This is a genomic window from Marinoscillum luteum, from assembly GCF_044005705.1.
In the GTDB taxonomy this organism is placed as follows: Bacteria; Bacteroidota; Bacteroidia; order Cytophagales; family Cyclobacteriaceae; genus Marinoscillum; species Marinoscillum luteum.
Map to the genome: position 1 here is coordinate 1 of NZ_JBIPKE010000012.1, position 230686 is coordinate 230686.

Annotated in this window: 178 protein-coding genes and 1 riboswitch (1 of these 179 cut by a window edge); of the genes, 94 read left to right on the plus strand and 84 right to left on the minus strand. The window is 45.7% G+C overall.

The window, feature by feature from the left end:
• The 9 genes from ACHKAR_RS03500 to ACHKAR_RS03540 all read left to right on the plus strand — a co-directional run.
• A partial coding sequence (locus ACHKAR_RS03500) for a gliding motility-associated C-terminal domain-containing protein (protein ID WP_395416182.1) occupies positions 1 to 766 on the plus strand: 766 nt, incomplete at its 5' end.
• Between the two features lie 776 nt (positions 767 to 1542).
• Complete coding sequence (locus ACHKAR_RS03505) at positions 1543 to 5541, plus strand: PAS domain S-box protein (RefSeq protein WP_395416183.1); 3999 nt, start codon at positions 1543 to 1545, stop codon at positions 5539 to 5541.
• Between the two features lie 99 nt (positions 5542 to 5640).
• Positions 5641 to 6906, plus strand: coding sequence for an Hpt domain-containing protein (locus tag ACHKAR_RS03510; protein ID WP_395416184.1), 1266 nt, complete (start codon positions 5641 to 5643; stop codon positions 6904 to 6906).
• Positions 6903 to 7268 carry a LytR/AlgR family response regulator transcription factor gene (locus ACHKAR_RS03515; protein WP_395416185.1) on the plus strand — a complete coding sequence of 122 codons (366 nt, stop codon included), beginning with the start codon at positions 6903 to 6905 and terminating at the stop codon, positions 7266 to 7268. Before ACHKAR_RS03510 ends, ACHKAR_RS03515 begins: the two co-directional genes overlap by 4 nt.
• Before the next feature lie 10 nt (positions 7269 to 7278).
• Positions 7279 to 7977 carry a LytR/AlgR family response regulator transcription factor gene (locus ACHKAR_RS03520; protein ID WP_395416186.1) on the plus strand — a complete coding sequence of 233 codons (699 nt, stop codon included), beginning with the start codon at positions 7279 to 7281 and terminating at the stop codon, positions 7975 to 7977.
• A gap of 89 nt (positions 7978 to 8066) precedes the next feature.
• Positions 8067 to 8897 (plus strand): PAS domain-containing protein, encoded by an 831-nt coding sequence (locus ACHKAR_RS03525; RefSeq protein WP_395416187.1) that lies wholly within the window; start codon positions 8067 to 8069, stop codon positions 8895 to 8897.
• Between the two features lie 142 nt (positions 8898 to 9039).
• Complete coding sequence (locus ACHKAR_RS03530) at positions 9040 to 9966, plus strand: PorP/SprF family type IX secretion system membrane protein (protein ID WP_159578544.1); 927 nt, start codon at positions 9040 to 9042, stop codon at positions 9964 to 9966.
• Positions 9967 to 10056: 90 nt separating this feature from the next.
• Positions 10057 to 12399 carry a sensor histidine kinase gene (locus ACHKAR_RS03535; protein WP_395416188.1) on the plus strand — a complete coding sequence of 781 codons (2343 nt, stop codon included), beginning with the start codon at positions 10057 to 10059 and terminating at the stop codon, positions 12397 to 12399.
• Positions 12400 to 12402: 3 nt separating this feature from the next.
• Positions 12403 to 12819: a response regulator gene (locus tag ACHKAR_RS03540; RefSeq protein ID WP_159578546.1), complete on the plus strand. Its 417-nt coding sequence runs from the start codon at positions 12403 to 12405 to the stop codon at positions 12817 to 12819.
• Positions 12820 to 12831: 12 nt separating this feature from the next.
• On the opposite strand, the gene ACHKAR_RS03545 is transcribed toward ACHKAR_RS03540, so the two are convergent.
• Positions 12832 to 15762 (minus strand): ligand-binding sensor domain-containing protein, encoded by a 2931-nt coding sequence (locus tag ACHKAR_RS03545; RefSeq protein WP_395416189.1) that lies wholly within the window; start codon positions 15760 to 15762, stop codon positions 12832 to 12834.
• Between the two features lie 253 nt (positions 15763 to 16015).
• Between ACHKAR_RS03545 and ACHKAR_RS03550 the strand changes: the two genes are divergently transcribed.
• From ACHKAR_RS03550 to ACHKAR_RS03605, 12 genes are all read left to right on the plus strand, one after another.
• Positions 16016 to 19087, plus strand: coding sequence for a SusC/RagA family TonB-linked outer membrane protein (locus tag ACHKAR_RS03550; protein WP_395416190.1), 3072 nt, complete (start codon positions 16016 to 16018; stop codon positions 19085 to 19087).
• A 34-nt stretch (positions 19088 to 19121) separates the two neighbouring features.
• Positions 19122 to 20738 carry a RagB/SusD family nutrient uptake outer membrane protein gene (locus tag ACHKAR_RS03555; protein ID WP_395416191.1) on the plus strand — a complete coding sequence of 539 codons (1617 nt, stop codon included), beginning with the start codon at positions 19122 to 19124 and terminating at the stop codon, positions 20736 to 20738.
• A gap of 39 nt (positions 20739 to 20777) precedes the next feature.
• Positions 20778 to 22523 (plus strand): PKD domain-containing protein, encoded by a 1746-nt coding sequence (locus tag ACHKAR_RS03560; protein WP_395416192.1) that lies wholly within the window; start codon positions 20778 to 20780, stop codon positions 22521 to 22523.
• Positions 22524 to 22604: 81 nt separating this feature from the next.
• Positions 22605 to 23804 (plus strand): family 16 glycosylhydrolase, encoded by a 1200-nt coding sequence (locus ACHKAR_RS03565; RefSeq protein ID WP_395416194.1) that lies wholly within the window; start codon positions 22605 to 22607, stop codon positions 23802 to 23804.
• A gap of 16 nt (positions 23805 to 23820) precedes the next feature.
• Positions 23821 to 24654: a glycoside hydrolase family 16 protein gene (locus ACHKAR_RS03570; protein ID WP_159578557.1), complete on the plus strand. Its 834-nt coding sequence runs from the start codon at positions 23821 to 23823 to the stop codon at positions 24652 to 24654.
• 4 nt (positions 24655 to 24658) lie between these two features.
• Positions 24659 to 26944, plus strand: coding sequence for a beta-glucosidase BglX (gene bglX, locus ACHKAR_RS03575; protein WP_395416195.1), 2286 nt, complete (start codon positions 24659 to 24661; stop codon positions 26942 to 26944).
• 154 nt (positions 26945 to 27098) lie between these two features.
• Entirely contained in the window at positions 27099 to 37727 is a 10629-nt protein-coding gene (locus ACHKAR_RS03580) for a leucine-rich repeat domain-containing protein (protein ID WP_395416196.1), read from the plus strand.
• 154 nt (positions 37728 to 37881) lie between these two features.
• The gene (locus ACHKAR_RS03585; RefSeq protein ID WP_395416197.1) at positions 37882 to 40488 is read left to right on the plus strand and encodes a tail fiber domain-containing protein; all 2607 of its coding nucleotides are present in this window, start codon (positions 37882 to 37884) and stop codon (positions 40486 to 40488) included.
• An 18-nt stretch (positions 40489 to 40506) separates the two neighbouring features.
• Positions 40507 to 42357: a T9SS type A sorting domain-containing protein gene (locus ACHKAR_RS03590; RefSeq protein ID WP_395416198.1), complete on the plus strand. Its 1851-nt coding sequence runs from the start codon at positions 40507 to 40509 to the stop codon at positions 42355 to 42357.
• A gap of 83 nt (positions 42358 to 42440) precedes the next feature.
• The gene (locus ACHKAR_RS03595) at positions 42441 to 43520 is read left to right on the plus strand and encodes a TIGR03032 family protein (protein ID WP_395416199.1); all 1080 of its coding nucleotides are present in this window, start codon (positions 42441 to 42443) and stop codon (positions 43518 to 43520) included.
• Positions 43521 to 43618: 98 nt separating this feature from the next.
• Complete coding sequence (locus ACHKAR_RS03600) at positions 43619 to 50431, plus strand: cadherin domain-containing protein (protein ID WP_395416200.1); 6813 nt, start codon at positions 43619 to 43621, stop codon at positions 50429 to 50431.
• Between the two features lie 299 nt (positions 50432 to 50730).
• Positions 50731 to 51390: a TetR/AcrR family transcriptional regulator gene (locus ACHKAR_RS03605; RefSeq protein ID WP_395416202.1), complete on the plus strand. Its 660-nt coding sequence runs from the start codon at positions 50731 to 50733 to the stop codon at positions 51388 to 51390.
• A gap of 6 nt (positions 51391 to 51396) precedes the next feature.
• Here ACHKAR_RS03605 and ACHKAR_RS03610 read toward each other — a convergent pair whose 3' ends face one another.
• The gene (locus tag ACHKAR_RS03610; RefSeq protein WP_395416203.1) at positions 51397 to 53511 is read right to left on the minus strand and encodes a prolyl oligopeptidase family serine peptidase; all 2115 of its coding nucleotides are present in this window, start codon (positions 53509 to 53511) and stop codon (positions 51397 to 51399) included.
• A gap of 100 nt (positions 53512 to 53611) precedes the next feature.
• On the opposite strand from ACHKAR_RS03610, the gene ACHKAR_RS03615 reads away from it, so the two are divergent.
• From ACHKAR_RS03615 to ACHKAR_RS03640, 6 genes are all read left to right on the plus strand, one after another.
• Positions 53612 to 54931: an ABC1 kinase family protein gene (locus ACHKAR_RS03615; protein ID WP_395416402.1), complete on the plus strand. Its 1320-nt coding sequence runs from the start codon at positions 53612 to 53614 to the stop codon at positions 54929 to 54931.
• Positions 54932 to 54978: 47 nt separating this feature from the next.
• A complete protein-coding gene (locus ACHKAR_RS03620) occupies positions 54979 to 56211 on the plus strand; it encodes a parallel beta-helix domain-containing protein (RefSeq protein ID WP_395416204.1) in 1233 nt (410 codons plus the stop codon).
• 2 nt (positions 56212 to 56213) lie between these two features.
• Positions 56214 to 57299, plus strand: coding sequence for an SO2930 family diheme c-type cytochrome (locus ACHKAR_RS03625; protein WP_395416205.1), 1086 nt, complete (start codon positions 56214 to 56216; stop codon positions 57297 to 57299).
• A gap of 72 nt (positions 57300 to 57371) precedes the next feature.
• A complete protein-coding gene (locus ACHKAR_RS03630; RefSeq protein WP_395416206.1) occupies positions 57372 to 57932 on the plus strand; it encodes a YeeE/YedE family protein in 561 nt (186 codons plus the stop codon).
• Positions 57929 to 58345: a DUF6691 family protein gene (locus ACHKAR_RS03635; RefSeq protein ID WP_395416207.1), complete on the plus strand. Its 417-nt coding sequence runs from the start codon at positions 57929 to 57931 to the stop codon at positions 58343 to 58345. The genes ACHKAR_RS03630 and ACHKAR_RS03635 overlap by 4 nt, the downstream gene beginning before the upstream one ends.
• A 56-nt stretch (positions 58346 to 58401) precedes the next feature.
• Positions 58402 to 59331 carry an SDR family oxidoreductase gene (locus tag ACHKAR_RS03640; protein WP_159578583.1) on the plus strand — a complete coding sequence of 310 codons (930 nt, stop codon included), beginning with the start codon at positions 58402 to 58404 and terminating at the stop codon, positions 59329 to 59331.
• A 49-nt stretch (positions 59332 to 59380) separates the two neighbouring features.
• On the opposite strand, the gene ACHKAR_RS03645 is transcribed toward ACHKAR_RS03640, so the two are convergent.
• Positions 59381 to 59659: a rhodanese-like domain-containing protein gene (locus tag ACHKAR_RS03645; RefSeq protein ID WP_395416208.1), complete on the minus strand. Its 279-nt coding sequence runs from the start codon at positions 59657 to 59659 to the stop codon at positions 59381 to 59383.
• A gap of 92 nt (positions 59660 to 59751) precedes the next feature.
• On the opposite strand from ACHKAR_RS03645, the gene ACHKAR_RS03650 reads away from it, so the two are divergent.
• Both ACHKAR_RS03650 and ACHKAR_RS03655 read left to right on the plus strand, forming a co-directional pair.
• Positions 59752 to 60006, plus strand: coding sequence for a hypothetical protein (locus ACHKAR_RS03650; RefSeq protein WP_395416209.1), 255 nt, complete (start codon positions 59752 to 59754; stop codon positions 60004 to 60006).
• Positions 60007 to 60058: 52 nt separating this feature from the next.
• Positions 60059 to 60520 (plus strand): hypothetical protein, encoded by a 462-nt coding sequence (locus ACHKAR_RS03655; protein WP_395416211.1) that lies wholly within the window; start codon positions 60059 to 60061, stop codon positions 60518 to 60520.
• Between the two features lie 59 nt (positions 60521 to 60579).
• On the opposite strand, the gene ACHKAR_RS03660 is transcribed toward ACHKAR_RS03655, so the two are convergent.
• Positions 60580 to 62430: a M61 family metallopeptidase gene (locus ACHKAR_RS03660; protein ID WP_395416212.1), complete on the minus strand. Its 1851-nt coding sequence runs from the start codon at positions 62428 to 62430 to the stop codon at positions 60580 to 60582.
• 190 nt (positions 62431 to 62620) lie between these two features.
• Here ACHKAR_RS03660 and metG point away from each other — a divergent pair, with 190 nt between their 5' ends.
• The gene (gene metG / locus ACHKAR_RS03665) at positions 62621 to 64678 is read left to right on the plus strand and encodes a methionine--tRNA ligase (RefSeq protein WP_395416213.1); all 2058 of its coding nucleotides are present in this window, start codon (positions 62621 to 62623) and stop codon (positions 64676 to 64678) included.
• 251 nt (positions 64679 to 64929) lie between these two features.
• Here the strand turns inward: metG and ACHKAR_RS03670 are convergent, their stop codons facing one another.
• The 5 genes from ACHKAR_RS03670 to ACHKAR_RS03690 all read right to left on the minus strand — a co-directional run bounded on the left by ACHKAR_RS03670 (position 64930) and on the right by ACHKAR_RS03690 (position 68189).
• Positions 64930 to 65319: a DUF1398 domain-containing protein gene (locus ACHKAR_RS03670; RefSeq protein ID WP_395416214.1), complete on the minus strand. Its 390-nt coding sequence runs from the start codon at positions 65317 to 65319 to the stop codon at positions 64930 to 64932.
• A gap of 91 nt (positions 65320 to 65410) precedes the next feature.
• Positions 65411 to 66175 carry a helix-turn-helix domain-containing protein gene (locus ACHKAR_RS03675; protein WP_395416215.1) on the minus strand — a complete coding sequence of 255 codons (765 nt, stop codon included), beginning with the start codon at positions 66173 to 66175 and terminating at the stop codon, positions 65411 to 65413.
• Between the two features lie 65 nt (positions 66176 to 66240).
• Positions 66241 to 66981, minus strand: coding sequence for an NYN domain-containing protein (locus ACHKAR_RS03680; protein ID WP_395416216.1), 741 nt, complete (start codon positions 66979 to 66981; stop codon positions 66241 to 66243).
• A gap of 17 nt (positions 66982 to 66998) precedes the next feature.
• Positions 66999 to 67241: a CBU_0592 family membrane protein gene (locus ACHKAR_RS03685; protein WP_159578603.1), complete on the minus strand. Its 243-nt coding sequence runs from the start codon at positions 67239 to 67241 to the stop codon at positions 66999 to 67001.
• A gap of 42 nt (positions 67242 to 67283) precedes the next feature.
• Positions 67284 to 68189 (minus strand): Ppx/GppA phosphatase family protein, encoded by a 906-nt coding sequence (locus tag ACHKAR_RS03690; RefSeq protein ID WP_395416217.1) that lies wholly within the window; start codon positions 68187 to 68189, stop codon positions 67284 to 67286.
• Between the two features lie 86 nt (positions 68190 to 68275).
• A riboswitch (SAM riboswitch) is annotated at positions 68276 to 68393 on the plus strand.
• Positions 68394 to 68442: 49 nt separating this feature from the next.
• Here ACHKAR_RS03690 and ACHKAR_RS03695 point away from each other — a divergent pair.
• The 6 genes from ACHKAR_RS03695 to ACHKAR_RS03720 all read left to right on the plus strand — a co-directional run bounded on the left by ACHKAR_RS03695 (position 68443) and on the right by ACHKAR_RS03720 (position 76260).
• Positions 68443 to 69456, plus strand: coding sequence for a homocysteine S-methyltransferase family protein (locus tag ACHKAR_RS03695; RefSeq protein ID WP_395416218.1), 1014 nt, complete (start codon positions 68443 to 68445; stop codon positions 69454 to 69456).
• Positions 69457 to 69471: 15 nt separating this feature from the next.
• Positions 69472 to 69834: a four helix bundle protein gene (locus tag ACHKAR_RS03700; protein WP_159578609.1), complete on the plus strand. Its 363-nt coding sequence runs from the start codon at positions 69472 to 69474 to the stop codon at positions 69832 to 69834.
• Positions 69835 to 69861: 27 nt separating this feature from the next.
• Entirely contained in the window at positions 69862 to 72537 is a 2676-nt protein-coding gene (gene metH, locus ACHKAR_RS03705; RefSeq protein WP_395416219.1) for a methionine synthase, read from the plus strand.
• Between the two features lie 61 nt (positions 72538 to 72598).
• The gene (gene metF / locus ACHKAR_RS03710; protein WP_395416221.1) at positions 72599 to 73555 is read left to right on the plus strand and encodes a methylenetetrahydrofolate reductase [NAD(P)H]; all 957 of its coding nucleotides are present in this window, start codon (positions 72599 to 72601) and stop codon (positions 73553 to 73555) included.
• Between the two features lie 26 nt (positions 73556 to 73581).
• Positions 73582 to 74427, plus strand: coding sequence for a hydroxymethylglutaryl-CoA lyase (locus tag ACHKAR_RS03715; protein WP_395416222.1), 846 nt, complete (start codon positions 73582 to 73584; stop codon positions 74425 to 74427).
• 36 nt (positions 74428 to 74463) lie between these two features.
• The gene (locus ACHKAR_RS03720) at positions 74464 to 76260 is read left to right on the plus strand and encodes an SLC13 family permease (protein ID WP_395416223.1); all 1797 of its coding nucleotides are present in this window, start codon (positions 74464 to 74466) and stop codon (positions 76258 to 76260) included.
• Here ACHKAR_RS03720 and dprA read toward each other — a convergent pair.
• From dprA to ACHKAR_RS03740, 4 genes are all read right to left on the minus strand, one after another.
• The gene (dprA, locus tag ACHKAR_RS03725; RefSeq protein ID WP_395416224.1) at positions 76257 to 77354 is read right to left on the minus strand and encodes a DNA-processing protein DprA; all 1098 of its coding nucleotides are present in this window, start codon (positions 77352 to 77354) and stop codon (positions 76257 to 76259) included. The two genes, ACHKAR_RS03720 and dprA, sit on opposite strands and share 4 nt — an antisense overlap.
• Before the next feature lie 3 nt (positions 77355 to 77357).
• Positions 77358 to 77696: a MerR family transcriptional regulator gene (locus tag ACHKAR_RS03730; protein WP_159578621.1), complete on the minus strand. Its 339-nt coding sequence runs from the start codon at positions 77694 to 77696 to the stop codon at positions 77358 to 77360.
• 11 nt (positions 77697 to 77707) lie between these two features.
• Positions 77708 to 78916: a CapA family protein gene (locus ACHKAR_RS03735; RefSeq protein ID WP_395416225.1), complete on the minus strand. Its 1209-nt coding sequence runs from the start codon at positions 78914 to 78916 to the stop codon at positions 77708 to 77710.
• A 124-nt stretch (positions 78917 to 79040) separates the two neighbouring features.
• A complete protein-coding gene (locus tag ACHKAR_RS03740) occupies positions 79041 to 80024 on the minus strand; it encodes a M23 family metallopeptidase (RefSeq protein ID WP_159578625.1) in 984 nt (327 codons plus the stop codon).
• Between the two features lie 128 nt (positions 80025 to 80152).
• On the opposite strand from ACHKAR_RS03740, the gene alaS reads away from it, so the two are divergent.
• From alaS to ACHKAR_RS03755, 3 genes are read left to right on the plus strand one after another with little or no spacing between them, the layout of a single operon-like run.
• Positions 80153 to 82786: an alanine--tRNA ligase gene (gene alaS, locus ACHKAR_RS03745; RefSeq protein ID WP_395416226.1), complete on the plus strand. Its 2634-nt coding sequence runs from the start codon at positions 80153 to 80155 to the stop codon at positions 82784 to 82786.
• A gap of 6 nt (positions 82787 to 82792) precedes the next feature.
• Positions 82793 to 84259, plus strand: coding sequence for an Asp-tRNA(Asn)/Glu-tRNA(Gln) amidotransferase subunit GatB (gatB, locus tag ACHKAR_RS03750; protein ID WP_395416227.1), 1467 nt, complete (start codon positions 82793 to 82795; stop codon positions 84257 to 84259).
• A 6-nt stretch (positions 84260 to 84265) separates the two neighbouring features.
• Complete coding sequence (locus tag ACHKAR_RS03755; protein WP_395416228.1) at positions 84266 to 85378, plus strand: peroxiredoxin family protein; 1113 nt, start codon at positions 84266 to 84268, stop codon at positions 85376 to 85378.
• A 4-nt stretch (positions 85379 to 85382) separates the two neighbouring features.
• On the opposite strand, the gene ACHKAR_RS03760 is transcribed toward ACHKAR_RS03755, so the two are convergent.
• From ACHKAR_RS03760 to ACHKAR_RS03770, 3 genes are read right to left on the minus strand one after another with little or no spacing between them, the layout of a single operon-like run.
• Positions 85383 to 85910: a hypothetical protein gene (locus tag ACHKAR_RS03760; RefSeq protein WP_395416229.1), complete on the minus strand. Its 528-nt coding sequence runs from the start codon at positions 85908 to 85910 to the stop codon at positions 85383 to 85385.
• Positions 85910 to 86428: an acyl-CoA thioesterase gene (locus ACHKAR_RS03765; protein WP_395416230.1), complete on the minus strand. Its 519-nt coding sequence runs from the start codon at positions 86426 to 86428 to the stop codon at positions 85910 to 85912. Before ACHKAR_RS03765 ends, ACHKAR_RS03760 begins: the two co-directional genes overlap by 1 nt.
• 3 nt (positions 86429 to 86431) lie before the next feature.
• Entirely contained in the window at positions 86432 to 87055 is a 624-nt protein-coding gene (locus tag ACHKAR_RS03770) for a protein-L-isoaspartate(D-aspartate) O-methyltransferase (protein WP_159578635.1), read from the minus strand.
• Between the two features lie 86 nt (positions 87056 to 87141).
• Between ACHKAR_RS03770 and ACHKAR_RS03775 the strand changes: the two genes are divergently transcribed.
• Both ACHKAR_RS03775 and ACHKAR_RS03780 read left to right on the plus strand, forming a co-directional pair.
• Complete coding sequence (locus ACHKAR_RS03775; RefSeq protein ID WP_395416231.1) at positions 87142 to 87729, plus strand: riboflavin synthase; 588 nt, start codon at positions 87142 to 87144, stop codon at positions 87727 to 87729.
• 4 nt (positions 87730 to 87733) lie between these two features.
• The gene (locus ACHKAR_RS03780; RefSeq protein WP_159578639.1) at positions 87734 to 88435 is read left to right on the plus strand and encodes a LytR/AlgR family response regulator transcription factor; all 702 of its coding nucleotides are present in this window, start codon (positions 87734 to 87736) and stop codon (positions 88433 to 88435) included.
• Here the strand turns inward: ACHKAR_RS03780 and ACHKAR_RS03785 are convergent.
• Genes ACHKAR_RS03785 through tamL form a run of 3 tightly spaced genes read right to left on the minus strand, consistent with a single transcriptional unit; the run spans position 88422 to position 92360 of the window.
• Positions 88422 to 88982, minus strand: a complete 561-nt coding sequence (locus ACHKAR_RS03785; RefSeq protein WP_395416232.1) for a phosphatase PAP2 family protein — start codon at positions 88980 to 88982, stop codon at positions 88422 to 88424. The genes ACHKAR_RS03780 and ACHKAR_RS03785 overlap by 14 nt on opposite strands.
• Positions 88975 to 89898 (minus strand): oxygen-dependent coproporphyrinogen oxidase, encoded by a 924-nt coding sequence (hemF, locus tag ACHKAR_RS03790; protein WP_395416233.1) that lies wholly within the window; start codon positions 89896 to 89898, stop codon positions 88975 to 88977. Before hemF ends, ACHKAR_RS03785 begins: the two co-directional genes overlap by 8 nt.
• A gap of 2 nt (positions 89899 to 89900) precedes the next feature.
• On the minus strand, positions 89901 to 92360 hold the full coding sequence (gene tamL / locus ACHKAR_RS03795) for a translocation and assembly module lipoprotein TamL (RefSeq protein WP_395416234.1): 2460 nt from the start codon (positions 92358 to 92360) through the stop codon (positions 89901 to 89903).
• A gap of 14 nt (positions 92361 to 92374) precedes the next feature.
• Here tamL and ACHKAR_RS03800 point away from each other — a divergent pair, with 14 nt between their 5' ends.
• On the plus strand, positions 92375 to 93121 hold the full coding sequence (locus ACHKAR_RS03800; protein WP_395416235.1) for a TrmH family RNA methyltransferase: 747 nt from the start codon (positions 92375 to 92377) through the stop codon (positions 93119 to 93121).
• Here ACHKAR_RS03800 and pgi read toward each other — a convergent pair.
• The 3 genes from pgi to ACHKAR_RS03815 all read right to left on the minus strand — a co-directional run bounded on the left by pgi (position 93108) and on the right by ACHKAR_RS03815 (position 97722).
• On the minus strand, positions 93108 to 94763 hold the full coding sequence (gene pgi / locus ACHKAR_RS03805) for a glucose-6-phosphate isomerase (protein WP_395416236.1): 1656 nt from the start codon (positions 94761 to 94763) through the stop codon (positions 93108 to 93110). The genes ACHKAR_RS03800 and pgi overlap by 14 nt on opposite strands.
• A gap of 115 nt (positions 94764 to 94878) precedes the next feature.
• Positions 94879 to 95889, minus strand: coding sequence for a calcium/sodium antiporter (locus ACHKAR_RS03810; protein WP_159578651.1), 1011 nt, complete (start codon positions 95887 to 95889; stop codon positions 94879 to 94881).
• Positions 95890 to 95997: 108 nt separating this feature from the next.
• A complete protein-coding gene (locus ACHKAR_RS03815; RefSeq protein ID WP_395416237.1) occupies positions 95998 to 97722 on the minus strand; it encodes a phospho-sugar mutase in 1725 nt (574 codons plus the stop codon).
• Positions 97723 to 97865: 143 nt separating this feature from the next.
• On the opposite strand from ACHKAR_RS03815, the gene ACHKAR_RS03820 reads away from it, so the two are divergent.
• Positions 97866 to 98294, plus strand: a complete 429-nt coding sequence (locus tag ACHKAR_RS03820; protein ID WP_395416238.1) for a hypothetical protein — start codon at positions 97866 to 97868, stop codon at positions 98292 to 98294.
• On the opposite strand, the gene trpS is transcribed toward ACHKAR_RS03820, so the two are convergent.
• On the minus strand, positions 98283 to 99251 hold the full coding sequence (gene trpS / locus ACHKAR_RS03825) for a tryptophan--tRNA ligase (RefSeq protein WP_395416239.1): 969 nt from the start codon (positions 99249 to 99251) through the stop codon (positions 98283 to 98285). The genes ACHKAR_RS03820 and trpS overlap by 12 nt on opposite strands.
• 80 nt (positions 99252 to 99331) lie before the next feature.
• On the opposite strand from trpS, the gene ACHKAR_RS03830 reads away from it, so the two are divergent.
• The gene (locus ACHKAR_RS03830) at positions 99332 to 100429 is read left to right on the plus strand and encodes a DUF1573 domain-containing protein (protein ID WP_395416240.1); all 1098 of its coding nucleotides are present in this window, start codon (positions 99332 to 99334) and stop codon (positions 100427 to 100429) included.
• Between the two features lie 51 nt (positions 100430 to 100480).
• On the opposite strand, the gene ACHKAR_RS03835 is transcribed toward ACHKAR_RS03830, so the two are convergent.
• Positions 100481 to 102367: a M1 family metallopeptidase gene (locus tag ACHKAR_RS03835; RefSeq protein WP_395416242.1), complete on the minus strand. Its 1887-nt coding sequence runs from the start codon at positions 102365 to 102367 to the stop codon at positions 100481 to 100483.
• Positions 102368 to 102578: 211 nt separating this feature from the next.
• Positions 102579 to 104537: a DNA topoisomerase (ATP-hydrolyzing) subunit B gene (gyrB, locus tag ACHKAR_RS03840; protein WP_395416243.1), complete on the minus strand. Its 1959-nt coding sequence runs from the start codon at positions 104535 to 104537 to the stop codon at positions 102579 to 102581.
• Positions 104538 to 104637: 100 nt separating this feature from the next.
• On the opposite strand from gyrB, the gene ACHKAR_RS03845 reads away from it, so the two are divergent.
• The gene (locus tag ACHKAR_RS03845; protein WP_395416244.1) at positions 104638 to 106020 is read left to right on the plus strand and encodes a leucine-rich repeat domain-containing protein; all 1383 of its coding nucleotides are present in this window, start codon (positions 104638 to 104640) and stop codon (positions 106018 to 106020) included.
• On the opposite strand, the gene ACHKAR_RS03850 is transcribed toward ACHKAR_RS03845, so the two are convergent.
• The 3 genes from ACHKAR_RS03850 to ACHKAR_RS03860 are packed head-to-tail and all read right to left on the minus strand — an operon-like array spanning position 106021 to position 109187.
• A complete protein-coding gene (locus ACHKAR_RS03850; protein WP_395416245.1) occupies positions 106021 to 106392 on the minus strand; it encodes a CoA-binding protein in 372 nt (123 codons plus the stop codon).
• Entirely contained in the window at positions 106393 to 108225 is a 1833-nt protein-coding gene (locus ACHKAR_RS03855) for a toxin-antitoxin system YwqK family antitoxin (protein WP_159578669.1), read from the minus strand.
• A 20-nt stretch (positions 108226 to 108245) separates the two neighbouring features.
• A complete protein-coding gene (locus ACHKAR_RS03860; RefSeq protein WP_395416246.1) occupies positions 108246 to 109187 on the minus strand; it encodes a tryptophan 2,3-dioxygenase family protein in 942 nt (313 codons plus the stop codon).
• 61 nt (positions 109188 to 109248) lie between these two features.
• On the opposite strand from ACHKAR_RS03860, the gene ACHKAR_RS03865 reads away from it, so the two are divergent.
• The 3 genes from ACHKAR_RS03865 (at position 109249) to ACHKAR_RS03875 (ending at position 115050) form a co-directional block, all read left to right on the plus strand.
• On the plus strand, positions 109249 to 110472 hold the full coding sequence (locus ACHKAR_RS03865; protein ID WP_395416247.1) for an acyl-CoA dehydrogenase family protein: 1224 nt from the start codon (positions 109249 to 109251) through the stop codon (positions 110470 to 110472).
• 239 nt (positions 110473 to 110711) lie between these two features.
• Positions 110712 to 113753: an amidohydrolase family protein gene (locus ACHKAR_RS03870; protein ID WP_395416248.1), complete on the plus strand. Its 3042-nt coding sequence runs from the start codon at positions 110712 to 110714 to the stop codon at positions 113751 to 113753.
• Positions 113746 to 115050, plus strand: coding sequence for an amidohydrolase family protein (locus ACHKAR_RS03875; RefSeq protein WP_395416249.1), 1305 nt, complete (start codon positions 113746 to 113748; stop codon positions 115048 to 115050). The genes ACHKAR_RS03870 and ACHKAR_RS03875 overlap by 8 nt, the downstream gene beginning before the upstream one ends.
• Positions 115051 to 115157: 107 nt before the next feature.
• Here ACHKAR_RS03875 and ACHKAR_RS03880 read toward each other — a convergent pair whose 3' ends face one another.
• The 4 genes from ACHKAR_RS03880 to ACHKAR_RS03895 all read right to left on the minus strand — a co-directional run bounded on the left by ACHKAR_RS03880 (position 115158) and on the right by ACHKAR_RS03895 (position 120449).
• A complete protein-coding gene (locus tag ACHKAR_RS03880; RefSeq protein ID WP_395416250.1) occupies positions 115158 to 118496 on the minus strand; it encodes a carbohydrate-binding protein in 3339 nt (1112 codons plus the stop codon).
• Positions 118497 to 118980: 484 nt separating this feature from the next.
• The gene (locus ACHKAR_RS03885; protein WP_159578681.1) at positions 118981 to 119505 is read right to left on the minus strand and encodes a YceI family protein; all 525 of its coding nucleotides are present in this window, start codon (positions 119503 to 119505) and stop codon (positions 118981 to 118983) included.
• A gap of 97 nt (positions 119506 to 119602) precedes the next feature.
• Positions 119603 to 119836: a VF530 family protein gene (locus ACHKAR_RS03890; RefSeq protein ID WP_159578683.1), complete on the minus strand. Its 234-nt coding sequence runs from the start codon at positions 119834 to 119836 to the stop codon at positions 119603 to 119605.
• A gap of 43 nt (positions 119837 to 119879) precedes the next feature.
• Positions 119880 to 120449 (minus strand): uracil-DNA glycosylase family protein, encoded by a 570-nt coding sequence (locus ACHKAR_RS03895; protein WP_395416251.1) that lies wholly within the window; start codon positions 120447 to 120449, stop codon positions 119880 to 119882.
• 149 nt (positions 120450 to 120598) lie between these two features.
• Here ACHKAR_RS03895 and ACHKAR_RS03900 point away from each other — a divergent pair, with 149 nt between their 5' ends.
• From ACHKAR_RS03900 to ACHKAR_RS03910, 3 genes are read left to right on the plus strand one after another with little or no spacing between them, the layout of a single operon-like run.
• Positions 120599 to 121291: a LiaF transmembrane domain-containing protein gene (locus tag ACHKAR_RS03900; protein WP_395416252.1), complete on the plus strand. Its 693-nt coding sequence runs from the start codon at positions 120599 to 120601 to the stop codon at positions 121289 to 121291.
• A gap of 53 nt (positions 121292 to 121344) precedes the next feature.
• Positions 121345 to 122394 carry a sensor histidine kinase gene (locus tag ACHKAR_RS03905; RefSeq protein ID WP_395416253.1) on the plus strand — a complete coding sequence of 350 codons (1050 nt, stop codon included), beginning with the start codon at positions 121345 to 121347 and terminating at the stop codon, positions 122392 to 122394.
• Positions 122387 to 123139: a LytR/AlgR family response regulator transcription factor gene (locus ACHKAR_RS03910; RefSeq protein ID WP_395416254.1), complete on the plus strand. Its 753-nt coding sequence runs from the start codon at positions 122387 to 122389 to the stop codon at positions 123137 to 123139. Before ACHKAR_RS03905 ends, ACHKAR_RS03910 begins: the two co-directional genes overlap by 8 nt.
• On the opposite strand, the gene ACHKAR_RS03915 is transcribed toward ACHKAR_RS03910, so the two are convergent.
• Entirely contained in the window at positions 123136 to 124320 is a 1185-nt protein-coding gene (locus tag ACHKAR_RS03915; RefSeq protein WP_395416255.1) for an MFS transporter, read from the minus strand. The two genes, ACHKAR_RS03910 and ACHKAR_RS03915, sit on opposite strands and share 4 nt — an antisense overlap.
• Positions 124321 to 124726: 406 nt before the next feature.
• Between ACHKAR_RS03915 and ACHKAR_RS03920 the strand changes: the two genes are divergently transcribed.
• From ACHKAR_RS03920 to ACHKAR_RS03935, 4 genes are all read left to right on the plus strand, one after another.
• Entirely contained in the window at positions 124727 to 125740 is a 1014-nt protein-coding gene (locus ACHKAR_RS03920) for a serine hydrolase domain-containing protein (RefSeq protein WP_395416256.1), read from the plus strand.
• A gap of 133 nt (positions 125741 to 125873) precedes the next feature.
• Positions 125874 to 126587, plus strand: a complete 714-nt coding sequence (locus tag ACHKAR_RS03925) for a hypothetical protein (protein WP_395416257.1) — start codon at positions 125874 to 125876, stop codon at positions 126585 to 126587.
• Positions 126588 to 126981: 394 nt separating this feature from the next.
• Positions 126982 to 127698 (plus strand): Ig-like domain-containing protein, encoded by a 717-nt coding sequence (locus tag ACHKAR_RS03930; RefSeq protein WP_395416258.1) that lies wholly within the window; start codon positions 126982 to 126984, stop codon positions 127696 to 127698.
• A 147-nt stretch (positions 127699 to 127845) separates the two neighbouring features.
• Positions 127846 to 128979: a sugar phosphate isomerase/epimerase family protein gene (locus ACHKAR_RS03935; protein ID WP_395416259.1), complete on the plus strand. Its 1134-nt coding sequence runs from the start codon at positions 127846 to 127848 to the stop codon at positions 128977 to 128979.
• Here ACHKAR_RS03935 and ACHKAR_RS03940 read toward each other — a convergent pair.
• The 14 genes from ACHKAR_RS03940 to ACHKAR_RS04005 form a co-directional block, all read right to left on the minus strand.
• Positions 128976 to 129701 (minus strand): DsbA family oxidoreductase, encoded by a 726-nt coding sequence (locus ACHKAR_RS03940; RefSeq protein WP_395416260.1) that lies wholly within the window; start codon positions 129699 to 129701, stop codon positions 128976 to 128978. The genes ACHKAR_RS03935 and ACHKAR_RS03940 overlap by 4 nt on opposite strands.
• A gap of 74 nt (positions 129702 to 129775) precedes the next feature.
• On the minus strand, positions 129776 to 131119 hold the full coding sequence (locus ACHKAR_RS03945) for a DEAD/DEAH box helicase (protein ID WP_395416261.1): 1344 nt from the start codon (positions 131117 to 131119) through the stop codon (positions 129776 to 129778).
• Positions 131120 to 131203: 84 nt separating this feature from the next.
• The gene (locus ACHKAR_RS03950) at positions 131204 to 131638 is read right to left on the minus strand and encodes a DUF3592 domain-containing protein (protein WP_395416262.1); all 435 of its coding nucleotides are present in this window, start codon (positions 131636 to 131638) and stop codon (positions 131204 to 131206) included.
• Positions 131639 to 131728: 90 nt separating this feature from the next.
• On the minus strand, positions 131729 to 139192 hold the full coding sequence (locus tag ACHKAR_RS03955; RefSeq protein WP_395416263.1) for a S8 family serine peptidase: 7464 nt from the start codon (positions 139190 to 139192) through the stop codon (positions 131729 to 131731).
• A 23-nt stretch (positions 139193 to 139215) separates the two neighbouring features.
• Complete coding sequence (locus ACHKAR_RS03960) at positions 139216 to 139356, minus strand: hypothetical protein (protein ID WP_159578721.1); 141 nt, start codon at positions 139354 to 139356, stop codon at positions 139216 to 139218.
• A 220-nt stretch (positions 139357 to 139576) separates the two neighbouring features.
• Complete coding sequence (locus ACHKAR_RS03965; RefSeq protein WP_395416264.1) at positions 139577 to 141193, minus strand: tetratricopeptide repeat protein; 1617 nt, start codon at positions 141191 to 141193, stop codon at positions 139577 to 139579.
• A 164-nt stretch (positions 141194 to 141357) separates the two neighbouring features.
• Positions 141358 to 141933: a GDYXXLXY domain-containing protein gene (locus tag ACHKAR_RS03970; protein WP_395416265.1), complete on the minus strand. Its 576-nt coding sequence runs from the start codon at positions 141931 to 141933 to the stop codon at positions 141358 to 141360.
• Positions 141926 to 143206: a DUF2157 domain-containing protein gene (locus ACHKAR_RS03975; protein WP_395416266.1), complete on the minus strand. Its 1281-nt coding sequence runs from the start codon at positions 143204 to 143206 to the stop codon at positions 141926 to 141928. The genes ACHKAR_RS03970 and ACHKAR_RS03975 overlap by 8 nt, the downstream gene beginning before the upstream one ends.
• 12 nt (positions 143207 to 143218) lie before the next feature.
• Positions 143219 to 143635, minus strand: coding sequence for a hypothetical protein (locus ACHKAR_RS03980; protein WP_395416267.1), 417 nt, complete (start codon positions 143633 to 143635; stop codon positions 143219 to 143221).
• Complete coding sequence (locus tag ACHKAR_RS03985; protein ID WP_395416268.1) at positions 143521 to 143919, minus strand: hypothetical protein; 399 nt, start codon at positions 143917 to 143919, stop codon at positions 143521 to 143523. The genes ACHKAR_RS03980 and ACHKAR_RS03985 overlap by 115 nt, the downstream gene beginning before the upstream one ends.
• Positions 143920 to 144038: 119 nt before the next feature.
• Positions 144039 to 144476 (minus strand): ester cyclase, encoded by a 438-nt coding sequence (locus ACHKAR_RS03990; RefSeq protein WP_395416269.1) that lies wholly within the window; start codon positions 144474 to 144476, stop codon positions 144039 to 144041.
• A complete protein-coding gene (locus tag ACHKAR_RS03995) occupies positions 144473 to 145342 on the minus strand; it encodes a PhzF family phenazine biosynthesis protein (protein WP_395416270.1) in 870 nt (289 codons plus the stop codon). Before ACHKAR_RS03995 ends, ACHKAR_RS03990 begins: the two co-directional genes overlap by 4 nt.
• Positions 145343 to 145399: 57 nt before the next feature.
• Entirely contained in the window at positions 145400 to 145942 is a 543-nt protein-coding gene (locus tag ACHKAR_RS04000) for a sigma-70 family RNA polymerase sigma factor (protein ID WP_395416271.1), read from the minus strand.
• An 88-nt stretch (positions 145943 to 146030) separates the two neighbouring features.
• A complete protein-coding gene (locus ACHKAR_RS04005) occupies positions 146031 to 146567 on the minus strand; it encodes a Crp/Fnr family transcriptional regulator (RefSeq protein ID WP_395416272.1) in 537 nt (178 codons plus the stop codon).
• A 206-nt stretch (positions 146568 to 146773) separates the two neighbouring features.
• On the opposite strand from ACHKAR_RS04005, the gene ACHKAR_RS04010 reads away from it, so the two are divergent.
• Positions 146774 to 147361 (plus strand): cysteine hydrolase, encoded by a 588-nt coding sequence (locus ACHKAR_RS04010; protein ID WP_395416273.1) that lies wholly within the window; start codon positions 146774 to 146776, stop codon positions 147359 to 147361.
• Positions 147358 to 148596, plus strand: a complete 1239-nt coding sequence (locus ACHKAR_RS04015) for a GAF domain-containing sensor histidine kinase (protein ID WP_395416274.1) — start codon at positions 147358 to 147360, stop codon at positions 148594 to 148596. The genes ACHKAR_RS04010 and ACHKAR_RS04015 overlap by 4 nt, the downstream gene beginning before the upstream one ends.
• Positions 148597 to 148645: 49 nt before the next feature.
• On the opposite strand, the gene fabF (ACHKAR_RS04020) is transcribed toward ACHKAR_RS04015, so the two are convergent.
• The 4 genes from fabF (ACHKAR_RS04020) to ACHKAR_RS04035 form a co-directional block, all read right to left on the minus strand.
• On the minus strand, positions 148646 to 149887 hold the full coding sequence (fabF, locus tag ACHKAR_RS04020; RefSeq protein WP_395416275.1) for a beta-ketoacyl-ACP synthase II: 1242 nt from the start codon (positions 149885 to 149887) through the stop codon (positions 148646 to 148648).
• 51 nt (positions 149888 to 149938) lie between these two features.
• Positions 149939 to 150487, minus strand: coding sequence for a TetR/AcrR family transcriptional regulator (locus ACHKAR_RS04025; RefSeq protein ID WP_395416276.1), 549 nt, complete (start codon positions 150485 to 150487; stop codon positions 149939 to 149941).
• Between the two features lie 90 nt (positions 150488 to 150577).
• Entirely contained in the window at positions 150578 to 151039 is a 462-nt protein-coding gene (locus ACHKAR_RS04030; RefSeq protein WP_395416277.1) for a hypothetical protein, read from the minus strand.
• Between the two features lie 242 nt (positions 151040 to 151281).
• Positions 151282 to 151617, minus strand: coding sequence for a single-stranded DNA-binding protein (locus tag ACHKAR_RS04035; RefSeq protein ID WP_159578744.1), 336 nt, complete (start codon positions 151615 to 151617; stop codon positions 151282 to 151284).
• 740 nt (positions 151618 to 152357) lie between these two features.
• Here ACHKAR_RS04035 and ACHKAR_RS04040 point away from each other — a divergent pair.
• A complete protein-coding gene (locus tag ACHKAR_RS04040; RefSeq protein WP_395416278.1) occupies positions 152358 to 152729 on the plus strand; it encodes a hypothetical protein in 372 nt (123 codons plus the stop codon).
• A gap of 22 nt (positions 152730 to 152751) precedes the next feature.
• On the opposite strand, the gene ACHKAR_RS04045 is transcribed toward ACHKAR_RS04040, so the two are convergent.
• Positions 152752 to 155160, minus strand: a complete 2409-nt coding sequence (locus tag ACHKAR_RS04045) for an ABC transporter permease (protein ID WP_395416279.1) — start codon at positions 155158 to 155160, stop codon at positions 152752 to 152754.
• Positions 155161 to 155346: 186 nt separating this feature from the next.
• Here ACHKAR_RS04045 and ACHKAR_RS04050 point away from each other — a divergent pair, with 186 nt between their 5' ends.
• Genes ACHKAR_RS04050 through ACHKAR_RS04070 form a run of 5 tightly spaced genes read left to right on the plus strand, consistent with a single transcriptional unit; the run spans position 155347 to position 160093 of the window.
• Positions 155347 to 156711 carry a sigma-54-dependent transcriptional regulator gene (locus ACHKAR_RS04050; protein ID WP_395416280.1) on the plus strand — a complete coding sequence of 455 codons (1365 nt, stop codon included), beginning with the start codon at positions 155347 to 155349 and terminating at the stop codon, positions 156709 to 156711.
• Between the two features lie 26 nt (positions 156712 to 156737).
• The gene (locus ACHKAR_RS04055) at positions 156738 to 158093 is read left to right on the plus strand and encodes a sensor histidine kinase (RefSeq protein WP_395416281.1); all 1356 of its coding nucleotides are present in this window, start codon (positions 156738 to 156740) and stop codon (positions 158091 to 158093) included.
• Positions 158094 to 158149: 56 nt separating this feature from the next.
• Positions 158150 to 158545: an acyl-CoA thioesterase gene (locus tag ACHKAR_RS04060; RefSeq protein WP_395416282.1), complete on the plus strand. Its 396-nt coding sequence runs from the start codon at positions 158150 to 158152 to the stop codon at positions 158543 to 158545.
• Positions 158546 to 158552: 7 nt separating this feature from the next.
• A complete protein-coding gene (locus ACHKAR_RS04065) occupies positions 158553 to 159242 on the plus strand; it encodes a hypothetical protein (protein WP_395416283.1) in 690 nt (229 codons plus the stop codon).
• Entirely contained in the window at positions 159242 to 160093 is an 852-nt protein-coding gene (locus ACHKAR_RS04070) for an SDR family NAD(P)-dependent oxidoreductase (RefSeq protein ID WP_395416284.1), read from the plus strand. Before ACHKAR_RS04065 ends, ACHKAR_RS04070 begins: the two co-directional genes overlap by 1 nt.
• Positions 160094 to 160095: 2 nt before the next feature.
• On the opposite strand, the gene ACHKAR_RS04075 is transcribed toward ACHKAR_RS04070, so the two are convergent.
• Positions 160096 to 162360: a TonB-dependent receptor domain-containing protein gene (locus ACHKAR_RS04075; RefSeq protein WP_395416285.1), complete on the minus strand. Its 2265-nt coding sequence runs from the start codon at positions 162358 to 162360 to the stop codon at positions 160096 to 160098.
• A gap of 194 nt (positions 162361 to 162554) precedes the next feature.
• Here ACHKAR_RS04075 and azu point away from each other — a divergent pair, with 194 nt between their 5' ends.
• The 6 genes from azu to leuB all read left to right on the plus strand — a co-directional run bounded on the left by azu (position 162555) and on the right by leuB (position 168460).
• On the plus strand, positions 162555 to 163073 hold the full coding sequence (gene azu, locus ACHKAR_RS04080; RefSeq protein WP_395416286.1) for an azurin: 519 nt from the start codon (positions 162555 to 162557) through the stop codon (positions 163071 to 163073).
• 284 nt (positions 163074 to 163357) lie between these two features.
• Entirely contained in the window at positions 163358 to 164767 is a 1410-nt protein-coding gene (leuC, locus tag ACHKAR_RS04085) for a 3-isopropylmalate dehydratase large subunit (RefSeq protein ID WP_395416287.1), read from the plus strand.
• A 35-nt stretch (positions 164768 to 164802) separates the two neighbouring features.
• The gene (locus tag ACHKAR_RS04090; RefSeq protein WP_395416288.1) at positions 164803 to 165156 is read left to right on the plus strand and encodes a four helix bundle protein; all 354 of its coding nucleotides are present in this window, start codon (positions 164803 to 164805) and stop codon (positions 165154 to 165156) included.
• A 74-nt stretch (positions 165157 to 165230) separates the two neighbouring features.
• A complete protein-coding gene (gene leuD / locus ACHKAR_RS04095; RefSeq protein WP_395416289.1) occupies positions 165231 to 165827 on the plus strand; it encodes a 3-isopropylmalate dehydratase small subunit in 597 nt (198 codons plus the stop codon).
• Between the two features lie 53 nt (positions 165828 to 165880).
• Positions 165881 to 167395, plus strand: coding sequence for an alpha-isopropylmalate synthase regulatory domain-containing protein (locus ACHKAR_RS04100; RefSeq protein WP_395416290.1), 1515 nt, complete (start codon positions 165881 to 165883; stop codon positions 167393 to 167395).
• Between the two features lie 6 nt (positions 167396 to 167401).
• The gene (gene leuB, locus ACHKAR_RS04105; protein ID WP_395416291.1) at positions 167402 to 168460 is read left to right on the plus strand and encodes a 3-isopropylmalate dehydrogenase; all 1059 of its coding nucleotides are present in this window, start codon (positions 167402 to 167404) and stop codon (positions 168458 to 168460) included.
• A gap of 79 nt (positions 168461 to 168539) precedes the next feature.
• Here the strand turns inward: leuB and ACHKAR_RS04110 are convergent, their stop codons facing one another.
• The 4 genes from ACHKAR_RS04110 to ACHKAR_RS04125 all read right to left on the minus strand — a co-directional run bounded on the left by ACHKAR_RS04110 (position 168540) and on the right by ACHKAR_RS04125 (position 172848).
• Complete coding sequence (locus tag ACHKAR_RS04110; RefSeq protein ID WP_395416292.1) at positions 168540 to 169259, minus strand: pirin family protein; 720 nt, start codon at positions 169257 to 169259, stop codon at positions 168540 to 168542.
• Positions 169260 to 169274: 15 nt separating this feature from the next.
• Positions 169275 to 169865, minus strand: coding sequence for a nitroreductase family protein (locus ACHKAR_RS04115; RefSeq protein ID WP_395416293.1), 591 nt, complete (start codon positions 169863 to 169865; stop codon positions 169275 to 169277).
• A gap of 128 nt (positions 169866 to 169993) precedes the next feature.
• Positions 169994 to 172045 (minus strand): ComEA family DNA-binding protein, encoded by a 2052-nt coding sequence (locus ACHKAR_RS04120; protein ID WP_395416295.1) that lies wholly within the window; start codon positions 172043 to 172045, stop codon positions 169994 to 169996.
• On the minus strand, positions 172042 to 172848 hold the full coding sequence (locus ACHKAR_RS04125; RefSeq protein WP_395416296.1) for a PorV/PorQ family protein: 807 nt from the start codon (positions 172846 to 172848) through the stop codon (positions 172042 to 172044). Before ACHKAR_RS04125 ends, ACHKAR_RS04120 begins: the two co-directional genes overlap by 4 nt.
• 57 nt (positions 172849 to 172905) lie before the next feature.
• Between ACHKAR_RS04125 and ACHKAR_RS04130 the strand changes: the two genes are divergently transcribed.
• On the plus strand, positions 172906 to 173526 hold the full coding sequence (locus ACHKAR_RS04130) for a toxin-antitoxin system YwqK family antitoxin (RefSeq protein ID WP_159578778.1): 621 nt from the start codon (positions 172906 to 172908) through the stop codon (positions 173524 to 173526).
• Between the two features lie 6 nt (positions 173527 to 173532).
• On the opposite strand, the gene ACHKAR_RS04135 is transcribed toward ACHKAR_RS04130, so the two are convergent.
• Positions 173533 to 174993, minus strand: coding sequence for a POTRA domain-containing protein (locus tag ACHKAR_RS04135; protein ID WP_395416297.1), 1461 nt, complete (start codon positions 174991 to 174993; stop codon positions 173533 to 173535).
• Between the two features lie 111 nt (positions 174994 to 175104).
• Between ACHKAR_RS04135 and yidD the strand changes: the two genes are divergently transcribed.
• Positions 175105 to 175326 carry a membrane protein insertion efficiency factor YidD gene (gene yidD / locus ACHKAR_RS04140; RefSeq protein WP_395416299.1) on the plus strand — a complete coding sequence of 74 codons (222 nt, stop codon included), beginning with the start codon at positions 175105 to 175107 and terminating at the stop codon, positions 175324 to 175326.
• On the opposite strand, the gene nadE is transcribed toward yidD, so the two are convergent.
• From nadE to ACHKAR_RS04160, 4 genes are read right to left on the minus strand one after another with little or no spacing between them, the layout of a single operon-like run.
• Positions 175323 to 177173 carry an NAD(+) synthase gene (gene nadE, locus ACHKAR_RS04145; RefSeq protein WP_395416301.1) on the minus strand — a complete coding sequence of 617 codons (1851 nt, stop codon included), beginning with the start codon at positions 177171 to 177173 and terminating at the stop codon, positions 175323 to 175325. The two genes, yidD and nadE, sit on opposite strands and share 4 nt — an antisense overlap.
• On the minus strand, positions 177173 to 177919 hold the full coding sequence (rnc, locus tag ACHKAR_RS04150) for a ribonuclease III (RefSeq protein ID WP_255465026.1): 747 nt from the start codon (positions 177917 to 177919) through the stop codon (positions 177173 to 177175). Before rnc ends, nadE begins: the two co-directional genes overlap by 1 nt.
• Complete coding sequence (gene fabF / locus ACHKAR_RS04155; protein ID WP_159578784.1) at positions 177919 to 179172, minus strand: beta-ketoacyl-ACP synthase II; 1254 nt, start codon at positions 179170 to 179172, stop codon at positions 177919 to 177921. The genes rnc and fabF (ACHKAR_RS04155) overlap by 1 nt, the downstream gene beginning before the upstream one ends.
• Positions 179173 to 179187: 15 nt before the next feature.
• On the minus strand, positions 179188 to 179424 hold the full coding sequence (locus ACHKAR_RS04160; protein ID WP_115868928.1) for an acyl carrier protein: 237 nt from the start codon (positions 179422 to 179424) through the stop codon (positions 179188 to 179190).
• A 132-nt stretch (positions 179425 to 179556) separates the two neighbouring features.
• Here ACHKAR_RS04160 and ACHKAR_RS04165 point away from each other — a divergent pair, with 132 nt between their 5' ends.
• From ACHKAR_RS04165 to ACHKAR_RS04175, 3 genes are all read left to right on the plus strand, one after another.
• Entirely contained in the window at positions 179557 to 179985 is a 429-nt protein-coding gene (locus ACHKAR_RS04165; protein WP_395416302.1) for an IPExxxVDY family protein, read from the plus strand.
• A 98-nt stretch (positions 179986 to 180083) separates the two neighbouring features.
• A complete protein-coding gene (pyk, locus tag ACHKAR_RS04170; RefSeq protein ID WP_159578788.1) occupies positions 180084 to 181517 on the plus strand; it encodes a pyruvate kinase in 1434 nt (477 codons plus the stop codon).
• A gap of 72 nt (positions 181518 to 181589) precedes the next feature.
• Positions 181590 to 183353: a sensor histidine kinase gene (locus ACHKAR_RS04175; RefSeq protein ID WP_395416303.1), complete on the plus strand. Its 1764-nt coding sequence runs from the start codon at positions 181590 to 181592 to the stop codon at positions 183351 to 183353.
• Positions 183354 to 183389: 36 nt separating this feature from the next.
• On the opposite strand, the gene ACHKAR_RS04180 is transcribed toward ACHKAR_RS04175, so the two are convergent.
• The 6 genes from ACHKAR_RS04180 to ACHKAR_RS04205 are packed head-to-tail and all read right to left on the minus strand — an operon-like array spanning position 183390 to position 191658.
• On the minus strand, positions 183390 to 185336 hold the full coding sequence (locus ACHKAR_RS04180) for a M1 family aminopeptidase (RefSeq protein WP_395416304.1): 1947 nt from the start codon (positions 185334 to 185336) through the stop codon (positions 183390 to 183392).
• 46 nt (positions 185337 to 185382) lie between these two features.
• Positions 185383 to 186927 carry an NFACT RNA binding domain-containing protein gene (locus tag ACHKAR_RS04185; protein WP_395416305.1) on the minus strand — a complete coding sequence of 515 codons (1545 nt, stop codon included), beginning with the start codon at positions 186925 to 186927 and terminating at the stop codon, positions 185383 to 185385.
• A gap of 37 nt (positions 186928 to 186964) precedes the next feature.
• Positions 186965 to 187726: an MBL fold metallo-hydrolase gene (locus ACHKAR_RS04190; RefSeq protein WP_159578801.1), complete on the minus strand. Its 762-nt coding sequence runs from the start codon at positions 187724 to 187726 to the stop codon at positions 186965 to 186967.
• The gene (locus ACHKAR_RS04195; RefSeq protein ID WP_159578803.1) at positions 187723 to 187998 is read right to left on the minus strand and encodes a hypothetical protein; all 276 of its coding nucleotides are present in this window, start codon (positions 187996 to 187998) and stop codon (positions 187723 to 187725) included. Before ACHKAR_RS04195 ends, ACHKAR_RS04190 begins: the two co-directional genes overlap by 4 nt.
• The gene (locus ACHKAR_RS04200) at positions 187988 to 188365 is read right to left on the minus strand and encodes a response regulator (RefSeq protein WP_159578805.1); all 378 of its coding nucleotides are present in this window, start codon (positions 188363 to 188365) and stop codon (positions 187988 to 187990) included. The genes ACHKAR_RS04195 and ACHKAR_RS04200 overlap by 11 nt, the downstream gene beginning before the upstream one ends.
• Before the next feature lie 11 nt (positions 188366 to 188376).
• Entirely contained in the window at positions 188377 to 191658 is a 3282-nt protein-coding gene (locus ACHKAR_RS04205) for a PAS domain S-box protein (RefSeq protein WP_395416306.1), read from the minus strand.
• Between the two features lie 23 nt (positions 191659 to 191681).
• On the opposite strand from ACHKAR_RS04205, the gene miaA reads away from it, so the two are divergent.
• The gene (gene miaA, locus ACHKAR_RS04210; RefSeq protein WP_395416307.1) at positions 191682 to 192599 is read left to right on the plus strand and encodes a tRNA (adenosine(37)-N6)-dimethylallyltransferase MiaA; all 918 of its coding nucleotides are present in this window, start codon (positions 191682 to 191684) and stop codon (positions 192597 to 192599) included.
• On the opposite strand, the gene pfkA is transcribed toward miaA, so the two are convergent.
• On the minus strand, positions 192588 to 193559 hold the full coding sequence (gene pfkA / locus ACHKAR_RS04215) for a 6-phosphofructokinase (RefSeq protein ID WP_159578811.1): 972 nt from the start codon (positions 193557 to 193559) through the stop codon (positions 192588 to 192590). The genes miaA and pfkA overlap by 12 nt on opposite strands.
• 509 nt (positions 193560 to 194068) lie before the next feature.
• Between pfkA and ACHKAR_RS04220 the strand changes: the two genes are divergently transcribed.
• From ACHKAR_RS04220 to ACHKAR_RS04260, 9 genes are all read left to right on the plus strand, one after another.
• A complete protein-coding gene (locus tag ACHKAR_RS04220) occupies positions 194069 to 194995 on the plus strand; it encodes a glycosyltransferase family protein (RefSeq protein WP_395416309.1) in 927 nt (308 codons plus the stop codon).
• A complete protein-coding gene (locus ACHKAR_RS04225) occupies positions 194992 to 196086 on the plus strand; it encodes a DegT/DnrJ/EryC1/StrS family aminotransferase (RefSeq protein ID WP_395416310.1) in 1095 nt (364 codons plus the stop codon). Before ACHKAR_RS04220 ends, ACHKAR_RS04225 begins: the two co-directional genes overlap by 4 nt.
• A gap of 78 nt (positions 196087 to 196164) precedes the next feature.
• Positions 196165 to 196989 (plus strand): class I SAM-dependent methyltransferase, encoded by an 825-nt coding sequence (locus tag ACHKAR_RS04230; protein WP_395416311.1) that lies wholly within the window; start codon positions 196165 to 196167, stop codon positions 196987 to 196989.
• 12 nt (positions 196990 to 197001) lie between these two features.
• The gene (locus tag ACHKAR_RS04235; protein ID WP_395416312.1) at positions 197002 to 197760 is read left to right on the plus strand and encodes a phytanoyl-CoA dioxygenase family protein; all 759 of its coding nucleotides are present in this window, start codon (positions 197002 to 197004) and stop codon (positions 197758 to 197760) included.
• Between the two features lie 184 nt (positions 197761 to 197944).
• Complete coding sequence (locus ACHKAR_RS04240; protein ID WP_159578821.1) at positions 197945 to 200197, plus strand: N-acetylneuraminate synthase family protein; 2253 nt, start codon at positions 197945 to 197947, stop codon at positions 200195 to 200197.
• Between the two features lie 5 nt (positions 200198 to 200202).
• On the plus strand, positions 200203 to 200967 hold the full coding sequence (locus ACHKAR_RS04245) for an FkbM family methyltransferase (protein WP_159578823.1): 765 nt from the start codon (positions 200203 to 200205) through the stop codon (positions 200965 to 200967).
• Complete coding sequence (locus tag ACHKAR_RS04250) at positions 200964 to 201680, plus strand: acylneuraminate cytidylyltransferase family protein (protein WP_395416313.1); 717 nt, start codon at positions 200964 to 200966, stop codon at positions 201678 to 201680. The genes ACHKAR_RS04245 and ACHKAR_RS04250 overlap by 4 nt, the downstream gene beginning before the upstream one ends.
• A 73-nt stretch (positions 201681 to 201753) precedes the next feature.
• Positions 201754 to 202710 (plus strand): dihydrodipicolinate synthase family protein, encoded by a 957-nt coding sequence (locus ACHKAR_RS04255; RefSeq protein WP_395416314.1) that lies wholly within the window; start codon positions 201754 to 201756, stop codon positions 202708 to 202710.
• Between the two features lie 261 nt (positions 202711 to 202971).
• Positions 202972 to 204189: a hypothetical protein gene (locus ACHKAR_RS04260; protein ID WP_395416315.1), complete on the plus strand. Its 1218-nt coding sequence runs from the start codon at positions 202972 to 202974 to the stop codon at positions 204187 to 204189.
• A gap of 43 nt (positions 204190 to 204232) precedes the next feature.
• Here ACHKAR_RS04260 and ACHKAR_RS04265 read toward each other — a convergent pair whose 3' ends face one another.
• The 5 genes from ACHKAR_RS04265 to folK all read right to left on the minus strand — a co-directional run bounded on the left by ACHKAR_RS04265 (position 204233) and on the right by folK (position 210287).
• Complete coding sequence (locus tag ACHKAR_RS04265; protein WP_395416316.1) at positions 204233 to 204979, minus strand: class I SAM-dependent methyltransferase; 747 nt, start codon at positions 204977 to 204979, stop codon at positions 204233 to 204235.
• A gap of 47 nt (positions 204980 to 205026) precedes the next feature.
• Positions 205027 to 207459: a YfhO family protein gene (locus tag ACHKAR_RS04270; RefSeq protein WP_395416317.1), complete on the minus strand. Its 2433-nt coding sequence runs from the start codon at positions 207457 to 207459 to the stop codon at positions 205027 to 205029.
• Position 207460: 1 nt separating this feature from the next.
• The gene (locus tag ACHKAR_RS04275; RefSeq protein ID WP_395416318.1) at positions 207461 to 208954 is read right to left on the minus strand and encodes a lipopolysaccharide biosynthesis protein; all 1494 of its coding nucleotides are present in this window, start codon (positions 208952 to 208954) and stop codon (positions 207461 to 207463) included.
• A gap of 86 nt (positions 208955 to 209040) precedes the next feature.
• Positions 209041 to 209793, minus strand: coding sequence for a sulfite exporter TauE/SafE family protein (locus tag ACHKAR_RS04280; protein WP_395416319.1), 753 nt, complete (start codon positions 209791 to 209793; stop codon positions 209041 to 209043).
• Positions 209790 to 210287 carry a 2-amino-4-hydroxy-6-hydroxymethyldihydropteridine diphosphokinase gene (folK, locus tag ACHKAR_RS04285; RefSeq protein ID WP_395416320.1) on the minus strand — a complete coding sequence of 166 codons (498 nt, stop codon included), beginning with the start codon at positions 210285 to 210287 and terminating at the stop codon, positions 209790 to 209792. The genes ACHKAR_RS04280 and folK overlap by 4 nt, the downstream gene beginning before the upstream one ends.
• A gap of 87 nt (positions 210288 to 210374) precedes the next feature.
• Here folK and sppA point away from each other — a divergent pair, with 87 nt between their 5' ends.
• The 5 genes from sppA (at position 210375) to ACHKAR_RS04310 (ending at position 215903) form a co-directional block, all read left to right on the plus strand.
• Positions 210375 to 212108, plus strand: coding sequence for a signal peptide peptidase SppA (gene sppA / locus ACHKAR_RS04290; RefSeq protein ID WP_395416322.1), 1734 nt, complete (start codon positions 210375 to 210377; stop codon positions 212106 to 212108).
• A gap of 58 nt (positions 212109 to 212166) precedes the next feature.
• Positions 212167 to 213150: a biotin synthase BioB gene (gene bioB, locus ACHKAR_RS04295; RefSeq protein WP_395416323.1), complete on the plus strand. Its 984-nt coding sequence runs from the start codon at positions 212167 to 212169 to the stop codon at positions 213148 to 213150.
• Positions 213151 to 213168: 18 nt separating this feature from the next.
• Positions 213169 to 214878 carry a sensor histidine kinase gene (locus ACHKAR_RS04300; protein ID WP_395416325.1) on the plus strand — a complete coding sequence of 570 codons (1710 nt, stop codon included), beginning with the start codon at positions 213169 to 213171 and terminating at the stop codon, positions 214876 to 214878.
• Positions 214875 to 215504 (plus strand): response regulator, encoded by a 630-nt coding sequence (locus tag ACHKAR_RS04305; RefSeq protein ID WP_395416326.1) that lies wholly within the window; start codon positions 214875 to 214877, stop codon positions 215502 to 215504. The genes ACHKAR_RS04300 and ACHKAR_RS04305 overlap by 4 nt, the downstream gene beginning before the upstream one ends.
• A gap of 102 nt (positions 215505 to 215606) precedes the next feature.
• Positions 215607 to 215903 carry a hypothetical protein gene (locus ACHKAR_RS04310; RefSeq protein ID WP_159578849.1) on the plus strand — a complete coding sequence of 99 codons (297 nt, stop codon included), beginning with the start codon at positions 215607 to 215609 and terminating at the stop codon, positions 215901 to 215903.
• A 334-nt stretch (positions 215904 to 216237) separates the two neighbouring features.
• Here ACHKAR_RS04310 and ACHKAR_RS04315 read toward each other — a convergent pair whose 3' ends face one another.
• Together ACHKAR_RS04315 and ACHKAR_RS04320 are read right to left on the minus strand one after the other, a co-directional pair.
• Complete coding sequence (locus ACHKAR_RS04315) at positions 216238 to 218829, minus strand: ABC transporter permease (protein ID WP_395416328.1); 2592 nt, start codon at positions 218827 to 218829, stop codon at positions 216238 to 216240.
• Positions 218826 to 219152, minus strand: a complete 327-nt coding sequence (locus tag ACHKAR_RS04320) for a PadR family transcriptional regulator (RefSeq protein WP_159578853.1) — start codon at positions 219150 to 219152, stop codon at positions 218826 to 218828. Before ACHKAR_RS04320 ends, ACHKAR_RS04315 begins: the two co-directional genes overlap by 4 nt.
• A 152-nt stretch (positions 219153 to 219304) precedes the next feature.
• Between ACHKAR_RS04320 and ACHKAR_RS04325 the strand changes: the two genes are divergently transcribed.
• Positions 219305 to 220174 carry a pirin family protein gene (locus ACHKAR_RS04325; RefSeq protein ID WP_395416329.1) on the plus strand — a complete coding sequence of 290 codons (870 nt, stop codon included), beginning with the start codon at positions 219305 to 219307 and terminating at the stop codon, positions 220172 to 220174.
• Here the strand turns inward: ACHKAR_RS04325 and ACHKAR_RS04330 are convergent.
• The 4 genes from ACHKAR_RS04330 to ACHKAR_RS04345 are packed head-to-tail and all read right to left on the minus strand — an operon-like array spanning position 220164 to position 222299.
• A complete protein-coding gene (locus ACHKAR_RS04330) occupies positions 220164 to 221108 on the minus strand; it encodes an EamA family transporter (protein ID WP_395416330.1) in 945 nt (314 codons plus the stop codon). The two genes, ACHKAR_RS04325 and ACHKAR_RS04330, sit on opposite strands and share 11 nt — an antisense overlap.
• Before the next feature lie 2 nt (positions 221109 to 221110).
• Positions 221111 to 221338 carry a hypothetical protein gene (locus ACHKAR_RS04335; protein WP_395416331.1) on the minus strand — a complete coding sequence of 76 codons (228 nt, stop codon included), beginning with the start codon at positions 221336 to 221338 and terminating at the stop codon, positions 221111 to 221113.
• Positions 221335 to 221817 carry a GNAT family N-acetyltransferase gene (locus ACHKAR_RS04340; RefSeq protein ID WP_395416333.1) on the minus strand — a complete coding sequence of 161 codons (483 nt, stop codon included), beginning with the start codon at positions 221815 to 221817 and terminating at the stop codon, positions 221335 to 221337. Before ACHKAR_RS04340 ends, ACHKAR_RS04335 begins: the two co-directional genes overlap by 4 nt.
• Positions 221814 to 222299, minus strand: a complete 486-nt coding sequence (locus ACHKAR_RS04345; RefSeq protein ID WP_159578863.1) for a MarR family winged helix-turn-helix transcriptional regulator — start codon at positions 222297 to 222299, stop codon at positions 221814 to 221816. The genes ACHKAR_RS04340 and ACHKAR_RS04345 overlap by 4 nt, the downstream gene beginning before the upstream one ends.
• Before the next feature lie 164 nt (positions 222300 to 222463).
• On the opposite strand from ACHKAR_RS04345, the gene ACHKAR_RS04350 reads away from it, so the two are divergent.
• The 4 genes from ACHKAR_RS04350 to ACHKAR_RS04365 all read left to right on the plus strand — a co-directional run bounded on the left by ACHKAR_RS04350 (position 222464) and on the right by ACHKAR_RS04365 (position 227227).
• The gene (locus tag ACHKAR_RS04350; RefSeq protein WP_395416335.1) at positions 222464 to 224560 is read left to right on the plus strand and encodes an OmpA family protein; all 2097 of its coding nucleotides are present in this window, start codon (positions 222464 to 222466) and stop codon (positions 224558 to 224560) included.
• 53 nt (positions 224561 to 224613) lie between these two features.
• Positions 224614 to 225306 carry a class I SAM-dependent methyltransferase gene (locus ACHKAR_RS04355; protein ID WP_159578867.1) on the plus strand — a complete coding sequence of 231 codons (693 nt, stop codon included), beginning with the start codon at positions 224614 to 224616 and terminating at the stop codon, positions 225304 to 225306.
• A 184-nt stretch (positions 225307 to 225490) separates the two neighbouring features.
• On the plus strand, positions 225491 to 227020 hold the full coding sequence (locus ACHKAR_RS04360; RefSeq protein ID WP_159578869.1) for a SulP family inorganic anion transporter: 1530 nt from the start codon (positions 225491 to 225493) through the stop codon (positions 227018 to 227020).
• 21 nt (positions 227021 to 227041) lie between these two features.
• Complete coding sequence (locus ACHKAR_RS04365) at positions 227042 to 227227, plus strand: hypothetical protein (RefSeq protein ID WP_159578871.1); 186 nt, start codon at positions 227042 to 227044, stop codon at positions 227225 to 227227.
• Positions 227228 to 227236: 9 nt separating this feature from the next.
• On the opposite strand, the gene ACHKAR_RS04370 is transcribed toward ACHKAR_RS04365, so the two are convergent.
• The 4 genes from ACHKAR_RS04370 to ACHKAR_RS04385 all read right to left on the minus strand — a co-directional run.
• Positions 227237 to 227578, minus strand: coding sequence for an MmcQ/YjbR family DNA-binding protein (locus ACHKAR_RS04370; RefSeq protein ID WP_159578873.1), 342 nt, complete (start codon positions 227576 to 227578; stop codon positions 227237 to 227239).
• Between the two features lie 97 nt (positions 227579 to 227675).
• A complete protein-coding gene (locus ACHKAR_RS04375; protein ID WP_395416337.1) occupies positions 227676 to 228488 on the minus strand; it encodes a hypothetical protein in 813 nt (270 codons plus the stop codon).
• Between the two features lie 219 nt (positions 228489 to 228707).
• On the minus strand, positions 228708 to 229862 hold the full coding sequence (locus ACHKAR_RS04380; protein ID WP_395416338.1) for an MFS transporter: 1155 nt from the start codon (positions 229860 to 229862) through the stop codon (positions 228708 to 228710).
• Between the two features lie 169 nt (positions 229863 to 230031).
• On the minus strand, positions 230032 to 230686 hold the 3' portion of the coding sequence (locus tag ACHKAR_RS04385) for a DUF3307 domain-containing protein (protein WP_395416339.1). The gene runs 65 nt beyond the window's last position; the window shows 655 of its 720 coding nt (coding positions 66-720); its start codon lies beyond the right edge, outside the window; its stop codon occupies positions 230032 to 230034.

Below are 230686 nucleotides of genomic sequence, written 5' to 3' on the forward strand. Positions count from 1 at the left end.
GGATAGCTGTGATACGGATGGGGACGGTATCCTGGATGAGGATGAGGACCTGGATGGCGATGGAGACCCTACCAATGATGACTGTGATGCTGATGGCACACCAAACTATCTGGATGCTGATCCCTGCGACTCAGACGGAGATGGTCTGAATGATGCGGCGGAAGACACAGATGGCGATGGTAATCCATACAACGATGATTGTGATGCTGATGGCACTCCAAACTTCCTGGATTCAGATAGTTGCGATACAGATGGAGACGGGGTACTGGATTCGGATGAAGATGTGAATGGTGACGGGGATCCTGCCAATGATGATACTGATGGCGATGGTATCCCTGATTATTTGGATACAGATGACGATGGTGATGGAATAGATACAAAAGATGAAGATGGCGATAGAGACGGTGATCCTACCAACGATGACTGTGATGGGGATGGCACTCCAAACTATCTGGATACAGACCGATGTCCAAAAGTAGAGCCTCGCAGAGGGTTTACGCCTGATGGCGATGGTATCAATGACTTCTTTTACATCAAAGACATTGAGAATTATCCGAATAACACTGTTCAGATTTTCAATAGATGGGGAAATAAGGTATTTGAAATCAAAGGATATGACAACCAGAATAATGTCTGGAAAAGTGATGTCAACTCTGGTTTGAGAATAGGGAATGATAATAATGTACCTTCTGGTACCTATTACTACCTGATCCAACTAGGGGACGGTAGCGATCCGATTTCAGGTTTTGTGGTCGTGAATAGATAAAATGATCTAATGGTCTGATGTCAATATAGACCAATAAAGCCTTCTGATTTTTTATCGGGAGGCTTTTTTTATGCTGGTTTGACAATGTTCGGGATTAAGGAATGATTGGAGTAATGCACTCTACCTGATCCTTTGAGATACTCAACGAGTAATACCTGCTACTCAACGAGTGGATGATTTTGGGGCAAAAACAAAGCTTACTTTTGGGGTATAGATTCATGGTTGGATATGATCTATGGTTGGGACTAATGGAGCCTTCCGATTTATCGGGAGGCTTTTTTTATGCTGGTTTGACAATGTTCGGGATTAAGGAATGATTGGAGTAATGCACTCTACCTGATCCTTTGAGATACTCAACGAGTAATACCTGCCACTCAACGAGTGGATGATTTTGGGGTAAGAACAAACCTTACTTTTGAGGTATAGATTCATTGTTGGATATGATTCTATGGTTGGGACTAATGGAGCCTTCTGATTTATCAGAAGGCTTTTTTTGTGTGTTTTGATGATGATCTGGAGATCCGGAACGGCTGGTTTATCCTACCCATCCAATGCCTTGTGTGACTCAACGAGTAATACCTGCCACTCAACGAGTGGATGATTTTGGGGTAAGAACAAACCTTACTTTTGAGGTATAGATTCATGGTTGGATATAATCTATGGTTGGGACTAATGGAGCCTTCTGATTTATCAGAAGGCTTTTTTTATATATATCTATTAATATTGCCCTAATTGTACGGTGCTCATTATCTTTAATCTTTAGCGAAGACTATTGAATGAGAATACCTGAAATACCTGCCAACGAGCAAAGCCGACTGGAAGCACTACGTGAACTGGAGATTCTCGATACCCTCCCGGAAGAAGAGTTCGATAATATTACCAAATTGGCCAGTGAGATTTGTCAGGTACCCATCTCTCTCATTACATTCATAGACGAAGAGCGGCAATGGTTTAAATCACATCACGGACTCAATGTAGAGTACACCTCAAGAGAAGTAGCTTACTGCGCCCATGCGATCAATGATCCCAAAGAGATTCTGGAGGTGCACGATGCCTATGAAGATGAACGCTTTCATGATAATCCTTTGGCCGTAGGGGAACCTTTAGTGAGGTTCTATGCCGGTGTGCCTCTGGTGGATCCGGAGGGGCATGCATTGGGTACACTGTGTGTGATAGATCATAAACCCAATCAGCTTTCGATAGGTCAGAAGGAGGCACTGAGAACTCTTGCCCAGCATGTGATGGCTATTCTGAACGTGCGAAGTAAAAACATCGAGTTGATAAAGAGTCAACAGAAGTTTCAGGACTTGGTCAACCACATGGATGATATGATCTATGAGCTGGACTCAAATGGGTACTTTAAGTTTTCGAACATCAAGCTCCAGAAGCTCAGTGGGTACAGTGAGCAAGAATTGTCTCAGATGTCCTATTTGACGCTCGTTAAGGAAAATGCCAGATCAGAAATGATTGCTTTTTACAATGAGCAAAGGACCAAAAAGCAAGCCAAAAGCTATTATGAATTTCCAATGATTACGCGCCAGGGAGAGGAGCGAATGATTGGCCAGAATGTGGTCATAGATTTTGACCAACATGGGAAGCTCACTCGTGTGATGGCCGTGGCAAGGGACGTTACAGAATTGCATGAGCAACAGCGCGTATTTCGGCTACTTTCAGAAAACTCAAAAGATCTCATTTGTCTGCATGAACCCGACGGTACTTACATCTATGTGTCCTCATCGGTAAAAGATCTTTTAGGGTTTGATCAGGAGGAATTGATCGGTAGGAGTCCGTACGATTTCATGCACCCCGAAGATAGGGAGCGCCTAAGGGAGAACCCTCATGCACAAACGCTCAAGGGAAAAGAAATAGGAGGGGTTCAATATCGCATGAAAACCAGTGCTGGGAATTACCTGTGGCTTGAGTCGTACACCAAACCTATTGTGATTGGCGGAGAAGTGGTATCCTTTCAGACTTCATCCAGAGATATTTCTAAACGAAGGTTCAATGAGCTACAAGTTCAGAAGAGTAAGGAGAACATTGAAGCCCTCATAGAAAATACAGAGGACGCCATCTGGTCGGTGGATAGAAAATTTCGATATAAGATAGCCAATGGTGCTTATAAAGCATTGATCAAATGGCTGGTTGGTCGTGAACCTGAAATTGGTGAAAGTGGTCTGGATGTTGGTGATAAAATGTTTCAAGACCTGCTTCAGCATTATAGAAAATCCCTTGACGGGAAAAAGTTCAATATCGAATACCAGCTGACTCATAATGGAGTGAGGCGGTATTTTCAGAAGTTTTTTAATCCCATAAGGAATCAGGAAGGAATTATCACCGGGGTTTCTGTATTTGCAAGGGACATCTCCTACGAAAAGAAAATACTAAGAAATGCAGATAGGTATCGGGAGGGATTGCAGCTTCTTAATATCATCTTTTCCAATACAAGTCTGACAATGGATCAGCAGATTGGAGAGGCCTTGAAAATCTCATGTGAGTACCTCAAAATGCCTTCCGGGATTATCGGTCAGGTAGAAAAGGGCTTTGTGACGATTAAAAAGTATTATTCCTCAGAGCCTGTACCGATCAAGGAGGGAGATAGGTTCCCATTCGAAAATACTTTTAGTCAGTTAATCTACGATTATGGAAGAACACTGGCCATCGAGAACGTGAGCCAGTCAGATTTCAAAGAAGTCAGTAGCTTTAAAGCTTTCAAGGTAAGTTCCTTTATAGGTGCAAGTATCTCGGTAAATGGAGTTCGCTATGGTACGATAAGTTTTGGCTCTACCGAACAGCGTGGAGAATTTTTCGATTCCAATGAAACGGACTTTGTGGATATTCTGGCGGGCTGGATAGGATTTAATATTGAAAAGCAGTTATACGAGAAGCGATTGCGCTCCGAGCAGGATGTACTTCGCGCGTTTGTTCACTCAGCCCCTGCAGCCATTGCCATGTTGGATGAGAATCTGACCTACCTGGCCGTGAGTAGTCAGTGGAAGGTGGATTATCAGTTGGGAGACCGTGATCTCATTGGAGCGAATCATTATGAGATATTTAACAACATACCTGATTCTTGGAAGGAGGCCTATGAATCAGGCCTTCAGGGCAAGGAATCCCGAAAGGAAAGGGAGCTTTTTGAGATGGGCGGCCAGACTCGCTGGCTGAAATGGGAAGTGCGGCCGTGGTATGCTTCTAACAAAGAAATTGGCGGGATCATAGTTTTCACCGAAGATATCACGAGGCAAATCACACAGGAAGAAGAGCTGAAACTCGCGAAGAATGAAGCCGAGAAAGCATCACAAGCGAAAGAATTTTTCTTGTCCTCTATGAGCCATGAGATCAGAACTCCAATGAATGCCATCATTGGTATTTCGAACATCATGCTGTATGAAACCCCCCGGGCCGACCAGTTGGAAAATTTAAAGCTGTTGAAGTTTTCTAGTTCTAATCTCCTGGTTTTGATCAACGACATCCTGGATTTTAATAAAATCGAAGCGGGTAAAATGGAGCTGGAACTGATTGATTTTAATCTGAAAGAGGTGGCCATGAATGTTTATCAGACCATGCTGATAAGGGCTAATGAGAAGGGGCTGGTGTTCTTGTTTGATTATCAAAATGGCTTACCCGAAAACTTTGTTGGCGACTCTGTTAGGATCACCCAAATCCTCACAAACCTGTTGGGAAATGCCATCAAATTCACGGAGGAAGGCATTGTGAAGTTTAAAATTGAGGAGAAGAAACGATTAGGGAAGGAGGTTATCCTGTGCTTTACGGTGACAGATACAGGAATTGGTATTCCTAAAGATAAGATTGATGCCATTTTCGAAAATTTCACCCAAGCGAGTACCAACGTGGCTAGAAAATTTGGTGGCACGGGGCTAGGCTTAGCCATCACCAGAGAGCTCCTTAAAATCATGGGTTCGGACGTGACTGTAGAAAGTGAAGAAGGAGAGGGGTCTGTTTTTACTTTTGACCTGAAGTTGCCCATTGGTTCTTTGAAGTCCCTCCAGCAGGATTATTCGGAGATAAGTGCTGTAGCACCTGAAAGTTCGAATACCGGAATTCGTTTACTAGTGGCGGAAGATCACAAAACAAACCGGGAGATACTTGCCAAATTTCTAGATAGGTGGGGTTTTAAGTATGATTTCGCTGAAAATGGACTTGAAGCCATTCAAATGGCAAGTAAGAAGAATTACAGCATGATTCTCATGGATATTCAAATGCCCGTAATGGACGGTTTTGAAGCAACCAGAGAAATCAGGAAAATGAAAAATCCGCAACTAAAGGATATTCCAATTTATGCACTGACAGCCTCTGTATTGCTGGGAGTGCAGGAGAAGGCAGTCACTGCCGGAATGAGCGGATACATTAGCAAACCATTTGATCCAGACGAACTTTATGCCAAAATCACGAGTGAATCCATTCGACTTGAGTATGAAACGCCTGTGGTAACCAGGGATGTACTGAGTCATGAAGCGATCACACAGATGAGCCTCGGAGATGAGGAATTCAAAGAGGAACTCTACAGATATTATTCATCCGAATTTCACAGATTGCTTGGTGATCTGCATAGCGCCTTGGAACAGGAAGATCGTGATATGAGACATGCCAGTATTGAAGAACTTACAAAGCTTAACAAAGGTGAGATCATGCCAGATTTAACACCACTGCTTCAGGCGCTCAATGATGAGCAATCTGCGGCTGATCTCAAAAGAATTCCTGCTGCTCTTTATGAATTGATACATACTTTGACTGCTCGTCATGATAGGGGAAGCTGAACTGGGAATGAGGGGTACTGAACATACATTGAGCAACACTCACCGAGTATCCACTCTTCAGGAGTTTTTAAGCGGTATTTTTGAACAAAAAACCAGGAGATGCCATTAACACTCGAAGAGATAAAGTACCAACACCTTAAAGGTTCCACTCAGATTCTTTTGGCATCTTCTGATGGCAAAGTCTTGGCATCATGCAATACCCTGGTACCGATTCCTGTTGGATATGACCTGTTTGATTCTAATTCATTTTTGCAAAATCCTTCCCTCAGGGACCAGCTTGCATTGAATGAAGACCTGTATATACATGGTGTTCGTCTAAATCTGGTGGGTACAGAAGCTATTTACGATTTACACTTGAGTCTCTCATCCACGGGATCCAATGAGGATCAGATCATCTTTTTTCTGGAAGATCGCACGCGTTCGGTCACCTTCATCGAAGATGAAGAAAGTGAAGAAAAATTGCATGAGTTTATCTTAAAAATATCCACTCCGCTGGATATTCTGAAAGAATTATCCCTGTCAGACAAAGGCGGAGAAGGTAAGTCACCTGCCAGGGGGCTCATCATGGCTTATTTTGATCGGTTCATTCACGGAGTGCATCATTCACAGATCAATTTCCCAAGTGAGGAAGTGCCTTTTCGGGTAGAACATATTAGTGTAGCTGTGGAGATGTGTTTTGAAAGTATGATGGAATCAAGGGGGCTTAAGCTTGCCTCTGTAGTGGGATTCGAATCCAAGTTTTTGATTGGTGACCGTTTAGGTATTCTTCAGGTGGTTTTTCAGGTTTTGGGGTTCCTGCTGACAGATCAGAAAAGTGGACATGTACAGGTGAATTTTAACTATCTCCCCAAAGAAGAACAATTAGAAGTTGAAATATCAGGATCCCCAGACAGCAATGTCTATGGGGATATAGTGAAGGCCATGGAAAATGAAGGTGAATTTGGGATTTCTGCTGAAATGACGCTGCAGTTATTGTTTGATTGCCGTGCAGTAGCCTACCATGAGCCGGTTCAGGTGGCCAATTTGACCTTGAGTAAGAAGGAATTTCCATACCTCTTCGGAATTACCGGGGGAGATCTCTCACTGGTCAAGGATATTTTTCAAACCATACTCGTTTCACTTGCTATGGATATGGATGATTTTGAGAAAGCCATAGCTCAGGAAGACTGGGAGTTGATCGGGAGGGTTGCCCATAAGATGAAACCCAATTTTTCGAGCCTTCAACGAAAGGATATAGCTGAATCGCTACAGCATATCGAGGAGATTACCACTGGTCAGGACCTTGTCGGGCTGGAGGAGAAACTCAAAGATTTTATTAGAAGTGCTAACGAAGCGCTGGAGAATTTAAAAAAGTATAAAGTATGATCAAGCAAATCAGGTGCGTAGTAATAGATGATGATTTTGCCTCAAGAGCTATCCTAAAAGGATTGATTCGGCAAGATGAGAGGCTCATTCTCGTAGAAGAGTGTTCGGGATCAGCTGATGGAGCAGTATCGATTACCAAACACAAGCCGGATCTTGTTTTTCTGGATTTGATGATGCCTGGGTTAGATGGATATGAGGTTCTGGAGGTGTTGGACTATATGCCTAAAATCATTGTGGTTACCACAGAGCGGAATTATAAATCCGAAATATTCGGTGATCGGATTTCAGAGTACCTCTACAAGCCTGTAGAAAGTTTAGAAATGTTTACAAAAGCGGTAGATCAAGCAATGAAAACTTATTAGATTTGATTTAATGGAACGGCTTACATGTATTGCAATAGATGATGATATGGTGGCTTTGAAAATCGTTTCTTCACTTGTTGAAAAAACGGATTTTCTGAAGTTGGTAGGTACCTATCAAAACTCAATCAAAGGCGCAGCGGCTATTGTCGAATTGAAGCCGGACATCGTTTTTCTGGATGTTCAAATGCCAGACCTAACAGGCATGGAGATTTTAGCAAGTCTCCAGTCAAAACCTCAGGTTATTCTGGTGACCTCTCAGGAGAAGTTTGCCGTGAAGGCGTTTGAGTTTGATGTAGCAGATTATTTGGTTAAACCAATAGAGAATTTTGGCCGGTTTCTTAAAGCCGTCACCAAAGCCAAATCGAACATTGATGACAAGGAGCCTACCTCTTCTGATTCTAAGAATCTTTTTGTGAAATCAGAATCACTCCTCATTAATCTGAATCTGAAGGAAATTCTTTATGTGGAAGCTTACGGAGATTATGTGAAGATCCATACGAAAGAAAGAACTCATGTGGTGTACGGTAAATTGAAAGATACAGAAGAAAGCCTCCCTGAAAGTGAATTTGTGAGAGTGCATCGCTCTTTCATAGTACGTATTGATAAGATTAAAAATATAGATCAGGGAAATCTTCAGATAGAGGATAAAATCATCCCTGTGAGTGCTTCTTACAGAGCCCATCTGCTGGAAAGCATAAAGACTTTATAATTCCTCGACCATTTTTTCCAACCATGGTGTAAGAATGTCGTTCCCCGAGCGACTATTTGTGTTTATCTATTTTAGAGAATGAGAACATTATGGAAAAAATGACAGATAAAAAACCCATAGATGGACGCTCCGATATACTTTCCAATGAGCTCATCAAGGAGATATCGGACAGGAAGCACGCTCAAAACCTACTATCTGTATTTGTAAAGTATGCCCCCGGAGCCATTGCTTTGTTTGATCGGGAGATGAAATTTCTGGTAGTGAGTGACCGGTGGTACAGGGACTATGATCTGTCTGAGGGTGATATTACGGGCTCAAGTTACTATGATGTTTTCTCAGGAGCGACAGACAAGCACAAATGGGAGTCTTATCACCAAAGAGCCTTGAAGGGTGAAAAGCTGCGCAATGAGGAGGACCGACTGATAAAAGAGGATGGAAATGTGATTTGGCTTAAGTGGGAGATGCTTCCATGGTTTGACAAATTCGGAGTTATAGGTGGTGTTATCATGTCCACTGAAGTCATCACCCACAAGAAGAAACTTGAGGATGACTATAGAAAGAGCAGGCAGCTATTGGAAATGGCCATCGAGACTGGTCAGATTGGATTTTGGCATTGGATTGAGCAAAACAACCGCCTGGAGTGGAATGATCAAATGTTTCGGCTTTTCGAATTTGACGAGTCTGACTTCACGGGAGATGGCGAAACGTTTTTTGATATAATACACCCCGATGATGAGGCTCGAGTGCGGGGACTACTCAATCGGGCGATAGCAGAAAGAGGACAATATCACACTGAATACCGTGTAATATGCAAATCCGGGGTGAAAAAATTTAAAGAGCACGGGAAGGTTTTTTTGGATGACGGTCTTTTGAGAATGACTGGAATTTGTCAGGAAATTCCCGAATTGAACTTACCATAAAGTCCTTCTCAAAGGAGGATAAGTGCATCTCAGCCGCAACAAATGCCAGGTTACCGTTGAAATAACTATTTCTAACCTGAAAGTACCCACTGTGGTCGAAATTCCGGACTGAACACCCTGCATTGAGAGTAGCTTCGTACCTATGAACTTGTTGCGAACAATTACCTTTTTCGGATCTCTTTTATTTTTGTTGAACCTGACGTCAAATGCCCAACAGCGACCGATGTTTACACAGTATATGTTTAATGGATTGGTGCTGAATCCTGCCTACGCGGGGAGCCATGAATCTATTAGCGCCACGGCACTTTCAAGGATTCAGTGGGTAGGCATTGATGGGGCACCCGTCACGCATACTTTCTCCATTCATTCACCGATTCCCGATAGGAATATTGCCATAGGTGCCGTTTTTTCTAATGATCAAATAGGAGTGACCAACAGAAATACGTTGAACCTTTCCTATGCCTATAGAATAGAGATGCGCAATGCCATACTTTCTATGGGGCTTCAGGGAGGGCTGACCTCTTCTAAAGTGAATTATGATGAGATCGGCGCTAATGATCCCAATCTTCAATACAATGGCTCGGCACTATTGCCAAACTTTGGATTGGGGCTCTATCTCTATGGGAAACGCTATTATGCCGGTATATCTGTGCCCACAGCACTCAAAAACTCCTGGGCAGGAGAGGGTGATGCCAATAATAGTGATGGATTTAGTTCAGTGGAAGTGCCACACTTCTTTGGTACATTCGGCTTTTTGGTGGACTTATCTCCGCTGGTGAAATTGAAGCCCAGTATATTGGTGAAATCTGTCGATGGAGCTCCTATAGAATTCGATTTTAATGCCAACTTGATCCTTGATGATAAGCTATGGATTGGTGTTTCTTACAGATCTTTCGACGCACTCAGTCTTTTGCTGGATATTCAACTCTCTGCACAGTTCAAGTTGGGATATGCTTATGACTACACCCTTTCAGAACTAAGTCAGGCAACTACAGGATCACATGAGATTATGCTCAATTACCGATTTGTATTCTCCAAGTCGAAGATCGTAACCCCTCGATATTTTTAGAAAAGGTAAAGTTTTTGCTCATCTTACAGTTTTGATATCCGGTTGATGACATTGTATATTACAAATGCTGCTATGGTAAAAATGAAATAGATGATTTACCAGTTTTCCTTAATCTACAGGAGTGTATCGTATCTGACCATCCTGACCGCTCTGGTGGTGATGTATGGCTGGCTGCGGGGTATAGAGTTGGTTCAGATTATTGTCCAGTCATGGCCTTCTATGAAGTTCAATACGGCCCTGTGTTTCTTTCTTTTAGGGGGGGTACTCCTTTGCACTTATTATAGAAATAAGCTCTTCAAGATTCTTTTGGGAGGTGTCCTGCTGTTTGTCGCATCCATATCATTTATAGAAAATCTTACTGACCTGGAAGTGGGTCTTGACGTGTTGCTTGTGCCGGGGCTCATGTCTGCAGGAACCGCCCTCTGTTTTGCGTTGATGGGCCTGGCTCATCTTGTCATCTATGCTGATTCAGTTGAGTGGCGCAAAATGAGCCAATACCTACTCCACTGCGTGACGGTGATCTCCTTCTTTGCGATGATTGGTTTTGTCTACGGAATTTCAGGAGAAGGAAAGCTCATGTTCATTTCGTCCATGGCCATCCATACTTCAGCCTTATTCTTCCTGAGTTCAATAGCCTCTTCATTGATTCATCCTTCATTGGGCTTCACCGCGCTTTTGATTGGTAAAAAGCCTGGCAATCTTCTTGCGAAACGCATGTTTCCACTCATGGGGAGTTTGATACTTGTTTTGGGTTATCTGGTGATAAAATACTGGGAGACAGGGGAGATCAGTCCAGAGACGGGCCTGACACTTTTTGGGATGTCAATTCTGATCATTGCTCTGACATTCATCTCCATGATCGCTATGGAGCTCAATAGGACAGATATTAAGAGATCCGAAGCGGTGCGGGCATTGCGGGATTCCAATGCCAATCTCGAGAAAACCGTAGCAGAACGAACGGCACTTTTGAAGGATAAAATGGAGCTTTTGAATGCAACTACCAGTGCAGCAAGAATTGGAACGTGGGAGGTAGATTTGGAGGCTGGAAAAGTAACCTGGTCAGAAATGACCAGGGAAATCCATGAAGTGCCAATTGATTTTGAGCCTGATCTGACTACAGGAATCAACTTCTTTAAGGAGGGTGCTCATCGATCCAGAATTGAGGCTACAGTGCAGGAATGCATTGCAACGGGGAAACCCTATGATGTGGAATTGATGATAGTCACTGCTACGGGTGAGGACAGATGGATTAGAGCCATCGGTACTCCGATTCTCAGGGATGATAAGGTGATCAGGCTGCGCGGTACCTTTCAGGACATAGATGTGCGAAAACGGGCTGAAATTAAAATATCTGAGGAGAGTATTTTCCTTCAAACCCTAATTGATAACATTCCAATTAACATTTATACCAAGGATTTGCTCTCTAGGAAAACAATGATCAACCGGAGTGAGTTGGAATTGATGGGCTTGGAGGATTCCTCTACGGTGATAGGGAAAACTGATCATGAGTTGTTTCCAAAGGAGTCTGCTGATATCTCCAGAAAGGAAGATGTGGAAGTGATGAAGACGGGGATTCCTATTTTGTCCAGGGAGACCAGTATGGACCTTGGAGAGAATAATAAGCATTGGTTTCTGACCTCCAAAATACCAATTAAGAATTCGGAGGGGAATGTGACTGGCCTGCTGGGGGTCAGTGTGGATATTACCGAGCGAAAAGAGAACGAGGAAAAGCTAAAGAACTATGCCATACTGGAGTCCAAAAGTGCCGAGATGGAGCAGTTTGCTTACGTTGCATCTCATGACTTGAGAGAGCCTGTTTTGACCATAAAGAACTATCTTAATATTCTGTTTGAGGATTACGGAGAAAAATTGGGTGAGGGCTCCAAGAGGTATTCAAACACCATTTTGAATGCTTTGAATAGAATGGAGCTGCTTATAGGAGGGCTTCTGGATTATGCAAGGCTGAGCAGGCAGAAGGATCTGGAACAAGTGGATCTAAATGAGGCGGTCAAAAATGTGCTGGAAAGCCTGGATTCTTTGATTGTGAATAGTCAGGCCACAATAAAAGTCTCTAAATTGCCAAAAATTAAAGGGTACCCGACTGAAATTGAGTTATTATTTCAGAATCTGATCACCAATGGCATTAAATTTCATCACCCGGATCGCCTGCCTGTTGTAGAAATAGAGCGGAAAAAATACGGCAATGGGTGGATTTTTTCGGTAAGAGATAATGGAATTGGTATTGAGCCTGAATATATTGAAGAGGTTTTTGTGATGTTCAAAAGACTCCACTCCAGAAGGCTGTATGAGGGCACCGGTATCGGGCTTTCACATTGCAGAAAGATAGTTGAACTTCACAATGGTAAGATATGGGTGGAGTCAGAACCGGGTATCGGTAGTGTGTTTTATTTTACAATAGATATTAACGAGTAAAAGATGAAACCGAAAATCGATTGTATTCTTCTTGTGGATGATGATGAGGATTGTAATTTCTTTCACGAGCGTTTGATTAAGAAAATGGAATGTGCGGACCGTGTCGAAGCTTCTTTGACAGGAAATGACGCCCTGGATTTCCTGAGGTCTTCTGTGAATGGACAGCACCCACGACCCAATCTTATTTTGTTGGACATCAACATGCCCGGCATGGATGGATGGGGCTTTTTAGAAGAGTATAACAAGCTTTCAGAGGATCAGAAAGCGCAAATTGTGGTGGTGATGCTCACTACTTCGCTCAACCCCGATGATAGGGTGAAGGCCGAGAGTGACCCCAATGTGGGCGCTTTTGCCAATAAATACCTGGATGAAGAAAGCCTGTTGGAGATATTGAAGGCCAATTTCCCCCATTTTCGTTAATAAACAACGACCCTACGAGTACTCGAGCATGTAATCTACCAGATTGGTGTCTCTGCTGATGTCTAGTTTTTTCCTGAGCCTGTAGCGGCTGATTTCCACCCCTCTCACTGAGATATTCAATAAGTTAGCAATCTCCTTCGAGCTCATATTCATTCTCAGGTAGGCACATAGTTTGATCTCCTGAGGGGTAAGCGTAGGGTTATCCTTCTTGATGTTGGAAAGGAAGTCCCCATGAACCTGGTCAAAATGCTTGGTAAACTGTTCCCAACCTTCATCTTCAGAGAGGTTTCGGTCGATATCTCTGATGATCTTTTTGAAGTTGTCTTTCGATCCGGACTTTGAAGTTTCTTTGATGGCATTCCTAATCTGAAGCATAAACTCATTCTTATTGATGAGGTGCATGGTGGTAGTGGCCAATTCACGGTTCTTGTGATCGATTTCCGAACGAAGCTTGTCATTTCTAAGCTTACTGATCTGTTCTTCGGACTTTTTAGACACCTCCACAATCTCATTTTCTTTTCGTAAGAGCTCGCGTTTTTGCCGGAGCGTAAGCTTCTTCTTTTCGTAGCTGTGTCTCATGCTAAGCACAAGCATCGAAGCCCCGAAAACCACGAGGAGACCCAGCCCATAAAACCCGTACGCGAGCTTAGAGCGGTACCAGGGTGGATATACCTTCAGCTGAAAGCTTGCTTCCTCACTGATATCCCCAAAGACGTTTTTGGCTCGTACTCTAAAGGTGTATAATCCTTCAGAAAGATTGGTATATTCTTTTTCTGTCGCGGTGTTCCACTCAGACCAGTCTTTTTCAAAATTCTCCAGCTGGTACTGAAAGAGTATCTGATCCTGACCGTCATAGTAAGGTGATGCAAACCGAAACTTAAGCGATGAAAAATAAGCTGACAGTGAAACAGGTTCATCTGAGGCCAGTTGACCGGTCCCGCCATAGATCATGCGATCTTCGTCTGTAGTAGCTTCTATGCTTCTAATAAATGTTCTAAAGGGCTGATCTCTCAGGTACTTCATGCTGGGGTTGAAATGCACAAATCCTTCTTTGGCACCAAAAAAAACATTTTGATGGTCAATCACATGAATGTTCTCCAGGTCATCAGAAAGCAGTGGTTTTATTTTAGTAAAAGCAGCTGTGTGTTTGATGTAACTCCCATATTGAGTGCGCTCCAGATAGCCTAGCTCCATATCATTGAGAAAAAAGACATTCCCACTGAGGTCATGGGCCATGGCGGTAATGTGAGCTTCTTTGGGAAAGTACTGTCCCATTTCCGGGTCACTCACAAATGTGTCTTGCTGGGCATCATAATTATAAATTCCCGTTTCTGCAGGAAATACAAGTTTGTTGCCCCCCAGACCGAACACGTTGATAAGGATGTTAGAAGGCAGGCCTTTGTTTTTCCCGTAAAAGGATATGTTTCTAATGCGATCTTTTTCTTTATTAAAGTCAATTTTGAAAATCCCTTTGTAGCCATGGGTCATAAAGAGGATAGAGTCTCCCGCAAATTCAAACACCCTGCTTGATTCACTAAATTCCTCCAATTCATTTTCTACCTGGTATTGGCCATCCACTTTTTTGAAAATCACAAAGCCGTCGTAGGTGCCGGCCAGTATTCGGTTATCTCCGATGGAGTTTTCAAACTTCCAGGTTCCGGTGTGGTCATAAAACTGGGTGGCCAGGTCATCTTCCACCAGAAAAGCCCCTGCATGATGAGCCAGGAGCAGGTCCGTGTTGATGTGTTGAACGTTGTATACTTGCCCGCCAGAGTTTTTTACTAGTTGATAATCGGCTAATTCAGTAATTGGGTTTGGATTGGCCCCCTGATAAAATAGCCCATTGCTGGTGCCGAGGTAGAGTTTGTTGTCATGGAGGGTGGCGCAGTATCCAGTGCCGGGTAAGCCGGACTGTTCATTAATAACTGAAAAAGGGGAGGCCAGTTCTACCATGCAGATGCCGTTGTTCAGCCCTACCCAGAGGTTATTGAATTGATCCTCATGCAGGGCTAGAACCGTACGATTGGTGAGGCCTTTTCCTTTGGTAAGGTGATTAATAACATCACCATTTTGAGAAAGAATGACGATCCCGTTATTCTGAGTACCAATGGCAATGTTGCTGTTTTCCAGTAAAATGGCTTTGTTAATCAGAGAATTGGATAAAAAATCGGTAATGGGCAGATTCCATCTTCTAAAGATCCCATCTCTGTAATGATAGACAGTTCCATTCTTTTGGAAGATCAAGAGGCTATTGTTCTGGTAGGGGACAATTGCGGTTATTTCATGATCTTGGAGGACATGGCTACCTGGTATGATAGAGAAACTCTTTCCATTCCATTTGGCTAAACCGGAGGAAAGGGAAGATGCATAGAGCCCATTGGCTACCTGGAAAACAAGATCATAGTCCACCTCATGATGGAGTTTACGAACAGTTTTCCCATCATATACCACCAGACCGAGATAAGAACAGAAGAAAATATTGCTTTCGTACTTGACGATCTTCCAGATGTCTTCCAAATTTCGATCATGCTCATCCAGAAGACCTAAGAGGCTTTCGAATACCAGGTTACCCTTGGCATCTGCTTCGAAGTATCCGATCTGATTTTGACCACCAATATAGATGCGGTTGTCGGCATCCACAAAGACAGAGCGAGCTCTGGTGTTGTTTTCTATCAGATACCTTCTCCAGCTATTTCCATCGTATTCGAGCAAGCCAAAATTGTTGGCGACATAAATAAAACCCCTGCTATCCCTGCTGATGTCCCAGTTTTGAATGCCTCCTTGATAATCGTCAGTATTATAGGTGTTGGTGAGTGGTATTTTGGAAAATCTATAATGATCTGGTTGAGATATTGCAATATTTCCCAAAAAAAGACCGATCACAAGTAAATGTGAGTAGTGAATGGAGGTTTTACTCTTGAATAAACTGTACTTCTGGAGCATGTTGTGTTATCTATGAAAATGAATATAAATAGGAAAAGTTTAAAAAACCCATTATTTCCATGTAAAGGCATTTTTTGTATCCCATTGTTGTGGTATTGATGAGGTATGAAATGTAGTGTGATGTAGTATTGATGTATTGTGTTTTCGACTTGTGAGAGACCCTTTCGGATAAATTGTGCAAACGTTTTCAAGCAAAAGGCTTCAGAAACGTCATCGTTTAATTATTAAAAACACAATTAATAAAGTCGATTAGATGGGAATTTTACAAATCATTCAATTTCGAGGATTTTTCACTCTTCTGATGCTGTGTGCCGCTGTGTTTACAGCCTCAGCTCAGGGTAGAGTAATCTCCGGCACCGTGACAGACGGTGGTGATGGCTCAGAGATGCCAGGTGCTACCATTCTGGAGAAAGGTACCAGCAATGGTACCATTACAGATATCGATGGGAAGTATCAACTGACCATCACTGGGGATGATCCGGTTATCATTGTCTCCTTCGTAGGCTTTGAATCTAAAGAGATCAAAGTAGGAGCTCAGTCCGTGATCAATGTGTCTCTGGACATTTCGCTATCAGAACTCAGTGAAGTGGTGGTGATCGGGTATGGTGTTCAGCAAAAGCGTGTAGCCACGGGCTCCATCTCCAAGGTAGACGCCAAGGACATTGAAGGATACAAGGTACCCAATGTACTGTCTGCTATTGACGGCCAGGTTTCTGGAGTCATTGCCGGTGAGTCTTCCGGACAGCCAGGGTCCAGCAAGTCTGTTTTCATTCGTGGGATCAGTACCAATGGCGACAATTCTCCACTATACGTGGTGGATGGTCTTACGGTAAGCGGTATTGATAATCTCAATCCATCGGATATCGAGTCGGTGGATGTATTGAAAGATGCTGCATCTACGGCGATCTATGGGGCGAGAGCTGCCAACGGAGTGATCATTATTACTACTAAAAAAGGTAAGGATGGCACTGGAGTGCTTTCTTATGAGGGATTCACTTCATTTTCTAATCCATGGAAAATGCCCGAAATGCTCAACTCTGAGCAGTATATCGAGCTTACACGTGAAAAGTTCGCCAATAGCAATAGAACAGCCGCTTTAGATGCACTTGGCTTTCCAAATGCCGGGGATGCCACTGCAAATACCAACTGGATGGATGTGATCACTGATCAGGCGACTATGATCAACCATCGCCTGACAGCTACGCTGAATAATTCATACATATCGCTCGACTACTGGGATCAGCAAGGGGTGATCGGAGGTGATAAATCAAACTATAAGCGATATGCCATCCGACTGAATAGCACTAAGAAGGTGAATGATTACTTCACCGTAGGTCAGAATTTCTACCTCAACCGTACGGAAAATCAAAACCTGGGAGTGAACAATGCTTTTGGAACGATGGTGGCCGATGCCTTTGCGTATGACCCTACCACCGATGTATACGACGCTGATGCAGAATATGGTTTTGCTCAGTCTAAATGGGTTCAGAAGGAATACATCAATCCATTGAGTCGCCTGTTCTTAGCGGACAATTCCGGGCATGCGGATCAGATTCAGGGCAATGCATACATAAAGTTTGAACCCATCAAGGGACTGACCTTTCAAAGTGATCTGGGTATTGATTTTAGCTGGTATGATTACCGGTCCTTTACTCCAGACTACAATTATCACCCATCTTTCTTTAGTGTGAACAATAGTATTTCACAGGGATATGGATTTGGGCAAAGAATTCAGTTTGAAAATTACGCCAACTATACCAAAGATTTGGGTAATCACTCTCTGAACGTGGTACTGGGAACTTCTTATTTGGGATCGGAATTCCGCACAGCTGGAGGTTCCACACTGAATATTCCCGATGCGGCTAAGTTCAATGATCAGTTTCAGTACATAGACGCAGGTCAGGATACCAGTGATTTGGCTTTTGGCCGGGCCAGTGTGGATTATAGATTATTGAGCTACTACGGTCGTGTGATTTACGATTACCGTGATAAGTACCTCTTCAGTGTTACTCTTAGACGCGATGGATCGAGTCGGTTTGGAGCCAACAACCGCTGGGGATTCTTCCCTTCTATGTCTGCGGGTTGGGTGATTTCTGATGAAAATTTCTTTCCAACGAGTCCCATCAGTTTCCTAAAAATCAGGTCGAGCTGGGGTGTGAATGGTAATGACAGGATAGGTGATCTGGGCTATTCCTCTCAAGTAGTGAACGCTTTCAGCTATGCGCTGGGTGTAGATCATGCACTCAATCGTGGATCCGCTTTGGCCACTGTTCCTAACCCTAATCTGAAATGGGAGGAGAGTGTGCAGTTCGATGTGGGTTTGGAAATAAAACTCTTCAATGATCAGCTATCAGCAGAATTTGATTATTACGTCAAAACCACTAGGGATCTTTTGGGCAATGAAATTGTGCCAGGGTACCTGGGTGTCACGGATTTCCCTCTATCTAATCTTGGAGAGATTCAAAATAAAGGATTGGAAGCGTCAGTAGCATATAAGCAAAGAATTGGTGGACTTACATTGAACACCCGCTTAAACTACACCACCTTTAAGAACACTGTAAATGAAGTACCTGGTTCATCTACCTACATCAACGGGTGGAGCTGGCCAGTGCGGAACGCTGCCATCACCAGAATGTCTGAAGGCGAACCTGTTGGCCACTTCGTGGGATACAAAACCCTGGGTATTTTCCAGAGTGAAGCAGATGTGTTTTCACACCTGAGCAGCAGCGGGGATGTATTGCAGCCTGACGCATCACCTGGAGATTTGATTTTTGCAGACGTGAACAAAGATGGGGTGATCAATACGGATGACATTACCTCTATCGGATCTCCATGGCCAGATCACATCTTAGGGCTTAGCTTTTCTGCCAATTACAAAGGATTCGATTTCAGTGCACTTTTCTCCACACAAATAGGTCATGATATCTTCCGTACCTATGAGCGATCGGACATCACTTTTACCAATTATCAAACCTTTTGGCTGGACAGATGGACTGAGGAGAACCGCAGTACTAAATACCCAAGATTGGTTTCTAATGATCCAAATGGTAACCAGCGGCCTTCAGATTTCTATGTGGAAGATGGCTCATTTCTTCGTTTGAGAAACATCCAGATAGGCTACAATATTCCAGCATCCATTTTGGAGAAAATTAAGCTGACTGGTGTGCGGGTGTACCTCTCTGGAAACAACCTGCTGACGGTTACCAATTACACCGGATTCGATCCTGAGATCGGTACCAACGGATGGATTCTTGACTCTGGAATAGACAAGGGGTATTATCCATCTAACAAGACCATTGGTGCGGGAGTGAAAATCACCATGTAATTCAATGAACTACGGGTTAAGAAAATTTAAAAACATGAAAGCATTCAAAATAATTATTATCGCCCTTATACTCTGTGTCGCTTGTAGTGAGGAGACTTTAGAGGTGAAGCCAGTGAATCAATACCTGTCAGAGAATTTCTATTCTACCAATGAACAGGTTTATGCGGCCCTCATCGCGGCGTACGACCCCATAGGGTGGTCTATGGCCTTTGGTCAGTGGGTTTCACCTGTGATGTTTGGTGAGATCAGATCGGACAATGCCAATGCTGGCGGGGATCCTTCAGACAATGACCAGCCTGCGTGGCAGGAGCTGGATGATTTTAGGGAAACCAACACCAATACCCTGCTGCAGCCGATCTATCGTAAGCACTATATTGGTGTTTTCAGAGCCAACCTGGTGATTCTTCAGACTGAACTGGCCACTCCTGAGGTAGAGCGCTACAAAGCCGAGGCTAAGTTTTTGAGAGCATATTATCACTTCGAACTTTTCAGACATTTTGGACCTCTGCCAGTAGTCACGGAGCTGCTAACACCAGATGATATCAATCTGGAGCGAAGCACTATGACCGAGATGATGACGGCCATTACCGATGACCTGAAGGCTGCCATAGATGTATTGCCCACTACATTATCAGATGTGGAGGTTGGAAGAGCATCAAGGGGTACTGCGCAGGCGTTGTTAGGCAAAGTGTACCTGTATTGGGCTGATTTGGATGGTGACGATCCTGCCAAATTTGACCTGGCTGCCCAGTATCTCCAGGAAGTTGTGAACTCAGGTCAGTATGCGTTGGTGGATGACTTTTCTACTTTGTTTGATTACGGTACCAAAAATCCAATAGAATCTGTTTTGGAGATTCAGCATACGAACCTATGGCCTGGTGATTGGGGCTGGTTTGAAGGCATCGAAGCGAATGGAATATTGCAGCTATGCGGAATTCGCGGGCTGTGTTCTGGTCACCCTGAGTATGCAGCCGGGTGGGGATTCATGTTACCTACTCAGGATTTGAATGACCATTTTCTTCCGGATGATCAATATAGGAGAGATGTGGCTATTGTGTCGATACCAGAGCTTACTCAGGAGGTGGCAGATGCCGGAGCGGCGGATTGCGGTGTTGTAGTAGACATTACTCAGGTCAACCCTCAGGATCATACGGGGTTCTGGCAGCAGAAATTCTCAAACTACAAAGCTTACAATGGCAATAACGTGAATGGGGGAGACCCTAACCTGACCAAGGATGCGAATACCTATGCCATCAGATATGCTGACGTTCTCCTCATGCTGGCAGAAGCACTGCACAGAGGATCAGGTTCTGATGGGAATGCACTTACCTATATAGATATGGTGCGTGAGCGTGCTGCAGGCCCCGGTGATAATACCGGGAGTTTCAAGACTGGGCAGACCATCATGACTGAGCAAAACTGGACATTGCTGGATCTGATTTGGTATGAGCGCAGAGCTGAGCTGGCGGGCGAAGGTGATCGCTGGTATGACCTGGTCAGGAGTGGCAGAGCTACATCAGATCTTTTCAGTGGTGACCCGATTCGTTCTGGCAATCTGGATCCTCAAAAAGTATGGATTCCTGTGGCGCTGGAAGAAACCAGTGTGGCACATCAGATCTCCACCTATCCAGAAAACGAACTTTTCCAATAATTAAAAGAACCCAAATCAATTAATCTAAACTTAAATCTAATGAAGAAGCAAATGAAAAATTATATCCGAAATGGATGGCTTTTAATGAGTGCGCTTACACTTGTTTTTCTGGCCTCATGTAATGAAGACGAGCCAGAGCCCAAAGAAGTGGTTGCGAGTTTTCAGTTTGAACTTGGCGAGACTAACTTCCTGGAAGTAACTTTTACAAATTTCTCTCAAAACGCCACAACTTATGCATGGGATTTTGGTGATGGCGAGACATCTAACGAGGAAAATCCGGTACACTCCTATGCAGCAGCAGATACTTATGAAGTAAAGCTTACAGCCACCAATGATGCCGGTGAATCAGCTACAAGAACTCAGTCAATTACCCTATCTGATCCGGACGAAGAACTGACTAAATTGGCAGGTGTGGAATCCAAAACATGGATTCTTCAGAGAGAGGGAGTAGTATTGGGTATAGGGCCAGCTGGCGGTGATACCCAGTGGTGGAGTTTCGGTGGTGTGACCCCACATGGTGATCGTCCTTGTATTTTGGATGATGAGTATACATTTAACCGTGCGGACCTTTCCTTTGACAAAAACACGAATGGAACCCTCTTTACAGACGGAACTGGAAATGGCGGATGGAATAATACCGTGCCAGATGTGTGTAACAGTGAGTCTACTGTGGATTGGATGTCTGAGGGAAGCATCGATATGAGCGCTTACAAGAGTGGTGGAGATTATACATTTGAGTTGAGCAGTAATACATTGACTATTTCAGGCGATGGTGTTTACATAGGTTTGGCCAATAAGACCAATGCTGGTGATATAGGTACTGGGCAAAGCCCTCAAAATAAGATTGTTTACTCAATCATTAAATTGGTGGATCATGATGATGTGGATTCACTGCAGCTGGCTATGCAAGTAGACGGAGGGGATGTCTACTGGAGTTTTTTCCTTGTGCATTATGATGATGCTTCTTTGATGCCTCCAATTCCTTCAGCTGAGCCTAGAGCAGTATTTTCATCAGCCGCTGAAAATCTGGTAGTGACCTTCACTAACTCATCAGCCAATGCGACAAGCTACGCGTGGGATTTCGGCGATGGTGGTACTTCTACAGATGAAAATCCGGTACACACTTATGCAGAAGCTGGTGATTACGATGTAACACTTACTGCCAAAGATGACAATGGTTTGACTTCAAGCGTAACACAAACAGTTTCTGTAAGTGCAGCTACTTATTCATCTGAAATATGGGCGTCTGCTGAGGGCAAAGTATGGACACTTGCCCCTGTGGCTGGAGCTTTCAGAGTAGGCCCGGCTATTGGAAGTGGAGAGTGGTTTGCCAGCTCCGCCGATGATGCCACTGCTCGTGCTTGCCAGTATGATGATGAGTTTATATTTGCAACAGATGGCTCCTTTACCTTTGACTCCAAAGGGGCAATGTATGGCGAAGGCTTTATGGGTGTTGATCCTGCCGGATGTGTGAATGATGGGGATATCGGTGGAGTTTATGCAGGTTTCGTGACCAGCACTGGTTACACCTTTGCCACCACTGACGCTACAGACACAGATCGAGCATCTGTTACCGTCACAGGTACTGGCGCCTTCCTTGGATTTAATAAAGGATATAATGGTGGAGAGTACAATGGCTCAGACGCTGCACTCCAGGGAGCTACCACCTACAAAATCTTCTCCTACTTTAACGACGGTACAGTAGAGAGAGTGGATGTAGCTGTGGATATCTCTGCAGAGCAGAACGGAACAGCCTGGTGGACGATGATTTTGCAAGCGCAGTAATACTTCTTCATATTTACTTCAAAATCGGGTGTTCTTGAAACACCCGATTTTATTACCTTTTTAATTAGAAAAATAGAATAAATGCAGTTCTTAAAAAGAAGCTTCTTACCCTCATTGCTCATTTTATCACTTCTTAGCTGTGATTCCAAAGAAGGTGAGCCCTCACCTCAATTACCCGGTATTTCGATCAATGATCTCGAAATCTCCGAAAGAAAGGAAGATTTTAGCATCACCCTGGATGTTACACTTTCTGAAGTTTCAGCTGACCTGGTTGTTGTTTCATACGAAACCATGGAGGGATCTGCTGTGGCTAACCAAGACTTTAAACACATCACTGGACAACTTATTTTTCAAGCTGGTTCGGTACGTGAAAGCATCACTATAACAATACTGGGTGATGAAAAAATGGAGGACGATGAGTCCTTCTCGATACTTCTTTTTGATCCGGCAAATGCCGTAATGAATGATAGTTCGGCGTTGATCGTCATCAAAAACTTTGACACTACACCACCACCCAACGAGCTTGTGATCCCAACTCAGGGGTACACCTCACCAGAGAGTTATGACGGTTGGAATCTTGTATGGCAGGATGAGTTCGATCAGGAATCTCTCAATACCGAAGATTGGACCTACGAGATTGGCAACGGCCATAGTGGGTGGGGAAATAATGAACTGGAATATTATACAAATGAGAATACCTCTATGGTGGATGGCAACCTGGTGATTACTGCCAGGAAGGAATCAAGAGGAGGGTACCACTATACATCATCGAGAATCATCACCAAGAACAAACAGGAATTTAAGTATGGACGGATGGATATCAGAGCCGTGTTGCCCTTTGGTCAGGGTATCTGGCCTGCATTGTGGATGCTGGGTGCTAACATTGATCAGGTAAGCTGGCCGGCTTGTGGTGAAATTGACATTATGGAGTTGATTGGAGGGAACAATCGGGACAATACTACACACGGAACTGCTCACTGGAGCGGCGCCAATGGGTATGCCAACTATGGGGGAAGCAAGAAGTTAAGCTCCGGAATATTCGCAGATGAATATCATGTATTTTCTGTTATCTGGAATGAAAGTTCTATCACGTGGCTACTCGATGGAGTCGAATTTCATGTGATAGACACCACCCCGGCAGATCTTTCTGAGTTTAGAAATGACTTCTTTTTCATATTTAATGTGGCCGTAGGGGGAAATTGGCCGGGAAGTCCTAATACGAGTACTGTTTTCCCACAATACATGATTGTGGACTACATTCGCGTCTTTCAGACACAATAGAAACTAATACAGTAAAATGATTAATTTATTAAAGTGGATACCTGGGGTACTTATTACCTCTCTGACCTTATACAGTTGCTCGCAAGTGAAGAGTGGAAGCCTTTCAGAACAACCTGAGGAAAAGAGATTGGAATTGGTGTGGGAGGATGACTTTACAGATCCTGTACTTGATGATGAGAAGTGGACCGCTACGATCGGCGATGGATGTCCTGATTTTTGTGGTTTTGGAAACAATGAGCTGCAGTATTATTCTGACCGGGAGAAAAACTTAAGAATCGAAGACGGCAAGCTGATCATTCAGGCCTTAAAGGATACCTTGGGCAATGGTGGCTATTCGAGTGCGAAGATCGTGACTAAGGGCAAGGGTGATTGGAAGTACGGTAAAGTGCTGGTGCGGGCAAAGGTTCCTTATGGGCGTGGGACCTGGCCAGCTATATGGATGCTGCCTACCATGGATGGAGAAAGAAAATGGCCTCTGGATGGAGAAATTGACATTATGGAGCATGTAGGCTACAATCAGGGAATGATTTACGGCACCATCCATTCCAAGAAGTATAACCATCTCATAGGTACACAAAAGGTGGACAGTATAGCCTTGCCGGATGCTCATGAAACCTTTCATGACTATGGTTTTGAGTGGTCGGAAGAGTCCATGACCTGGTCCATCGATTCAGAACCTTATTATACCATTCACAAGGGGGATGAAGGCTACGAAGGATGGCCTTTTGATCAGCCGTTTCACCTTATTTTCAACCTGGCTGTAGGAGGAAATTGGGGTGGGAAATATGGTATCGAAGACAGTATCTGGCCTCAGACCCTTGAAATAGATTTTGTAAAAATTTACCAATAAGCACATGACAAAATACCTAAGCCTGGCGATAATCATTTCCATTATTTTCGGTAGTTGCACACCTGCTACCGAAACCAATACCATTTCGGACAAGACCATTTCTTACAAAGTGGATAGCCTCATGTCGCTGATGACGCTAGCGGAGAAAATCGGTCAAACCAACATGTTTAATGGTACATGGGAATTTACAGGTCCTATTCCTGCTGACAATAGCAGTCAGGAGAAGGCTGAGCAAATCAAGAATGGGATGGTAGGAGCCATGATCAACGTGCTTTCTGCGAAAGCTACCAGAGAAGCTCAGAAAATGGCGGTAGAAAATAGCCGCTTAGGGATACCACTGCTTTTTGGATATGACGTCATACATGGGTACAAGACCATGCTTCCTGTGCCGCTGGCACAGGCTGCTAGTTGGAGTGAGGATGCTGCCCGCCAGGGGGCGGAAATAGCTGCTAGGGAGGCAGCTTCCGCAGGCCAACACTGGACATTCTCACCAATGATAGATGTGAGCCGGGATGCCCGATGGGGGCGAATCATGGAAAGCGCAGGAGAAGACCCCTACTTGAGCTCAGTGATGGCCAGAGCGTGGGTGCAGGGATATCAGGGAAAAAGCCTGGCTGATCCTGTTTCCATAGCCGCTTGCGCTAAGCATTTTGCGGCCTATGGTTTTGCAGAAGCAGGCAGAGACTACAATACCGTGGATATATCGGATCAGACATTGTACAATGTTGTTTTTCCACCGTTCAAGGCCGCATCTGATGCAGGTGTGGCTACTTTTATGAATGCATTCAATGAAATTAACGGAGTTCCGGCCACAGGGAGCACGTTCTTACAGCGTGACATTCTTAAGGGGGCCTGGGGATTTGAGGGGTTCATGGTCTCTGATTGGGGATCCATAGGAGAGATGGTGACTCATGGGTTTGCACGGGATAATAAGCATGCTGCGGAGCTGGCAATGAATGCCGGTAGTGATATGGACATGGAATCTCGCGCATACGAACGAGAGTTGGAAGGGCTTATAACAGAGGGTAAGGTAGATATAGTGGCGCTGGATGATGCCGTAAAACGAATTTTGAAATTGAAGTATGCACTGGGCCTGTTTGAGGATCCTTATCGGTACTGTGATGAGCAAAGAGAGAAGGAAACCTTGCTGGCTGTGGAAAATTTGCAGGGCGCCAGGGAAATTGCTCGAAAAACAATGGTTTTGTTTAAAAATGAAAACAATATTCTTCCCTTATCTAAAGAAGTGAAGTCCGTTGCAGTGATAGGGCAACTCGCTGGTAGTAAGGATATTCCTCTTGGAAACTGGAGAGGTCAGGCAGTCACTAATTCTGCTGTTTCTTTATTGGAGGGTGTACAAAGTGCGGTGAGTGATCAGTCAAAAGTGGCTTTCGCAGAAGGGTATATTCTTTCCACGGGCACAAGGGACTTTATCCATGAGTTGGATATTCAGCCAGGGGACGAAAGCGGGTTTGCTGAAGCCATCAGGTTAGCCAAATCCTCCGAAGTGGTGATCATGGCTGTTGGTGAAGATTGTTTTCAGACAGGTGAGGGCAGGAGTCAGGCTGACATTGCACTCAAAGGAAATCAGCAGCAGCTGTTAATGGAGGTTTTAAAAGTCAATAAAAACGTGATTGTGGTATTGATGAACGGCAGGCCATTGGCTATTCCTGAGGTTATGGATCAGGCCCCGGCAATTATCGAAGCATGGTTCGCCGGGTCTGAGGCAGGCAATGCCATTGCTGATGTGATTTTTGGAGATTATAACCCTTCAGGTAAGCTTCCGGTATCATTCCCTCACCATGTAGGTCAGGAGCCTCTGCACTACGACCGCAAGAATACAGGAAGACCTGTTACTAATGACTTTGATAGTGGGCTTGTCTTTTGGTCGCACTACACAGATGCACCCACAGAATCTTTGCTTCCATTTGGGTTTGGGTTGAGTTATTCCACGTTTGAATATTCCAACTTTTCCGTTACCCCAAAGGAGAAAGGAGCGACCGTCACCGTGGATGTTACCAATTCATCCAAAATAGATGGAACGGAGACGGTTCAGGTTTACGTTCGGGATGTCGTGGCCACTGTGACACAACCCGTCAAGCGACTGGTGGATTTTCAGCAAATGGAGGTATCAGCAGGAGAGACCAGAAAAGTTACTTTCGACCTATCAGAGGAGGACTTTGGTTTTTATCATAAAAACTATGACTTCTACGCAGAAGATGGTGTGTTCGATGTAATGATAGGAGGAAACTCCAGAGATTTACAGTCTATAGGGGTAACCCTCTCATTCTGAGCACTCAGCAGCTGCTTGTCCATTGTTTGTGAGGATAATTTGGTGAAATTCAGGTGGTTTGGTTCCTAAAGAATACCTAAAATAGGGGGTTGCTATTATAAATATTTTTAAGGTACTTAGTACTTTACAAAGAATTTACACGAACAGCATTTCTATGAAGACCAAGATTATCACCGCATCGATTGTAGTTTTATCCCTGATTGCTAATGTGTTGGATGCTCAGGAGATAAGGAAGGCTACTGAATCTGAAATTTCCACTTATAAGGAACAGCTGAGTAAAAAAACGGAGGAACACAGGACTGACCTGACGGTTAATCCTTCTGCCAATACTACCAATGTGGCACAGTCCACTCCCAAGGCTCAGGAGCAGACCTCTGCCCAGAAGATTGAGGAAAAAATGGCCCTTGAAAATACTGATAAGTCTATTGAATACCGCGAGCTGGCGCTAGAACGTGTTATTAAGGAGTTCAATGAGAAAAAGCAAAAGCCAATGCAGGATGTGGGACAGCCTTCATTTGAGCGGGTGACCCCAAAATCGGCGGAGGATTTAAAGGAGTCTGATGATGTTTTTTTAGAAGATGAAGATCTAAAGGCCCTTAAGCTTTCCATCCACCAAAAAAATATTGATGCTCAAAAAAGACTCATAGAAAATGGCTTTGGTTCGGCTAATGAACGAAGCTCAGTGCGCAACACCAAAGCGGCTGAGATTAAACCCACTAACACTAAAGGTGACTCATGGTATCAGTCACTTGCTGGAGGCTCCCAATCTCATACTGAGGGTACCTGGGAAGATCGGGAAGAAGAATTGAGACAGCAAGCCAGGGAAAGATCCAAGGAAAAGGCCACAAGGGATTCAAGACAAACCGAACGTATCGGTTTTCAAGCTGACTCTACGGTGACTTCCGATTCACTGGCTTTGGTGGATTTATACTTTGCGTTGAATGGAGATTTTTGGTATGATAATGCCAACTGGCTATCTGGTCCTGTCAATACCTGGTCAGGTGTAGACTGGGCTAGTTACGAGTATGAAGTGGTAGGAGATACAAGCTCGACCTTCAAAACAGTAGTGTTTGTGACAGGATTGACCCTATATGATAATAATCTTTCGGGTGCTTTACCAGCTTCTATCGGTGATTTGGATTCATTGTCTTATTTGAATTTGGGTTATAATTCGATTACCGGGGATCTGCCAGCAGAAATAGGCAACCTGACCAAGCTAAGTTACCTTGATATAGGAGGTAATTTCTTCACCTCACTGCCTGGTACAATTGGTAATCTTACAAACCTGAATGGTTTAAGTATTTGGAATAGAACCTATGATAACGAAGGTTATTTTGTCACGGATGGAATGACTGATCTGCCCACAAGTCTGTGGACGCTTACTCAGATTAACAGTCTGGATCTGGGAGGACATCAATTAAGTAGCATTCCAGGTGAGTTGGGCAACCTTACCAATCTTGGATACTTATGGCTCTGGGGTAACGCTCTTCAAAGCCTTCCTACATCCATTGGTAATCTGGCGAACCTGGAGGTTTTATATCTGGATGGTAATCAAATCACATCTGTTCCTTCTGAGATCGGCAGTCTTACCAAACTAAGAGAATTAAATTTAGGTCAAAACCAACTAACCGAACTTCCGGAAGCTATCGGAAGCCTGGATTCGCTCCGTTATTTGTATGCTCACAACAATCAACTTACGTCGCTGCCTACAGGGATAGGAAGCTTACCGAAATTGGAATACATTGGTCTTTGGCACAACTTCCTGACCACTGATATTTCCGATTTCTTTGGGTTAAGCACTTTGCAATCATTGGTTATTTATGACAATCAACTCACAGGAACACTCGATGGTGTTTCAGGATTAACCAATATTCATGAACTTTCTATTGGGTCAAATCAAATCAGTGGGAGTATCCCACCGGAAATTGGATCGCTAACAAATTTGAATTACCTGTGGGTGGATAATAACCAGTTAAGTGGTTCACTACCGGCCGAACTTTTCGAGTTACCTGCCATTCAGCAAATTGATGTTGGCTATAATCAGATTACAGGAGAATTCCCCGTGACCTCAGGAACAGAGTCTTTATACCAGTTAAGATTAGGTGGAAATGGAATCACCGCACTCTCCTCAGGTATTGGAAACTTCCCAGGCCTGGTTTCATTGTCTATCGAGTTCAATGAAATTAGCGGTTCTTTGCCCGCGGAATTAAGTGGGGACACATCCCTCGTTTATTTTTATGCCTATCGTAATCAGCTTTCAGGCACTATTCCTGAATCTTACTCTAGTCTGACTCATCTGGCGGAACTGGTGCTTGACGATAACCTGTTCGACGGGGAGCTGCCAACTGCTATCGGTAGCTGGACGGAAATGTCCATCTTCAGTATCTCTCGAAATGGCTTTGTTGGAGCCGTTCCTGCGTCATTGAATAATCTGGAGTTTTTGCAGGAGTTATGGATAGACAATAACCAACTCACCAGTCTTCCCGATTTGAGTGGACTATACTCTTTGTCGGGTGTTTGGGCGTATAACAATTACTTCGAGTTTGATGACTTTGAGCCGTTGATGCAGACCTACGCCGGGTTCAATTTAGGACCTCAGTATATCCCGGAACCTACTTTTGAGATTGTATCTGAGGGAACGGAGGTATTAATTGATGCTACTGTTGGTGGAAGCCAGAATCACTATCAGTGGTACTTCAACGGAGAGTGGCTCGACGCAGGTGATACTTCAGTATTGGTGATTTCAAATTTGAATCGTGAATCAGCTGGTACCTACTGGTGCGAAATTTATAATGATTCGGTCACTAATCAGACGGGTCTCCATTTGTATAGTGGGGATCAGACCTATTGGATTTCGGCACCCGTAACCCAAGGCGATTCGCTTGCCCTGGTGGATATATACAAGGCCACCCGTGGCAGGGACTGGTATAACGCCAACAATTGGCTGAAGTCGCCGGTGGCGATGTGGGAAGGTGTATTTCTGAAAGATGGGAGGGTGACCAAATTAGATTTGTATGATAAAAATATGCAACGTGGCTTACCTCCTTCTATTGGGGATTTGGACGCCCTGGAGTGGTTAAGTTTATACTATAATCCTGGCCTACAATCCATACCCGGGGAGTTGTATTCTCTTACCAACCTCCATTATTTGGATTTGGACATTACAGGTATTACTAAAATTTCGCCATCTATTAGTCTTCTCACCAACATGGATACCCTTTGGATTGGGGGAAACAATTACGAAACCAAAATTCCCGTAGAGGTTTTCAGTCTTACGAAACTCAAAGTACTGGAAATGGCTGGTGCCGGATTTAGAGGAGCTATTCCAAATGAAATAGGATCATTGACTGAGCTAGAAGCCTTGTGGATCAGTAATATGCCAAAAGTGAGAGGAGATATCCCTGCTTCAATGGCATCCCTGTCTAAATTGTCGTTTTTGAACTTGTCCGGTACACCTTTTACAGGAGGGCTGGAGAATATTGCCGGGATTACCAGTCTGAAATCGCTATTTCTCTACAACAGCCCGCTTGCTCTGACCACTTTGCCTTCCAGCTTGTCGGGCCTGACGAATCTTGAGAGCCTCAATATGAGTGGTGGAGATTTTTCTGCTGGACTTCCTGCTGTGATTTGGGAGTTCAACCAGCTGAAGAGGTTGACCTTGGCTTATATGCAGATAACTGAGGTGCCGGCAGAGTTATCTGTCCTGAGTCTTGAATACCTCAATATTGGAAATAATTCTATTACTGGTGGGCTTCCTGCAGATATGAACGTGGATCAAATGAAGTATATCTACTTTCATAACAACGAGATAGATGATATTTCGGTGTTGGAAAATGCCAGCTTATTAGAGACCTTGATAGGATATAATAACCGTCTGGACTTTGCAGACCTCACTCCACTGGTCTCTTATTTTGAAAACAATCAGGGATTCTTTGATGTCTCTTATCAACAGCCTTTGCCAGTCTCTTCTGACTACATTCAATTGTCCGTAGGAGAGTCACTTAATCTCAGTGTAGATATTACACCTGATAGCATTACCTATATTGATTGGTTTCATAATGGGTCCTATGTGGGCTCTGGTACTACATTCACTATAGATTCAGTCACCAATCCACATTCAGATGGGTACTATGAAGCCTATCTCTATCACGACGTGATCTCATCTCTGGCAGGGTTACAGCTTTACACTCCACCTGTGGAAGTACAGGTAGTGGAAGCAGTATTGGAGGCAGATTCTTCAGCTTTGGTTGCATTTTACAATACTATAGACAACTCATCCGAGCGATTGTATAATTGGCTAGAGGGTCCGGTGGAAACCTGGGAAGGGGTAGAAGCTTACGGGGGCAGGGTGTATGGACTTAGCCTATATGGACTAGAAGGAAGCTTATCCGGAACTGCCCTGTCAGGTTTGGATGCTTTGTCTTTCATTTCGATATACGGAGGAAACCTCACGGGAGGCATTCCAGCTGAAATCTTTTCATTACCCAACCTTAATTTTATTGATCTGGCATACAACAATCTATCGGGGAGCATACCTCTGGAGATTGGCAACGCTTCTCAATTAGGTTATATTGGGTTTTCCGGAAACTTGCTGTCAGGTGCCATCCCTTCAGAAATTGGCCAAATAGGTAATCTTCATGAGCTCTTCTTAGACAACAACCGACTGACCGGAGCAGTACCTGAGAGTTTTAATCAGGTTCAGTGGGGTGCTCTTGGGTTAGACAGAAACCATCTGGAGGACCTTCCTGCAGGGCTGGATACGGCTCTGATGTACGCCTATCATGTGAACTTTGAATATAATCAGTTTGATTATGAAGATTTAGCACGAGCCTCGGGTAACACAGTTTATTCAGATTATACTTATGCTCCTCAGGAAAGCACACGGGATATTTACTTCACGGGTGATGCCACGGTGGGTGGTACAGTTACGCTTCATGCTGAGCGTCAGGACCCCAATGACGAGTTTTACTGGTATAAGGGGGATAAGTATTCTTTTGAACCCTATTATTTTGAGTTTGGGTATACTGGTACTGATTCTACATTCACCTTTACCATAGATTCAGACTGGGATCAGACCAAGTATATGGCTGTCGTAAGAAATTCGGGCTATAAAAACGGTGATTATCGCTTCCTTTCTAGCCAGTTGGTTGTTGATCCATATGAAAGAAGATTTGCATCCTCCATGTCGGCTAGTCCTATTGAGGCGAGTAGCTTGGGATCTGATATAGGTGGAGTGGGAGCACCCGATACACCACCTATTATGGAGGGTGAAGGCTGGGAATGGTGGCTCTATGATAGCTGGTGGCATAATGCCATTGAGCCCGATTTGGACACGTTGAAAATGTATTATTCAGACAGTGCGATTGCCATCGATTATGTGAGACTTCATTCTCCGGGTGGTGAACTAAATGTCACCACAATGACCCTTCATGGCACTGGTGGTGAAAAACTTGTAGTACCTGTATATCGGGAAATTTATCAACATGAAAACCAGCTGAAATTTCCGAAAACAAGTTTTGCCGTAAATCAGATAGACTTTGCTGTGACTAATGGTTCAGTTGATGCTATAGAAATTGGTGATTCAGGAGCCGATGGGATTGATCCACCGATCTTAAGTGATTTTTATACGGAAATAGGTAGGGATTACCTTTTTGTAGAAGTGATTAATCCGGGATTTGCGGACTATATCGTTCTGGAGAGAGGTACTGATGGGGTGAATTTTGACGTGATTGATACCATAGGTTTTACCGGCTGGTATTTCGATGCGGTTTCACCAGGCACTTACTATTATAGAGCAAAAGCAGGTTATCCTACTTTCGGAGCTGAGAGTGGTTACTCAAATGTCCTGGAGACAGGTAATTGTAACCCTGTAGTTCCTTTGGATAAGGTTTGGGCTGGTGTGAGTACTGGCTTGGGTGATTATGAAGGAATCACGAGCACCAGGGACTCTGTGTTTATTTATGAATCATGGAGCTACGCCACCTTCAATGTGTCGGATATGACAGCTGGCTGGTATGATCAATTCTGGGGCTATCATGAGGAGCTTGGTTTCTTTAGGGAGAAATGTGATAATTTGAGTGGCTATTCTGAATACGGACAAGTATCTGAGGTCAGTGCAGTGTATGAGAATGATACCCTTTATTTGGAATGGAAGGATTTTGGAAACAACCTTCATGTAATATCTAAATTCTACGTGATAGGGGATGCTCCCGAAAATGAGTTGTACGAATTGTATGAGCCTGAAAATGTTACTGCTTATCTAATGAGCAGTGCCTCAATAGGGCTTACCTGGAACTCCTCGGATGGCGCCAGCGAATTTGTCATTCAAAGGTCAGAAGGTGATGCCACCAATTTTGCGAATGTAGATACCGTAACCAATCAGCTAAAATATGCAGATGTCAATACACTAGACGGTAGACACTACTACTATAGGGTGATCGCTAAGTCGGGCAACCTTACTTCATATCCTTCGGAAGAAGCTAATATCATTCATAAAGCATCGCTATTTGAACCTGTTTCCAACGCAGTGACAGAAGATATTACCAGAACGAGTTATGGCGGGTCATGGGCAGATTTTGATGGAGATGGCGATGATGATCTTTATGTCACAAATGCATTTGAGCTTGCAGCGAATTTCCTTTATGAAAACACGGGAAATGGTACTTTCAAAAAGATCATAGGGACGATAGCCACTACGGAAATCGGATTTACCAGATCTGCATCATGGGGAGACTATGACAATGACGGGTTTACGGACCTCTTCGTGCCATTTAATGGAGAAGGAGATAGAGTTTATAGAAATACCGGAAGCAAGAGTTTTGTGAAAACGAACGCCGTTGTGGCTACCACTACGACAGATTTTGGATCAGAATCGGGTGTTTGGGTGGATCTGGATAATGACGGAAACCTTGATCTCGTTACTTCTGCAGGTTTTGTCTTTACCAATGATGGTGCCGGCGCTCTGGCTCTGTCAGCTACATTAGAATCTCCTGATGGTTTGCTTCCTGACTTGCCAATACTTATCTGGACAGTGAGCAATGTTGATTTTGATAATGATGGTGATCAGGATATCTATTTCACAGGAGACCAGCAGAACATGCTCTTTGTGAACGATGGCACCGGTCAGTTATCCTATGTGGAGAACACCATTTCTAACGATTTTGTAAGAGGTCGGGGCTACACCTGGGCAGATTTCAATAATGACGGTTTCCTTGATTTGATCACTGGCGACCGAAATACAGAGGCCCTTGGTATGTACCTCAATGATCAGAGTGGTGGTTTTGAGTTTTTGCATATTACTGCGCTGACCAATGACTATGATGGAGAAGATGATGTTCAATTTGGTAGAGGATACACCAGTGGTGACATGAATAATGATGGTTGGCAAGATCTGGTTTGGACCATAGAAGATAGGGCTTATATTCTCTATAATGCGGGTAATCTCACTTTTGACCTGGTAGATGTGGATGAGCAGGCATTCCCGGCTACCAACATTTTCTCACACGTTTCACTGGCTGATGTGAATGGAGATGGTGCATTGGATATCTTCTTGCCTAATCAGGATTTCAATGGACACAACTATATCTATGTGAACAATGTGAAAACCAACAACTGGATTAGCGTAAAGCTGAAGGGAATTGAATCGAATAGATCCGGTATTGGTGGACGAGTAAGGGTGAAGGCGAACAATACCTGGCAGGTTCAGGCCGTGACTTCTCAAAATGGTATTAGCAGTGGTAATAGTTTGCGAACAGAATTCGGAATAGGAACCGCCACGGTGGTTGATAGTATCGCCGTGGATTGGCCATCAGGTCTTACCACCTATGCACTGAATGTTACACCAAATAAGTTCATGACCATGGTGGAGGTTCCAGTGGCATCCGGACCTACAGTAAATGAGGGCGATTCTACAGCCCTGGTAGCACTCTATAATGGTACTGCTGGTGCTGGTTGGATTAAGAATGAGGGCTGGTTGGAAGGATCTCCACTCGCATGGGAAGGAGCTAACTTTGATGACAATGGAAGGCTGGTTTCACTGATTCTTAATGATAACAACCTGGTTGGAACGATTCCTACAGAGATTACCAACCTTACTGCGTTGGAGGTGCTGGATCTTAGTGGAAACCAACTAACCGGAAAAATTCCGGAAGCACTGGGTAATATGACCACTCTTTATAACCTTTCGTTGAATGATAATCAACTGCAAGGAACCATACCAGCTTCTGTGGGGTCTTTGGTCAATCTTCAAAACCTGGATTTGTACAACAATAACTTCCTGGGAGAACTACCTGCTACTTTAGGTAGCTTATCTGAATTGAGACAATTTGAGATCCATAACAATGGCTTCATCGGTTTTGTGCCAGCCAATATTGGTACGTTGACCAATTTGCAAGTATTGCGTTTGGATCACAATGATTTTGAAGGACCTCTACCTGAAGGATTGGGAGGCATGGCAAGTTTGCAAGTACTTTATGTGAATGACAACCACTTCACAGAGTCACTTCCCGCTACTCTCGGAGGGCTTAGTGAGCTGTTGCAGTTGAAGGTTCAGAATAATGAGTTTTCAGGGGATCTGCCTGCGAGCTTGTCTGCGCTTACGGGTATTCAATACATAGATATTAGTAATAACCTCTTTTCTGGCTCATTGAGTCCATTGGCTGAGTTGGATACTATTTATTATCTAAACGCTGACAGAAACAGGTTCACCGCTCTTCCCGATTTCGCTTCTAATTCTGCTGATACCATTTATGTAAGGAATAATTCGCTTGATTTCGAAGGGTTTGAGTTGAACGCGAGTTTGATCCAGGATGGAAGGCTTTTGGTTAACCCTCAGGATTCTCTTTTTGCCAGAGTAGACTCACTTCACAATGTAGGGGTCGGGATTGAGATCTTCTTCGAAATAGGAGGAGCCTCAAATAGCTATACCTGGAAGTTTAATGGCGAGGTGCTCGAATCCAGTGATGGCATTGATGTTTTTGAGAGCTCAGTGTTGATTGCGAGTCCTGATACTCCTAACGAAGGTGAATATATTTTGGAGATTACCAATGAAAGCTTCCCGGATGTGAAGCTGGTAACCAGGCCATTTAATCTGAAACTATCTTCACTTGAGCGGGACAGACAAGCTTTATTAGCATTTAAAGATGCTGTGGATAAAGGCGCTTTCAAATTCGATCTGACCACCTGGACAGGAGATGTTTCCAGTAGTTGGGAAGGTGTGACTGTAGAGGAGAATAGGGTTACCGCTCTGTCTTTGCCTGCGGAGATTGATACAGACCTGACTGACGGTGATCAGAGCAGAATACTGGAGGGTAATGTACCACCATCGTTTGCTGATTTGAGCGGTCTGGTTACTTTGAATTTGAAAGGTAACTACCTAAGGTCTTTCCCGAATGTCTCCAAGTGGCCTTCTATTACCGCGGTTGACATTAGCAATAACAGGTTGGCATTTAAAGACATCATTCCAAACCTGGGACTGAAGAATACAGCGACATTTAATTATGTTCCTCAGCGCAGGTATGACGAGACCGTTTATGACACCATTCAGGCAGGTGAAAACCTTCAGTTGGGTATCCAAATGAGTGGCACAGGCCTTCAGTACCAATGGAAATTTGGGGCTTATATCCCGGGACAGCCTTATAACAATGATGTTGCCAATATCACTGGAGCCAATTCAAGAGTACTCCAAATAGAGAGTATCGACTACAGTAAAATGGGAACTTACAGGGTGGAGGTTACTCATCCTCAGGTACCTGATCTCACCATTACCAGTAGAAATAAGAACATCATGGCAAGTACTGATATCTTCGGGACCGTCTTTGCCGACAATAGCAATACTTTGCTCACGGATGGTCAGGTAATTATCTACAGAAGAACTCCAGCTGGGCCATTTGTTCCAGAGGATACCACAGAGGTGGATGCTACCGGATTATATGGATTCAGTAATGTGGTTTTGGGAGATTTCATTGCCCTGGCCAGACCTGTTCGAAGCATCTTCCCAAATACCATTCCTACCTATTATGAGCAGGCTGAGCTGTATGCTGATGCCACCACCATAGAGGTGAGAGAAAGGATAGAGGGAGTTGATATCCAGATGATCTTTTATCAGGATCCTACAATTATTGAAACCGGTGCGGATTTCGTAGGAGAGCTGTTTACTGATATTGAAGATCAGGGAATTGTTGATGAAGAAGGGTCCAGAGTCAATGCTCGACGAAAAGTTAAGCGAGCGGCTTGTTCCATGCGTAGGTTTGTGAGGAGTGGAAGAGGTGTCCAGGAGGACATTTATGAACTCTACGCTTATGTGGAATCGGACGACGAAGGAAGGTTTAACTTCGAGGGTGTAGAAGAAGGTAAATACCTGCTGAACATTGAATACCCCGGAGTTCCGATGGACCCGAGTTCAGATATCGAATTTATAGTAGGAGGAGATAAGGAAAATCAGTTATTTACGCTTACTGCTGTGATTACGGAGAATGGAATTGAGGTGGAAGCTACTGAAGTCTTGTACTCTCTGAAGCCATATATTAAAGATGTAAGGTTGTATCCAAACCCTACTGAAAGCATACTCACAGCGGACTTTCTGGTTTACCGAAAACTCAATGATCTGAAGATGGAAGTAGTGGATGTGAAAGGTATTAAGCTATGGGAGCAGGCGCTTAACCCTAAAATGGGAGTTCAAAGCACCAGAGTAGATTTGACTACCTATCCCACAGGAGTATACTTCATAGTCTTTACCGATGAGGCCGGAACGTTTAGGCAGCAGGTGAAGATCGGCAAGAAATAGTTTCGAACCTTCGGAACAGTAAACGTCCTCTCAGGTTCTGAGAGGACGTTTTTTTTATTCAGGCACCTGATAGGAGAGAACTACCTATTTTTAGGTACTGCATCTTCATAATGGCATAATTACATTTGTTCTTTAATATATACAACGCGTAATTATGAAATATCTGTCACTAGTATTTGCCTTATGTTTTACACTTTCATCCTATGGTCAGAAGATTCCTTTTCAGGGAAAACTCACTGAAAATGATGAGCCTGTTACAGGTACGAAGGACCTTACATTTAGTTTTGAATCTACCGAATGGACTGAAACACATACGAGTGTGTCTATTCTCGATGGTTTTTACAGTGTGGTACTGGGGAGCATCACACCTCTACCAGACGACCTTTTTGCATCTTCCGATGAAGCAAGCTTGATCATATCCGTAGGAGAGATAAGCTTAAGCCCCATTACCATCTATCAACCCTATAAGCAGAAAGTATTTACGGACACATATGATGGGACCACTGATCAGCCTGCCCTGACTGTCAACAGATCAGGATCCGCGGGATCGAGTTTTGCAGCTGCAGAAGTGATCGCGGAGATGGATGATGATTCTTATGCACTCTATGGGCAAGCCACAGGAGCTGGAAGCAATTATGCTGTATATGGTTACGCCAATGGAGAAGGGGCCACCAACTGGGGTACCTTCGGGATAGCCAGAGGTGCTGGAGATGGCTCGGAGGGCTATGGTACGGGCTCGTATAACAATGGTGCTGTTGGGTATGCTAGAGACAACATCTGGGGCAATACCGGGGTTTGGGGCCGCGCGTATGGAGCCCAGGGAGTTGATAATATAGGAGTAGCTGGTTGGGCTGAAGTGAACAATGGCTCCGATACCATCCTAAACCAAGGAGTATTAGGCCGTGCTTTGGGCCCGGGGATTAACTATGGTGTTCATGGTATAGCTGAGGCAGGCGTGGAGAACTGGGCCGGTTGGTTTGATGGTAATGTGAATGTCAATGGAGAATTGATGGTCAATGGCGAGCCTTTTTCTGGAGGTTCATCTACTGGAGTTCCTGATTCCATTGAAGCTACAGATATCAAACTTTTGAATGCCGAGGGAAAATTGAGAACCCACCTCAATATATATGAACCGACCAATGCTGGTAGTCTCGTGCTTTATGGAGCCAATGACTCCACGAAAGTGATTGTAGGAAGTTCCTATTCAGGCTATGGTGGATATATCGGTTTATATGACTCTTTAAGAAATCAGGGAGCTCGCTTGTTTGTGAATACCAAAGGGGTGGGTAACCTTTATACCTACGATGCTAATCATAAGGTAGCAGGATGGTTTGGTAACCAGGGCAACACCGGTGGCTTTATGCAATTGGCCGGTTATGATCAGAGTGGGGTTTTTACTGGCGCTACCTACACAGGAATGGCCTCATGGAACAATGGGCTACCCTACTTCATCATGGAGGGGTCATCAGAAGATCCGTTTACGACCTTGGTGGAGTTCGGTGCCAGTTTGAATGGACAAAGCAGTGAGGTTCCTTATTTCAATATGAATTCGAGTACCCGTGCCATAAATGGTCAAAGTGCTGCTATTTCTTTGGGAGTGAGTGAGCAGGACCTGGGATTTTTGGAGCTCCATGGTGGCAATGATCGCAATTGGGACGTAAGAGCAGTGCTCCAGGTAGATTCAGTAGGCTCTCTGGGTACGGCTGGCAGATTGGAGTTACTAGGACCTTTAGGAGATGTTGATAATAACGTGAAGGGAATTATGCGGGTAGGGGCGAATAATGATGCGGGAGGTACAGACCCTTCAGGCGTGAGTGGTGAAATGATACTCTTTGGTACCAATACACCAAACGTGATCATGGGGGGTAAACAGTGGGACAATAATGACCTTGCGAAAATGGAATTGTTGGGATCGAAATCTGATGGAGGTTCCTGGGCACTTCCAAACATTGGACTAGACGTATTTTCGGATGGTACTTATGATGCTGGTGCAATCAATATCTTTAATACGATAGATGGCACTTCCTATCAAACCGTAGGATTGACTAGCAATGGCCGGGACAATGGAGGTCAACTTACTCTTCACTCTGCAGATGCAAGCAGCATGGTAGTTTTGCAATCTTCTTCTGTTGATGGAGTACAGGGGGGTGAAATCAATCTCTTATCATCCGTGGAGGGTAGTGGTATCAGGATGTACGGCGGATCCGATTTTGGTGCCGACAGTAATCCGGTAGCACAAAGCCACATTGCCATATACGACAATGACTCTACCTATGTTTACCTATGGGGAGATGGTAGCATTGATGCATCGGGCACTATTTCCGGACAGTCAGTCGTGCAAACTTCGGATCAGAGACTAAAAGATAACATACAGACTCAGAAGAACTCCCTTGAGAAAATCAAATCTCTTCGTGGGGTGACCTTTGAGTGGAAAAGTGATCCTTCGAATGAACAACACATTGGTTTTATTGCGCAGGAAGTGCAAGAGATATATCCTGAGATGGTTACAACAAATGAAGATGGATACAAAGCTGTCAATTATGCGGTATTAGTATCATCACTGGTGGAGGCCATCAAGGAATTGGATAAAAAGGTGGACATGTTGGCAGATGAGAATGCTAAAATGAAGGCAGAGCTGTCTGCAGCATCATCAAGATCATCCGAAATAGAACAGCTCAGATCGGAGATAGCATCTATCAGGGAACTACTCTTAAGCCCAGCGAAAGAGTCTGAAGCTACAACAATCGGTCAGAACCGATAGGAGAAGTACAGGATGAATATGAAACGATTTTTAAACATCATATTATTCATAGGTATTGGTCATTTTGGGTTTTCCCAGTTTGCCAATACAGCGCATGTGCAGTCTCTTGGGGGCGGTGTGGCCACCGGAGGTAATTTCAGTACACTGGCAGTATCAGGGGACCCTTCCGCCAGTAGTGAGCTAGCACTCGGGGGTAACCAGGCTGTGTATTCAGGTTTTATGCCAGGAAAATACATTATTCTTTCTTTCGGTTTGGAAAAGGATGCAGCAGTTTTGGCGGCACTGTATGAAACACTCGGGGGGGCTGACTGGGTTACCAACGAGGGATGGTTGGTATCCGAAAATATTGGTGAATGGGCTGGAGTTACAATCACCAATCAGCGGGTTTCTGCACTTATGCTGCCTTCTAACAACTTGCAGAATGAAGTGCCCGAGTTGATCAAAAACCTGGCAAAATTAGAACATATAGATTTTTCTAATAATCAGATCAGAAAATTGCCTGACCTCTCGGGAATGCCCAACCTGGAGACATTAAAGGTGGAGGAAAATCGATTGGGATTTGAGAGCCTGATTAAAAACAAGAACATAGCAGATTACAGCTATGCTCCACAAAAGCGCTATGGTTTTACTAAAAGTGATACCGTAGAGGCCGGACAAGCTTACCAGCTGGTTGCCACTGTTCCGGGTAAAGGAAATGTCTATCAGTGGCTTTTTGATGATTTTCCCAAACCGGATGAGGCTGTAGAGGTGGCGGGTGCAAATAAAACGAGCCTGATGCTGACCGATATTGACTACAGCAACATGGGGGCATACCGGCTGAAGGTAACCAATCCGGCTTTGCCCGATTTGGAGATTGAGACTCGAAATCAAAACATATGGGCGGCTACAGATATCTATGGGAAGGTCTATGCCGATGATCAGGGCAACTTACTGACTGATGGTCAGGTTGAAATTTATCGAATTTTTGATGGACCTTTCACCTTGTCCGATAGCTCGGTAATAGACTCGGAGGGTAATTATGTAATTGAAGACGTAGTGCTCGGAGATTTCATATTGTTGGTGAAAAATAACCCCGAGACTTTCCCGAATGTATTGCAGACTTATTATATCAGTAATAATGACTGGATCGATGCAGATACGCTCTTTTTGAGAGAGCAAGCGGATGACATTGACATTGATATGATATTCAAACCTCAGGTTACTCCGGTGCCAACAGGAGCTAATTTCGATGGAGAGCTCTTTTCAGAGCTGGATGAGGCGATCGTGGATGAGGAGGACGGTAGGATATATGCGAGACGGAAAGTAAAGCGGGCGGCTTGTTCGATGCGTCGTTTTGTGAGGAGTGGTAGGGGGATCGAGGAGGATATCTATGAACTATATGCTTATGTCGAATCCGATGATGAAGGAAGGTTCAATTTTGAAGGAGTTGAGGAGGGCAAGTACCTGTTAAATATTCAATATCCAGGTGTACCCATGGATCCCAATTCAGATATTGAGTTTGTTGTGGGCGGCGATAAGGAGAATCAGAGATTCTCACTCGTGGCAACGATAACGGATCAGGGGATACAGGTGGAAGCTAATGAGGTTTTATACTCACTGAAGCCCTACTTGAAAGATATCAGACTGTACCCAAACCCTACTGAGGGAGTACTTTCCATCGATTTTCTGGTATACAGAAAGCTGAATGATTTGAAGGTGGAAGTGGTGGATGTGAAGGGGGTGAAGCTCATGGAACAGGAGTTGAGCCCAAAGATGGGAATTCAAACAGCCCGGGTTGACCTGACCACCTATGAGGCAGGGGTTTACTTTCTCATATTTACGGATGAAGGAGGTACATTCCGGCAGCAAGTGAAGGTGGGTAGGAAATAACTGTTTCAGTCTATTTTTATTTTAGGTTGTAATTTTAACTGCCGCCCCGATAACTATCGGGGCGTTTTTTTTATCTTGGCGGCATGGAAGAATCGCCTAATGTACCACCTCCATTTAGTTATCGTTTTAGCCCTAATGTTCCAGAGCTTTTACAAGGGCTGAAATGCTCCTTAGCCATTAGCACCTACCAGACTGGTAAGGTGATTATTTTCTCACCCAAGGATCAGGATAGTCTGGTGCAGTTGCCTCGAAATTTTAATCGACCCATGGGGATGGCCATTAGCGGCAATAAGTGGGCCATTGCTACAAGGGATCAGCTATTGGTTACCTCTAATGCGCCTGGGCTGGCAGCAAATTACAAACCCAACCCCAATACCTACGATGCGCTTTATGTACCTCGTGTAAGTTATAATACGGGTACGTTGGACATCCATGATCTGATCTGGGCAAAGGACAAACTGATTGCCGTCAACACACTGTTTTGTTGCCTGATGGTGAACAGCGACGAGTTTAGCTTCAAACCGGTATGGAAACCCCATTTTGTTTCCGAATTAATGCCCGAAGACAGGTGTCACCTCAATGGGATGACACTGGAAAATGAACAACCCAAATACGTAACGGCCCTGGGAGCCACCAACACACCACGTGGATGGAAGGAGGGGATGCTTACTTCGGGCATTCTGATGGATGTAGAGAGCAATGAAATCATCATGAACGATCTACCTGTTCCCCACAGTCCAAGACTATATCCTGACGGGTTGTTTATGCTATTATCAGCTACCGGTGAAGTGGTAAAAGTAGATCCTCAAACTGGTAAGTATGATGTATTGACCAAGCTGAATGGTTTCCTGAGGGGAATGGATCGGGTTGGTGATTATCTTTTCGTGGCCATGTCCCGCCTCCGGCAGGGCAGTTCCTTATTTAAGGAAGCACCTATCGCCAAAGAGTCCGTCCATTGTGGCGTCAGTATCATCTATATACCATCAGGTCAGCAGGTTGGATTTATCGTATATAATAACACCGTAGAGGAATTGTTTGAGGTAAAAGCACTGCGCAATACTTTGAGGCCAAATGTACTTAACATGGATAAAGGCGTGCATCAGCAGACCATTGTTACGTCCGACCAGGTCTTTTGGACAGAGGCCGATGATAAGAAATCATGAAGATTACCGGGATGGCCTTTCCCATAATTGTATTAATGCGAAATTATGCGTAAATTTCGCCCAATTTTAGGATTATTCTTAGTAAAAATATAACTATTTTGAAATCACTCGCCAATTGTCTTCAAAACCGTAGGAAATCCGCTTATCAAAAACTCAAAAGCAGATTTCTGAAAAAACTAAAGTCAGCTCAAGCCACTTCCGACCGATCGGCTCACCTGTTGGTGGATCGTTTGCGAAAGCTGGAGCGTCAGCTGGGAATCCATTCCAGCTTAAGCCTTCGTCACTGGGCGCTGGCAGCTGCTTTTGGGATTATTACCACAGCCGCCTCTTTCAAATCCAAAGCCAGAGGTTCTTATACAGACTACAACTCATGGTATCACAGGAGAAATGATCTGGTAGAGTACCAAATGGCTCCCAACATGATGGTGCAGGGGGATACTGCATCCGATCTGAGTGCAGGTCCGTATTTGGGTGATGGACTGGTGCTGAAAGAGAAGATAGCTGCCGATTTTGATAATGATGGAGATATTGATTTTGTGGGGTTTGGTTATACCGAGCATGCCCTTTACGTAAATGACGGTTCTGCTCATTTCGAACGGTTTCATTTCACCCCGGCCTCCGATGCCAGATTTCGGGCAGCAGTGGCTGATACCGTGGATTCAGATGGCGATTTTGATTTATTAATTCTTGAAGATATCAAGGGATATTCCAGTTCTCGTATTCGTTTTCTGGAGAATGATGGCTCTGGAACTTTCCAGGGAGATTCGATCATTTTTGATGATTCCAATTACATCCGTACGCTGCAGATTGGAGATATGGACAATGACGGTGATCTGGATGTATTGACCGCTCCATGGTATGGTACCGGATCGTTTAAATATGAGTTTTTGGTCAACACGGGAACTGGCTTCAGCAGAGCGACACTTCCAAGGTCATTTTATCACCAAACCTACAGCACGAATTCTGACGTGGTACGACTTGGGGATTTTGATGGTGATGGTGACATGGATATACTGACCATGCCGGATAGCTATTTTGGGGCCAACTATTACAATGCTTCCTATTACGAGGCCTTTGAGGTGTTTTTGAATGATGGATCTGGTGGGTTTGGCACTTCGGTGGTCACCAGGTTTGATATAAATTTGAATATTTGGTACTCCGACAGTTTCTTTCATGACATTAAAATAGCCGATGTAGACAATGACGGTGATCTGGATGTGATAGTGGGCCTTGATATTGATCACCCTAATAATGATCGGGTAGGGGTAAGCCTAAATAATGGCTCTGGATCTTTTGGGCCGATTAATGCGGTGGTGGTCAATGGCTCATTAAACGGATTTTCGGTGGCCAATTTTGATGATGATGCCGATTTAGAACTGCTGGTACAGAGCACTGAAATTTTTAGTCCCTATTCGGAGATCACAGAGGTGTTTGATTTTGGGACAAATGCATTCTCAACTTCATTAGCCACTCTTTCTGCCAGTGTCGGTACTTTCGAGGATTTTGTCGCAGGAGATTTTGATAACGATGGGGATGATGACCTGATCGCAACTAACGAATTAGAGGCATTTCAGTTTGATGTAGAAAGTGGAAACTTTAATGTGGTGACTAACCATCTGGTTCAGCCCATTTGGGCATATAATTTTGAGCTGGTGGATGTAGATGGTGATGGCGACCTGGATGCCATTGGTAATGAAATCGGCCAATTTTTGGTTAACGACGGGTCAGGTAATTTCACCTTATCACAAAATCTTTCAGACTCCCTGGGATTCGCTTCTCCTCTGGTGGCCATTGGAGATATTGATAATGATGGTGACCTGGACTTGGTTTTTGCCGGAGAGCCTCATATGGGGGATGAGTATTATTACACATCTGTTTATCCATTTGAGTTTTCCAACGGTAAATTTTCTCCGTTGGCTCCAGTGGAAGTATTAATGTCCTCATACTCTTTTGAGATTCATGTAATGGCTCTGGCTAACCTGGATGCAGATCCAGAGTTGGAGTTGGCCATTGTCAGCCAGGAAGACTATTCATCCAAGTATCTGCAAATCCATGATTTTGTAAGTGGTAATTTTTCTCCAACCACCATTTCTGAAACCTCAGTGGCTAATTCTGAAGTTGAAAGTATTCTGATCTTTGATGTGGACAATAATGGAGTCAATGATGTGGTTATTGGAACAGGGTACTCTGGTGTGAGCGTTTTTGAGAACACCAATGGAGATGCCACTTTTTTTACTCAGAAGCAAGATGTAACTGACGGAGGAAATTCTGTAGTGGCACTGGATACCGCTGATTTCGATGGTGATGGAGATTATGAATTATTGATCGCATTTAATTGGCCTGGTTCCTATGAGCAAAGAATTGCTTATAATGGATCAGATACCCTTGCTTTTTCCTGGGTGGTCCAGGATGTTGTGTTGTCCAATAAGGCAGGGATTACAGATGCGAATTTTGCAGATTTTGACAATGACGGTGATCAGGATATTGTTTTCGCAAGTTCGGATTATGGCGATACTTTCATGGAGAACACCGGTAGTGGTTTTGTGGAAGTGATGCCGGCGCCTTATGCTTCCCATCGCATCGCCGTTGGAGATGTGGATGGAGACGGAGACATTGATTTGTTTGTGACCGAAAGTCCGGAATATGGGCGGGTAAGGTTCCTTTTTAATCAATTGCCAAATCTGGCGCCTATTATATCAGCTCAGACTTTCACCATTAACGAAAACAGTCCCAATGGCTTAGGGGTGGGGACAGTTATTGCCAGTGATCCGGAAGGAAAACCTATTTCATTTGCCATTTCTTCAGGGAATGAAAGTGGCACATTTTCACTTAGTGGTGCAGGGATCCTGACCGTATTGGATTCTGCCGCCCTTGACTATGAAACCACTGCGGTGTTTAGCCTGGGAGTAGATGTGTCGGACGGTTATAACACATCTTCCAATACTATCACCATTAATTTGGTGGATATCGATGAAGCGCCGAGCATCTCTGATCAAAGTTTTACTGTTTCAGAGAGCGCCTCAAATTCTGAGGTTGTTGGGACGGTGGTCGCCACTGACCCTGAGTCTGGAACCTTGTTATTTACCATTTCTTCTGGCAACGAAAGCGGAGCATTTGAGATTGGCTCTAATTCTGGAGAAATCTCAGTGCTGGATTCCACTCAGTTAGATTTTTCCACTACACCACAGTACGTACTTACTGTTGATGTGTCGGATGGTGCATCTACTGTTTCAGGCATCGTCACCATTGACGTGAGTGATTTTAATGATGCCCCCACAGTCGTGGATTACACATTTTCCGTGGATGAAAATGTGCCCAATGGAACAGAAGTGGGTACTGTAGAGGCGACCGACTCTGATGGGGATGCCTTGGATTATAGCATTGCTTCCGGTAATGAGTCAGCTGCCTTTGCCATTGATCCTACATCAGGAGTGATCAGCGTATTGGATTCCACTCAGTTGGATTTTGAAACTGTAGCACAATATACACTGGAAGTATCTGTCTCTGATGGCACCAATAGCGTCTCAAGTACAGTGACCATAGATATTAACGATATCAATGAGGCTCCGTCCCTGGCGCCTTATAGCTTTGCGATCGATGAAAATGTGGCGTCCGGTACACTTGTGGGTACTTTGGAAGCTACTGATCCAGAGGAGGACAATATTTTATTTCAAATAATGTCTGGAAATGAAAGCGAGGCATTTGTTTTGGATTCGTCTACAGGTGTGTTATCTGTAAATGATTCCTCGGCGCTTGACTATGAGCTAAACACCCAGTTTGTCCTTGAGGTGATGGCTGCGGATCTAAACAATTCATCCACCAGTTCAGTCACTATAGACTTGAATAATGTCAACGAATCTCCGGTTTTCGCCGATCAGGTTTTTAACATTAATGAAAATATAGCGAACGGAATCTCTGCAGGAACATTAATAGCTGCTGATCCGGAAGAGGATGCCATTACTTTTGCCCTCATATCAGGAAATGAGAGCATGGCATTTAGCTTTGATGAAGCAAATGGAGAGTTTTCAGTGGCAGACAGTTCGCAACTGGATTTTGAATCTACCCCGCAGTTCGTCTTTAGCATAGAGGCCTCCGATGGTGTATTTACGGTCACATCAACTGCCACTATTAACTTGAACGATCTCCAAGAAGCCCCTGAAATATCTGATCAGAGTTTCTCAATAGACGAAAATTCGGCAAATGGCACCGTGATAGGCACCGTGCTAGGTAGCGATCCTGAAAGCGACGCGCTTACCTTTACAATATCCTCAGGAAACGATGGGGCAATACTGATCGATTCTGAGACTGGTGTATTAACGGTGGCAGACAGTGCACTATTCGATTTTGAGTTGCAGGAAAGTATCTCAATAGAGGTTCAGGTTTCAGATGGTGAATTTGATGCAACAGCTATAGTCACCATCAATATCAATGACCTCAACGAGGCCCCTGAAATATCCAGCCAGAGTTTCTCAATAGACGAAAATTCGCCAACTGGTGCCATGATAGGTACTGTCCTAGGTAGCGATCCTGAAAGCGACGCGCTTACCTTTACAATATCCTCAGGAGACGATGGGGCAATGACGATCGATGCGGAGACAGGTGTATTAACAGTAGCGGACAGTGCGCTATTCGATTTTGAGTTGCAGGAAAGCATCTCTATCGAAGTACAAGTGTCGGATGGTGAATTTGATACCAAGGCTACGGTCACCATCAATATCAACGATCTCAATGAGTCTACTGCACCAATGATAGCCAACCAAACTTTTGAAATCCCGGAAAACCCAGAAGCGGGAGCACTGATCGGGGTGATTGAGGCTACAGATCCTGGGGAACTTCCTTTAGAGATTAAGATAACAGCCGGGAATGAAAATGGACTGGTGTCCATTGTCAACGGAAATGAGTTGGTGGTAAATGATGCTTCTGCTTTCAACTTTGAAGAAACTTCTGAAATGTCCTTCACAGTGGAAGCCACTAATCAGACCGAAAGTACCACGGCCATCATTACGGTGAGCATACTTGATATCAATGAATCACCTCAGATTGAAGATCAGGTTTTCAGAGTTGAGCAGGGCAGCGCTAGCGGTGCTTCTTTGGGAGTGATCGAAGCAACAGATCCTGATGAGGATGCATTGACATATACGATTGTAGATGGTAATGTGAGCAACGCTTTTGCCATCAATGCCAACACGGGTAATTTGTCTGTGAGCAATTCATCAGCGATTGATTTTGATGTCAACCCTGATTTCAGCCTGACGATTAATGTGTCCGATGGAGAGCTGTCCGCAGGTGCGGAAATTTCAGTGAGGGTGACTACTCTTGAGCGGGATAAGACCGCACTTCTTGAGTTTTTTGCTGCCACCAATGGTGCCAACTGGACAGCTAGCGCCAATTGGAGCAGTGCCAATACCGTATCTGCCAGCTGGTCCGGTGTGGAGGTCACCGGAGGCCGTGTAACAGGTCTAAGGTTGCCTAATAACAACATTGTTGGTAGTGTTCCTGAGTCATTTGCTGATTTAACCGGATTGACGGTGATTGATTTGAGTGGCAATGAGATTAATGGCTTCCCGAATGTTTCATCTTCCGGGAATCCATCACTCAACCTATCCAACAACCGGTTAGGCATCACAGACCTCTTGAAAAATGTGAGTTTAACATCATATACTTACGCGCCTCAGAAGCGCTATGGTGTGGCCAGACAGGATACAATTCCAGCGGGAGAGGATTATCAGGTGTCTATCGCCGAGGTGAAAACCAATGCAGGGAATAGTTATCAGTGGTATTTGGAGGATGTGAGTATCCCTGGCGCCACCTCCATGACTCATATGATCAATGACATTGATATCAATAGCATGGGGCGTTATTCTCTGGAAGTCAAAAATCCATTGCTTCCTGATTTGACATTGAATACCAGACGATTTTCCATATGGGCTGCAACTGATGTTTTTGGGAAGGTATTTGCCAACTCCCAGGGAACTGTGCTGAACAATGGACAAGTGGATATCTTCAGGATTTTTGATGGACCTTTCCAGATCACAGACAGTGCCGCGCTGGCTTCTGATGGGACTTATGTGATTGAGGATGTGGTGCTTGGAGACTTTGTTCTCTTGGTTAAGCCCAATCGAACAGTCTTTCCGGACGTATTACAGACTTATTATGTGAGCACGAGTGATTGGGACAAGGCAGACACGCTCTTCCTCTATGAAGAGGCTGAGGGAATAGACATTCAGATGATGTTTTATGATGAGAAGACGCCTACACCGGGTGGTGCCTCTTTTGTGGGAACCCTTGAGTCTGACTTTCAGGACGTGATAGGAGGGGAAGATGATCGTATAGATTCCCGAAGAAAGGTGAAGCGAGCTGGTTGTTCGATGAGGCGATTTGTGAGGGCTGGAAGGACAGAAGAGGATATTTACGAACTGTATGCCTATGTGGAGTCCGATGATGAAGGCGTCTTCAATTTTGAAGGTATTCCTGAAGGGAAATACTTGTTGAATATTCAGTATCCCGGGGTGCCTATGGATCCTAATTCAGATATCGAGTTTATCATCGGTGGAGATAAGGAGAATCAAAAATTCCAACTGAGAGCGACCATTACAGAAAATGGCATTGTAGTAGAGGCCACTGAGGTGCTTTACACCATGAAGCCTTATTTGAAAGATCTTCAGCTATACCCCAACCCTACGGCTGGCGTACTGAAGGCAGAGTTTTTCGTTTACAGAAAACTTAATGATCTCAAAATGGAGGTTTTGGATGTATCGGGTGTAAAACTGTTCGAACAGGCCCTTAATCCGGCTATGGGCGTTCAGAGCACTGAGATAGATTTGACTACTTTTTCAAGTGGGGTCTATTTCATCGTCTTCACAGATGAGTCCGGCACTTTCAGGCAGCAGATAAAAGTAGGTAAAAAATAAAGGTAATATGTTCAATATTGAGGTCCCGAGAGCGCTGGCTTTCGGGACCTTTTGTTTTAAAAAAGGCTGTTTTGGCTCATTTAGGACACATAACCTAAAACAGGGGATCGAAAAATACCATAAATAGGGTATTGTCACCGGAGGCACACTCCTTTATCTTAGCCTTAACAATTCAGAGAATACTTCTGTATCTGTTCACCGCTGGTTAAAAGCCTCTCATTCTTGGGAGGCTTTTTTATTTTCAAATTGTTTTTTTTTAATCTCCCCAACAATTTCGAGTGCTTCAGGTTTATCCTTTTATGGAAAAGACAGCCACCAAAACAAGAAAAAAGTCATTAAGCCAGGAGGACTTCAAATTGGCTTATATGGATCACGTACTTACGCACGGCTCCAATCCGGCTTCAGTTTTTGCTTTTGCAAAGGATCTGAAAAGCACTGAGGCACAGTTTTACTCATACTTTAATTCTTTCAAAGCACTGGAACGAACCATTTGGAGTGACTGGTTTGTGCAAACCATCAAAACCATAGAAGAAGATCCAGCCTACGCAGAGTACACCGTGAGGGAGAAACTCCTGGGTTTTTATTTTACCTGGCTGGAAATGCTCAAAAATAATCGAAGCTTCGTGCTGAAGCGCTTCGAGGAGATCAGCAGAAAGGAACTAAACCCTTATTTTCTGGAGGGGGTACAGCCACATTTTAAGTCTTATGTGAATGATTTAGTTACCGAAGGAAAGGATACCACGGAAGTAGCCGAACGGCCATTTACCAATCAGTACGAAAAAGCCTTTTGGCTTCACTTTCTGTTTATTACCCGGTTTTGGGTCAATGATGATAGCTCCGATTTTGAAAAGACGGATGCGGCCATTGAGAAGTCTGTTAACCTGGCCTTCGATCTGGTAGGCAAAGGGCCTTTGGATTCGATGCTTGATTTTGCAAAGTTTCTTTTCCAAAACAAGTAAAACCCATCAATCCTTCCTGAGTAAGTGCTCATGAAGGAATCCATAGACAAAGGCTTTGTTTTCTACTTTCTCGGAAACATTAGCGGCTCCAGAGTGGCCTGTGCCTTGTTGTGTCCACAATAGGGCCGGATTACTACCTGAAAGGCCTTGCAAAGCAGCTGCAAATTTGAAGGAATGAAGTGGTGGTACCCGGTCGTCGGTATGGGCTGTCACCAACAGGGTGGGTGGATATTCAATACCCTCTTTTAGGTTATGATAGGGAGAGTAGGAGGCCAGGTTGAGAAACTGTAAGGAGTCCGAGGCTGACCCAAACTCCTTTACCCATTTCGGACCAACAGTAAAACGTTCGTAGCGGAGCATGTCCAACACGCCAACTTTTATCACCACCGCTCCGAACAGTTCAGGACGCTGAGTGAGTACGGCCCCTGCCACGAGCCCGCCGTTGGAGCTGCCTATGAAGCCCAACTTTGCAGGTTGGGTATGCTTTTCATCAATCAGGTATTCAGCTGCTGCAATCACATCATCAAAGGTGTTTTGCTTTTGATCGAGCCTGCCATTTTTCCACCAATCGAATCCCAGTTCGCCGCCCCCACGTGCGTGCACAAAGGCAAAAGCTCCTCCTTGTTCGATAAAATAAATAATCCCTGGATCATAGTGAGGGTTGCTGATCACACCAAAACCACCATAGGCAGAGAGAAGAAATGGAGTCTTTCCGTCTTTTTTGAGTTCGTTCTTATAGACGATGAAGATCGGAATCATAGTGCCATCTTTGGACGGGAAGTATTGGGTGGAGAATTTGAAGGATTGAAAATCGAAATTGACTCCTGTGCGCTCCACCACACTGTAGTCATAGTTGTTAAGATCAAGCTTGCACACTACAGGCGGTATGGTAAACGACTGTAGCAGAAAGATAAAATCTCCTGAAGCCTTTTGATAGCTCATATTGGATACTGAAACACCCCCGGGCAAGTCCACCTCCTTGAGGACATTTCCCTCCAGGTCCACCACGGTCATAAATGGCTTACTCAATGCCTGATAGGAAACGACTATTTTGTCATCCATGAGCTCATATCCCGTGATCTGGGCGTCTTCATACTCGGGCGTGACCCTTCTAATCTCCAGGGGTTTCTGAGCCGTGAAGGTGATAACTTGTGATTTGTTATGGATGGTGGCTTCCATAAAGAAATGCCCATGCTTGAAATCTATAAACTCAAGGGAATAATTGACCTTATAATGCAGAGGCCTGAAAGCCTTTATATCACTGGTCGGATCAAAATAGAGATAACTATACTGGTTCTTGATTGGGTTGTGAATTTCTAGTACGTACATGTCCTGCTGATAGGTGCCAGACAGTTGAAAGTCATCATAGGGTGAATTGGTTTTGAAAACTAAGGAGTCATCTTCCTGCTCTGTGAAAAGTCGGTGGTAGTAGACTTCCGAATCCAAGGTCTGATCTGTGATAGCACCTTGCTGGTACTTTTTATAGAAAAACCCATTGTTTAGCCAGCTGACGTTTGAGAATTTAACCCCAGTCAGAATTTCTGGTGGAGAAACACTTCCCTCCGTAGATTGAATTTTGATCTCTCGCCAGTCACTTCCATTCCTACTGTAGAGGTAGGCCAGGTATCGATCGTCCTTCGATGGCGCGAAATTCTCGATAACGATTCGGTCGCTATTTGAAATGAATTTGGGATCAACCAGTACCCGATAGTCGTTAAAGGATCGCTCGCGATAGTAAATGCTGGGAGCAGAGAGGTCATCATCATAGAAGAGACGATAATTGGATTCATGGTTGCTGCTAAAGTTGATATTGGCGTAAGTAGTCCATCGTTTTTTCTGCAACATATATTCATTGAGCATATTGATGGTATTGTTCCGGTTGGCAAGCTTCCTCAGATGCTTTTGAGATACGTCATTCTGCGCCTCCACCCATATCCGTACCTCTGGCCGGTCGATCTCCTCCAGCCATTGGTATTCATCCATTACCTGGTATCCATGATATTCATTGATGGTAGGTCGCTTGATTGTTGGCGGGTATTCCAGGCTTTGACTATTGATAGAAAAAGAGGTCAGGATAATTGATGAGAGTAGAAGTGACGGCAGGTAGGGTAGTCTGAGCATGTTAAGCATTTTCTTTTCAAACAGTTAAGTAAGGTAGATTCCCTCAAACTTTATTTCAAAATAATCCAACCTTTTAGATACACGGTAAGTTCTACCTGCAATTAACAGAGATATGAAAGAGCAAGGAAGAATTCCGGTGGGTAAGGTGTCAAGGGCTGCCAAATTTGTGAAAACAGGCGCCAAGGTTGGAGGAAACTATGTGAAGCACTATGGACGAAAGATCATGGATAAAAATGCCTCCCGTGAGCAGCTGGATCAGGACAATGCAGAGGATATTTATGAATCACTCAGTGAGCTTAAGGGCAGCGCCCTGAAGGTAGCTCAGATGCTGTCCATGGATAAGAATTTATTACCAACAGCCTACCAGGATAAGTTTGCCATGAGTCAGTATAGCGCACCGCCATTGTCTTATCCTTTGGTAGTAAAGACCTTTCAGAAATACTTTGGAATGGCACCGACGGAACGGTTTAATTCCTTCTCCAAAAGCGCTGTAAATGCAGCATCTATTGGTCAGGTGCATAAGGCCACTTTGGGAGATAAAACACTCGCTGTAAAGATCCAGTATCCGGGCATATCAGATAGCGTCCGGTCAGACCTGAAGCTGGTCAAACCATTTGCTCTCCGGCTCTTTGGACTGAACGAGCGAGAGCTGGATCAGTATATGGATGAGGTAGAAGGTAAGCTGCTGGAAGAAACCGATTATGAGCTAGAGGTCTCCCGATCCAAGCGGATTTCTGAGGCTTGTCAGGCGATACCAAACTTGTTGTTCCCGCAGTATTATGAAGAGCACTCCGCCGCCCGCATCATCACCATGGACTGGCTGGAGGGGCAGCACATTCGCGAGTTTCTGACCACCAATCCTACACAGGAAATCAGGGATCAGATAGGGCAGGCTATGTGGGAATTCTACCATCATCAGATCCATCATATCAAGGCCGTTCATGCGGACCCGCATCCCGGAAATTTCCTAATGCGGCCTGATGGAACTTTAGGTATCATCGACTTTGGATGTGTAAAAGAAATCCCGGAGGATTTCTATACTGTCTATTTCAAATTGATGAATAAACGCCTTCTTCAGGACGATCTGGAATTGGTACCGGTTCTTTATGATTTGAACTTCATTTATGCCGACGATTCTGATAATGAGAAACAACTCTATGTGTCTCTGTTTAAGGAGATGATGGAGCTTCTCGGTCGTCCCTTTCATACTGATTTTTTCGACTTCTCGGATGATGCTTATTTCATGAAAATTTACGAACTCAGCGAAAGACTGGGGAGTATGAAGGAGCTACGAAACTCCAGGCATGCCCGAGGTTCGAGACACGGTCTTTATATCAATCGCACTTACTTTGGATTGTACCAGCTCCTCAATATGCTGGGAGCCAAAATACGTACGAGTAAACCTGATTGGTTGAAGTAATTCGGTGGTCATTTCATTTATCCTTAGGGTTTAGCTATCTTTTAAGAATGAAGACAACATACCTGATTTTTGCATTGGCCATGGCCCTCATTTCGTGTGATAATCCCAGTGTTTTGGAGCTGGGCGAAAAATGGCAATCTATTGAGCGAGATTTGCAGACTCAGCTCATCACAGCTGGAGATAGTGCGGTCATAGAACTGCCAGAAGGCCACTTTATGTTTACAAAATCACTTTTAGTGGATGGTAATAAATACCTGACTATCAAGGGTCAAGGTATAGATAAAACAATTCTCTCTTTTGAGATGCAGGAAGAGGGTGCTGAAGGCCTTAAAATTGCTAATGGTGTTAGTATTATCATTGAAAATTTCACAATAGAGAATGCCAAGGGGGATAATATCAAGGTCACGGATACCAGGGGAATTACCATCCGAAACGTCAAGTCGCAGTGGACTGGTACCCCTGAGGAATCCAACGGGGCCTATGCATTTTACCCGGTCCTATCCAGCAATGTGCTGGTAGAAAATTGCATCGCTATCGGGGCCTCCGATGCGGGGATTTATGTAGGACAATCAGGCAGTGTGATCATCAGAAACAACGAAGCCTACTACAACGTGGCAGGCATAGAAAGTGAGAATTCCCGATGGGTGGAAATCTATGGAAATCACGCCCACGACAACACTGGTGGGATCCTTGTTTTTGACCTTCCGGGCCTTACCCAATATGGCCATACCACGAGAGTGTTTAGCAACAACATCCACGAGAACAATTTCAGAAATTTTGCACCGAAAGGGAATGTGGTGGCAACCGTTCCTCCCGGCACTGGTGTCATGCTTTTGGCCACCCGAAACATTGAGATTTTCGATAACCTGATCGCAGACAATAGGACTATAGGTACGGCCATAGCCAGCTATGACCTGGTGGAAGCAATGGCCACAACTGAGGAGTCACAGTTGAACGAAAACATAGAAAAGTCCAAAAAGGATGTAGGCTACGATCCTTATCCTAATGATGTTTACATACACAATAATGTCTACAAGAACAGCTTCTGGTTTCCTACGTGGAAGAATGATTTCGGCTTGCTGTTTACTATGAAATTCCCTTTTGCTACACCCGATATTGCGTGGGACGGAATCTCCCCGGATGGGTCTGACTTTGCGCTGTGTGTGGAGCAGGAAGATGTGAAGTTCGCCAACCTGGATGCTGCGAATGATTTTGAAAATCTCACCACCGACCTGGGACAGTTCAGCTGTGTGGGAAACTTCGTTGATCCTATTTTTTAGAGATGAAAATTATCAGCTTTCTTTTATTGGTCGTTGTCTTTATGGGTTGTGATTCCACCCCCAAAAAGAAGGTGATAGAAGAGGTGAACCTGGTGGGCACAGTGGGGCTGGATCAGCCAGAAAAGCTCTCCGATTGGGGCCTGTTTTCGAAGCCACTCAAGGAGCTGTCCCCGGCTGCAGGTGTGCTTCCGTATGACCTCAATTCTCCACTTTTTTCGGACTATGCTCAAAAGGCAAGGTTCGTTAAAATACCGGATGGTACCATGGCCATTTATGATTCCATGGAGGTCATGAATTTTCCGGTGGGAACCATTCTAATTAAGAATTTTTATTACGTGAACGATTTGAGAAAGACCGATGGAGAGCGAAGGATTATTGAAACGCGATTGCTGATACATGAGTCTCAAGGTTGGAATGCGCTCACCTATGTTTGGAACGATGAACAGTCAGAAGCCTTTTTGGAAATAGCTGGCAAGACTGTGCCGGTATCATGGACTGACGCGTCTGGAACTCTAAAAAGAGTAAACTATTCGGTGCCCAATCTTGTGCAGTGCAAGAGCTGCCATGAGCGCTCTGGTCAGATGGCGCCCATCGGTCCCTCGGCGCGGCAGCTCAATCGGGATTATGCCTATGAGGCAGGCCTGGTGAATCAGCTGGATCACTGGGCAGAAGCTGGGATACTCTCCGGTTTGCCTGATGCGAATGATCGACCGAAACTACCTGTGTGGGATGACGAGCGCACCGGTGCGCTTGATCTGCGTGCCCGTGCCTGGTTGGAGACCAACTGTGCACATTGTCACCGTGCGGAGGGGCCTGCAAAGAACACCGGTCTTTATCTGACCTACACCGAAACGGACAGCTATAAGCTGGGTATCAACAAACCTCCTGTGGCCGCGGGGAGAGGTTCCGGAGGACTGACCTACGGTATTGTGCCCGGTCAGCCGGATCAATCAATCCTGGTTCATCGCATTGAGTCACTGGATCCCGGGGTAATGATGCCGGAGGTGGGGCGTAAAATGAGACATGAGGAAGGGATTGAACTCATTCGCCAATGGATCACTCAAATGGAGGCGGCGCGACATTTGTGAGTTTAATTTTTACATTAGCAAATCTTTTCATCCGCCAGTGATGTTCTGAATTTTCAAAAACCTGAAAAATCTATGAAAGAATTGATAACGGCACCATGGCCCTGGTATGTGGCTGGGCCATTGATCACACTGGTAATGGTATTGATGCTTTTGTTTGGCAAAAGCTTCGGGATATCTTCCACACTCAAAACTGTTTGTTCTATAGGCGGGGCTGGTCGCTGGAGTGACTTTTTTCGATTCGACTGGAAGTCAGCTTCGTGGAACCTGTTTTTTGCAGCTGGCGCCATCCTTGGTGGGTACATCGCTTCCACGTTTATGGCTCCGGAGCGGGCTATCGCGCTCAATCCCGCTACGGTGGCCTCTTTGCAGACTTACGGTATCGACAATGCTGGCACGGAGTTTCTTCCCAGGGAGATTTTCAATCTTCAAAACCTCCTGACGGGGCAGGGCTTGATCTTCATGGTACTGGGTGGTTTCATGGTAGGCTTTGGCACTCGTTATGCTGATGGCTGCACCTCCGGTCACGCCATCAGTGGCTTGAGCAACCTCCAGTGGCCATCGCTGGTAGCTGTGGTTGGCTTCTTTATTGGTGGCCTTATTGTTACACACTTGATTTTACCCAGCGTACTATGAGCAGGTTCAGATTTTTATTAGCAGGAGTGTTTTTTGGCATTGTATTGACCAAGGCAGAAGTGATCTCGTGGTATCGGATTTATGAAATGTTCCGGTTCGAATCCTTTCATATGTATGGGGTGATTGGCTCGGCGGTGGTGCTGGGGATTATTGCTGTCCAAATAATCAAAAGATTCAATATCAAGGATATTTCCGGTAATCCTATTGTGATACAGGAGAAGGCTAAAAGGTTTTGGCCTCCGCTGATTGGCGGAACCATCTTTGGTTTTGGTTGGGCACTGACCGGTGCATGCCCCGGTCCTATATACATTCTCATCGGAAATGGATTTGTGGCTTTTGGTGTCGTTTTTCTGGCTGCAGTGTTGGGCACCTTTGTGTATGGTCTGGTGATGGATAAGCTTCCGCAGAGGTAGGACAATTAGTGTCAATCATTTTTGGTTATCTTTCGGAGACTAAACCCAAAAATGATATGAAATACACTGAAGGCATGCTGCGAGAGGGCGCACTGAAAGGAAAGACGATCCTCGTCACGGGGGGAGGTACCGGATTGGGCAAATCCATGGGTACCTATTTTTCGGAGTTGGGAGCCAACCTCATTATCACCAGCCGAAAACTGGATGTGCTGGAGGAAACAGCCAAAGAGATCTCTGATCAAACGGGAAACCCGGTGCTTCCGCTGGCTTGCGATGTACGCGAATACGATCAGGTCGAAAAGGCCATTGCAGACTCGAAGGCTCAGTTTGGTCACATAGACGTGTTGCTCAATAATGCGGCAGGCAACTTTATCAGCCCCACAGAGCGTCTTTCTCACAGGGCATTCGATACAGTGGTGGATATTGTACTCAAAGGCTCTTACAACTTCACGCTGGCACTCGGCAAAGACTGGATAGCAGACAAACACCCAGGAAATATTCTCAGTATAGTGACGACTTACGCGTGGACAGGTTCGGGCTATGTGGTGCCTTCAGCTTGCGCCAAAGCCGGTGTATTGGCCATGACGAGATCATTGGCCGTGGAGTGGGCACACTATGGCATCAGGGCCAATGCCATTGCGCCGGGGCCATTTCCCACCAAAGGAGCCTGGGACCGATTGCTACCTGGTGGCCTGAAGGAGAAATTTGATCCCGCCAACAAAGTACCTGTAGGCAGGGTAGGCGTGCATCAGGAACTGGCCAACCTTGCAGCTTATCTGGTGTCAGATTATTCGGCCTACGTGAATGGTGAAGTAGTGACCATAGATGGAGGCGAGTGGCTCAAAGGTGCCGGAGAGATGAACCAACTGGATCAGGTGCCTGAAGAACTTTGGGATGCGATGGAGATGTCCAGAAAAGGAGGCTCAAAGATCAAAATGATGTGGGCATACCTGAATGGCATGCGCAAGATGAAGTTTAGGAGATAAGTAAAGACCGGCTGGAGTATCTCCAGCCGGTCACAATTTTCAATGACGATTATGCCATAGCTTTCAGTCTGTTTACATCTAGCCAGGAGCCGGCATTTTCACAATCTACTCCCTGATGCCTGAGATAGGTATGGGCCTGACCACTGCGGTTCCCACTGGCACAGCACAATAGTATGGTTCCTTTGATCTCTTTTATTTCCTGCACCCGCTGTGGGATTTCATTGAGGGGGATGTTGATGGAGCCTCCCACATTTCCACCTTGAAATTCTCCAGGAGTTCTCACATCTATCACGGTGGCTCCCTGAGCCATCAATTCTGAAATATTCATTTTGTTTTTTATTGCAAAGGAAGAGGCTCTGAGTATCATGTTTGGTAACAATGGTTACTTAAGCTCCTGAACGGTACGGTTAACTTTGGCTTATGAAAAAATTACTTGAAAGCAATCAACTCCTTCGCACATCCGGTCTGTTATCACTGACTTTGGGGCTAGCTCCTTTTGTGCCGGAGCCTCATGTTTGGGGCAAAGTCCAATGGGTTTTGGGCGGAGCGGAAGGCATGCAGCCTATGGATTATTTTGACTTGCTTCTGCATGGAACACCCTGGTTGCTGTTTTTTACGCTTTTGATTTATCGGGGATTTCGCTATTTGCTCCCCGGCCAGTGGTGCAATACCTGAGGTCGCGAACAAAAAATCTGCTTTAGGGGTTGTACTCGTATATCAAAGCAGTATGAAAACACCGACCTATTCCCTTCTGCTTATTTTCCTAATGTCTTGTGGTGCCATCAATGGCCCGGTGGCTGATGATATGCCAAAACCACATACCGAATTCATCAACTGTTTTTGTGATCAGTACAATTCCACCACAGACTGGGTTTACTGCACCCCTGTGAATGTGGACCTGGCCGGATTACCGATAGAAAGTGCAGTCATGAGTTATTCCGTCCGGATCACCAGGGGAGGCGATGTGCTGGAGGCTGAACTCTATGACATCAAGGGCCAGCAAGCTATACCGCTGACCAGAGTGGAGTCGGTGATCGGGTATGTGATGCATACCCGGAAGACCGAAAACATTGCGGGTTATCTTCAGGATCATGCAAAAGAGCTTGTCATTCGCTTCCGAGTGAATAGGGAGGGAGCCGTGGGCTACATTTCTAATGGCTCAGGGATTCAGTTGACTTACAAAAATTGAGACAAAAAAAGGGGAATATGAATGCTTTCATATTCCCCTTTTCGTCAAACCAATAAGGATTACTTATCAGCTACAATCCAGGATTGAAGGACTTTGTACTGACTTTCAGTGGGCTCTTCTACAAACTCAAGGAAGTGCTGATCCATTGTCTCGATTTGCAGAGCCTTGGCTTTGAGCTTTTTGCTCTTCACTTTACCATTTTTCTCACGTTTTACCACCACGGTCACCTTGGTACCCGGAGTAGTGTTGGCTTTGAAATCACTGATGATCTTACGCACTGCTGACAGTTCAAAAGCCTGACCATTGAATTCAGTGATCACGTCGCCCACCTGATAGCCAAGATCTTTGGCGAAAGCATTGGCTTCTGAAAGGTCATCCACCATGATTTCTCGTTCTTCGGTAAGGGTGATCCCAATATCACCAAAAGTGATTTCACTGCCAGGTTTCTCTGCAATGTATTCTATGCCAGCCCAGCTGAGTACTTCTGCTATTGGCAATGGCGTGTCGCCACTTACATAAGTCCTTAGAAACTCACCCACCTCAGGGTAAGTAAGTGCCTCTATTACACTGAACAGCTCGTCATCTTCAAAAGACACCTGCATGCCATACTTTTTAGCCAGCTCTCTCATAAGCCACTGCAGGTCTTTTTCACCATCGGAGTACTTGATGAGATAGAGGTCGAGACACATTCCGATCAGTGCACCTTTGTAATACACGTTGGTGTACATTCTTTCAAATTCCGGTTCCAGGATTCGCTCACTCATTTCTGTGAAGGAAACATTAGGGAAACGGTCGGCGGTCCGGAGTTTGTCCTGAATCTCCTCCATGAAGGTCTCTGGCCCGTAGAGGTTGTATTTCACTTGCACATGCATGGAGCTGTATTCTGTCACGCCTTCATATAGCCAAAGGTGCTTGGACATTTCAGGCTCTATGTAGTTGAACTCACCGATTTCCTTAGAATGGATATTCAAGGGTGTGACGATGTGAAAAAACTCATGGGCCGCCACGTCTCTTACCGTTTGACCAATCCTATCAGCGCCCGCTTCAGGAAGTGAATATACAGACGAGTAGCTGTGCTCCAGTGCGCCCATCGCACCGGATAGGGTGCCATCATCGTTGAGGTAGATGAGGTAGGCGTATCTGTCTACCGGCAGTTGCCCACCCAGGTACTTACTTTGTGCTTCCATCAGGTCATAGATCTTGTCCATAACCTCAGCAGCAGAGAGGGCCTTGTTAGGCGAAAACACAGAAACCAGCACATTGGCATTGGCGATTTTTCGGGAGATGGTATCCGGTACACTGTACATGATAGGGCCATCTGCGAGAAAATTAAAGTCGTCTGCAAAGAAGAGGTCTTCAGTTGCGTTGACTGTTTTCTTTCTCAGTGCGGTGGCCCCAAAGGTGTTTTCTCCGTGGGTAATGCTCACCTCATAGGGAGAAAATTTCAACCCATCCAGATAACCGATAAACCCAAAAGTATTCAACACAAAGACTTTCTCTTCGGCATTGATGTTGGTGCCGCCGGGTTCAAATACGATATTGTCTCCGTACCCATCAAACTTATCCCAGGTGTCATCTACCAGATAAGTAATCTTATGTAACTGACCACCGTTGGCTATTTTCCACCGGTTGATAGAAAGGGTGTCTACCTGCAGGGAGTTTCCTTCTTTGTCGAAGGCTTTGAAATTGGAAACAAACCTTCCGAAATCGGAGATGCTATAAGTACCTGGCACCACTTTGGCCATGTGATACTCCAGGTATTCAGCATCTGACGAGGGGGTGTAGATGGTCACTGGGACTTGATCATTGGCAGTGGCCGTAAGTTCTATCTCCACTTTGTACTTTTCAGACTGGGCGTATGACCAGCTCAGCGTCAGTAGCATCAACGCCGCTATCACAGACTTTTTCATAGTTGTTCTTTTGATTTTAGAGTGGCGCAAAGAAATATAATTTTTAAGGCATTCTTAGGGATGTTTTATGCCAATGGTTAGGCCTACTGACAAATGGTAGGTGGGTTGATCTATACACAAAGGATTAATCTTTTTAGCTTACGCTCCCTCTTGAATCTTTCTATATTTGCGGTCAATTCTACTTACAAATATGTCAAACAAGGAATTTAAAAGATATACGATCACCTCTGCGCTGCCTTACGCCAATGGTCCGGTGCATATTGGTCATCTGGCCGGGGTATATGTGCCCGCAGATATTTATGCACGTTTTTTGAGATTGAAAGGTCGCGATGTGGCTTTCATTTGTGGCTCCGATGAGCACGGAGTGGCTATAGAGTTGAGGGCGCGCAAAGAAGGAGTGACTCCTCAGCAGGTGGTAGACAAGTACCACGAGCAGATCAAAAAGTCATTTGAGCAATTTGGGATTAGTTTCGATATCTACTCTCGCACCAGCTCAGCAACACATCATAAAACAGCCTCGGATTTCTTTAAGAAGCTGAATGACCATGGCAAATTTGTAGAGCAGTCTTCAGAGCAGTTTTATGACCCCAAAGCCAAGCAATTTTTGGCGGACCGATACATCAAGGGAACTTGCCCTACCTGTAGCTTTCCGGAGGCTTACGGTGATCAGTGTGAGAACTGTGGCTCTACGTTGAGCCCGGCGGAGCTGATCAATCCCAAGTCGATGCTGAGTGGCGAATCGCCGGTAATGAAGGAGACCAAGCACTGGTATTTTCCTCTGGATCAGTATGAGGAATGGCTGAGACACTGGATAGTGGAGGAGCACCCCGAGTGGAAATCCAATGTGGCTGGTCAATGCAAGAGCTGGCTGGACAATGGCCTGCGACCAAGACCAATGACCCGGGACCTGGACTGGGGGATTCCTGTGCCGGTGGAAGGGGCAGAAGGTAAGGTGCTATATGTATGGTTTGATGCCCCGATAGGGTACATCTCTGCCACCAAGGACTGGGCAGCCTCAGTGGGGAAAAACTGGGAGGACTATTGGAAAAGTGAGGATACCCGGTTGATTCATTTTATTGGTAAAGACAACATCGTATTTCATTGTGTGATCTTCCCCGCATTGCTCAAAGCAGATGGAGACTATATACTGCCAGACAATGTGCCAGCCAATGAATTTCTGAACCTGGAGTCCAATAAGATTTCCACCTCCAGAAACTGGGCGGTGTGGCTGCATGAGTATCTGGAGGAATTTCCTGATAAGCAGGACGTGCTGAGGTATGTACTGACCGCCAATGCACCGGAGACCAAAGACAATGACTTCACCTGGAAGGACTTCCAGACCCGTAACAACAGTGAGCTGGTGGCCATTTTTGGTAACTTCATCAACCGTGCTGTAGTGCTTACGCACAAATATTTTGATGGTAAAATCCCTTCACGAAATGAGCTCACCGAGCGGGATGAAGAAGTGATTGCTGCCATTCGGACTTACCCCGAGAAGATAGAAAAGTCACTGGAGCAGTTCAGGTTTAGAGAAGCCTCCACCCACTTAATGGACCTGGCCCGTGAAGGCAATAAATACCTGGCCGACACAGAGCCATGGAAGCTGATCAAGACAGATCAGAGCCGGGTGGAGACCATCATGAACATCGCTCTACAGCTGGCCGGGAGTCTGGCCATCTTATCTGAGCCTTTTCTCCCCTTCACCTCCGATAAGCTGAGAAAGATGCTTAACCAGACGGAAGTGGCCTGGTCTATGGCTGGCGGTTTGGGACTGATGGCGGATGGTCAGCAGATCAATGAAGGCGTGTTGCTTTTTGATAAAATAGAAGACGAAACAGTAGAAGCACAAGTGCAAAAACTAATGGATACAAAGAAAGCAAATGAGGCAGCCAACGAGGTGCCCAAAGTGGCTCCGGCCAAAGATGAGGTGGTATTTGATGACTTCATGAAAATGGACCTGCGGGTAGGGGAGATCAAGACCGCCGAGAAGGTGGAGAAATCCAATAAGCTGCTGAAGTTCACGGTTGACACTGGCTTGGATGTGCGGACCATTGTGAGTGGAGTAGCTAAGCATTTCACTGCGGAAGAAATGGTTGGCCGGAAGGTGGTGGTGATGTCAAATCTCGCACCCCGGAAAATCATGGGCATCGAGTCTCAGGGCATGCTCCTTTTTGCCGAAAATGCGGACGGTTCGCTCAAGGCAGTGAGTCCTGACAAAGACGCAGAGAATGGTGCCGGCATAGCCTAAAGGGCAATAGCAGCGTTAGAGAAAGCCCCTACCGGACTGCAAGTGCTGGTAGGGGCTTTCTTGTTTATTGGATGGGGTCACTGACTGGGAATGCTGCGGTATTTCATTCTACCTATCAGCATTTTATGGATGGCGTGTGCTGTTCTGCTGGAAAAAAGTCACACATAGCTTTGTCTACCCTGTGTCGGAGCTTAGGATACACAACCTGATGATCGTGGTTGTCTAGCTAGTTAAATCAAACTAATTTGTTTTTAATGAGGGATCTCTTCCACCAGAACTTCATTACCGGCTTTATCAAAATAAGTACAGGTCATGGTGTCGATATTGATGACCCATTTTTCAATACCAAATTGGGCACACATCCTAATGAACGTGAGGAAATCTGTTTGGCCTTGCTGGTGAGCCGCTAATCCGTCTTTAAAGGATTCATAGTTGGGGCTGTCTGCAATGGGCAATGGGTTGTACTTAGGGGGTACTTTCACAGCATAATGGTTAGGCCCGTGATAGTCGATGTGCCCATCGCCTACATAAGCCACGTAGTGGGTTACACCTAATAGTTTGATTTCCTGAATGTACGCAGGGAAGTCGGCTCCTGATTTGACTTTGCTGTGGGCGGCTTTGAGTTGTTCTACTGTAAACATTGTACTTTGGTTTTTGATTGAACGTTTCGATTGGCTTTGAGCGACAAAGGTGAGAGCGGGGGAATTTTGGTAATTGTAAAAAGTCGTTGTTTTACAGGGAGTGCTTAAACTGTTCGGGCGTATCACCCGTGAAGAGCCTGAAGTCTTTGATGAAGTGAGCCTGATCGAAGAAATGATGCTCGTAGCAGATTTCGGTGAGCGATTTGTCCTCATTCAGGCTGTCAAGCACCGCATTGAATCGAATGATTGATGCGAATTTTTTGGGTGTTGTTCCTACTACTTTTCGAAAGCGCTTTTCAAATGCACTCTGACTGATATGCAGTTTTTCAAGCAGCTCCTGAATGCGAATGGTTCCCTGGCTTTGGCAGAGGAGTTTTACCGCTTCTACAATTAAGCGATCTGCCTGAATGTCTTTTAATTGCGAGAGCAAAAACGCTTCAACTATCTGAATGCGCTGCAGGTCTGTAGTAGCTGAAAACAACTTTTCTTCGACTTCTTTGGTGACTCCCTGGTCAAAAATGTCCGCCAAAGACAGGCTTAAGTTGTACAATTCGTTCGCCGGATGTGAAGCAAAATGCGTAAACCCTGTTTCAGTGAAATAAACCAGGATGGTTCCAATGTTAGGGGTGTTCTTAAAGGTTTTATAACTCTTTGAAATGCCCGTAATACCTGAGGTGCTTAGTCGGTCTTCCTGCTTGCCATTCATTGCTGAAAGTTGCCCTTTGTATTGAAACCCGATCACCAACCCTGAAGAAGGAAAAACCTTGTACTCACTGCCCAATTCATTCTCCGACACCACAAAATATTTGATGTAGGGTTTTAGCCTTTCGGTCGGAGGATGTCTGTCAAACTTCATGGGACTACCAAGCTAGCAGAATAACCATTACGAGTCAAGTATTATTTTTCAGCCTGGGAGGAGGATCAATCCTTATTCCTCACATACACGAGTTTGTACTTCCCGCCGCGCTGGTTTTCGCGCTGCTCTATTTCAAACTTATTGATCGATTTGATCATAGGAGTGAGCTTCTGGAATCCGAAGTTTCTGGAGTCAAAATTGGGTTGCTTTTTCTGAAGCAGACCACCCACATCGCCCAGAAAGGCCCACCCATCATCATCGGCACAGTCGGAGATGGTGGCACTGATCAGGCTGATCACTTTAGGCGTGATTTTGTCATCCTCATCCTTTTTAGCCGGCTTGCCTTTAGGGTCTTGCGCGGTTTTTTCTGCTTTCTTGAGGATCTCAATGTAGATAAACCGATCACAGGCCACTATAAATGGGTTGGGAGTTTTCTTTTCGCCGATCCCTATCACCGTCATGCCGGCCTCTCTCAGCCGGGTAGCCAGTCGGGTAAAGTCACTATCACTGGAGACCAAACAGAAGCCATTGACCTTGCCGGAGTACAGGATGTCCATGGCATCAATGATCATGGCCGAGTCGGTAGCATTCTTGCCGGTGGTGTAGGCATACTGCTGGATGGGCGTGATGGCGTTTTCCAGGAGCATGTTTTTCCATTTGGAAAGATTGGGCTTGGTCCAGTCGCCATAAATCCGTTTGATAGTGGGGTTGCCATACTTGGCGATCTCCTCCATCATTTCCTTTACATAAGCCGAGGGGATATTGTCCCCATCTATGAGTACTGCCAGGTTATGATCTTTGTCCATCCTATAAAGCTACGGCTTTATGATTTGCTAAAGGACAGCTGGAAGAGTTTAATGCCCGAAAAAACGACCCAAAAAAGGTTGACCACCACGAAGGGATAGGCGCCGTTCATGTAGGCATTGTAAAGCAGGAGTGCCGAGCCACCCAGGTTGAGGAGTAAATAAGGGAAGGAGCCAGCGGCGATCTTCTGAAAGATGTTGAGTACAAAACCTACCAGGAGTGAGCCGGCACCCAGCCAGCCAATAGCTTCTATGATTGTCATGATTGCGCGATTTTTAGATCGGCAAATGTAGGGATTTTCAGATCATGAGTTTTTCACAAAGATCTTTCCGCGTCTGGGGTAGTACTTCTCAAAAAGGTAATAGTTGATTCCGTCTTTCAACCCAATGTCGGGTACTAGCATGGACCTGGCTCCGGCAGCCTTCATGGCGTGCACATAGATTTCCGAAGCAGGGATGATTACATCGGCCCGGTCGGGGTTCAGTTGCAGCCGGTTCAGGCGCTCATCCAGGGTGAGGTTGCCGAGGTAGTCCTGCACTTTCATGATGCTTTCCAGCGAGATTTTCCTTTTTTTGGAAACCGGCGAGAGCTCATATATTTTGTTGATGTTTCCGCCCGTGCCTATGGCTGTGACTTTCTCCTTATGGTCTTTGAGTTCATCTTTTACCCAGCGCTCTATCTCCTTCCAGGCCCTGGGTGAGTCGTGACGCTCCAGCCGCCTCACTGATCCGATTTTGAAGGATTTGGAAGCCACTTTCTTCTGTTTATAATAGAAATTGAGCTCGGTGCTACCCCCACCCACATCCACATGCAGGTAGGTTTTGTCATCCAGATCCAGACTAATCACTTCATTGATCATTTCGGCTTCTTTCACACCACTGATGATGTTGATTTTTAAGCCCACCTCATTCAGCACCCTTTCGGTAAGTGCTTTTCCGTTGGCAGACTCGCGCATGGCAGAGGTGGCACAGCCAAAATAGTGGTCCACCCCATAGAGGTCTATCAGGTTTTTGTAGGCGGTCATCAGTTTCACGAACTTCTCCTGATTCACCGGACTGATCATTTTGTTGGTAAACACGTCATGACCAAGTCTGAGTGGAAACCTCACATACTGGAGTTTTTTGAAGGTGATGAGCTGTTCATATTCGATTACTTTGGTGACCTGTAAGCGGATGGCATTGGAGCCTATGTCTATTGCAGCAAATTTCATTGGGGAGTAAAAATACTCCTTTGGGCGGATGAGAACCTAATTGCAAATGTTTTTATTGTGTTAATCTCCCCCTATATTTGCCACCACATTTATCGAGAAAGGCAGAGGGATTGGGCCCTATGAAGCCTTGGCAACCTTTTCTGGTCATCTGATCAGAATTTCGGTGCCAACTCCCATCCAGGCATTGTCTGGAAGAGATAAAGTAATCCACTCCGGTACCTTTCTCCTGAATAAATGGTTTTAATCTTTGGATATGAACAAGCTAGAAGAAATAGCTCAGGAGAGAATATTGATTTTGGATGGTGCCATGGGCACCATGATCCAGCGGTATAAGCTGGAAGAGGAGGATTTTAGAAATGAGTCGCTCCAGAATCATCCCTCATCCCTGAAGGGCAACAATGACCTGCTTTCCATCACCCGACCGGATGTGATCAAGGAAATACACGCAGCCTACTTTGCAGCAGGTGCAGACATTGCCGAGACCAACACATTCAGCAGCACTACCATTGCCCAGGCAGATTATCAGCTGGAGCACCTGGCTTACCAACTCAACTATGAGAGTGCGAAGATTGCGCGGGAGGTAGCGGATGAATTCACCGCTAAGGAGCCTCACAAGCCCAGATTTGTGGCAGGGTCTATTGGGCCAACGAACAGAACCGCCTCACTCTCACCGGATGTCAACGACCCAGGTTTCCGTGCAGTGACCTTTGAAGGGTTGAAAGAAGCCTACATAGAGCAGGTCAAAGGACTTTTGGACGGTGGTGCGGATGCGCTGTTGGTAGAAACTGTTTTTGACACGCTGAATGCCAAAGCAGCACTCATGGCCATAGATGAGGTAGTCAGAGCAAGGGGTGCGCGCGTGCCGATCATGGTGTCGGGCACGATCACTGATGCTTCCGGGAGGACCCTTTCTGGTCAGACCACAGAGGCCTTTTTGATTTCGGTTTCTCACATGCCTTTGCTCAGTATTGGTTTGAACTGTGCGCTGGGTGCCAAGCAGCTGCGCCCTTATCTGCAGACCCTCGCTGAGAAGTCTGATTTTCTGGTAAGCGCTCACCCCAATGCCGGACTGCCCAATGAGTTTGGGGAATATGATGAGAGCGCCGAGGAAATGGCTGCCCAGGTAGAAGAGTACTTGCAAGAGGGGTTAGTGAATATTTTGGGTGGGTGCTGTGGTACCACTCCCGATCACATCAGGGCCATCGCCGAAGTGGCAGGAAGGTATGAGCCGAGGAAGCAAATGACTTCAGATCTCGGTTTTCAGTAATCAGTCGGCGGTTTCATGTCATTCATATTTGAAAACCTGAAAATCTGGCAGAAAGCACTGGAGTTGTCGCAGAACGTGAATGCATTGACCAAGTGTTTTCCGGTTGAGGAGAGGTTTGCCTTAACAAGTCAAATGAAGAGAGCGGCGGATTCTGTTTCCCTGAATATCGCAGAGGGGAGTACAGGTCAAACGAAGAAGGAGTTTAAGAGATTTCTGGCGATCTCGCTGAGGTCTTGCGTTGAGGTGGTGGGATGTATCTACTTGGCCAGAGCCAGGCAATTAATCACTACCGATCAGTTTGATGCCTTATATCAAGAATTATTAATACTTACAAAAATGATTCAGTCTTTCCGGAAATCATTGAATGAAACAAACTGATAACTGGATACTGAATACAGATAACGGATGAATATTAAACCACTAAAACTCTCAGGCCTTGAGCCTTTGATCATCACTGCTGAAACGAACTTCGTGAACGTGGGTGAGCGAACCAATATTACAGGTTCGGCTCGTTTCAAGCGATTGATCCTGGAGGATAAATATGATGAAGCGCTGGACGTAGCACTCGATCAGGTGCGCAGTGGTGCACAGATCCTGGATGTCAACATGGACGAGGGTATGCTGGATGGTAAAGCGGCCATGGTAAAATTCCTCAACCTCATTGCTTCCGAGCCAGAGATCTCCAGAATTCCGATAATGATAGACTCCTCCAAATGGGAGATCATAGAGGCAGGATTGCAGTGCATTCAGGGCAAGGGCGTGGTGAACTCCATTAGTTTGAAAGAAGGGGAAGAACCGTTTTTGCGACAAGCGAACAAAATACGACAATATGGTGCTGCAGTAGTGGTCATGGCCTTCGATGAAGCAGGTCAAGCCGATACCTACGAGCGCCGAATCAGCATCTGCAAGCGCTGCTATGACCTGCTGGTAGATACCGTGGGCTTTGCCCGAGAGGACATCATTTTTGATCCGAATATTTTCCCGGTAGCTACGGGTATAGAAGAACATAACAACTACGCGGTGGATTTTTTCAACGCCACCAAATGGATCAAGGAAAACCTGCCCGGCGCCAAAGTAAGTGGCGGAGTGAGCAATGTTTCATTCTCCTTCAGAGGTAATAATGTGGTGCGGGAAGCCATGCACTCGGCATTTCTTTATCATGGTATCAAACATGGTATGGACATGGGCATTGTCAATGCCGGCTTGATAGAGGTCTATGACGAAATCCCTAAAGACCTGCTGGAGCATGTAGAAGATGTACTGCTCAATCGCCGGCCGGATGCTACGGAGCGGTTGCTGACACTTGCCGAAAACGTAAAGGGTCAGGGTAAAGTGAAAGTGGAAGACAATGCCTGGCGTGAACAATCGGTGCAGGAGCGGCTGAAGCATGCACTGGTCAAAGGGATTGTGGACTATATAGAAGAAGATACTGAGGAGGCCAGGCAGCAATATGATAAGCCTTTGCACGTGATAGAAGGTCCGCTGATGGATGGTATGAATGTGGTGGGAGATCTCTTCGGTTCGGGTAAGATGTTTTTGCCTCAGGTGGTGAAAAGCGCCCGGGTAATGAAGAAGTCCGTGGCTTATCTGATTCCCTATCTGGAAAAAGAGAAGGAGCGCTCCGGTGATACCAAGACTAGCAAGGGAAAGATCCTGCTGGCTACCGTGAAAGGCGATGTGCACGACATTGGGAAAAACATCGTGGGCGTCGTTCTGGGATGCAACAACTATGATATCGTGGATCTGGGGGTGATGGTTCCAGCAGAGCGCATTCTGGACGAAGCAGAGAAGCAGAATGCAGACATTATTGGCCTTAGTGGATTGATTACCCCTTCGCTGGACGAGATGGTGCATGTTTCCGCTGAGATGGAGCGCAGAGGGATCAAGAAACCATTGCTCATAGGTGGGGCTACCACCAGCAGGATTCATACTGCCGTGAAAATTGCACCTAAATATTCTGGCCCGGTGATTCATGTGTTGGATGCTTCCAAAAGTGTGGGGGTAGCCTCGGACCTTCTGGGAGAGAAAAGAGATGCGCTGGTGCAGAAAACGGTGGAAGAGTATCAGGAGCTGAGGGTCAGCCATGAGAGTCGTCAGTCCGAAAAAGCACGAATTACCTATGAAGCTGCCAGGGCCAATAAGGTGAAAATAGATTGGGAATCCTATCAGGTTCCGGTTCCAAATCATACCGGGCTTCAGGTTTTTGAAAATGTCGGCCTGTCCGATATCAGGAAATACATTGATTGGACACCTTTCTTTTCCACCTGGATGCTGAAAGGAAAATACCCGCAAATTTTCGAAAACCAGACCATCGGTAAGGAGGCCAGGAAGCTATATGATGAAGCCAACGCGATGATTGATCAGGTGATTGCCAATGGAGAGCTTCGTGCAAGTGCCGTGGTAGGTTTATTTCCTGCCAATGCCGTAGGGGATGATGTGGAGATTTATGATGAGTCAGGCAAGTTGCAGGAGACCTTCCACTTTTTGCGACAGCAGGGACAGAAGGGCTCTAACCTGCCGAATATCAGCTTGTCAGATTTCATTGCTCCAAAGGAAACCGGCCAGCAGGATTACCTTGGTGGTTTTGCCGTGTCCGTGTTTGGGGCCAAAGAAATTGCGGAAAAGTATGAGGCAGATCATGACGATTATTCGTCCATCATGATCAAGGCTGTGGCGGATAGATTTGCGGAAGCCCTGGCTGAAATGATGCATGAAAAAGTGCGGAAAGAACTCTGGGGATATGCCAAGGATGAGCAGTTGCAGAATGATGATCTGATCAAGGAGACTTACCAGGGCATCCGTCCTGCGCCAGGTTATCCTGCCTGCCCGGATCATACCGAAAAGCCACCGCTTTTTGGCTTGCTAAAAGCAGAAGAGAGCATAGGCGTGGAGCTCACGGAAAGCATGGCTATGTTCCCGGCAGCTTCCGTCAGTGGGTTTTACTTTTCCCACCCAGAGTCAAAATATTTTGGACTGGGCAAAATATATAAGGATCAGATGGAAGACTATGCCCGACGTAAACAGATGGAGCTGTCTGAGGTGGAGCGCTGGCTTGCACCTAATTTGGGCTACAATTCTTAATGAGCTCTGAGTAGAATAAATTATCGTTAGCCAGGTTTTAATTGGCTTTTTATATAGAAAAATGAAAGTAACCGAACATATCAAAGCTTCCACGGAAAGCACCTTGTTTTCACTCGAAATCATCCCCCCAAAGAAGGGAGATAGTATTGATTCACTTTTTGCGCACATAGATCCATTGATGGAATTCAAACCACCATTTATAGATGTGACCTATCACCGGGAGGAGTTTGTTTATAAAAACCGGGAAAATGGACTGTTGGAAAAGAAGACCATCAGAAAGCGACCTGGAACGGTAGGGATATGCGCAGCGATCAAAAACAGGTACAATGTGGATCCGGTGCCACACATCATTTGTGGGGGATTTACCAAAGAGGAAACAGAAAACGCCCTCATTGATCTTAATTTCCTTGGGATAGACAATGTATTGGTGTTGAGGGGAGACTCTATTGCAGAGGAAAAAACCTTCAGACCAGAGCCCGATGGCAATGCTTATGCCATTGACCTGGTAGATCAGGTGATGGGAATGAATGAAGCAAAGTACCTCGACGAAGAACTGCAAAACGCAGTGCCCACTAGTTTTTGTATCGGAGTGGCCGGTTATCCGGAAAAGCACTTTGAAGCTCCTAATCTGAAGTCAGACCTGAAATACCTGAAGCAGAAGGTGGACAGAGGGGCTGAGTACATTGTGACTCAGATGTTTTTTGAAAACAGTAAATATTTTGAGTTTGTGGAGAAATGTCGGGCAGCCGGGATCAATGTGCCGATCATACCTGGTCTCAAGCCCATTACCACCAAGAGCCACATGACTGCTTTGCCAAGCATTTTCCACATAGACATACCTGATGATCTTTACAATGAGATAGAGAAATGTAAGGACAATAAAGCGGTGAAGGAAGTGGGAATAGAATGGGGCATTCAGCAGTCAAAAGAACTGATGGAGAAAGGTGTGCCGGTGCTTCATTATTATTCTATGGGCAAGTCAGACTCAGTCTATCGGATTGCCAAGGCATTATTCTAAGGTATATTTGCTCATAAAAATACCCCATGAAAATCATCGAATGCCCCAGAGATGCCATGCAAGGTCTAGCCGACTTTGTGCCTACAGCACTTAAAATCAAGTACATCAATCAACTACTGCGGGTAGGGTTTGATACCATCGATTTTGGGAGTTTTGTATCACCCAAGGCCATCCCTCAGATGAAGGATACGGCAGAGGTGCTTCAGGGCCTGCATCTGAGTGAGTCATCCTCCAAACTACTGGCTATCGTGGCCAATGTGAGGGGTGCTGAGCAAGCAGCTGATTATGAGGAAATTCAGTATTTGGGGTATCCGCTTTCACTTTCGGAGACTTTTCAACAGCGAAACACCAACAGGTCCATAGATGATGCTTTCGATAACCTGGCGGAGATACAGGAGATCTGCCAAATGGATGGAAAGACGTTGGTGGTGTACTTGTCCATGGGGTTTGGTAACCCGTATGGAGATCCCTATGAGATGGATTTTGTTGGGCAGTTTGTGGATCAGTTGGATGAGATGGAAGTAGGAATCATTTCTTTGGCAGATACTGTGGGGGTTTCCACACCTGAGGGGATATCCACTTTGTACCAAACGCTGATTCCCAAATTTCCTCACATTGAGTTTGGAGCTCATCTGCACTCCAACCCGGCGACAGCCAGGGAGAAAATAGTGGCGGCCTATGAATCGGGGTGTAGGCGTATGGATGGTGCGCTACGTGGGTTCGGAGGTTGCCCCATGGCTAAAGACGACCTGGTCGGAAACATGGCCACAGAAAACATACTGAAGGTGCTCAGTGAATTGAGTGCGGAGATAGCCATCAACGATGAGGCGTTGGTCGAGTCTCTTTTGATCTCTAATGAGGTATTTCACTAGTTAATAGACAATTTTAAGATCTGATTTTTTAGCAGCATGGGAATAGACGCAATAATTGTATTGATAGTGATCGTGGTGGCGATCGTGCTTTTCGCTACGGAGTGGCTCTCCATAGACCTTGTGGCTATTCTGATTATGATGGCCCTCACCATGTCAGGAGTGATCAGTGCGGAGGAGGGCCTTGCCGGTTTTAGTAACCCGGCCACCATTACGGTGGCCTTTATGTTTGTGCTGAGCTATGCCTTGCTCAAAACCGGTTCCCTCCAGCGAATTGGGCCTTATCTGGGGCCCATTTTTAAGCGAAATTTCAACCTGGGGATCCTCATCATGATGGTGTTCATAGGGATCGTATCAGCTTTCGTTAACAATACCCCCATTGTTGCCATGTTCATTCCTGTGATGGTGAGTATTGGTAAAATATCTGGGATCAGCCCTTCTAAGTTACTGATTCCTCTTTCTTATGCCTCCATTTTCGGTGGCATGTGTACACTCATTGGTACTTCCACCAACGTACTCGTGAGTGGCATTGCCGAAAAGAGTGGCTTGGAGCCATTTTCAATGTTTCTGAGCGCACCCATTGGTATTACCTTTTTGTTAGTCGGGTCCATTTACATCTATTTTTTTGGTAAGCGCCTGCTTCCCGATAGGATTTCAGAGTCTGATCCTTCTGAGCGATTTGCGGTAAGGGACTACATGACGGAGATAGAGATTCTGAAGGATTCAGAGTTTGTCGGGCAGCGCATCATGGACTCAATCCTGGCAAAGGATCTGGAAATAGATGTGATTGAAGTACGAAGGAACGGGAATCTTTTCACTCTGCCAGCTGGTGATTTTGAAATCAAATCAGGGGATATCCTCAAGATCCGCTGTGATGTGGAGAAGATAAAAGCGCTGAAGGATCGGTTGAAGGTGAGTTTTAATACCTCAGCCCTGCGAATCAATGAGAACGAGCTCCAAAAGGGGGATACTTCCATATTGGAACTGATCATTACTTCTGGTTCCGAATTTGTGGGGAAAAACTTAAGGGAAATGGATTTCAGGAGGAGGTACCGGGCGGTTCCTTTAGCCATTCTCCATAGTGAGAAAGTGGTTCACGAAAATTTGCATAGTGTGATTCTCAATGCTGGAGACATCATTCTTACAGAGATCAAAATGCACCGGGTTCAAAGCCTAAAACGTGAGGAAATGAGTCAGAGCAGTCCCTTCATCGTGCTTTCTGAGGAGGGTATTATTGATTTTAATCGCAAGAAGTTTATTACCGTGCTTTCGGTGATTGCAGGAGTAGTGGCCATCGCTTCATTCAATATATTGCCCATTGCTATCTCCACCATTCTTGGAGCCATGGTGCTGGTTCTGAGCAAGACCATTAACATGCGGGAGCTCTATGCCTCTATTGAGTGGAAGATTATTTTCCTTTTGGCCGGTGCACTTAGTCTGGGTGTGGCCATGCACAACAGTGGTTTGGCAGATATGATCGCCAGTGTCTTTGTGGATCAGTTGGGCGGTTGGGGGCCAATAGCCATCGTTTCCTGCATGTACTTTATCACGTCGATGCTCACGGAGATTATGAGTAACAATGCCGCTGCAGCGTTGATTGCTCCTATAGCTATTACTACTGCTGATAAGTTGGAGTTGAGTCCATATCCATTCCTGATCGCAGTGATGATTGCTGCTTCGGCTAGTTTTATGACGCCCATAGGGTACCACACCAATACGATGGTTTATACCGCTGGTCAGTATAAATTCAGAGATTTTTTCCGGATAGGGCTATGGCTTAACATCCTGTTTTGGATTCTGGCCACTTTCCTCATTCCATTGTTTTACGGATTTTAAGAGAGCTTGTACTTTTTACCTGGAAGCGACTTAATCAGGCCCTGAAACTCCAGGTTGAGCAGGTTTCCTGCCAGCTGGTTGATGGGAGTTTGGGTGCGCCAGGCTATTTCGTCCACGGCCAGACCGGCAGGATGGTCACTCAATGTACTCAGTAACTTTTGATCACCTTCCGGCAGTTTGGAGAAGTCATGTTTGGCTGGCCTTTGCGCATTGGGCTTCTCAGTGTCCCAGTTGAGGTGATATTTCAAATCATCCACTCCGGTGTAGATGAGCGCTTTCTGGTTTCGGATGAGATAGTTACAGCCCTCGGAAAATTTGTTTTCCAGGTCACCGGGAACAGCAAAAACGGTGCGGTTGTAGGAGTCAGCGATGTTTGCGGTAATCAAAGCGCCACCTTTTCTGGCTGCTTCAATCACCACCACAGCATCACTCATACCAGCGATGATTCTGTTTCTGGCAGGAAAAAAATGAGCTTCAGCCTGTACTCCTGGAGGGTTTTCTGAGATAAGCCCCCCGTTTTCGAGCATTTCTTCTGCCGGCTTTTTGTGAGAGGAAGGGTAGATTCTGTCAAGCCCCCCGGCCAGCACTCCGATTGTTGGGATATTGGCCTTGAGCGCGGCCCGGTGCGCAGTGATGTCAATGCCGTAAGCAAGACCACTCACAACTACTAATCCAAGCTCTCTGGCGTCTTCTATAATGCGTTCAGTGATCGTGCGGCCATAATCGGTGGCATTGCGGGTGCCAACGATCGCAAGGACCTTACTCCAGGAGTTGATAGTGCCTTTGGAATAAATGATGTTTGGTGAATCTATCGTTTGCTTGAGCTTCTCCGGGTAGGAGGAATCTGTAAAATGATGAATGTCGATTCCTTTTTTTGAGGCTTCCTTGATCACCCGCTCGGCTTCATGCAGCGGTTGGGCACTGCTCAGCAGATCGATTGTTTTGGGGCCAATCCCCGGAATCTTTTTTAAGTGATTGATTTTGGCGGTGAACACCGCGGAGGCAGAGCCGCAGTAAGCGATCAGGTTCTTGGCATTGACATCACCAATGCCGGGAATGAATTCCAGTGCTACCTGATACAGTTTCTCGTTCATACATTAGTCCAGCTGCTGCTTAAGAGTAACTAAAAATGACCGTACTTTCTTGAGTGATTCGATGAGCTCCACCTTGTTAGTAGCGGCCTCCACATCGTTTTTGATGAAATCACGTGCTCCTTGTAGTGTAAAACCCTTCTCCTTTACCAGGTAATAAATGAGCTTCACATTTTTGATGTCCTCTTTGGTGAATTGGCGATTGCCTTTTCGGTTTTTCTTTGGTTTGATAATATCAAATTCACCTTCCCAAAAGCGGATGAGTGAAGTAGCCACCCCGAGTTCATCGGCTACTTCACCTATCGTGAAGTACTTTTTTTCTATTTCTTTTTCCTTATATGGCACGGTGAAAATTTTCAGTTTTGAATATAGATAATTCTACCTTCATCATCAATCAATATTTCATTTTCGGGGAAATCTTCCCGAGATAATTTTTGAATGTTCTTCATGACCTGCTTTCGCTCGTCTTTCAAGGGGCCTCGGCTATAGGCTTGGTAAAAAGAATGGATTCTCCCACCAATGAACTCGCCGTTGGGTTTGGTTTGTACCTCCAGTAGGGGAGCTTCCCCATTGGCACCTTTCAGGTTAAAACGTCCATATGTTAAAAAATTACCCAGCGAGTAAGCAATTAATCTGTTTTTGTAAACCTCCATGGCCCTGACCACATGTGGTCCATGCCCCAATACCAAATCGGCACCCGCATCAATCATCGCGTGACTAAACTCATAAATGTTGCCACGGTCTTCCCCAAAATAGAATTCACGGGCTCTGGTCACATGCATATTCTTGGCACCCTCAGCACCACCATGAATGGAGATAATCACCAGATCGCTCAGGGAGTCCAGCATGGTCACGATGGATCGGGCGTATTCCACGTTATAGAAGGTGAGGGTTCCCTTATTCGGAGCAAAGGCCACAAACCCCACTTTCAGGTCTCCTATTTTGGCTATGGTATATGGGTACTCTGTAGAGCCAGCGGAGGTCAGCCCCAGAGAGTCCAGGGTTTGCCGCGTGGCTTTTCTTCCTACAGGCCCAAAGTCATTCGCGTGGTTATTGGCAACGCTGAGCAGATCAAATCCGCAATCAACCAGATTGGTGGCCAGTCGGGTGGGCATTTTGAAGAGGTAACAGGCATCTGGGTTGTTGCATTCTTTGGGATCACCTTCGCCATCCAATAAGGTGCCTTCGAGGTTTCCAAAGGTGATGTCGGCAGATGCGAGGAGGTCCCGGGTGTCATCCCAAAGGTATTCACCGTTGTTTAAAGGCAGGTAGCTCTTGTTGGGGAATTGGGTACCCATCATGATGTCTCCCACAGCCATGATGGTGACTGTATCCGGTAAGAGGCGTTCGATGGAGATTTCTACTTCCTGAAAGAGTGTATCGAGGGTGTCTCCCGCCTGGGTGATTAGAAAAGTCTCTTTCTCCGGAGGAATGGAATCCAACGCTAATCTCACGGTATCCTGGTCGGGTGGAGGAGGGGCAGTGGTTTGCTGACTGACTTTACAGTTGGTAAGCAAAAACAGTAAAATGGAGAACGTAAGAAGTGATCCGCTGAGCTGCCTCATTCGATTGGGATTAGCCTACAAAAGTAAGAGGATAATCTTGTCTATGGAAAGTAGTTTTCCACAAGTTTTAGACATAAAAAAAGCGATGATGGATCATCGCTTTCATGTTCGAATGTTTTTATGCTTAGTAAGAACCCATGGCCTGATTTTCTATAGAGGCCAATCGGAGTACTTCTTCATATTCTTCAGAGTCCAGATCTTTGTAGAAGTAATGTACTGGATTCACGGGCTTACCGTCGATCTTTACTTCATAATGAAGGTGTGGAGCGGTAGACTTACCAGTATTTCCAGAGTAAGCGATCAGCTCACCACGCTTCACTTTCTGGCCTGTTTTCACCACAAACTCATTGAGGTGAGCATATTTGGTGGTGTATCCAAATCCATGGTCGATTTCAATTTGCTTGCCGTAACCACTAAAGCTGGTTTTGGTAAACTTGACCACTCCATCTCCGGTAGCATAGACAGGGTTACCTTTAGGCAAAGAGAAGTCTACACCGTGGTGTGGTCGTCGTGTTTTCAGGATTGGATCCATTCGGTATCCAAATCCACTTGATAGTCGCTTAAGGTCTTCATTGGATACAGGCTGAATGGCGGGCATAGAAGCCAGCATCAACTCTTTGTCCAAAGCCAGATTCATCACCTCATCGTAGGATTTGGTCTGGATGTACATTTGTTTTTTGAGCTGATCAATGCGCTGGTAGTTTTCAAGTACCAGCTCTTCACGCTCAAGACCCTGCTCCAGAATGTTTCTGTAGCGGTTAGCTCCACCAAATCCAGCTTTTCTGATTTCATCGGCAATAGGCTCTGCACCCATGATGACCCGGTAGATGTTGTCATCTCTTTCCTGCAGGGAGGCCAACATCTGATTGGCATCTGTTACTTCCTTGCTTAGGAGCTCGTAGTACATTCTGAGCTCCTCGTTTTCTTTTCTCAAAAGCGCCTCTTCAGGGGACTCAAAATATTTGGTATAGATAAACACTATACCCCCCGCCAAAAGCATCGCTAGCATTAAAAAACCAAGCGAATTCCATAGGATATCCCATGATGAAACTCTTATCCGCTCGTATCTACATGACTCTGTGTCATAATAATACTTAATCCTGGCCATAGATCAATGTTAGGTTATTTTCAATTAGTTTTGCTCGGCTGGTAGAGCAAATCTAATCGGCAAATTACGGTTTTTATACCAATAAAACCAAACGCAAAACTGTAAGCATTTAATATTCAATTAGTTACATGGATTCAAAAGATATCCGCGCTCAATTTCTCGAGTTTTTTAAGTCAAAGTCCCACAAAATAGTTCCTTCCGCTCCCATAGTCGTACAAAACGACCCTACGCTGATGTTTACCAACGCCGGTATGAATCAGTTTAAGGACTATTTCCTGGGCAATAAGACCCCTGATTCCAACCGTGTGGCAGATACTCAGAAGTGTTTGCGCGTGTCGGGCAAGCACAATGATCTGGAAGAAGTAGGGTTGGATACCTATCATCATACCATGTTTGAGATGCTGGGCAACTGGTCTTTTGGTGACTACTTCAAAAAAGAAGCCATCGAATGGGCGTGGGAGTTTCTTACTGATGTATGTGGCCTGCCGGAGGATCGAATGTATGCCACAGTTTTTGAAGGAGATGAAAAAGAACACCTGGAAGCAGATGAAGAGGCACGGGGATACTGGAAAGCACTGATACCCGAATCCCGCATTCTCAATGGAAATAAAAAAGATAATTTCTGGGAAATGGGGGATACGGGTCCATGTGGCCCCTGCTCCGAGATCCACATAGACCTACGCTCAGAGGATGAAGTAAAAAAAGTACCAGGTAGAGACCTAGTTAATAATGACCACCCACTGGTGGTGGAAATCTGGAACCTGGTTTTCATGCAATTCAACAGACTGGCAGATGGTTCGCTTAAAAACCTACCACAGCAGCATGTAGATACGGGAATGGGCTTCGAACGACTGGCTATGGCTGTTCAGGGAAAGCAATCCAACTATGATACGGATGTTTTTCAGCCAATTATCCAGTCTATTGCGAAACGTGCCGGTGTGACCTATGGTGAAGACCAGAAAGTGGATATTGCCATAAGGGTGATTTCTGACCACATCAGAGCTATTTCATTTACCATCGCCGATGGACAGCTGCCGGGCAATGCCAAGGCAGGATATGTGATTCGCAGAATCCTTAGAAGGGCGGTACGTTACGGATACACTTTCTTGAATTTTAAAGAACCTTTCCTCACGGACCTGGTGGGTCAGTTGGCCGATCAGTTTAAAGACACCTTTCCCGAGCTGGACGCGCAGCGTGCATTTGTGGCTAAAGTGATTCGTGAGGAAGAAGTATCTTTTCTCAGAACACTGGAAAAAGGACTGAAACGATTCGAAATCATCAAAGCTGAGACCAAAGGCAAAGTGATCGATGGGAAAACGGCTTTTGAACTATATGATACCTACGGATTTCCGTTGGATCTTACCTCATTGATCGCCAGAGAAAATGGTTTCTCGGTGGATGAAAAAGCTTTTCAGGCTGAAATGCTGATTCAAAAGGAAAGATCTAAAAGTGCAGCAGAGCAGTCTACCGGGGATTGGATAAGTGTGATTTCTGAAGCCGAGGCTTCTGTTTTTCTCGGTTATGAACATCTGGAAGCTGAATCCAGGATCACCAGGTATCGGGAAGTCAAGCAAAAGAAAGGTTCTTTTTACCAGATCGTGCTGGATCAGACCCCTTTTTACGCTGAGAGCGGTGGCCAGGTAGGGGATTCGGGAGTTTTAGAGAATGATGTGGAGCGCATTGCGGTATTTGATACCAAAAGAGAAAATGACCTGATTGTTCATTACACCAAGACCCTGCCCAAAGACCTCACAGCCACCTTTATGGCAAAAGTGAATGTGCAGAAGCGCCTGCTTACCGAAAACAATCACTCCGCCACGCATTTGCTTCATGCGGCGCTGAGAAGCGTCCTTGGCGAACACGTGCAACAAAAGGGATCCCTGGTGAACGAAGAGGTTTTGAGATTTGATTTCTCCCATTTCGCTAAGGTGACAGAAGAAGAAATCGCGAAGGTAGAGGCGATTGTAAACAGGAGGATACGTGAAAATATAGCGCTGGACGAAAGGCGCAATGTTCCGATAGAAGAAGCTAAATCATTGGGTGCTATGGCACTCTTTGGGGAGAAATATGGTGAGTTTGTGCGGGTAATCACTTTTGATCGGGATTATTCTGTAGAGCTATGCGGAGGTACCCATGTGCCAGCTACTGGCCATATCGGATTGTTTAAGATCGTAAGTGAGAGCTCTGTAGCAGCTGGTGTACGGCGTATCGAAGCTATTACGGCTGATAAGGCTGAGGCTTTCGTAGATCAGGAATTGGAGATACTTAAAGAAATAAAGGAACTTCTTAAAAACCCCGCAGATCCCAAGAAAGCGATTGTATCTCTTATTGAGGAGAAAAATCAGCTGCAGAAGCAGATTGATGAGCTCAATCAGCAGCAGGGCAGTGCCCTGAAAAAGGATTTAATTAATAAAGTAGAAGATATTGATGGCATCAAAGTAATCACCCAGGAAGTAAAATTACCTGATGCCAATGTACTCAAACAACTGTCATTTGAACTCAAAAATGAAGTTCCTAATCTGGTAGCGGTTTTGGCTGCCAACCTGAACGAAAAGCCGATGCTAAGTGTCATATTGGATGACGCGCTGGTCCAAAAGCTTGGACTCAATGCTTCTGAAATGGTGCGAGCCATGGCGAAGGAAATTCAGGGTGGTGGTGGAGGTCAGCCATTTTATGCCACTGCTGGTGGTAAGAATTTGGCCGGACTCTCTCAAGCGCTTGAGATTGGGAAGAAAATTATTCATGAGAAACTGAAAAGTTGAGATCAAATGATTTCCGAAGAGGTCAAAGCCAAATACAAGCTTGTAGTAGGGTTGGAGGTGCATGCACAGCTGAATACTGAGACGAAGATTTTTTCATCAGATGGCAATTCCTTTGGGGATGCACCCAATACCAACGTGAGCACCATTTCACTGGGACATCCCGGTGTGATGCCCAAGCTGAACATCAAAGCTGTGGAATATGCTATCAAGATGGGGCTGGCCTGTAAGAGTAAGATTAGCGAGTACCAGTTTTTCGATCGAAAAAATTACTTCTACCCGGACCTTCCGAAGGGCTATCAAATCACACAGGATAAGACTCCTATCTGCATAGGTGGATTGGTGCCAGTGGTCTATGATGGCAATCAACACTCAGAGGTAGTACTTAACAGAATACACCTGGAGGAAGATGCCGGAAAATCCATTCACCTGGAAGGTGAGACCGATACCCTCATAGATCTGAACCGAGCGGGTGTGCCGTTGATAGAAATCGTGACCGAGCCGGTGATCAAAACACCGGAAGAAGCAGGGGCTTTTCTGACAGAAGTGAGAAAGCTTGTGCGCTACCTGGGAATATGCGATGGCAACATGGAAGAGGGTTCTGTCCGCTGTGATGCCAATGTATCCGTGATGCGAACCACCGATACCCAATTGGGTAAAAAGGTGGAAGTGAAAAATATGAACTCCATTAAAAATGTGATACGCGCCATTTACCACGAAATGGATAGACAAATAGCGCTTTTGGAGGCGGGAGAGGAGATTATTTCTGAGACCAGGACTTTTGATGCCAATACGGGGGATTCCTCGGGTATGCGCACCAAGGAGGAGTTGAATGATTACCGATACTTTCCGGAGCCTGACCTGAGCCCGCTGAGAGTGACCAGCGACTGGCTGGAGAAGATCAGGGCTGAAATGCCTTTGTTGCCTTCTGATTTCAAAAGCAAGTTTGAAAAGGAATATGGTCTGAGTGAATCAGATGCTTTGGTGCTAACCGATCAAAAGGAGATGGCCTATTTCTTCGAAGAACTGTGTCAGCAAACCAATAATTTCAAAGGTGCCGCCAACTGGATAATGGGTCCATTCAAATCCTATCTGAACGAAACCGGAAATACCATTGAAAGTTCCGTGATCCGGGTCAGTCATTTATCCGGAATCATTCAGCTGATAGATGAAGGAGTGGTGAGCTTTTCTGCTGCCAATCAACAACTTTTTCCATACCTGGTGGCTAATCCCGGGGCTACTCCCTTGGAAGCTGCCCAAACACTCAATATCTTTCAGGAATCGGACACAGCTTCCATTCAGCCGGTGATCGATCAGGTGCTGATCGATAGCCCTCAGAAAGTGGCAGAGTACCGAAAGGGTAAAAAAGGCCTCATCGGGATGTTTATGGGAGAAGTCATGAAGAAGACCAATGGAAAGGTAGATCCTAAGTTGGCCAACCGACTGTTAAGAGAGTCGTTAGAAACAATCAAATAGAAGATTATGAGTCAGAGTAAGTACTTGGTGTTGGGCTTGATTTTGTCCGTTTTTGGATGTGGTAAATCTGGAGAAGATGGAATTAATGTGTCTGGAAAAGTTGAAAATCCTATTAAAGGTGAGCTGGTTGTACTCAATCAATTTGAGTTTACCGGACTGAAACCTATCGATACCATTGAGGTAGATCCTTCGGGAGCATTTGAGTTTTATGTGAAGCCGGCCGAGGCTACTTTTTATCGACTAAATTTTTACAATCGCCAGCAGATGAACCTGGTGCTGGATGGCACCGAAGAGGAAGTGGTGATCATGCTGGAAGGAAATAACCCTGGTGGAGAAGTCTCCGTGACCGGCTCCAAGCACACCAAATACGTGCAGCAGCTGGAAGGGATGATGCGTGATCAGCAGGCGGACGTGAAGGAACTCAATCAGCAGGCCATTGAGGCGAGGATGGCGGATGATCAGCAGACCCTTGCCAGGCTCACAGAAGAGTATTTTGCCCTGATGAAACTGCGTCAGAAGGAGCTGAAAACATTTATCTGGAAGATCACACCTTCATTGGCTGCGTATTACGGGCTGGAGTCATTGCCTGTGGAGGAGCATTTCCCTTTTTACGACAGTGTAGCTCAGAAGTTCAGTGCCGAACTTCCCGGCAATATGTTCACAGAAGAGTTGACCAAAAAGGTTTCGGCCCTCAGAAAACTGGCGATTGGGGCAGAAGCGCCTGAGATTTCGCTCCCCAATCCTGATGGAGAAGTGGTCACGCTGAGCTCTTTGCGTGGAAAATATGTGTTGGTTGATTTTTGGGCCGCATGGTGCAAACCTTGCCGGGCTGAAAACCCCAACGTGGTGAGACTCTATCAGCAATATCAGGATGAAAACTTTGAAATACTCGGGGTGTCATTAGATAGAAACAAAGCCGCATGGGTAGGGGCCATAGAGCAGGATGGATTGCCGTGGGTGCATGTGTCAGATCTGAAGTACTTCAACTCTGTGGCTGCTGCTGAATACCAGATCACCTCCATACCAGCTACTTATTTGATCGGGCCGGATGGTAAAATCATCGCCAAAGGTCTGAGAGGAGCCTCACTGGAAGCCAAGTTGAAAGAAATATTTGGCTAATAGCCTACTTTAAAAACATTTCCTGAAGGGCCGTCCATAAGCGGCCCTTTTCATTTTTATCTGCGTGCAGATCTGCCGGAGCGGCTGACACCAGGATTTGCCTATCAGATACTTTAGTCGGTTGATAAGAAGCCACCGCGGTTCCCAGTTTCAATTCCAGTTCTTTTTGGTATCCAAAACACAGGAGCTTGTGATAGTGTGGTTCATAAGCGTTGATGCCTTCCATTAAGTTGGCCTTTTCGAAATCTTCATTGATGGCGGCCAATATTTTCACCAAAAGCTCTTTGTCCTGTGCAGTAAGCGGAGGTGACCATATGGCCAGGTCATGTACGGTAGGTGGGACGATGGCTGTAGGAGGTTCCTCCACCACGGTTGCTTGCGCCTCCACTTTTTCTTCCACCACTGCCGCTGGGGCCTCCACTTTTTCTTTCACCACAGGGGCTGGAGGTGTCTCTTTTACAGATTCAGGGATGATCTCGTCCAGCAGGTAGAGGTCTTCGGTGATGAAAAAAGGCAGATACTCGTCTTCCATTACAGTTTGAAAATTGATTTTAATTCGTTGGCGTCTTCAGGTTTCATCCGCTTACCCAGAACCAGTCGGAGCTGTCTTCTCCTAAGCGCTCCTTCATACAGTTCCTGTTCCTCGGCGGTTTCTGGTTCTATCTCGGGCACGTCAATGGGTTTCCCCATTTGATCCACGGCCACAAAAGTGAAAAAAGCTTTGTTGGTTTCTATTTTCCTACCGGAAGGAACATCCTCAGCCGTCACCTCTATGTACACCTCCATGGAGGAATTGAAGGCTCTGGTGACAAAGGCATTGAGGGTGACCACATTGCCAAGCTGTATCGCTTTTGAAAAAGAAATATTGTCTACTGAGGCCGTTACTACGATGCGATTACTGTGACGCTGTGCGGCTATGGCTGAGACGATATCCATCCAGTGCATGAGTCTTCCCCCCATGAGGTTATTGAGGGTGTTGGTGTCATTGGGGAGGACCATTTCAGTCATGGTCACAAAGGATTCCCTGCAGTGTTTTTTCTTTTTGCTCATAGGTTATTTTTTCCAGCCGTGTTCGCCCAGCAAAGGTACGAAGCTGAAATTCTTAAATGATTTTTTGGAAATTTTGTTTTCGGTAACCTTGGTGAATTTGTACATTTCCTGGGTTTTCCCATCCCCAACCGGGATGATCAGCTTTCCACCGATTTTGAGTTGCTGAATAAGGTCCTGGGGTACTGATGGTGCGCCAGCAGTCACGATGATTCCATCGAAGGGAGCCTGTGCAGGAAGCCCACGTGAGCCATCTCCCTGATAGAAGTGGGGCCGGTAGCCGAGCCGTGGTAAAAACTTTCGGGTTTGGTTGTAGAGAACCTTATTGTACTCTATGGTATGTACTTCAGCGCCAAGTTCCAGTAGGATACTGGCCTGGTAGCCCGAGCCCGTGCCAATCTCGAGAATCTTATCCCCGGCCTTGATCTCCAGAAGCTCTGTCTGGAAGGCCACGGTGTATGGCTGCGAAATGGTCTGTCCCTGACCTATTGGAAACGCTTTATCCTCATAGGCATGAGTCACAAAGATTTCGTCAAAGAAAAAGTGCCTGGGCAGCTTCATCATAGCATTCAACACCCGTTCATCTGTGATTCCCTTGGAGGCCACTTCCTTTATCAGAAGTTTCCGCATTCCTTTATGCCTGTAACTATCTTCCAATTAGCTAATATTGTAAACCAGTATGTAAAAATATAATCGGACATCGCATAGAAAATCCCATGTTTACAGGAATCATCGAGTCACTTGGCAATCTTAAGGAAACTAAAAGAGATGGTACGAATCTTCATCTGAAAATTTCTTCGGACATCAGTCATGAATTGAAAGTAGACCAAAGTGTTAATCATAACGGCATTTGCCTCACTGTAACTGAAGTGCAGGATGGTGCCCACTGGGTTACAGCCATTGACGAGACCTTGAAAAGAACGAACCTTGGGACTTTGAGCCCGGGTGATGAGATTAACCTGGAAAGATGCCTGCAAATGAATGGCCGTTTTGATGGACACATAGTGCAAGGGCATGTGGATACCACTGCTGTGGTGGAGCGGGTAGAGGATAAGGATGGGTCATGGATCTACAGGTTTGAACTGGGGCCATCCGATGAGGTGATGGTAGAGAAAGGGAGCGTTTGCATCAATGGTGTGAGCCTTACATGTTTCGATATATCCGAAAATTTCTTTAGTGTTGGGATAATTCCCTATACTTTTGATCATACCAACTTCCGAAATTTGAGAAAAGGGAGCATCGTTAACATTGAATTTGATATTATTGGGAAGTATATAAAGAAGTTACAAACCAAACCGGCCTAAATAAATGACCTTGAACTGTATGATTGTGGACGATGACGAAATGTCTCGTTTGCTGGTAAGTAGATTTATAGAACAAACTGACTTTCTCAATCTTACGCACGTCCTGGATAACACCATAGAAGCCTCTAACATACTCGTTGGAGAGAAAAACAATGATGTGGATCTTGTTTTTCTTGATGTGGAAATGCCAGAGATGACCGGCCTTGAGCTGTCAAAGTCACTCAAGAATACCTATCCGATTATTTTCATTACTTCCAAAAAGGAGTACGCCATTGAGGCCTTTGAGGATAATGTGCTTGATTACCTCGTCAAACCAATAGAATATACCCGGTTTTTGAAATCGGTGATAAAGGCCAGGGAGGAACGTGAAAAAGAGCTGAAGTTTGCTGAAATGGAGGACCACATTTTTGTGAAGTCTGACTCCAAACTGGTGCGAATCCCTTTTGAGAATTTGTTTTTTGTGGAGGCCCTGGCAGACTATGTGATCTTCAATACACTCAAGGGCAAATTCATTGTGCATCACACCATGAAGGGAATCGAGAAGAGGTTGCCTATGAGCATGTTTAGCAGGGTGCACAGGTCTTACATCATCAACAGGAGCAAGATCAGCAATATTGAGGATTTCAATATCTCCATTAGTGATAAGGTGATCCCGATAGGTGCTTCTTACAAGGATGAGTTTCTCTCCAGGGTCAATATGCTTTAGCTCTGAGCCGGAAGAATTTCATCATGGTGTAGAGGGCATAAGCCCAGAAAACTCCCACCAGCGTACCTACCAAAATATCAGCCGGGTAATGAACGCCCAGATATACCCGGCTATAACTTACTACAGCAGCCCATAGCAGAAGTCCTTTGCTGAAAAAAGAGCGTTCCTTAAAATAGAAAAAGGCAGCTAAACCAAAGGAGTTGGCCGCATGCCCGGAAGCAAAACCAAACTTTCCACGGCATTCACCTATGATGACGATCAGGTCCCCCAGGTCCGGATCTTTGCAGGGCCGCAGGCGTTCGAAATAGGGTTTCATAAACCCTGCAGTGGTTTGGTCGGTGCAAATGATCACAATGATAAGAGTAATCAGAGGCCATAGGAGCTTCTTGCCTTCCTGCTGATACAGCCTGAAAATCAAATACAGGTAAAGGGGAATCCACAGGTACTTGTCTGACATCCAGATCATGAATGTATCCAGGTAGGGTGAACCCAGACCATTCAGGGTTAAAAAGATTTTCTCGTCCAGTTCCAGCACCCATTCAAGCATGATCCAGCCAGTTGATGTCTTTTTTGAGCCACTTGAGCGTCTCAGCTTCGGGTGAGTTTGCCTGGGGTTGATGATCATAGTGCCACTGTGCCAGTGGAGGCATGCTCATCAGAATGGATTCTGTGCGACCATCGGTGTCCAGGCCAAACTTGGTGCCCTTATCCCATACCAGGTTAAACTCTACATAGCGCCCACGTCGCACCATTTGCCAGTTTTTGTGTGCCTCTTCGTAGGGTTTTTCACGATACTTGTGAGCATAATATTCATAGAGTGGGAGAAAGGTATTTCCTACATTTTGCTGAAAAGCCCACAGCGTATTAAATGACTTTTCTTCAGTTTCTGGATGTAGCCGGTCATAGAAAATACCGCCTACTCCGCGTGTCTCCTTGCGGTGACGGATGTAGAAATAATCATCAGCCCATTGTTTGAACCTCGGATAAAATGAAGGGTCTGTTTGATCACATACAGCCTTGAGTTGATGGTGAAAGTACCCTCCGTCTTCTGGGGTGATGTAGTGTGGTGTGAGGTCTATGCCACCACCAAACCAATAGGTTCCTTTTTCATTTTGGTCCAGGGGAGTAGTCTCGAAGTATCGCACATTCATGTGGATGATGGGCATCCATGGATTGACGGGATGGAGGACTATGGATACCCCTGTGGCATAAAATTCAGATGGAGACAATGCCAAACCCTTTTGGATTTTTTCGGGCAGAGGTCCGTGAACGGCCGAGAAATTGACTCCTCCTTTTTCTATGAGGTTACCATTGGTTATCACTCTGGTGCGTCCACCACCGCCTTCAGCACGATCCCATAGGTCCTCTCTGAATTGAGATTTTCCATCGAGCGTGGTGAGTCCTGAACAGATTTGATCCTGAAGGTTTTTAAACCAATTTTCAACTTGTTTCCGTTGTTCCATGTCTAAAAGGGGTAACCTATCCCGATGTTAACCGCAGCCCGGTTTTTGAAATCCCACAAATCATTTAACTGATAATCACCCAGAATGAAACGCTGGCCCAGCGGATAAGCCGGATCCACCATCTTGTAAGCGATATCCGTTCTGAGGACCAAAAAGGAGAAGTCGAAACGCAGACCAAACCCCGCACCCACAGCGATCTCCTTAGGGAAAGTTTTGAGCCGGAAGACCCCATCATCATTGGTGCCGTTTCCGTAGCCATCGGTCTCCTTTTCGACAGTTTCACTATTCCACAGCCAGATGTTTCCTGCATCGATAAACAGGGCGTAATCAATGAACCCTACCAGATCCCGTCTAAACTCCACGCTTGCTTCCATGATGATGTCTCCCGGCTGTTCACGGCTATTATTCACCTCTATATCTCCGCCATCATCTGAGGTGCTGTATACGGCATAGGCACCTGGTCCCAGACGTCTGGGCTGCCAGGCCCGAATGCTGTTGCTTCCGCCGGCAAAGAAGTACTTCTCGTAGGGCAGTGCCTTATTGCTTCCGTAGGCATACGCCATTCCCAGATTGAGACGGTAAGCCAGCGATGATTTGGAGCTGAGGCGATTGGTACGGCGGACATCCACACTGGCTTTCACGTAGTGGTAGTACTCCAGCGAGTCAAATGAGTTACTGAGGGGTTTTTTACCCAGAATACTTTGAAGGTTTCCCCCGGTTTCTATATAGCCCTGCCAAAGTCCCGAATTGGTGCGGCCACCGAGACCATAATTGTTTTGATTGAACTGTGTGCTGAATGAGGTGAAACTAACAAATGAAGATTGAAATGAACTCACCAACGACTGATTACCACTGTCTTCCAGGGCCTTCAGCGTATCTGCAAAGCTGTCGGAATTTATGGAATTGATATAACTGAGATCAAAGGGTTTCAGGGTGAATTGTGTGCTTTCCTTTACTTGCCATATGTAGGACATACTTCCATTGAAGGTGGTACGTGTGTACTCATCTTTTCTGTCCTCAAAATTAACCCCAGTAGCAATTTTCGTCCTAGGGTTGTACCGCCCAATGGCGGCCCTCTGAGACTCCCGCATGGGAAAAAGGAACTGAGGGAAGGTAACCGAAAGCTGGCCTCCATACTGAAACCGCGAGTAGTTGGTATTGTCTTCACTAACACTCTTGATACCCTGAATGCTGGCATTTCCATCCAGTTGAATGATTTCCAGGCCTCCAAAAACGTTTCGGCTTTTCGCATTAAAATTAAAAAACGGACCGGGAGGCCCCTGAGCATGCTCCAATACGCTCAATCCCATGTCAGTGGAAGTCTGGTATTTTTTCAATGGGCTGGTGAAAATATTGGCAATAAACTCTCCGCCACTACTATCGTAGTTGATGTTTACAAATTTGAAGATATCCAGGTAGGAGAGCTGTTTTTGGGTTTCCAGGGTGTTTTGTTTGCTGTAAAGGCTGTCCTTTTCCAGGAAAATTCTCCAGCTCAACAGTCGCTCCGGGTACTTGTCGTTGGTGAAGCTATAGGTGATATCATGGTATTCCTCGGTTTGCCTGTTTTGTGAATTGGTCAAAGCTGTTTCGTTGGAGAAAATCACTGAATCCATCCTGAAGGTTCTGTGTTGGGACTTGCCTGGCGGATTGGCTATGTTTTCCCGTATCAATAATCTTCTGTCGTCCAGTTGGGTGGAGTCTACCTCAAACAGAACGTACTGCTTCTTAAAGTCATAATATCCATTGTTGGACATCAGGTCGTATACCCGATCCCTTTCTTTGCCGAAGAGCTCCTGGTCGTACTGTTTACCAACCATTTTTTGTTGATTGATGTTAGCTTCAAACAGGCTCTTGACTTGCTTGTCCTGGATTTTGTATACAATGGAATCAATAGTGTAAGGCTTGCTTTCCAGGATTTTGTAGGTCACAAAGGTGCGTTGATTTCTGTGAGTGACGTTCGTGGAAATCTTAGCATTAAAATACCCTTTGGAAAAGAGATAATTTCTAAGATTGATGGTAGAATTGATCAGTTGTGTACTGTCAAATACTGCCAATTGCTCACCCCAACGCATGAGCTGATTACCTTCACGCAGTGTTTTCTCGATTTTTTCGGTCTTTTGTATTTTTTTGGAAGTGAGTTTGGTCTTTCGCGAGTCGGACTTTGCTCCAGCTATTTTCTTATCGTACTTAAGGGTAATTCGCTCTCTTTTGCGAAGTAGTTTTGCAGAGTCGAGGTTGCTTTCTCCCCATTTGTATACGTGCACGAGATGTGCGATAGGGAGGCCCAGGAGTCGTGAGTTGGGTGTTTGGGTCAGCTGAGTCTGGAGAGATTCCTCATTAATGGGCCCCTCTGATTTAATGTTCTGTTTGTACAGGATCGTCTCATCCTTTTTTAGGTACTTTGTGCCTATACAGGAGGAAACGGAAACAGTAATAAATAGAAGGAGAATTTTAATTTTCAAACCCAGCTCGCCCAATGGTATCTATTAAACAATCAAAATTCATCAAATCACTGAAGATAAAAAAGTACCGCACAAAGGAAAAGTGTTTTATCATAGAGGGTAGAAAGAATGTATTGGAGGCCATCCAGTCAAATTATACAGTTAAGTACCTTCTGGCCACCGATGATTTCCTCTATAACAACACATTGCCATCCACTATTGTTAAAGATGTAATTATTAAAGTGGATTCCAACACGCTCACGGAGTTGGGTACCTTTCAGACCAACAATGATTGTCTCGCAGTGGTGGAAATGCCCGAGCAGGAATTGGCCGAAGTGCCTTTCACTGATCATTTAGTGGTGCTTGATGGTGTGAGTGATCCTGGTAATATGGGCACGATCATTCGTACGATGGATTGGTTCGGGTTGAAGTACCTCATTTGCTCTCAGGATTCAGCGGATGTTTATAACCCTAAAGTAGTGAATGCTACGATGGGGTCGTTTGCCCGTGTCAGGGTAATTTACACTGATATCTCTAGGTTTATCTCCGACGCTCCTATTCCTTCATTTGGGGCAGACCTGGAGGGTATTGCTCCTTCACAGTGGTCAACACAAGAGCCGGTGATGCTGGTCATGGGCAGTGAATCCCATGGACTGAGTCCGGAGGTGAAAGCGGTGATCTCAGGCAAGGTGAGTATCCCAAAAGTAGGGATGGCAGAGTCACTCAATGTGGCCATTGCCACGGGGATCCTCTGCCATCACCTCAGGTTTAATCTTTCCTGAGCTGCTTATAAGCATTGATGAGTCCGGAAGTAGAAGCGTCATGATCATGAATATGCTCCTCACCGGAAAGTTTAGGAAGAATGGCTTTAGCTAACTGTTTTCCAAGTTCCACGCCCCACTGATCGAAACTGAAGATATTCCAGATGATTCCCTGAACGAATATTTTATGCTCATACATGGCAATCAGCGACCCCAGGGTTCTCGGCGTGAGCTTTTTGTAGAGAATACTGTTAGTCGGACGGTTACCCTCAAATACTTTAAAAGGTGAGAGCAGGTCTATGGTCTCCTGATCAGCTCCACCAGCCTTGAACTCTGATTCTACCGCCTCTCTGGATTTGCCCATCAGGAGCGCTTCTGTCTGGGCGAAAAAATTGGCCAACAATTTCTCGTGATGGTCATCCAGCGGATTTTGACTTTGGGCAGCAGCCAGAAAATCACAGGGAATCAACTTAGTTCCCTGGTGAATCAACTGATAGAAGGCATGCTGACCATTGGTGCCGGGCTCACCCCAAATGATGGGGCCGGTCTGATAAGTTACCTTTTCTCCATTTCTTCCTACATATTTTCCATTACTCTCCATATCGCCTTGCTGCAAGTACGGAGCAAAAGCGTGCATGTATTGGTCATAGGGCAAAATGGCCTGTGTCTCAGCTCCAAAAAAGTTATTGTACCATATGCCCAGAAGCGCCAGGATGGTAGGTAAGTTGTCCTGATGAGGTGTGTTGAGGAAATGTTGGTCCATCGCTTCAGCACCCTCCAAAAGTTCCCAAAAACGGTCAAAACCAATGGCGCAGGCTATCGGCATCCCGATGGCCGACCATAGTGAATACCGGCCACCAACCCAGTCCCAGAACTCAAACATGTTTGCCTCGTCTATACCAAACTGGGTAACAGACTCCTTGTTGGTGGAGATGGCAATGAAGTGATCTTTTACATATTTCTCATCCTTAGCCGCATCCAGAAACCATTTTTTAGCTGAGAGGGCATTGGTCATGGTCTCTTGCGTGGTGAAGGTCTTTGAGGCGATAATGAACAGTGTAGTCTCAGGGTCTACAGCTTTCAGCACATTCACTATGTGCGTGCTGTCCACATTGGACACAAAGTGAGATTGAATACCTGCTTTCTGGTAAGGTTTCAGACATTCTGTGACCATAAATGGGCCCAGATCTGACCCACCAATTCCGATATTGACAATGTGTTCAATCCTTTTGCCGGTATACCCCTTGAGGTCACCCTGGTGGAGTCGCTCGGTGAAGGATTTCATGCGATCCAGCACGCTCATTACTGCAGGAGTAATGTTCTCACCATTGACATAGTAGGGTTTTTTACCGCAGTTTCTCAGCGCCACATGGAGAACCGCTCTGTTTTCAGTAAGGTTGATCGGCTCACCACCGAACATTTGTTTTTTGGCTTCCTGAAGCCCCATTTCTTCAGCTAGCTCACAAAGTAACGTGAAGGTTTTGCTGTTAATTCTGTTTTTGGAAAAGTCGAGAAGGATATCCTCGAAGGTTTTTGAGAAGGTTTCAAAACGATGCGGGTCTTGCTCGAAGAGCGTCCGCATGTGGGTTTCTTTTATAGTATCAAAGTGTTTGGTAAGTGCTTTCCAGGAGTTGGATTCTTCAGGATTTATGGTTGATAGCATTTGTTCGTTTTTCTTGTAAACTTCACAAGAAAGGAGAGCATTTACAATAAATTCAACCGCATAATCTTCCCAAGAGTGCGATTTAATTAATTGTCACTAAAAAGCCTGCTGAAAATTAGAAGAAAATGCCAAATCCCATTCCTTCTCTTTCGAAAAGCACATACATGTACACGATAAAACCAAGCAGATACAGCACACCCTCTGAGCGATCCAGCTTATACTTAGCGAATGTGAACATGAAGATGAAAAGCATCAGTGTACCGATCATACAGAAGTATAAATCCATGTTAAGTGAAGGAGGGTAACCAAGAGGTGAGTGAATAAGGCCCGTGGCACCGATCACCAGCAGCAGGTTGAAAATGTTGGAACCAACAATGTTCCCGACCGCCAGATCGGATTTCTTTTGAAAAGCTGCAACCGCTGAGGTCGCTAACTCTGGCAGAGACGTACCAGCTGCCAGTATGGTCAATCCGATGAGTTTTTCACTTACGTTGAAAGTTTTCGCAATTTCAACTGCATTGTCCACGATCATCTTTCCTCCGAAGATCAATCCTGCAATCCCCAAAGAGATCATCATGGTGGTTTTTACGCTCCCGAAAATGACGATATCCTCTACCAACTCACCCTCATCAGGATTTCTGGTCAGGTTCATGAAGATATACACCAGAAACAGAATAAACATGACCAGGAGGATGCTGGCGTCAAGTACGTTCAGTGTGTTTTTTTCAGCGCCAAAAAAGAGCACATCATTGACCAGAATGAAAAATATAAAAGTAGCCAGAAGGGAGTAGGGAATTTCCTTCCAAAGGGCATTTCGTTGTACCGTAAGAGGGTATATGATACTGGATATCCCTAATATCAAAAAGACATTGAAGATATTGGATCCAATGATATTGCCAAAGACTATGTCATTCGTGCCTTCATCCGTTGTTACTGTTCCGGATATGATATTGACTACCAACTCTGGGGCTGAGGTGCCCATGGCAACCACGGTTAGGCCGATGGCAATATCTGAAACATTGAATCTCTTAGCCAGGGACGAAGCTCCATTCACCAAAAAATCTGCTCCTTTGATGAGGAGAACAAATCCCACTGCTACTAATAGAATATTGATAAATACAGTCAAGGCGGTTTTTAGGTTAGTTTAAGACGAATATAAATATTTATAGAATCCGTTTCAAAATTCCTTGCAAGATAACTAGATCAAAAGATTAAAGCAACAACCTCTAAAAAGTTATAAACCAAGGTCTTTTACTACAATTTGGGTCTTTTTATCCAAAAGACCAATAGTTTCGTAATACTTATCAGGAGCTGAAATTTGCTCGTTTACTGAGAAGTAAAATTTGATTTTTGGTTCTGTACCTGATGGGCGAACGGATATTTTGCTACCGTCTGCCGTAATGAACTGCAAGACATTGGAAGCCGGGAACTTGATTTTTTCCTCTTTTCCGGTGGTCAGGTCTTTTGAGGTTCCTGCTTTGTAGTCGATCATAGTCATCACTTTCGATTGAGCGAGCATGGATGGTGGATTCTGGCGGAATTTGACCATCATCTCGTTGATTTCTTCAGCTCCGGTTTTTCCTTTTTTGGTGATGGATTTCAACGACTCCTGATAAAGTCCGAACTCGTTATGGATGTTCTTAAGGAGTTCGTACAATGAAGTGCCTTTAGATTTGGCCCATGCTGCCATTTCAGCAATCATGGCACAGGAGGCTATGGCATCCTTGTCTCTCACGGCATCTCCGATCAGGTAACCGTAACTTTCTTCTCCGCCACCAATGAATTCCTCTTTTCCTTCCAGTTCTCTGATCACCTCGGCGATGTATTTAAAGCCAGTAAGGGTGTTATAGAGCTTTACATTGTACTTTTCCGCGATTTTTTCTATGAGGTCTGTAGTCACAATGGTCTTCACTACATACTGTTTTCCATTGAGTTTACCATTTTCTTTCCACTTTCTCAGTAGGTAATAAAGTAATAATGACCCGGTCTGATTCCCGTTGAGCAGTTGAAATTCGTTCTTGTCATTTTTCACGGCTATTCCCACCCGGTCGGCATCAGGGTCTGTAGCCATGACCAGGTCAGCATCTATTTCCTCGGCCTTCTTGAGTGCCAGGCTCAAGGCTTCAGCTTCCTCAGGGTTAGGGTAGATTACTGTAGGAAAGTTGCCATCAGCCATGGCTTGTTCCTTCACCTCCGTTACATTTTCAAAACCCATCCTTTTCAAAATAGGGGGAACCATGGTGGTGCCTGTGCCATGGATCGCGCTAAACACAATCTTCAGGTTCTTCTCCTGGGCAATGGCTTCAGGTGAAAGTGAAAGAGACTGAATCATGTCCAGGTAGGGCTCATCCACTTCATTGCCGATCGACTGTATGAGTGAGGCGTTGGCATCAAAATTCACATCATCAATTGAGGAAATTTTACCTACTTCAGTGATCACATTCACATCATGCGGGGGGACCATCTGGGCACCGTCGTCCCAGTAGGCTTTGTATCCGTTGTATTCTTTGGGATTGTGAGAGGCAGTAAGCACCACCCCACTTTTACAGCCCAGATGTCTGATGGCAAAGGAGAGTTCCGGAGTTGGGCGGAGCGCTTCAAAGAGATAAACTTTGATCCCATTGGCCGAGAAAACGGCTGCCGTGGTTTCGGCAAAAAAGCGACTGTTGTTTCGGCTATCATGGGCAATAGCTACACTGATTTCTTCTCCGGCAAAAGTTTGATTGAGATAATTGGCAAGCCCCTGGGTGGCCATTCCCACCGTGTATTTGTTCATTCTGTTGGATCCGGTACCCATCAGGCCCCTAAGCCCTCCGGTGCCAAATTCCAGGTCTTTATAAAAACACTCAGTCAATTCAGTTTGGTCAGCATCTGCCAACATCTTCTCAATGATGGTTTTGGTGTCCTGATCTACTTTTTGGCTTACAAGCCACTTTTGAGCCTTTGCTGTTACTTCCATGCTTAGATTATCAATTTGATAATATTGGTATTTGAAAAGTTTTTAGAAATATAATAATTACAATAAAGTATTGTATTAATTAAAAATGTATTAAAATTTGCACTTTAATCAATCTCAATATTTTCTGTAAAATAATAGAGGGTATGAATATAAAAAATCTTAATCAAGCATTTGTTGAAATTGCTGAAAAGAAGAATCAACTTTTTCAATTTGCAAAGGAAGGGAGCACCTATCAGGAGCTTCAGGATGAGGTAAGGAGACTGGAGGAAGATTTTCAAATGACCTTTGGTGCTTACATTGAAGAGGCGCTCTTTAATGTGCATGATGAGTACTGTCCGGATAATGAGGTGTTGAAACCGATATCTTATCTGGCTTCTCACTATGAGTCAAAGAATGGGAATGAAGTGTATGATGTTGATCCCGAAGAAGGCATAGAGGTAGAGGCCGATGACTTCCCGGGCATCAAAGCCAAGCTAGTATTGGTGCCTGGCCCTACACGATTGGTGCTTCAGGGTCTGAATGCGGATTTCAAAGAGACTGTCTGGGTGGCCAGACAACCTTTAGAAGCCTAATTTTACTTTCACACGACTCAGGACGGATTGTGCGATTTCTGCGGCACGTTTCTCTCCTGATTGTAAACGTTCTTCCAGCTCGGGGAGGTTGTTGATGTAGTAATCAAAACGCTCCCTGGGCTCTTTAAATTTATCTACGATCAGTTCAAAAAGTGCCTGTTTGGCATGTCCATAACCATAGTTTCCCCCTTCATAGTTGGCACGCATCTCCTTAATCTGTGATTCATCAGCAATGGTTTTATAGATCGCAAAGACATTGCAGGTGTCAGGATTTTTAGGCTCTTCCATCGGAGTGCTGTCGGTGATGATGGACATCACACTTTTTCTGAGCTTCTTGTCAGGCAAGAAGATGTCAAGGATATTACCGTACGATTTACTCATTTTTTGACCGTCGGTGCCAGGGATGGTCATGAGGTTATCGTCTATTCTTGCCTCAGGAAGTACGAAAGTGTCACCATAGGAGTGATTGAATGATGAGGCCATGTCACGGGTCATCTCCAGGTGTTGCTTTTGGTCTTTGCCCACAGGTACGATGTTGGCGTCATACAGGAGTATATCAGCGGCCATCAGTACCGGGTAGGTGAAAAGCCCGGCATTGACATCAGCCAGTCGGTCCGATTTGTCCTTGAAGGAGTGGGCGTTGGCCAACATCGGGAAAGGTGTAAAGCAGTTGAGATACCAGGCCAGCTCGCATACTGCCGGCACTCTCGACTGTCTGTAAAAGAGGTTCTTTTCCGTATCAAACCCGCACGCGATCCAGGCTGCTGCCACGGCATTCACATTTTCACGCCGGGTTTCGGCATCCTTAATGGTGGTCAGGGAGTGGAGGTCAGCGATAAAGAAAAAGGACTCGTTTTTATCATCCTTGGATAACTCAATAGCTGGTATTATTGCACCCAATAGGTTTCCCAAATGTGGTTTCCCTGAACTCTGAATTCCTGTTAATATTCTGGCCATTTCGGATTTTTTGTGCAAACCTAAATAATTTGAATCTTTGTGTGGTTTTAAAACAAGGAAATAGCAAAACAGGTAATTAGATGATGAATAGAAAATTGAGGGTAGGAGGGATGTTGGTCTTGTGTGTGTATTTCACAATAACCGCTTTAGCAGGACAAAACATTCGTTTTTTGAAAGAAAAACACGATTTTGGTGAAATCCACGAAGAGGGCGGGGCTGTGAAGTATGCGTTTCTCTTTGTGAATACCGGTGCTGATCCTTTGGAGATTAAGAATGTGGAAGCATCGTGCGGCTGTACTACGCCTGACTGGACAGACTCTGCTCTGATGCCAGGAGATACCGGCTTTGTGGTGGCGGAGTATGACCCTTTGAACCGACCGGGTAAATTTGAGAAGTCGCTGAATGTAAGCTACTCAGCGGGGCGGTCGGGTTCAGCATCGGCTACTTTATATATAGAAGGGATGGTTTCGCCCAGAGCATCAACTATGGAAGATGAATTGCCGCTTTTGCTGGGGCAGATCAGGCTGAAATATAAAGCCCTGAATATAGGACGGGTGACTACTGAAAAAGTGGTAACAGAATCTTTCAAAGTATACAATGAAGGAGACAGTGCTGTGCGCTGGCTTGAGGACAAAAGCTCATTGCCCGGGCATGTGCAGGTGGTGTTTGATCCGGTGGTGCTCGAGCCAAAGACTCTGGGCGAGATCAGGCTCACTTTTGATCCTGTAAAAAAAGCTGATCTGGGTTTCGTGTCAGATAATATCCGATTGTATACTGATGAAGCTGAAGATGAGGTCAAAGAACTTCACGTGATAGCTACCATCTCAGAATACTTTCCGCCCAGGACCGAGGAAGAAATGAAAAAAGCTCCAAAGCTCTCCTTTGATAAGACGCAGCATGATTTTGGGAGTGTGAATAAAGGTGTGACGGCAATCACCGATTTTAAAATAACCAATAATGGGATGGAAGATCTTGAGATCAGGAGTGTGAAGCCCAATTGTGGATGTACTGTTGCCAGGTTGAAAAAACAGACCATCGCTCCCGGTGAGACGGTGAGCTTCGAGGTGAGGTTTGATACCTCTGGTCGTCAGGGCCGACAATATAAAACGGTCACCGTGTTTTCCAATGACCCGTCGGCGCCTTCTCAGATGATCAGTATCAAAGCTGATGTGAATTAAAAGTCTATTGGGAAGAGAGCCTTTCTCTTCCCAATAGACTTTGCTTGATTTCTATTCGCTAATGTTTTTAGGAGTGTTCTCATGAACTCTTCTTAGGATAACTACATTGTTGGATTTATCCACATCGGCCATTCTTCCGGAAGGGTCAATTTCTATTTTTTCAATGTCTGAATAGGGGATGTCCAGACTAAAAGAATAGGTTGGATGTGTCCAAGCCCAATCTTCACCTACCAATCTTTCGTTAGCAGTTTCTTTAGGCTTTTCGCCTCGCATGATTCCCAGAGGGATGTAGTACTCCAGTTCAGTTCCATCTTTTTTGGTGATGGTGAGATCAATTGGCATGGGCATTTTATCCAACCTTTCCAGATCTACTTTTACCCCATTCTTTACTTCGGACACAGAGGAGATGGCATAATCGATGGTTTCGGTGGTGCCTATCCAGTAATCATAATACCAATGCAGGGAAAGGCCACTTTGTTTTTCCATTACCCGAATAAAATCATTCATGTCAGGATGTTTGAAGGCCCATTCATGATGATATCGGAGCAGACCGGCATCTCTGTTGGCATCACCTATAATGTACCCCAATTGCTCAAGTGAAATGGCCCCCTTGGTGTAGGCTCCTATAGAATAAGCACTATTTCTGCTGTAGTGATCTGAGTGGGTGGACATGGGCTCCTCATAACCAAACTCAACCCATCTGAAATACTTCTTGTACGAATAGTCCAATGGTTGCTTGCTGCCTTTATTCAGGACAAAGTTTTCTGTGTATTCATCCGCAAACGTGGTAAATCCTTCATCCATCCATGGGAGGTAACTTTCGTTGGTAGCCAGCATGCCCTGATACCAGCTATGAGCAACTTCATGCATCATCACCCCTATGAGGGAGTTGAGTGAGCGAAGCTTTGAGTTCTTTCTATTGGCGATGAGCGTGGCCATGGGGTATTCCATGCCTCCATCTCCGCCCTGGATCACCGCATATTCGCTCCAGCCATATTTTCCAAATCGCTTTTGCATGTATTCGAAGGTCTTAATGGTATAGGCTGGAAGCTCTTCCCAATATTTGGTGTCCTCACCCGGGATGTAAAAGAAACGAAGCAGAGGCCCGTCGGGCACCTGAGCAGTCGTCTGAATGTAATCCTTGTCTGCCGCCCATACAAAATCATGCACATTTTCAGCTTTGAATCGCCAGGTGATTTTCTGACCTTTTCTATTCACTTTCACCCCGGTATCTTCATATCCGTAGCCTATTTCATTAGGGTTTTGGAGGATGCCTGTAGCAGCGATCACATAATCTTTGTCCATGGTGATATTGACCTCATAATCTCCCCAAGGGGCATAGAACTCACGGCCTACATAAGGATGGGTGTGCCAACCCATCTTGTCATACTCGGCCATTTTGGGAAACCACTGTGACATGGAATAATCCACGCCATCAAAACTATCTCTACCTGCTCTTCTGATTTGCAAGGGAACCTGTCCTTCAAACTTCATGTTGAAAACTTCAGAAGCACCTGGTAGGATGGGTTTACTCAAATTCACTTCGAGTACTGTTTCAGATACATGGTAAGCGAGTTCAGTACCAGATTGATCCAGAGAGATCACTTTGAGGTATCCTATTTCATCATCGCTCAGTTGAGCAATGCGGGAACCTACTCTGGGATCCGGGTCTGAGATGGTTCTACTCCTCACGTCCATCATGCTATTCGGCTGAAAGGCATTGAAGTACAGGTGGTAGTAAACGTTGAAAAGGGTATCTGGGGAGTTATTGTAATATTTTAAGGTTTGCTCCCCCGTGTACTGATGCGACTTTGAGTTGAAATCGATAGAAATTTCGTAATTGACTCGCTGCTGCCAATAGCCCTGAGCGCTTGAAATTTTGCAAAAAAGGAAAATAAAAGATAGGAATGTTGTGATCTTCACAAAATTATATTTCATGTGGAAAACTTTTCTACGAATAATGTAATCGTCTGGAGTTTTTTATATTATTTTAATAAGCAACTAAAAAAATAATGGATAAGGTTTTCGAATTGGTAATGCTAATTGTTCTGGCCCTGGGCTCAGCGATCCTCTTCTCTTTTGTGATGATATGGAAGTTTATACAAGCAATCTTCCAGGTAGTCGTTGAGAGTTTCAGATCGCAGAGGTTTTAGACATCTACTTTAGCATATTTTGCGTTTTTCTCGATGAAGTCTCTTCTAGGGGCTACCTCATCACCCATGAGCATTGAGAACAAGTGATCTGCCTCAGCTGCAGAATCAATCGTTACGAGCTTTAGGCTTCGTGATTCAGGATCCATTGTCGTTGTCCATAGTTGCTCAGGATTCATCTCTCCCAGACCTTTATATCTCTGTACGTTCACAGAGTCTTCTTTACCTTCAGGGGCCAGTTCTCTGATAATGGATAATCTATCATCTTCCGTCCAGGCATATCGCTCTTGCTTACCTTTTTTGATCAGATAAAGAGGTGGTAATGCAATGTAGAGGTATCCGTTTTCTATCAGCGAACGCATGTATCTGAAAAAGAAAGTAAGGATCAGGGTTCTGATATGGCTACCGTCGATATCAGCATCCGTCATGATGATGATTTTGTGGTATCGCAACTTCTCCATATTGAGCGCTCGCGCGTCATCCTCCATGCCAAACCTGACACCCAAAGCGGTGATGATGTTTTTGATTTCGTCGTTATCGTAGATTTTGTGCTCCTGCGCCTTTTCCACGTTAAGGATTTTACCTCTAAGTGGAAGAATGGCCTGAAACTTTCGGTTTCTCCCTTGCTTGGCAGATCCACCGGCAGAGTCACCCTCCACCAGGTAGATTTCACATACTGCAGGGTCTTTATCGGAGCAGTCAGCGAGTTTTCCAGGTAGGCCTGTGCCTGACAGTACGTTTTTACGTTGTACCATCTCACGTGCTTTTCTGGCAGCCTGCCGGGCCTGTGCAGCCAGTATAACCTTAGAGATGATTTGTTTTGCTTCTTTAGGATGTTCTTCTAAGTACTCCTGCAATGCTTCACTCAGGCTGGTGTCCACGGCACCCATGGCATCTGAGTTGCCGAGCTTGGTTTTAGTTTGTCCTTCAAACTGGGGTTCAGCCACTTTGATGGAAATAACGGCGGTAAGGCCTTCACGGAAATCATCCCCCGTGATTTCTACTTTGGCTTTTTCCAAAAGGCCTGACTTATCAGCGTAGGACTTAAGGGTTCTGGTAAGTGCCCGACGAAAGCCAGCCACGTGTGTACCACCTTCGATGGTATTAATATTATTGACATAGCTGACTACATTTTCTGTATAGGAAGTGTTGTAGTTCAGTGCTACTTCTACCGGGATTTCACCTTTTTCATTGTTGAGGTGGATAGGCTCAGGGATGAGTCGCTCTCTTGTGCTGTCCAGGTACAGAACGAATTCTTTTAGTCCTCCTGTAGAGAAGAACTCGTCGGTAAGATCTGCTCCGTTCTCGTCCTGCTCCCTATGGTCTATCAGGTTGAGCTTGATCCCTGAGTTTAGGAATGAGAGTTCTCGCAAACGGGAAGCCACCGTGTCGTATTTGTATTCACTGTGTGTAAAGATGCTACTGTCCGGCATGAAGGTGATAATGGTCCCATTGATATCCGTTTTGCCCACTTCTTTCACCGGGTACATTGGAATCCCTTTTTCGTACTCCTGCTGATAGATGATACCGTTTCTGTGAACGGTGGCTTTCAGGTGAGTGGAGAGTGCATTCACACAGGAAACCCCCACACCGTGCAAACCTCCTGAAACTTTATAAGTGTCTTTATCAAACTTACCTCCCGCGTGTAGCACGGTCATTACTACCTCCAGGGCAGATCTTTGTTCTTTTTCGTGTATATCTGTAGGAATACCTCGTCCGTTATCGGATACGGTAATGGAATTGTCCTTATTGATTTCTACATGGATGTCATCACAATATCCTGCCAGGGCTTCGTCAATAGAGTTATCAACTACCTCCCAAACCAAATGATGCAAGCCTCTGATGCCCACATCTCCAATGTACATAGCTGGCCTTTTCCTTACGGCTTCTAATCCCTCAAGTACCTGAATATTATTAGCTGAATAATCTCCTTTGGCCAATGACTTTCTTTGTTCCATATTTCAATTTTTCAAACCCCAAAAATATATAAAATATGCTTCTCCGACCCCTTGGATTTGGACTTTTGCTGTATTAGTTTTATCAACTAAATATTTAGTTATGAGATTGATTTTGTTTTGTCTCCTTACATGGCTGATATCATGTCCTTTGGCAGCACAGGAGGGTGGTAGAGATCCGGAACTCGATAGCGTAGAGCGGGTGCGGATGGAGCGCTGGCAACGGGCTGAGCAGGGAAGAAAAATCTTTGAGCGAATGTATGCCGAGGATCCGAGGGCCGCTGTGGATTCGGCCAATGTAGCCATCAGACGGGCTCATCAAACTGAGGGGCAAGAAAAGTTGTTGGCTTATCAGGCGAATACCCGGATTGATACATTGGTGGAGATTGATCTGAGCTACGCAGGTTTGGATAGAATTCCTGAATTTGTCTTTGAGGCAACCAACCTTAAGGTGCTCATCATTGACCATAATGATATAAGGAAGCTGCCGAAGGAGCTGGGAAGGCTCCAGCATCTTGAGCGGGTGTACTGGCGAGCCAATCATCTCGACCGATTTTTATGGGTGCGGATACAAAGGATTCCAAATCTCAAGAAGCTTGATCTGAGCAATAACCTTCTCGAGCGATTGCCGAGTGGGATTAGAAAGCTGGAGGGGATGAATGAGTTGGTACTTGATCAGAATTTTTTCAGAGAAGTGCCCATTAGTAGGTTGAGTAAAGTGAGTTTCCTGAACCAGGTGTCTTTTAATAAATCTCATGCCTTGATGTTGTCTGATGGCAAGTATGAGAAATTAAGCTTTTTAGAAGTTTTTAAAGCCAATAATTCCCGACTGACGGCTATAGATCCTACCTTTTATAACATGCAGGGGCTGAAGGAGCTGCAGCTGCAGGAAAATGAGCTCTCCAGCCTTCCACCCGGGATCTCCCGCATGCGCAAACTAGAGAAACTGTCATTGTATAAAAATAAGCTCCAATCACTACCAGAGGATTTCTATGAGTTGGACTTGAAGGTGATAGACCTATATTACAATGAGTTGGAGATGATTCCGGAAGAATTGGGAGCATTAAAGAATTTGGAGGTATTATTTCTGGCGAACAATAGAATTTATTCCCTTCCTGAAAGCATAGGCAAGCTGTCTAACCTTACCGAAATGTATGTGCATCACAATCGCTTGAGTGTGCTTCCTGAGTCCGTCAGCAATTTGAAAAAGCTTACCGTTGCCCGGGTGAATGACAATTACCTGGTGGATTTTCCCAGTCAGTTCCTGGAAATGAAAGACCTGAATGACCTGGATGTATCCAATAACCAAATCACCACCATTCCAGATGAAGTGGAAGCTTTACCCAGCCTCAGGTTATTTACTTTTCAGGAGAATCCTATAGCCATTGATGGACAGGCCAATCCTCACCTGGCACCTATGATCGTGCGGATGATGGAAGCCGGAGTGATCTGTGTGCCCAGAATATATGCTCAGGAAGTGGAATGATCAGAAGGTGCTGGCACTCAGCATCACCAGGGTGCAGGCGTTCAGCGTTTCTATGCCCTGATCGGCGGCTTTTGCTGCGAGTCGATCGTTTTCTGTGCCTGGGTTAAAAATGATTCTCTTTGGCTGTAGGCTTAGAATATACTCTTCCCATTCACGCTGATGCGTGGGGTTGAGGTATAGGGTGATTGTGTCCACTCCATCCACCGGAGGTTTTTCTCTTAGATCCAGGATTTCATTTCCAAATACTTCACCTCGTTTGATGCCCACAGGCACAACCGGATGTTGGTGATTGGTGAGTCTCTCAGCCGCCAAAAAGGCGTATCTGGTGGGATTGGGCGTGGCGCCTATGATCACTGTTTTCTTTTTGTCCATTTAAAAACTGGTGCTTCTGCGTTTTGGGCCGGCATAGCCGATGTTGAGTGTGATAATGATAGGTAAATAGAATTTATCCTGATTTAGTTCATCGAAGAGAAAACGAAATGGCGCTTCTGCATGATTGGAGAAAATTCTACTTCCCAGGGCTACCCCCAGGTTCAGGTCGAAGGTAAGTCCGGAATCAGATGCTCTTTGCATCCATCGGTCACCAATGAAGAACCCATAGGCGAATCTCATTTGCTCTGAGGTGAACCGCTTTTTGATGGGTGGGCCGGAGAGGCTGTCTAGTGTGCTTACATAGTGTTGTAAATAGCCTGCTGAGAGCTGGTGGCCAAAATAGAACATGCCCAGATCCGTATCTTCGTGATAAAATTTTTGTTTCAAATGGATATCCAGACCCAGTGTACTCACTTTGTTATATCGGTCAGAGAAGTCCTTGTAAAATGGTTTTTTGTGAGCGACGATTTGTGCTTCATATCCCAGCCTCTCCTGTATGTAGTATTCCATAGAGATGGGCAATTGACCAGCCAGCGTCCACAGCGGGTTGGTGCCTAATATAAAACCTGTGTATTCGTTGATGCGAGGGTTGAAGTACCTTATTTTCTTGTTTTTATATCGGTACTCCGGTTTGTCGCTGGCTTTTTTCACATCCTCGCTTTCTTTGACGTTTGAGGTTCGGAAAATAGGACTTTGTTCTTCGTACACGGGTCGGTAGATGCCAGCCACTGATCCATCCGGATTGTAAAGCGTCCATTCGCCCACTCTGCGGTCGTCCTTGATCGTGCCGGTCATCTTCAGAGAACCATCCGGGTAATAGCCGGTATAGGCCCCTTCGCCTTGTTCGAAGACTGCAGCGCCATCCTCCAGTCCCTCTTCGCTGAAGTAAACCCATCGGCCTTCCCGTCGGCCTTCCTGCATGGCTCCCCGAGCCTTTTGCTTACCGCTGGCATAGTACTCAATGTATTCTCCGGTTCCCTGGTCGTAACGGCCTTCTCCTTTGATTTCGCCTGTTTGATAGTAGAGTTTCCAAAAACCATCCTTTTGGTTACTGTTCATTTCACCCTCACTACTGAGGCTTCCATCGGGGAAATAATATTTCCAGGGGCCGGATTTTTCACCCTTCAAGAACTCACCTTCGGCAGCCAATTGACCGTTTTTGTGAAAATACTTCCAAAGACCATTTCTGAGTCCGTTCACAAACTCTCCACGCGCTTCCACTTCACCGGACTCGTAGTAGTAGGTCCATAGGCCCTCACTTTTATCAAACTCATTGCGGCCCTCAGTTTTTAGTTTTCCGCTGGGGTAAAACTCCTTGTAAATTCCCTTTCCTCCGTTAAAAAAGGCCTGAGCCTTCAGTGAGCCATCCTCATAGAAGTAATTCCAAATGCCCTCTTTGTCATTGTTGTAGTAGATGCCGGTGCTTTTTTCTTCCCCGTTTTCAAAGTAGTAGGTCCACTGGCCATGTTTGATGTTGTTCTGGTAGGAGCCAACGGCCTTCGGTTCACCATTTTCATAGTGATATTTCCACAAGCCTACTTGTTGGTTTTTCTGGTAATGACCTCTGGCCTTTTCCCGTCCATTTTCGAAGTAATAGATCCAGGTGCTGTCTGACTCACCATGACTATAGTGTCCAAAGATTGCGAGCGACCCGTTTTCATAAATGGAGTGGTAAAACCCATGTAGGGTGCTGTCCTTTTTCAGCAGGGTAATGACCTCTTTTAATTTGGTCTTTTGGTCATCGTAGTACGTCTTTTTCTCGAAGGTCTTCTGACCCAGAGCACAAAAGGGGCTGATAATTATGAACAGTATGATCCATGGGAGGTATCTCATTACATCAGGATAGACCTAAGTTACAGCTTTTCGCGGGTACCCCATTGTGCTAGCTCTTCCGCAGACCAAAGCTCAGGGTAGAAGATTACCTGTTGCCTTCTTGGAGGAAGATATTTCTGCCAGTTGGTGCCACCCGTAGCTTTGATCACTTCGGGGTCTTTCTGTAGATAACGCACCGCAGACTTATAGTGCATCAATGGCCACTGTACATTGGCCCTGTGGTCCAGGTTTTTCAGCGCTTCAGCTATTTCCTGATCCCCCTCAAAAAAGTCGTGGTACAGCTTTCTGAGGTTGGTTTTGCGAACTTCCCTGGCTCTGGACACAAAGGTGTCTGAGTATTTTTTCTCAAACTGCTTGAGTGTGAGGGTTTTTTTACCCGTAGCTAATTCGGTAGCTCCTTTTTTCCAGTAGAGGTGCTCGTAAATTTCATTCACATCACTCTCATCACCATAGGTATCTCTTGTGTCTGAGCAGGTCAGCAGGTGAAAATCTGTGGAGCCGATTTCTACGAGACGGTATTGCCCAGACTGAAACCCCGAAGAGGGGAGGAGTGACATTCTGAAATTTAAAAATTGCTCCGGATCCATCCCATCGATCATCACATCAAAAGAATAGATGAGGTGATCAAAATAGCGATTCATTCGCTTCACCCTTTTGAGGTAAGTATCCCGCTCTGGTGTTTCGGTAGACATGATCAACTGATCCTGCTCATTGAGGATGAGTTTGAAGTAGAGTTCGGTGATCTGGTGGTATAGAATAAAAATTTTCTCATCCGGAAAACTGGTTCTCGGAGTTTGCAGGCTAAGCAGGGTATCCAGTCGGATGTAATCCCAGTAGGTGAGGTAGTCTGAGTGCAGTAGCCCATCCAGATAAGCGGATAAATCCTGCCCCATTGCATCGTACTTAGCTTCTAGTTTTTCCAGTTGAGTTAAAATCTCTTCACTAAAGTTTCTGTTTCCCATTCTTTCGTTCTGCTTTGTTGTAAATTTGAGCCAATAAAACTGATAAAACAAAAACAACCCTATGTCAACTGACACATTAACCCCAAATGGTCAGGCTACAAAACGCAATTTTAAAGACGAATTTGAATCGCCTGATTTTTACCAAATTGACGACTTACTGACCGAAGAGCATAAGTTGATCAGATCTTCCATCAGAGATTTTGTGAAGAAGGAAATCACCCCTTACATTGAAGATTGGACCGAAAAGAATCATTTCCCAAGTGAAATGGTTCGGAAGTTCGGAGAGATCGGTGCCTTCGGCCCTACGGTCCCCGAAACCTACGGTGGTGGAGGTCTGGATTACATCTCCTATGGTTTGATCATGCAGGAGATTGAGCGTGGCGACTCTGGTATGCGCTCTACAGCCTCAGTACAGGGATCACTCGTGATGCACCCCATTTATGCTTACGGATCCGAAGAACAAAAAAAGAAATATTTGCCCAAGCTGGCTTCCGGAGAGATGCTAGGCTGCTTTGGCTTGACAGAGCCCAATCATGGCTCCAACCCAAGTGGCATGGAGACTAACTTTAAGGACATGGGCGATCACTATTTGCTCAATGGTGCTAAAATGTGGATTTCGAATGCTCCTCAGGCGGATATCGCAGTGGTTTGGGCTAAAAATGAAGAGGGCCGGATCAAAGGACTCATCGTGGAGCGTGGCATGGAGGGCTTTTCCACGCCGGAGACTCACGGTAAGTGGTCGCTGCGTGCATCCTGTACCGGCGAGCTGGTATTTAGTGATGTAAAGGTTCCCAAAGAAAACATGCTGCCTGGCAAAGATGGATTGGGTGCTCCTATGGGCTGTCTGGACAAAGCCAGGTACGGCATAGCCTGGGGTGCCATCGGTGCAGCTATGGACTGCTATGAGTCCGCCAGAAGGTACGCCGCAGAGCGGATTCAATTTGGTAAACCTATCGGGTCGTTCCAGTTGATTCAAAAGAAGCTCTCTGAGATGCTGACTGAGATTACCAAGGCTCAGCTGCTCAACTGGAAGCTGGGTAAAATGATGGATGAGGGCAAAGCTACTACTGCCCAGATTTCATTGGCGAAGCGAAACAATGTGGCCATAGCGCTGGAAATTGCCAGAGAAGCTCGCCAGATTCATGGTGGTATGGGCATTACCGGAGAGTATCCGATGATGCGACACATGATGAACCTGGAGTCTGTAGTGACTTATGAAGGTACACATGACATCCATTTGTTGATCCTGGGAGCCGAGATCACAGGCATCCCTGCTTTTGGATGAGCTTTTGCGAGTAGAAGACTTTTGATAAAGGCCGCTGGTTAAGTGGCCTTTATTTTGTGGTATCACCTTCATTCCAGGAACTTCAAAAGCATCTTCAGAATTTAATCACTGATTTTAATGCCCGTGCTTCGAGATTGTCTTCTTTGCAATACAAATTAACCGCTTATATAAAATATTCTTAGGAGCATCGATATTCTCCTTAATATGCCATTCCATTTACCTAATTCAATTAATAAGCTATGAAGAAACTGATTTTGCTTTGTCTGGCGCTGGCTTTTCATGGTATCTACGCACAGGAAACTTTTCCTGTAAACGGGGTTCCGGATGAGCGGTCAGGGCATTATGCATTTACCAACGCCACCATTTTTGTAGACTATCAGACTAAGCTGGAGAATGCTACGCTGATCATCAAAGATGGCAAAGTCACCGCGGTAGGCACGGGTATATCCATTCCTAAAGGGGCCATTACTGTAAATTTGGAAGGAAAATATATATACCCGGCCTTGATCGATCCCTATTCAAACTATGGATTGCCGGAGGTCTCCACCTCCAGGAGTCGCGGGAAACCACAATATGAAAGCAGCAACAAGGGCCCGTACGGCTGGAACGATGCGATACGCTCCACCTACAATGCCTCAGAAGAGTTCGCCCTCAATGAGAAAGAAGCGGAGGGGTTGAGAAAAGCGGGCTTTGGAGCCGTGAACACCTTTAGTCCGGATGGAATCATGCGAGGGACGTCACTGTTTACCAACTTGTCCGATGCACCGGTGCAGGATGCCGTCCTTTCGGATAAAGTGGCAGCGCACTATTCATTTAGCAAGGGGACTTCCAAGCAGGAGTATCCCGGCTCCATTATGGGCGTTGTAGCATTGCTCAGACAAACCTATTATGATGCCGTGTGGTATCGCACGCAGGGTAGTGCAGAGCAGGTCAATCTCTCCCTGAAAGCATTTAACGACGTGCAGGGCTTGCCCCAGGTATTTGAAGCTAACGGAGGTAAATTGAGAGTGCTGCTCGCAGATCAAGTCGGGGATGAGTTTGGAGTGCAATACATCATCAAAGGCAATGGAGATGAGTATCAGCGGATTTCCGAAATCAAAAAGACGGGCGCTTCATTAATTATTCCTGTTACCTATCCTGAGGCTTATGATGTGGAGGACCCGATGGCGGCATTGGATGTGTCTCTGGAGGATATGAAGCACTGGGAACTGGCTCCGACCAATGCAAGTATGCTGGCTAAGGCCGGAATTGAGTTTTCTTTTACACCTTCAGGGTTGAAAAACACTGATGACTATTGGAAAAACATCCGCAAGGCTGTGACTTATGGCCTTACAGAAACCCAGGCACTTAAAGCACTCACCTACACTCCGGCCAGGTATTTCAACATGCAACAAAAGGTAGGAGGATTGAAGCAGGGTATGATGGCCAATTTCTTTGTGGCCTCAGAGAGCATTTTTGAAGAGAAAGCCAAGATTCATCAGACCTGGGTACAAGGCAGGAAATATGAAATTTCGGATCTCAGTACACCGGATTATGCCGGAAAATATAATTTGAAAGTAGGAGACACTTTCTATGCACTTGAGATTTCTGGTGAAGCTGGAAGTCATTCCGCAAAGGTGGTGGTCAACGACTCCACAGACCTGAAGGTGAAGCTGAAAATAGAGGAAAACCGCGTCACGCTAATCTTTAAGTTAGAAGAGGAGGAAGCGAATACCCGACTCACCGGCTGGGTAGATCCGGGGGCCTTTGGGGGTACCGGTCAGCTAGCGGATGGTAGCTGGACCAAATGGTCAGCCGCCAGAGTAGGTGATCTTGATGAAAAAGAGGCGGACAAAGACGCTGAGGACAAGGAGGAAGAGGAGGACCAAACTCCCGATTTAGGCAAGATGATTTATCCGTTTGTAGCCTATGGCTGGACAGAGCAGCCAGTACAGGAAACCATATTGTTTAAAAATGCTACTGTATGGACGCTGGAAGGTGATGGTAAGCTGGAAGGTGCTGATGTACTGGTAAAAGCCGGGAAAATAGCCAGTGTAGGCAAGGGACTCGCGGGTGAAGGAGCAAAGGTGGTAGATGCCACAGGCAAGCACATCACTCCCGGGATCATAGATGAGCACTCGCACATTGCGCTTTCCTCAGTGAATGAAGGCAGCCATGCCATCACTGCTGAAGTGCGGATGTATGATGCACTGAACTCCGAGGACGTTAACCTGTACAGACAACTGGCGGGTGGGGTCACTGCGGCTCAGCTTTTGCATGGCTCAGCTAACCCTGTAGGTGGGCAATCAGCCCTCATCAAGTTCCGTTGGGGAGCAAGTCCCGAAGGATTGAAAATCAAAGGAGCTGATGGATACATCAAATTTGCTTTGGGAGAAAATGTAAAGCAGTCCAACTGGGGCGCAGATTATAGCATCCGTTTTCCACAGACCAGAATGGGAGTAGAGCAGGTGTTTGTGGATGGGTTTACCAGAGCCAAAGCTTATGGTGAAGCTAAAGCCCGGTATGAAGGCCTTAGTAAAAAAGTGAAAGCTTCCACTCCGGCACCGCGCAAGGATTTGCAGTTGGAAACACTTTTGGAAATCATTAATAGTGAGCGTTTCATCACCTGCCACTCTTATGTACAGTCTGAGATCAATATGCTTTTGAAAGTGGCAGAGTCATTTGATTTTCGAATCAATACCTTCACACACATTCTTGAAGGCTACAAAGTGGCTGATAAGATGGCCGAGCACGGAGCAGGTGGTTCTACCTTCTCAGACTGGTGGGCATACAAGTTTGAGGTGAAGGATGCTATTCCCTACAATGCCTCTCTGATGACCATGGCTGGGGTAGTAGCCGCCATCAATTCCGATGATGCAGAGATGGCGAGAAGGCTCAATCAGGAAGCCGCCAAGTCTGTGAAGTATGGCGGAATGGATGAAATTTCGGCATTGAAGTTAGTGACCTTAAATCCGGCCAAATTGCTTCATCTGGATGATCGGATGGGTAGCATCAAGGTGGGGAAGGATGCTGATGTGGTACTCTGGAATGACCATCCATTGAGCATTTATGCCAAACCAGAAATGACCCTCGTGGATGGGGTGGTTTACTTTAGCCTGGAAAAGGATGCTGAGATGAGAAAGCAGATACCTGCTGAGCGAGCCAGGTTGATCGAGAAAATGCTAGATGCGAAAAATGGCGGAGAAAAGACTCAAAAGCCTAAAAAGAAAGACAAGCACTATTTTGAGTGTGAAGACATCATAGAAGAAGGTTTCACTCTTAACCATCAGGACAATGACTAAGCAAATCACTACATATATCATAGGAATAATCTTGGGGTGGAGTGCTTACGCACAGGTGCTGGCACCGGCCCCTGCTCAAAGCGAACCAATCGCGATTATGAATGCCACTGCCCACCTGGGCAATGGAGAGGTCATAGAAAACTCCATTATCACCTTCAAAGAGGGCAAGATAGCGCTGGTAGCCGATGCCACCAGAGTGCGTGTAGACCTGAAAGGCTACCGGCTGATCGATGCGGCCGGGAAGCATGCATATCCGGGAGTGATTCTTCCGCTTACTAACCTTGGGTTGGTAGAGTATGAAGCGGTGAAAGCCAGCAGAGACTTTTCCGAGACGGGTAATCTGAAGCCTCATGTGAGAACCGCCATAGCTTACAATACCGACTCGGAGTTGATTCCTACCATGAGGTTCAATGGAATTCAGCTGGCCCAGGTGGCTCCAAGAAGTGGCCGGATAGAAGGTACCAGCAGTATCATGCAGTTGGACGCCTGGAACTGGGAGGATGCCCTTTATCAGGAAGACGATGGAGTTCATTTGAATTGGCCCTCGCTTTCCTATGGTGCCAGATGGTGGATGGGTGAGACTGAGCGCAGGGAAAACAAGGAGTACGATGCTCAGGTAGCGGAGGTAACCCAATTGCTTCAGGATACCAAAGCTTATATGGAGCAGTCATCTGGGGAGAAAAATCTCATTTTGGAAGCCATGGTGCCTGTTTTGAAAGGCGACAAGCAGTTGTTTGTCTACGCAAACAGGCCTAAGCAGATCGTCGAAGCAGTACAGACGATCAAGCAGTATGTGCCTAAAATGGTACTGACCGGAGGTGAGGATGTGTGGTACGTTCGGGATTTGATCAAGGAAAACAATATCCCGGTATTATTGGAAAATGTGCATCGCATTCCCGGCAGGGCAGAGGAGGATACAGATTGGTGTTATAAACTCCCGGCTATGCTGCATAACGAGGGCATTCTGGTGGGGCTGACCCACGTGTCGGAAATGATTGCCAGCTCCCGAAACCTTCCATTTTTTGCTGGTACGGTAGCAGGGTATGGGGTGGATAAAGAAACAGCCCTTCAGATGATCACTTCCAATACCGCAAAAATCCTTGGAATTGATGATAAAACCGGGACTTTGGAGCAAGGTCTGGATGCCAACATTGTGATCTCTAATGGTGATTTGCTGGATATGCGTACCAATGATGTGGTCTACTCCTTTATACAGGGCAGAGAGGTGTCGCTGGATGCCATGCAGCAGCGCTTGTATGAGAAGTTCAAAGAGAAATATGAAGGTCAGATGAAATAACCGGATGATTTAAACGAAAAGCCCGCCCCGATGCAATCGGGGCGGGCTTTTTTTGTTTGAAAATATAGAACCGGGCGGATCACTCCGCCGGATTCAGATTGGTTAGGCTATTGCTTAATGATTCTTCTGACTTTGGTTTCACCCGCACCAGAGATTCGGATGAAATAATTTCCTGCACTCAGACCATTCAGGTTAATTTGAAACTCATCATGGTCACCGGAAATTTTAAGGTCTCTTCTTACCCTACCAGAGATGTCCAGGACCTGAATGCGATCATACCCTTTGGTTTCCGTTTTGAGGGTGACGATATCCTTTACAGGGTTCGGAAATACTGTAAGGTCCGAATTTATCACCAGGTCAGCAGGTGTGGAGGCTACCCTGGCTCCTGAGCTACTGCAATTTCCCACAACAAAGCTGTGTCTGTTGGCTGAGGAATTTCTTTCTCCTCCTTCCGGCACACTATAGGTGTAGTAGAAGTAGATAGTTTGTCCATTGGCAGCATTGATGGTGTGCGGACTATTGGGCGATACCCCATAACCAGGATACGTGCCATTGGGATCTGTGCCATAGTACAGGATGGTGGTAGGAGTGCCCGTGCCGGCAGGTCCCGGGATGAAGGTCAGGGATGGGTTAGAAGCATCCTCTGAGATGTCTACCGTATAGTCTCCGTTTGGTCCGGATTGAGTACAGCCTGATGGGGTGGAGGTTTCTTCCACCGCTTCCACGTAATTCAGGTTGAGGCCTGCGGCATCAAACACTACCCTTAGGCTATGGTTCCCCGGGCTTATGGCTATCCCCGGTACTGTAACGGTGGTATAGCTTTGCCAGCTCCCCGTATTAGGCACTGCGATGGTTCCTGTTATGTTTATTCCATCCACTTCTATGTGCAGACGACCAGCACCACTTGGTGAGGCTACCCGCACGCTTAATTCGTAGCTGGCTACAGTGGAGGTAATGTCGTACTCCAGCCATTCTCCGGCATCTACCCAGCCGATGTTGAACCCACCACCTGTATCTCCGGTGGCTTCTATATCCACATCATCCGTGCGGTATCCGCCTCCGGTATTGCCGGCGGAGGTATCATGATAGCCCACACCTTCGCCTCCTTCTTTATAGTCCTCTGACTGCACGATGCCCGGTAGTGGAGCATAGGTTACCGGGTTTCCGGTGGTCAATGATACATTGCTCATGGTGGCAGTGCAGAGCGTGCCATCGTTGTGGGAGGTGGTGATCAACCCTGCATAGACCGTAGATCCCATGGAAATAGTGGCTGTTCCCACGGTTGTCCAGGTAGAGCCATTGGCTGAAACCGAGCTTGTGAAGGTGTCTCCGGCACGTTCCAGTTTTACCCAATAAGGTGCGTTGGCTGTAGGGCCGCCGGTGTGGCTACTGGAGCCTCCCGTGGCTGTACGCCGCTGAAAGGCACTGGTACCAGTTGGTGTGATGGCAGTGAGTGCATGCTTCGAGTTGCCGGCAAGAGATTCCCGGATCATTACGCCCGCTTTAGCCCATACATCCGTATTGGTCATGGAATTGACCTGCGCGGTGATTACGCCATCTCCAGTGAGCGACTGGTACACATAGTGAAACTCATCGGTGGTTCCCCAGATATCACTACCTGATCCATTTACCGTAAAAGTGCCCGATGAATAGGAAGCCGATCCTGTAGCGGCCACCGCTCCAATGTCTTGTGATTGCCAGGGAGAAGGCAGGCCTCCGGCAGGGTTTGTTACTGTAATGTTAGAGGAGGCCGTGTATCCTCCGTCTGTAGTGGTCACGGTGATCGTTGCATTGCCAGCACTTTGGGCAGTCACCAAGCCACTTGAGTTGACAGTAGCTACGGTGGCATTGTTGGTAGACCAGCTCACACCAGGGTTTGTCGCTCCACTTGGTGTGACGGTTGCGGTTAATTGTTGTGTTTCTCCTGGTTCCAGGCTTGCGGTGCCAGGTGATACCGAAACTCCCGTTACTGGCACATTGGATCCATTGCCATCTGTCCAATAGATGTCGTCAATGGCAAACTGAAAAGTGGAGGCTGGCAGGCTTCCGTCCAGGCTGGTAATGGCAAATAGGTATCCAAGGTTTTGGAAAGCCACCAACCCTGTGAAGTCTTCCAGAGGGATTTCCACCTGACCCCATTCACCGTTTCTTACCAGTCCATACTGATTAACTCCCGCAGGGAAGTTGATGTATTGCTCGTTGGTGTAGTTGTCGGTGATGCCTATTCTGAAGGAGACATTGGCAGGAATTTTAATTCTAAATTTCATAGAACCATTTTCCACAAAACCCGACATGTTTTTTCCGTAAAGGGAAGTCACCCCTCCACCAAACCAGCTGTTTGCGGTGGTGGTTTCCCATGCGATGACATTGGAGCCTTCGTAGGCAGGAGTGGTTCCCTCCTGTACAGTACCTCCCCAGGCATAGATGGCAGCGTCGCTTCCAAATACCAATTCATTATTGGTAGGCGTGTCGTCTGTATAGACGCCAAAAGTGCCTGCTTCCGGAGAAAGTGCTCCATAGTCAAAGGCTACCTCCCCATGTCCGTTCCATTCTGATACCCGCACATAGTCAATGTACATCTTGGCCGGAATAGGGGCCGTCACAGCACCACTGTTGGCCGCATCCGTGAAGTTGCCACCCACGGCGAGGTTGAGCAACATGAAGAATGGTCGGGTAAATGCAGCGGTCACCCCATCAGGATCCAGGGGGAGTGGGTTGGTGTACAGGTCGTACTCCGTACCATTGTCTTCCACCGCAAAACGCATTTGAGTGGGCTCCCAGTAGAGGCGATAAGTTACGAATCGGTTGCTGAGGGCATTGGCGGGTACGTAGGGCTGGTTATAGTCCACGTCGTAGGCAATACTTCCATATCCACCGTCTTCGGTTTGGAAAATGGCATTGGCTCCCACAAAATTATTGGAAGAGACGCCCGGATATCCCTGGCGGGTACGTTCTTCGGCTTTGTGTCCCATTTCCATCATGTCTATTTCTCCTTTTGCGGGCCAGGCCTGGTTCACAGTGCCTAGGAGCCAGGCGGCGGGCCAAAGTCCTGTTTCCAGGTTTGGCACACGCATTCGTACCTCTATGAGTCCGTAGTGGATGGAGAGTTTGCCTTCAGTGTCCACTTTTCCTGAGGTGAACGATTGGGATCCCATGCTTTCGTTTCTCGCTTCCAGCACCAGGGCGTTATTGCCAGACTCTCCAGGGATGGCCTCTATGGATACATTGTTGCCGTGGTAATATTCCAGTTCGGCATTTCCCCAGCCGCAGAGGCCCGGGCATCCATCACCGACATTGGGTGTCCATATGTCGGTATTGAAAGTGTCAAAATTGTCCTCCCACAGGACATTGCCTACCTGGGCTTTCGCCAGAAGGAGGCCTGATAAAAGGAGTATCAGAACCAGTAGGGGTCTGATGTATTGGTTGGATATTGTGATTGGTGTCATAGGTAATAGGTTATTTGTATCGTTTGTGAATTGATTATGGCGGTTAATTCACTGGAACACCTTATGGTGGAGTGCTTTGTGAGTGGTGTGGTGAGTGATTGTTTGTGTGCATAGGTTGTGATTGGTTTTATGATAATAATAAAATATGAGTGTGTTTGGTGATTAATTGATCACTTAAAGGTGTGGAGATAAGAGAGAAATTGAAAAAATCGCAACTCATCAATATTACATCACCTGTAAAATAAAATTTGCAGGGATTGATTGGGTTGATGAGGGGAGATGTGCGCTGAGAGTAGATGAGGCCTGTTTGACTACATCAATACTACATCAATAAGAAAGGTGTATTTCACTAAAAATTCACCACCAGATCAGCACAGTGAAGCGTGATTTCGTTTGAGATGGAGGGGCGCGATTGATTTTCAGACATAAAAAAACCACTTCGAATCATTCGAAGTGGTTTGGATTATAACCAGACTTGTACTTTTTATGCTTTGGTCACCTGGATGTTCAGGTGGAGCTTCACATCATCACCTACTACCACACCTCCCGCTTCGGTTACCATACTCCAGGTAAGTCCGAAATCTTTACGGTTGATTTTGCCATTGATCTCAAATCCGGCCTTGGTCTGACCGTAGCCGTCTACCATGGTGCCGCCCAATTCCACATCCAATTCCACTTCTTTGGTGGTTTCTTTGATGGTAAGTGGACCTACCAGCTTGTAGTTGTCACCTACTTTAGAGAGCACTCCCTCAAAGGTCAGTTTTGGATGCTGCTCCGCATTAAAAAAGTCTGCACTCTTAAGGTGCGCATCTCTGTCTGCTACGTTGGTATCTACACTCTTGGCATCCAGTGTAAAAGCTGCTTTTGCGCCATCAAAATCCTCCGAGTCACTCGTGAGCGAGCCTTCAAAACTTTTGAAGGTACCAGTCACGGTGGAGATCACCAGGTGTTTCACTTTGAATTGCACTTCGCTATGCGTAGGGTCGATGTTCCAGTTTTGTGTTGCCATGTTTTTATAGAAATTTAATATATGTTAATACATTAACTGTATATACATATAAAGGTTTCAAATCGATCAACTTTTTATTTTCTCGCTTAGGAAAGCGTCACTTTTTTCTAATGGAGCGGAGGTAGAGTTCTTCCACTTTGGTTCTGGCCCAGGGCGTTTTTCGGAGAAAGGTCAGGCTGGATTTAATGGACGGATTGTCGGTGAAGCATTTGATCCTGATTCGGCTACCCAGACCTTCCCATCCATACCTGGCTTCCAGATGCTCCAGGATTGTCACCAGCTTGATGCCGTGCAGGGGATTGTTGGGTTGGTTTTCTTTAGGCTGCTCCATGGTGTAAAAGTAGGGTTAAAAACCCTCAGCCCGGAAGCTATTATTAAATGATTTCCCTGATCGTTTTTCTGAGGGCAGGGACTACTTCCTGTTCGAACCAGGGATTTCGAGCCTTCCAGATGTTGTTTCTTGGAGAGGGGTGAGGCAGTACGAAATGAGCGGGCAGGTATTGCCGATAGTTTTTTACGGTTTCGGTGAGTGTGGGCCTAAGCTGGCCACCAAGGTAGTAGGCCTGAGCATACTGGCCGATCAGGAGTGTTAGTTTCACCTCTTTCATTTGATTAAGAAGAAGATGGTGCCATTGAGGGGCACATTCAGGTCTGGGCGGTAGATCTCCGGATTTTCCTTTTCCTGGATAGCAAAACCCCATAGGGATCAAGGCGACTACTTCAGGATTGTAAAAGGTGGGTTTGTCCATTTGCAACCATGCCCGAAGGTTTTCTCCGCTCTTATCATCCCAGGGGATACCGGTTCGATTGACCACACTCCCGGGCGCCTGGCCGATAATGACTATTTTGCTATGGACACTGGCGGAGAAGACAGGGTTGGGGGGATGTGGCAGGTGGCTTTGGCAAATCGTGCATTTTCGAATGTCATTCAAGAGTGTTTTCATGGACCTTTGGGGTTGTAGCTAAAAAGGTAATGAAATCAACCGCAATATTCAATCCGCAGCTTACCGGTGAATAACCACTGTTGGCCGATTGGCCCTTGTCAGCAAGTGACAAGAGCATCACATTTGAAGAAAAATAACAATCTACCATCATGAGAAATCAAGAAAATCGTAATCAAAGGGCCTGGCTGGGCGTTGCATTTGTCACTTTCGGAGCTTATCTACTCTTTCGCAACCTGGATCTAATCCCGGAATTTATTCCCCACTATCTGTTTGGATGGGAAATGATCTTTCTGGTCATTGGCGGCTCCATGATTGTGACCGGTAGAAGAGAAGGATTGATCTTTTTCTTTATCGGCGGTTTTTTCCTTTTACCGGAGTTCTTCTACTGGCCGCAATTCAATCTGCGTACCTGGTGGCCTGCCATCCTGATTGCAGTAGGGGTGAGCATTATTTTGCGCAGACGTGATCATGTAAAAAGAGCACCTGGAGACCTGACGGACGATTACATAGAAGATACTTCCATCTTTGGAGGGTCAGAGAAGTCCTTCAGTTCGCAAAATTTTAAAGGGGGTAAAATCACCTCGGTTTTTGGAGGCTCAGAAATCAACTTTTCAGGCGCTAAAATGCACGGTGATGAGATCGTTTTGGATATTTTCTGTTTGTTTGGGGGAAATGGCCTGATCGTGCCCAATGACTGGACGGTAATCAACGAGAGTTTTGTCATATTTGGAGGATTCGCCGACAAACGACCAAAGGTTTCCTATGAGTCCGGTGCACCCAAGAAGGTATTGCGGATCAAAGGGTCTGTGATCTTTGGTGGTGCTGAGGTGAAGGGCGTCTGAGTCCCGCTGGAAGTGGGATCATTTAAAAATAACACAACCAACCGATTGTCTGAATGAGCCATCCCGTATTAAGAGGTTCTGGTAATAAAGTGTATTTGCTTGTCTGGGTACTGATGGTATTCCTGCATGGCACCGTGCTCTACTTCTATTACGGGTGGTCATTGGAGGTCTCTGCGGCCGACAGCCTGGTTTACAATTTGCTGTTTGCCTCCATTGCTCCGGGTTTTTGGTACATCGTCACCTTTGCCAGCCTCAGTAAGGACGATCTGGCCCTTGTGGGTACCCATCTGGCCGGTGCCACCATGGCCATCTTTCTTTGGGCGGCATTATCGGGAGTTGCGTTGCGCTTCCTTTTTCCGGATCATCAGGAGTATCTGGCGTTTCTCAAGCGGGCGTATATCTGGCGATTGATTATTGGTGTGATGTACTACAGCATTACAGTGCTGGTCTTTTACCTGATCAAATATTATCAGGATTTGCAGGAGCGCACCCACAGGGAATTGGAACTTCAGAACCTGCTGAAAGACTCGGAACTGAGAATGCTCAAATCGCAGATCAATCCCCACTTTATCTTCAATAGCCTGAATTCTGTCAGTGCACTCACCGTTTCCAAACCAGAGGCGGCCAGGGAGATGGTGATCAAGTTGAGTGATTTTCTGAGATATTCACTCGGGAAGGATAGCGTGCACATGAATACCCTCGCTCAGGAGCTGGACAATGCCACCCTCTATATGGACATAGAGAAGATACGTTTTGGCAGCAGGCTGAGGTTCGAAAAGGAAGTGGATGATGCCTGTTTGAAAGTGGATGTGCCCAACCTGATTTTGCAGCCCATTTTCGAAAATGCGATTAAGTATGGAGTGCATGAGAGCATCCACGAAGTAACCATCCGACTGAAATGCATGGCGCATCCGGGCATGTTGGAGATTCACATTGGTAATAATTTTGATGAGGAGTCGATGCCTCCAAAAGGAGCGGGTATCGGGCTGGAGAATGTTCGCAGGAGGCTGGGGCTGGTTTATGGTAGAAATGATCTTCTGGAGGTAGATCAGCAGGATGGGGAGTTTATGGTGAAGATTAAAATTCCGACAGAAAATGAATAAAATACGCGCATTGATCATTGATGATGAAGAGCTGGCCAGGGAGGTCATCAGAACTTATCTGGAAAAAGATGAAACGATTACCCTGATCGGAGAATGTGCCAATGGCTTTGATGGGTTCAAGGAGATCAATGATCAGAAGCCGGATTTGGTGTTTTTGGATGTGATGATGCCTAAGCTCACAGGATTTGAAATGCTTGAACTGTTGGATGAGCCTCCTGTAGTGATTTTCAGCACAGCGCACGACGAGTTTGCCATTCGGGCATTTGAGCAGAACGCCATTGATTACCTGCTGAAGCCCTATTCTTACGATCGGTTTGCGGATGCCCTCACCAGGGCCAAGTCAAAACTGGCGATGGAGGTGCCTTCCGGGAAAGGCCTTTCTGAGGTGGTGGTGCAGAACAAGGATCATTCAGGGATTCTTTCGCGTGTGGCCGTGCGCACAGGCAGTAAAATCCAGATCATACCTGTGGGCAAGATCAGATACCTGGAGGCCATGGACGACTATGTGAAGCTACACACCGAGCAGGGCGTATTTTTAAAGCAGGATACCATGAAGTACTACGATGAGCACCTGCCTGCCGAGGACTTCATTCGGATTCATCGCTCTTACATTGTGCGCATCAAAGAAATAGCCAGGCTGGAGCTGATGGGCAAAGACAGTCATGTGGTCTTTTTACATGATAATACACAGCTATCAGTGAGCCGGTCGGGATACGCTCTACTGAAGGAAGCACTGGGGTTTTAGGTAACCACTTCAACAGCAGCCGCCATCTTGCGCCTGGATGCTTTACGCATTTGTATAATGCCCAGAGCCAGAAACACGCCGGCAAAAGCCATCAGCGCACCTACCACATCCGCAGAGGTGAAGCCGTACCCCATCGCAATGGGAAGGCCTGCCAGGTAAGCACCCGAGGCATTTCCCATATTAAAGGCACTTTGATTGAGGGAAGAACCCAACATCTCAGAACCCCTGGCAGTGTTGATCATGGCCATCTGGATGGGTGCTGCCACACAAAAGGCTCCAAACCCGATGATGAAGGTCATCACCAGCACCGCTACCGGATCATGAGCCAGGTACACATTGGCCAAGAGGAGGAGAGTCATCACCCCCAGCGCCAACACTACCGCATAAATGGGTTGCATCTTCTCGGCGAGTTTGGCACCTGCTATGTTTCCTGCAAACATGCCGCAACCCGCCAATATCATCGCATAGCTGACCATGCCCGGGTCGTGCCCGGCCACCTCAGTAATCAGCGGCGCAATGTAGCTATACCAGGCAAAGAACCCACCTGTGCCGATGGTGGTCAGCAGCACCACCATCCATAATTCAGCTTTTTTGAGGATTTGAAAGTCTTCACTCATGGACTGCTCCGATGACTGAGCGAGTGCTGGCATCCAAAACCGGAGACTCGTGATGGTGATGATGCCCACAATCCCGACCACAAAAAAGGCCATGCTCCAGTGAAACTCCTGCCCCAGATAGGTACCAAATGGCACCCCAATGATATTGGCCAGGGTAAGCCCGGAAAACATGGCAGCAATCGCCTGAGCCTCTTTGCCAGGCCTGGCCAGGCGGCTGGCCACTACTGCGCCAATCCCGAAAAAGGCACCGTGCGGCAGTGCGGAGAGAAATCTAAACAGCATCAGAGACCAGTAACTATTGGCAAAACCCGACAGTGAGTTGAAGACAGTAAACCACACCATCAGACCGATGAGCATCTTGTGAGCGGGCCATTTGCTGCCCAATGCCGTGAGGAGGGGAGCACCCACCACCACACCTATGGCATAGGCCGAAATGAAGTGGCCGGCCTCCGGGATGGTAATGTCCATCGAGGTGGCGATTTCCGGAAGGATGCCCATGATGACAAACTCCGTCATGCCGATTCCGAATCCTCCTGCTGCCAGAGAAATAAGAGATTTTTTCATGGTTTGGATGCTAAATGTATAGTTCACCGATCAGCTACATCAGCCGATCAGCATTGGGTTTGGTACTCACAGAGGAATGGGGGCTGAGCAAAACCGAATGTTACTTTTGCTCATTCTTCATTGAGTGGCAAAGCTCCATAATTATTGCGAATCTGAATAGTTTATGCGCGAATCTTTGATAATTACTGATCTACCAGAGGTGTTTCGTGTGTGTTTTGTCAATGGATTGTCGGCACTGTGACGAGCTTTCCAGTGGACAGAGAGCTTTCTTGCGTCATGAGTGATACCTGTGCATCATAGTTGACAGGCACTCCTCAAACTTGATAGCTTTTGCTTCATAGTGCTTTAGTGTGCTTCACGGTACCGAAAGACCTTTGCCAAAAGTTCTAATCCAAATATTTTCACCATGAAAAAGATTCCTTCATTACTTACGCACTTTGTGATCGTTTTTGCCCTGGCGCTTACTCCGGGCTGCTCATTGTTGCCTCCACTGCCAGACACTGTGGAGCAGGAAGTAGAAAATGCCTTAGCCCGGGGCTTCGATGGCATCATTGTCTACGTGGAGCAAGGCGGGGAGCCTGCGCTCTATGCTGCCGGATGGAAAAACAGGGAAGACAAAATTCCAGCCGACCCTCACGCTCTGTTCAAGATTGCCAGCATCAGCAAGCTGTACATCGCAGCAGCCGCTGCCAAAATGGTGCATGAAGAGCGCCTGTCCCTGGACAAAACACTCGCCGAATACCTTCCCGAATTGGCCGGGCGCATAGCGCACGCAGACAAGATCACCCTGAGGATGATGCTCAAGCACCGGAGTGGCATTCCCAACTTCACCGACATGCCAGACTACCCCTGGGACAACCCACCCCAGAACAATAGGGAAATTCTGGATCTGGTGCTGGACAGATCGGCTGATTTTGAGCCCAATAAAAAATACCGGTATTCCAATACCAATTACCTGCTGATAGGTGCTATCATGGACAGTACGCTGGGGCATAGCCACCATCAGTACATCAAAGAGGAAATTCTGAAGCCGCTCGGATTGAATCATACCTACAGCCTGCTGAGCGAAGTGGATTTGGACGATGTGATGAGCGGATACCACGTGGGGTATGAGCCTGACATCAAGTACAATGATTTCATACAGCCCGGAGGCTCTATGGTGGCCACTGCAGAAGACGTGGGGATCTTCCTGAGGGCGCTCAACGACGGCTCACTCTTCAATGAAGACGAGCAGGCCATCTATTCTTCCATATACAGGTATGAGCACACAGGCCTGCTGCCGGGGTATCAGAGCATTGCCCAATACCACAAGGAGCTGGATGCGGTAGTCATCCAGTTTGTGAACACCAGTGGGGGAAGCATGTGGATGAAATCTGAAGCCGTATACCGGCGTGTCGTTCGGATTTTGAAAAGGCAGTGACCCACCAATGATCCAAATGATGACATCATACTGGGGGATAGGGGGCTACCGTAGCATATGGCCGACAATGGTTTGTTCAGGAGTGAAAAAAAGCTAGATTTGGTTACAGGCGACTAAGAGCCATTGAATCACAATGAAAAAAGAAGTTGAACAGGAAGAAATTCAGGAAATTGAAGAATGGCAGTTATTCGAATTTGCGCTTAATGATTTCATAACTGAAATGGATGCACTGTCTGAGTCCTTACCCCTGATGATGGGGCTAGTGAACGGTAGACTAAAATCGAGCGAAAAAAAAGTTGAGAGCTTCGTGAAGAAGCAAAAACATAAGGATGAAGATGGTGAAAAATTCTTCTTTATAAGGGAAGATGATATAGGAGAATTTAACAAGCTTCAAAGAGAAAGAAATAGCGCATTTGCAGCCTACAAAATTCTTCCCAGAACCTTTGTAGTTTCTCTTGTAAGTCAATATGATGCTTTCCTGGGTGATTTGATTAGGAATATGCATCAAGTTCGACCGGAATTATTTCACTCCGTGGATCGCCAACTTCCTTTTAATCAAATAATGGAGTTTGATGATCTGGATGATGTGAAGGAGATGATTTTAGAGAAGGAAGTGGAATCCGTACTTCGTGAGAGTCATTTTGAACAGCTAAAAATCTTAGAAAGAAAAATTTCAGTAATATCTAAAGTCGGGTTTACTCTTACATCAAACCTTCCAATTCTTTCTACATTTATTGAGGTAACTGAACGTAGAAACCTTTTCGTTCATACAAATGGGGTTATATCCAAGCAATACATAGAAAACTGTCGAAAACATAAGGTTATTGGCTGTGACAAATTAAAGTAGGCGAACGGCTTAATGTCAACCCAGAATACTTTGACATTGCTTACAAGGCAATTTTTGAAATGGGTATAAAGATTGGCCATATTTTATGGAGAAAATTTGTCCCCGACTCAAGAGAAATTGCTGACAAAGATTTAAACAATATTTGCTTCGACCTAATTCAGAATGATCACTTCGATCTTGCAATTACTTTATTGGATTTTGCGACCAACACAATTAAAAAGCATGCAAATGATCATATAAGAAAAGTGTTTGTTATCAATATGGCACTACTGATATTTCTGAATTTGATGGAGCCACGAAAGAGTGGTTGGAGACTTTTTTCAACTCCAATCCCATCGATAATTTAGTGTTGTTGAATGTTCATGAATACATTCATACCCAACAAAAAACCCAGGTGAATAACTTGCTCTCTATTGCCATCCGTGAAGGAGTGGCTGAATTCGTTTCTACTTTAGCTATGGAGATGCCATCTGCTACCCCCGCCATCGCCTATGGCAAAAATAATGCGCCAGGGGTGCTCGAAAAATTCGAACAGGAAATGTTTTACCCTAACAATCAGTCCAAGTGGTTTTGGAGCAATTACCCCAACGAATTTGGTGTAAGAGATTTGGGGTATTATGTAGGCTATCAGTTGTGCGAACATTATTATGCACAAGCCGGAGATAAAGAGAAGGCCATTAAAAGGATGATAGAGCTGGATTACACCAACGAGGTTGAAGTTGAAGATTTCGTCGAGCAGACGCGCTATTTTTCTACCTCGCTTGACTCCTTGTATCAAAGATTTGAAAATAAGCGACCATACGTAACGGGAATTAGGCAATTCGAAAATAACAGCACGAATGTTGACGCGGGCATCAGACAAATCACCATTGATTTTTCAGAACCGCTGAATGGTCACAATACAGGTGTGGACTTTGGAGAATTAGGTCAGGATTATTTTCCAAAGAACGATGTAACCAAGAGATTTTGGTCAGAGGATAAAGCATCATGGACGATTAGTGTAGAATTGGATCCGGGTAAACACTACCAGTTATTGATATCCAACAATTTTAGAACATCGGAAGATATTCCGCTGAAGCCTTATCTCATTGATTTTAGCACAGTGAATTAGATTTTGGACCAAGGTTAGCTGCCAAAGTAAGCCTGAGGAATGTAAGGAGACGATCAGCAACATATAGAAAAGCCCGCGATCCCCCTCCCCAGTTTGCTTTTAAGCCCTCCTTGTGTACTTTTAGCCCTTACACCAACCCCACTAGTTATGAACAACCCCCTTTGGCTGATGACCTCCGCTTTTGATCACCTGCAGCTCCCTCAGATCATCGAGAAAGCACAGCAGGTGGGTGTGCAGGGCCTTGATCTGTGTGTCTTTCGCCGGGATGGCACCCGGGCCGACCATGTAGCCACACACCTCGACTATGAGGATTTCGGACCGGAGGAGGCCAGAAAGATAATCGCACAGTTCAATGCTGCCAACCTCAAGCTCTCTATCGGAGCGTTTGAAAACCTCATCGGTGGGGATGAAGCAGAGCGGGTTAAAAATCAGAATCATTTGCTTAAGCTCATCCGCATCGCCCATTTGCTGGGTGGAGAGGCCAACGATGTGAAGGTGGGCACTTTCGTAGGCTACAACCATGAGCTGGGTGTGCAGGAGGGAGGCTTTCAGCGAAACCTCGAGGAATACCAACGGGTATTTGCACCCATCGTGCAGTATGCCGCAGACATGGGCGTGACCATCTTGTATGAAAACTGCCCCATGGAGGGCTGGCGGTCTGCCGGCTACACCAGCACCTACAACAACCTACCGGGGGTACTGGCTGCCCGCAAGCTGATGTATGAGCTGATCCCCAGTCGTTCGCATGGAGAAATCTACGACCCTTCGCACGACGTGTGGCAGGGCATTGACCCCACAGAAGTGATCAAAGCCATGGATATCAGCAGGCTTCATAGGGTGCATGTGAAGGCCACCCGAAACCTCCACAACAATGCCAGAACCCATTGGGGAGCCATGTATCCCATGCAGTCGGTAGATCAGGAGCTGGCTCGGAAAGCCGGCGTGCCCATACCGGCCCATGACTGGGATCGGCATAACTATGAGGCCATGATGCCGGGGTTTGGCGGTTCAGACAGCATGGATTGGCGTGCCTTTGTAGCCGAGTTGATGGCCAGGGGGTTTGATGGACCCTTCGAGATGGAAAATGAAGCCGCTCTGAGCAAAGCCACAGGCAATGATGGCGCCATTATGCAGGGGTATAAGGCCAGCTTGCTCTTTCTGGCGCCCATGCTTTGGCCGCTGACGGATACAGGTTATCAGTATAACATCGCCGGAGTGGCTCCTCTCAAAGAGCCATCCACTCAGAATGTGCCCATTGTGACGATGAAAGAGTTGAGTTAGGCACAGTCTTCACCAGGCGCACAAGCAGGTCCGTCGATGACTTCTATCGGACTGACATTTTCTTTTTTCCACTCGTCAAAAGACTTTTGGAGTGTTTGCAGAAACACCTGGGAGTCCTGCGCACCGCTCACACCATATTTCCTGTCGAAAGCGAAAAAAGGCACGCCCCGCACGCCCACTTGCTGCGCTTCATAGATATCGGTGCGGACAGCTTCCGTGTATTTGTCGCTTTCCAGGATGGCACGTACCTCGGCTCCATCCAGTCCTATTTCCTCACCCAGGGTCACCAGTGTATCCAGGTCGTCAGTGTTTTTTCCTTCTGTAAAATAGGCTGAAAAGAGTCTCTCTTCTGCTTCGTCCTGTTTGCCTTGTGTTTTGGCGTAGTGCGAAAAGCGGTGTGCTTTCATGGAGTTGGCCACTACCGCCTGATCAAATCGGTAGGAGAGCCCCACCTGTGCGGCCATGTCTGTCACATAGTCGTTCATTCGCTCGGCCTCCTGCAGGCTGATACCCTTGTGTTCGGCCAGGTATTGATGGATGTTTTTGGCCGGATCGGTGACCATATGTGGGGAAAGCTGGAAGCTTTTCCAGGTGATGGCTACCTGATCCTTGCCTGGAAATTCAGCCAACGCGGCCTCAAATTTCCGTTTGCCGATGTAGCAAAAGGGGCACATCACATCACTCCAGATTTCCACTTCCATTTTTTTGCCTGCAGTACTCATTTTCTTATTCTTTTTTGAATGTTCAGACCTTTTAACAAAAATGTGGGGATTAGGTTCCGGTTGGGGCCGGAAAACTAGATGACCGAGATTCTGACCTTTTTCTTTTTGATGCGGGTGTTGTCCAGGGTCTTGACCACTTCACTGGCTTTCGCCGAATGGATGGCCACAAAAGCACAGTCCTGCTTGATCTCTATAGTGCCCACTTCTTCACTGCTCAGGTTGGCTTGTTTGAAGAAGATCCCCGCAATATCGCCTTTGGAAATCTTGTCTTTCCGGCCACCTGAGATAAAGAGCGTACTCCAGATGGATGGGCCGGGGAGATTCGCTTTGGAGAGTTTTTCTTCCCTGGCTCCTTTGATGAAATCGGGGAGGGGTTCCTTTTCCCACTGGATCAGATAGGCAGTTCCTTCGCTATTCATTCGGGCCGTTCGGCCGTTTCTGTGGGTAAACTCCTCTTCTCTGGGCGGGAGCTGGTAGTGGATGATAAACTTGAGTTCGGATACATCCAGTCCCCGGGCAGCCAGGTCTGTCGCGATAATGAGCTGGTGCGTGCCATTTCGGAATTTGATCAGCACACGCTCTCTGTCCTTTTGCTCCATGCCTCCGTAGAAAGTACCATGGCTCACCCTGTTTTTGGTGAGGTGATCACTCACATATTGGATGGTCTCTTTGTAGTTGCAAAAGATGATGCCGGGCTGGTTGCCGATATGACCAAGGAGAGCTGTGAGTGTTTGGAGTTTGTCTTTGTCTGGCGAACTGACCTTTTTGAGTTTCAGTTGGGAGGTTTTTTCACCCAGATAATCGATGTACGTAGGGTTTCTCAGTTCCACGAATCCGGGGATCTCTACACCGTGGGTGGCAGAGGTCAGAATTCTCTTTTTGACTTTGCGTAAGCTGCTAAGAATCTCACGCATTTCCTTCTCAAAGCCCACTTCCAGGGATTTATCAAACTCGTCCAGCACAAGCGTTTTGATGAATTCGGTGGGCATATTATCCCTTCTGAATCGATCAGCGATACGCCCTGGTGTGCCGATGAGAATGGCGGGTCGGTGTTTCAGATCCAATTTGTCCTTGGAGCCAGCACGACCACCGTAAATGGCGTTTACTTTGTGGCCGGTACCCATCTCGCGGAGTACCTGCTCTATCTGCAGGGCCAGTTCTCTGGAAGGCACCAGTATCAGCACCTGCACTTCCTCACAGTCGGCTTCCAGTTCCGAAAGAATGGGCAGCAAGAAGGCTAGCGTTTTTCCGGTACCGGTAGGAGAGAGCAGCACCACATTTTGGGTGGAGTGAATGGCCTGGCGGGCTTCTTCCTGCATCGGATTGAGTTTTTCAATCTTCAGCTTGTCCAGTATGTCTTGTTGATTTTTTAATGTACCCATGGTAATGTGCTCCCGTGTGAAAATTTGAGACGGCAAAGATGGGGTATTTATAGCTGGGATGTGGGGTTTTGAGGTAGGGAAGACTGAGTCATGTTTGTACCCCTTTGAATTTGATTTCTCTTATTCATTGGCTACTTCGGGGTTTCGCTTCTGCGAAAAGGAGCCTCGAAGGTTGCCAATGCCTATCAGTATGAATATGATGCCCACTCCACTAAGGACAGAAGGCACTCCCCACATTTCCCAGAAAACCCAGACCTTAGCAGAGTCGGGTTCGTCTGGTATATAAAGTATGGTGATGGTCTCGCCTACAGAGTAATCAAACCCTCCGGTGGTGCCCAGATCGAAATGCATTGTCTGTTGATCTCCCTCTACGTCCCGATAGGAGACAATTGGGTAATAATAGGTCTTACTAGAAGTGCGACGGGATTCTATCTCTGTTATTACACCCTCAGTTTTGGTGGCTCGATAGATAAAACTAAGTCTGCTTTGGAAGAGGTATATTCCAAAGGTCAATGAGGTCAACCCAGCGAGCAATACGAAGACATTTTTCATCATGGTACCAAGAAACAAAAGGGTACAAAAAAAGGAAGCCGTGAGGGCTGTGCCCCCACGGTTTAAACCTACTCATTACACAATTCAAAAACATTAATCTTTGAGGATTCTAGTCGTATAGGTACCTGTTTGATCTGTGATTTCAATGAAGTAGATCCCGGTTGGAACCCTGGTGAGGTCAAGTGTGGTGACGGAGCTGGCGGCAAAATCTCCGCTCATCTCCATGACACTTACGCCCAGCAGGTTGATTAATCTTACTTTACTTGTGCCACGGTTTTCGTCCGGAAGCTGAATATGAAGCTTACTGGTAGTTGGGTTCGGGAAAACAGATATCCCATAAGCTTCAGCTTCTTTGGCCGTTTCCATCACTGCTCCCACTGTTAGGTTGATGGTTTCTACACTTACTGCTCCATGCACATCAGTGGCAGTGAAAGTCAGGGATGTTTCACCAATCACCTTTGAGGAGATCAGGAATTTATCAGCTGCAGCAAATACCTCCGCAATGCTACTTTCACTGCTGGTGACGGTGAAGGTAAACGCATCTCCATCAGGGTCGCTAAAGAAATCACCAATGGCGTATTCGATGGCTTGCCCTTTGATCTGTACCAGTGGTTCAGTGGCAATGTATCCCGGAGCCTGATTGGTATGGGCCACTTCAGCAACCAGTGTTACTTCGGCGGTAGCACCATGCTCATCTGTAGCCACCAGGGTGTAGCTATAAGTACCCTCGTCACCATAGTCAGGGGTGAGGGTGAGGGTGATCAGCCCGTTGGATTCTGCGAATGACAGATTCGGGTATTCCTCGGCGGGTGTCACCGTGTAAGTGTTGTTTTCCTTGTCGGTCACTTCAAAACTCACCACCAGGGTATCATTTTCCTGAACAAAAAGCGAGGCAGGCACTTTGGCAAACATCGGCGCTTCATTCATGTGGAGTGATACAGGTATTCTTGCTTCCGGATTGTTTGGATCGTTGGAGGTGATCACCACCTCTGCGATCTGGTCACCCCGCTTGGCCAATGCACCGCTAAAAGCAAGGTTGATGGTAGATTCTGCACCCATGGCTACCTCACCATTCAGGTCGGAGGTGATGGTGAGCCATGCCGCATCGCCGGCGGTTTCCTCAGCAGCATACATCAGCCAGCCCATGGTCTCGAAAGAGGCCACCTGCTGCAGGTTGTACCAGGAGCCTTCATCGAAGTAGTAATACCTTCCAGGTACGGTTTCCTGCCCTGTCACAGACCCCTGAGGAAACTGAATGCCCAGCGGGTAGGTGATGAGTACATAGAAGTCCTCGTTAGGGTAGATGCCTGCGGGCTCCTCCAGAGCGATCTGGTGCCATGCACCTACTTCGTCATCTCCAGATCCGGTAAAGGTTACTTCACCCTTGGCCAGCAGGATGGCTTCACTTATGTCAGTACCACCTGCTCTCACCTCTACCATTAGCTTACCTTCTGTGGCTGCTTCAGGTTTGAACCAGGTTTCCACATGTGAAATGTTGAAGCCTTGCTCACCCGCATTGTATCGTGTGGCCAGTGTGAAAGGTGCTCCACCGCCAATCCCTATATAGGTGTCCGGCGCTTCCTTATCGGTATGGTTCAAAATCCTGTTATAAGTAGCACTCGTGCGTGCCTTATTAGTCAGTGAGTGTTGGCTGCTTTCGGACTGAAGTGCCACGGTAGCAGGCTTTGCTGCCGTTCTTTGATGGGTAGTCGCTGTAGCACCTGCTCTGCCATAGTCAATGCTCACCTCATACTGGAGGGCAGAAAGTCCTTCAGTATTACCGAAAACAATGCTGCCGGTAGATGCTTCATCCATGGTATTCATCACCACTTCCACTTTTTCAGTGGTCACTGTCATGGCCGGAGGCTCAAAGCCCGTACCGGTCATGATGATGTCGAACTGCCCGATATTGGTAGTGAGTACGAGGGTATCTCTGAAATCACCGGAGTATGCCGGTGCAAATACCGCTCTGGTTTCCAATGCCTCACCAGGGTTGATGGTGAAAGTCGGTGTGACCCATGCCCAGGGCGAGTAAAGCTCCGAGATGTCAGCCCAGCGCCATTCGGGCCCGAACCATCCATCTACCAATGCCCAGATCTGTAAACTCAGACCTTCGGTACCACTTTTCATTTGAGCCCAACTTACCTCTAACTGAGCGGATCCTTCATTTGCCATTTCCAAATCCAGGTAGTTGGATAGGGGAGATCCCCATTCCATGGCGATCATTTTGCTTCCAAAATCCACGGTTTCTTCCAGTGCCAATACGGCATCCCCGGTTACCGTTAATTCCACGGGTTTTTCCAGGTTTTCACTACCCGGTACGTTGGTTTGTATTTTCAGTGATTCTGAGTAGGTACCACCGTATATGTTTTGTGCGGTCATACCGATCTGGCCAGTCAGGGAAGTTCCCGGAGCCACGGTGTAGGTTTCTGCAGGCACCAGTATGTAAGCCAGGCCACTGCCATGATCCAGGTTGTTCTGGTTCGAGATACCCACACCATTGGCGGAGTTCTCCTGGATTCCCACGGCTGTGAAGGTGGACGTGAGGTCTGAACCAAACTCCTCCACTTTGTACTGGAACTTCATGCTTCCATTTTTATACAAAATGAGCTGAGTAGAGATCGGGTCACCCATACCTCCGAAGTTATTGACCAGGTAGCTCCATGTGATGATGATTTTGTCATCATAGAACTGGTAGAAAATTCCCACTTCATCCTCAGGGAAGAAGTATGTATCAAATCCTCCGAAAGTCCAGTAGGGCATGATGAAGGTGCCATCATAGGTAGCACTTGGAATCGCATCGTTAAAGAACATGACCTCAGGGTCTTCTTCCAGTGAGACAATTCCGTTTTCACCTATTTTCATAGTTTCATACTCTTCTCCGTAGATTGTCACAGGGAAGGGCAGGGTCAGGTCTCTCCAGAAGTATGCCTTATCAAATAAATCTTCGGCAAAGGGCATTTGGGTACCAGTTTTTCTGATGTCGATCCATTGGTAGAATTCACCAGCATTGTACTTCTGGAAGGCATACCCATGGGAAGTACCAGGTGTTTCTGTGTCGAAGGACAACCATTGCTTACCGGTCATGGTGACTGACAATGGCGCCAGGCCGGTATTTTCGACGGAAAATGGTTCAGTAGCTGATTCGCCATAAGCGAGGGTTTGCTGCACCAAAGACAGATCTGCGTTGATGGCTGGAGGATCTACCACTGCAGCAGAGGCGTAAATGGTACTTGTAGAACCGCCGGAATACGAGATGGTAAGGACATCTTCTAAATCGGCAGTTGTAGTAGTAGGAACTACTATTTCGTATTTTCCATACAGTCCCGGCTTAATAGTGGCTGGTTGTGTGCCTGTCAGGCTAAAGGCCTCATTAGCGAAAGCCATACCCGTGATGTTCACATTGGCAGTCCCTTCATTCTTCACTGTGAAAACTGCTTTACGTACAGCTCCCTGAAAGACTTCACCAAACTCTATCGTATCCATGGATACTACAGGGAGTGGAGTGCCACCGGAGGTGATTTCCAATTGCACCAAAGCACTGGTCTGGAAGTTGGCTGGATCATTACTGATGATGTTGATATACCTTTTGGTGGTACCTTCCACCAGGGTGGAGGTGTTCAGTGACAGGCTCACCAATGCACTACTGTCAGGTGCCAGTATCGCGGAAGCATTTTCGATGCTGCTGATGATATTAGGGCCCGGGTAGTCAAAACCCAGCGCGAGTCCGCTGTACAGTGAAATCTTCTGTTCATAGTTGTGAACGAGGATACCATCGGTCCGATTCAGGTCTTCGATCAGGATGGTAAGATAGGATTGTGACCAGGAGTCAAAGCCCATTTCCTCATAGTAGAACCTGATGTCTCCATTAGAGTGAAGCACCATTTGTGCAGTGATGGGAGCATTGAATCCATCTGTCACGTTGTGGTATTGCACGATCACACGGTCAGCTTCTACTTGGTAGAATACCTGTCCCTGTGCAGAGAAGTCGAGAAATGTACCCAGCGGAGAGATGTATCCTTTTGGGCTATAAAAATTATTGAGGGTGGGGGTATTGACTGGTCGCACGCTGTTGTCAAAGGTGGTGAAACCTTTTTGTGCGATGTAGAGTGTCTTTAATGACTCTCCGTAGTAAGGGAAGTCAAATCCCATGTTTACCTCATAGTAAGCTCCATCATCCTTGATCGTTTCAGTCACGTCCACACCTGTGGCAGAGATGTCCTGAAAATCATAGGCAATAGGGTTGGTTTCTGAAGGGTCACTGGTTTTGTACTTATACCCATAAGTATGGTAGGCAGAAGGCCAGTCGTTGCTTATTCCTTTGGTGTCAAAACCAGGGATAAAGTATTTCAATGGATAGCCGCCAGTGTTTTTAACGAGTACTTCAGCATTGATGACATCCCCAATGGCCACATTGTTTACCACTTGCTCAGTAGGAGTGATGTTAATCTCCGAAGTTTCGGCACCCACCCCAAAGAGGGAGATTTCATAGGTTTGATCGCCATTGGTGATGGTAAGGAGACCATTAGCATTCCCGGAAGTAGTAGGTTGATAATTGAGTTTTAGTGTTACCTTTCCGCGTGCCTGTATTTGCCACGGGGCATAGCCATCTATGGCAAACTGGTCGCCTGCTATGTTAAAAGACGGGTTGTTGAAATTGCCAAACCCCTGATTGTCCAGAACGATTTCTACGGTTTCAGAAGTACCAATGAAAACGCTTCCGAAATCAACGATATCTGTGTGGACAATGCGTGGCTGATGACCACTTACATTCAGGCTCACAGGAACCCTCAATTCTCGTTGGTTGGCATCATTAGAAGCCAGTACCAGATTGGCATTATAAGTACCATTGATCAGTGTGGAGCCATCGGCCGTAAGGGTAGCATTCATATCACTATTACCTTCTACGTCTCCGTTGGCCGGATCCAGGGTCAGGTAGGTACCCAGGTGTTCGTTGTAGCTATCGGCGGCCACAGCGAAAGTAAATTCCTTGCTATCCAGGAGATCCTCCAGCGGGGCCCAGGTGCCACCCAGATCAAAGGACATAAAGCAATATTCAGAATATTTTGGGTCAGTCTCATAACCAATACCCAGGGGAAACAGGTTTCCTGCAGGTACGTGGAAGACAAGCCAAAAGGTAGAGCCTGACCCAAAATATAGTTGTTCGTTGAGGGTGATGTACGCCCAGCTTTCATCAGCGCTCCAGTTGCTGTGTTCTTGTGCGTAGATCAGATTTTCTTTAGAAGGTGTGTCACCTTCGTATACCTCCATAATCACCGGTCCTAGTGCAGGATCATGTTTGAGGTACATCCGTGCCTGAGTAAGGTTAAAACCTTCCGTTTCGGACACGATGAATTTGGTAGCGGCTGAGTTGCTAAGGTTAATATCCGTTTCGCCAATGATGTTGGTCGCCCAATCAGCGTATGATTTAACTACAGGAGTAAATGAATACGTCTCAGGAGACTGACCCCTGAGCTTATCCTGATTATCGTCGGCATTGCGCTGAGCGACTTTCGCAGCAGATGCTTTTTTGGTAGCAGTGGAGGTTGGGTAGTTCAGTCGGTCGGCGCCATATGCCAGGGAGGAATTGCTATGTCTGGTAAAATATTCCCAGCGCAACACTCCGGCAGCCTCATTGAGGATGGTGAGGTTATGACTGGCAGTCAGGCTGCCAGAGGCGTCCACATTCAGTGCTATTTGCAGGCTGTTTCCGTCTACAGCTATGGAAGGCCCTTCATTAGTGGTCTCAGAGATCACTTCTGAGAGTTCTGACACGTTGCCCCATCTGTCGGTGGAGGTGATTGCAAAGTAGTAAGTGGTCAACCCTAAAAGATCGTTGACTTCAAAAGCAACATCACTTCCGGCTGATTGAGTGTTTTTAATGATGTGCCGGGAAGCAGATGTGAGATTTGCACTGTTGATAGGTGCGGTATGGTAGTAAAGAGTAAAAGAAACCGGAGCTCCGTCATCTTCGTCAGCGGGTACTTTCCAACTCAATGTGGCAAACTCCTGAGCGATGCCTGTGACTGTAAGGTCGGAGATGGTGGCTGGAATTTTACCAAGATCATTCTTAATGGCCAGGGCTGCATCAATGGCTCCTGAGCCGAGGAGGCCCTCGTAGCCAGGGTTAAAGGCAGTGATGTCTACTACCCCGGTTTGTAGTTTATTCCACAGCTCAGTGTTAGTGATCTGTGTAGCGCTGTTGACAAGAGCCAGTGCTGCGATCCCCGATACATGAGGGCATGCCATCGAGGTACCTTCCAGATAGGCATACTGATCGTTTGGAATGGTACTTAATACACCGTTTTTGGCTCCATATTCGGTGGCTCCACCAGGCGCCGAAAGCTCTATCCATGTACCGTAGTTGGAGTAGCTGGCTTTTTTCCATTCTGGTCCTATGGAGGCTACTGCAAAAGCACTTTCGTAATAACCAGGGTACCAGTCTGCATCATAGTTGGAGTTTCCCGCTGCAAAAATGACAATCCCGCCTTTCATGGGGCTGCCTTCGAAATCTCCCGCCTCCGCTATGAAGTAGTCGATGGCATCCAATACAGATTCTTCCACTGAACCAGGGTAGGAATAGCCCCAGCTGTTCTGGGAGATGACTGCTCCATTGTCAGCTGCGTATACGAATGATTTCTCTATGGCCGCTCCACCCAGGATTTGCAGCGACATGATTTTTACACCATTGCCGGAACCATCACCACCTGCTACCCCCGAGACGCCTATTCCGTTGTTATTGATGGCTGCAATGGTGCCTGCCACGTGGGTGCCGTGGTACTGGGGGTCGATTTCCCCGGTTTTTCTTTGAAAATTGTACCCGTGGATATCATCCACATATCCGTTGTTATCATCATCCACACCCGGTTGTCCGTTTAGTTCTTTTTCATTAACCCAGATGTTACTGTTCAAATCCTCATGATTGACATCCACACCTTCGTCGTGTACAGAGACGATGATGTCGCTGGCTCCGGTCACACTGGTCCAGGCTTCAAAAAGGTTGACGTCAGCATCGGAAAACCCGGTTTGCCCGGTATTGTCATAATGCCACTGATCTCCCAGGAGCGGGTCGTTGAAAGGGAGGGAAGCTTGCCGACTGGTAGAAGATGAGGGCACGTAAGCTTTTACCTCATAGGGGGCAATGACCTTTATACGCTCAGCTTCCGCTACTTCCACTTCGTCCAGAAGCATAAGTTGTGCAGCCGCCGCTTTTGGGTTGATGTCTTCATCTATTTCCAATATATACCATAGGTGAAGCCCATGTTTGTGAAGTTTACTTTCTGTAGCCGAGTTCACCGGAAAGAGTCGGTACATATCAGAGGCCTTCACCTGATTGGCGGTGGCATCGAATGGCTTTAGACCAGTGACCAGTTCGTTTTTCCGGCTGGTGACCGTCATTTGCTGTAGAGAAGAAGTCATCTCAGGTGAAAACTTCACCTTGACAATTCCCTTTTTCACGCCCGGCTCTATCTTTTGTGCCCAGCTGAGTGTGGCGCACAAAGTGAATATCAGCGCGAGCAATATTCGGTTGGTCTTAAAAGGTAAAAAATGATTCATAGTACGATTGGTTTGGATTCTAACTAAGATTTCTTTTTGGTGGACTTAAGAGGTTGCTGCTTATTGCTGATCTCGTTGAGGAGTTTGGCAAAAGCATCATTCTCTTCTTTCCGTTTTTTAATCAGATCATTGATTAATTTTTGGTCTTTGTCCTTGTCTTTCAAAGCATATTTCGTTTACGGGGCAACGACACAAATAAACTTTGGTAAATGGCGGGATCTAAATATTTGGCCTTTGAATAAATACTACAGCGGGGATTTTGACCATAGAATTACCACTCAGCACCTGCTTTCATACCTTAACATTACCTTAACAAAACGACCTAAAAGGCTGTATTGATCAAAGGAGAGCACTTTTGTGATTTGCCTGGAAGAATTTCGCTTTTCAGTGTAATGAGGAAAGATAAGTGACCAGATTTGAGGTGGTATTGGTGAGATTGAGCTTTTTGCGTAGGCGAGCTCTGGCTACTTCTACACTCTTCACGCTTTGCTGGGTGATCGCTGCAATCTCTTTGGAACTCATATTGAGCCTAAGGAAAGCGCAAAGTTTTTCGTCAGCCGGAGACAGGTCTGGGTGGAGCTCATGGAGCTTGTTGTAGAAATCCGTGTGAACCTGATTGAATCTCAACTCAAACTCAGCCCAGCTATCATTATCTGCTTCTCGCTGCAAATCCAGAATGATGTTGTGGATCTCCTTGTAGTTTTCGGGAAGTACGTTGGGTTGCAGCTTCAGCAGCCTTTCAGCCACACTGTTGATAAGCTCGTTCTTTCTGATCAGGTACATCACGTTGGTGGTCAGCTCCTTGTTTTTGATCTCCACATCCTGTGTGAGATTTTCTTGCAGCAGGGCAGTTTGCCGGGCACGTGAGCGGATGATCACTGTGATGAGGATGGCGATCAAAAGGCCAATGGATAAAGTGATGATAATAGTGATGTACCTGAGCCGGGCCTGGCGCCGCTCTTCTGCTCTGGCTTTTTCGGCCTTGTCGAAATCATATTGCAGTTGCAGGCGGGTAATTTCTCTATTGGCCTGCATGTCTCTTAGGCTGTCACTTTGGGCTTTGAAGGCCTTGTAGGTACTGAGAGATTCCCCCAGCTTGCCTTGAGCTTCCTCTATTTCGGAAAGGCATAAATAGGCATTCATGGTCGTCTCCATTGCACCTATTTCTTCGGAGAGCGCTATGGATTTTTTAGCAAAGGGTTCAGCCTTATCGGGTTGATTTAATCTTAGATAATAGTTGCCGAGGATCACAAGGGATTTGGCAATTTCCGCCTTGTCGCCATAGGCTTCCCGTACCTTCAGTCCTTCCAGGAGGTATTCTATGGCTTTTTCCGGTTGCTGAAGGTCTACCATATAGAGCTTCCCGAGGTTATTGAGCGCTGTACCCTGTAGGGGTTGATTGTTGGATTCTTGAGCGAGTCGTAATGCGCTGGTGTAATACTGCAGGGCAGAGGAGGTGTCTCCCTGTGTCTGGTAGATATTGGCGATGTTATTATGAAGGGTAGGCAGCCTGAAGGTCATTTCAGCTGAGGGCTTTTGGAGATTAAGTAGCATCTGTGCTTTGAAGTACTCGTCCAGCGCTTTGTCATACTCGTGCAGTCGGTCATAGATTACGCCAAGGTTATTGTGCATGGCTAGCAGGCCCAAGGTGTCTTTGATGTCCTCATAGTAGAGTAAGGCATTAAAGTAATTGATAGAGGCGTTTTTATAATCACCCATTGACAGATACACATTGGCAATGGCTCTTACGGTTTTGGCTTCATATGCCTTGATTTTTGACTTGGTGGCAATATCACTCGCTTGCTTGGCGGCCTCCATGGCTTTCTGGTAGCTCTCATGATGGTAGAGCTGACTGATTTCCAACAGTGCATTGATTTTCACGGTGTCCTCCTTGCTGGTATTCACCAAAAGGTAAAGACTGTCCATTTTGATTTTGTCCTGTGCCATTAGCCGGGTGCCAACCAATAATAACAGGATGATATAATGGAGTCGGAATCTCATTGATACAAATAAAGTGATTTTTACGGGTTCTCCGCAATGATTATGGGGCGAGCGATCAAATAGGTCTGATTTGGGTTATTTCAGGGTACTGGCAGATGCGGATTACTTAAAGTTTTTTGAAGACCGACCAGCGTTTGCCCGGATTGCCCTTAGTTGACGGTCTTTTACTCTTTTTCCGATCTGGATTGAACTACCCACTCCTGGATGGAGGTGTTGTTAATTCTGACATCCTCAAGTACTGCGCTACCCTCCAGAATGTGTACCACCGCATAGGTAAGCGTGGTATCACCCTGTGTGGCCAGGTTATATTCTTGCTCGGCTTCATAGGCCTTGGATTCTTCCATGTAAAATCGTTCAAAAGGGTAGGCAATCATGAGTACATCATCATAAGTGACATAGTCCACATGGGCCTTTAGGAAATAGGGGGTGTCGGTTGGCTTTTCCTTGCTCACCGTTTTGATTACCGCCAGGCCATTGGCGTCTTCTGAGAAAGTAACATAAATGGCAGCCCTATTGGTCCAGTCGTCCTTGTGAGCGATGGGGTAAGTGGCAGCTTCATAATTGAGCTGTATGTATTTGCCCCGGAAGGGATCGGTAGGGTCAATGGGAGCCGTTTTGAAGAGGTATTCCTTGCCGTGAATCAGCACCTGTTCACGGTCCCAGATCATTCTACCAGGAACGTAAAGCTGCAGGAGTGCCACACAAATGAATGCAGGGATGAGTATTTTGGACCTAGACATTTTCTTTCCTCTTTTTGAGCATCCAATAATTGGCAATAAAAAAGCCGATGCCTACCAATACGAATAGGATTCCACGCCATACAAAAGGAATTTGATCATCGAAAAACCTACTAACGATCAGCATGGTCACGATGATCAGCCCATAGTTGAGTAAGCCGAGGTGTGCCTCTCTGGCTCCTCGCCGTACTGTGAGTATGCCCAGAGTTAAAATAATCAGGTTGATTATCAGTACCGAAATGCTGGAGAAAAACCCAACCATATAGGTGGGAATAAAAAGCAGAAAGACCCATTCCATTGGCAGGATGCGGGGGAGGCCTACCTTGCGTATTCTGAGGGAAAGTACCCAGGTGGTTGCCAGGGTGATGAGTATACTTACCAGAAATTCCGGGGAGCTGAGCACGTCAGGCAGCTGCCACCTGGGTTGGGAGAGATGGCTCCAGAACTCCTCAAAGCTCAGGATCAATAAAATAATGAGGGTGCCCAGTGCACCAATGGGCTTATATCCATTGGCCAATGTTCCGACGGACTGAAATAGACTGAAATGGCCGATGGCATAGAAAAGCCCGAATAGACTACAGTAGGCAATGAACATCAACTCTTCATGTGAGTGAGCCACAGTGCCAAGCATGGTGGTCAGTGACAATGCGATCAGCCAATGATGAATATGCGTAAAATAGCCTTTCGGATGTTTTCTCAGTAGCAGGTAGTAGTGAGGCAAGGCGCCCAACAACATCGCCCAGTAGTACCACTCTGATGCATCCTGGGATGAATAGCCAGTTTCTGCTCCATATCCTGTAATACCAATGAGGTACAGCATGGAAAGCATGGAGGACTTCATGATGTAGATCATTGGAAGGGAGAGCAACATCCAGGTCATGAGAAACGCCGGTAGATCACCAGGGATGTTGTATATCTGCCCGATCATGGCGATGGCTGCAGCCAGCGAGAAGAACAAAAAAGCAGCAGAACTCTCCACCCAACGTTGATTATTGCGTTTTCTGATCAGGGAAAAAGCACAAAATCCCTGGGCGGATACCAGTGGTACGAACGCCAAAATGGTTTTCTGAAGACGACTTAGGTGATCCCAGTTGTGGGCTATGATCAGGATAATCCCGAGTCCTACCAGGATAGCTCCCAATACCCCGAAAATGACAAACAGTGAGCTGCTGGAAGCTTCTTTTTTGGAGGCATAGTAAGCAGTGATCTCATCAGCGGTTTGCTGTGAGATCACTTGCGCTTGCACCAGTTCATCCAGATCTTTACTCAGGGCCATGTTGCTTAGTGATTAGTTGCAAAGCTGATCGTACACATAGATGTGCTCAGCAAAATTGCTCCACTTGAATTTTTCGCCTTCATAGTTTTCTGTGAAAACGGGGCAGTTTTTATAGAGTTTTTCCAGTGCATCTTTCTTATAGCCAGATTTCTTATACACCTCAGATTTGTTGCCGTCATACACCACCAGGTATGACTTATCTTCGCCACCTGCCAGGTTTAAACCACCCGCACTTACGTTCATGGTTTGGTTTGCATTGGGATCAAGGTAGACTTTTATTTTGGAATCATAGCCTGGGTTGAGCAGCTGCATCATCACATACTTGTCTTTTTTCTTCGGCAATAAAGCCTGCTCAAAGTAGACCCATTCTCTGTCGATGATGTCACTGAAATCCACTTCCATAGCTCTGGAGAGATTGGGTACAGACATGGCGCTGCTGATGTTTGAAAGCTTGCTTTCACGGCGAGCAATTTCACGTCGGTAGATTTAAATTTCTGTTTGTTGTCATCAGCATCTTTTATGGTGAAGGAACGCAGCTGCCCGGACATGATCATGGCTGAAAGCACACGGCCTCTGACCGTATCACCGGCATTGGTCACTACATACGCTTCTTTGGACATGCCTATTTCAGAGTTGTCCATGGCCGGAATGAAGTACTGTGCCTGAGTGATGGTGAGGGTGAGACAAAATGCAATGGTGAAAAATGATTTCATAGATTCTATTGGTTAGCGTGTAAAATAAGGATTGTTTTCGTTTTGCTTTCAAGAACCGGGCCATATTTCAAGTCTTCTCATTAATCACCTTAAAATGAGGTGTTTGGATCACTTTCCATTCATACAAACTGTCCGGGACGATCGGTGGTGATGAGCTGTTGGTAGAGTTCATAAGCGCTTCGCTCAGCCCAGCACCTGGCCAACCGTCCAATTCGCACCTCCCAGATGGCGATCCCACTAAAGGATACTTCACGGCCATCAGCGGGGAGACCAAAGATCCCATTGTTTCGGCCAGAGCAAATCCATCGGGAAACCACTTTGTTTTGAGCCTCATTATAGAAAATGTCTTCACTATCAGTGCGGGCATCGAGCAGAAGTGTCTGAAATCCCCGAATCCAATCCTTGAATCGTTCCCTGCCTGCGACAGCCGTTCCTGCAGTGTATATTACATAGTCTTCGGTCATCAGTTCATCGATGGCCTCCAGCTCGTGTGGCGCATGCCATACCCGTTCAAAAAAAGTTAATACGAGCGTTTCGGGGTTGTGAGATGTTTTCATATTTCAATGGTTAATTGTTGTGAAACTTTACCTTTTCCTCCTGCCAGCAGACTTGCGATGGCTCCATTTTGGATATTGAGGTGTACTTCTATCAAGCTGGGTGACGGGCTGGCCATAAATCTTCCTTGACGAATCAGAAAATCCTCTTGTTTGATCTCAAGGACATCATATAGATAGCAAGCCAGTGGCCCTGCCGCCATTCCGGTGCCAGCTTCTTCGTAGATCTGATAGCGTGGTCCGAACATACGCGTATCGGCAATGCGCTCTTCTGTGCCAGTATCCAGGGTAAAAGGATAGAAGCCAATGAGGTCAAACGCCTCGCTCAGTTCAGTGATTTTTGCCATGTTGGGAACAATGGCTGCCATCGTCTTTGCATCTTTAATAGGGATGATGAGGAAATTATTTCCGGTGTTGACTACCTCCAAAGGAGCGCCTGGGATGAGGTCGGACTTTCTGAGACCGAGGGCCTGCAAGATCTCATTTTCGCAATGGTCGGCAGGCCTGTAAACAGGAGCCAGCTGCTCCATATAGGCCTGATCTCCTTTTAAGTGAATTTCGCGACGACCGTCTATAGTTTCCTTGGAAGAATATGCCCCTTGTATAAGGCCTGCCTGTCTGAGGTAAGAAAATGTACCAACGGTAGCATGTCCGCAGTGAGCAATCTGTCTGTTGGGGGTGAAAAAATCCAATTTGAAGTCCGCTATTTCTGATGCGGAGACAAAGGCGGTTTCTGAAAGCCCTACCTGTGCGGCAATGGCGAGTTTCTGTGCGCTGGTGAGCTGGTCAGCATTTAATACTACACCAGCGGGGTTTCCTCCGGATTCTGCTTCTGTAAAAGCATTTACAATTTGCACATCTATTGTCATGATTCTGAGGTTTGTTTGAACCATAGACGAACGAACCATCAAAAAGACGCAAAAAAATTAGTCGCCAGAGTAATCTATTGGCTGGCCAGCGTTGGTTGATTCCAGGTTATCACAGTTGAGCAGTGCCTCTTTCAGCTGCTGGCGTGCTCGCTGCACCCGTGATTTAGCACCTGAGAGGGAAATGTCGAGGGTATCTGCCAGCTGCTGTTGGCTCCAATCCTGAAAGCTGGTGAGCAGCACCGCATCGCGATATTTAGGTGGGAGCTGAGCGATCTTGGAGTTTACACAGTTGGCCAATCGGGCATAAAGTGGTTCGTCTTCTGGTGCCTCTGCAAGCAACAAGGGTAGTTCAGCCGTCAAATGCTTATTTTCTTTTCTGAAGTGATCAGAAATGGTGTTTCGTGTGATTTGATAAACCCATGAGGTGAGGCGCTCGGTAGACCGTAGCGTGTGGACCTTTTGATGAACCTTGAGAAATACTTCTTGCAGGAGATCCTTGGAGAGATCAGAGTCATTCACCTTACTGTTGATGAACTTATCCAATTCCAGATGGAGATCTTTCCAGATGGCTTGTATAGGTGGATGCATGTTTTCGACCATTGGGGTTGGGGTTTGAAGTGGACTCCATTGGGTAAACGAAAAAATGCCGTTAGGGTGTCATTTTGGTAAAGACCAATGGAAGGGAAGATCAATCTTTCTTAATTCTGGAAAGTGTTTCAGGAGTCATGCGCAAGTAGGAGGCAATGTATTTGTGTGGGATTTCCTGAAAGAGCTGTGGACTTCTGGTTAAGACCCGATTATATCGGTCCATTGGCGAAGAAGTAAGAATATCCCGCTCACGTTCCATTTGCTGGTATATCAGGGCGGTTAGTATTTCCTGCCACAGTCGCATGTTTGCTTCTGAGCCATTGACAAATGAATCAAAGGTTTTTTTGCTGATGGCCTTGATGGTTGTTTTCTTAAGTGCCTGAATATAGAGATCAGAGGGCTGACCGGTGATGTAAGAGTCAAGGGCTGCAATGAGGTTGCCCTGGTAGCCAAAACGGATGGTGTGCTCCTCCTTGTCATCAGTGACAAATACCCTCAAGCTGCCACTCACAATAAGGTAGATACGTGTATCGGTGCTGCCTTTTACTTTCAGGTACTCGTTTCGGCTCAGCGTAAGTTGCTTTTCCCAAAGTCCAAGGCTTTCAATTTTTTCGAGAAGGTCTTCCAAAGGATTCATCGAAAGTTAAATGTTGTTGAGTAAATGTAGGAGCATTTTATCAAAAGAGGCACCTGTGCTTCACTTTGATGCCTATGAAAGCCGTTCGTCTATACTTAATTGTGTTTGACCGATAGTAAAATGCGCGTCACGGGCATTCTTCGGAAGGTTAATACCCTTCACAATAATTTCACAGCCATAAATGAGTTAAAATAAAAAACACTGACATGAAGAAAGCCATCATATTAATTGGATTTCAAAACGACTATTTTTCTGAAAATGGAATCCTGCGCGGGGTAGTAGAGGAATCTTCCAAAGTGACTAATATCATTGAAAACACAGTCAATATGATTCGAAAGACTGAGGATACTCTGATTATTTCCACACCGATTATTTTTTCTGAGGATTATTCAGAGCTGACCGACCCTGTAGGAATCCTCAAAACCATAAAAGAAGTAGGAGCTTTTGGAAAAGGGACTAGCGGGTCTAAGACAATTGACCAAATCAGTCAGTTTGGTAATAGAATCATGGAGATTCCTGGTAAGCAAGGGCTTAATGCTTTTGTCAATACCACTTTAGAGCAGACGCTGAGAGATCACGGAGTGGAGCAGGTGATCCTTGCTGGTACTGTGGCCTCTATCTGTATTGATTCTACTGGGAGATCGGCTTTTGAACGAGGTTTTAAGGTTACTATGCTGTCCGATTGTATTTCTGGTAGAACAGTCTTTGAAAAGGATTTCTACTTTGAGCAAGTATTTCCTTTGTACGCTGAGGTTTCATCATCTGAGGAAGTTGTAGGCTCGGTATTGATATGAAAATCACAGAGACCGTTCAGAACGGAGAAAGTCTTAATATTCAGATTCAGCACAGGTTGATCGAGAAATTAACAGCAACTAATAAAGAACTCCTTACCATCAATTCCTTTGCAGAAGCGATCCAGGGAGGGAAGGGTACCCATGAAGTGGTGGACTCTATGGTGAAGAAGCTAAATAGCCTCCTTGGCTTTACGGATTGCGAGATATTTTTGATGAATGACTCTGAGGAGTATCTGATACAGTCGGTAAAGTTTATGGATGGATATTGTCAGACCGATATTGAGTACCCAGTGATTTTCAAAATAGGAGAAGGTTTGATAGGGGAAGTATGTGTCACAGGTCAGGCGAAGATTATCGCAGACGCATTTCAGGATAAGCAAACCGAATCAGGCTGTTCCCTTTCCGAGATAGCTATTCCGATGACTCATGATGATAGAAAAGTGATGGGGGTAATACATTCCAGACATCCAAAGAAGGACTTCTTTCAAGAGAGCCATCTCAAAACTTTGACAACCATCGCATCAATGGCGGCTACCAAGTTAATCCAGACGAAGAATCACGAACGGATAGCACAATACCAGACTCAGCTGGAAGAATATGTGCACATAGTGTCTCATGACTTGAAATCTCCCCTCAGGTCTATCAATGCGCTGTTAGCTTGGATCAAAGAGGATAACAAAGGAAAACTAGATGATGAAACCCTCGGGAATATCAAGTTGATTGACAACACCCTTTTACAAATGGACAATTTGATCACGGGCACTCTGAACTATTCAAGAATTGCCTATAGTGAAGCCAGAGAAGAAGTAGTGGACCTTAACCACATCATTCACGAAATTAAAGGGCTTCTTCATTTTCCGGAGCACATATCCGTGAAGTTGGATTCTGACTTGCCCAGTGTGATCGGAGATAGTACAAAGTTTCTCCAGATCTTTCAAAACCTGATCGGCAATGCCCTGAAGTTCATAGATAAGCCAGAAGGATTGATTACCGTTGGTCATGTGGATAGAGGAGAGTACTATGAATTTTCTATCAGTGACAATGGGATAGGAATTGAACGGAGATACTTTCACAAAATTTTTGAAGTCTTTCAGTCGCTGAGTGTGTCTAAGGATTCCTCAGGAGTGGGACTTTCCATTGTAAAAAAGCTAGTCAACTACTATGATGGAGATATTTGGCTGGAGAGTACCGTGGGTGTGGGTACTACATTCCATTTTACCATTAAAAAGAATTGATTTGCTCAAACAGGACGCCGGAAGGCGCCCTGTTTGAGAGAGTTGCTATTTAGATTTTTTTGAAGATCACAATGGCATTGTGTCCCCCAAACCCGAAGGTATTACTCATGGTCAAATCCACTTTTTGCTGGATGGCCTCCTTGGTCACAATTTGAATACTCTCCGGAATCTGCTTGTCTATCTTGCTGGTGTTGATAGTAGGAGGGATCACACTCTCCTGAATTGCTTTTATACAAAGAATCCCTTCAATCGCTCCGGCGGCTCCCAGTAGGTGGCCGGTCATGGATTTGGTGGCACTGATCTTCAATTTTTCCGGTGCATCACCAAATATTTTCCTAACCGCATTGATTTCGCTGATGTCTCCCACTGGGGTGGAAGTGGCGTGGGTATTCAGATAGTCAACATCATCCGGGTGGTGACCTGCTTCTTCCAGCGCCAGTTCCATGGCTTTAGCTGCCCCCAACCCATCGGGGTGGGTGGCTGATATGTGGTAAGCGTCGGCAGTCATAGCAGCTCCTACCATTTCGGCATAGATTTTCGCGCCTCTGGCTTTGGCATGTTCATACTCTTCCAGTACCAATGCACCGGCGCCTTCTCCCATGACAAAACCTTCACGATCCTCATCAAAGGGTCGGGACGCTTCTTTAGGATGATCGTTGTTGGTGGACATGGCGCGCATGGCGTTGAACCCACCAATGGATGACTGAGTCACAGGTGATTCAGATCCGCCCGAAATGATGGCTTTCGCCTTACCAAGGCGGATATAATTGTAGGCATCCATGATGGCGGTGTTGGAGGTAGCACAGGCAGACACCGTGGTATAATTGATACCCATCAGCCCAAACTTCAGAGAGATCATACCTGAGGCCATGTTGGAGATGAGTTTCGGTACAAAGAAGGGGCTAAAATGTGGTTTTCTTCCATTGGAAATATAGCCCCCCACTTCCTCTTCAAAGGTGAGCATACCACCCTGTCCGGTTCCCCAGATCACGCCAATGTCAAAGGGCGACATAGTCGCTATTTCTAATCCACTGTCCTGCAGTGCTTCAGTGGCTGCGTAAATGGCATATTGTGTAAAGAGATCACTGCGCTTGATTTCGTTTTTTTCAAGGTAAGTTTCAGGAGCGAAGTTTTTCACTTCACAGGCAAACTTGGTTTTGAAATGGGTGGTGTCAAATTTCGTGATCGGACCCGCTCCACTTTGTCCACTAATGGCATTTTCCCAAAATTCTTTAACTGAATTGCCGATGGGAGTGAGTGCGCCCATTCCGGTTATAACTACTCTTTTCATATCAAGTGATTTTGCACTTACCTGGTTGGGTAAGTAGGTGATTAAATGATTTTAGATGGTTTTGTGGATCAGGCTTACGACATTTTCCAGTACCCGATCCCCGGTGACTCTGTTGAGAATAAGAGAGGCCAATAGCGATGTGATAATGACGTCAGCTTTTTCTTCGATGGTTTCATTAAAATGAAATGCATTTTCCTCTATTCCCTTGTTTAAAATCCATTTTAGCCAGTTCCGAATCTCCAGGCCCGCCTCGGTCAGAGGAGCCCGCATTTCCTCGGGCAAACTCTGATATGCGGGGCCCAGTGCCCCCATAAAACAGATGAGGTTGGACTGATTATTCAGCGAATATATTTCAATAAAATTAAACAACTGCTCTCTGGCCGGAAGTCCCGCCCAGCTGGCAAAGCAATTCTCAAGAGCCTCAATGTTCTTGCGGATCACTGCCACACCCAGATCTTTTTTGGATGGGAAATAGTAATGAATAGCGGCATTTTTCACCTGTAGCGGTGTTGATAGGTCTTTATAACTAAAGGCATGGTAGCCTCGTGATCTAATGAGGTGCTCCGCCAGGTTGAGGATATCTTGTTTGGTATCAGACATATTACAAATATACTTACTAGTTAGTAAGTATTGCAAACCAGCTGAAAATCCAGGTGACTCAACGGGATGATTCTAAGAATGGGTTTTGAGTTATCCGGGAATAAATCCCTCAATCCACGCCCTTGCTTCCGATGCGTCGGTGAAGAAATGCTCCGCCTCCCGGCTAAATTCTGCTTCGTATCGTTCTATTTTCGATGCATCCTGATGCGCATGCGCTGCAGCTACACACCGGATGCCCCTGGTATGGGTGTAGGGGATATGACGGGCTTCTTCTTCAAATAGGTCCACATACCCAACCTTCCAACCGTATTGTGCGAGGGTCAGCGGAATAATGGCTCTGAAACGTTTATGAGCCTCCAGATTGATGGCCTTGAACCCATAAATATTGATGAAAATTTTGAAAAAGGAGTTGTCATCGATTTGGCCTAGTGCGTCATGCAGGGACTGCTCCCAGTAGGCTATGTCTGCTTGATCTACCTCGCCGCTGAGTTGGGTGGTGAGTAGGTGTTTGTTGGGATCCCAACTTGATGCGATGGTTTTGGTACTTTTCATGAAAGTAATTTTTAACTATGGAAAGCTGGGCTTTCAGATTGCCCTGCAAGATGATAAGCACGTAAAAGCCAAAATGCTGGTTTCATAAAGGCCGTGTTGTGGATGTATTCATCGCGACATTTATAGAAGGAAGAGGGGTGGCTCTTGATAGGGATTCTGGTGAGAGCTGATAAAAAAGAAGGGCCACAAGTGCGGGGTGTAAACTCCGCACTTGTGGCCCTTGTCATTGGATAGAGCCTTTGTCAGGCTTTTTTGTCCATCATCAGGAGTTCATTCAAGCTGATTTCGGTGATGTATTTCTTTTCACCATTGCTTTCATAGCTCCGGTTGATCAGTTTGCCTTGCACGGCAACTTCGCTGCCTTTTTTGAGGTATTTTTCGGCTATGTCGGCTTTCTTTCCCCAGATCACAATGTTATGCCATTGGGTGTCTTCTACTTTTTCCCCTTTGGCATTGAGGTACGTTTCATTGGTGGCCAGAGAGAAGGTGGCCATTTTCTTGCCACTATCAAAAGTTCTCACTTGTGGGTCGTTACCTAATCTGCCGATTAATTGTACGCTGTTTTTTAAAGTTGTCATGATGTTAAAAATTTGTGTTAAACATGAAAGTCTCTGATTGGCAGATGACTTGTGTCGATTGACGATGACAAAGTTGAAGTGAGGTGGAAACGTTATTCGTGTGGTAACCGAATACAGCCGATTATAAACGGTTACAATCGGGTATATTGCTGTTTATCAGGGATATAATGTTTTTATCAGGGAGTGTAAAAATTGTTTAATTATTGGAAAAACAATTTTTGGGAGGAATTAAAAGTAGACAGTGAATACTGAAAAAGAAGACTGAAGCGATCCGAGCTGGAATGACCGAGAAGGAGCGGCAAAAATGATAGAAGACGAACTGACGAGACCTCCAGGACAACTACTGGCACTCCGTCAGAGAACTCACTTCTTGAGCGTGAGCTAAATGGGGAATTTGCTTGAGGAAGACGCTTACAAAAAAGCCGTCATGTGACGGCTTTTAAACGCTATTAATGCTCGAATAATCGGAACCTATTTTGTCGTCTAACGATAAACTTCCAGAGGCTCTGGATAAGGTCATCGAAGGCATAATGCAATATATTTTTCAGATTATTGAGATGATTGGGCTTTCTCATGATGCTGGATTTATCTTATAACTGGTTCTTAATTATACAATGAATTTAGTCTAAAAACGACCGTAAAATCAAAATAGTTTCGGTGAATGGGTATATTTCATAGATGAACAGGGGCGGTTGCGTATAATGCCCGGAATAATTAATTTAGAATGGAAAGAAGCCCGTATGAGTACTGAAACCAAAGTTTGTACAGAATGCGGACGGGAATTGTTCGGCAGATCGGATAAAAAGTTCTGTTCGGATGCCTGCCGCAGTGCCTTTAACAATAAGGCCCTTGCCGGGGGTGACAAGTACATGCGCACGGTCAACAGGCGCCTCAAAAAGAACCATAGCATCCTTGTACAGCTCAACCCCGACGGCAAGACTACTACCCACAGGGAGAAGCTCTTGAAGGCGGGTTTTGACTTTGACTACTGCACCAATACCTACACAACCAAAGATCAGAAGGAATACCGGTTTTGCTATGATCAGGGTTACCTTCACCTGGGTAATGATTTTATTTTATTGGTGAAAAGGGAGCCCTCTCCCGCGGGCTAAGGCTCCCATATTTACTCCTCTTTTACTCATACCTGAGCGACTGGATAGGGTTGGCAGTAGCGGCCCGGAAGGATCTGTAGCCGACTGTACCCAGTGCAATGGCAAAGGATATCCCAAATGCAATGACGAAATAGCCGTAAGTAATGTCAATGCGGTATGCAAACTCCTCCATCCACAGGCTCATGAGCCAGTAAGCCAAAGGTGCGGCCACCACAAAAGCGATGAGCATCAGTTTGGTGTATTCTCTCCCAAAGATGCCCAGAATACTTGCCACAGATGCGCCAAACACCTTTCTTACACCTATGTCTTTGGCATTTTTATTGGTCATGAAGGAAACCAGCCCATAGAGCCCCATGGTACCCAGCAGGATGGACAATACGGATACAAATTTAATGATCTGGTGGAGCATGTTCTCCAAAACGTAATGGTCCTGAATCTCATCTTTGAGCACTTCAAATTCGAAAAGATCATTCGGGTAAAACTGTCTGAAAGTGGCTTCAATATCGGCTACTACATCTGGTGAAGGTTCAGACTTCAGTCGGATGGCCAGCTGATTGAATTCATCTGACTTGTACATGAATATGGCAGGCTTCAGCCCATACTGGAGTGAACGTACATTGTAGTTTTCCATCACCCCGATGACCTTTCCCTCTATATAACCCATGTCGATCCATTGCCCTATTGCTTCCTCATGTGTTTTCCAACCCAGAGTGGTCAATAGCTTCTCATTGACGATGATGTCATAGGTGGAATCATTGATGTGCTGCTCTGCAATATTTCTACCAGATAGGAGCTCTATGTCATAAAAGTCAAGGTAATTTTTGTCTCCGTGTTTGATGTTGGCATTGTTCCCATCTATGTACTCTTCGCCCTTGATAAAGTAGGAATTGTTCCAATTACTGTTGGAAAGGGGTGTAGTTCTGCTTTTGCTAACATCCTCCACGTAACTTTTGGATCGATATTCTCCGGCAATGGCATCCATTTTAAGATAGGCTCCATCCGGAAAATCAATGGTGACTACCCGATCAAAGTTGAAACCCAGGTCTTTGGACTTCATAAAATCCATCTGCGCGGCTATGATCACCGTGCAAATGAGCATTAGGTTGGTGAAGGCAAATTGTGTAATCACCAGGATCCTCCGTAGGTTGATGTTGCCACTACCTTTTCTGATATTGATCTTATGGTTGAGGGCATCCACTGGCTTGTATCCGGAGAGGATCAGCGCTGGGTATAGTCCTGCGAAAAACGCCACGACAACAGCCAGAAGTATGGCAAACCAAATGACATCACTGCCATAGGAGAGGTCGTACTCAATTTCCGTCAGGAAGGTGTTGAATTTTGAAATAAGGATCTGCCCAAGCGTGAGTGCGATCACCATGCCCACGAGTACGATCACCAGTATTTCAATCATGAATTGCCAAAAGAGCTGAGATTTGAGACTACCGAGAACTTTGCGTACTCCCACTTCTTTGGCCCTGCGTATGGCCTGAGCAGTGGAAAGGTTAATAAAGTTGAGACAGGCAGTACCCAGGATGAGCGCTCCAAGCAGCACAAATGCCCAAATCATCAGCGATGGGGTGACATAGTTTTGACCATCGCCATAGCGTTCGTCATTGTGTATTTCAGAAAGTGGTTGTAGTTTAATGGTTGACTTTTCACGATCTTCCAGGTCCCTGTCGTAGGCATCCATAGCGGCATCCAGTTTCCTTTCCAGTTCAGGAATGTCGGCATCTTCAGGCGCCAGTGCATAGCAGGAGTAAGCCCAGGTCATACCCCAGTTGTCCCTGAAGACATCTGGCATTCTCAGACGCATGGTAGGAAGCGATACGATCATTTTGAAGGGCAGGTTGGTGTTTTTGGGTGGGGTTTGCACAATGCCTACCACCTCCAGGTCTTTGTCATTGTTGAGCTTCACCATCTTACCTATGGGGTTTTCATCGCCGTAGTATTTGGTGGCCATTTCCTGGGTGAGGTATACCTTGTAGGGATCTTTGAGCGCATCTCCGGGTGCCCCTTTCAGAATTTCAAAATCCATGACTTCAAAAAAGTGCTCATCGGTATAGAGGATGCCTGATTGTCTGAAAACCTGAAAGTTGCCAGAGGCGTCAATCAGGGAGATCTTTTCATCCTCAGGCCCGTGAAACTGTACGACTTTTTCGAAATCCGGCAAATCCCGTAAAATCGCATCTCCAGTTGGATAAGGGAGAATTCCTGAATAATAAATTCTGTTGTCGCCGTGATAGTGGGAGACCACCCGATATATCCGGTCTTTCTTGGTGTGCCAATTGTCAAAGGAGTTTTCGTATCGGATGATGGTAAATACAAACAGGCAGCAGGCCAGGCCTATAGCCAATCCCAGAACATTCAGAAGAGAGTAGGCTTTGTTTTTTCTGAAGCTTCGCAGCGCGATGACAAAATAGTTTTTTAGCATAGGATTATTTTTTCAGTCTGTCCTCCCGGTTCCAAGAGGTATGCCATTAATTCAAGTGATTGATAATCAGTATTTTGAGTGTTTTTTGATTCTCATGACTTGTTTCATACTGAAACATTTCATTGATTTACAATGAAACACTTTTGTACCAGAGGGTCATGACCATTGACCTTACCCGAGCCCTGTATGAAGCAAAAAGGACACATATTGATTGTAGATGATGATGCTGATGTGCTGCATACGGCCAGATTGGTACTGAAAGGGCACTACGAACAGGTATCTACGGAAAGTTCTCCGCTTCGGCTGGAATCTTTGCTCAGAAGGGAGTCGGTAGACATTATCCTGCTGGATATGAATTTTAAAACAGGGGCTACTACTGGCAACGAGGGCCTATTCTGGCTAAAGAAAATCAAAGCGATCAATCCACATGTATATGTCATCATGAATACAGCCTATGGTGATATACAGCTGGCAGTGGAGTCCATGAAATTAGGTGCAGTGGACTTTTTAGTGAAGCCCTGGGAAAAGGAAAAGTTGCTTTCTACGGTCAATACGGTCTATCAGCTTGCACTTTCTAATAGGAATGTCGAAAAGCTCAAGGGACGTGAGTCAGCCCTCACACAGGATATCGACGCAGGCTATGGTCAGCTGGTTTCAGAAAGTGAACCCATGCAAACTGTGCTTGCTCAGATTGATAAAGTTGCCGCAACCGATGCTTCCATCCTTATTCTGGGTGAAAATGGAACCGGTAAGGAGCTAATTGCCCGTGAGATTCATCGGCGGTCACAGCGTCGCGATGAGGGACTGATTAAGGTGGATTTGGGGGCATTACCGGAAAGCCTGTTTGAAGCGGAAATGTTTGGTCATGTGAAAGGGGCCTATACCGATGCAAAGGAAGACCGGCCGGGCAGGTTTGAAATCGCAGATGGGGGCTCACTTTTTTTGGATGAAATTGGAAACCTGAGCATCACCATGCAGTCTAAGATGCTTTCGGTATTACAAAATCGATCAGTTACACGGGTAGGTTCGAGTAAGGCAGTTGCTTTTGACGTACGGGTGATCAGTGCCACCAATCAGCCACTTTATCCCATGGTGGAAGCGGGGCTGTTTCGTCAGGACTTGCTATACAGGATCAATACCGTGGAAATAGAACTGCCTCCTTTGCGGCAGCGAAAACAGGATATACGCCTTCTTTCCCTCTATTTTTTGAAGGAATACGGGGAGAAGTATCAGAAATCAGGCCTTAAGATAGAGGAACGAACACACCGACAGCTGGCTAACTATACATGGCCGGGGAATATCCGTGAATTGCAACACGCGATAGAGCGCGCCGTAATCATGTGTGATGAATCTGTGATTGCGGCTGAAGATATCCTCCCTCAGCGGAAAGCTCAACAGAATGAGACACGGTCTCTAAGGGTAGAAGATGTGGAGAAAAGTACGGTAATCAGGGCCATCGAAAAGCATGGTGGTAATCTGAGCAAAGCAGCAGATGAGCTGGGAATGGGCCGGACCACCCTCTATAGGAAAATGAAGAAATACGGCATATGAATTGGCAATTGTAACCTGTGCGAGCCTTGAAGTCGTTTCGCCTCCATGTAGTTATCAGAGTAGTTTTGGCCGTGAGTTTCGGGCTGGCGGCTTACTATTTTGGGATGTTGACGCCCTTTTGGTTGATGAGTGCCTGGATGGTTCTGTTTTTTGTGGTGACCATTGTTTCACTGATTCGCTATGTAGAAAAGTCCGATAGGGAGCTGTCGGGTTTCCTGATGGCCATTCGGCAAAATGATTTTACCAATACCTATCCAGCTGCACGGAGCCGTTCTAATCAACTGCACAGGGCCTTCAATGTGATCACTGCGGAGTTTATCAAATTGCGCAGTGAAAAGGAGTCCAATTTTCACTTTCTCAAAACTGTGGTGGAGCACAGTGGAGTGCCGCTGATGGCCTATACCGTAGATGACGAAGAGGTGACCCTGGTCAATCAATCGGTTAAAACACTTTTTGGAATTCCATACTTCACGAAGCTTGGTTCTCTGCAGCGGGCCGACCCAACTCTGGTGGAGACCATCCGGTCACTGAGGACCGGAGACAAGGTCTTGGTCAAAGTGAAGATCAATGGTGAAATGATGTACCTGTCCATTGTGACCAGGGAGCTCATTTTGCAGGGTCGACGCAATAAGGTCATTGCCTTCCATAATATCAATACCGAACTGGATCAGAAGGAAGTGGAGTCCTGGCAGAAGCTCATACGGGTGATGACCCACGAGATCAAAAATTCAGTGATTCCAATCTCTACCCTGGCTGAAGTGATCAATGACATGCTCAAAGGAAGTGGTGAAGGGTCATTTGCCCTGGGTGATCTTTCACCGGAAGATCAAGATGATCTCATTGTGAGCATACGAACCATCGAGAAACGGAGCAAGGGGTTGGTAAAGTTCGTCGCCAGCTATGGAGACCTGGCCAGGGTCCCCAGACCAGAGCTACAGCGGGTAGATCTGTGTGAGGTGGTACGTGAGGTGGTGAGGTTACAAGAGAAGCCCCTGCGCAAGGCGGGGATTACGTTGAAAACCAATTTTCCGAAAGGTGCCCTTACACTTTCATTGGATGGTGAGATGATTCAGCAGGTAGTGATCAATCTGGTGAAAAATGCCGCTGAGGCACTCAAGGATGCCAATACTCCAAACGGTCAGATCCAACTGGTCATTGCCAAATATGCCTCTGAGGTAGTGGTGCAGGTGGCTGATAATGGCCCCGGAATAGAGGAGGAAATATTGGATCAGATATTCATTCCATTTTTTACCACCAAGAAGGAGGGATCAGGCATAGGGTTGAGTTACAGCAAGCAGATCATGCGTGCACACAATGGGAATCTGCGTGTAAAATCCACAGGAGCTGGAGCCGTATTTGAATTGAGTTTTTGGGTGATTTGACCAGTACCTAGTATCTTTCACGAGATTCTTTTTATTCAATCAGGTTAAATTCTCTCATGATCCCTATACAGTACATTGAAGAAATAAAGGTAAGTGCCGGGGATCTGGATGAGCTCCATCATGTCAACAATGTGGTTTATCTGAAATGGGTGCAGCTGGTAGCTGAAAATCACTGGAGATCAGCAGTTTGTCAGACCATTCAGGATCAATACATTTGGGTGGTTTTGAGTCATTTCATTCAATATCACAAGCCGGCGGTGCTCGATGACCACCTCACACTGCTCACTTATGTGGGGGAGTTTGAAGGCGTGAGAAGTATTCGCTATGTCAAGATCAAGAGAGGGATGGAGCTGATCGCAGAGGCCAAAACAGAATGGTGCATGCTGGATGCCGTGACCAAACGCCCCAGGCGGGTGACCGATGAGGTTTCTAAGTGGTTTTTCAAAAATTAATCTACCGATGAAAAAAGCAATTAAAATCATCCTGATTGTTATTCTGAGCTTGTTTATCGTGCTCATCATTGCATGGCTGACGGCAAATGAGCCGCTACCTGAAGGGGAGCCGGGTCCACGTGCTGAGGCCCTTGCCGACCGAATGCTTCTCGCTCTCAATGATAGTGCTTACCAGAATCTCGAGCTGATTAGCTGGAAATACCCCAGGGGGCCGCATAAGTATGACTGGTACAAACAGAAGGACACCGTGGAGGTGCGCTGGGACAATATGCGGGTTTTGCTTTGTACCACCACACTAGATGGAAGTGCTTTTTTGGACAATGAGGCTTTATCCGGTAGTGAAAAGGAAAAGGCGTTGTATACCGCATGGGACTTCTTTGCCAATGATTCCTTTTGGCTGATAGCCCCATTCAAGGTGAGGGACCCGGGTACGGAACGCAAAGTCGTAGAGACCGACCGGGGGCTGGCTTTGCTGGTGACCTATACCAGTGGAGGAGTGACTCCCGGCGATTCATACCTCTGGATATTAGACGAAAATGACCGACCCATCGCCTGGAAATTTTGGGTGCAGAAAATCCCGATAGGAGGATTGGAGACCAGCTGGGGTGACTGGCAGCAGTATAAAGGTGTATGGCTTGGGACGAGTCACGAGGTAGGGCCTGTGGAGATTAAGTTGGAAATTCAAAACATCAACTAATGAGTGAATCAGGAAATGTACTCATCACAGGAGTGTCTACCGGGATTGGGTATGCATGCTGCAAGGTATTTATCGCCTCAGGGTACAGGGTGTTTGGTAGTGTGAGGACCCAAAAAGATGCTGACCGATTGAGCGAGACATTCGGTGAAAAGTTCACACCTCTCATTTTTGATGTCACGGATCATGAGGCCATTGACCTTGCCGCGATAGTGGTATCCAAAGCGCTAAGCGATCAGGGATTAGACTGTCTCATTAACAATGCGGGAGTTGCTTTGGGTGGGCCAATGATGCACGTGCCCATTGAGCGCTTGCGAGAACAATTTGAGGTCAATGTCATCGGTTTGGTAAAGGTAACTCAGGCCTTTCTGCCTCTCCTGGGAGCGAGAGCGGGTCACATTGGAAAACCAGGCAGGATTATCAATATTAGCTCGGTAGTGGGCCAGATTGCCATGCCTTTTCTAGGGCCATATGTGGGTTCCAAACATGCACTGGAGGGTATTTCGCAGGTAATGCGGCGTGAATTGATGCACTATGGCATTGATGTAGTGGTGGTGGGTCCTGGAGCCATCAAAACGCCCATTTGGAACAAGGGGATGGATAGCCTTTACGAGGATACGGCCTTCGCTCGTTCACTGCAGATTTTTGCCAAGGGATTTATCAGGGGCAGTATTAAACATGGGTTTGAGCCCGGGAAATTGGCCCTGGATATCTTCAGGATTTTCAAAAAAGACCGCCCGAAACCGAGGTACGCTATTGTGGCCAAGCCCTTCTTGAATTGGTGGCTTCCAAAGATTTTGCCTACCAGAATGATGGACAGGTATTTGGCAAAGAAACTTGAGATAACCCGGTAGGACTATCTGAAAGTATACTTGAGGGAAACCCCGCCGAAGTAGTTTCTGGGATTGCCTGGATAATAATACCGAGGCTGACTACCTCCAAAACCAGTTGCGTTGATCAAGAGCATTGCAGCATATTTGGAGTCAGTGAGGTTGTTGGTACCCAGATTCAAGTCTAGTTCCCAGGGCCCAATGACGTGCCTGAACCCGGCTTTGGCTCTGAGGATGAAATACCGTTCGGCATAAAGAGAATTTTCGTCATTTACAGGAATCTCCCCAACCAATTGTCCGCTGATATTTCCATAGAAACCCAGGTCGCTGAGTAACTCTACTCCCGGGTTGAAAATCCACTGGGGTACTCCGGTTAACTCATTTCCGCTGTAGTCATTTCCGTCGTTCACAAATTCATCAAAATGATAATTCATATAAGCCACGCTGGCAAAAGTATTGAGGGTATACCGGTCTGAAAGCACGAAGTAATAATTGCCCAAAAGATCCACCCCAAGGTGGTTATTCAATCCGGCATTGACACCTACATAGGCATCATCACTTATACGTTGAGCTACTAACAGATTTTTGATCTGCATGTAGTAGGTGGTGAGGTCGTAGGTAAACCTGCGCTGCGTACCCCGAACACCCAATTCATAATTCCAACCAGATTCTGGCAGGATGTCCGGGTTAATTTGGCCATCGGGGTACAGGGTCTCTTCCAGACTAGGAGGAGAGAAGCCGTGACTTACATTCATGAAAAGCGTATTGTGAGCACCTGCCACATAGGTCAGCCCCAGCTTGGGAGAAACCACTGGATCAAATGCATAATCTCCACTAATGTTGTTGCCTGGCTCATTGAACTGATCATCCAGGGTATAATGGGTGAAATTTAAGTTGATTCCGGCTGTGGCATTGAGATTTGGAGCCAATGTGGCGGCTGCTTCGATAAAAGCATTGAAATAGCTTCGGTTTTCCAGGTTGTTTGAAAGAGGATCTCCCTTTACGCTGCCATTGCTATTTTCGTCATAGTTGTTCTCAAAGGTTTTCCATCGGTATTCATCAAAAAATAGCTCCATACCAGTGAAGAACCTAAAGTTTTCCCATCGCTTGGCCAGTGTGTTTCTGGTACCTACGGTAAAGGTCTCTTCGTCCAAAATATTAAAAGGTCTGGGCTCATAGGCATCACGGTTTTTTAGAAAAAGAGTTGATTTCAAACTCCAATCCTGCCCGAAAGCTTGATGGTAGCTCAGACCGAGCAGTGTTTTGTCGTAGGCTTCATACCCCTTGGCTTGTTTCCAGGTGAATGCTGCTTTTTCAGGACTGTTTTTAAAATCATCTTCACTGATAGAGCTCGGGATGAAGGCTTTTAAGTGAGTGAATATACCCAGTACAGAAAAGTAGATTTGTGGGGTCAGCTGGTACTTGAGGGTCACACCGGCTTGCTGCCTGCTATAGGCACTGTTCTCTCTAAATCCCTGACGCTGTAAGTCAGAGTAGACTGCCGATACGGTTGTTTTGTTGTCATGATGAGCACCTTGCAGCATCCACCTATAGGTGTCGAATGAGCCCATTGTCAGACTGGTTTTGGCACTGGTTTGCTGTGCTGAAGGTACAGGGGCCAGTAGTCTGATGGCTCCCCCCAGTCCGGCTCCATAGGCACTTGAGTTAGGGCCTTTGGTGATTTCTATCCGGCTGATCATCTCCTGATCAATGTCCTCAATGGAAGAGTTTCCCGAGCCGTCAGTGAGGGGTATATCCTCATAATAGGCCTTGATCTTATTAGTGCCATAGAGGCTTCTGGAGCCAATACCCCGGATAGTGATTCGGTTGGTGGTGAGTGTACCTGCATGCATGTACACCCCGGGAGTTCGATTGAGGGCACTGGTGACTGAGAAGGGGTCGTCTCGTCTGAGCATTTCCTGATTGATGGATTGAATACTCGTGGGCGTGTTGAGTGTTTTTCTGGAAAAACTTCCACTGGTCACGATCACGTCATTGAGCGTGAGGCTGGAGGGTTCCAGAGCCAGTGTGATTTCCTTGGGCGCTCTCACCTGGATAGTGAGGGTTTGGTACCCCAGGTAATTTACCCGAAGGGTTATAGGAAAGGCCCTCACGGACAAATGAAAATTTCCCTTTGTGTCTGTGACTGTTGTATCGACACCCGTACTTACTATGGCTCCTATGAGTGCTTCTTCGTTCGCACCATCTTTCACATGACCGGAAATAGTTGTTTGTGCATGGCTTTGATGCCAAAGTATAAGGAGCAAAACGAGGATCGAGGGTAATTTCATGGGGTTGATTATGAAGCTGGCAAGCAGGCGCAAAGCACTGTTTATTTTGGCTCTCAAAGGTAAAGCGGTAAGTCATAAATGAACTCATTCACTATATAAAATGTGTGCAGAGGCCTGAATATGAGATTGAAATTTGGGTGGTCTGAGCTAAATGCTGTTATTTTATTCCCGCTTAGACAATCAAACTTACATTCATGAAAAAATCTAGATTATACGTATGCCTTTTGGCTGGTTCGGCGCTGATTTATGCCTGTGGAGGTGGCTCTCAAAAACAGTCTGCTGAGAGTACCGATACTGCGGTGGCGGAGGTGCCCGCAGAGGTGGTGGCGGATTCTGTGACGTTGGAAATTTCCGCCAACGACAACATGCAATTCAGTACAGACCAACTCAAAGTAACTGAAGGGCAGGTGGTGACACTGAATTTTAAACACACAGGTAAAATGCCCAAGGAGTCTATGGGACATAATTGGGTGCTTCTGGCAGCTGGTTCGGATCCGGCAGTGTTTGGTGCGGCTGCTACCACGGCTCCCAAGACAGGTTATATTCCACAGGATAAACTTGAGTGGGTGATTGCCAACACACCCATCATAGGAGGTGGCGAGGAGGTGAGTATCAGCTTTCAGGCACCAAAGGCCGGTTATTACAAATTCATCTGTAGTTTCCCCGGACACTGGGGCGTGATGCAAGGTGACTTTGTGGTATCACCGAGGTAATCATTGATAAAGTTCCAAACCAAAAGGCCGTTTTGAAAGAAGGGAGATTTTCCTTTTTTTGAAGACGGTCTTTTTATGTCGACTCCTGAGCCCTCAACCCTATGCTATCCATCTGATTTCATTCAGATTCTGATGTTAGGCATCGTACTTATTTTCTAATTTGTTGGTCTTTATTAAAGGCTTTTCCCAATTCTATTCCTTAGTTTTGCCACCCTATTTTGAAAGAGTTAAATCACTTTTTTAGAATATTTGAGTATTGAAATTGTATAAACGCAAAATAAAAAATGGGTAAGACGCTGTTTGATAAAGTATGGGATTCACACGTGGTGCGAAAGATAGAGGGCGGACCAGACGTATTTTTCATCGATAGACATATGGTTCATGAAGTGACCAGTCCGGTTGCTTTTCTGGGATTGAAAAACCGGGGATCCGGTGTACTCTATCCCAATCGTACATTTGCCACTGCAGATCATAATACACCTACCATTAATCAACATTTACCAGTACAAGATCCCCTTTCTGCCAACCAACTTAAAGCCCTGGAAGAAAATGCAAAAGAGCATGGTATCTCTCACTGGGGACTGGGTCATGAGAAAAATGGGATCGTACATGTGGTAGGTCCCGAGTACGGCATCACACAACCTGGAGCAACCATTGTTTGTGGAGACTCTCATACCTCTACACACGGAGCTTTTGGGGCCATTGCTTTTGGAATCGGCACCTCAGAAGTAGAGATGGTATTGGCTACACAGTGTATCATGCAGCCCAAGCCAAAGAAAATGCGGATCAACATCACCGGTAAGCTTCAGCACGGAGTGACTCCAAAGGATGTGGCGCTGTTCATTATCTCTCAGCTCACCACTTCAGGTGCTACTGGCTATTTTGTTGAGTATGCCGGAGAAGTGTTTGAAAATATGACGATGGAAGGTCGCATGACGGTATGCAACCTGAGCATCGAGATGGGCGCTCGTGGAGGTATGATTGCTCCGGACGAAAAGACATTTGAGTACATTAAAGGCCGTGAATTTACGCCTCAGGGCGCCGACTGGGATCGTGCCATGGAGTATTGGAAAACATTGAAAACTGATGCGGATGCGGAGTTTGATAAAGAGTTGACCTTTGATGGATCCAAAATAGAGCCTATGATCACCTATGGTACCAACCCGGGTATGGGCATGGGTATCAGCAATCACATTCCTGTGGCTGAGTCGTTGGAAGGCGGAGTATCCACCTACAAGAAATCATTAACCTACATGGGCTTCAACGAAGGTGAGTCTATGATGGGTAAAAAGATTGACTATGTCTTTGTGGGTAGCTGCACCAATGGACGCATAGAAGATTTCAGGGCATTTGCCTCTTTGGTGAAAGGCAGAAAGAAGGCAGATCACGTGACGGCCTGGTTGGTTCCTGGTTCGCACAAAGTAGAGGCTGCCATCAGAGAAGAGGGATTATTGGCCATAATAGAGGAAGCCGGATTTTCATTGAGAGAACCGGGGTGTTCAGCATGTCTGGCTATGAACGATGATAAAGTGCCTGCCGGAAAGTTGGCTGTAAGTACTTCCAATCGAAATTTTGAAGGAAGACAGGGCCCGGGATCAAGGACGCTTTTGGCCAGCCCATTGGTGGCTGCTGCCAGTGCCGTTACCGGCGTGGTGACTGACCCAAGGGAGTTGATGCAGGAGGAGTACGCTTAATTCGCGGTTAGCCTTAAGCTATTGGCCTCTAGGGTATGAGAGATTTTCGGAAATACAAAGTGTGGGAGTTGGGCCATGAAGTCACTTTGGTCATTTACGAACTAACTGCCAGTTTTCCCGATTCTGAACGATTTGGGTTAACGAATCAACTAAGAAGAGCCTCTTCATCGATTCCAGCCAATATTGCTGAGGGATGCGGCCGAGAGAGCGATAAGGATTTTAAGAGATTCCTTTATATCGCAAACGGGTCGGCAAGCGAGGTTGAGTATTTTCTCATTTTGAGCACCGGGTTAGGTTACATCAACAAAAACGATTCAGAAACGATCACCGAAAAAGTGAGTGTTCTGAGAAGAAGTTTAAACAAATTAATAAGCTCAATAAGCACATAGTTTTTTTGAGTAAAAAGTTAAAAAGGAGTACCATGAGCTAAAGGCCGGGAGCCAATAGCCAAAAGCAAATAAAGATGGCATACGACAAATTTGAAATATTAAAAACTACGGCGGTTCCATTGCCGATTGAAAATGTGGATACGGATCAGATCATTCCAGCGAGGTTTTTGAAAGCCACCACCCGCAACGGATTTGGTGATAACCTGTTTCGTGACTGGAGATACAACTCAGATAACACGCCTAAGCAGGATTTTATCCTCAACAATCCCCTCTACAGAGGCAAGATATTGGTAGGAGGGAAAAACTTCGGGTCAGGTTCTTCACGAGAGCACGCCGCCTGGGCTGTTTACGATTATGGATTCAGATGTGTGATTTCCAGTTTTTTCGCGGACATTTTCAAGAACAATTGCCTCAACATTGGTGTGCTTCCCGCACAGGTGAGCGCAGAGTTTCTGGATAAAATATTCAAGGCCATAGAAGCAGATCCCAAAGCAGAGTTTGAAGTGAGTCTTCCTGAGCAGACCGTGACCATTGTGGCCACTGGTGAGCAGGAGAGCTTCGATATCAATAGCTACAAAAAGGGCAACATGCTCAATGGATTTGACGATATTGATTACTTGCAGAGCATGAAGGATGAGATCAAATCCTTTGCAGAGAAGCTTCCCCTTTAAATTTCGTACAGGTGAGGGTACTCTGAAGTACCTTCGCCTCAAATCATTACATTTTGAAAGTAGAAATTCTCGATACAACATTAAGGGATGGAGAGCAGACCTCTGGTGTGTCCTTTACCGACAGTGAGAAGCTGACCATTGCGCAGCTTCTGTTGGAAGAGCTACGCGTAGACCGTTTGGAGGTGGCCTCTGCGAGGGTTTCAGAAGGAGAATTCAAGGGCGCAAAGAAGATACTGGACTGGGCGGCTCAAAACGGCTACCTCGATCGCATCGAGATTTTGGGCTTTGTGGATCATACCATCTCCGTAGACTGGATCAAAGAGTCAGGCGGACGGGTGATCAATTTACTTTGCAAAGGCTCACGCAAACACTGCGAAAGTCAGCTTAGAAAAACTGTGGAGGAACACCTCGCGGACATTGCCCAGACGATAGGTTATGCCCACGAGCAAGGCCTGATAGTGAATGTATACCTGGAGGACTGGTCTAACGGAATGCGGACTTCTCCGGATTATGTAGATCAGATGGTGGAGGGGCTGCTGAAGCTACCTGTAAGCCACATTATGTTGCCAGATACGCTGGGGATCCTCAATCACAAGGAATCAGCCACGTTTTGTGGCCAGATGACTACCAAATTTCCCCAGGCTCGCTTCGATTTTCATGCTCATAACGACTATGATCTTTCCACTGCCAATGTGTATTCGGCTCTGGAGGCGGGGATCACAGGTATTCATACCACCCTCAACGGCCTTGGTGAAAGAGCAGGCAATGTGCCTCTGTCCAGTGTGATTGGTATAGTGAAGGATCATCTCCATGGGGAGATGAACATCGACGAAACAAAACTCTATAAGGTATCGAAGATTGTAGAGTCATTTTCAGGTATCCGCATTCCGGCGAATAAGCCTTTGGTAGGGGAGTTTGTATTTACACAGACCAGTGGCATACATGCCGATGGAGATAGCAAGGATAACCTGTATCACAACAGTCTGAATCCTGAACGCTTTGGTCGCCATTACTCTTATGCGCTGGGTAAAATGTCGGGCAAGTCCAATATCAAAAAGAATCTTGAAGAACTGGGCATAGAGCTGAGCAAGGAAGAAACTAAAAAGATCACTGAAAAGATCATTGAGCTGGGAGACAAGAAGGAGGCGATCACCAAAGAAGACCTTCCCTTCATCATCAATGATGTACTGCGTAGCGAGAAGATCGAGCAGCATGTACAGATCAAAAATTACTCGCTCTCGGTGGCTCAGGGCCTGAGGTCAGTAGCGACCTTGTGCATTGAAATAGGAGGAAAAACCTTCGAAAAGACTGCTTCAGGAGATGGACAGTATGATGCATTCATGAATTCGCTTAAACGAATTTATAAGGACTTAGGGGAGTCCCTTCCCCGATTGGTGGACTATGAAGTGCAGATACCGCCTGGAGGGGAGACCGACGCACTTGTGATTACTACTATCACCTGGGCTAACGGCAAGACTTTTAAAACCAGGGGCTTGGACCCCGACCAGACAGTTGCCGCTATCAAGGCGACCGTGAAAATGCTAAACATTATTAAAAATCATAATTGAGGATCAATGAACTTTAAAATTGCAACCCTTCCGGGAGACGGCATAGGGCCGGAAATTGTAGATCAGGCTATCAAAGTAATGAAAGCAGTGGGCGAAAAGTATGGCCATTCTTTCGATTTTGAATTTGCACCCACAGGGGCTTCAGCCATTGACCTGGTTGGTGAACCCTATCCTGACTCTACCCATGAGATCTGTATGAATGCAGATGCAGTGCTTTTTGGAGCCATAGGTGATCCGAAGTACGATAATGACCCTAAAGCAAAAGTGCGTCCGGAGCAAGGATTGCTCAAAATGAGGAAGAAGCTAGGCTTATATGCCAATATTCGTCCTGTGGCTACTTTTCCTTCTTTGATTGACAAGAGCCCTCTTAAGAATGATCGGGTGGAAGGTGCCGATTTTGTGGTGGTAAGAGAGTTGACCGGAGGTATTTACTTTGGTGACAAAGGGAGGTCTGAAGACCTTACTTCTGCATTCGACAATTGTGTGTATACCACAGAAGAGATCGAGCGAATCCTAAAGCTGGCTTATGAGTATGCTGGCAAAAGAAATAAGCGTCTGACCGTAGTGGATAAGGCTAATGTGCTTTGTACTTCACGTTTGTGGAGGGAAATAGCGCAGAAAATGGAGAAGGACTATCCGGACATAGAGACCGACTACATGTTTGTGGACAATGCGGCTATGCAGCTGATCCAGTGGCCAAAGAAATTTGATGTGATGGTGACTGAAAACATGTTTGGTGATATCCTTTCCGATGAGGCCAGCGTGATCACCGGATCGCTCGGGCTACTGCCTTCAGCTTCTGTAGGGTTGCATACGTCTGTATTCGAACCTATCCATGGCTCATATCCACAGGCTGCAGGTAAGAACATTGCCAATCCTGTCGCCACCATTTTGTCTGCAGCTATGCTACTGGATGCTCTGAATCTGCTGGAGGAAGGGCAGGCGGTGAGAGATGCTGTTAATGCATCTTTGGAGGCCAATTTTGTAACTGAGGACATTTCTAAGGAAGCTGCAAAGTCTACCTCGGAAGTGGGAGACTGGATAGCGGCTCAGGTGAAGAAATAACGTTGAAGTAAGAAATAATAAGCAAAAAGCTCGGGTCACTTGACCCGGGCTTTTGCATTCTTGTTTGAAAATGATGTTATCAAAAGGGACTCTTGATCATCGGTACTTCTATCAGAAGCAGTCTTGCATCTTTAGTTGCTGAGAAGTTTATCACCTCAGCACCCGTGATTCCCAGTGCATCCCGCTTCTTCAGTTCCTCACTATTTACCGTTACTTCCCCCTCTATTACAAAGACATAAACTCCATTACCCTCTTTTTTCAGGGCATAGGCGAGCTCCATTCTGGCATCCAAATCAGCCAGCGAAAACCAGCTGTCCTGGTTGATCCAAAGCACCTGATCATTGTCTGGGGCCACTACCGTTTGCCATTGGTTTTTGCGACCTTCTGGCGAAAAGGTAATTTGCTGATAGCGTGGTTCGATATCCCTTTCTTTGGGCAGTACCCAAATCTGCAGAAAATTCACCTCATTAGACTTGGAGTGGTTGTATTCTGAGTGCGTCAGTCCATGTCCGGCACTCATGATCTGCACGTCTCCAGTCCTGATCACCTCGGTATTGCCAGTGCTGTCTTTATGCTCCAGGTCACCCGAAAGTGGAATCGACACGATTTCCATGTTGTCATGAGGATGGGCACCGAATCCCATGCCGGCCGTTACTATGTCATCATTCAGCACCCTTAGGGCCCCGAAGTTTACACGCTCAGGGTTGTAATACCGCCCAAAGCTAAAAGTGTGTCTGCTTTGCAGCCAACCGAAGTTGGCGGTACCTCTGCTTTCAGAGGTGTGTTTAATGGTATTCATCTTTTTCCTTTCTTTTTATCTTGAAAACTGTCCGTGATGAACAAATTCATCAATGGGCATTCTGTTTCTTTCTTCCAACTCCCTGTTTCTGAGTGCTTCCGGGAGCTGATCAGGGTCACCGAAGTAGCCCAGGGCAATGACCGTCACGGCCTCATAATCTTCGGGTAAATCAAATAGCTCTTCCAACTGTGTCTTATGAAATCCTCCCATTTGATGCAACCCAATACCTTCCGCAGTGGCTTGTAAAGCGAGGTTGCCAATGGCCAAGCCCAAATCATGGTGGGCAGACTTATTAGGCGCTCCGTTGCGGGTGTAGGTTTTTTTTACCAGATTCACCATCAGTACTGGGGCCTGCTCAGCCCAAATCTGATTTCCAGGCATCAAGGCGTCAACAATTTTTTTGTGTGCCTCTTCTCCCTTGTGAGCGTATATTACCCGCCAGGGTTGCTCGTTCATGCTGGACGATGCCCACCGCATGGCTTCAAACAAAGTGTTGAGAGTCTTAGTGTCGATGGGCTCCGGTGCAAATGCCCTTGGACTCCATCTGTCCTTGATTTCTCTTAATATATCGTATTGTGTTTTGGCTTCTTTAGCTTCTAGTATCATATCGCAAATTTTATGGTAACTGTCTATATATACGCATATACATTAAATGTAGTTACATATAAATTCATCTAAAGAGATATGACTTATTTTTATCTGCTCAGGGCGCTTTTTTGTGATTTTTATCAATTCTAATTGCGGAATTTATACCTGATCATCAGCCTTAGTTCTGATCGGGTACTGCCAGCCACGTCCTGTAGTCCTGAGCCTACAGCGTCCTGATCGGGGTATTCAAATCGGGCGTAGCGTGCCCAGAAGCTGAGTGATTTACTGGCTGTATACTGCAGCAGTAGGTAGGATCTGAATCCTGTGCCGTTGTAGGCAGGAATGCTAAAGGCGTAAAGCACGTTGCGCTCGTAGAGGTACTGCCGGTTGTTAAAGTCCTCTGTTTCGAACAGGGCAAAGCGGCTGGAGAGTTTCATTTTCCAAAAGGAGAGGTTCACGTCCTGCACGAGTGCGATTCCGTGGGTTTTGATATTTTCCTGTTCATAATTAGACCCCTGAACCCTTGATTTAAAGCTAAACGTTCGTCCTATGGCATAGTCTATGTTGAAAATGTAACTCTGTTTGATGGTCTGGGTGAGCTGGCTGAGGTTGCCATCTTCGGATGAAATGGAAAGTTCCTTGTTTTCCTGGCGAAATTGTGCGTACATCTGCACGGAGCGAGAGGGCTTGTAGGTGAATCTGCCCAGATATTCATATCCTTCAGATGGGGCATCTACCCTGAATTTTAACCAAGGGAAGGAAAACTTATCAAAATAGGCAGCTAACTGATACTTTCGTGAAGGTTTGTACATGAGCCCCCAGTACACACCGGTTTCGTTGATATTTCTAGAGCTTTCGCTGAAGGCGTTGCCATAGAAAGAGTGATAGTTTTTGTCATAATTTCGGACCATCCAGCTGAAGTCGAGTTTTGGTGTGAGTGAGGCCAGTAGGCCGCCTACAGCCCCAATACCACCGGACTGTGATTGGGCTACTTCGCTGAAAAAGATAAAATTCTGCCAGTTGTAGCTGGCGTATAGGCTCCCTATGAGGTTTTGATCTCCTGTAAATTCATACTGATTGTAGTTGTTGGGTTTCTTTTGCAAAGGCCTGGAGAATGTGGACAAAAGGCCTGTGGCCCCGAAGCTCAGTCCAGGCCCCATGGTGTAATCAAGCGCAAAGCCAGTGGAGATTTCGCGCAAGGTGTTTTTACCCCCCAGTTCGTTTTGGGTACGGTGAAATCCGGTTGCCTGAATGCTGTTCACAAATTCTTCAAAATTGGAATAGGTGCTGTCTGTACGCAGGTTGCCGTCCTGCAGCAGGGTGGACCCAAATACTGTGGCTTCCAGCTGTCCGAAGGAAAGCGTGGTGGCGGCTCCTCTGAAATAGCCAGATTCCAATACAGAGGAATAGGGTCTGATCCCCACGGTGCTTCGTTTGATGGTATTTACGGTTTCGGCGCCTTTGCCGGCTCCAAACCCTGAGCCTAGTACCAACCCCTGACCAAACTGCATCTGATAGTCTCCAATAGCCAGCGTTTTCATACGGCCTTTGTTTTCCAGAAGAAAATGAAAAGAGTAAAAATCAAACCCATACTGCTTTTGGTCAGGTTTGACCGCAAATGCTTCTCCGGCATCTTTTTCAAAGGTGATACCCAGGCTGAAATCATCAGGATGGCTCACGCGAAACCTTCCATACAAGGTGTTTTGATCTCCCTGATACCCGGAGCCATCCTCCCGCCGGTAGCCTTCTTCGGTTTCGAGGGTGCGGCTATACCTCAGGAGGAGGTAGTTGTTTTCTTCTGTAAGTATTCGCTGAGGCAGCGGTCTTCCGTCGGCAGTTTCGGTGACGGTAACAAAGGGTAGCAGATCCCTGATAGTGGCCATATCCAGTTCGGGTATGGCCTGCAGTTCGTAGAGTGAGATCAGCTTACCCCGTTTGTCGATGTAGTTGAAAAATGCATTGAGTTGAATGGGACTGAGTATGGACAATGAGGCCAGGTCGGCCCTTGTGGCTCTATTCAGGTTAATGGGGTTGGTGTAGTAGAGGAGAAGCGATTCGTACAGGTCTTCATAGTTGATGTCATCGTCCTGTATTTGAAAGCGTCTTTCTGCGAAATCTTCCAGGTCAATCTCGGACCTTACCTGAGCCTGAGTAAACAGCGTGAGACCTATCAGACCTATGATGAGTACTTCCTTCAAGGTTTTTTGAGTTGATAGGCCAATGATATTTCGTGGATAGCTCCAAGGTTTTCATTGGAGAAGGCATAGTCAAAAAGGAAATTCTTAGGTTGGAAGCCAAAACCGAAGGTGGCCCGAACCTGGCTGTTGCTGAGGTCATTTCCCTGCACGTTCAGTCCTGTTCGGATAAGTACGTTTTTAATAATGGCATACTCCAATCCGGCTTTGAATTTCTCCCGACTGTCCAGTTGTTTTTCTACTTCGGTATTAATCATCAGAAAGTCCTTTGGTCGGAAGGAGAGCCCTGCTTTCATGGTGGTAGGATGCATAGTGCCATGCTTGAAATTGAAGATATGCGCCCCAAAGATGATTTGCCTGGTGATTTCTGCTGTACCGCCCATTTCCAGCGCTGCTACCCGTCTGGTACTGAGGCCTTCGGCGTGTGTCTGAATAATGTTTATTCCAGCTCCCAGACTGACCATCTGAATCCTGTTGGCCAGCACCAGTCCTATCACTTGCTGGTTGAAAAGGTCATCACCAAACTTGTAGTATTTGATGGCAGTATTGACGAGCGAATGATGGTAGACAAGTCCACCTCCCAGTACATGGAAGCCCTCGATGTTATATCTGTTTTGATAGGTGATCATGGCTGTAGAGGCCTCCAGGCCGCCCAAAGCTCCCGGGTTATTGAAGGCCGCCCATCCATCGGTGAAGGTGAGGGAAGTGCCCGCCATAGCGCCATTTCTGGCACCCAGCGCGTAGTTTCCATCCTGGGCAGAGAGCAGGCAGGGGGTAAGCAATAGAAAGAGCAGTATCCAACGCATATTGCAAAGTAGGTTATTCCACTTATTAAGTCAATGGTGCTATATTAATGACCTGTTATGATTCGATATATTTTTTCTTCTTTTTGTGGCCTTTTTGGCTTTTTACTGGTTTCCGCTCAGGATACACTCTACTATGATTCAGGAGCGATCAGGTCTGTGGGTCGGCTGGTCAATGGGCAGCAGCAGGGTGTTTGGATATATTATTACCCTGATGGTTCACTCAATTCCCGTCTTTCATATCGGGAGGGTGCCCTGGATGGGGAACAGTTGTTTTTTGGGTTTAGCGGGACATTGGAATCCAGAGAGTTTTGGGTGAATGATCTCCTTCAGGATTCTGCCTTTTACTACTATCCTGATGGCCTATTGGAGCGGCATGGTATGTATGAGGCTGGACTGTACTATGGCTTATGGCAGTTTTATCACGCCAATGGACGGTTGAGGCAGGAGGGTAGCTACCGGGAGGGCTTACCACATGGGCTTTGGCTCAGCTACTATGAGAATGGCCAGGTGCGTGACGAAGGGTTTTATACCAATGGTCTGGAATCCGGATTATGGAAGTTCTTTGACGAGGGTGGAAATCCAACCTACGAAGGTCACTATGAGCAAGGACAGAGAGTTGGTCAGTGGTATTTTTACAATAAGTCAGGCAAGCGAAAAAAATGGAGAAATTTTCATTAGACGATGCTAGAGCTCCGACTGAAAGTTGATAAAGAAGTTACGCTCGCCCTGGGCATTGTAAGAGTACTCAAAGCGGAAGGTGATGTCATACAAGGTCACTATGTCAAGTCCTAGCCCCACGCCATATAGTAGCCTGTTTGTGAGAACGTCACTCTGGTAGTACCCCGGGTAGTTATTTACCCATCCGGCATCACCGAACATTTTGGCGTAAAAGGCAAACGGAATTTTCCTGAACTTCTTCAGGGGCATGGCCTGACCCAAGTTGGCCTGAGTACTGAAAATTAGCTTTTTCAAAGTATTCTTAGTGAGGAAATTCTGTGGACCTTCAATCACATCCAGTTCATAGCCACGCACATAGTAATTGTCCAGACCAAACTGGGTATAGTTGAAGTACGGGACATTATCGCTCGTAGTGAGCTGTCCGCCGATACTTACGTTTCCATAAAAACCAGACCCCATGTCAAAATAGTGATAGTGGTTGGCAGTGAGCCGCCATATATCCACGTCTTGGAATATCCCCAGACCTAGTTTTTCGATCATCGCCAGGGTTTTATGACCGGTGAGGGGATAGTTTTTGTTGTTTCGTTTATCCTGAGAAAAGGAATAGGATAGCCCAAGTACCTGCTGGCTGGTCGTTCCATCACCGAAATAGTTGGGGTTAAGTGCCGCAATGGTATCCGATATGTTCATGGAGTACCCCTGTAGCATCAGGTAGTGGTAGTTGTAAAACGAAGGCCTGTAGGTATATACGATATATCCCGATGTAGCCTCCCGGTTGATGCGCTCCGCAGTAGAAGAGTCTGTGAAGACGGTAAAATGATCGGTGGTTTTGTAGGGTAGCTTCTTGTTGTTCAGGTACCCACCACCAAAGGTGAGGCCGTGTTTTTGACTTTTATCTATATAGGGAATGGAATACTGAAAGATCAACCGCTTTTCGAAGCCTGTCAGCCCGATGAAACGAAGGCTTTCTTTTCGCCCACGGAAATTGTAGATGTCCAGTTTCAATCCATATTTTACCCTGCTTGGATCATGGTTGCGATTGTACCACCAGTCATTGAAATTCCGATCAGCCAACCTGAACACGGGAGAAGGCCAGATGTACCATCGTTCTTCTACTTTGATGAGTAAATCCACTGTGGCAGAGTCCAATACTAGTTTTTCTATGGTGACAGAGTAGAAGAGGTTCGTGTTGTACACGTTGTTTCGGGAAGTTTCCACCAGTTCGTCCAGGCTGCCCGCCGGTACATATTCGCCCTCCTGCACCCTCAGCTCACGGGTAATGATGTAATCTTTGGTCTTTTCATTGCCAAGAATGAAAATTTTGTGCACCTGTATCAGTCTGGAGTCGAGTGTGTCTTGCCTGGTTGCTTGCTTTCTGTTCCCCTTTTCTGATTGTCCAAAGGCCATTGAACCTCCCCAAAAGGCCACCAGCAGCAATAGATATAGTTTCAATAGTTCTTTCCTCACGTTCCTACATTATACCGGCTAAAACAAGCCGGAAGTGTGTTTCATTTAGTGCAGTCTGCAAACTGAGCGAATATAATTGTTTGCGCCAAATATGGTGACTACTTTTGATGGGTGAAAAACGTAATCAGAAAGCTTTTTATTCTCCCGGTGCTGTTTTATCAATACAGTATCTCACCACTTTTTCCAAGCACCTGCCGTTATTCACCCACCTGTTCCAATTACGCCAAAGATGCCATTATGAAGCATGGTGTTTTCAAAGGAACCTGGCTGGCCATTCGCCGAATCTCAAAATGCCACCCCTGGGGAGGAAGCGGGTATGATCCGGTGCCTTAAGGGGCCTGCTGCAATTCTTTCAGCTCCTCATCAAAGCTACTCGATAAAATGGGAAACCTGCACCACGTTCTGGGATCCACATTGAAATCATCCAGGTGAAAACTTGGCGCTATTCGCTCCCGCTTCCACTGATTGATCGACCAGAGTCTGAAAAACTTAGTGATCCACTGTTTTAATAATACGTGATCTGGCCATTGTCCCTTGAGTCTGGCGTATACCTCCAGGGGTGATTTTCTGTCCCTGATGGCTTTTTCTTCTATATCTACCAATACAGCATAGGGCATCAGGTCGTCTTCGTCTGTTTGGTGGCGGTCCTGAGGGCGAAGCTCCGCAGTGGGTGAGAGGGTGTTCACCTTATGTAGTCCTGTGTAGCCCAGCTCTTTTTCAGCATACACCAGCCAGCTGAGTATGAAGTTCTTGTCAACAGCGGCAATGGGTGAAATACTTCCGCTGGTATCACCATCCATAGTGGCATAGCCCACATCGCCCTCACTTCTATTGGAAGTAGACAGGAGCAAACATTTCTTGATATTAGCAAGCATCCAGATAATCGGGGATCGGGCCCTGGCCTGAATGTTTTGAAGCGCAATGTCATCTGTAGTCCAGTCAAGTGAGCGTTCCAGGACCGTCTCTATGGATCGGGTATAGGCCGAAACCTCCTCATCGATGGTCCAGTGAAAGAACCGGGCACCAATACTTTCAGCAAGACCTTTGGCGGAAGACAGTGTGTCCTCCGATGAGTTTTTGGTACCCTGGTAGGCAGTGTAAAAAAGTTGCTTAACTATTTCCTTAGGCTCGTCAGAAGGCTCCAGGTCGAGGTTCAGTTTTTTTGCGAATTCCTCAAAACCAAGTTCAGAGAGCCCATTTTTTACAGCCTGAGCCACCAATACAGCAATACTGCTTGAATCAGCTCCGCCACTGAGCGAAAGTACAAATCCTTTGCTTTTGCTTTTTCTCAAATAATCGAAAAGGGCCAGTGAAGCGGCCTTGGTAAACTCTTCATGTCTTCCATTGGCGTCCGGCAGAATGTTTTCCTCACTGAGCTCCGGCTGATCAAAATCAATCGTGCACCCCAGGGTGTTGAAGTTTTTGAATGAAAGCCGGGTGTTTTTTCCTTTTAGTACGCCCTCCTGGGCAATGAGGATATCACCGTCGTAAATCATCCGCCCGGATTCATTTCCGAGGAGATTGGTATACAAATAGGTACAATGAAAGGTTTCCGAGCTACTGATAACCAGATGTTCCCTGAAATCTGCTTTGGCAAAAGCAAAATGACTGGCCGATGGGTTTAGCAGCAAGTCTACCTCTTCATTGATGAGGTGACAGGCCGGACGATCCTTTCTCCAGGCATCTTCGCAGATTTCAAAGCCTATTTTGATCCCCAGATAATCTATCGTAAGGTGCCCGAAAGGGTAAGTTTGCTGACCGATCTGCAGGTCGGTGATTTTTCCGGATTCCCAGGGAGTGAACCAGCGGGGCTCATAATGCACGCCATCATTGGCCAGTTTTTGTTTGGCGTAGACTCCCAGTATTTTCTGGTTGGCAATGAAGCAGGTGGTGTTGAAGACTCGTTCCTGGTACCTGATAGGCAGGCCTACTGCGACCGCTATATCCTGAGTGTGAGGAACAATTTCCTGAAGTTTGAGGAGGGCTTTTTCCGGTAGCCATTCACTCAGAAACATGTCTTCACAGCCATATCCGGTGATGGAAAGTTCGGGCAGGCAGAGAATCTCTATGCCCTCAGAGCGGGCCTGAGCAATGGATTGCTTAATATTTTGCAGGTTGTTTGACCAGTCCATGGGGATCTGGTTGAGGCAGGCACCGCCTATTTTAATAGTTCTTCCCACTATTCTATCTTTAGTTGTTGCAAAGACCTCTGAGCTGCGTCTTGTTCTGCTTTCTTTTTGCTAAAACCAAACCCTTTGCCCAGTGGTTCTTCATCCACAATCACCTGGGCCACAAACTGCCTATCGCGAGCATCTTCGTTTGACTTAAGAATCTCAAAACGAATGGTTTTGTTTTCTCTTTGTGACCATTCGATGATTTTACTCTTATAGTTGGTAGTGGTACTGGCCAGCTCTTCAAAGTCGAAATGGGGCTGAATTAATTTATTTTCAATGAATTTTTTACTGAATCTAAACCCCTGGTCGATATAGATGGCACCTATCAGTGCTTCCAGGGAATCACCATAGACGGACTTGTGGGAGATGCTACTCCCTTTGTTTTTGTGATACTTCACTAGCCCCTTCAATCCAATCTTTTTCGACAGGTTATTGAGCGATTCACGGTTGACAATTTTAGAGCGCAGTTCAGTGAGGAAGCCCTCTTCCTTGAAAGGAAATCGCTTAAATAGCATTTCGGCCACCACCATACCCAAAATAGCGTCTCCCAGGTACTCCAGTCGCTCATAGGAATCCTTCAGTCCTTTGGAGTTGAGCTCGGCAGCACTGGAGTGTCGTGTGGCCCTTTCATACAGGGAAAGGTTGTTAGGCCTGCGGCCTGTGACGATCTTGTAATTCCGGTATAGCTCTTTATCTGGTCCGGAGAAAAGATATTTGATGAACCCGTGAGATTTCCTGAATATTGAGGGCACTACCCGCTGTATTTACCGAAAATAACAGAAGCGTTGTGACCACCAAAACCAAATGTATTGCTCACCACCACATTCACATCCCGTTTTTGGGCGGTGTTGAATGTGAGGTTCAATTTAGGGTCTATTTCAGGGTCATCCGTGAAATGATTAATAGTTGGAGGTATGATACCCAACTCCAAAGCCATGATAGAGGCGATACTTTCAATGGCCCCGGCAGCACCTAAAAGATGTCCAGTCATGGACTTGGTACTACTGATGTTCATATTGTATGCGTGCTCTCCAAATACCTTTTGGATGGCCTTTACTTCTCCGGCGTCTCCCAGTGGGGTAGATGTGCCGTGAGTATTGATGTAGTCTACTTCTGTGGGCTTAATGTTGGCATCTGCAAGTGCCTCGTTCATCACGAGCACAATACCATCCCCATCGGGGTGTGGTGCAGTGATGTGATAGGCGTCAGCAGACATGCCCACACCGAGTACTTCGGCATATATTTTGGCTCCACGCGCCTTTGCATGATCCAAATCTTCGAGCATCAGTGCCCCGGCACCTTCGCCGAGCACAAAGCCGTCACGGTCTTTGTCGTATGGCCGTGAAGCAGTGGTGGGGTCGTCATTTCTTTCAGAAAGCGCCTTGAGTGCATTGAAACCACCAATTCCGGTTTCAATCACCGCTGCTTCGGAGCCTCCGGTGAGAATGACATTAGCCTTTCCCAGCCGGATGTAATTATAAGCATCAGACAATGCATTGTTAGAGGATGCACAAGCCGATACTGTGGCAAAGTTAGGTCCTCTAAACCCGTACTTGATAGACAAAAGTCCGGGGGTAATATCCAGAATCATTTTGGGAACAAAGAAGGGGTTGAATCTCGGGGTGCCGTCACCCTTTGCATAGCTAACCACTTCGTCCTGGAAGGTGGTGAAACCACCAATTCCGCTTCCCCATATCACACCGATTCGGTCTTTATTGGTTTTTTCCAGATCCAATCCAGAGTCCACAATAGCCTCGTCTCCGGCTACCATGCCATAGTGACTGTTAGGATCCATTTTTCGGGCTTCTTTTCTGTCCAGGAAGTCCAATGGATCAAAACCTTTCACCTCACAGGCGAATTTGGTGCGAAATTTTTCTGAATCGAATCGAGTTATAGGAGCGGCACCGCTAACACCCTTAGCAAGTGCATCCCAATAATCATTTTTATTGTTTCCTAACGGTGTTACCGCACCGATTCCTGTAACTACGACTCTTTTTAATTCCATAAACTGAATCTCAGATTATTTTACGTTTTCTTCCAAGTATGAGATGGCCTGGCCAACAGTAGCAATATTTTCTGCCTGATCGTCCGGGATAGAAATGTTAAATTCTTTTTCAAATTCCATGATTAGCTCCACAGTATCCAAAGAATCAGCTCCCAGATCGTTGGTGAAGCTGGCCTCAGTAGTTACTTCTGATTCTTCAACACCTAATTTGTCAATGATTATTGACTTTACCTTTTGTGCTATTTCTGACATTTTTATAATATTTAGTTAAAATCCGATGCAAAGAAATACATTCTAACCATTAAAATCAAAACAAATTAAACCCTTGAGAAATGGTATCCCAGAAGGTATTTGGGTAATTTAGCGCTTCATTAAGCCACAGGGATGAAGAAGAGTCGGCTAACTACCCAGTATCCAACTGATTTTGAATTGATAGGGATCGTGTCATCAGCTAAAGAGTATCAATTAGCCTGGCATTTGAACCAATTAAATGAGTTTCATCTGGTAAAAGATGAAGATGTTAAGATTGATTTTGCGGAAAACAGACAAATCCGCGTTTCGGTACTGTTGGAGGAGACGGAATTCAGGAAAGTGTATCTATTGAAAAATAAGCTAGTAGCCACCAATATTCAGACCAATCAATTTCTCGTTCAGGAACTGCAACAATTTGATTTTTTGCTGAAGTTGTCCAGTCAAACGGATGAAAACTGGGCGAATGAGTTACTTTTGAAGGTCAAAACCATCCCCGTGATAGACTATTGTCTGACGATAGACGTGAGTAAGATAAAAATGAAAGATAATTTGGTTTTCTGATAAAGAAATACTGAATAGCTATGTTGAATTCAACATGATCAAAATATTCATTTACTTGCGGTCGATTTAAGAGTGAATTTACAACCGATATTATACGCATGAAAAAATCCCTTTTCAAAAAAACCAAAATAGTAGCCACCATTGGGCCTGCCAGCCGCAACAAAGAAACGTTGGCTGAGCTGATCAAAGCGGGTGCTAATGTATTTAGATTGAATTTTTCGCATGGTACGCATGCCGATCATCAGAAAACCATAGAAATGGTTCGTGAACTGAATGATGAGCTTGGCGCCAATGTAGCCCTGCTTCAGGACTTGCAAGGCCCGAAAATCAGAGTTGGGCAGGTAGAAAATGATGGTGTGCCCATAGCGCCGGGTCAGCAGTTGATCATCACTACCAAGGACATGCTGGGTACGAGCGAGAAGGTGAGTACCGTTTACGAGGGAATCGTGAATGATGTGAAGCCCGGAGATGCTATTTTGATTGATGATGGCAATATTGAATTAAAGACTATTAAGGTTTCTGGTGATGAGGTGATCACCGAGGTGGTTCATGGTGAACTCCTCAAGTCGCGAAAAGGGATTAACCTTCCTAACTCCAACGTGTCGGCTCCCTCCATGACTGAGAAGGACATTGAGGATCTGGAATTTGGTTTCCAGTTTAACCTGGAGTGGGTGGCTCTATCTTTTGTGAGAAAGGCCAGTGATATTATTGAAATAAAGAAAAGACTGGTAGCGGCGGGTGTCAATACCAAAGTGATCGCCAAGGTGGAAAAGCCGGAAGCCATTACGAATCTGGAAGAAATCATCAGAGAAACAGATGGAGTGATGGTGGCCCGTGGTGATCTGGGTGTGGAGGTTCCTTCCGAAAATGTACCGTTGTTACAGAAACGCATGGTACGACTGTGCAATAGAGCTGGTAAGCCGGTGATCATTGCTACCCAGATGATGGAGAGTATGATAGAAAACCCTCGACCAACAAGGGCCGAAACCAACGATGTGGCCAATGCGGTGTTTGACGGAGCAGATGCACTCATGCTCTCCGCTGAGTCAGCCTCAGGTAAGTTTCCCGTGCAGGCTGTACAGCAAATGGCCAAGACCATCGTGGCGATAGAGTCCGATTCCAGGACGATTTACTCCAAATACGAGGAAGAAGATACAGAGTCCACCACCCGACACAATGACTTGCTGGTAAGATCAGCCTGTCGATTGAGTGACCAGGTAGGCGCTAAGGCCATTGTGGGAATGACCAAAAGTGGATATACAGGGTATCGACTGTCCATGCACAGACCTAAGGCTAATATTTTCCTGTTTACCAATCAGAAACACCTGCTTCGTCAGATGAACCTTGTATGGGGAGTGACAGGCTTTTTCTACGATAAGACTTATGGGATTGATGAGACCCTGGTGGAAATAGAAAAAGAACTTGTGAAGGAAGGATACCTTGAAAAAGGTGATTTCTTTATCAATACAGCCAGTATGCCACTTCACTGGAAGGGTCATACGAATATGATGCGGGTGACTCAGGTAGAGTAGAGAGGCAGGGGTTCCACTCATCGTGATTATGGAGCCACTCAGCGAGTATTAAAATTCTAACGTAAGAAAATCATGAGTTTTGCCGTATCTATGGCAAAGCGCATGATTTTTTTTGTTTCTGGGATGAACGGCCAACTGCTTTTTCTGGGAATTATTCTTGTTTTTGGAAGTGTTTTTCTTCCGGTTATCCAATCACGTATTGTGAAAAAGGAAGCTGAAATTCGTCAGTTTCACCTTGAAAACCGACACCAGCAAACCTTGATTACCTTTCAGGAGTCGATGAAGGGTTTTGTGACACTCATGTCTGGAGTGAGATCGTATATGGTTTCCAGTAGAACCATGCCAACCCAGCAGGAATTAAAGGAGTTTCTGGCTTACCAGTTGAAGGATCTTAACTATACCGCGCCAATTATCTTTTCATTTGTAGACACAAGTCATGTTTTCAGGTATTCATTTAGTCAGTATGAGGATGATCCAGGAAGACTTATAGGAACATCTGTGAGGGATATTAGGAGCGAATCTGAAATCGAAAAGTTGGATGCAGTAATGAGAGAGGAATCTATTTATTTACTTGCTCCAATCAACATGGTAGAGGGGATGATCGGTATACCTGCCACCTTTAGCGTGGTAAGAGATGAAAAGGTCTTGGGATACGTTGCAGCGATCGTAGATTTTAAAACCCTGATTAATCCTATATATAAAGCCCAGTCCACAGAGTCCTACGCACATCATTTCTCAGTAGGTGACAATGTTGATTTTGACCGGGAAAGAATTTATGACGGCTCGGTTTCGTATCATACCAGACAAGATCCTGGATTTTATAAGAATTTTGAAATTTCGGAAGGTGCCTTTCTATATTCAGAGGTGGAGCTGTATGGTTTGAAATTTAAAATAGGCACTGCTGCTGTGGAGCAAGACGAGCAAAGGTTTAATATGGCGATACTCCTTTATGGCTGGTATTTATTGCTGATTGCTTTTGTAGGTTTCTCTGTTTACCGTCTCTTACACTATCGCAAGTTAAATGTTGATTTAAATGCTTCTAATGCTGAGGTGGAGTCACACAAGGTGATGCTGGAAGAGCAGAACAGGGAACTGCAACGAGTGGTTGGGACCAAGGATAAACTCTTTTCGATCATTGGTCATGACCTGAGAGGTCCACTTTCCTCCATTGTGACCATGATGAGTGAGTCCCAGCACAATAGGATCAGTCCGGAGGAGAAGATGAGGTTTCTCGCCGGACTACGTGATGCAGCTAAACAGAGCCTGAACTTACTGGATAATTTGCTGCGCTGGTCTATGGTCAACACCGGGGCCAGGACTTTGGATGCAAGGAGAATAGACGTAGCCATGTTGGTGACTCATGTCACGGACCATTTGGAGGTGATGAGTGAAGCCAAACAAATCTTACTGAAAAGTGAAATAGCTGATGGCATGGAACTCATTGGAGATAAGGATATGCTTTCCACTGTACTCCGAAATATTGTTTCCAATGCCATCAAATTCAGTCATGATCATTCTGTGATCAAAATCAAGGCTTACTCCGCAGGGCACTTGGCTATATTAGAAGTTCACGATTCGGGAGTTGGTATGACCAGTGAGCAGGTAGCTTCATTATTTAAGACAGATCGGGAGCATGTGAGCAGAGGAACACGGGATGAAGCTGGCACCGGGCTTGGTCTTATTGTATCACACGATTTCATCAAACTCCACCATGGAAGTATCAAGGTCGAAAGCACGGAGGGTAGTGGTTCTATGTTCAGAATTATTTTGCCAATGGGGGAGCTGGAAAGTCAGAATATCACCGCTGATATCAAGAATGGAGTGCCTGTTTTATGATACCTCATTCTTATTTCAGCCTGTTTTGCGATTTACTTACTCCTTCAAAAACTTTCCATTCCAGAGCTGTGAATCATCTGCAGCCTGAAAGAAGTATAACCCGGGATTTAGCTCACTGATGTCGATCGTTTGCACCTGGTGATTGAGCTGAATCAGCAGGATGCTGCGTCCGGTGGTGTCATATATTTTGATGGAGTTGACTTTTCGACTCAGATGGATCTCCGTAGTGGCAGGGTTAGGAAATACGATTAACTCCTCGGGAGATTGGTAGCTGGCGCTCAAAATAATATTTCCATTTTCATCCACCTGATGAAAGGAGTTCACTTTTTTAATCAGCCACTTATCAGGATCAAATGTCAATGTATTTACTTGGCCACTGGCTGGCACTTTGAAGAATTGGGTGTTCTCCTCAGGGCGAAGTAATAACCGTTTGACCTGCCCACTTTTAAAAGTAATTTGAAACTCCAAAGGGGTGGAGAAAAAGGGCACATCGTCCGTTGTGGACTGATGAATGCTTATACCCAGTGTGTCTCCCTCCAATTTGGTCCAGGTGATATCAAAAACGGGGAATCCTCCACCGTAATACCATTGCTGAAAAAAGGAACCAAAGTCCATTTTGGTCTCTCGTTCCAGTATAGCTCTGAAGTCTTCTCCAGATGCAGATCGACCGCCATATTCCTGAAGATAGATGCGCAAGGTTCTAAAAAAGAGTGCATCATCATCGACAAGCTCGCGAATCATGTTGATCAGTAGTCCACCTTTCAGATAGGTAAGTCTGTATTGAAAGATTCTCGAATCGGTCAGTTTCTCATCCAGAGGGATATAGACAGAACCGGTGTCCGTACCTGTCACGCTGAGCATATCATCCTCCATGATGGCCCGGGCATTTTTGACCGACAGCAGTTTTTCAGCAGCTATGTATTCGCAATATCTGGCAAAGCCTTCATTGATCCAGATGTCGTTCCAGGTAGCACAGGTCACATGATCTCCAAACCACTGGTGTCCAAGCTCATGTGCGTCCAGCCCAAAAGTGAAAATACCCATTGAACTCATGGTTTGATGCTCCATACCTCCACTGAATGGGGCCATGACATGGCCATATTTTTCCTGATGGAAAGGATAGAGCCCAAAAAGCTCAGAGAAAAGCTCCATCATTTCAGGTATCATGTCAAGTTCGTCCTTGTAGTAGGGCAGGGTCTCCGGGTTGTTGTATAGGTAGTTTTGGATAAAAATGGAGTCACCGGAGAGCGCAGTGGGTTTGGCGTAGTTATTATATTCCACATATTCGCCCACAGTAAAGGCCACCAGATAGTAAGCCATGGGATAGATAGATTTCCATTCATAGCGTGTTTTCCCATCAATCAGGCTAAGGCTTCTGGTTAGTGTCCCGTTGGAGCCCACTTTGAGGTGGCTGGGAACGGTGATGTGTACACTCACTGAGTCGATTTTATCATTAAGGTCCTGCTTGGCTGGCCACCAGGTTTTGGCGTTGAATGGTTCGGATAGGGTCCAGGTGATTTGATTGCCCCAGGCCTTGGACTGTGCATTGTTTATGCCAGAGAAAATACCGGCGGAGGCAGGGTTGGGGGTGCCCTCATAGGTTACTGAAATCGAAACAAGATCACCCGCATGCACACTTGATGGACGGGATATGTGTAGGAGGTCCTGGTGATGTGTGAAGTTGACTTCTTTTCCATCTACAGTCACCTTGAGCACATCCAGTTCATCGACCAGTTCCAGTATAAACTCATTGGGTTCTTCCTGGATGATTTCCACGAGTAAGGTGGATGAACCTGAAATGCTGGTAGAAAGATTGTCAGCTGCGAGATCAAGCCACAGGTATTTCATGTCAAAATGATCAGACACAGGACCGGATGCCTCCACACCCATACCGGATGATCGGTTGCAGTAGGCTATTTCTGTTTGTGAATAGGCCACTGTGGACAGCACACAAAGAACAAGGGAAACAAGGAGCGTTCTCATAAATCTAAGATAGGAACAATAAGAACACTCTCACACCTGATTTATTTTAGAAATTTTTAGGTTCCACCATGAGTATTTGCTCTTTTTCTACCACCACAGCCCCGGGCGCTGTGCCTTTGCGTTTTCTTACATGCTTTTTGGGTGTATAGATAACGGGGCAAAGACTATCGGTTTTACGCTTGGAAAACCAGGCGGCCAGTTGAGCGGCACGTTCCAGTACGGTCTTGGGGATGTTCTTACCAGCCTGATGTCTGATCACCACATGTGAGCCAGCTACATCTTTGGCATGAAGCCACAGGTCGTCCTTGTTGGCGACCTTCAGGGTAAGCTCATCGTTGGCTTTGGCGTGCTTTCCCACCATGATATGGTACCCCTCGAAGTTGTATTCGTGATAGGGTAGTACCTCTTCCTGCCTTTCCCTTTTCTTTTGCGTGGGTTGCAGATTGCGTATGGTCTTTATGTTTTCAGCTTCGCCAAGCTCAGCCACTTTCTTCTCCAGGGTGTCCAATTGTGCCTGGCGAATTCTCAGGTTCTCCTCCAGTTTGTTGATCTCCAGTTGCTGATTTTTGGATTTCCGGTAGAGATTTTCAGCGTTTTTCTGAGGTGTCCATTCCGGATTGAGCTTGATGGTGATCTCTGTATCTGCATAAAAATCATGGAGTACGACCGATGAGCTTCCTTTTGGAATCTGATGAAGGTTGGCCATGAGAATATTGGCAATTTCCTCGTAGCCACGTCTCTCTTTGATGGCTTCCAGCTTTTCACGGGTTTTGATGAGGTAGCTTTTGGTCTTCTTGATGGTGTCCTCCAAAGGGCGCACCGCAGCGTGTTTTTCCGAATGGAGATAATATGAGCGGGTATACTCCTCATAGAACCTGGTGCAGGCTGCTATGGTTTCTCTGGTCTCCAGCAGAATCGGAAGGTTCTGTTCCAATAAAGAAAGAACAGGCGTTCCATTGTTTTGATAAATCCTGATGGGGTTGCTAGCGAGCAGGTTCAGGGTGTGAGTCATGAGTTTCCATTTTTCATGGATGGTTTTTTGCTCATACCCAAGCTCCATTAGCGATTGGTACACCTCTTTTCCCAGGGCTGGAATGTAGGCTTTTGGCTCGCCCTTGAGGGCTTCAAACCTTTCAAAATCAAGCTTCAGGTCTTTTTTTAACTCCGCTGGTACCAGTTCTTTGTCTCCGGGTAAGTTGTTTCTGAAGAGTTTGAGGGTCTCATGATTTTGTGCCAGTAGTACATTAGATCGGCTGGCGTGCATTTTGAAAATCAGGTAGTACCCATTCTCAAAATCAATGGCAAAGGACCTTTCAAACGGATAGACCCGCACCGATGAGACCTTTTTGCCTCTCAACCTGGCGAAAAGATCGATGCTGTTTTTTTTGGCTCTTTTGAAGTCGCTGGTAATCTGAAGAAGACAAATTTGGGGATTGAGATTCGCCCTGATGTATACTTCTTCGGCTTCCTGCGCAAATCCCAGAATGAGCTCGTCTTTGCTTTGAGAGAAGCATTCCAGCAGCTCATAGCCAACCAGGAGGTTATGCAGATCACTGGCAAGTCTCTTGAGAAAAAAGTAATTGTGAAACATGAGGACAAAGATGCATGATCCTGACGATGATCTGGTATCACAAGGTGACCTTAAGGCCGTCGAAAGCAAAGTCAATGCCCTCCGGAAGCTCCAGCTCTACATCGCGGTGTTTGCCCATGGAGTGGCTCATGTGTGTAAAGTAGGTCTGTTCAGCACCTAGCTCTTCCGCCATGGCAATGGCTTCTGCCAGTGTGAAATGGCTGATATGCGCCTTTTTTTGCAGTGCATTGAGCACCAGTATTTTGGAGCCTTTGATTTTTTCCTTTTCGGCCTCCGGTATGGCGTTTGCATCGGTGATGTAGGTGAAGTCGCCGATTCTGAATCCAAATACCGGCAGCTGATAGTGCATTACCTGGATGGGATTGACCGTTACCCCGTGAATATTGAAGGGATCATTGTTGATTTCATGAATTTTGACCTGAGGCACACCAGGATATTTCTGCTCGGCAAAGACATACGAAAATTCTTTTTTGAGCTGGGTGATTACTTCGGAAGAAGCATACACGGGCATATCCATTTGCTGCCTGAAATTGAAGCTGCGAATGTCATCCATGCCAGCTGTGTGATCCTTGTGGGCATGGGTATACAGGACTGCATCCAGCCTTTTGACGCGTTCCCTGAGTATTTGAGTTCTGAAGTCAGGGCCGGTATCTACTACCAGACTGAGTCCGTCTACTTCTATGTGAATGGATGCCCGTGTACGTTTGTCACGAAAATCAATGGAGGTGCAAACTTCGCAATCACAGGCTATGACGGGCACACCCTGGGAGGTGCCGGTACCTAAAAAAGTAATGATCAAAATGAAAGTTGTGTTTGATTGATTTCCTGAAAGAGTTTTCGGTTTTTCTCGCTCAGGTCTTTCGAGTTGATGTCTATTTGTTTGAGAATTTCGAGAAGGCTATTGATTTTCCCATCCAGTGAGTAGTATTTATTCACGATGGCAATCCGAGTGTCCTTCAGGATACAATAACCCGACTGAAAATTTCCCTTCTCATACCTGAGCATGTAGTCTGTTTCGGAGAAGATATCCTCCAGCCTGTTTAAAAAATGTTTTGTGTATTTAATTTCCATCTACCATGTAGCCTTTTACTGTTTCCACCAGGGTGTCGTAATTTAATGGTTTTGGAAGATAACCATTGATTCCCGCTTCTTTAAAGTCATCCAGGCTATAGTTATTGGCATTGCCTGTGATGGCTATGATAGGCACGTCAGCATTTTTGTTTTTCATTTTACGGATTTCCCGCGCACACTCCATACCGTCCATTACCGGCATGTGTATGTCCATAAGGATAAGGTCGAAGGTTTCGGACTCCAGTTTGTCAATTACCTTTCGGCCATCCTTTACAGCACTGATTTCATAATTCTGCAGGGAAAGAATCTTCTTGGTGAGATTCTGTATCACAGAACTATCCTCTGCAACTAATATTTTCTTAATCATTAGGGTAGGGTTCAGGTGGTTAAAAAATTAGCGTAACTCTCTTTAAATTCAGTAAGACATTTTTTCAATTCACCGAGCTGCTTATTCATGTATTTATAGTCCTTACTTTTAAGTTTTTTCTCCATCTCTTTGGCCACGGCTGCCAGACGTTCAATGCCCAAGGTGCCGGCATTACCTTTTAAGGTATGTAGTTCCCTGCGCATAGATTCGTACTCTTTCTTGCCGGCAAAATCTGTAACACTAGCCACTTGCGCTGTAGCTTCCTCGTCAAAATCACTCAGTACACTTTCGATCAGTTCGCGGCCTCCGTACTTATAAAGGTGGTTGAGTGTGTTTTGGTTGATGACGAGCTCTTCAGCGCTTTCATTAAAAACTTCAGAACTTACTGATTTTGGCTCAAAATGCAACCAAGTTTTGACTTTTTCAATTAAACTATTGGCTTTTATTGGCTTGGCGATGTAATCGTCCAATCCTTTCTTGAGAAATTTCACCCGATCCTCTTCCATGGAATAGGCGGTCATGGCTACTATAGGCGGTCTGTGATCCAGTTTAAGCTTTTTGATTTTGGCAGTAGCCTGCACTCCATCCATGTCAGGCATCTGTATGTCCATAAAAATCAGGTCAAATTTCTTCTTTTTTACTTCCTTGATCGCTTCCTGACCGCTGCTAACTTCCACTACCTCGCATCCCGACTTGAGCAGGATACTTTTGGCCACATTTCTGTTAATCTGATTGTCGTCCACCAAAAGAATCCTGGGGCTCGAATCAGTGAACTGTTTGACAAAGACACTCTCTTCAGTCTTTTCGGAGATCTCATCAGCGCTGATAGAGTAGGCCTCAAAAGTAAACCAAAAGGTGCTTCCCAAGCCAGGGGTGGAGGCCACGCCGATTTCTCCACCCATTGATTTGACCAGCTCCTTGGAGATGGCCAGCCCAAGGCCTGTGCCTGAGTAATTTTTGCTGCTGGAGCTATCTATCTGGCTAAAATTCTGAAACAGTTTTTCGATATCATTCTGGTAAATCCCGATCCCTGAGTCTTTAATGAAAACCTTGAATCGGTAGCAGTTGTCCTGACGGTTTAGCACACGTATACTCAGGTTGATATTTCCCTTTTTGGGAGAAAACTTGATGGCATTGGAGGTCAGATTGGAAAGCACCTGAGTGAGGCGCGTCTCGTCGGCCATAATGTACTCCGGCAGCTGATCGTCCAGGTGATAATACAGTGTGTTATTGCTCAGGTGTGCCTGCTGGGAGTATAGTTCATAGACTTTCTCGAAAGTGTCTATCAGACGTACGGGCTGAAGTCTGAGCTTCATTTTTCCCGCTTCTATCTTGGAGAGGTCCAGGATGTCATTGAGGATGTGAAGCAGGCTGTCTGAAGATTTTTTGATGGTACGGATGTATTCTGACTGCTCCTTATCTAGCTGAGTGGACCCGATGAGGTCTATCATGCCTATGATACCGTTCATAGGGGTTCTGATTTCGTGACTCATATTGGCTAGAAATCGTTCTTTGATTTGCAGGGAGCGCTCGGCCAGTTCTTTGGCTTCTCGCAGCTGTCTGTTGGTCTCTTTCAGTCGGGTGAAGTCACGTGCTACACCTTCTATTTCATATTTGTTTTTTCTACGCTTGATTAATCTTACGTTGCTCAAAAACTGAATTTCATTGCCTTCTTTGGTCACTACTACACCTTCGTAGTTCTGAACTTGCTTGTCTTTATACAGCTCCTTGAAGAGGTCCGAAAGTTTGGATTTGGAAATGAAATAGTCGGTAATTTTTTTACCGACCACCTCTTCCTGGTCGAAACCAAGGACTCGCTTCACTGACGGACTCACCAGGGATATGATCCCGTCCATATTGCAGCGGAAATAGATATCCTGAAAGGATTCGAAAATGTTTCTGAACTTTTCTTCGCTCTCCATCAGGGCTGTTTCTGATAGCTTTTTCTCGGTGATGTCGTTGGCTATGGCCGAAATCTCATGAATGCTCCCATCTGGCAGGAAAATGGGGTTGAGGAAGACGTCACGCCACACTTTTTGTCCATCCAGTGTCTTTTGGCTCGTTTGAAAATTGAGGGTGTTTCCCTTGAAAACGTGCTCGTATTTTTTTTGCCAAAAATCGGAGGCTTTGTGAGACATGGTATGCGGGTCCTGGTCTTTCAGGCTCATACCTATTTTGGGTTCATGGCCATAATAGGCCTCGAAGGCTTCGGCATAGTTCTGGTTGAAAGAGGTGAACCTGAGCTCAGAATCCAATGACCAGATCTGGTGGGTACTACTTTCAAAAATGGCGTTGATTCGCGCACCCTGATTCTGAATCTTTTCCGTGTTGAGCTTGCGCTCCATGGAGAGGGTGATCTGACCCGAGATAAAATCCAATAGCTCCAGGTCTTTGTGGTTGTAGGCGGATTGGTCCTGGTAGGAAAAAACCGAGAGCACACCTATGGGCCTGCTATCCAGCTGTATCAGCACACCCAGCCATATATTTGGAAGCTTATCCTGGAGTTTGACTTTTTTCTGTTTGGCGATTTTTTCTATCCCATCGCTGTAAATAATCATGGGTTTGCCTCGTTCGAAGGTATAGTCAGCCAGTAGCTTCTCTACATCTTTTTTGAATTTGACTCCCGTTTTTTCTTCATCTCCATTTACCCAGTAGGCATACTGGTAGGTTTTACCCTGCTTCAGTGCCACACTAAAGTTTCTTACTTTCAGTATGTCATTGAGCTCTTGAAATATTTTGCCATAGAAGTCCTCCGGGCTGTTTTGGGAGATGGTGATGTTGGCAATTTTGTAGTAAAGACTCTGAGCTCGCTCTGCACGGAAGCGTTCTGTAATATCAAAAAAGACACATCGGAACTCGGCAGGTTCGTCATTTTCAAAAACACAGGTGAGCTTACCAATGACGTAGATATTCTTTCCATACTTGGTCTTCAGTACGGTTTCGAATCGTTCTAGGCGACTACCGGCTGTGATTTTGAGGAGATTATGGAGGGTTTGCTTGCGGTGGTCGGGGTGCACCACTTCCACAAATTTCAGGTCAAATATTTCATCCTCTCTGTATCCAAGCTTGTTTCTCCAGGCTTCGTTGACAAACCTAAATTCGCCATTGGGTTTGAATATCTGTATGAGATCATTGGATGAATCAAAGAGTTCCTTAAGGTGGAAATTGGTTTTTTCAACCAGGCCATAATAGTCCTCATGGGCTTTTTCAAGCCTTTCTTGAAGCGATTTTACTTCTTCCTTGAGTGATTTGATGTCTTGTTCGGCCAGATCCATTTCTATAAAATTAGCCAATTAATGCTACTTTCGGGATCGAAATGAATTTGAAAAAAAACATACTGGTATCGGTAGTGGGGCCAACGGCGGTAGGTAAGACTGCTTTGGCCATTGAGATTGCTAAATATTTCAATACAGAAATTGTATCAGCAGATTCCAGGCAGTTTTATCGAGAAATGAATATTGGTACGGCCAAACCGGATAAGGAGGAACTGGCCCAGGTAAAACATCACTTTATCGATTCACATTCTATCAAAAGCCACTACAGTGTGGGGATGTACGAGAAAGAGGCTCTTATATTACTGGATAAGTTGTTTCAACGCCACGATGTGGTAGTGTTGGTGGGCGGATCCGGGTTGTTTTTCAAAGCCATTTGGGACGGATTTGATGAGATGCCCGCGGTGGACCTGGAGCTGAGAGCGAGCCTGAACAGGTGTTTTGAAGAGGAGGGACTGGAGCCGATGCTGAAGGAATTGAAAGAGAAAGACCCTGAGTATTTCGGTCTGGTAGACCAACAGAATCATCAGCGCGTGATCCGGGCATTGGAGGTCATCCGTTCTTCGGGCGAAACCTTCACCTCTTTCAGAAAGGGCAAGTCGGTGAGCAATAGGAATTTTGTGAACCTGAAATTTGGCTTGAACATGGATCGTGAAATTCTTTTTGACCGAATCAATAAGCGCATGGATCTGATGATAGATGCGGGTCTTTTTGAGGAAGCTAAGGCCTTGTTTCCTTACAAGGATCATAATGCACTACAGACAGTGGGCTATACGGAAATATTCAATTACCTGGCCGGAAAATATGATCGGGAGGAGGCTGTGCGGTTGCTGAAACGAAACAGCAGAAGGTACGCGAAGCGTCAGCTCACCTGGTTCAGAAAGGATGAGGAAATAAAATGGTATCAGCCGAACGAATCGGAACGAATCATTCGGCTGATAGCAGGTTCTTTAAATGCTTAAAATGTCTACCAGTCGCATCAACTCCGGGTTGATGGGTTTGGCTTTGGAGATGGCAAGCTTGAAGCTCGTATAGGCAATTTTGTCATTGACCACACCTACCATCACATTCTTTTCGCCATTTACCAGTCCTTCCACAGCAGCCATACCCAGTCTGGATGAAAGGATACGATCATAAGATGTGGGAGATCCACCTCTTTGGATGTGACCGAGAGTGGAAACTCTGATGTCCAGGTCAGGCAGCTCTTTGGCTACTTTGGCGGCCACTTCCAGTGCATCACCTTGCTCGCCACCTTCAGCTACCACAACGATGGAAGAAGTTTTTTGATTGTCGCGTCCTTCTTTCAATGTTTGAATCACGTCTCCAATCGTGGTGGAGGTTTCTGGCACCATCACCAGTTCAGCTCCACCGCCTATTCCACTTTGTATGGCGATATACCCACTGTGACGGCCCATTACTTCTATAAAGAACACCCGGTCGTGTGAGTTTGCCGTATCACGTATTTTATCAATGGCATCGAGTGCAGTATTCACCGCTGTATCAAATCCGATGGTGTAATCGGAGCCATAAAGATCATTGTCTATGGTGCCTGGTGCCCCCACGATGGGAATTCCATATTCTTCGTAGAAGATGTTGGCTCCGGTGAATGTACCGTCACCGCCAATAGCCACCAGGCCCTCTATTCCTCTTTTTTTCAGTTGCTCATAAGCCTTTGCACGACCTTCCTTGGTCATAAAGTCTTTAGACCTGGCAGACTTCAGGATGGTACCCCCTCGCTGAACAATATTGCTCACCGAGTATGACTTCATTTTGTAAATGTCACCGTCTATCATGCCATTGTACCCATATTTGATACCATAGACATCCAGACCAAGATATAGCCCTGTTCTCACCACAGATCGGATACAGGCATTCATGCCTGGCGCGTCACCTCCTGATGTAAAAACACCAATACTTTTCATATTCTAAATCAATTTAAAAAATTAGGGGGCTATATTGTTTATTTGCTTTCGGGGCCCAATATTAATGAAAATAAGAAAGGTATAAAATGGAATTAGTCTCTATTAATGCAAAATGCCACTAGATGAGGAATAGACGTATTTTGATCGTTACATATTATTGGCCACCAAGCGGGGGAGTGGGAGTACAGCGCTGGCTGCATTTTGCCAGGAACCTAAAGGAAATGGGTTGGGAGCCAATTGTTTATACCCCGGAAAATGCACAATTTGATATTCGTGATGAGAGTCTCTTAGAAGACTGCAAGAATATTTCTGTAATAAGAAGAAAGATTTGGGAGCCCTTCACTCTTTTACATCAACTCACAGGAAATAGAAATCGAAATGCCATAAAACAGGGTTCTGCTCTGGAGAAATCTGACAAATCGTGGAAGGAGCAGTTAATCATTTGGATACGTGGGAATCTATTTATACCAGATCCCCGACTTTTTTGGGTACAACCTTCGGTAAGGTTATTGAAAAAGGTGATTCTGGAAAAAGAGATTGAAACAATTATTACTACAGGCCCTCCCCATTCCATGCATCTTATTGGACTCGGTATAAAGACTGGCTTACCTCAAGTCCAATGGCTGGCAGATTTTAGAGATCCCTGGTCTGATTGGGATCTACTGGACAAACTGAAAGTTGGAAGATTAGCAAGGTTCTTCCATAGGCGGTTGGAAAATAAGGTCTTGAGACGGGCCAATAAGATCCTTGTGACTTCCTCAGGTACTGCAAAACTGATGTCTGAAAAACATAATATAACTGCCGAGGTGATTACCAATGGAATAAATGAAACCTATGATTACCTGGGGAAACCGACTTCTTTGGGGGGTAAATTTGTTATTGGTTACTTTGGTATGCTGAATGAGGTGAGGAACCCGAAGGTTTTGTGGCAAGCATTAGAAGAGTTGTGCGAAGAGGATTCTACCTTTTTGAATTCCCTTGAAATTAGGATTGGTGGGATTATCAGTGAGAGCGTGAGTGACGAGTTGCAAGGCTATAAATTTGCCGGAAACATAAAATTCATGGGGTATTTACCCCATGGGAGCCTTTTTAAGGAATACACAGAATGTGACCTACTCCTTCTGCTACAGAACAAGTCAGAAAACTCCAGATTTCTTATTCCGGCAAAGTTTTTTGAATATCTAGTGGCTGGCAGACCTATTTTGGGTTTAGGAGAGGTGCCCAGTGATTTAAGTGAGCTATTTTCGAACAGACAAATTGGTGTGTTTCTGTCGCATTATTCGTTCAATGAGATTAAGGAATTTTTAAGAACAGTTAGATCTGGCATTGAGAGCAATCAGGAGGATTACAGAAAACTGATAAGCCTGTACTCAAGAACCAATCAGGCTCGGAAACTGATACAGCTGCTAGAAACACAAATGGGTACAGAAACATGAAAATACCATTTTTTGATCTCAAGGGGCAGTACAGTCAAATTAAACATGAAGTAGACGCTGAAATTCAGAAGGTTCTTTCAACGGGTCTTTTTATGGGGGGAGTTCCTGTTTTGGATTTTGAAAACGCCTTTTCAAAGTTCTTGGGAGCTGAACACTGTGTTTCTTGTGCAAATGGGACCGACGCTTTAGAAGTTGCTCTTAAAGCGCTGGGAATAGGGAAGGGTGATGAAGTGTTGGTGCCAGCGAATAGTTGGGTTTCCACAGCTGAAGCAGTGAATAATGTAGGTTCAGAGCCTGTGTTTGTAGATGTTATCGATAGAGAGCATACTATTGACCCTTACCTAATTGAAGGAGCAGTTAATGAAAATACCAGGGCCATTATCGCGGTTCACTTATATGGATTACCTGCCCGCATGGATGAGATCCTCCCCATTGCGAAAAAGTATCATTTGAAGGTAATTGAGGATTGCGCTCAGGCTCATGGTGCGAAATTGAAGGGCAGGTCAGTTGGCACTTTTGGTGAAGTATCAACTTTTAGCTTTTATCCTACTAAAAACCTGGGTGCTTATGGGGATGCAGGAGCCATCATCACCAATGATACACTCCTTGCTGAGAAAATGCGACGGATTGCCAACCATGGACAGTTGAAAAAGCATGATCATGACCTAATAGGGAGAACAAGCAGGCTGGATACTTTGCAGGCAGCCATTCTCACCATAAAATTGAACTATCTTGACCAATGGGTCCAAAAGAGAAATCTTATTGCCAATTGGTATAATGCCTATCTAAGGGAGGGAATCGTCCGACCAATGAACACTACCAATTTTTATCATGCCTTTCATCTTTATGTCATCCGAACCAAGCATCGAGGGAAACTGGTGAAACTTTTTGATGAACTGGGGATTGGTTATGGTATCCACTATCCGGTTCCATTACCCTATATAAAGTCATATTTATACAAGGGGTATCACCAGGAACAATTTCCAGTGGCCACCCTTTTGAGTAAAGAAATTGTTTCACTTCCATTGTATCCAGAGCTAAGTGAGCAGGAGGTTAAATATATTTGTCATCAAGTCAATGCAATTGGCTAATGGATCAATTTGAAGTATTTTTTCATGGGTCAAATGAAGGACAAAGTCTATTCATATCGAAACCCTAAAACATTGTAAATGAAAATATTGGACTGGAACCCTGGTAAAGACACTTTGCTAAAGGGGAAAGAGATTGAAGTACATGAGATTTATCATAGTCATTTGGCAAGCCAGGAATTGACGAAAGCTAAGATTCTGAAGAACTCTAAGCGACGGATGAGGGCCAGATCATTGGAGAAGGCGTTAAGAAAAATCGGTAAGCCGTTAAATGGAAAGGTACTTGAGCTTGGTGCCGGAGATGGTTGGTGTTCGGCCTATATGTTATCAAAATATTATGCTCAATTAAGTGAAATGCATACGATGGAGATTAATCCAGCGGCCATCAATCAATTAATACCCAAGGTTTTTGACGTAGTTGGAGTGAACACTGAAAAATCGACGCTCATTCATGGGAGTTTTAATAACATTCAGCTGGAGAATTATTATGACTATGTCATTGTGATGGGGGCAATTCACCACTCTAGCAATTTGTATAGGACATTTATGGAGATTCAGAAAGCTTTGAAGCCTGGAGGGTGGTTGATCGCACAGGAGCCATATATGTTGGACGATACCATGAATTCCTTTTATACCAATAGGCAGAACAAGGTAGATAATTTCAAAGGGCTGACTGAGGTAAGGAATGGTGATAGGTCAGATATTTTTTTTAGGTCTTGCGAGTATCGGGCAGCAGCCTTTCATGCAGGGTTCGATTATCAGACTTTCGAAATTCCTGATTTATCACTTTGGCATTTTAAAAGGACTCTTCTGGGGCAGAATTTTGGAAGGCCTAAGAATATGACTATTTATGCTCAGAAACCCCTTAAGGGACTTCAATTACCAACTCCCACGGGATGGGAGTGAAAAGAATGAACTATGATGAATCAAGAACATTTTACAGTAGCTGATTTAAGTATTGATCAGGTGGTTGCTAAACTTGAGGAGTTTGGCTTGGTAGTGATTCCGAATTATCTGGGAGCTGATGATGTGGAAAAACTGTTTAAAGAATTTTATGAGTTTACCGAAACGGAAGATACACCGTACAAAAAGAATACTCCCTATTCTGAGGGAGTAGCCACCCGGGTAAAGCGTTTGGAGATGGATACCGAGAGATTCAAAAAAACGGATGAAGTTTTTGGTTCGCAATTCATGAGAGAGATCACGGATAAATATTGGAGTAAAGAGGCTGGCTTAAATGAAGAGATCTTTGTGGTGAAAGATGTGCTGGGTAGTAAGCATGTTGCAAGTGATTTACACTTTGATGTTAAGCCTACACTCAAGTATTTTATTTACCTCAATGATACCACAGCAGAAAATGGGGCATTTAGCTGTGTGCCAGGATCTCATAAGGTGACACATAAACTAAGACAGAAGCATCAAAGAAAACTGAGTTATAAAAACCGGGAGTTAACCAGAGAATTGCCCGTGAGTGAAGAGGATGTGATACCTATTGAGGGAAGGGCGGGAACCCTTATCATTTTTTCCACAGAAGTGTTTCACAAAGCCGGGAACATTACCAAAGGAGAACGATATGTAATGAGAGGTCATAGTCGGACAGTAGAGCAGGATAGGATGGGTGACACCACAGGACCATTTGAGCACCTGAAACGTAAGCTCAAATCTTTTCTTCGTTGAGCGGTGTTGATACGATCAGATTGCAGAAGTGTAAATGGATTCGATTGAGGGTAGAGAAATTTGGTAAAGCTCAGCTCATCGAAAACCCTGAGAAACCAAAGAATCTAATTTGAAATATTTAATTTCGGCCCTCATAGATCAAAATAGACACCTCTTTCTGAGGTGGGATGACTAAATAGTAGAGATGATCATAGATAGGAATATTTATAAGTACATTATTTATCAGGAAGAGACTATTCATAACTCTCTAAAAAAAATTAACGAGCAGAAGGGTAGGATCCTTATCGTAGTGTCAGAGCGTGATATTGTGATGGGAGTAGCTACCAATGGAGACATTTTGAGGTGGCTGGTAGAAAATGACATGCCAGACCTTGGGCAGCCCATTTCCAGTATCGCCAATTCTAAATTTAAATTTGTTCGGGATACTGATCATCCGTCCAGATTTCAGGAACTTTTGAAGGAAGTAAACTTCTTGCCTTTACTCAATGAAAGCAAGCAGTTACTCGGAGTGGTGCGGAAAGACCACCCTGCGGAGGGTATCGAAATAGGTAGTCATCACATTGGTAAGGGCCACCCTAGCTTTGTGATAGCCGAGATAGGAAACAACCATAATGGTGACATCTCTCTAGCCAAACAGTTGGTAGATGCTGCGGCATCAGCTGGGGCCAGTTGTGCTAAGTTTCAGATGCGAAACCTGAATTCGCTCTATGCTAATGCCGGAAAGGCAGATGATATAAAGGAAAATCTGGGATCTCAGTATACTTTAGACTTGCTTTCTAAATTTCAATTATCAAACGAGCAGCTGTTTGAGGTGTTTGATTACTGCAAGCTGAAAGGAATATTACCCTTGTGCACACCCTGGGACACAGAAAGTCTGAATGCATTGGAAGAATATGGCATGCCGGCATACAAAGTTGCTTCTGCGGATTTGACTAATCACGGTTTACTACGCCAATTGGCCCTGACAGGAGTGCCTATTATCTGTTCTACAGGTATGAGTATTGAAAGTGAGATTATCGAAACCGAAAATCTACTTCAAAGCCTTGGTGTGCCGCACGTGATGCTGCACTGTAATTCCACTTACCCCGCGCCATTTGGAGATATTAACCTCAATTATCTTCACCAGCTGAAAGAGATCGTAAATTGTCCGGTTGGATATTCTGGCCATGAGCGTGGTATTCATGTTTCTATTGCCGCCGTGGCCCTCGGAGCCCAGGTAATTGAGCGACACATTACCCTTGACCGCACAATGGAAGGTAGCGACCATAAGGCAAGCTTGCTCCCAAAGGAGTTTGCAGAGATGGTGAAGGGAATCAGGGAGGTGGAGGAAAGTCTCGGAGCGAGGGAGGTGAGAAAGATTTCTCAGGGAGAGATGATCAATAGGGTCAATCTAGCCAAGAGTTTGATCATCAACCAACCCCTCAAAAAAGGAGAGTTGATTGAGGAACATATGGTTGAAGTGAAAAGTCCGGGAAGAGGATTGCAACCCAATTATCTCAATGCCCTAGTAGGTAAGAGAGCAAAGCACGATTTTAATCAATATGACTTTTTTTATCCCAGTGATATCGAAGAGGAAGAGGTAGTGAAGAGGTCATATAAGTTCAATCGTCCTTGGGGCATCCCAGTAAGATATCATGATTTCAAAGAGATTATAGAAGGGACAAATGCAGACCTGGTTGAATTCCACCTGAGTTATAAAGATTTGGAGGTGGATATTCGGCAGTTCGTTGACGAACAACTGGATTTGGATTTTGTAGTTCATAGCCCTGAATTATTTGAAGGTGATCACACCCTTGACCTTTGTTCTTTGGACGAGACATACAGGCAGAGGTCTATCGAAGAATTACAGAGGGTAATAGAGGTCACCAAGCAATTACGACCATATTTTAAGCGGTCGGTAAAACCCTTAATCGTTACTAATGTAGGGGGATTTACAAGTCAGGGGTTTCTGACTGAACAGGAGCGTATCAAACGAATGAGGATCCTGGAGGCTAGCCTGAAAGAGTTGGATACAGAAGGAGTTGAATTGATCCCTCAAACCATGCCTCCATTTCCCTGGCATTTTGGTGGACAGCAGTATCATAATTTGTTTGTTTCGGCTGGAGAAATCGCCGATTTCTGTCAGCGGAATGATATGCGAATTTGTTTGGATACTTCTCATTCTAAGCTGGCGTGTACCCACTACAAGTGGTCTTTTCATCAATTTTTAGAAGAAGTGGTGCCTTATACTGCCCATATGCATTTTGCTGATTCTGAAAATACCGGAGGTGAAGGATTGCAGATTGGAGAGGGCGAGGTGGATTATCATGCCGTTGGAGAAGTGATTAACAGGTTAAATCCCAACGCTTCATTCATTCCGGAAATATGGCAGGGTCATGAAAATAGGGGTGAAGGATTTTGGATAGCGCTCGAACGGCTTGAGCATTTGATCAACTGAGGGGTATGAACAAATTATCGAAAGTGGTTAGGCTGGGGCTTAACAAATTTATGAACTACAATCGGCCGGCAGGTTGGTTTTTTTTGAACTTTGTGCGGGTATTTCGTGCTGGAGGTTGTGAGTTTAACTTGTCAGAAAATCTATTTCCAAGTGGGTATTACTCTCGATTTCTTTTCAAGACTTACGAGAGTCCGGAAATCGCTTTGATGAAAAAATATTTAGACCCTGGAGATTCGATCATCGAACTTGGAGCTTGTATTGGGGTTGTTTCCTGTATTTCTAATAAAATGTTGGACCATCCCGAGAATCATGTGGTGGTTGAGGCTAATCCAGACCTGATAACGGAAATAGAAAAAAACAGAGCAAATAATCACTGCCACTTTTCACTTGAAAACGCACTCATTTCTAATCAGGCGTTCGAAACTTTTTACACCTATAATATTGCTATATCTGGATCATTGCAAAAGAAGGTGCATAATCCAAAGCTGGTGTTGTCCAGAGAGGTTCAGGTAAAAGGTGTGGGCTTTGAAAGCTTACAGGCCAAATATGGGTTGAAGTTTAATGTTCTTCTCATGGATATAGAAGGAGCAGAATATACTTTGATAGAAGAGAATCTTGAGTTTTTGAAAGGTTTGCGGCTTTTGATCATCGAGTTTCACCCTAATATTATGGAGCATCTTGATACAGAAAAGTATCATCGGTATTTGGAGGAAATAGGTTTTGAGTTCGCTGAGAAAATTGAAAAAACAAGTGTTTATATCCGATCATGATGAAAAATTTGGCTATTGTTCCTGCCCGTGGAGGGTCGAAAAGATTACTTAAAAAAAATCTGAGGTTGCTCAATGGGAAGCCATTGGTTCAGTATACGCTGGAGGCGGTAGTTGATTCGGGAGTATTTGATACGGTCATATTGTCTTCAGATGACGATGATATTCTGGCTATTGCGGGTAATGTAAAAGGTGTGACCCCTCAAAAGCGGGAGGCTGAAATGGCCACAGATAAGCGGAAAGTCATCGACTTGATCAAGGATATTGCTGAGCGTGATGAAGTAAAGAATACCTTTGATACCATTGGGTTGTTCTTACCTACTTGTCCGTTTCGGACGGCCAGGCATATAAAGGAAGGGTTTGCCTTATTGACGAGGGAAGATTATTCCGTGGTAAGTATTACTGATATGTCTGATCCGGTTCAGCTCACTCTGTCGATGAATGATGAGAATTTGATCAACCCTGAAGCCGTTTTAAGTCCTTCACCACTGGTGACCGGGCAGACGCGATCTCAGGATTTTGAGAAAATATATAGAGTCAATGGTGGTTTTTATATTGCATGGCTCGATAAATTCAGACAAAAAGCAAATTTTTTCGATGGCCAGGTGAAAGGATATTATATAGATAAATTGCACTCCGTAGATATAGATTATGAGTTGGATTTTGAATGGGCAGAATACCTCCTCAGAAAAAATCACCTCTCTCTGAAGGATTGAAATAAATCCAAGATGATTTCAAAGTGATTTTGATACGTGTTAATGATTAAACAAACTTTTTTATAGTAAGGAAATGAACAACAATCTGATTGATTTGAAGAATAGAATACAGGGGCCTGTGTACTCTGTAATGACCCCTTTTCTGAAAAACGAGGAGATAGATTTTCTGTCTTTGGAAAATTCCCTTCAGAGAATATACGATGGGGGTGGACGAATTTTCTATGTGATGGGATACAATAGTAGATTCAGTGAGTTGTCATGGGAGGAAATAAGGCTTCTCAATAGTTTTGTTACTCAAAAAGTGAAAGCCATCGACCCTAATAACATCATGATCGTGGCGGATCCCCTTCACTGCTCTACGAAGATATCCATCGAATTTGCTCGTCATGCACAGGAGATTGGGGCCGATTTGATTTCTATTATCAATAGGGAGAAATTTTACTCAGAAGAGCAGATTTACAGGCATTACAAAATGATTGCAGATGCGGTAGATATTGGCATATTGGTACACGAAATGCCCTTTTTGAATGGGTATGGCGGTCCTGTTGTTAATTGGCCAATTTCTCTACTGGATCGTGTGGTTGATATTCCCAATGTGATTGCAGTGAAGGAAGATGCTAAGGATGATTCTTTCTCGAAGCAGGTGATAGAAAAAATAAAGGATAGAGCGGCTATTATTATCTCAGGAGGAGGTAAGAGGCAATGGCTGCAGTTTGCCGAGGTGGGATGTCAGTCATGGCTCAACGGCATAGGGGTGTTTGATCCTCGCCTGGCGTCCAAGTTTTGGGAATATTATCAAGCCGGAAACAAGGAGGCTTACATGAGAATTATCAATGAGATTGAAGTTCCCTTTTTTGAAAAAGGGGTGAAGAAATATGGTTGGCATTTGACTATCAAAGCGGCCATGGAGGCCCTGGGCGTGATTCACCGGTATGAAAGGATGCCGTTGATGGAGTTAGGAGCAGAGGAGGCTATGGATGTAAAAAGATTGATTGAATCACTGCCTGTTGACGAGGTTGTTTCCCAATGATTGGTTTTTTAGCAAATGAGCGTTGGCGAAAAGGAGTTATATGAGATCGTTGTAGATATCGAACACAGGCATCCGGTAAATGACTGGGTGTATGGTGGTATAGAACTATGGCCTCTAATGCGCAGCAGCCTCAGGGATTCTTTTTTGGTCAACCAAAGGCGGCTGGCTTCAAAAACAAAGAAAGAACCATCTCTTAAGCTTAACTTTTCCTCTTTTTTTCATTCTTTTAAAACATTCAGATCCCTGAGAAAAAGGGATCTGATGATTTTTACGAGTACCTCCGCTCATGCTGATAGGAGAGAGGACAAGCTGTATGATAGAGTAGCAGATCCGGTATATGAGTTCATGGCTAATCGCTTTGGTTGGTCTGCCACTAAAGTGTCAAATGGAAAGAGGGTTTCTGATGTAGAAGGCTTTTTTCCTATGAATTTCCTGGACCTCAGGTTGTTTGCTAATCCGGTGAAATACCTCAGGCATCAGAAGAGATTTACAAAATACCTTGCTTCAATTGAGGCAACTGATGAAATCGAATCAAGAAGTGGCCTTGCCATTAAAAGTCTTTTGATCAAATCGGTGTGCTTTATTTTAGCTTCAGAGCAGAGTGCGAAGGCTATTTTGAAAAGGGCAAACCCAACTTTAGTTGCGTTTGTATGCTATTACCACAATGTAAATTTTGCGTATTTGAATGCGGCTAAATCTCTGGCGATTCCGACCATAGATATACAGCATGGAAAACAGGGTGTTTACCACCTGATGTATGCACATTGGGGCCAGGTGCCAAATAACGGATACCGCATGGTTCCTGACTTTTTTTGGAATTGGGGCGAAAGTTCAAAAGTCAACATTGAAAGGGGAAGAAACAATTTGCAGCAACATCAACCAGTGGTGCTTGGAAATCACTGGCTGATCAACTGGAAGAAAAATAAGGCAGAAAGGGAATCTCCTCAATATCGCAAGCTTCTTGATTCTTATAGTACGGTGGTGCTTTTTTCCCTTCAGCAGGATATGGAAACCCCCATCCCGGATTTTGTGTTGGATGAGATTCAGACTCAAAGGGATGTTTTATGGCTGTTTAGACTCCACCCTGCTCAAAAGATTGGAAACGCCAAAGTCCTCAAGTCGCTTGCTGATTTGAAGGTGAGCAACGTTGAGATTCATGAATCATCCAAATTGCCTCTTTATCAGATAATCGAGCATGTTCATTTACACCTCACCAACTGGTCTTCTGTATGCATAGAAGCTTTGAATTTTGGTGTTAAGAGTATTATAGTACACCCAAATGGGTACGATCTATACGAAGAGCTGATAAATACTGAGCAGTTTTTTTACGCAAAGGACTCCTCCGACCTCTGCATGGCTATGGATAAGATAGCAGCTGATGCAGGGCAGGTGGATGCGTCTGATCATTTTCTGATGGATATGGAGGTTATAGAGCGACGAGCCTCTCAACTTTTTCTTGAGGGAATGTCAAGACGGTGATCCTGTTAATTTGCTTGATTTGATGTGGTTCCGATACTCTAAATTATTTTTTCTCTAGAATGCGAATCGCAGCTCGAATGTATTTGCTTGTGTTTCTGTCTTTAGATCTTGGTTCGCAAAATGAAATAAATTGATATGTCCATCTGGGATCGATGCACTCCATAAGGGCTTTATATTCATTGTCTCTCCAGCCCGGATAGCCAAGTAATTCATCAAAAACAATAATACTTCCCGGCTGAAGATACTCTACAGTTTGTTCGAAAATAACTTTTGTGGGACTATAGGTATCCATATCAATGTGCATGAAGGCTATTTTGTCAGCTTGTAGCCCATTGTTTTCAATAAAGGGTGGTAAGGTTTTATCAATCCAGCCTTTGATAAGCACTACGTTATCATTGACTTTCGGTAAATTTCCTTTCAAATCAAATGTTGATTTTACCATAGATGTACCTGACCAGTCCTCTGATAATCCCTCAAATGAGTCAAATCCATAAATCTTCCGTTGATCTTTTTTTTCTAAAAGGACTTCACTAAAAAAGTTGATTGAATCTCCTCTAAAGACACCAAACTCTAACAAAACACCCTTCATCGGGATATGACTCAGCGCGTGTGTCCAGAATTTATCTTTGCGATCCAGAAGCACGGCGCCAGCACCTTTTTGGTGGATTATTTGAGCACTTTCTCTGTAACTGATCTGATCTAATTCATAGAAGGTTTTTCGAGAATTGGTGGCATTGAAAAACACGAAATGGCTGATTCTATCAATCGATTGTATGATTTTTTTGATCATTGCAATAATTTAATTCAGACGAGGTTTGGAAAAATAAGCCGGATAGATCAGAGAGATGATTTACGTCGCTCCATCCAAATCCCTCCTATAAAAAGAAGGAAAACCAATACCTCGCCCACAATAGTTAATGTGTTTCCGGCGTAATAACTTGTCGGTTCGAAAACAAACCTGATTTCATGCGTTCCTTTTTCCAAGGGAAGTGCTCTGAGGATGTAATTAACCCTGAGAATTTCGGCTTCCTGATCATCGATGTAGGCCTTCCACCCCTTTGGATAATATATTTCACTGAACACAGCAAGACTTTTACCAGAGGTCTGAGTAGTATATTTGATTTCATTCGGTGTTCTGCTTAGCAATTTCACCGTTCCGGTAGCTCCGGCTATTAGATTTGGCGGAGAAAATTTGGAGCCATCAATGACTGCAGTTCGGGATGGGTTGATGCTACACACCTCAGAAAGTTCTTCATCTGCCGACGCCACTTCCTTTAAGTTGGAGACGATCCACCCATTGCCTAGTGATCTTGAATTTGAAATGACTGCATTTTTTGAAGATCCAGCCAGAAAAAACCGTGTGTTAAGCATGTTGAGCACCGGAGTATTGGGCAACTGGGAACCTCCGGATTGCAGAACATTAATGGTTTCCGACATTTCCGCCTGAATACATGCACTTATGAGGTCCTGATATCTACGCATTTTGGCTCCATGGTATCCTCCAATGGATTCATGATGGTAGGAGGTTCTGGCCTCATTGAATGGGTTCTGAAGGTTGAGCACACGCTCACCAGAAGTTGCTATGCTCTTAATATAAAGATCAGCTTCGGTAGGCTTAAAGTATGTTTTTACAGGTCTGTTCTCAAAAGAATCCTTGTTGAGAAAACGCTTTGTAAGGCTGAAGATGTCCACAAAGAGTAGTAATATGATCCCTGAAATGATCAGTCCGGATTTGAGTGAATTTTTCCAATAGGCCCATATAAGCCCCGAAAATGCCAGTATAAAAAAGAGAGCCTTTAGGGCATCAGACCTCAAGAGTGATTTCCGATCGGTTCTGAGGGCATCTATCAGCCATTCTGGCAAGCGAGCATCTATACTGCCTCGGTAACTCAATGCACCTGCTGCAATCACAAGTAAAAGAGCTGTACCCCCACAAATAGCAACTGACCAAAGAAGTTTTTTCCTGAAAGCTTTATCGGACATTCCGGTCAACACCCTTTCCAGCGCCATAAAACCCATTAAATTAATGGACAGGAGGGTCATGCAAATCGCGAAGGTGACCGACCTGAATTTGTTGTACATCGGGAAGTGATCAAAGAGGAGATCATTCAGCAAGGTGAAGTTGCTACCCCAACTAAGTACAATTCCGATGAGTGCTACCACAATCAACCATGTTTTGGTTCTCTGATCCAAAACGAAAATACCCAGTACGAATAGGAAAAATGAGAGCGCTCCGGCATAGTATGGAGCTGTCAATGGTTGGTCACCCCAATAGGTGGGCATGGCTTTGAGTTGATCTCTTAGTTGCTGCCCGTTGTATCCTGCTTGTCGCAGGGCACCAGCAGTTGCCGATTGTGTACTGAGCTCTTGACTAGATGAACCGCCATAGATATTAGGGATAAAGAGGAATAAGGGCTCCAGAATCCCATTGCTGTAACGAAAAGCATACTCTTTATCCAAACCAGAAGATTCTTTGCTCTCATCTTTGAGTTCTGACTTTCCTCTGATGCTGTATTTACTGTATTCGTATACGGTCCAAAGTTTTCCTGAATTGGCACCAACGGCGATGCTTGCAGCCAATACCAGCCCGGCAAGGGTGAGGAGCAGAGATTTTATTTGGTGGTCTTTCCAGAAGTAATAGAGCTGGAATACACCATAAACCAACACTGTAATGAGTAAATAGTAAGTGATTTGTGGGTGGTTCATATAAATCTGCATGGCCAATCCCAGAGAAGTAAGTCCTATACCTAAGTATTTTTTTCTGGTAAAGGCAAGGTGTATTCCAGCAAGCACCAATGGAGCGAATGCCAGAGCTGCAATTTTGGAATTGTGACCAGCAGTGAGACTAATGATATTGAACCCATTGAGACCAAAGGCAATGGCCCCTGCAAAAGCAACCCAAGGCCGCACACCGAAGGACAGGAGCATAATATACGAGCAAATAAAGCAAACCAGTGTAATTCCCTCCGGGTTGGGAAGGCCAAGTTTGAAAATCTGATAAACATAGGTGAGGATGTCTCCTGGAAACTGGACACTAGTGAGATAGGCTGGCATCCCACTAAACATTGCGTTATTCCAAAGGGCCTCTTCTCCAGTCTCAGCTCTGTATTCTTTGAGCTGATAATTACTGCCCAGGCCTTGCAGAATATCATGTTGAGCCAATTGTTTGCTTTCGAAGAAAAATGGAGCGTAAACGATGACCGTTACGATGAAAAATCCCAGAATGATAGCTCCGTGGGTAAGAATTGATCTTTTAAGGTTATTTGTCATATCAGATTTTGATATTTAGGTATTTCTTAAAGATGGATTTAACAAATGAGTTAATGTCCCTGGAAATATTGAATTTGTAAATGAGTATTCCATAAAACGTACTAATTAAAGCAGATTTCCCCACGATGTTCAATACTGGACTCTCCCAGATCGATACAAAATAGAAGAGGAGCATTGTGCCAAAGCCAATTAGAAGGAGCCAGATGTGGTTTTTTGTAAACAAGGAAATCTTTAAGTGCCTGACGATATAATAATGCTTTAGCAAATTAAAGAGAATTGTGGATACCAGAAAGGCAATCCCGGCACCATTGATCCCTATCGTTGGCAACAATGTAAGGTTCAGAATACAGAGAACAGCAACGGACAACAGGAGGAAGTAAACATTCACCCTGTAATGCTCAGAATAAGCCAGTATGTTCCCATTCAGCCCAAAGAGCATATCAAAAACTTTGGCAAAACTTATGGCCATTACCACATACAGGCCCTGAGAGAATACCTTCCCATTTGGGATCATCAGGAATAGGTCCTCGATGTTACATACTATGCCAATCAGGAATAGAAATCCAATGCATCCCAAGGTAAGTGAGCTTCTCTGGTATAGATTCTCGATTTCTACGTAATTTTTATTTTTGAACTCCCTGGATACTACCGGTGCTGTAATCATCAGCACTGCTCTATTGGGTAGTTCTATGATAATCCCAATGTAAAAGCAGGTGGTGAATATCCCATTTGACTCAAGTCCAATCAATGTAGTAATCAAAAGAAAGCTAATATTGGTATATATAGAGTTTCCGGCAGAGGCGGCGAGATTGTATATGGAGTAATTCCAGGTTTCTGCTATCCAGTTTTTCATGCTTGTCCATGAGAACAAACTCATTTTGAAGTTCTGATTAATAAGAACATGCATTGCTTCTATTATGGTAGCTGATATGTAAACGAGCGTCAGGCCTTTGACCGTATCACCAAAATCAATCAAGTTGGCAGCATATAGGCAAATGAGCAAGGCATAGCCAATTCTGAGATAAATATCCTTTAAGATGGCAGGAACAACGATATCCAAAACCACCCTGCTGTATGATTGCAGTTGAATGAAAAATGTCTGGCTGACCAGAATCATCAGACTCAGGAAAATGTACTCGTTGTATGCCGCGGATTTCTTTTCAAAGACGGACTTAATGTCATCGGTGAAAATGAAAAATAGTAGTGCTCCGAGAATGTTAGCAAATAAGATCAGATAAATCTGGTTACTTAAAAATGATCTTCTCCTGGCTTCATCTTTTTCTACGTGGGGATAGTATTTGACCAGGGTAGAGGGCATTCCAAGGCAAATAAAAGGGGCAATCAAAAGTGCATTATTCACTACAATATTAAGTAGCCCAATTTGCTCAGGATCCAAATATTTGGGTCGGAGATAAAGGGCGTTGAGGTATCCGATTACTACCCCGACGTATGCAAATACTGACCCCCAAAAACTCTGTCTGATGACTACACCCATAGTTGAATAAAACCGTGAATTTAGACGTTTTCAGATAGGATACTGAAAAGTTTGATAGAAATACTGTGGATTTGAATTCTCTTATTTCACCCAAAAAACCACAGCTTGATTGCCAGACCCACTACAGTCACTATTAATATGATGCGGATCCACTTGTCATCTTTACCCACTGACCAGCGGCTGGCGATCCATCCACCAGCTGAGTTACCTGCCGCCAGGGTAAGCCCATAGTCCCATCTGATCTGATCCTCCCACCAGAAGATGCCCAGGGCTACCAGGGTATAGCATACAATCACAAAGGACTTGATGCTGTTGGTCTTGGCCATATTGAACCCATGAACTCCCGTGAGGGTAGCGATGATCAGAAAACCCACTCCGGCCTGGATGAATCCGCCATATAGGCCCACAAAAAAGAAAAGTACGATGGTTAGGAGCTTTCTTCGAGGAGTGAAGATCTCTAAGGTACCCTTATGAGCCAGATAGGGTTTTAGCACAGTGAGAATGATCACTATAACCATCACCACAGCCAGTATTTTATTGAAAAGCGGACCCTTAATATCAATGGCAAAATAAGCTCCAATGATACAGCCAATTACGGCGGTGATACTCACATAGAAGGCATAGGGAAATACGGACACGCCTTTACTTTTGAAGCCACCCACTGCCACGAGACTTTGTAGAAACACGCCAATTCTATTGGTAGCGTTAGCCTCACTCGAGGGCAGTCCCATGAAGATGAAGAGGGGAAGGGTGATGAGTGAACCGCCCCCTGCCAGGGTATTGATCACACCTGTAAACAGGCCTACGCCCAACAAAATCAATGCTTCTATCCAGGTCATATATGCAGGTGCAGATCAGTCTTGTGACACTCCAGTATGTCGGGACAGATTTCGAGTAGTTGTTTCTGGGGTAGTTTGAGCACCGGGTGTATTTCATGTGGTGCCAGTTCTACCAGTGGCATCAGGGTAAAGCGCCGCATGGCAATGCCGGGATGTGGTATCCTCAGGTGAGGACTTTCTACGATGAAGTCATGATAATATAGAATATCAACATCAATGATTCGCTCGCCCCATTTCTTGAGCCTCGTTCTTCCCATCTGTATCTCTGTATCCAGACAGGACTGGAGCAGGCTTTCGGGATCATGAATGGTGTCAATCTTTAAAACCATGTTTAAAAACCAACCTTGATTTTCATCCCCCCAGGGGGCAGACTCATACACGGCCGAAAAGTCGCTGATGTTGATTTCATGTGCGGCCAATATATCTTTGGCCCGTTGCAGGTTTTGCATCCGATCACCCAGATTGGAGCCTAAAAGTAGAAAAATCCCTTTCATCAAAGCAATTAAACAATTTCGAACTTCAACCGTCTTTATTTGGCTGGATAATTAGATTTGTAAAATAATAGTATTTAAAAATATAACATGGCATTTCTGCGCAATCTATTGGCCACTATCGTGGGCCTTTTTATTTTTTGTTTCCTATTGATTTTTCTTTTGGGCAGTATCGCTGCTTCTTCAGAATCCATACCGCATGTAGAGGACAACTCGGTTTTACACCTGAACCTGTCCGGGGTGGTGGTAGAAAAGGCCGTGGATGACCCATTGCAGGAATTACTTGGGGGCGGACCAGCACCCATCAGCTTGTTAGACCTCCTGGCCGCCATTGATGCTGCGGCGTATGACGATCGCATTCGCGGCATTTACATCGAGCCTCAATTTCTTTCGGCTGGTTATTCCTCGCTACAGGAGATCAGAGATGCCATTATCGACTTTAAAAGTTCAGGGAAGTTTGTACATGCGTACGGAGAATACATCAGCGAAGGGGACTATTACCTCGTGTCAGTAGCTGACTCCATATACCTGAATCCTCAAGGGTCATTGGAGTTCAACGGGTTGACGGCCGGAGTTACCTTTTTCAAAGGGCTTTTTGACAAATTGGAGATAGAGCCGGAGATTTTCAGAGTTGGAGAATACAAGAGCTTTGTGGAGCCATTCATTCGCAAGTCTATGAGTGAAGAAAACAGGCGCCAGTTGACCGAATTGATCACATCTGTGCATGATACCTACTTGCAAAATGTTTCTGCTACCCGTGGCATCTCAGTGGATGCTCTTAAGGAGATTTCAGATCAAATGAAGGTACGCTTACCAGAAGATGCGGCGCGAGCAGGTTTGGTAAGTAAAGTAGCGTATGAAGATGAGATGGTTGACTTACTTAAATCGGAAGTGGGACTAGGGGCTGGTGAAGACCTTACGCTGATCACCTTTGATAAATATATGAAGACCACTTCCGCCAGTAGTCTGTCCAGCAATAAGATCGCTGTGATCGTGGCCAATGGCGATATAGTGATGGGCGAGATAGATGACGCTGTGGGTAGTGATCAGTTTGCTAAGGAGATCAGAAAAGCACGGGAGAGCAGTTCTGTCAAAGCGATAGTCCTGAGGGTGAATTCTCCCGGTGGCAGCCTGACAGCCTCAGATATCATTTGGAGAGAAATCATGCTCACCAAAGGCAAAAAGCCCATCATTGCCTCTATGTCAGATGTGGCGGCTTCCGGAGGGTATTTCATCGCCATGCCCTGCGATACCATCGTGGCTCAGCCCAATACCATCACCGGATCCATTGGGATTTTTGGATTACTTTTCAACTTTGGTGACTTTCTGGAGAACAAACTGGGCATCACCAATGAGAGCGTATCCACTGGCGAGTTTTCGGACCTCATGACAGTGACCAGATCACTTACAGAATATGAGCGATCAATCATTCAAAATCAGGTAGAAGAGGGATACCGTACCTTTGTAACCAAAGCTGCACAAGGCAGACAGATGCCGGTAGAGGAACTGATGAAACATGCGGGAGGTCGCGTATGGAGTGGTACTCAAGCTAAAGAGAGAGGTTTGGTGGATGTGTTGGGCTCCTTTGATACTGCAGTAAAAATAGCCGCTGAAAAGGCCGGGATCATGGGCGATTATCGCCTGAGCTTTTACCCCAGACAAAAACCACTTTTAGAAAAAATGCTGACTGATCTTAGTGAGGCAGAGGTGAAGATTTTCGCTGGTCAGGAGAAGGTATTTACTCCTTATCTTCAGCAGATCGAATCTTTGCAAAGAATGAACGGCATACAGGTGCGCCTGCCCGGCAATCTGGAGATTAAGTAAAATCGAATTTTGGTGAACATTTAAACCTGACTAACTTCCCACCCAGAAAAATTAAACAATGGAAATACGCAACGACTGGACCAAAGAAGAGATAAAAGCAATATTTGATAAGCCTGTACTGGAGCTGATCTACGAGGCTGCAACGGTGCACCGCCAGCACAATGACCCTTCCGAGGTGCAGGTTTGTACCTTGCTATCGATCAAAACCGGAGGTTGTCCTGAGGACTGTGCTTATTGCCCTCAGGCTGCCCGCTATCATACAGACGTGAAAGTGCATAAGCTACTGGATGTGGATTTTGTGATGGAAAAAGCCAAAAAAGCCCAGGAAAGTGGAAGTACCCGTTTCTGCATGGGAGCTGCATGGCGTGAGGTACGTGATAACCGAGATTTTGATAAAGTGATTGAGATGGTTTCCGGGGTGAATTCTCTGGGAATGGAAGTGTGCTGTACACTGGGGATGCTCACAGAAACTCAGGCGCAAAAACTGAAGGATGCGGGCCTATATGCTTACAATCATAACCTGGATACCTCTGAGGAACATTACGAAGAGATCATTTCCACCCGCACTTACGATGACAGGTTGGAGACGATAGATAATGTGAGAAAAGCCGAGATATCTGTCTGCTCAGGAGGTATCATAGGGCTGGGAGAGGCCAATGAAGACCGAATAGGAATGCTCCATACTCTGGCTACCATGAGTGAGCACCCTGAGTCTGTTCCTGTGAATGCATTGGTGCCTGTACCAGGCACGCCATTGGAGGATCAGGAGAAAGTATCTGTGTGGGATATGGTGAGGATGATTGCTACGGCACGGATCATTATGCCAAGGGCTATGGTCAGGTTGTCTGCTGGCAGGGTACGAATGTCTGTGGAGGAACAAGCCCTTTGCTTTCTGGCAGGAGCTAATTCCATTTTTGCGGGCGATGAGTTGCTGACCACCCCCAACCCTGAAGTGGATCAGGACAAAGCCATGTTTCAGACACTAAATTTGAAACCCAGAGCTTCATTTAAAGGAGCAGCAGCCGAAAAATTCCTTGTTTAATCCGGAGCCCCCAGAGCAATGAAATTTGTGGACCTTAAAATCCGTAATAAGCTTGCTCTGGTGATGATTCTCTTCGCACTGGCAGTGATTTCACTGTTGTCGGCGTTGTATTACATACAGTTCAAGGAAGCCCTGAAAGAGAGGGTGTTCTTACAACTATCGTCTGTCAAGCAACTCAAGGTATCTCAGGTGAGGCAGCGCATAGAAGCCCTGGCATTTGATTTTTTGTCGAATCAGGCTTTCGAAGAGCAGCCAGACAATGTGGGCGTATTGATTGCAGAGGGGGTCATCAGTCAGGATACAGTGATATCAGTCTATCCGCTACTCTTTCCGGAGGTTATCGGATCGGTGGTTATTCAGGATCTCACACCGCATGACCCAAAAGGACAAATCACGCTAGGCTTATTCAAGAGAGAAGCCAACAGAGTCAGGTTTGGTATTTTCCGCCCAAATATTCAGTCAATCCTCATGGAGCGAACGGGTCTGGGAGAAACGGGAGAATCATATCTGGTTGGCGAGGATATGACCATGAGATCAAGTTCCAGGTTTTTTCCTGAAAGAAGACCCACTGATATTGTAGTGAAGAGCCGGGGGGTGATCAATGCACTGGATGGGGAAGAAGGGTACGGTCTCATTAGTGATTATCGTGGAGTGACAGTTTTTAGTGCCTACGAGCGATTAGACGTTTCTAATCTCACCTGGGTGATTCTTTCGGAGATTGATGAGCAGGAGGCACTGTTTCCCTTAAAAAGCCTTCGCACCAATCTCATTATCGTATTGGGTATTATCCTCATTTTCGTGTTTATCGTTTCCTACGAGCTCTCCCGCCAACTGGTGAAGCCGGTGTTGATCACTGAAGAGCAACTACGCAAAATGTCCAAAGGTATCTTTGAGTCTACTTTTGATGTGGTGAAGCGTGAAGATGAGATTGGCCAGATGTTTAGCGCGCTTGAGCGCCTCATCGCGGCGTTGAAGCAGACGGTGGTTTTTGCAAATGAGATTGGTTCAGGAAATTTTGAGGCCAGATACGACCTCCTGAGTTCAGAGGATAAGCTGGGAGCCGCACTCATGGGCATGAAGGAACGATTGCAGGCCTATCAGGTGAGTGAGAAACGGCTGAAATTGGAAAACCAGCGTTCTTTGATTAGTGGAGAGGAAAAAGAGAGACAACGATTATCCCAGGAGCTACATGACGGATTGGGGCCTATGCTCACCATCCTGAAGATCAAAGTGGAATCAAGCACCATCCAGGCGGATGAGAAAAAGGAACTCATGCGTCTCTTTGATGAGACATTGGGCGAAATGCGAAAGATTTCTAATAACCTGATGCCAAGTGTGCTGAGAGATTTTGGCGCAGGGGAGGCCATCCGAAACCTCGTGAAACAGATCGGCCAGGATCGGTTGCAGGTGCATTATCAGTATGATCCGAATGTGAAAATCAGCATCCCTACCAATATTTCTATCGCGCTTTATCGGGTGGCTCAGGAGGCAGTGAACAATGTATTGAAACATGCCCGGGCATCGGTTCTGAATATTTCTTTGACAGAATTTACCGATCGCGTGAGTCTCTACATACAGGACAATGGGCAGGGGTTTGACCCTGAAAATGTGACCCTGGGCAATGGATTAAGAAACATGCGGGAGCGTATAAACGTAGAAAATGGTATTTTTGAGCTTACTTCGGACAGTAAAGGTTCCGTAATAGAAGTAGAAATCCCTCTTGTATGAGTAAAATTAGCGTTATCGTAGTTGATGATCATCAGCTTTTCAGAGAAGGAGTGAGGTCACTCTTTGCTGAGGATGATCTTATTTCCATTGAAGGAGAAGCAGACTCAGCAGAGAGTATGTATGCGTTTTTTGATCAGGCACTTCCAGAAGTAGTGCTCATGGATATTACCATGCCCGGCGCGGATGGGTTGTCCATCATAAGGGAAAGTCGGAAGCGATTTCCCGACGTGAAGTTTATCGTACTTACCATGCACGCCGATGGGCAGTACGTAGTGAAGGCTGTGAGAAGCGGCGCTTTTGGTTACCTGCTGAAAAACGCAGATAAGGAAGAGCTCAGTGAAGCCATCCTCACCGTCAGTAAAGGGAAGAAGTATTTCAATAGTGAAATCTCTCAACTTATGGTGGGTAATATATCGCTGGAAGGAGACAATACACAGCGACTCTCTGAACGTGAAACGCAAGTGCTACAGCTCGTCTCCAATGGCAAAACCACCAAAGAAATAGCCGAGGAGCTCTTTGTGAGTTCCCGTACGGTAGAGACCCATCGGGTGAATATGATGAAGAAGCTGGATGTACAGAACACCGCAGAACTGATCAAAAAGGCGGTAAAATTGAAGCTCATCTAAAAACATCCGTATAAATACGGATGGGATTTTACCATTTTATCAGGAAATGCCTAGAGCCTCAGGGGCCGTTTATTTGTGTAAACGAAACCAAAAAGAGGAACCATGAAAAAACTAGCAGCATTGACCGTATTCTGTTTTTTGATTGTTATGAGCACAATGGCTCAAGGTTCTGGGGATTTGAAAGGACCCGAAGCTAAAAACAGAAAGCCATGGCTTGACCCTAAGCCTGCCAGCACTGTGTATTTAGTGAAAGGTGAAAGCCTACAGGGACCGGCCGCTAAAAACGTCCGACCTCTTGAGCGAAAAACCGGAGAACTGGTAAAACTTGACTTAACAACAAAGGATAAACTTAAAGGACCGGCTTATAAAAATTACAAGCCGTGGAAAGATCATCAATAGGCATGGGTGAGCACACACTTCATGGAGACCCACATCGATAACGATGTGGGTTTTTTATTTTCAGGTGAGTTTATCCAGCCCATTACAGAAAGGGAATTCTTGGGATCAAGCAGACTTACTGTCGGGAGATTGCATTAAAGGTGGATGGCGACGGTAGTAACTTAAAATTATCATTTCGCCGAAACCAGATCAAGGAGGGGCGAGTTGTCCTCCACCGGCGTGAACACTATGAAGCAACGGATGTTGTTCTCTACAAAGTCTCCCCAAATTTCTCACAGGTCTCAATGTGCCTTACGCGTTGACTTTGTAGAGAACAGAATCCATCATTGCTTTCTTATTCATCCCTTAGAGAATCGGCTGGATTTCTCAAGGCTGCTTGAAGGGTGTGGTGCCCAATGGTAAGGATCGTGAGCAACAATCCGCTCATGCCTGCCATTAAGAAGAGTGACAAGTCAAGCTCAATCCTAAAAGCAAACTGATTCAGCCAATCCTGCATGATAAAATAGGCCAGCGGAGATGCCAGTGCAATGGCGATGAATACAAGCATAAGAAACTCTTTGCCAATGAGGGAGAGGATGCTTGCCGTTGAGGCTCCCATTACCTTTCTGATACCTATTTCCTTCGTTTTGATCTCTGTATTGAACGATACCAGGCTGAGCAAACCCAGGCAGGAAATGACGATCGCCACTATGGTAAAATAGAGAGTAAGCTGACTGACCAGAAGTTCACTTTTATATCGATCATTGTAGGCCTTGTCCATAAAGGTAAAATCAAAAGTCCTATCTGGCTGAAACTCCTTATGAAGTGTTTCCATGGAGGCGATGGCCTCCTGAGTCATATTGCTTTTGGTCTTGATCAACATAAGTGAAGGTTGAGGGTCCATACGAATGATCAGGGGCTTGTAGGGAGCGTGTAGAGACTGGATGTGAAAGTTTTTTGTCACACCAATAATTTTTCCTTTCTGTCCCCAGAATTCCAGGTCCTGTCCTATAGGATTATCAAAACCCATAATGTTAGCAGAGACCTCATTGATCAGGTAGTTGTTGGAGTCACTGGCAATGTTGCGGTCAAAATTTCTACCTTCTTTTAGCTGAATGGACATCAGTGGGATGAAATCTGGATTGACACCCAGGATGTTGAAGTAAACATCGGTATGCTCATCCCTTCCGGTCCAGTAAGGATCAGAAGTGGAACTTCCTATATTCGTCGGATCTCCATCTGAGGCTGCCACCGCCTTGATGCCGGGCATTTGCAAGAGCCTTTCTTTGTAGATCTCAAATGTTTGTGGATTGAGATCGCCAAAGCCCATTTTGATGACATTCTCTCGGTCTAGCCCCAGGTTTTTGCTGAATACATATTGGAGTTGTTTGTAAATGGTGATTGACCCAAAAATCATGACGATTGTAATGACGAATTGGAAAACCACCAGTCCTTTTCTGAAAAGCGCATTGGATCGATCTGCCCGCATGATTCCCTTGAGTGACAGAATGGGGTGCAGGGACGCCATGTAAATGGCCGGATACAAGCCTGAAATGAACCCGATGGAAAGAATAAGTCCGAGGGAAGCCAGGATGAAAGATGGTGTAAAGAAGTCAGCACCTATTTCCTTGCCTGCCAATACATTGAAGTATGGAAGGAGGCCCATGGTGAAGAATGCAGAGAGAATGAAAGCCAACAGCGTGATCAGTATTGCTTCAGTGAGAAACTGAGCTCGCAGTGAGGATTTCACCGCCCCCATGACCTTTCTGATGCCAGTTTCCTTGGAGCGTTTAGCAGACTTGGCAGTGGTGAGGTTCATGAAGTTTACACCCGCTAATATCAGAATAAGGATGGCCGAGATGCTTAATAGTCTTACATAGTCAATTCTGCCTCCTGAAAGCTGGCCTTGCTCATATTTGTTGTAAAGGTATAGACTTGAAAAGGGCTGTAGAATGAGCGGAGCTGTTTCCTCCTGGTCCGGTCGGTTTTCGGAAATGGCATTCAGAATGTTGTCGTTGGCTGAGGCTGTAGAATACCCCGGAGCCAGCTTCACATACATGTTGTGGTTATAGTTGCCCCAGTGTTTCTGAGAGGGGTTTATGAGCACGTAGTAATCAAAGGGAATAATGAAATCAAACTTGAGTGTAGAATGTTTTGGAATGTTTTCGAAGATTCCCGCTAGGGTAAAAGAGCGGTTGTTCTTATCCGTAATACTTTGTCCTATCAGGTTTTTTGAGCGCCAGTCATCCCCAAAATAGCGTGCTGCTGAGGACTCGTTGATCACTATAGATTCGGGCTGCTTATAGAGCAACTGATGGTCACCTTGAATAAATGGGATTGATAAAATGTCAAAAAGTTCGGGAGAGCCGTAGTGACCGGAAAGCGTCACATGTTCCTGGCCTTTTTTAAGAATCAGGGTGGCCCCCCAGTTGGTAATGGCGGCTTTTTCTATCGCCGGATACTTATCCTGTAAGACTTCCCGCAGTGGCTGAGGTGTAGTTCTCCAGGTATGTATGGTTCCTGATGACTCTATTTGGTTGACCAGCACATAGTGTATGCCATCTACATGGGCCGGCCACTGGTTGTACTTGAGTTCATCATTAACCCACAGATAGATAAACAGACTGCAGGTGATGCCCAAAGCCAGTCCGAATACATTGGTGAAGGTATAGGCCTTTTCTTTTTTGAAGACCCGAAAGGCTACTTTGATGTAGTTGGCAATAATTTGTGTGTTCATACTCACTTGAGTTGATTTGAAACTTGAGGGACGAAAAAAACGAATGACATCCAGCGTGAATTTTCTTTTGGCGGTCGCCAAACCTTTGGTCTTTAGGTTTTTATGGAATTGCTCATACAGATCACCCTGAATCTCATCCAGTAGATCCTCATGACAATACCATTTCAGAAAGCGGTCGGCCAGTTTGGGCGGTGAGGTGGCTTGGTTCATATGGTATTGAATTGAGGTGCCATTTCCCATAGTTCATCTCTGGTGGCCTTCAGTTCGGCGAGGATTTTATAACCAGTCCTGGTGATTTCGAAAATGCGTTTTTTTCGGCCGCCCCGCTCGGAGGTTGCACCACCCATCTGAGAGGACACAAATCCCTTTTTTTCCAAACGGCTCAATACAGTATGTATGGCTGGTATGGAGATGGTTTTTCCAGTGCGCTTTTCGTACTCTTCCACCACGGAGACGCCATACACATCCTCCTGCATCACCAATACAATCAAAAGGATGGTTTCTTCAAGGCTACCGATACTAGAGTCATTCATTATACGGATATTTAATTAACTATTGTAGATCAAATAAACGATTTGCGAAAAATAAGTTGCGTTTGGGGTCAGAAATTTTTCATTTCAGCGCCTTAATGAATCGCTAGTTGGGTTTCCTGATAAGTTTTTGAGGCGTAACTTTATTAAAAAAAATGTCAAATGCTGATTTGATTATAGAGGAAAGGAGCCGTGATATCGGCGACTTTTTGGTAGGAAGATTACTTCCATTTCGGAAAAAGAGAATGGTGGGGCCTTTTATCTTTATTGATCACATGGGGCCAAGCCAGATCGGTCCGGGTCACTACATGGACATAGACCAACACCCCCATGCCGGACTATCCACCCTTACTTTTTTGCTGGAGGGTGAGATTATGCACGCAGATAGTATTGGGAGCCAGCAGCGCATCGTACCAGGTTCTGTCAATTGGATGGTAGGGGGTAAGGGTGTCACCCATACGGAGCGCACTCCCGAGGACCTTCGCGATGGGAAGTCACATACACTACATGGTTATCAGATCTGGGTGGCCTTACCAAAGGAGCTGGAGGAGATGGCTCCTGAGTTTCATCACCTGGATAAAGCAGACCTGCCCAAATGGGAGGATGGAGGAGCCCGATTTACGCTGGTGGCAGGGGAAGGCTATGGCCGAAAGTCTCCATTGCCGGTGCATTCAGAACTATTCATGATAGAGGTGGTGGCTACAGAGCGGTATCAGCTGGAAATAGGAAATCAGCTGCAGGGTGAAATTGGTATTTGTGTAGTAGAGGGCACTGTTCAGGCCTGTGAGCATAAGGTAGATCGTGGGCACATGTTGGTTTCAAAGACCGATGGTGCGTGCTCACTGACCATGGAGGCGGGAACTCATATTTTCCTTTTTGGAGGAGCTCCTTTCCCTGAGGAGCGCTATATCTATTGGAACTGGGTGTCTTCCAGTAAAGAAAGATTGGAGCAGTTCAAAACTGACTGGCAGAACAAAAAATATCCGAAAGTGCCAGGTGATGATACCTATATTCCTATGCCTTAGCTTTTGCCACAGGTTTGATTTTCCCTCTATTCAGATTAATGAGTACAGCACTCACCAAAATGATCAGCATTCCCACCATCTGGGGAGTGGTGATCACCTCACCGACCAGCAACCAGCCCAGGAATACGGCTACCACCGGGTTGATGTAAGCATAGGTGCCGACAATAGCGGAGGGCATTTCGTTGAGCAGCCAGGTGTAAGCAATATACGCCATGATGGAACCTGCCACAGATAAATAGAGTACTGCACTCCAGGAGGTGAGGTCGGTTTGTGACCAGGCGAAGGTATCCAGTTCATTCATCGACAGACTGATCAGTAGGCAGATCACCGCCCCGCAAAGCAGTTGCCAACCCAGGTTTTGATACAGGGTGCCAGGTGCAGGGCGCGATCGGTGATACAGAGTGCCCACTACCCAGCACATCGCACCAAACAGTACTGCCACAGAAGCCACCAACTGCAGGTGAATTTGTGCCGCCGGGAGGGGCTCGGTGAGCTTGTCACGAAAAAGAATAATGATTCCCGCAAATCCCAGGGCTACCCCACTCAGAATGTAGGGGTTAGAAAAGTAAAGCTTCCAGTGTTTTTTGTCCATCACCACAAACCAGATAGGAAGGGTAGCCACCAATACAGACGCATAACCGGAGGCAATGTGCTGTTCCGACCAAATAAGCAGCCCTTGACCACCCGCCAGTACCACCAATGCAATAAATGCATTCTTGATGAGCGAAGACTTCTTTGGAAACCCTTCTCCTTTGAAAAGACTGTAACTCACCAGCATGAGTCCCGCTACCAAAAAGCGAATGGAAGCCATCAGAAATGGGGGGAAACCCTCCAGACCAACGACAATAGCCAGGTATGTGGTACCCCAGATCAAGTAAATGCATAGGAATGCAAGCATGATCAGAAACCGATAAGAGAGTGCCTTTTTTGTCATAATTATTGTACTGCTTTTCTATCGAGAAACATTCGGGTCAGGTGATAGCCATGAATGATCAGAAAGAGTACACCGGCTACCACTATAGGAGTAGCAGAGATCATCAGGCCATAGCCCACATAAAATGCTGCGGAAAGTCCGTGGGCTATTCGCAACCAAAGCATGTGTTTATTGGCCATGGCGAAAATACCTAACCCAAGAGCCAGATATCCTAGTATGTCGGCAATCATAAGGTGAGCTCCATTCGGATGTTGCAGCGGGCATAGGGTGAGCACTCATTAAGTGGTGCTACCTTAAAACCAGAGTTGATGTATAAATTCAGCGCAGCGGTAAGTTTGGTGTTTGATTCGAGCACCAGCCGCTTCATACCAGCTTTTCTGGCCTCGGAAATGGCATGTTGCATGAGCATTTTTCCAATTTTGAGACCTTTGTATTTTGGTGTAACGCCCATTTTGGCGAGTTCAAAAGTGTCTGGGGTTTCCACAATAAGGGCTACCGTACCCACGATCTCATCTTCTACCTTTGCAAAGAATATGCGTCCTCCGGGCTGAATGATGTACTCATTGGGGGCATCGAGCATTTCACGGTCATGGGGCTCCACGGTAAAATAGGTCTCCAGCCATTCGTAGTTTAGCCGGGCAAAATCAGATGCGTATTGCTCCTGGAACTCCAGCAGCTGCACCGACACAGTATTCGAAAGTGCATTCATAAGGTTGGTTTGTTTAATTCATCTATCGTTCTGTCTTTAAATCCTTTTTCCCCGAACCGGGCTTCTATGAGAGCAAACATCTCCATAAAATCAGTCCCTTCCAGGGCCTTGATGACCCCACGCTCTCCGGCATTCCAGATTTGCTCCAGGCGGGGGAGCTGATCATGAGCTTTCTGTGTGAGGGTAAGCAACCTGCGCCGGTTGTCATCTGTGCATTGAGCTGAGGACAGGTAGCCTGCCTTCATCATCTTATTAGTCAGTGTGATTACCGATGGGTGTGCCAGTTTTATTTTCTCAGCGATTTCCATCACAGACATTTCACCTTCTCTTTTCAGCAGCCTGAAGACCACATACCAGTTGGGTTCAATGTCCACACCCAATTCCTTATACATTTTTCGCCCGTCGTGCATCAGGGCATCACTCAGCCTTTTCAGCCTCATGGTAAAACCCAAACACCCCAGTTCCAGTGCAAAATCTTTCATTGTCTTAGTTAGGTAGTTGTCTACATAAATCTAGAAAAAATATATGTAGTTGTCTACGTATTGAATAATTTTTTTATTCTGTTTTTTTTCAGAATACCGTGTTCACGGTATTCCCACCGGTAGGATGGGTTTATAGCTTTACATCGAATCCAAATGAATTTGACATGAAAAAGCTGCTTTTTGCCCTCCTTTACCTGATGTTTTTTACTGCCATTGCACAAAAGACAGTATTCAGAGACGACTTTAGAGACAATAGAAATCAATGGACTGTGGCTACCAAAACCGAATACGTGAGCTATCTGCAGGATGGAAAATATGTTATTTCCAAAAAGACCGAGAGTGGGGGGTGGCTGTTTTTCAAGGAGCTCTACACAGAGTATGAGCGTGATTTCGTGATTGAGGCAGAGGCCAAACAGGTGAGTGGTGTGGACAATAATGGCTATGGCTTGCTATTCGCTACGGCCGATGCTAACAATGCCAATTTCTTTATCGTAACCTCCAATGGTCACTTTCGTGTGGCTGGTTATGACGGAGGTAGCTATAAGGCTGTAACCGAATGGACCAAAACTGATAAGGTGAGCAAGATGAATGAAATCAACTCACTCAAAGTAGAGCGAAAAGGTAGTGCCCTTACTTTTTATGTCAATGGCTATCAGGTGTATTCTATGCCTGCTGCTGATATGGAGATCAGAGGACCTAAGTCCGGGTTTGTGCTGTATGATGAGATGAAGGTAGAGTTTGATTTCATTGAGATCAGGCAGGATTATCGCAACATTAACCTGGTGCCGGGCACGGACACCTTGCAAATAGTGAAGGAGCCTCTGGGTACCGAGGTGAACTCTCCCTACACGGAAAAATCACCTGTCATTTCGGCTGATGGACTTACCCTGTATTTCTCCAGAGATGATCACCCGGGTAATAATACCCGCAGAGACCGCTCGGATGTTTGGTACTCCAAAATGGTGGATGGTAAATGGCAAATGGCCCAAAATATGGGTACACCGATCAACAATGCCGGTCATAATTTTGTGATCAGTACCACCGCTGATAACAATGGACTTTTGATTGGCAATACCTACCATGCCGATGGCAGCTCCAATACCAGTGGTTTTTCTTACACTAACCTCACGCCCTCCGGCTGGGAAGTACCCAGGGATGTGACTGTGGAAAATTACTATAATGACAATGACTACACAGAGAGCTGCTTGTCGTCTTCCAGAAAAGTAATGCTTTCCACCGTGGAGCGAAAGGACAGCCGGGGGTCAAAAGATATCTACGTATCGTTTCTGCAGGAGGATAGTACCTGGTCGGAGCATGTCAACCTGGGCGATGTGATCAATACCCCGGCAAGTGAGGCGAGCCCCTTTCTGGCCGCAGATGACATCACCCTTTACTTTTCCACCAAGGGCCACCCGGGCTTTGGGAGCAATGATATCTTCATGACCCGCAGGCTGGATGATACATGGCTCAACTGGTCGGAGCCTCAGAACATGGGCCCACAGATCAACACGCCCAACTGGGATGCCTATTACACCATACCTGCCAACGGCGCATTCGCTTATGTGGTTTCTGAATCCTATTACGAAGGTGACCTGGACATTTACAGGATTAAAATACCAGAGGCAGCCAAGCCCAAGGCTGTGACACTGGTCTATGGTAAGGTACTCAATGCAAAAACCAACGAGCCTCTGGCTGCGGAGATTCAGTACGGAGATCTGGGAACCAATAAAGAGATAGGGCGAGCCACTTCTTTGGCCGCTGATGGCTCCTATAAAATCGTATTGACTTCTGGTAAGTCCTACAGCTTTCTGGCTTCCAAACAAAACTTCGTCACCGTGAGTGACAACATCAACATTGAGCAGTCTGAGGAGTATCAGGAGATTGAGAGAAACCTGTACCTGGCACCCATCGAGGTAGGACAGACGGTTTTGATCAACAACATTTTCTTCGATTTTGGCAAGGCTACTTTGCGGGAAACTTCATTTCCGGACCTGGATCGTCTGGTGACCCTGCTGGAAAAGTATGAAGGAATGAAGATAGAAATCTCAGGACATACTGATGATGTAGGGTCAGATGCCGCCAATCAGGCACTGTCCCAAAGTAGGGCCCAGGCCGTGCTGGATTATCTGAGCGGAAAAAGCATTGCGGGTGGTCGTTTGATCTCCAAAGGCTATGGAGAAGCGAAACCTCTGGCTACCAACGACACGGAAGAAGGTCGCCAGCGAAACAGGAGGGTGGAGTTTACCATCACAGCTATGTAGACATTTCAAAAGAAGACTACCTAACTTCGCGGGGTACACAAACCCCGCAGCACTTGAAAGATCTTCATGGAAAGGCGATCCTGGACTATTACAAAGGAAACGATGAAGCCACACTTATCCTTCACAATTCATACGGTGACCCGGATGAAATGCCGGTAGAAGTATTTTTTAGAGAAGAAGAGGATTTCACTACCCTTGAGCACCTGGCCCTGATAGAAAGTAAAGGGCGCGTGCTCGACCTGGGAGCGGGTGCAGGGGCTCATTCGCTGGTACTTCAGTCCCGGGGCTTTGACGTGTTTGCCCTTGAAAACTCTCCAGGGTGCGTGGACGTGATGCGCCGTTCGGGGGTTCGGAATGTCCTGTTTGAGGACTTCAGGAAGCACCAGGGCCAATATGATACCGTACTGATCCTCATGAATGGTCTGGGCCTGGCCGGTACTTTGGGGCAGGTGGAGGTATTTCTGCAAACCTGTGAAAAACTGCTGAGTCCCGGTGGTCAGATACTCGTAGACTCTTCTGATATCAGCTATCTGTATGAGGACGGCACACCCAAACCCGCTGGCTATTATGGAGAGGTGCGATACCGGTATGAATTTCAGGAAACCAAGGGTGATTGGTTTGATTGGCTCTATGTGGATCAGCAGACGCTCGCCGAAAAGGTAGCCGCTGTAGGAATGGAGCTTGAAATTCTGATGACAGACGAAAATGATCAATACCTGGCCTGCATTACCAGAAGGGGAGCCTGATCGGTTTTAATCCCGGCTTTGGTATGTTTTCATGAAAAAAAGCATTCTTTTTGCACCCGCAAAAGACAGAAGGCTTCTGCCGGCCAAACCAGGCCAAACACCCCACAGGAAGCTATTTTGCAATTACTTGTTTAAATTCCATGGGTAGCTGTATCAGCTATCACTAAACTACACCATTCAGACGATGAAAAAGTATTTCAATCTTTTTGACCTGAGCCAGAAAGTCAACTATCGCACGGAAATCCTATCCGGACTTACGGTAGCACTGGCCCTGGTGCCTGAGGCTGTGGCCTTTGCACTGATCGCAGGGTTATCGCCGCTCACGGGCCTCTATGCGGCTTTTGTGATGGGATTGATCACGTCCATTCTCGGCGGACGACCCGGAATGATCTCCGGCGCCACAGGTGCGGTGGCAGTGGTTATTGTGGCTTTGGTGCAATCCCATGGGGTGGAGTATGTTTTTGCTACGGTCATATTAGCGGGCCTTATTCAGGTGACTGCAGGGGTGCTCAGGCTTGGCAAGCTCATGAGGCTGGTACCTCATCCTGTGATTTTCGGCTTTGTGAATGGACTGGCGGTCATCATCTTCATGTCGCAGCTGGACTCTTTCAAAGACTCTTCAGGGAATTGGTTTGGTGGTGAGCAATTGTATATGATGCTCGGTCTGGTCTTGTTAACCATGGTGATCATTTGGGGATTGCCCAAACTCAGCAAAGCCCTGCCTGCTTCTCTGGTGGCTATTTTAAGTGTGTTTGGGATCGTGGTGGCCTTTGGTGTGGATACCAAAACAGTGGGTGATATTGCTTCCATTTCGGGTGGATTTCCACCGTTTCATTTACCGGCAGTGCCGTTTACCTGGGAGACCCTTGTGGTCATCTTTCCCTATGCGGCCATTGTAGCCGGAGTGGGTTTGATCGAGAGTTTGCTTACGCTGAATATAGTAGATGAAATCACTGACACCCGGGGTAGGGGTAATAAAGAAGCGGTGGCTCAGGGTACCGCCAATATCCTCTCAGGCGTGTTTTCGGGAATGGGCGGATGTGCCATGATTGGTCAGAGTCTGATTAACATCTCCAATGGAGCAAGGGCCAGACTCTCCGGAATCGTGGCCTCTGTGTTGCTGTTGGTGTTTATCATGTTTGGGGCTGGTCTTATCGAGCAGTTGCCGATCGCGGCGCTTACCGGCCTGATGATCATGGTCTCTATTGGTACGTTTGAGTGGGCCAGTCTTCGGACCTTTAATAAGATGCCCAAGTCCGATATTTTCGTGATGGTGATGGTGACTTTGGTCACTGTTTTCCTTCACAACCTGGCTTTGGCGGTGATCGTAGGTGTGATCATTTCAGCGCTTGTTTTTGCCTGGGACAATGCCAAGCGCATCAGAGCGAGGAAAAGCATTGACGAAAATGGAGTGAAACACTATGAGATTTATGGACCGCTCTTTTTTGGTTCGGTGATCGCTTTCAATGAAAAATTTGACATCCAGAATGACCCGGATGAGGTGATTATTGATTTTCAGGAAAGCCGCGTGGTGGACATGTCGGCCATAGAAGCACTGAATAAGCTCACTGAGCGATACCTGAAAGTAGGGAAGAAGGTTCATTTGAAGCACCTTAGCCCAGATTGCAGGCAGCTCCTGCAAAATGCCGATGACCTCATCGATGTGAATGTGATGGAGGATCCTACTTACAAAGTGGCCCTTGATCGATTCTAATCACTCCATTACCTTAGAGACATGAAAAAATTCCTACTTTCACTGATGAGCGTTATTGCATTGACGTTGCCGGCCTGGGCGCAGGAAACAGCAGGTACTGCTGAGCCTTCGCTTTCACAAAAACTGATTTTTTACGGAATCACCATCGCTGGTGTAGCCTTTCTGGTAGCAGCATGGAGGCGCAGCAAGTGGGGTAGAAAAAAGTGATCCCACTGGTCATGGGCGGGTAATGCCCTTTGAAAGCCGTGCCGGAGCTACCTGGCAGTAGGCGGAGGTCAAAACGGCCCGCAGGAGGGTCTTGTCTATTTTTCTGAGCACTACGATCGTCCAACCCTGTTTGCCCCATTTGTTCGGCACAGGATAAATGACCCCAGCCTGACCGAGCGAAAAAATGTCCTGCTCAGCAATGGAGAGTTTGAGGCTGGCTTGCAGGTGTGTGAGGTCCAGGGTAGCGAATATTTTCTTATTCACCCGAAAGGAGGTCTTTTCGAAATGCGGGAGCTCTTCCGTTTCGGGAAATTCCAGCGCCATTTTTTGAAAATCTTCAGGTGATACCATTTCAGTCTGTTGTTAACTCAGGCAAGATAGTGACTCTTCTTTTTTGAAGGTTCATAGGCAATGTACGCCTCTGGTTCACAGCACCTGCGAATCATTTTTATAATTCGTAATACTCATTTAAGGTAATGTCGGTTCCTTGAGTGAGCTGCTTTAATTCACTAAGAATATAGTATCTGTGCATAAATCCACACAGTACAACGATCTTTTTTCCTTCACTCTGCTCAGAAATGACCATAATGTTTTTTGCCATGGTCTGGTTTCTTAAATCCCAAAAATCAGCCCAAAGCTGATAACCATCGCGGTAGCTGATTCTTTCACCATTTGGTTTTATCAAAAACCTGCTGTCAAACTCGTCTCGTACATTAGTGATTTTTGGAATCATCTCATATTGGTAATATTGGCGTCTTTCGCAAAGACTGTCTGTGGTTGGGTTGTTGAAATTTTCAGGAGATTTAGCGGCTAGGATTTTTAACGGTTCCAAAGTCTCCTTGTAAGTTTTGAAAATTTCAGTTTCTGCTGTGGTTAATAAACCTACGTGATATAAGCTGTCGACCAATCGGAGGGTCAAGCCATCTGTAGGCCGCATTCCTTTGTCTATTCTATACTGATTTCGGTCTTCAAATTCGTACGGTCTCAACTGTGTGTCAGGGTAATACTCCTGGTACTTTTTGGATGCTAAAAGCTCATTTTCTTTCGCTTCCTTCAGCCTGAAATCAGCAGTGAATTTGTTAGAATCTAATTCTAACAATATGAAGTCGGGCTTTACTTCTTCCAGTATCTTGAAGAGGATTTCTGAGTTAAAATTGGCTTCAGGTTGATGTAGAGTACCAATAACGATGATTTCAGTTGTTTCCTTCGTTTTACAGGAGAGTATTGCTAATGTCAGGAAGGTTATGATTGTTCTATTCATTGTATCGTTTGTATATTATGGAGTTGGGGTAAAAGTAAATGTCTTTGACTCGCCAATGATGTCATGAAGAGCCTTATGTTGCAGAATTATTTTCGTTGAGCTATTTTTTAGCCGTTTGTGGAAAAAAAATCTGAGAACGAAATGTTGATTTTTGATTCTTCTGATAGTGAAAACTGCCATTTTCTCAAACCAAATAAGAATCACCCTGGCCCCCAGAGATCAACCAACCACTCCAGAGCCCTTAGCTTTAATTTTAAAGAAAAACCGGGAAACGGGGATCATCCCCAGCCCCATGACGAGCAGGAAGAGGAAGGCGTACCGCAGGGTGAAAGCATGGGCCAGGTAACCAATGATGGGCGGCCCTATGAGCATACCTGAGGTGGAATAAGTGGAGATGATGGCCACGGCAATGCCGGGGGAATATTTTTTGGATTCTCCGGCTTGGAGCAAAGCCATCGGGATGATGGGTGCCGCCCCGAAACCGATCAGTGAAAAACCAATCAGCGCCGGATAAAAGCTGGGGAACACTACGGCTACACCAATACCACTGGCAATGAATAGCGCACAAACGACAAAGGTCTTTTGGATGCCGATCCGATGGATTACCCAGTCGGAAGTGAATCGGGAGATGGTCATACAGATCATAAAGAGGAGGAAGCCAAAAGTGAAGACCTCTGCATGCACCACTTCGCGGAAGTAGATGCCACTCCAGTCAAACATGCCTCCTTCGCAGATGGCCGCAAAAAGGATGAGCACGCCCAAGGCCATGATATAGGGATCTGGATTACGCAGAATGAGCTTATTGCCGGTGGTGGCCCGGTCATTTCTGAGCACATGACGAAACGCCACATATCCTGCCGGGATGGCTATGAGTGTGAAAACAAGAAAATGAATGGGCATACTCACATCTCCATAGATCATGAGTGTAGTGAAACCTACCCCGGTGATTCCCCCCATGCTCCAGAGGGCATGGAAAGACCCGTTGATTTTTTTGTCGTAAGACTTCTGAAGGGTGATGGCCTGAGTATTCATGGAGACATTGATGATCCGCATGAAGAAAGCCACCAGAAATATGGTTACCACCAGATAGGCCGTACTGTCCACAAAACTGATGGAGAACAGCGAGACTGCATAGCAAAGGAAAGCCGCAAACATGGGCCCTCTGGTAGCGTATCTCGATACCAGAAATCCGGAAAGGGGCAGTCCGAGCAATGAACTTAAGGGCATCACCAGTAGGATAGAGCCCAGCTCTGCTTCATTGAGACCCAGGGCTTCTTTGATGGTGGGTATGCGAGAGGTCCAGGTGGCAAAGCCGAATCCTGAAAGAAAGAAATAAGTACTGAGTGCTATTCGCTGTTTTACTTTTAGCTCCACCTGGTTGTAATTTCAGCAAAGATATCTCATGTTTCAGGAGTATTTGTCAATAAATCTGGTGATTTGTTAGGATACTTCCTGTTGATGTGATCCGGCAATCTCAGAGGACTCACCATGTGCGCGTGCGGTTTGTACTTCAAATTTCACCGAACCTCAAAATCAGGAATGATTACACAATGAGTGAAATCAGGTGATTGTAGGCCAGCCCTGTGACAATGGCGAGCCCGAAGCTCAGCAGGGTACCGATGAGGATGTATTCGGTGAGCTTCCGGTCCTTTGATTTGGAGAGGTCGCCAAAACGGAATACAGACTTTGCGGCAAGCAAAAAACCGATGACTTCCCATTGCTGGAGGATGATGAAACCAAACACAAATAGCCGCTCCAGCATTCCGATGTACTGACCGGCATGGGGCAGCGAGTCTTCATAGGCATCTTCTTCCAGCGCCCACTTGGTGATGATCACCCGCATGATGATGGAAGAAACTACCGTCACGATGAGAACCCCGGTGATGAGCAGAAGCACTTTTGGTTGGAAAACCGCTTCAGCAGGAATATTGATTGGTTCATAGTAATTCACCACCAGCATAATGACCGTCACATGGGCTATTTGATCAGCGAAGAATAGTATTCTTTCATTGAAGCGCTGATGGAGACTGAGCTTGATGAGGTCAATGGCCAGGTGAGAGCATACAATCGTGAGAAATCCCAGGAGGTATTGATGGTCAAACCGGAGAAGAACGGCGAGGACCACGGCGTGTACAAGCGTGTGCCAGTAGAGGTATGGTGAGCGGTGTTTCCTTTGTGTTTTATGTGCCACCCAGCTG

Bases quoted from the DNA above. Each gene is read 5' to 3' on its own strand.
- ACHKAR_RS03505 (WP_395416183.1), top strand. From the start codon at position 1,543: ATGAGAATACCTGAAATACCTGCCAACGAGCAAAGCCGACTGGAAGCA.
- ACHKAR_RS03510 (WP_395416184.1), top strand. From the start codon at position 5,641: ATGCCATTAACACTCGAAGAGATAAAGTACCAACACCTTAAAGGTTCC.
- ACHKAR_RS03515 (WP_395416185.1), top strand. From the start codon at position 6,903: ATGATCAAGCAAATCAGGTGCGTAGTAATAGATGATGATTTTGCCTCA.
- ACHKAR_RS03520 (WP_395416186.1), top strand. From the start codon at position 7,279: ATGGAACGGCTTACATGTATTGCAATAGATGATGATATGGTGGCTTTG.
- ACHKAR_RS03525 (WP_395416187.1), top strand. From the start codon at position 8,067: ATGGAAAAAATGACAGATAAAAAACCCATAGATGGACGCTCCGATATA.
- ACHKAR_RS03530 (WP_159578544.1), top strand. From the start codon at position 9,040: ATGAACTTGTTGCGAACAATTACCTTTTTCGGATCTCTTTTATTTTTG.
- ACHKAR_RS03535 (WP_395416188.1), top strand. From the start codon at position 10,057: ATGATTTACCAGTTTTCCTTAATCTACAGGAGTGTATCGTATCTGACC.
- ACHKAR_RS03540 (WP_159578546.1), top strand. From the start codon at position 12,403: ATGAAACCGAAAATCGATTGTATTCTTCTTGTGGATGATGATGAGGAT.
- ACHKAR_RS03545 (WP_395416189.1), bottom strand. From the start codon at position 15,762: ATGCTCCAGAAGTACAGTTTATTCAAGAGTAAAACCTCCATTCACTAC.
- ACHKAR_RS03550 (WP_395416190.1), top strand. From the start codon at position 16,016: ATGGGAATTTTACAAATCATTCAATTTCGAGGATTTTTCACTCTTCTG.
- ACHKAR_RS03555 (WP_395416191.1), top strand. From the start codon at position 19,122: ATGAAAGCATTCAAAATAATTATTATCGCCCTTATACTCTGTGTCGCT.
- ACHKAR_RS03560 (WP_395416192.1), top strand. From the start codon at position 20,778: ATGAAGAAGCAAATGAAAAATTATATCCGAAATGGATGGCTTTTAATG.
- ACHKAR_RS03565 (WP_395416194.1), top strand. From the start codon at position 22,605: ATGCAGTTCTTAAAAAGAAGCTTCTTACCCTCATTGCTCATTTTATCA.
- ACHKAR_RS03570 (WP_159578557.1), top strand. From the start codon at position 23,821: ATGATTAATTTATTAAAGTGGATACCTGGGGTACTTATTACCTCTCTG.
- bglX (WP_395416195.1), top strand. From the start codon at position 24,659: ATGACAAAATACCTAAGCCTGGCGATAATCATTTCCATTATTTTCGGT.
- ACHKAR_RS03580 (WP_395416196.1), top strand. From the start codon at position 27,099: ATGAAGACCAAGATTATCACCGCATCGATTGTAGTTTTATCCCTGATT.
- ACHKAR_RS03585 (WP_395416197.1), top strand. From the start codon at position 37,882: ATGAAATATCTGTCACTAGTATTTGCCTTATGTTTTACACTTTCATCC.
- ACHKAR_RS03590 (WP_395416198.1), top strand. From the start codon at position 40,507: ATGAAACGATTTTTAAACATCATATTATTCATAGGTATTGGTCATTTT.
- ACHKAR_RS03595 (WP_395416199.1), top strand. From the start codon at position 42,441: ATGGAAGAATCGCCTAATGTACCACCTCCATTTAGTTATCGTTTTAGC.
- ACHKAR_RS03605 (WP_395416202.1), top strand. From the start codon at position 50,731: ATGGAAAAGACAGCCACCAAAACAAGAAAAAAGTCATTAAGCCAGGAG.
- ACHKAR_RS03610 (WP_395416203.1), bottom strand. From the start codon at position 53,511: ATGCTCAGACTACCCTACCTGCCGTCACTTCTACTCTCATCAATTATC.
- ACHKAR_RS03620 (WP_395416204.1), top strand. From the start codon at position 54,979: ATGAAGACAACATACCTGATTTTTGCATTGGCCATGGCCCTCATTTCG.
- ACHKAR_RS03625 (WP_395416205.1), top strand. From the start codon at position 56,214: ATGAAAATTATCAGCTTTCTTTTATTGGTCGTTGTCTTTATGGGTTGT.
- ACHKAR_RS03630 (WP_395416206.1), top strand. From the start codon at position 57,372: ATGAAAGAATTGATAACGGCACCATGGCCCTGGTATGTGGCTGGGCCA.
- ACHKAR_RS03635 (WP_395416207.1), top strand. From the start codon at position 57,929: ATGAGCAGGTTCAGATTTTTATTAGCAGGAGTGTTTTTTGGCATTGTA.
- ACHKAR_RS03640 (WP_159578583.1), top strand. From the start codon at position 58,402: ATGAAATACACTGAAGGCATGCTGCGAGAGGGCGCACTGAAAGGAAAG.
- ACHKAR_RS03645 (WP_395416208.1), bottom strand. From the start codon at position 59,659: ATGAATATTTCAGAATTGATGGCTCAGGGAGCCACCGTGATAGATGTG.
- ACHKAR_RS03650 (WP_395416209.1), top strand. From the start codon at position 59,752: ATGAAAAAATTACTTGAAAGCAATCAACTCCTTCGCACATCCGGTCTG.
- ACHKAR_RS03655 (WP_395416211.1), top strand. From the start codon at position 60,059: ATGAAAACACCGACCTATTCCCTTCTGCTTATTTTCCTAATGTCTTGT.
- ACHKAR_RS03660 (WP_395416212.1), bottom strand. From the start codon at position 62,430: ATGAAAAAGTCTGTGATAGCGGCGTTGATGCTACTGACGCTGAGCTGG.
- metG (WP_395416213.1), top strand. From the start codon at position 62,621: ATGTCAAACAAGGAATTTAAAAGATATACGATCACCTCTGCGCTGCCT.
- ACHKAR_RS03670 (WP_395416214.1), bottom strand. From the start codon at position 65,319: ATGTTTACAGTAGAACAACTCAAAGCCGCCCACAGCAAAGTCAAATCA.
- ACHKAR_RS03675 (WP_395416215.1), bottom strand. From the start codon at position 66,175: ATGAAGTTTGACAGACATCCTCCGACCGAAAGGCTAAAACCCTACATC.
- ACHKAR_RS03680 (WP_395416216.1), bottom strand. From the start codon at position 66,981: ATGGACAAAGATCATAACCTGGCAGTACTCATAGATGGGGACAATATC.
- ACHKAR_RS03685 (WP_159578603.1), bottom strand. From the start codon at position 67,241: ATGACAATCATAGAAGCTATTGGCTGGCTGGGTGCCGGCTCACTCCTG.
- ACHKAR_RS03690 (WP_395416217.1), bottom strand. From the start codon at position 68,189: ATGAAATTTGCTGCAATAGACATAGGCTCCAATGCCATCCGCTTACAG.
- ACHKAR_RS03695 (WP_395416218.1), top strand. From the start codon at position 68,443: ATGAACAAGCTAGAAGAAATAGCTCAGGAGAGAATATTGATTTTGGAT.
- ACHKAR_RS03700 (WP_159578609.1), top strand. From the start codon at position 69,472: ATGTCATTCATATTTGAAAACCTGAAAATCTGGCAGAAAGCACTGGAG.
- metH (WP_395416219.1), top strand. From the start codon at position 69,862: ATGAATATTAAACCACTAAAACTCTCAGGCCTTGAGCCTTTGATCATC.
- metF (WP_395416221.1), top strand. From the start codon at position 72,599: ATGAAAGTAACCGAACATATCAAAGCTTCCACGGAAAGCACCTTGTTT.
- ACHKAR_RS03715 (WP_395416222.1), top strand. From the start codon at position 73,582: ATGAAAATCATCGAATGCCCCAGAGATGCCATGCAAGGTCTAGCCGAC.
- ACHKAR_RS03720 (WP_395416223.1), top strand. From the start codon at position 74,464: ATGGGAATAGACGCAATAATTGTATTGATAGTGATCGTGGTGGCGATC.
- dprA (WP_395416224.1), bottom strand. From the start codon at position 77,354: ATGAACGAGAAACTGTATCAGGTAGCACTGGAATTCATTCCCGGCATT.
- ACHKAR_RS03735 (WP_395416225.1), bottom strand. From the start codon at position 78,916: ATGAGGCAGCTCAGCGGATCACTTCTTACGTTCTCCATTTTACTGTTT.
- ACHKAR_RS03740 (WP_159578625.1), bottom strand. From the start codon at position 80,024: ATGGCCAGGATTAAGTATTATTATGACACAGAGTCATGTAGATACGAG.
- alaS (WP_395416226.1), top strand. From the start codon at position 80,153: ATGGATTCAAAAGATATCCGCGCTCAATTTCTCGAGTTTTTTAAGTCA.
- gatB (WP_395416227.1), top strand. From the start codon at position 82,793: ATGATTTCCGAAGAGGTCAAAGCCAAATACAAGCTTGTAGTAGGGTTG.
- ACHKAR_RS03755 (WP_395416228.1), top strand. From the start codon at position 84,266: ATGAGTCAGAGTAAGTACTTGGTGTTGGGCTTGATTTTGTCCGTTTTT.
- ACHKAR_RS03760 (WP_395416229.1), bottom strand. From the start codon at position 85,910: ATGGAAGACGAGTATCTGCCTTTTTTCATCACCGAAGACCTCTACCTG.
- ACHKAR_RS03765 (WP_395416230.1), bottom strand. From the start codon at position 86,428: ATGAGCAAAAAGAAAAAACACTGCAGGGAATCCTTTGTGACCATGACT.
- ACHKAR_RS03770 (WP_159578635.1), bottom strand. From the start codon at position 87,055: ATGCGGAAACTTCTGATAAAGGAAGTGGCCTCCAAGGGAATCACAGAT.
- ACHKAR_RS03775 (WP_395416231.1), top strand. From the start codon at position 87,142: ATGTTTACAGGAATCATCGAGTCACTTGGCAATCTTAAGGAAACTAAA.
- ACHKAR_RS03780 (WP_159578639.1), top strand. From the start codon at position 87,734: ATGACCTTGAACTGTATGATTGTGGACGATGACGAAATGTCTCGTTTG.
- ACHKAR_RS03785 (WP_395416232.1), bottom strand. From the start codon at position 88,982: ATGCTTGAATGGGTGCTGGAACTGGACGAGAAAATCTTTTTAACCCTG.
- hemF (WP_395416233.1), bottom strand. From the start codon at position 89,898: ATGGAACAACGGAAACAAGTTGAAAATTGGTTTAAAAACCTTCAGGAT.
- ACHKAR_RS03800 (WP_395416235.1), top strand. From the start codon at position 92,375: ATGGTATCTATTAAACAATCAAAATTCATCAAATCACTGAAGATAAAA.
- pgi (WP_395416236.1), bottom strand. From the start codon at position 94,763: ATGCTATCAACCATAAATCCTGAAGAATCCAACTCCTGGAAAGCACTT.
- ACHKAR_RS03815 (WP_395416237.1), bottom strand. From the start codon at position 97,722: ATGGAAGTAACAGCAAAGGCTCAAAAGTGGCTTGTAAGCCAAAAAGTA.
- ACHKAR_RS03820 (WP_395416238.1), top strand. From the start codon at position 97,866: ATGAATATAAAAAATCTTAATCAAGCATTTGTTGAAATTGCTGAAAAG.
- trpS (WP_395416239.1), bottom strand. From the start codon at position 99,251: ATGGCCAGAATATTAACAGGAATTCAGAGTTCAGGGAAACCACATTTG.
- ACHKAR_RS03830 (WP_395416240.1), top strand. From the start codon at position 99,332: ATGATGAATAGAAAATTGAGGGTAGGAGGGATGTTGGTCTTGTGTGTG.
- ACHKAR_RS03835 (WP_395416242.1), bottom strand. From the start codon at position 102,367: ATGAAATATAATTTTGTGAAGATCACAACATTCCTATCTTTTATTTTC.
- gyrB (WP_395416243.1), bottom strand. From the start codon at position 104,537: ATGGAACAAAGAAAGTCATTGGCCAAAGGAGATTATTCAGCTAATAAT.
- ACHKAR_RS03845 (WP_395416244.1), top strand. From the start codon at position 104,638: ATGAGATTGATTTTGTTTTGTCTCCTTACATGGCTGATATCATGTCCT.
- ACHKAR_RS03850 (WP_395416245.1), bottom strand. From the start codon at position 106,392: ATGGACAAAAAGAAAACAGTGATCATAGGCGCCACGCCCAATCCCACC.
- ACHKAR_RS03855 (WP_159578669.1), bottom strand. From the start codon at position 108,225: ATGAGATACCTCCCATGGATCATACTGTTCATAATTATCAGCCCCTTT.
- ACHKAR_RS03860 (WP_395416246.1), bottom strand. From the start codon at position 109,187: ATGGGAAACAGAAACTTTAGTGAAGAGATTTTAACTCAACTGGAAAAA.
- ACHKAR_RS03865 (WP_395416247.1), top strand. From the start codon at position 109,249: ATGTCAACTGACACATTAACCCCAAATGGTCAGGCTACAAAACGCAAT.
- ACHKAR_RS03870 (WP_395416248.1), top strand. From the start codon at position 110,712: ATGAAGAAACTGATTTTGCTTTGTCTGGCGCTGGCTTTTCATGGTATC.
- ACHKAR_RS03875 (WP_395416249.1), top strand. From the start codon at position 113,746: ATGACTAAGCAAATCACTACATATATCATAGGAATAATCTTGGGGTGG.
- ACHKAR_RS03880 (WP_395416250.1), bottom strand. From the start codon at position 118,496: ATGACACCAATCACAATATCCAACCAATACATCAGACCCCTACTGGTT.
- ACHKAR_RS03885 (WP_159578681.1), bottom strand. From the start codon at position 119,505: ATGGCAACACAAAACTGGAACATCGACCCTACGCATAGCGAAGTGCAA.
- ACHKAR_RS03890 (WP_159578683.1), bottom strand. From the start codon at position 119,836: ATGGAGCAGCCTAAAGAAAACCAACCCAACAATCCCCTGCACGGCATC.
- ACHKAR_RS03895 (WP_395416251.1), bottom strand. From the start codon at position 120,449: ATGAAAACACTCTTGAATGACATTCGAAAATGCACGATTTGCCAAAGC.
- ACHKAR_RS03900 (WP_395416252.1), top strand. From the start codon at position 120,599: ATGAGAAATCAAGAAAATCGTAATCAAAGGGCCTGGCTGGGCGTTGCA.
- ACHKAR_RS03905 (WP_395416253.1), top strand. From the start codon at position 121,345: ATGAGCCATCCCGTATTAAGAGGTTCTGGTAATAAAGTGTATTTGCTT.
- ACHKAR_RS03910 (WP_395416254.1), top strand. From the start codon at position 122,387: ATGAATAAAATACGCGCATTGATCATTGATGATGAAGAGCTGGCCAGG.
- ACHKAR_RS03915 (WP_395416255.1), bottom strand. From the start codon at position 124,320: ATGAAAAAATCTCTTATTTCTCTGGCAGCAGGAGGATTCGGAATCGGC.
- ACHKAR_RS03920 (WP_395416256.1), top strand. From the start codon at position 124,727: ATGAAAAAGATTCCTTCATTACTTACGCACTTTGTGATCGTTTTTGCC.
- ACHKAR_RS03925 (WP_395416257.1), top strand. From the start codon at position 125,874: ATGAAAAAAGAAGTTGAACAGGAAGAAATTCAGGAAATTGAAGAATGG.
- ACHKAR_RS03935 (WP_395416259.1), top strand. From the start codon at position 127,846: ATGAACAACCCCCTTTGGCTGATGACCTCCGCTTTTGATCACCTGCAG.
- ACHKAR_RS03940 (WP_395416260.1), bottom strand. From the start codon at position 129,701: ATGAGTACTGCAGGCAAAAAAATGGAAGTGGAAATCTGGAGTGATGTG.
- ACHKAR_RS03950 (WP_395416262.1), bottom strand. From the start codon at position 131,638: ATGATGAAAAATGTCTTCGTATTGCTCGCTGGGTTGACCTCATTGACC.
- ACHKAR_RS03955 (WP_395416263.1), bottom strand. From the start codon at position 139,192: ATGAATCATTTTTTACCTTTTAAGACCAACCGAATATTGCTCGCGCTG.
- ACHKAR_RS03965 (WP_395416264.1), bottom strand. From the start codon at position 141,193: ATGAGATTCCGACTCCATTATATCATCCTGTTATTATTGGTTGGCACC.
- ACHKAR_RS03970 (WP_395416265.1), bottom strand. From the start codon at position 141,933: ATGTCTAGGTCCAAAATACTCATCCCTGCATTCATTTGTGTGGCACTC.
- ACHKAR_RS03975 (WP_395416266.1), bottom strand. From the start codon at position 143,206: ATGGCCCTGAGTAAAGATCTGGATGAACTGGTGCAAGCGCAAGTGATC.
- ACHKAR_RS03980 (WP_395416267.1), bottom strand. From the start codon at position 143,635: ATGTCTGTACCCAATCTCTCCAGAGCTATGGAAGTGGATTTCAGTGAC.
- ACHKAR_RS03985 (WP_395416268.1), bottom strand. From the start codon at position 143,919: ATGAAATCATTTTTCACCATTGCATTTTGTCTCACCCTCACCATCACT.
- ACHKAR_RS03990 (WP_395416269.1), bottom strand. From the start codon at position 144,476: ATGAAAACATCTCACAACCCCGAAACGCTCGTATTAACTTTTTTTGAA.
- ACHKAR_RS03995 (WP_395416270.1), bottom strand. From the start codon at position 145,342: ATGACAATAGATGTGCAAATTGTAAATGCTTTTACAGAAGCAGAATCC.
- ACHKAR_RS04000 (WP_395416271.1), bottom strand. From the start codon at position 145,942: ATGGTCGAAAACATGCATCCACCTATACAAGCCATCTGGAAAGATCTC.
- ACHKAR_RS04005 (WP_395416272.1), bottom strand. From the start codon at position 146,567: ATGAATCCTTTGGAAGACCTTCTCGAAAAAATTGAAAGCCTTGGACTT.
- ACHKAR_RS04010 (WP_395416273.1), top strand. From the start codon at position 146,774: ATGAAGAAAGCCATCATATTAATTGGATTTCAAAACGACTATTTTTCT.
- ACHKAR_RS04015 (WP_395416274.1), top strand. From the start codon at position 147,358: ATGAAAATCACAGAGACCGTTCAGAACGGAGAAAGTCTTAATATTCAG.
- fabF (WP_395416275.1), bottom strand. From the start codon at position 149,887: ATGAAAAGAGTAGTTATAACCGGAATGGGCGCACTCACTCCCATCGGC.
- ACHKAR_RS04025 (WP_395416276.1), bottom strand. From the start codon at position 150,487: ATGTCTGATACCAAACAAGATATCCTCAACCTGGCGGAGCACCTCATT.
- ACHKAR_RS04030 (WP_395416277.1), bottom strand. From the start codon at position 151,039: ATGAAAAGTACCAAAACCATCGCATCAAGTTGGGATCCCAACAAACAC.
- ACHKAR_RS04035 (WP_159578744.1), bottom strand. From the start codon at position 151,617: ATGACAACTTTAAAAAACAGCGTACAATTAATCGGCAGATTAGGTAAC.
- ACHKAR_RS04040 (WP_395416278.1), top strand. From the start codon at position 152,358: ATGAGTACTGAAACCAAAGTTTGTACAGAATGCGGACGGGAATTGTTC.
- ACHKAR_RS04045 (WP_395416279.1), bottom strand. From the start codon at position 155,160: ATGCTAAAAAACTATTTTGTCATCGCGCTGCGAAGCTTCAGAAAAAAC.
- ACHKAR_RS04050 (WP_395416280.1), top strand. From the start codon at position 155,347: ATGAAGCAAAAAGGACACATATTGATTGTAGATGATGATGCTGATGTG.
- ACHKAR_RS04060 (WP_395416282.1), top strand. From the start codon at position 158,150: ATGATCCCTATACAGTACATTGAAGAAATAAAGGTAAGTGCCGGGGAT.
- ACHKAR_RS04065 (WP_395416283.1), top strand. From the start codon at position 158,553: ATGAAAAAAGCAATTAAAATCATCCTGATTGTTATTCTGAGCTTGTTT.
- ACHKAR_RS04070 (WP_395416284.1), top strand. From the start codon at position 159,242: ATGAGTGAATCAGGAAATGTACTCATCACAGGAGTGTCTACCGGGATT.
- ACHKAR_RS04075 (WP_395416285.1), bottom strand. From the start codon at position 162,360: ATGAAATTACCCTCGATCCTCGTTTTGCTCCTTATACTTTGGCATCAA.
- azu (WP_395416286.1), top strand. From the start codon at position 162,555: ATGAAAAAATCTAGATTATACGTATGCCTTTTGGCTGGTTCGGCGCTG.
- leuC (WP_395416287.1), top strand. From the start codon at position 163,358: ATGGGTAAGACGCTGTTTGATAAAGTATGGGATTCACACGTGGTGCGA.
- ACHKAR_RS04090 (WP_395416288.1), top strand. From the start codon at position 164,803: ATGAGAGATTTTCGGAAATACAAAGTGTGGGAGTTGGGCCATGAAGTC.
- leuD (WP_395416289.1), top strand. From the start codon at position 165,231: ATGGCATACGACAAATTTGAAATATTAAAAACTACGGCGGTTCCATTG.
- leuB (WP_395416291.1), top strand. From the start codon at position 167,402: ATGAACTTTAAAATTGCAACCCTTCCGGGAGACGGCATAGGGCCGGAA.
- ACHKAR_RS04110 (WP_395416292.1), bottom strand. From the start codon at position 169,259: ATGAATACCATTAAACACACCTCTGAAAGCAGAGGTACCGCCAACTTC.
- ACHKAR_RS04115 (WP_395416293.1), bottom strand. From the start codon at position 169,865: ATGATACTAGAAGCTAAAGAAGCCAAAACACAATACGATATATTAAGA.
- ACHKAR_RS04125 (WP_395416296.1), bottom strand. From the start codon at position 172,848: ATGCGTTGGATACTGCTCTTTCTATTGCTTACCCCCTGCCTGCTCTCT.
- ACHKAR_RS04130 (WP_159578778.1), top strand. From the start codon at position 172,906: ATGATTCGATATATTTTTTCTTCTTTTTGTGGCCTTTTTGGCTTTTTA.
- fabF (WP_159578784.1), bottom strand. From the start codon at position 179,172: ATGGAATTAAAAAGAGTCGTAGTTACAGGAATCGGTGCGGTAACACCG.
- ACHKAR_RS04160 (WP_115868928.1), bottom strand. From the start codon at position 179,424: ATGTCAGAAATAGCACAAAAGGTAAAGTCAATAATCATTGACAAATTA.
- ACHKAR_RS04165 (WP_395416302.1), top strand. From the start codon at position 179,557: ATGAAGAAGAGTCGGCTAACTACCCAGTATCCAACTGATTTTGAATTG.
- pyk (WP_159578788.1), top strand. From the start codon at position 180,084: ATGAAAAAATCCCTTTTCAAAAAAACCAAAATAGTAGCCACCATTGGG.
- ACHKAR_RS04175 (WP_395416303.1), top strand. From the start codon at position 181,590: ATGAGTTTTGCCGTATCTATGGCAAAGCGCATGATTTTTTTTGTTTCT.
- ACHKAR_RS04180 (WP_395416304.1), bottom strand. From the start codon at position 185,336: ATGAGAACGCTCCTTGTTTCCCTTGTTCTTTGTGTGCTGTCCACAGTG.
- ACHKAR_RS04185 (WP_395416305.1), bottom strand. From the start codon at position 186,927: ATGTTTCACAATTACTTTTTTCTCAAGAGACTTGCCAGTGATCTGCAT.
- ACHKAR_RS04195 (WP_159578803.1), bottom strand. From the start codon at position 187,998: ATGGAAATTAAATACACAAAACATTTTTTAAACAGGCTGGAGGATATC.
- ACHKAR_RS04200 (WP_159578805.1), bottom strand. From the start codon at position 188,365: ATGATTAAGAAAATATTAGTTGCAGAGGATAGTTCTGTGATACAGAAT.
- miaA (WP_395416307.1), top strand. From the start codon at position 191,682: ATGAATTTGAAAAAAAACATACTGGTATCGGTAGTGGGGCCAACGGCG.
- pfkA (WP_159578811.1), bottom strand. From the start codon at position 193,559: ATGAAAAGTATTGGTGTTTTTACATCAGGAGGTGACGCGCCAGGCATG.
- ACHKAR_RS04225 (WP_395416310.1), top strand. From the start codon at position 194,992: ATGAAAATACCATTTTTTGATCTCAAGGGGCAGTACAGTCAAATTAAA.
- ACHKAR_RS04230 (WP_395416311.1), top strand. From the start codon at position 196,165: ATGAAAATATTGGACTGGAACCCTGGTAAAGACACTTTGCTAAAGGGG.
- ACHKAR_RS04235 (WP_395416312.1), top strand. From the start codon at position 197,002: ATGATGAATCAAGAACATTTTACAGTAGCTGATTTAAGTATTGATCAG.
- ACHKAR_RS04240 (WP_159578821.1), top strand. From the start codon at position 197,945: ATGATCATAGATAGGAATATTTATAAGTACATTATTTATCAGGAAGAG.
- ACHKAR_RS04245 (WP_159578823.1), top strand. From the start codon at position 200,203: ATGAACAAATTATCGAAAGTGGTTAGGCTGGGGCTTAACAAATTTATG.
- ACHKAR_RS04250 (WP_395416313.1), top strand. From the start codon at position 200,964: ATGATGAAAAATTTGGCTATTGTTCCTGCCCGTGGAGGGTCGAAAAGA.
- ACHKAR_RS04255 (WP_395416314.1), top strand. From the start codon at position 201,754: ATGAACAACAATCTGATTGATTTGAAGAATAGAATACAGGGGCCTGTG.
- ACHKAR_RS04260 (WP_395416315.1), top strand. From the start codon at position 202,972: ATGATTTTTACGAGTACCTCCGCTCATGCTGATAGGAGAGAGGACAAG.
- ACHKAR_RS04265 (WP_395416316.1), bottom strand. From the start codon at position 204,979: ATGATCAAAAAAATCATACAATCGATTGATAGAATCAGCCATTTCGTG.
- ACHKAR_RS04270 (WP_395416317.1), bottom strand. From the start codon at position 207,459: ATGACAAATAACCTTAAAAGATCAATTCTTACCCACGGAGCTATCATT.
- ACHKAR_RS04275 (WP_395416318.1), bottom strand. From the start codon at position 208,954: ATGGGTGTAGTCATCAGACAGAGTTTTTGGGGGTCAGTATTTGCATAC.
- ACHKAR_RS04280 (WP_395416319.1), bottom strand. From the start codon at position 209,793: ATGACCTGGATAGAAGCATTGATTTTGTTGGGCGTAGGCCTGTTTACA.
- folK (WP_395416320.1), bottom strand. From the start codon at position 210,287: ATGAAAGGGATTTTTCTACTTTTAGGCTCCAATCTGGGTGATCGGATG.
- sppA (WP_395416322.1), top strand. From the start codon at position 210,375: ATGGCATTTCTGCGCAATCTATTGGCCACTATCGTGGGCCTTTTTATT.
- bioB (WP_395416323.1), top strand. From the start codon at position 212,167: ATGGAAATACGCAACGACTGGACCAAAGAAGAGATAAAAGCAATATTT.
- ACHKAR_RS04300 (WP_395416325.1), top strand. From the start codon at position 213,169: ATGAAATTTGTGGACCTTAAAATCCGTAATAAGCTTGCTCTGGTGATG.
- ACHKAR_RS04305 (WP_395416326.1), top strand. From the start codon at position 214,875: ATGAGTAAAATTAGCGTTATCGTAGTTGATGATCATCAGCTTTTCAGA.
- ACHKAR_RS04310 (WP_159578849.1), top strand. From the start codon at position 215,607: ATGAAAAAACTAGCAGCATTGACCGTATTCTGTTTTTTGATTGTTATG.
- ACHKAR_RS04315 (WP_395416328.1), bottom strand. From the start codon at position 218,829: ATGAACCAAGCCACCTCACCGCCCAAACTGGCCGACCGCTTTCTGAAA.
- ACHKAR_RS04320 (WP_159578853.1), bottom strand. From the start codon at position 219,152: ATGAATGACTCTAGTATCGGTAGCCTTGAAGAAACCATCCTTTTGATT.
- ACHKAR_RS04325 (WP_395416329.1), top strand. From the start codon at position 219,305: ATGTCAAATGCTGATTTGATTATAGAGGAAAGGAGCCGTGATATCGGC.
- ACHKAR_RS04330 (WP_395416330.1), bottom strand. From the start codon at position 221,108: ATGACAAAAAAGGCACTCTCTTATCGGTTTCTGATCATGCTTGCATTC.
- ACHKAR_RS04335 (WP_395416331.1), bottom strand. From the start codon at position 221,338: ATGATTGCCGACATACTAGGATATCTGGCTCTTGGGTTAGGTATTTTC.
- ACHKAR_RS04340 (WP_395416333.1), bottom strand. From the start codon at position 221,817: ATGAATGCACTTTCGAATACTGTGTCGGTGCAGCTGCTGGAGTTCCAG.
- ACHKAR_RS04345 (WP_159578863.1), bottom strand. From the start codon at position 222,299: ATGAAAGATTTTGCACTGGAACTGGGGTGTTTGGGTTTTACCATGAGG.
- ACHKAR_RS04350 (WP_395416335.1), top strand. From the start codon at position 222,464: ATGAAAAAGCTGCTTTTTGCCCTCCTTTACCTGATGTTTTTTACTGCC.
- ACHKAR_RS04360 (WP_159578869.1), top strand. From the start codon at position 225,491: ATGAAAAAGTATTTCAATCTTTTTGACCTGAGCCAGAAAGTCAACTAT.
- ACHKAR_RS04365 (WP_159578871.1), top strand. From the start codon at position 227,042: ATGAAAAAATTCCTACTTTCACTGATGAGCGTTATTGCATTGACGTTG.
- ACHKAR_RS04370 (WP_159578873.1), bottom strand. From the start codon at position 227,578: ATGGTATCACCTGAAGATTTTCAAAAAATGGCGCTGGAATTTCCCGAA.
- ACHKAR_RS04375 (WP_395416337.1), bottom strand. From the start codon at position 228,488: ATGAATAGAACAATCATAACCTTCCTGACATTAGCAATACTCTCCTGT.